Origin of the sequence: Halovivax ruber XH-70 (genome assembly GCF_000328525.1) — an archaeon.
Lineage (GTDB): Archaea > Halobacteriota > Halobacteria > Halobacteriales > Natrialbaceae > Halovivax > Halovivax ruber.
Window position 1 is genome coordinate 2,152,655 of sequence record NC_019964.1, and the last position, 224,183, is coordinate 2,376,837.

A 224,183-nucleotide genomic window follows, 5' to 3' on the forward strand; every position below is an offset into this window, starting at 1 on the left:
GTGGCGTCGGCCGACTGACGGGCCGCGGCGCCGCCGTCGGGTTCGGGTTCGTCCGGTGCGACCGACGTCGCACTGGCATCGGCATCCGTCGTGACGTCGTCGGCGGACTCACCGAGCGTCTGCTGTTTGGGGTAGGGTTTGTCGATCTCGTTGGCGAGGTACCGTCGCATCGCGGTGCCGATCGCGTCCGGGATCGACTGGATCTGCTCGCCCTTGTCCCAGGCGACCTTCGGGCTCCGCGTGCCACAGAGTTCGTCGACGATCTCTTCCGGATCGACGCCGCTTCGCAGTGCCGTCGAGATGACCTTCGCGAGCGCCTCGGTGAAGGAGTTGGTGAAGCCGCCGGAGTGGCCGATGTTCGCGAAGAGTTCGAACGGCTGGCCGGTCTCGGGCTCTTCGTTGATCGTCACGTAGACCTTTCCGTAGCCGGTGTCGATACGCTGGCTGACGCCCTGCAGCGAGTCGGGGCGCTCGCGCTTTTCGGTGTAGTCGACATCGGCGGACAGCAGCGCAGTGAGTTCGTCCTCGGCGACCGACTGGACGTCCTCGCTCTCGAAGAAAGCCTCGAGGCTGCCGAAGACATCGCGAATCTGCTCGACGATGACCTCGGCGGCCTCGTCCTCGTCGGCGAACTCGGCGTTGTCCGCACGTGTGGTGAGGACCTGCTTCGAGCGCGTGCCGTCACGGTAGTACGTGACGCCCTTGCCGCCGTTCTCGTAGACCCACTCGAAGACCTCCTTGGCGTCCTCGATCGAGGAGTCGTTGGGCGCGTTGACCGTCTTCGAGATGGCCGAGTCGACGCCGGCCTGACAGGCACACTGGACGGCGGCGTGTTGCTTGGCCGAGATATCTGCCGTGATGACGAACAGTTCGCCGATGGCGTCCGGAACCGTCTCCAGTCCTTCGACGCCGTCGAACTCGTTGTTGGCCATCTGGTCCTGTGCTTCGGCTTTGACGGCATCGACGTCGATGTCGTTGTCCTCCAGGGTACGCAGGAAGTAGTCGTCGAACTCGACCAGCATCTCGTCGCCCTGGACGTCGTCGGTGACGTTCTTGTAGTAGGCGACGTTGTAGATGGGCTCGCAGCCACCGGTCGTGTTGCCGACCATCGAGGTCGTGCCCGTCGGGGCGATCGTCGTGACGTTGTGGTTGCGGATCGGGAAGCCGTCGGGGTACTTCTCGGCGTCGAGGCCCGTCTGCTGTTCGAACCACTCACGGTACTCCTGGGGATCGGCGTACTTCGAGTCGTCCCAGTCGTTGAACGAGTCGCGTTCGAGCGCGAGTTCGTGACTGGTCCACTTGGCCTCGTGGTTGATGTGCGTCATCAGCTGGCGAGCGATCTCGTTGCCCGCGTCGCTGCCGTAGCGCACGCCGAGCTGGACGTACAGCTGAGCCAGCCCCATGATACCGAGCCCGATCTTGCGCATGTCGCGGACCGTCTGCTCGATCTCGTCGACCGGGAAATCAGACATGGTGACGACGTTCTCGAGGAAGCGCGTGCCGTACTCGATGCGGTCGTCGAACTCCTCGAAGTCGATCGCTTCTTCGAGGAACCCCTCGATGGCAGCGTCCTGGCTCGGGTACTCGTCTGCGTGCTCGTCGGCCCAGACGCGCCAATCAGGGGCGTCGAGGTCGGCGAGGGTGCTCAGGTTGATGTGGCCGAGGTTACAGGCCTCGAACTCTTCTAACGGCTGTTCACCACAGGGGTTCGTCGCCTTGATGCGGTGGTCGGGATGTTTCTCGACGTCGAAGGAGTGTTCCTTGTTCACCCGTTCTAAGTAGATCACGCCGGGTTCGCCGTTCTCGTGGGCGCCCTCGACGATGCGTTCCCAGACGAGTTCGGCAGGAATCGAGAGCGGTTCGCCGACCTCGACGTGCTCGCCGAGGTCGTACCGGCTGTACATCTCCTTGGTCTCTGCCGTGGCGATGTGTGGCTCCTCGGTTCGGGGGTTGGTGAACGTGTACTCCTCGCCGTTCTGGAGCGCTTCCATGAAGCTGTCGGTGACGCCGACGGAGATGTTGAAGTTCGAGAGGTGACCCTCGACGGCGTTGCGGAGGTGTTTCGGAACGCGACCGTCCTCGTCGATGAGGCCGCGGGCTTCCTCCAGCGCTTCCGAGAAGGTCGTGTAGGTGTAGTCGTCGGGGTCGTTGAGTCGCAGACAGTGTGCCAGCGAGACGTCCTTGTTCTTCGCGTGGATGAACTCGATGACGTCGGGGTGTGAGACACGCATGATGCCCATCTGGGCGCCACGGCGGGTGCCACCCTGGGCGATCGTCTCACAGAGCTGGTCGTACGTCCGCATGAAGGTGATCGGGCCCGACGCGATCCCGCCGGTCGAGCCGACCGAGTCGCCGTAGGGCCGCAGCTGCCAGAAACCGTAGCCGACGCCGCCGCCGGACTGGAAGACCTCCGCGGCCTTCTTGGCCGTCTCGTGGATGTTCGAGAGGTCGTCCTGGGGGCTCATGACGAAACACGCCGAAAGCTGCTGGAGTTCGTCGCCGGCGTTCATCAGCGTGGGGGAGTTCGGCATGAACGAGAGGCTCGACATGCCCTCGACGAACGTCTCGGTCACGTCCTCGACGTGCTCGCGGACGGACGCCGGAAGCTCGGGAACGATCGTGTCGTAGGCGAACTTGTTGACGTTGTGTTCGGTGAGCGTGGTCTCCACATCGTCCTCGACGGTGGTTCCCGCACCGAAGACCTCGGCAGCCAGCTCGTCCCGACGGGGGTGGTCGGGCTTCAACTGGTCGGGAGTGACCGTGATCTCGACGTCCTGGTTGTTCGCCTCGTAGACCGCTTCGGCCAGGGCGATGTTCTTGCCGACGCGATCGAAGAGGTCCTCCTGGGTCTCGATCAGTTCGCCGTCGGCGTCCTTGCGCAGGTACCGAGCAGGAAGAATGTTCTCGTAGGCGTTGTCCGTCATGCGGTCTGCGAGGGTCTCCCCTTCGTTGCGCTTGACGGGCAGTGTGATCTCGTCCACTGCGCGGTCTGACTCGCTCACGCGCGCACACCTCGTTCGGGGCCTCGGGGGGCACTTTCGCAGCTATAGTTCTGTGGAAGTCGCATCATTTGGAACGACAGTCGATTACTGGTGAATCACTATTAAGCCTAATGGTGTTGCATTAGTGCAAGTCTAATTGTATAGATGTGACTACGAGTTCAATCGCGTTGACCCTGTTGCAGGCATTGAACGGAGACGCTCTTAATGGTACCCAAACCGGAGTGAAAGTGATCGAACGCTGGCACACGTCCCACTCGAGAACCCACCAGACAGGCGCCAGCAGCCACACTCACACGAGTATCGTCCAATTACCGAACACCACGACCGCTACAGCCCGAAGAACTCCTCGGCGTTCTCCCAGAGGAGTTTCCGCTGGATCTCCTCGGAGAGATCGAGCTCGGCGAACTGTGAGAGCCACGGCTCGGGTTCGATCATCGGGTAATCCGTGCCGAACATGACCTTGTCCGAGAGAAGGCTCTTCGCGTAGTGGACGACCTGCTCGTCGATGTAGCGGGGCATCCACCCCGAGAGATCCATGTAGACGTTGCCCTTCTGCTGGCAGATGGCGAGTTGTTCTTTCTCCCACGGGAACGCCGGGTGTGCGATGAGGATCTGCAGGTCAGGGTGTTCCGCGGCCACGTCGTCGATCAGCATCGGATTGCCGTACTTGATCTTGAGACCCCGACCACCGGCCGAACACGCGCCCAGTGTCGAGTTTCCACCGTGGAAGACGACAGGCACGCCGAGGTCCTCGATGGTGGCGAAGAGCTCGTCGTGTTCCGGGTCAGACGGATCGAATCCCTGCGCGATCTGCTGGAACTTGAACCCGGAGAGGTCCAGATCCTCGACGCAGCGAATCGCCTCCTCGACACAGTCGTCCTTCAGCGGATCGACGGAGCCGAAGCCGATGAAGAAGTCGTCGTGTTCGTCGCGCACTTCGGCGACGTAGTCGTTCGGAACCGGCGGATTTCCCGTGTTCGTCTCGGCGTCCCAGCCGAGCAGAACCGCGCGACCGACGCCCGCCTCGCGGTACTCGGCGATCATGTTCTCGTAGGTGTCCGTCTCCAGATCGGCGCCGAACCGATCGGCGGCGTCTTGCATCATCTGCCCGCCAGCGTCGTGGAGGAACTCGCTCGTCGGCTGGTGGGCGTGCGTGTCGATCGCCCGCGGTCCGTCCGCGTTCTCGAGTGCCGTCGGCAGGGTCATACCACCCGCTTCGGCGCGAACCACGTAAATCAATCCGGTTTCGACCGACGGCACACAGTCCAGTCTCGTTCGGAGACCATGCAGAGATCCCCAGTGCAGGTACTCACCGCGATCCCCCGATGAAATCGTCACGCAGACCGAAACGATTACGACGATATCGCTCAGTAGTAGGCTATGGTCGTCTCACCGATCGTCGAACCCGCCCAGACGCTCGCGACGGAGTCACCGGTGCTTTTCGGGGTCCTCGCGATCGTCGCCGTCGTCGCGACGATCTCCGTGGTCAGGTTCGCCGTCAGCCTCGCGATTCGGCTCGCGGTGATCGCCGCAATCCTCCTCGGCGCGTTCATGGCCGTCGGCTACCTGGGTTGAGTCGTCCAGCCCCCGGTGCAGCCATGGTGTACGCGGCCAGGGAGCCCGTGACGCGTCGCCCAGGCTATACGGAACGCACGAAGTTCTCGACGAGGGCGTGACCGACACCGGTGAGGACGCTTTCGGGGTGAAACTGAACGCATTCGAGTGGATACGATCGGTGGCGCACGCCCATCACGAGCGACTCGCCGTCGTGGTCGGTCGTCGCCGTCACCGCGAAACACGACGGCACCGTGGTCGCGACCAGCGAGTGATACCGTCCCGCCGGAAACGCCTGTTCGAGCCCGGCAAACACGCCCTCGCCGTCGTGGTGGACGGGCGAGGCCTTTCCGTGGACAGGTTCGGGCGCCCGACCGACCGACCCGCCGTACTCGTAGACGGCAGCCTCGAGCCCCAGACAGACGCCGAGGGTCGGGATCGACGGACTCAATTCGGTGAGGACGGCACGGCTGACGCCAACGTCCCGATCGTTCTCCGGGTGACCGGGCCCCGGACTGCAGACGATTCCGTCCGGGTCGGCGTCGCGGATCGTTTCGAGCGAGGCTGTGTTCGTAACGACCGTCACCTCGGCGTGCGCGCTCAGGTACTCGACGAGGTTGTACGTGAACGAATCGTAGTTGTCGACGACGAGGATGGACGGATCGTCGGTCGGTTCCGACGGATCCGTGGTCGATTCTGACGAGTCCCCTGCCGATTCCGACGACTCGGCCGCGCTCATCGATTCACCTCCAGCGAACGGCCCGGCGAGTCGGTGGCGGTCGACTCGTCGCTGGGCGGGTCGACCGTGATTCGTTCGATCGCCTCCAGCACGCCGCCCATCTTCTGTTCGGTCTCTTCGAACTCCAAGGCCGGGTCGCTGTCGGCGACGAGGCCGGCACCGGCCCGAACGGTGACTCGATCGCAGTCGCCGTCACCCGCGTGGCGACGCTCCGGGTCCGACTCGAGTGCGGAGAGGGGCGTCGCGTCGTGATCGATCGTCGCCGTCCGGATGGCGATCGCGAAATCGGCGTCGCCAGTCCACGAGTAGTAGCCGACGCCGCCGCCGTAGAGGCCGCGCGGACGCTCTTCGAAGTCGTCGATGAGTTCCATCGCGCGGATCTTGGGTGCCCCGGCGAGGGTTCCGGCGGGAAACGTCGCCCGCGTCGCGTCGAACGCGTCGGCATCGGGAGCGAGTTCGCCCGTCACGGTCGACTCGATGTGCTGGACGTGGCTGTACTTGCGAACGGTCATGAACTCCTCGACGCGGACCGACCCCGGCTCCGAGACCCGTCGCACGTCGTTGCGAGCCAGGTCGACCAGCATCGTGTGCTCGGCGCGCTCCTTGTCGTCGGCGAGTAGTTCCCCCGCGAGGCGGCGATCCTCGACCGGGGTCGCGCCACGGTCACAGGTCCCCGCGATCGGGTTCGCCTCGACTCGCTCGTCGTGGACCGACACCAGCGTCTCCGGGCTCGCGCCGACGACGGTGCGGTCGCCGTGGGCGAGCAGGTACATGTACGGGGATGGGTTGCACTCGCGCAGCGACTCGTACAGCGCGAGTGGGTCGATCTCGCCGGCGAGCTCGCGAGCACGCGAGACGACGCCCTGGTAGATGTCGCCGTCGAGGACGTGTGCTTTCGCCCGCTGGACGACCGCTTCGTAGTCTGCTCGATCGCCCGCGCGCTCGCCCGTGCAGACGAATCCACCCGTCTTCGGCTCCTCGGCGTCGGTAAGCGTGTCCGCGACGCGCGTCGCCTCACGCCGAAGATCGTCGTAGACCGCGCCCGGATCGTCGTCGGCCTCGACGATCGGCGTGAAGACGAGCGAGAGCGTGTCGTCGTGCTCGTCGAAGGCGAGCGTCTTCGTCGTCAACAGAAACTGGGCGTCAGGCACCGGTGACTCCGGTCGGTCGACGCCCACGTCGTCCAGCCAGAGGTCGTAGACCGCGTCGTAGGCGAGGAAGCCGACGAGGCCGCCGTCCAGGTGCTGGCGGTCGCGAGCGGGCGGGTTGGCGAGGGTGACGTCCGGTAAGGCAGCTCTGAGCGCGTCGACGACGTCACCCGAGGCGTCGGTTTCGATCAGTTCGACCGGTGCGTCCGGCGAGAGCGCCTCGACCGACGTACCGTCGGGCGTGACGGTGACGACGGCGTCGGGATCGTAGCCGACGTAGGAGAACCGGGCGTGGCGCGCCCCGCTCGCATCGGTCGGCCGAAACGCCCCGTCCGGGTCGCTCGACGCCGTCTTCTCCGCGCTCTCGAGCAGGAAGGCGTAGCGATCGTCGCGCTCGCTGATCGACGCGTTCGCCGCCGTCGGAGTCGCGTTCCGTCCCGAGAGCGCCGCGTAGGCCGCCATCGGCGTCGTCTCCACGTCGAGTTCGGCCTCTGCCCGAACGATCACCGGGCGTTCCCCAGCGGTTTCGGCGAGGTCGACGAACGTCGCCCGATCGAGTGAGAGGGTCGGCTCCGTCATGGGCACCCCGGCCGGCGGGCGGCCGTCCTGGCCCGCTCGACGAAGTCGTCGATCGCGTCGTGGTCCTTGACGCCGCCGGTCGCCTCGACTCCCGTCGAAACGTCGACAGCGAACGGGTTCGCAACCCGAACCGCGTCGGCGACGTTTTCGGGTGTCAGCCCGCCGGCGAGGACGACCGGCGAGGAGAGCGTCGCCGCTCGCTCGGCGGTCACGTGCCAGTCGTGCGTCTCGCCGGTGCCACCCGCCCCGGAGTCGGTGACCGAGTCGACCACGAGGGCGTCGGCCCGATCGTCGTAGTGGGCGGGAACGTCGCCAGCCGCCGCGTCGACGGCAAGGAGGAGGTCGGCAGAGACGGACGACGCCAGCGAGGCGAGCTCTTCGTCAGTCCGCTCGCCGTGGAGCTGCATCGCGTCCGGGTCGACGTGGGCGGCGAGCTGTTCGAGCCGATCGGGATCGGTCGCCATCGTGACGAGGACGGTCGTGACGAACGGCGGCGTCCGGTCGACCAGCGCTGCTGCACGCTCTCCGTCGACCGCACGCGGCGTCTCGATCGGGACGTCAGAGACGAAGCCGACCGCATCGGCGCCCGCCGCGACCGCCGCGTCGACGTCCGCCGGCCGAGTCAGGCCGCAGATTTTGACGCGCGGTCGCCGAGCGACGTCGGTGGATTTCGCGGGGCCGTCGCCTTCGTGGGCGGGCGTCATCGTGCGGGCACGCCGCGGAGTCGATCGAGCGTTGCGGCGGCCCCACCGGTTTCGATCGCCTCGCGAGCCAAGTCGACGCCCTCCCCGAGTGACGACGCCTCGTCGGCGACGTAGATCGCCCCGCCGGCGTTCGCGAGGACGACGTCACGCCGCGCGTCGGTGACCGCACCGGAGACGATCCCCTCGAGGGCGGCGGCGTTTTCCGTCGGCGAACCGCCTTCGATGTCCGTGATTTCGTGGCGGTCGAGACCCAGGTCGGCCGGCGTAAGCGAGTACTCCGAGACGGTCCCGCCGGTCACCTCCGCGACCTGCGTCGGGCCGTGGATGGCGATCTCGTCGGTCCCCGCACCGTGGACGACGAGGGCACGCTCGACGGACATTCTCGCGAGCGCGTTCGCGAGTACTGGAACGAGGTCCGGGTCGTAGACGCCGATCACCTGAGCGGTGGCCCCCGCAGGGTTGGTCAGCGGGCCGAGGACGTTGAAGATCGTTCGCATGGACAGTTCCGTCCGCGGGCCAGCCACAGCCTTCATCGCCGGGTGAAACGCCGGTGCGTGGAGGTAGCCGATCCCGTCGCGTTCGATCGCCACCTCCACGGCAGTCGGCTCGGACAGGAGCTCGACGCCGAGTTCCTGAAGGACATCGGAGCTCCCGGAGGACGACGAGACTGCGGCGTTACCGTGTTTGGCGACCGGAACCCCGGCGCCAGCGGCCACGATCGCACTCGTCGTGGAGACGTTGATCGTGTCGTAGTCGTCGCCACCGGTCCCGCAGGTGTCGACGAGGGTTTCACAATCAGGGTCGACCGTGCGCGCGGCCTCACGCATGCCCTCCGCGAAGCCAGCGATCTCCGCCTCGGTTTCGCCCTTCGCGCGCAATCCGGCCAGCAGTGCGCCGATCTGGGCGTCGGTTGCTTCGTCGAAGAGCGACGTCGCAGCCGCTCTCGCCTGTCGTTGATCGAGATCGATGCCGTCCGTGACGCGTTCGACGTGGGCCTGCATAGGGAATCACTGGTGAACGTCTTTGTCTTACAATGTACAAAAGAGTACACCAACTTAAGCGTACCGGAGCGTGGACTCGATCGAGACACTGAAGCGGCAGTGGTGGGGATCAGCCTCCCCGTGCGAACGACCCCCGCCCGTCGATCGATTCGAAACCTTCAATTACGGGGGCGGGCTACGACCGAGTGCAGGGAAACGCAGGCCAGACGGGTTGGTAGTCTAGTCTGGTTATGACACCTCCTTGACATGGAGGAGATCGGCAGTTCAACTCTGCCCCAACCCACTTTTCCGACGCTGGTGCCCTGACCAGCCGACGCAGCTACCTTCCTTATACGCGAATCGTTCGCTGTCAGGCTCACTTCACGTGGACCGCCGTCGTTCATGTGGAAGCGGTGGCCGTCTCGTGGTTCAGCAGTAAGGAGATGTATCACTGCAATAATGATTCACCTGCATACTCTTGATCGACCGTCAGCGGCCCTACGAGACCACCACTTCGCTGTCCGGAACACGTAACTCGAACTCAGGGGGGTACCGTTCGCAACGGTATGCTTGACGCCGACCACGCCCAGAGGTCCTCAATTACCTCGACACGTACGAGTACGGCAAGCTCGCCCACGTCGCGCTGCTGTTTCTCTGGCGATCCAGGTTCCGTATCGGCGCTCTTCACGCGCTCAATGTGGACGACGATCCTGACGAGCGGGCGCTGGCTGTCGGGAATCGCCATGAGACGGGGACATCGTTGAAGAACAAGACAGACGGTCAGCGGTACGTCGCACTCGCCGAGGAGACGTGCGCCATGCTCGACGACTGCTGGAGACCATCGCACCGTGGTGGCGGACGAGCACGGCCGAAAGCCTCTGTGTGCACCGACTCACGGATGTTCCCATAAAACCACCTTCGAAAACTGGTCTATCAGTGGACGCGACCCTGCGCGGTCACCGGGGACTGTCCGCACGGACGAGCACCCGACTTGTTTCCTTCCAGATGACGTGTTGAACAGGCATGTTATCTTATATGTTGTCGCTTATATGGGGTGCTATGATCCAATCAGACTACCGCACGGTGCTGAAGCACGCCGTCGCGTACCTGATCCTGTATCCTCTCTCGGTAATTGCTGGACTCGTGGGACGCGTTGGAAAACTGCTTCCGATCCACAGACTCAGCTGGTGGGTGTTCGACCGGCTCATCGGGGTAGAGGAAGCGAAAGCGTGGAGAGACGATCACGTGCAGCTCGTCGCCGATACCGTTGCAGAGGAACAGGCGGAAATCGAGGAAAGCCGTAACGAACTCGTCTCACAGATCAAGGAACGACGACGCGAAACGGAAGCCCGGTTTTCCGACGGGGAAACCGCCCTCTCACTCGCGATCGCCATTGCGTCGGTCACCGCCTCGCAATGGGTGACGCTTGTTCTCGCAGTACTGCTCATCATCTCTGTCACTGTTCGGTTCACGGCGATCCGGGCAGTGGCCTACAATGATCCTGACCCTAAGTCAGACAAGGAATGGCTCTGGGCGCAATCAACGTGGAACTGGCGGATCCTCGCTGGGAAGAACCTCACGGGGACGCTGATCTCGTTACGCGTGATACAGGCCATTGGAGACGGTATTTATGAGCGCTGGTTACACGAGGTATTTGCGCCTGCGGTCGTGAATCCCGACTCGGGAAAAGCAATGAAACGAATGTTCTCGATCTCCATGGAGGAGCTGAGAAAGCAAGCAACCCCCGACGAAGGAGAGATACTGGAGTACAGCGATGAGGACGCCGGGAACGGGGACGTGGAGGAGCAAGAGGAGATCAAAGTAGAGGGGTGAGGACGAACGCAAACTGCCTGTTCCACCTGTACGTTCACCTATCATCGTGAGGTAAATCATACGGACGTGTCGTGGTCAGGTCATACCCATAGCCCCCTGTGGACGCGTCGTCGATCGGGAGAGAATATCTACGCCGTATCCCGTCACGGGCCAAATCTTTCCATTTCCGTAGCAGGTCCTGTTGGGGTTTATTGTTTTCTTGCTGGTAGTACCTGTGCGTCTCGCCGCCTTGACTCACAGTTGCCGGTGGGAACGAACTTCGAACCGGTGCTCTGACCCATTTGACTGGTCGAGTGGGCCTCGGTGGTAGAATGAGGCGCACAGGGAGGATCGCTATGGCAGAAATTGATCGCATCCCATTCATGAAGTCAGGGAGTACCGTCCGCAACGTGGTAGTTGGTTTCATCTACGTATTCGTGATTCTTTCAGTCTTTGGTGCTACTGTCGAAGACCCGGATGGTGAGGGCCCAAACATCAATAACGAAGCCGTTGCCGATGCTGAAACCGAAGCTGAGGAGACGGCTGGCGATAAAGCGAGTGAATCGACAGGAGAGGAAACGACGGAATCGAACACCAACGAACCGACTGATGAGGAAACGGGGGAATCGGACTCCAGTGAACCGACCGATGAGGCGACGACGGAACCGGACTCCAGTGAAGCAACCGACGATACGGGCCTGTCGACGGACGATGTCGAGTCGCTGTTCACTGAGGTCGTAACGTCGGAAGGAGTAACAGTCACCGAGGTGAGCCATCAGAATGGAGAGTTACACGTCGAGTACATCCCTGCTGAATCGTCTGAAGTCACTCTCTCTGCCGAGATGGGGACACTGGCCGGCGCGTACGCTGGGCTCGTAATCAACGGGGAGGGTGGGGACCGAATGTCCGTCACACTCGTTGGGCCGCAGGGCGACTGGATCGGTGAGTATTACGTTGACGCAGAGTGGGCCGATGCGTGGTATAACGGTGAGATCACCGATGCCGAGATGATTAATCGGATCGCCAGCACGATCGTGACGGAGTAGTGACGTGCACAGACAGCTCCTGGTCGGCTCACGATGGTGACGAGGGAATTGGCCCTCTACCACCATCTGAAAGAACCGTACTGGTCAAATAATTTCTCAGTCGCGATTGTGAATGCGCGAGTCAATCGGCCCTGAAAAAGATCCGGACCCGGTCACCGACGGTGTAGGGTCAGGCATCCGCATGCCGCGATAGAACCGTGCGAGATCGTCCCCCACGTCGTCGAGTGTGAGGATCGCATCCGTGCCGAGATGGTCAGCGTCGTCGACGTACGCCGCGGCACGCTCGCGGGTGGCGAACGGAACCGGGCTGCCCGACATCGGTTCGTCCTGGGTTTCGACGGCCGTCTCCCCGACGAGGTAGCCGTCGGCGGCGTCGAACAACTCGTTCGTTCCGTAGTCTGTGAACCAGACCCGCTCGATGGGTGCGTCCGTCGGGTGCGAGTGGCCGACCGCCCGGTAGGCGAGCAGGCATCCCGGCGTCTCGAAGAAGAGACCCGTCCCGTCGGCGTGGGCCAGTTGCGACGCCCAGGTCCGGTAGTCGACCGGCCGCATATTGCAGACGGGACAGCGGTGTGAGTCAGAGAAGGAAACGGGCTCGGTCACCGGGTGATCGACGATCGAGACGTTCACGGCGTTGTAGAACTGGTCATCGGTCGGCTCCGAGTCGCGGTCCGCACCGCCGAGACAGCCGGGAGCGAGTGCGAGTCCGCATATTCCCGTGGCCGCGAGATAGGCGCGCCGGTCCATATCCGAAGGAACGCGGCCAGGATACTAATTCTCCCAGCGGTCGTTCACTCGTTCGTGTACGTCGGTTTTAGCATTCGCCTCAGTATCTACCCAAGCAGCGTAGATTCCGAAGGCGAGACGGTTTCACGTCTCTCCGTTTTCACGATCACCGGGAGGCGGCGGTTACTCCTCAGCGCCGGTGGCTGCTGCGTAGTAAGTACCCTGATTTACTGGAAGAGAGATCCACGGATCCGTCCTCTCCCCTCGAAATAGCTCCGATCGGTAGATTGTGTCCCGATCTATTTTTATACTCGACATGAATGCCATGCTCACCGTTGGGGTTGGGTAATTGCCACGCAAATGGACCGTACCGTGGGTCACCTGGGACAAATCCGCAGTCCCCACCTCCCAGCGGAGTGGAACGGTATACGCTTCATCCTCGTCTGGCTTCGAAAAGTCGAGAACGGCCACGAGTTGATCCGCAGCGACTTGATAGGCCCGTCCCGACTGGAGACTCGGTCGTGGCTCTTCGTCGTCTTCATCACGGAACTGACACCCTGCTAATCCGGTTACGAGCCCCGTTCCACCGGTAACCAGGACGGCCCGACGAGAAACACCTCTTGTTGACTTTGTCATGGGTTATCCTATCTGCAGACGTTCTAGTTGGAGCACATAAGTTTGAATACTGCTCTCTACTATAATTGTTTCCGCTACAAGTCTAGGTGAGTGATAGTGGCGGGAATGGAATCAATCGTTGGATCTCCCATCCAACCTCACGCCGACCGCTGTCCACCCCCTCCTGTCACCTGTCCCATATCGAACTCTAACATCCCCAGCGCAGCGAGACAATCCACGCACAGCCGTTTCTCCGAATTTCGATACCGGTCAGATAACCGTCCGTCGTGAACCGCCCGAAGGCGCGCCCAGTAGGTTCGTTCCAGATCTACCCCACAGCGCGGGCACGGGTCGTCCGGCCGCGGCTCGTCGAAGTCGTAGCGACCCATCTCAGTTCACCTTCAAATTCCCGAGTCGCAGGACGAGATCCTCGATCAGTTTCGAATCCCAGACGAATTCGGGGTAGTGCTTCGGCTGACTGTACCACTGATGGACGAGAGCTTTTTGTCTCGGTGGTGGATTTCGTAGCATGGTGGACGAATACCCTGTTAGGGGATTCGGAAGCCACGTCTCGGGTGCCTTGAACACCCGGGACACTTTCTGCGCGTGTCCCCGCGACGAATTGGAGAGCGTGGCTTCCGTTCAACACGTCAATTAGAATCGCCATATAATTATCGACTATTAGTTGGAAACTATCCTAGTTGTGCTGTAATTGGCCGGAGATGGAGAGTACGACTGCGACGACTCCGAGCACGGCTACAAAAGCCCTTTCATTCCCCCGGGTTTCTCGTGCCGGCTCCCTCCACCGAGCGCTGGCGAGACGGTGAGAAGAGTTAGATCATCGGCTCGTCCCGGATATCCGGGTGTTCGCGTACGAAGGTGACGAGTCGATCCGCGTAGGATTCGAACGGCGGGACCGAAATGTCGCTGTCCGCGAGCGCCCGCGTGGTGTTCGGGCAGGCGTAGCGCGTCGGGTGATCGAGGTAGTCGAGGGTGTACGGGTCTGTGTCGATCCCGAGGCGGCCGACGGCCTCCATCGCGCCCACCGCGACCGATTTCGGCGTCGGAAGGCGGACCGTCCGGTGACCCGTCGCCGCCGCCAGGGTGTCGACGAATCGCGGGACGGACAGGGGTGCGGGATCACAAAGCTGGTAGACCTCGCCGACGGCGTCCTCGCGGGCGCTGAGATGGGCGATGGCGTCGACGACGAAGTCGCGCGGGACGACGTTCAGTTCGGCGTCGCTGGAGTTCGGCAGGGAGAAGGTCGCCGAGAACCAGCGCGGCTGGGCGAGGAGCAGCCGAACGAGGTTGTAGGGGCCGTCGAATTTCTCCGTCTCGCCTGTACGACTGTCCCCGACGACGATAGCGGGGCGGTAGATCGTCGCCGGGAAGCCCTCGGCCATGCGCTCCTGGACGGCGACCTCGGCGCGATACTTCGTCTCCTCGTAGTGGTTGTTGAACGACTGGCCCTCCTGGAGGTGGTCCGGGGTGAACACGCCGTCGTACCGGCCGCTGACGTAACAGGTGCTGACGTAGTGAAAGCGCTCGACGTCGAGCGACTCGGCGAACGAGAGGACGTGCTCGGTCCCACGGACGTTCACGGCCTCCGCCAGAGCAGCCTCGACGCCGAGATCGTAGACCGCCGCCAGGTGGTAGACCTCGGAGACACTGGCGAGGTCGTCGACGGCGTCGCCGAGTCCGAGATCCGGGTCGGTGATGTCACCCTCGTAGAGACGGATCGCGTCGGCGTCCCCACCGTCATCTCCAGCGGTGTCCTCGTTGTTGCCCACACCGTCGATTTCGGCCACGATCTCGTCTGCCCGATCACGAGCGGCCTCGGCGTGGTGGGGCTGGACCAGACAGGCGATCGGGCCGTCGCCGCGGGCGAGCAGGCGTTCGACCAGCGCCGACCCAAGAAAGCCCGGGAAGCCGGTGACGAAGACGGCCGGATCGCTCACGACAACCACCGCGTGAGGCGGCGCTGGACGGCGGAGAGGCCGGTGAACGCGCGGGCGAACAGCCAGGTCGGGACGCCCGGCGGGGCGTCGAGCGGCCCGACACGCGAGGTGGCGATCGTGCGCGCCTCCGTAAAGCGGGTGATGCCCTCGGGACCGTGTCGTCGGCCGAGTCCGGAGTCGCCGAAGCCGCCCATCGGCGCGTCGACGGAACCCCACCCGATCGTGTAGGGGTCGTTCACGCAGACGGTGCCGCAGTCGATCTCTCGGGCGACATCCTTCCCACGAGTGCGGTCGCCCGTCCACACGCTCGCGTTCAACCCGTACTCCGTGTCGTTGGCCAGTTCGATCGCCTCGTCGACACCGGCGACGGGCGTGACAGAGACGACCGGCCCGAAAGTCTCCTCGCACGCGACGCGGTCGTCGGGGTCGACGTCCGTGAGGATCGTCGGTTCGTAGCAGAACGGACCGACGTCCGGCCGTGCCCGCCCGCCCGAGACGACGGACGCCCCGTCCTCGACCGCGTCCTCGACGTGGCCCCTGACGGATTCGAGGTGAGTCTCGTCGATGAGCGAGCCGACGTCCGGCCCGTAGTCGAACGCGAGCCCCATCGAGAGACGACGAGTCGCCCCGACGAACGCGTCGAGGAAGGCCTCGTATCGGCGCTCGTCGACGTAGATCCGCTCGGGTGCCAGACAGAGCTGCCCCGCGTTCGTGAACGCACCCTTCACGGCGCCCCGGGCCGCCATCCCGACGTCCGCGTCGTCCAGCACGATCATCGGGTTCTTCCCGCCGAGTTCGAGCGAGCAATCGATCAGGTTGCGACCCGCCTGCTCCGCGACGATGCGGCCAGTCTCCGTGCTGCCGGTGAACGCCACGTAGTCGACCGCGTCGATCAGCGCCGGCCCTACGGTGGCCCCCTCGCCGGTGACGATCTGGAAGACGTCGGCCGGCAGGCCGGCCTCCTCGAGGAGTTCCGAGAGGGCGAGGGCGATGTAGGGAGTCTTCGCGTCGGGCTTGCAAACGACGACGTTGCCCGCGAGCAACGCCGGAATCGCGTCGGTCATCGAGAGCGTCAGCGGGTAGTTCCACGGGGAGATGACGCCGACGACGCCGACGGGGTCACGAGTGACGGTCGCCGAGGATGCGATCGGGATCGGCGCCGATCGCCGGTCGTCGGCGATGGCGCCCGGACCCGCCGAGGCGTAGTACGAGCACGTCAGCGGGACGTCGACGACCTCCTCTAACGCGTGGTGGCGCGCCTTGCCCGTCTCGAGCTGGACGATGTCGAGCAACTCGTCGCGGTTGGCGGCGACGAGGTCCCCGAAGCGTTCGATCACGGCCGCCCGGTCCTCGACCGGCATCGCCGCCCACGACGACTGGGCACGGCGAGCGCGCTCGACCGCCGCCGCAACGTCGGCCGACTCGTACGCCGGAATCGTCCCGATCGCCTCGTCCGAGATCGGCGTCCGGACGGCGATCGACTGGTGCTCCGTCGACCCGTCTGCGCGTCCCGTCGACCCCCCGACGCGATCGGCGAGTCGCTCGAGACGCGCCGACGACAGTCCAGTGTCGGATACCGGCGTCGAACCCATCGAACTGGTCATACGTGGCCTATCACTGAGGAAACCTAATAAGTTGATGCGCGTGGTGACGACGCTCGGCGAAGCCACCGAAGTCGGCCATACGGTACATTCATTGACCGATCGTCGTCAGTTGGAGACATGCTGGCACTCGTGTTCGATCTGGATGGGACGCTCGTTCAGTTCGACAGACCATACGACGACCTGCTGCACGCTGCGTTCGAATCCGTTACCGAGGACGTCCCCGAGGCGTGGATGGAGACGTACAACGAGACGTTCTTCGATCACTTTCGGGCGTGTACGCCAGCGCCCGTCGCGCGCACGGCGGCCGAACTCGAGGGCTGTCCCGACCCGACGGCCGTCGCCGACGCCCTGTTGGCCCAGGAGGTCGACGCCACGCAGGCAATCGACGCCCATCGGGCCGAATTGGAACGACTGGCCGACACCCATCAGATCGGCGTGCTCACGAACGGGCTGCCCGCGTGGCAGCGACAGAAACTGGAAGCCACCGGGCTGGAGCCGTCCGTCGACGCGTTCGTCGCCTCCTACGAAGCCGGGGCACACAAACCGGACGTTGCACCGTACCGACTCCTAGAGGAGCGTCTCGACGCCTCGCGGTACGCGATGATCGGCGACGCCGCGACCGATATCGAGGGAGCGAAGACGGCCGGCTGGGGGACGTATCGCTACGACGGCGGCGACTTCGCCGAGCTTCCTGACGCGATCGAGTGGGACAGGTGAGGTATCCAGGGGTCCACGAAACGGCAACAGCGTTTATCATCCAGTAGGAGCATCACTCTGTCGTGAATCTTCAACGGATAGTTCTGCTCGGCGTCCTGGGGATGGTCTTCTCCAGTGCGCTGCTGTCGGCCAACGTCCTCATCGCCGCCGACCAGACGGTGATGGACGCAGACTACGCGGCCGACACCGCCGACGAGGCGAAGCTCCACGAGTCGCTCGAAGGCGAGATCGAGAGCCAGATACAGGCGAACGACTCGGTCGACACGACGGCACTTCCCATCGACCGGTCCGTCGACGACATCCTCGCCGACTCGATCACCAGCGATTACATCCGCGCGCAGGTCGAGGCGAACATGGATCGGTTCTACGCCTATCTCGACGGCGACCGAGAGACGCTCACGCTCGAGATCGAGACCGAGCCCGTCGTCCAGAACGTACTGGACGAACTCGAACCCGAACTCGAGACGCTGCGCCCCAGTGACTTCGACGAGACGCTCGCGAACGTCGGCTCCGACGAGATGGCGGCCGACCACGGGACCGCGATCGAGGAGATGACCGAGAGCGAGTCCCAGTTCCTGGCGCACAGACAGGCGTTCGAAGAGCGGGTCAAAGAGCGCATCCAGGAGGAGACGCCGTACCCGATGACCGACGAACAGTTAGACCGCGAGTACGAGAATCGCCGCGAGGATATCAGGACGGACCTGATCGCCACGCAGGACGAGCAGCTCGCGGCCGCCGTCGAAGACGGCACGCTTCCGGCGTCCTTCGAGGCACCCGTCCGGACGATCATGACCGCACGGATCGACGCGTTGACCGGCGAGATCGGCTACGATTCGTACGTCACCGCCGTCGAGACGGGAATGGACGACCTGCGTGCGGCCGCCCTCGACGAGGCCGAGACGCGACTCCGCGAGGAGGTCCCCTCGACGATCGATCTCACGGAGGACTTTGGCTCCCAGGAACGAAGTTCCATGGAGACGGCCCAGCGGGCGACGGGACTGGCCGGAACGCTCACGATGGTCCTCCCGCTCGTCGCGCTCGGCGCAGCGGCGATCGTCGCCTGGCGCTTCCCACCCGCGGTCGCAGCGCGCTCGATCGGTCTCGGGGCTGCTGTCGTCGGCCTCGTCAGCCTCGTCGGCGCCCGGGTGGCCGAGGGTGCGGTCGGCTCGGCCATCGACGACGCCGACGGGCCGGAGGCGGCGCTCCGATTCGTCAGATTGCTCTTCGAGGGATTGTTCGGCATGCTCACCTGGCAATCGGGCGGGTTACTCGTGGTCGGGCTCGGACTCGTCGGCGTGAGCGTCGCGATCCAGCGCGGACTCGTCCTCGCAGACGACTAGCCGAAACAGACAACCGAGCAGAAGAACGAACAGACGGGCTAACAGTCACCTTCTGGCGTGTTGGCGTTGCAATCTGGCGTGACCTTTCTTGAGCCGTAGTGCGTTACCGTTCCAGATATGCGATGCCGTCCGGGTGGATCCCTGCATCGTATCGCTCGACTTCCGCGAAGGTGTCGATGTCGACCACGGAGACGTCGTTCGTCTTGTTGTTCGCAACGAAGGCACGTTCGCCGTCGGGGGCGAAGACGGTGCCACCGGGCCAGATGCCGACCGGGAGCCGGGCGATCTCCCAGGGGCGCCGGTCACCATCGCGAACGTGGTCGGTATCGACGACGGAGACGCTATCCGACTCCCGGTTCGGCACGAGCGCGTACCGGCCGTCCGGCGAGAGCATCACCCGGATCGGCGTCTCGCCGAGGAGCGCCCGACTCGTCTCTTCGAAGGTCTCGGGGTCCAGGACCGAGAGCATGCCGTCGTCCTGGTTGGCAACGAGGAGTTCGCCCGTGTCCGGGTCGACGCCGATCCCTTCCGGGCTCTCGCCGACCGGCGGATCCGCGACGACCCGACGGTCGTCGCAATCGACGACAGTCACGTTGTCGCTCCCGATATTGGCCACGTACGCTGTCGTTTCGTCGGGTGACAGTGTGACCATGTGGGACTTGTCCTGATAGGTCGGAAACGTCTCCAGAAGCGCCATCGTCTCGACGTCGAAGACGAACAGCTGGCTGCTGTACGTCGACACTAACCAGAGTTCGCCGGCCGACTCCCGCACGGCCAGGCCGTGCGGAAAGTCGAACAGGTCGTGTTCGAACCGATCGACGACGGCCCGTTCGTCGGTGTCGATGGCGAGAAGGGAGTCGCCGAGCGAACACGTCACGTACGCGCGAGACCCGTCGGGCGAAATGGCGACCTCGTGTGGGTTGAAGTCCGTCTCGACGACGGCCGTCGTCGCGCCGGTCTCGACGTCGAGGAACGATACCGTATCGTCGTCCTTGTTGAGGACGAGCAACTGGTCGGTCGTCGCAGACGCATCGGCCATGGCCGAACGCTCGGCAGCCACCGATTTACCGGTTTGTGTAGCGGCACGTGAGCGGAGAGTTCAGGCCACCCGTTCGGCGGCCCCCTCCTCGGTCACGGCGACGGACTCGGCCCAGACGACGTTGACGACGGCACCGAACAGGATGACGATGCCCGCCAGATAGAGCCACGTGAGAAGCAGGAGGATCCCGCCGACGGCCCCGTACGCCTCGTACTGGCCGGCTCTCGACGCGTAGAACTGGAAGCCGATCTGGAGGGCGGTCCACCCGACGGCGGCGAAGAGGACGCCCGGGAGCACCTCCCTGATCGAGACGTCGACCGGCGGCATGACGTAGTAGATCGGCAGGAAGACCAGCGTCAGGCTGGCGAGCAGGCCGACCAGACCGAGGAGATTCCCGAAGGGGACGTACGCCGCAGCGAAGCCGAGGAAGAGGCCGACACCGATCATCGCCGCGAGCCCGCCGGCCACGGCGACCAGCGCGACGAGCCCGTCCACGAGGTGGCCGGTGAAGGACTTCTCGGCGTCGGTTCCGTAGATTCGGTCGAACGACATCGAGAGTCCCCGGAAGACCTTGAGTGCTCCCCAGACGGCCACGACGAGCGCGATGATCGTGGCCTGTGCCCGCCCCGACTCCGCGGTCAGTGCCTCCTCGATGAGTGCCACACCGACGGCCGGCATCGCGTCGCCAGCCCCTTCGACGAGTACGGCGGCGATGGCTTCGCCCCCGACGATCGAACTCACGACGAGTGCCAGGACGACCGTCGGCACGATCGAGACGAACGCGTAGTAGGCGAACGCCGCCGCGAGCACCGTGACCTCGCGGTCGGTCGCGATGCGATAGACGTCGAGTGCCGTCCGAGAGAGCGCGGCCGCATTCACGGCTGGTCCCTCGGAGCGGTGTCGTCCCGAGAGTGCCGGTTCGCGGCTCCGCCACCGCCCCTCATCGACGGCGACCTGACACAGTCACCACTCGGTGCAGAAGTTGTGCGTGGCAAAGACTTTCCCTCCCTCCGTGATGTAGACGCCGACCCCGCCGCGATCCCAGCCCTCGGTGAGGATCGCCTTCCGATGAGGCGGTGAGTTCATCCACTGTTCTGCGAGGCCGTCGGCCAGTTCCTCGGCTGTCCGGTACTGGGCGGTACCACCGTCGTGGGTTTCGACCCGTCTATCGGCCCAGTTCTGGGCGATGTTTTCGCCGTACCCGTAACAGTAGTCCGCGGTCGTCTCGAATCGGTCCTTCGGACTCTGCCCGTCCGGGTTGTCGTGAGCGAAGTACTCCCGATCGGCCATGTCTTCGCTGTGTGCCCGCGCGACCGACGCGATCGTCCCGTCCCAGATGAGCGGATCGAGGCCGTGTTCGGCCCGAATGTCGTTGATCCGATAGTGGACGTAGTCCTCGACGTGCTCGCTCCTGACCGTCGCCACCCCCTCGTAGGTCGAGTTCCCCGGGTTGTCGGCGTGCTGGAGCGACGGATTGTGGTCACCCGCCGCGGGCGGCGCGTCGGTTTCGATCGCGCTCTGTTGGTAGACGACCTCGTCGACGAACTGCGGCGCGACGGTGACGGTCGCGAAGACCAGCCCGGCGAGCACGAGCACCGTCAGCACGAACCGGACCAACCCAAGCAGTGCCCGGTCCGCTGGCGGCCCTGTCGCGGAATTTCGGTCGGAGTCAGACCGCGTGTCCATCGCCTCGACCGTTGGATCGGCGGCCATATTGACCTGTGGGTTTTCGTCCGACCCTACAGCGCGTACGTGAGCCTTACGAGAACAGCCGAGAACCCACGTTCACCAGTATGTGGGTGTATCCGGTTCACCACTCCCGGTGCCGCAAAGTGCCACCCGACGAAACCGGAACTCATCGACTCCCCTGCACCCGGTCAGCCCCCGATCACGTCCGCCGTTTTGAACCCACTCACTCGGCACCTGACTGACGTTCGTGAACGAGCCCGTCGATGGCCAGTACGAGTCCGGGGACGACGACCATGAACAGGTGTTCTTCGACGGGAATGCCGGCGACGTCCACGCCCGTTCGTAGCTCGATGCTGAAGACGCCGACGGAGAGGGTGTATCGATCCCAGACGTACGCGATCGGATAGAGCGCGACGATGGTCCGTGCCGCTCGTCTCAGGGAGCCGGTCCGCCGAAGTGCGACGAACGCGATCGTCCCCCAGAACAGTTCGGTGACGAGGTACGTGAAGCGACCGAAAACACCGATATCCGGACGGACACGCTCGCTCTCGTCGCCGACGGCCGCCCTGACGAACCGAGTGACGCCGGTAACGGGTGACACCATACAGTGTACCCGACGAGGCCGGCGAAAAAGCCCGGGCCTCCGAGAGTGGGGTGTTACCCCCTCGCAGGTAGCACCCCGCTCCTGCGAGGGACGCCAGTTCCAGGCGGCCCCAGGACGGACCAGGCAACCGATGTGGCAGGCGGGCCGGTTCTCGGCCCACGATAGCGGACGTGTCTGCAAGCCGGGTGCTATCGACCCACACAGTCAATATGTTGATTACCGTCGGGCCGAAAGGACAGAACGGACCGATGAATATTGCAGATATTGCGACCCGTGACCACCTCGAGATCGACGTCGGGACGCGCATGGGGAAAGTCAGAGCGGAGTTCGAGAACGGCAACCCCAAAGGGATCATCGTCACCGACGACGGGGAGTACGAGGGCGTCATCAGTGAACGCCAGGTGCTCCAGAGCCACGTCGAGGACGACGCGAAGGTCGCTGCGTTGCTCAAGCCGAGTCGATCGGCGCCGGCCCCGACGGTCGATCGCGACGAAGACGTGCGTGAGACCGCCCGGATCCTCATCGAGGGCAACGCGAAGATCGCCCCCGTGTTCGAAAACGGCGATCTCTGGGGCGTCATCACCGACGACGCCGTCCTCGAGGCTGTCCTCGAGAACCTGTCGGCGATCACCGTCGCGGACGTCTACACCGCCGAGCCGATCACGGTGACCGAGGACGACGGCGTCGGGAAGGTAATCAACCAGCTTCGCGAGAACGGCATCTCCAGACTTCCCGTTCGGAACGAGAACGGCTACCTGACGGGAATGGTCACGACCCACGACATCGCCGACTTCGTCATCCGGGAGAACGAACGGATGACCCAGGGCGACCGAGTCGGCGACAACGAGCGCATGCTCGACGTCCCGGTCTACGACATCATGAACAGCCCCGTCGAGACGATCGAGTCCGCCGCGACCGTCCAGACGGCCGTCGAGACCATGCTCGAGTTCGACTACGCGGGGCTCGTGGTGACGCCGGCGGACGACGAGCGACAGATCGACGGCGTGATCACCAAGACGGACGTCCTCCGCGCGCTCACCTACACCGAAGAAGAACAGATGGACGTCCAGATCACGAACATCTCCCAGCTGGGCTCGATGAGTCGGGCCGACGTCGTCGAAAGCATCGAGTCGGTCGTCGACAAGTACGCCAAGATGCAGGTCCAGCACGCCCACGTCCGCTTCCACGAGCACAAGGAGAAACTCCGCGGCCAGCCCCTGATTCGCTGTCAGATCCGACTCCGGACGAACAAGGGCCAGCTCGCGGGCTCCGGCGAGGGCTACGGCGCCGACAGCGCCTTCCGCGTCGCACTGGACAAGCTCGAACGGAACGTCCTCGAGCTGAAAGGAATCACGAGCGACGAGGAGTACCGCGGCCAGCTTCTCCGGAAGTTGAACGAAATCTGAGTCGACGAAGTAACCGATAGCGGGCAGACGCCTGCGATTTCAGAACTGGAAGTCTGACAGCACGGCCTCGATCACGACGACGTTTCCGTCCACGCGAATCGACTGTATCTCCCCGTTCTCGACGAACTCCGCTTTCGCCTCCGCTTCTGCGTCTGCCTTTTCGGCCTCGGCCGTCTCCGCGTCGGCGTAGTGGGTTCGCGCCTCCATCGTGATATCGCTGCCGTCGGCGTCCATCGCGATCCCCATCAGCTCGAACGACTCGGCGTCGTCGAACATGACACCCGACATCGCGGCGCCAGCAACACCGGAGAGTGCCGCGTCCCACTCCTCGTCGACATCCGAGATGCGATCGACGTCCCCGTTCCGAGCGTCGATCAGGGTCTCGTAGTCAGCACTCATGACGAGCGCGTCCGAGCCGATCGCGATCGCCCCGTTGACCACTTCGTAGTCGCCGACGGTTTCGGTCTCCGCCTCGCCGGCGAGTTCCGAGACGACCGCGTCGCGATCGAACGAGCCCGTCAAAACGAGCCCCGTTCTGCCCGTCTGGAAGACGAGCATGCCGTCAATGTCATCGACAGACACGCCGAGGCTGTCGGTCAACGAGTCGAGCCCAAGTTCCGAACGCGCTTCCTCCGGCCAGGAGTCGGTTATCCGACCGAGATCCGCGTGAATGACGGTTCCGGCATCCATATCGACGAGGAGATCGGCCGCGAGCCACTCCTCGTAGGCGGCATCCGTCTCGTCGCTCGAATCCGCGTCGTCGTCGAGCAAATCGCCGGTACAACCCGCCACCGCAGTAGCGGTTCCCGCTGCGACAGCACCCACCAACGTCCGTCGAGTAACGTCGTCCATACCACGGGCTATTCGAGCGGTCTCGAATAACCGTTCCGGCCTGTCCGCACCGGCTGCGGGGAGAACTGGTTCGAAGCGACGGATGGGTGAGCCGGTCTGAACGGGATGACCGAAGAAGCCGGCCGGCGACATCGATGGCGGAAATCGACCCCGGCTCACCGAGCGGCCTCACACCTGCTGGTCGCTCCCCGTGAGGCCCTCGTCCGTGATCGCGAACTGGACGGACTCACCCGCCGGCTTCGCCCGGTGTTTCTCGAGCGTCGCGCGCCGGTTCCCACCGCGGAAACGATCGATCCGGAGGATGGCACCGGTCCAGTGTTCCAGGGTGTTACCGCCGAGCGGGCGGGTTCGATCCGAGTCGGGATCGGTGAACACCTGGTTGGTGATCACGACGGCGATGTCGTGCTTGCGAGCGAGCGAGAGCAGGTGTGTCACCTGGCTGGTCACCTGCCGGAGTGCGTCACCGGCTTCGGCATCGCCGGCGCGTTCGAGGCGATAGAAACCGGTCGCGCTGTCGAGGACGATTAGGTCAGCCCGTTCGGCGAACTCCTCGACGTCGCGGACGGCTTCTGCCTGTTCGGCGAAATCGAGCGCGTCCTCGATGACGATCTGGGAGGCGATCGACTCCGCGTTCGCGATGTCGTCGGCGTCACCGTCGACACGGGCGGTGAGCAACTGTTCGAAGCGCTCGACCGAGAGCCCCTCAGTGTCGATGTACACCGCCGTGCCGCCGTCCGCAGCGGCCTCGACGGCGCCGGAGAGGGCGAGGTTCGTCTTTCCAGCCGCCGGTGGACCGTACAGTTGCGTGACGGCTCCGCGTTCGAACCCACCGCCCAGCAGGTCGTCGACCGGCGCACACCCCGTCGAGATCGCGGCGTCGTTCACACAGTGATATTCGCGAGCGGCCGCAAAAAGGTCCCGGAACGGTCGAGTTGCGGTGGCAATCGACGACCCGGCGACGCTGCCTACCGAAGGTTGACGCCGCGGGTCGAGAGAAACTCGGTCACGTCCTTGATCTCGACCGGACTCCCGATGATCCGGTAGTGCTCGTCGGACTCGGCGACGACGGTGACCGTGAACCGCTCGTCGAGCTGCACGTCCAGATCGTCGAGGGTGGCCCTCCGGATGACGATTTGCGTGCTGTCGCGCAGCATCGACGCACTGGGCATGTGTGAGGGTTTTCGAAGAGACCGTTTATACGTACCGAAAGCAGTTTCCAGTGGAAGCTACCCCAGGCGGCCGTCCGTGTACTGATCTGGCACTCGGTGCGCAGGCGTGCTCGTGAATGCGGTGTCGACGGCTCGGCGGGTCGGCCAGTCGTCGAAGGAGGACGACGGTCGGTCGGCCAGTTGTTGAAGAAGATGACGATCGGTCGGCCAGTTGGTGAAGAGGATGACGGTCGGTCGATCAGTCGACGAACGCGAACGACGAACGACCGACAATCGGCGCGAACGGGACGACTCGATACGGGCCGAAGGCCGCCGGCCGATCAGCATGGAAAGGGTTTTTCGAGCCGACCGGTTCCGTTGTGGTATATGGGGCTCGAGGAGGAGATCCGCGAGATCGAAGACGAAATCGCCAACACGCCCTACAACAAGTCGACGGAGGCCCACATCGGCCGGCTGAAGTCGAAGCTCGCGGAGAAAAAGGAGAAGTTCGAGAAACAGCAGTCCGGCTCCGGTGGCGGCGGAGGCTACTCGGTCGAGAAACACGGCGACGCGACCGTCGCGCTGGTCGGCTTCCCGAGCGTCGGGAAGTCCTCACTCCTGAACTCGCTGACCAACGCCGAGAGCGAGACCGGCTCCTACGAGTTCACCACGCTGGACGTCAACCCCGGGATGCTGAACCACCGCGGCGCCAACATCCAGTTGCTCGACGTCCCCGGGCTGATCGAGGGCGCGGCAACCGGCAAGGGTGACGGCAAGCAGGTGCTGGCCGTCGTCCGAAACGCCGACCTGATCGTCTTCGTCCTCTCGGTGTTCGAGATCGACCAGTACGACCGCCTCCAGGAGGAGCTGTACAACATCAACATCCGCGTCGACGAGGAACCGCCGCGAGTGACGGTCCGCCCGAAGATCAAAGACGGCATCAAGATCACCTCGAGCGCCGACCAGGAACTCGACGAGGAGACGATCAAGGACGTCCTGCGCGACCAGGGCTACGTCAACGCCGTGCTCAACCTCCAGGAGACCCTCACCATCGATCGGCTCATCGACGGCCTGATGGAAAACCGTGAGTACATCCCCTCGATCACCTGCGTGAACAAGGTCGATCTGATCGAACCCAACTACAAGGAAACCGTCGACGAGCAACTCAGCGAGCGCGACCTGGACCCCGAGGAAGTCACGTTCATCAGCGCGGAGGCGGAGAAAGGGCTGGACGTCCTCAAAGACCGCATCTGGGAGAAACTCGACCTCATTCGGGTCTACATGGACAAACCCGGCCGCGGCGTCGACTGGGAAGAACCGCTCGTCGTCGAACGGGGCACCACCATCGGCGAAGCCATCGAGAAACTCGGCGGCGAGATGGAGGAGCGATTTCGCTTCGCCCGCATCTCCGGGCCGAGCGCCACCCACGACGAACAGCAGGTCGGCACCGACCACGTCCTCGAAGACGAAGACGTCCTGAAACTCATTCTACGACGGTAATCGGCGGTTCACGCGGCCAACGGGACTTACTACACTGCCAGTGACACATACACTTATTATTCCTTACCTTGCTACTTCCAACCATGTCAGAATTTGGCGTCCTGTCGCTGGTCCCGCCATTACTGGCGATCGGACTGGCGATCATCACGCGAAAAGCGGTGTTGTCACTATTCCTGGGCATCTGGTCGGGGGCGGTCCTCTACGCCGGTGGACCGAGTCCGCTCGACGATCCTGTCGGCTGGCTCCGAAGCGTCGCCGCCGACGGCTTCGGGATCTTTACGACGTTCGACTGGATCGTCGCGGGGATCATCGCCGACGACGGGTTCTACGTGCAGATCCTCGTCTTCACGCTCCTGCTCGGCGCCGGCGTCTCGATGATCTGGAATCTCGGCGGCTCCTACGCCGTCCGCGACTGGGCGTTAGAGCGCATCGAGACCCAGCGCGGTGCGACGTTCGCGGCGTGGCTACTCGGGCTCGTGATGTTCTTCGACGACTACGCCAACACGGCCATCGTCGGTTCGACGATCAAGGACGTCTCCGACGAGTTGCACGTCTCGCGGGAGAAGCTCTCGTACATCGTCGATTCGACCGCCGCACCCGTCGCGACGCTCGCGATCTCCTCTTGGATCGCGTTTCAGTTGGGAGAGATCGAGAAAGCCTACGACGACCTCGGGCTTCAGGACGCGCCCGAGCCAATGGAGATCTTCCTCCAGTCGATTCCCTACAACATGTACGCCATCCTGGCGATCGTGATGGTGCTCATCATCGTCGTGACCGGTCGCGATTACGGTGAGATGCTCACCGCCGAGCACCGATCCCGTTCGACCGGGAAGGTGACCCGGGACGACGCCCAGCCGATGCAAGACGTCGAGGGCGATCTCGGCGACCCGCACGCGGAGAATCCGCGATTGGCGAGTTTCTTCACCCCCGTCGTCGTCCTGGCCGTCGTGACCCTGGGAACGGCCCTCTGGACCGGCCTGCCCGCCGAACCGTTATCCACGTTCATCGACAGACCGGGGGACACGGTGTTCAACGCGTTCATCGACGCAAGTTACGCCTCGGCGCTCGTCTACGGATCGTTCGCCATGGTGGTCTCTGGATTCGTCCTCGGGAAAGTATACGGTATCATGGACGCCGGCGAGTCGACCGGCGCCACGATCGAAGGGTTCGGACTCATGCTCACGGCCGTGTCGATCCTCGTCCTCGCCTGGGGAATCGGAACGGCCGTCACCGCACTCGATACCGGCGGCTACGTCTCCAATGTGATCGGCGAGTCGCTTCCCATCGAACTGCTCCCGGTCGTCGTTCTCGGAGCCGCCACGTTCATCGCCTTCTCGACCGGCACTGCGTGGGGGACGATGGCCATTCTGACGCCGATCGGAATCCCCGTCGCGTGGTCGATGGCCGGCGACCACACGATGGTCGCCGTGATCGTCGGCATGATCTTCTCCGGAGCGATCTTCGGCGACCACAGTTCGCCAATCTCGGACACGTCCGTGCTCTCGGCGACGTTCACCGGTGCAGATTTGATCGACCACGTCCGAACCCAGATACCGTACGCGCTGACGGTCGGGCTGGTCTCGGCACTGTTGATCACCGTCTGGGGATTCACCCGCATCACGCCGTTCATCCTGCTGCCGATCGGCGTCGTGCTCCTGACCGGCCTGGTCTACGGTCTCTCGGAGTTCGACGCGCGTCGAAAAGGTGTCGAACCGATCGCCGCTAACGGATCGGAATACGCCGGTGATCCGGTGACGCCCGGGTCGGAGTCTGACGTGTCTGCCGACGGCGGCTCCCAACCCGAGTAGACGCCGGTTCAGCGGAGCAATTCGGTGATCGCACGCGAATCGGCCTCCCTGCCGGCTTCCACACGTTTTTTCGCCACGACCGCGTACGCACGCCCATGGACGGCATCGTCGATCACACCATGATTCGCGTTTCGGACCTCGAAGAATCGCTCGAGTGGTACCAGACACACCTGGACTACGAAGAGAAAGACCGCCACGAGGGCGAGGACTTCACGCTCGTCTACCTCGGCCCCGAGGACATGCACGACGACGCCGCGTTGCTCGAGCTCACGCACAACCACGGGACGGACGAGGTCGAGATCGGTGACGCGTGGGGCCACATTGCGGTGCGGGTTCCCGAAGGCGAACTCGAAGCCTACTACGAGCAGCTGATGGACGAGGGCGTCGCGGACTACCGCGATCCGGAGTCCTGCGGCGGTCACTACGCCTTCGTCAAGGACCCCGACGGCCACGAGGTCGAGATCGTCCAGCGTTCTCCCGACGAGGGCGCGCTGTGGTCGATCGACCACACCATGATCCGCGTCGAGGACGCCGACGATGCACTCGGCTTCTGGACTCGCAAGTTCGAGTACGACGAGGTCGGCCGCTGGGAGGCCGACTCCTTCGCGAACTACTTCCTCGAACCCCGAAACGCCGCCGACGAGGCCATGGCCGTCGAACTTACCTACAACTACGACGGGCGTTCCTACACGCAGGGTGACGGCTGGGGCCACCTCTGTGTGCGCGTCGACGACCTCCAGGACGACTGGGACAAGCTGCAGACGCGCGAGGCCGACGACTACCGCGAGCCAGCCGACTGCGACCACCTGTACGCGTTCACCCGCGACCAGGACGGCCACGAGATCGAACTGCTCGAACGCGATCCGGCGGCCGACTCGCTGTTCCCGTTCTGACGCCGCGTTCCGCGATCGGCTATAAAAGCGTGTGAAGCGCTCGATTCCGTTACTCGATGATCGATTCGGCGACGCTTCGGAGCGCGTCCTCGTCGGCGGTGCCGCTGACGGTGTAGGTCAGGTCGTCGGTCGTCCACCTGATGGACGTCGACGTGATGTTCAGCAGTTCGGTGCTCGTTTTCGTCGCCTCGACGTCTCCGATCGTGATCGTCTCGCCGCCGAGTCCGCCCATGGCATCACCCGACGCTTCGGTAGCGGTGACCGTGAGGCGACCGTCAGCTCCGTCCGTGTACCTGAGGGAGGCCGACCAGCCCTGGAGGTTCTGCATCGTCACCGAACTGTTGAGCGTGTACGCCTCGGGCACGGTCGGCTCCGTCAGGTCGAACGGCACGACCTCGTCGGCAGATTTCACGTCGTCGTGGGTCTCCGTCGGCAGTTCGTCGAAGTCGAGTACCTCGGCGTCCTCGGGCGGATCGAATGTGAACCGATCGTCAGAGAGCTCCGCGTCCGGGTCGAACTCCTCGTAGGTCATCGTCATCGTGACCCCCGATTGGCCCGGCATCTCCATCTCCTGTTTCAGCGGGTAGTAGGTCTCGTCGTCGATCCACAGCGTCATCTCACCGGGCAACAGGCCCGACTCGTTGCCGGTGAGTTCGACCTTCGTGACCGACCGATCGGCGACGGTGTCGGTGCCGACACGCTCGGCCTCCATCCCGTCGAAGGCGACGTCGTTCAGCTGCTCACCGAACTCCACCATCTCCTCGGGGCCGAATCCCATATCCATCCGGACGGCTCGGTTCGCGTCCTCGTCGTACATCCAGGTGGTCGACCCGTCGAGAACCATCACGTCCGGCGCGCCCAGTCCCTCGTCGGCGTCGACGACTTCCATGCGCATCTCGCCGGCGGACCGCTGCCAGACCTCGTAGGTGACCGATTGTGTCTCCGTGCCGTCACTCATCGACGTCGTCATGGTTGCGTGAAGTGGGCCGGACGAGGCGTTGAGCGACTGCGATCGCTCGACGAGTTCGGCCGCTTCGAGTGATTCGGATTCCGGTTCGGTCTCGCTCCCGTCGTCCGGGGAAAACGGCCCCAGACAGCCCGCAGAGAGCAGGAGGGCAGCGACTGTACAGACTAGCAGTGTTCGTCGGAAGACCATTGTCGTCACATAACAGTTCTAACTCGTCGTGTGAAAATTGTTTCTCTTCACTACAGATCCCAATGGTGGTTGATGACACGAACCGGTGAAAGGAACCGGAACTCGTTCCGAGTTGACGGCTGAACGCGGCAGGACCGACGACGAAACGGTCCTTTTAGTCGTCCGCCGCGGCGGCTTCGGTTTCGGGTGCGGACTCGCGTTCCAGTTCCTCCAGATACTCGTCGGCGTCGATGGCGGCTTTCGAACCCATCCCGGCGGCCGTCACGGCCTGCTGGTAGTGGTAATCGACGACGTCGCCAGCGCCGAAGATGCCGGGCACCCCGGTTCTGGTTTGTCCAGCGCCGTCACCACCCTCGGTGATGAGGTAGCCCTCGTCGTCGGTCTCGATGCCAGTGCCAGCGAGGTAGTCGGTGTTTGGTGTGTGGCCGATGGCGAAGAAGACGGCGCCGACGTCGAAGTCGAACTCGTCGGTGTCCGGGTCGTCCAGTTTCTCCGTCGGGTGGCCCTCGGGATGCTCGACCAGTGTGACGTGGTCGACACCGTCTTCCTGCGAGCCGTGGATCTCGGTCAGTTCCGTATTCGTCATGATCTCGATGTCGCCGGCGTCGACCTGCTCCTGGACACGATCGATCCAGTAGTCTTCCGCGCGGAAGCCCTCGCGACGGTGGACCAGGTAGACCGTGTCGGCAAATTTCGTGAGGAAGGTCGCTTCCTCCATGGCCGCGTCGCCGCCGCCGACGACGAGCATGTCCTCGCCGCGGAAGAAGGCACCGTCGCAGGTCGCACACGTCGAGAGCCCGTAACCCATGAGTTCGTCCTCACCGGGAATCCCCAGGGTACGCGCGCTGGCTCCCGACGCGGCGATGATCGCGTCCGCCGTGTAGACGTCACCGTTCGTGAGTTCGACGCGGAACGGCCGATCGCTCGCGTCCACCGATTCGACGATCCCGTTTCGCGTCTCGGCGCCGAACTGGCGGGCCTGTTCTTTCATGTTGTTCACCAGTTCGGTTCCGTTGATGCCGTCCGGGAAACCCGGGTAGTTCGCGACGTCGGTCGTCAGGGTGAGCTGGCCGCCGGGTTCGTCGCCCTCGATGACCAGCGGCTCGTTGTTCGATCGGGCGGCGTAGATCGCCGCAGTGAGTCCGGCGATACCCGTCCCAGTGATGACGAGCCGTCGGTGTTCGAGCACCTCGCCTTCGTCGCTCCCGCCGTCGGTCACCAGCCCGAGTTTCTCGTCGAGTTCGCCCGTCTCTTCGAGCGCGCTCGTCTCGTCCCAGCCGCCGACGAGCTCGTCGTCGACGAATACTTCGGGTGCGGTCTGCCGGCCGTCGGCCCGTTCGACCATCTCCTCGAACAGTTCGTCGTCGCCGGTCACGTTGTACGTCTCGTACTCGACTCCCTTCTCATCGAAGAGATCCATCGCCTTCACGCAGTAGGGACACGCCTCCTTCGTGTAAATCTCGACTCGGGCGCTCTCGCTCATGGCCACGTATAGGAGGACGGATCCTAAACGCCTTGCGTTCGGTCCGAAATGGCGTCCGAAACGGGAGGAGTTGCGTTTGGAACGGAAGTGGCTGCGGTTGGAACGGGAGGGGCTGGCGCCTGGAGAGATTTTGTGCACCCATGCGTCGCCCTAACCCGACGGGCTTACGGCCCAGACTGTCGAGTACTCTCGTATGGCCGCTGACCTCGCGGAGAAGACGGATCGCTACGAGGGGCTGCTCGCGGAGGCGCTGGACGCCGCGACGATCGCACCACCGCCGGGGACACCGATGGAAGCTGCCGCGGCCGAGTGCCGGGAGATGGCCGACTCCTACCTCGAGGACGGCCGGCACTTCCGTGACGACGACGATCTGGTCAACGCACTGGCGGCGTTTTCCTACGGGCACGCCTGGCTCGATGCCGGTGCGCGCATCGGGCTCTTCGACGTTCCGACCGAGGGACACCTCTTTACCGTCTGAGTGAACTCGCCGCCGAGACCATCACGATCGATCGTCGTATATACGAAAACTACTTAACCAAATCGGAGAGTTACTTATATAGTAGTCGAAACCTTTAAGTCGCTTTCGCCCTTACCATATGTTAGCTGAGGTGACCGGGTTTCTTCTGGATTCCCCACCCGGGAGCACCGAGTAACGCACCCGATCTACGATGACAGAAACACGAATCAGAACCTACACGGACGAAACGACGCGGGAGGAAGAGACCGAACGGGGCGAGGAGCAAGAACGCTGTCCCGAATGCGGCGGGCAACTCGTCTCCGACGAAGAACACGCCGAGACCGTCTGTACCGATTGCGGACTGGTCGTCGAGGAAGACGAGATCGATCGCGGCCCAGAGTGGCGCGCGTTCGACAGCGCCGAGCGAGACCAGAAGTCCCGCGTGGGCGCCCCGACGACGAATATGATGCACGACCAGGGCCTGTCGACCAACATCGGCTGGCAGAACAAGGACGCCTACGGCAAGTCGCTGTCGAGCCGACAGCGCCAGAAGATGCAGCGCCTGCGCACCTGGAACGAGCGCTTCCGTACCCGCGACTCCAAGGAGCGCAACCTGAAGCAGGCCCTCGGTGAGATCGACCGAATGGCCAGCGCGCTCGGCCTGCCGGAAAACGTCCGCGAGACCGCGTCGGTCATCTACCGCCGCGCGCTCGAGGAGGACCTCCTCCCCGGACGCTCCATCGAGGGCGTCGCCACGTCGTCGCTGTACGCCGCCGCCCGACAGGCCGGCACGCCGCGCAGCCTCGACGAGATCTCGCAGGTAAGCCGCGTCGACCGCATGGAACTGACACGAACCTACCGGTACATCGTCCGCGAGCTCTCCCTCGAGGTAAAGCCCGCCGATCCGGAACACTACGTACCCCGGTTCATCAGCGATCTGGACCTCTCGGAGGAGACCGAACGGACCTCGCGCGAGCTACTCGAGTCGGCCCGCGGTGACGGTGTCCACTCGGGCAAGAGTCCGGTCGGACTCGCCGCTGCAGCGGTCTACGCCGCGGCCTTGCTCACGAACGAGAAGGTAACCCAGAACGAGGTCAGCGAAGTGGCGAACATCTCAGAAGTGACGATCCGCAACCGGTACAAGGAGCTCCTCGAAGCCTCTGAAATGGCCGCACCGGCCTGATCACGGCCGCTGGACGAGCACACGCCGATCGGGGACGAACCAGTTAGGTGACGACAACGTTTTTGGGTAGTGGTGTGTACTAGCGTGACATGGACGAGACGAGCGTGCAATTACTCTGTCCGGAGTGTACCAAAGACTGGCAGCAAGCGCCGACGGATCTCCCCGCCCCCGCAGACCTCTTTCACTGTCCGAACTGTCACGCGAGCAGGCGAACAGCCGAATTTACTCGCACGGATCGAGACCTGCAAACGCTGAAGACCCTGGGCTGACGCGCATCACCAGCTCCGGCCCGGCCCACCTCGACACGCCGAGTTGCGCATCGGTGACAGAGATGAGCGGGGCGACGAACGCTGCCATAGACACTATCTGGAGCGTGTGGGTCACGAGCACCGCAGCGTTCGACCGGATCGAGACGAGTGAAGGGTGGAGAAATCCGTCGTGACCTGTAATAAATACCGCATTACCACGTCGTCGTCCGGCGATACGAGGGCGGTAGGGAGAGCCGAAAAACAGCAGAGAGTCGTGACAGTAATTCGCGAGAGACAGAGAAGCGTGGTAACGAGCCTCAGGATAATAATATAACCCTGCAGTTGGTAGACTGGGATGGTTATGAAGAAGCAGGAACTCATTCACCTTCACGGGCTTCTTGCCGAGGTATCGAACCAGTGCCGAGCCTGGGACGACTGTACGATCGACCTCTCGACATACGAGTCACTCGGGATTCGGCCGACATCGATCCACAAATCGAAAACTGACCACAAGGACGCTGTTTTTGCGATTGCGAACGGAATTACGGAGAATATGACCGAATCGGAAGAGACCGAAACGGTCGCTGCGACTGCGGATTAAGCACTTCCTGCGGCGTCTCGGCCAGACACGACAGTGACGACGCTGGGTCCGAACACGGTCGTGAGCCGTTCTACGGTTCGAGAATCAAAGCGTCGTTCGAATGTAATCGAGTGCAGATACGAACGCGGTAGGGACCAAATACCGACGTGATCGATCGACGGGAGTCAGTCGAGTAACTCGTCGAACTCCGGAAGCACGTCGTCATCGTCTTCGTCCGACGAGGTCGACGGCTCGCTCTCACTCGCGTTCGTCGTCTGGTCAGACTCCGTCGACTCGGCGTCCGCCGACGACTCGTCCGACTCGGATTCGTCGGGGAGCTCCTTGACGACGAGTACCTCTAACGGAATGTTCTCGAGTCGCTGGCCGATCTCCTTGCGGGCGATGCGAGCGGCGTGTTCGTCGCGTTCGACGTTGAACACGGTCATCTCGAGTTCGAGTGCGACGAGGGCTTCGTCGGCGGCGATAAACGCCGGGGGCAACTCCTCCCCCGAGGGAGTGGTTCGCTCGCCCATGGAGATTTCGACGTAGTTCAGGTCAGGGTTCAACAGTTCTCCCGTCTTCGAAATCGCGATCCGAATCGCTTCATCCGGTGTCTCCACGTCGAACACCGGCACGGCAGCCTCGACGACGACCCTGCAATCCATACCTCGGTATTCGGTCGCATGCAGTATGAAGGTTCGCCTGATTGTCGACTGTCGCTACGGACTGGCAGTCCGCGGGCGCCCATCGCGAACGGGTCGTCGGCGTCTCGAAAGGCAAAAGCCGGTCGCGCCGCTCTGAGCAGTCGATGGAAACCGGGACGATTCCGCACACTGAACTCGACGGCGGGATCGACTGTTATCTCACGATCGAGAGCGGCCAGACCTACCGCTGGACGCGCAGCGACGACAAGCTGTACGCCGGCAACCGGGCCCCGGAGGCCTGGTACGAACTCGCCATCGACGGCGAAGTCGTCCGCGCCAGGTCGACCGACGCCGGTCTCGAGTGGGAGTCGACGACCGACGCCGAACCGATACTGCGACGCCGACTCCGGCTCGACGACGACCTTCCAGCGATCGTCGCCGACGCGCCCGACGACACGCTCGTCGAAGATGCCTACGCAGCCCACCAGGGCCTGCGGCTGGTGACGGATCCGCCGTTCGACACGCTGATCGCATTCATCTGTTCGGCACAGATGCGCGTCGAACGGATCAACGAGATGGTGACGACGCTCTCGACGGAGTACGGAACCCCGATCGAGTTCGACGGTCGGACCTACCACGACTTCCCGACGCCGGACCAACTCGCCGCGGCGACAGAGTCCGAGTTGCGCGACCTCGGACTGGGCTACCGCGCGCCCTACGTGGTCGAAACGGCACGCATGGTCGCCGACGGGGAAGGCCATCCCGAAGACGCACGGGATCTCCCCTACGAGGAAGCGCGCGAATACCTCACCCGGTTCGTCGGCGTCGGCGAGAAGGTCGCCGACTGCATCTGCCTCTTCGCCCTCGAGTTCGACGAGGCGGTGCCACTCGACACCTGGATTCGCAAGGCCATCGCCACGTACTACCCCGACTGCGATCACGGTTCCTACGCCGAGACCTCGCGAGCCATCCGTGAGCGGTTCGGCGGCGCGTACGCCGGGTACGTTCAAACCTACGTGTTTCACCACCTTCGGACCGGTGAAGCGACCGTGGACTGATCGCAGTGTGACCGAACGGCCGGATGGGAACTCGACGCTCACCCAGTCCTCACTCGCACATTCGGTCTCTCTCTCTCTCCCTTCACCCAACTCACCCAAAATCAGCAAGTGCCGTCTGATCCCGCTTCAACGGCCGGGCGGTGTACCCGTATTCTGTCGCGAGAACGTCGGCGAACTGCTCGTCGAACCCGTGCTGCGTGTACACCAGCTCCGGATCGATCGACCGCACCGTCTCTATCAGTTCGTCGAAATCACAGTGATCGGTCAGCGGGAAGGTGACGTCGTAGTCGCCACGATACAGGAACGAGTCCTCGACCGCCCAACCGGAGAAGCCAGCCTTCAGCGCTCCCGTCTCGTCGGCGATCGCATCGATCCAGTCACGACGGGACTGGTTCGAGGGAACGACGACGATCTCGTCGGTGAGGGCCGCCGGTTGCAGCTCCGATATCGAACCGGCGTCGACGGATTCGCCAGCGAACCCGATGTCCGTCGAGGATTCGATCGCCCGGTTGACCTCGTCGATCGTCCGCGAGACGAGGATTCGCCGATCCGTCGCCTCGGCGGCCAGCCACTGCAATTTCTGGGCGCGACCGAGCGAATAGCCAAAGAGGAACAACGGCTGATCGGGGTGGTCCCGGATCCAGTCGTGGATCGACGCTTCGAGCTCGGCCTGGTCGGGAAACCGGTAGCGCGGGTGGCCGTAGGTGGTCTCCATCACCAGGACGTCGACGTCGAGGGCCGCCGGATCGAATCCCTCGAGGTAGGCCCGGTCCCGGGTCGAGAAGTCGCCGGTGTAGCAGTACCGGGTCCCGCCTGCGGCCTCGATGACGGCCGCTCGCGACCCGACGACGTGCCCTGCCGGAACCAGCTCGACGCCCGGCGCAGCGGAAACCGAGTCGAACTCGACGCCCGTCCGGGCGGTCGCAATCGCCGCCGTCTCGGCCGAACAGACGACCGTCCCGGGACTCGAACTGAACGTGTGGTCGGCGTGGGCGTGGCTCACGACGTTGACGTCGCCTGCGGTGGTGCGGGCGTCGGCGACGACGTGGCGATCGAGGTCGAAGTGGATCCCGTCCCGGTGCGTGACGCGGCGTGACACTGGCCAGCGTAGGGGCTGGATCGATGTCGGCCTGTCGGTCGCGAGTCGTCAGTCGATCGTACGTTCGTAGCGGATCCGTTCGACCTCGAACCGATTGTCGAAGGCCGTGTCGTACTGCTCGAACCCGAACGATTCGTAGAAACTGCGGGCCCGTTCGTTCGTGGCAAAGACGGTCAGTTCCAGCGAGCGTGCCCCACGGTCGACTGCTGTCCGTTCGAGTCGTTCGAGCAGTCTCGTTCCGATTCCCTGCCCGTAGTGGGCCGGATGGACGTAGATCCGGTAGACGTGATATCGTTCCTCGTCGCCGTCGTCCGGAACCCCTTCGATGAACCCCCCACGACATCGTCGGATATCGTGGCGACGAACAGCGGCCGATCGTCGGGGAGGATGTCGTCTCGGACGAGCCGATCCGGATCGAACCACGAATCGACGGTCGACTGGACCGTCTCGGCACCCATGATCTCGTCGTACGCCTCGTGCCACGATTGACGGGCGACGCGTTGGATGGCCGCAGCATCTCCTTCGGTCGCGTCGCGAAGCGTTACGTCAGACATACTGGACGATTCACAGCCTGATGACATTGTAGTTGCGGGCCGGGTGGACCTCGATCACTGGTATATTAGGATCCACCCATCACAGGACTACCTATGGCCGATCGGACTCGCGCACACGTGTTCGTCAGCGGCACGGTCCAGGGCGTCTACTACCGGGCGACTACCCGTGACACCGCCAGGGAGCGAGGCGTCGACGGCTGGGTGAGAAACCTGGACGACGGCCGCGTCGAGGCCGTCTTCGAGGGTCCCGAGGACGCCGTCGAGGGAATTGTCGAGTGGTGCCACGAGGGCAGCCCCGCCGCCGACGTCGACGACGTGACGGTCGAGTACGGGGAGCCGCAGGGCGAGGATGGGTTCGAGATCGAGTACTGAGCCACCGGCGGTGCCGGATTGTCGTCAGTACCCGGTCGGCACCGTGATCAATCGTCCACGGTCCGATACCGGTCGAGCCACGGCGGTTCGTCGGTGTGGGCCCACTCCGCCCACTCGGCCTTCTCCCCGGCGTAGTACGCCCGATAGGCCGCGACCGGATCGTCGGGGTCGCGGTAGTCCGCCGGCATGGCCTGCGGTTTCGGCGTCGGCGCCGATCGCGGAAAGTCGATCGCGTCGGGGTCGATCCGATCGATGACCGCCCAGCTGGCGTGGTCGTCCTCGTGATCGTACCGCGCTTTGAACTCCGCGTTGAGAGCTTCGGCGTGGTCGCGCAATTCCAGCCAGTTGGCCCGCGACTCGGTCGCCCACCTGGTCACCGGGTGGTCGGTGTGGGTCGCCCGGTACAGAAAATCCCGTTCGTACCCGTTCTGGCGAGCCGCGGTGCAGAGGACCTGCGCCGCCTCGAGGAGCATCTTGTTGACGTGCTGGTCGCAGTGGTACCGGGCGGCCAGCTCGGGCGACTCGTCCAGCCAGAAGACGTTCACGTTCCAACGTAGCCGTTCTGCGGTCGAAAGCGTTTCGTCCGGACTGCCGGTCGAACCGCCCGCCTCCGTCCCACACGTTTTTCGCCACGTCGGCCGAACCGGCGGGTATGATCACCGGCAGACGGATGGCCGCCGTCGACGAAAACGCCGCGGCCCTGGGCGTCTCACAGGCCCAGTTGATGGAATCCAGCGGTAACGCGGTCGCCCGGCTCGTGCGCGAGGTCGCCCCGTCGGACGCGACGGTCGTGGTGGTCGCCGGTCGCGGGAACAACGGCGGAGACGGATTCGTCGCCGCCCGATTTCTCGAAGACCGTGAGTCGATGGGCGAGTCGACCATCGAGCACGTCGAGACTCACCTCCTGGGGCGAGCCGACCGGATCGGGACCGACGTCGCCCGACGGAACTGGAAGGCGCTCGTCGCGGCCGACGCAGACGTACACGAGGTGCGAGATTCGACCGCCATCTCCCTCCCCGAAGCCGACGTCATCGTCGACGCCATGCTCGGGACCGGAATCAGCGGGGCGTTACGAGAACCCGCGGCGACGGCCGCCGCCGCGATAGCCGCGTCGGACGCAACGGTCGTCTCGGTCGACGTTCCCTCCGGCTTCGATGCGACCGACCCTGACGCCAACGCGAACCCGATCGGGGCCGACTACGTCGTCACGTTTCACGACACGAAACCGGGCCTCCCCGAACTCGACGCCGACTGTCGGGTCGCGGACATCGGCATCCCGGCCGCAGCCGAGCGGTTCGTCGGGCCCGGCGACGTCGGTCTCGCGCAGCCAGCGTCGCGAACCGGTCGGGCCTACGTCGTCGGCGGCGGGCCGTACACCGGCGCTCCGGCGCTCGCCGCCCAGGCGGCCCTGCGAGCCGGGATGGAACTCTCGTTCGTCGCAGCCCCCACCGGGGTCGCAGACGAGATTCAGGGCTACGCCGCAGACCTCATCGTCCAGCCTTACGACGGCGACCGGCTAACACCCGACCACGTCGACGAGCTCGTCGAAACGGCCGAACGGTACGACGACGTGGTCGTCCTCGGCCCCGGCCTCGGCAGTGCCGACGAAAGTCTCGCGGCAGCCCGGCAGTTCCTCGAAGCCTACACCGGCCCTGCAGTCGTCGACGCGGAAGCGCTCTCGGTCGTGCCCGAGCTCGAGACAGAGGCGACGCTCGTCTGTACGCCGAACGCCCGCGAACTCGAACGGATGGGCGGCCCGGCTGTCGACGAGCTTCGTAGCGGCCGCGCCGAAATGGAGGCCGTCACCGACGAAATCGAGGCGTTCGCCGCGGACCTCGGCCACGTCGTGCTCGTGAAGGGCGTCGACGACGTGATTTCGGACGGCGAACGGACCCGGATCGCGCGCGTCGGCGTCCCCGGCATGGCCGTCGGCGGCACCGGAGATCTGCTCGCCGGGATCACCGCCGGGCTGCTCGAACACGCCGACCCGTTCGAGGCGGCCTCCGCAGCGGCATACGTCAACGGCCGCGCCGGCGAGGTCCTCGCCGATCGGTGGGGCGCCGGCGACGGACTCGGAATCACGGCCTCTGACCTGCTGACCGAGATTCCCGGCGTCCTGTGGGGTGAGAGTGATGACTGACGGCGAGAAAGACACTGCCCACCACGCCGCGGACGCCGCCGCGACGGAGGACCTCACTCACACGACGGGCGAGGGAGAGGTCCAGATGGTCGATGTGGGCGGAAAACCGGATTCGAAGCGACGGGCCGTCGCCACTGGACGGATCCGACTTCGACCGTCCACCGTCGAGGCGATTCGGGCGGACGACGTCGATAAGGGCGACGTGCTCGCGACCGCGCGCATTGGGGCGGTACAGGCCGTCAAACACACCTGGGAGACGATCCCTATGTGCCACCAGATTCCGATCACGAACGTGGAGACGGATATCGACCTGGCCGACGACACCGCTACGCTCACCGTCGCCGTGGAGACGACCGGCACGACCGGCTGCGAGATGGAGGCTCTCCAGGGCGTGACGACCGGACTGACCGTCGTCTGGGACATGGTCAAGGCCGCCGAGAAAGACGAAGACGGGCAGTACCCGGAGGCGCGGATCGAGGACGTCCGCGTCGTCGAGAAACAGAAAGTGCGGGTCGACCGGGACTGACGAGGGTCGAACCGCGAGAGCGAACCGTGTCGTGGATAGGGTCGTCGCGATGGGCGTCCCCGCAGAGGACCACTGCCCGCCCGATCTCCGCTGTCTCTGTGTTCATGCAGACGACCGTCGCCAGGGATACACCCGCTCCTTCGGCTGACGGCAGAATCGTCGGTGGGCAGAAGGTACTTTTTCGCCCACACGTAACGACGGGCATGACAGACGTGGATCCGGACGCCGACACGGGAGCGGGTGGCGACGAAGCGCTGCCAACAACGGCCGGCACGGTCGACGACTCCGTCCACGTCACCGAACCGAGTGAGGCGTTTCAGGCGCTGGGAAACGACGTTCGCACGGGAATTCTCCGGACGATTCGCGATCGGACCGAGGACGAAGCCAACGCGGGTCGGGTCTCGTTCTCGACACTCTTCGAGGCCGCGGACGTCGACACGACGGCCGGGTTCGCCTATCACATCGACGAACTGGTCGGACCGTACCTCTCGAAGACGGAAGAGGGGTATGCGCTGACCGCGACCGGCAGGCGCGCCGCCCGCGCCATCGAATCCGGCACGTACACGCATCAGGTCGACCGCCAGGCGGTCGCCGTCGACGATCCGTGCCCGTTCTGTGGCGCCCAGGAACTCGCCGCCGCCGTCGACGACAACGAAGTGGCCATCACCTGTGAGGCGTGTGAGCGGTCGATCCTCCGGATGGACTTTCCGCCGGCAGGCCTCGAGGCACACGATGACGACCTCCCCGCCGCGTTCGATCGCCACCACCGACACCGCATCGCCCACCTCAGTGACGGCGTCTGTCCCGAATGTGGCGGCCCCGTCGAGTCGCGTCTCGACGTGGTCCGGCCCGACCCTGGCGACGAGAAGGCCCGCGAGTCCGTCCCGGACCCGGTGCAGGCGTCGTTCACCTGTGCGGCGTGTGGATACGGACTCCGCTGTCCCGTCGCGCTGACGCTGCTCGATCACCCCGAACTCGTGTCGTTCTACCACGACCACGACGAGTCGATCGACCAGCGACCGATCTGGAACGTCGGGCGCGAGTGGACCGAGACGCCGCTGTCGCACGAGCCGATGGCCGTCCGTGTGGCAGTCACGCTGGACGACGAGACCGTCGAGTGCTACGTAGACGGCGAGTGTACCGTCGTCGCCACTCGACGAGTGGGTGCGGAGGTGGCCGACGCCGAAGAAAGTGGGTGCGAATCGACGACGGCAGCGACGGCGGACACAGCCCCCGAAGCCGACGTCGCATAAGGAAGCCAACGTCGCGTAAACACTGCGACGAACCCGCAGCCTGGGTTCGTCGTGAGAACCGCTACGACGCCGTCTCCCTGAGAACCGTCTCGATTTCGTCCGTCGACCGGGTCGTCACCGTCGGCCCCGGTTCGATCGTTAGGCACTCGTAGGCGTCCGGGTCGGGCTCGTCGTCGTCCACAGCGAGCCCGTCGAGCGCCGTGGGTACGGCGTCGTCGACCGTGGTTTCGATGTCCGCAGTCGCCGGGTCGAGTGCGGACTCGAACGTTTCTCTGATCGTCGTCGAGCCCTCGCCGATCCCGACGGCACGCCAGCCGTACGGCGTCCCGCTCGGGTCGAGTTCGAAGAGCTGACCGACCGAGCCGGCGGCGGACTGTGCCGTCGATTCCCCAGCATCATTCGGGTCGATGCCCGCGATCAGGAGCGCCGTTCCGTAGGGGCGGGTTCCCCCGGTCTGCGTAGACTCCTGGATGTGGTCTGCGAGGGACGTCGTCACCGATTCGACGGGCGCTGGCTCCCCGTACTGGAGACGGTGGCGCTGAGCGGCGACCCGGGCGCGGTCGACGAGCTGACGCGCGTCGGCGGCGTGGCCCGCCGAAGCGATCGAGATGTGATCGTCGATTCGGTGGAGCTTCGCCACCGAGTCCGGTTCGAGCAGCGGCGAGGCGCGTCGCTTTCTGGCAGCGAGGACGACGCCGTCGGCCACGCGAACGCCGACGGCGGGTGATCCGCGTTCGACCGCCTCCCGGGCGTACTCGACCTGGTAGAGGCGACCATCCGGCGAGAAGATTGTCTGACCGCGGTCGTAGGCCTGCCTGCGAGTGTCGTCCATCTCAGGCCACCTCCTCGTCCGCAGTTTCGGGAGCCGGGCTCGCTCCATCCGCTCCAGCAAGCGCCTCGCGGCCGAGGGCGTTCGTCCGGCGCTCGGAGAGGCCCTCGTCGGTGATCGTCGTGATCGTCATCCCGTCCCCGCTGGCGACGTCCCGTTCGGCGGCGGCTGCGAGGGCGTCGGCGGCAAGTGGTTGCAGGTCGGACACCGGCCGATCCGGTTCGTACGCGCCTTCGAGGGCGCCGTAGGCCAGTTGCATCCCGCTGCCGCTTGCCGCGTACGCGTCACGCATGACACCGCCACCGCCGTCGATCCAGTAGACGGCCGACTCGTCGACCCCGCCGAGCAAGAGGCCGATCGAGCGGAACTGTCCGGTGCGGATCAGTCGCCCCGTTACCGTCGCGAGTGCGTCCGTCGGCATCGGCCGCCCGTGATCGAGTTCGTAAAGTTGGCGTTCGGTTCGCAACTGATCGACCACCGACTGCGCGTCGCTGACACCGCCGGAAAAGGCGACGGCGGCCCGCTCACCGATCGGTTCGACCTTCCGCGCCGACCGATTGGTCACGAAGCGCCCACCCAGACTCACGCGAGCGTCCGCACCGAGAACGACCCCGTCGTCGCCACCGAGAGCGACGATCGTCGTCCCCGTGGAGAATTCGTTCGCCGACTCGTGCGCTGTCCCTGCGGGACTTTCACCCGATTGTTCGATCATACCTGCAGGAAGACTCCGCACCCGTTATATGTTAGCTAAAATATATTTTAGCCGGCCGCAGGAACGAACGATCGTGGCGAGTCCTCAAGTGGCAGTAGCGGCCGACGCCCCGACGTACGAGGGTCAGTGGGTCTAAGTACGTGCTCGCGCAACCCAGTCGCATGACGCTGTTCGGGACCGCGGGAATCCGCGGACCGGTCGCGACCGAGGTTACGCCCACACTCGCCCTCTCGGTCGGCCAGGCCGTCGGGCGAACGATCGACGGCACGGCCGACTCCGAAGGAAGATCCGACTCGCCGATCGTCGTGCTCGGGTACGACGGGCGGGAGACGAGCGAGCCCCTTGCCGCAGCAATGGCCGCAGGACTCGCGAGCGCCGGAGCGAGGGTTCGGCGAGTCGGCCAGGTTCCAACGCCAGCACTTGCGTCCGCGTCGCAGGGCCGATTCGGCGTGATGATCACCGCGAGCCACAATCCGCCGACCGACAACGGGATCAAGCTCTTCGACGACGGCGTCGAGTTCGATCGCGACGCCGAACGCGAGATCGAGGCCACCGTGGCGACCGCTGAGACGGCAGCCTGGGATCGGTGGGGGACGATCGAACGCGCCGAGGTCCTCTCGTCCTACCGTGAGGCCGTCTGTGCCTACGTCCGCGACCAGTTCGGCGGGCACGGCCGATCGCCTGACGCCGGGTCAGCGCAGACCGACGCACGACCGCTCGCCGGCCTGTCGATCGCGGTCGACTGTGGAAGCGGCGTCGGCGGAGAGGCCACCCCACAGGTTCTCGATCGCCTCGGTGCCGCCGTGACCGCGCTCAATGCGAACGTCGACGGCCACTTCCCGGCCAGAGAGAGCAAACCGACGCCGGAAACCCTGTCCGACCTGCGGGCGTTCCTCGCCGACGGCGACTTCGACCTCGGCCTCGCTCACGACGGGGACGCAGACCGCCTCGTCGTCTGCGGTCCGGACGGCGACGTCGTCCACGAGGACACGGTCCTCGCCGTCGTCGCAGCCCACTACGTCGAGGCGTCGAGCGCTGGCGACCCCGTCGTCGTGACGACACCGAACGCCTCGGCACGGATCGACGAACTGGTGGGCGCTGCCGGCGGCCGCGTCGAGCGCGTGCACCTGGGCGCGCTCCACGAGGGGATCGCTCGCGTCCGCGCCGGGGCGGACGAGGAGACGGCCGTCGTCTTCGCGGCCGAACCCTGGAAGCACATCCATCCGGCGTTCGGCGGCTGGATCGACGGCGTCGCGAGCGCCGCCGTCGTCGCCTCGCTCGTCGCCGCGGCCGGCGACGTCGCGACCCTGCGCCAGCCCGTGACCGAGCGACCGTACCGGAAGGTGAGCGTTCCCTGTCCGGACGACGCGAAGACGAACGCGATGGCGCGCCTCGAATCGAGCCTCCCCGACGCGTTTCCCGAGGGGACGGTCGAAACGGAGTACGGCATCAGAATCGAGTTGCCCGACGCTTCGTGGGTACTCGTCAGACCGAGCGGGACGGAGCCCTACGTGCGGCTGTACGCCGAAAGCGACGAGGTCGACGAACTCGTGGCCGTGGTCCGAGACGCGATCGAAACGGCCGTCGAAGACTGAGGACGACGACCGGTCACCCAGTCAATATTGATTCCTGTGGGAGAAGCCTGACATCACCGACTCACAGTCTCGAATCGTCACACCACTATCCGACCCACACAGTCACCCATGGCAACCGACTACGTCATCTCCAGTCCTGATCGCGATGCCGACAGCCCCCACAGTTCCGAGTGGCCGAAAGAACTCAGGCTCTCCTTTGAGGACGAAGAGATCAGCCTCTTGCAGGACAAGGGACACAGGCTTGGTGGTGCCTTCTATGACTTCGAGGAGTTCCGGGTCGCGGAGTGGACCGAATCCATCGAAGCCGGTGCTGGCGAGTGGCTCCTCGCGGAACTCTCAAGCTACGAGTCACTGACTGCGATCGAGGAGACGGGCTTCGTCCGTCGCTTTATAAAGAAGATGTGTCAGAAATATAGTGAGAGGAGAATGACGCGATTGCGAAGACAGCGGCAACCACATATAGACTCCCCTCTAACATTGGAGGAAAAGTAACCCACCCCATATTTACAGCCACGATCAATGAAATACATATCCAAGCCAATAGAAGTAATACCCACCCGTACAATTCGTTTGAATCCGAGACAGAGATAATAGAATGTACTATTAAATATAGCAAAGTTATAAATAACATCACATAAATAAAAATGGTTAGGTATTCTATTAAAGTCATGGATATTAGTCACCAATATTGTTTATTTTCTTTGAACTACTTCTTTACTCCTCACAAGTAGGTAACTCGTCATTGTAAAAACTCTCTGAAACCATTAATGTTTTATCATTACTTGGTTCAAAGTCAAAGCAGCTGTAATCATTATCCGATAGCCAAATAGTATCAACCCCTTCTTGGATAGTGACTGTACTACTAAAACAATGAGCAGTCGAAATACCAGAGGCAGCAGCACCAATAACGCATAGAGCACACGTTCCTTTTGTCGGGTCAACAATACAAGCGCCACATGTCCATCCTGAAAGCCCGGCTGAAATAATAGCTAACGCCGTACAACCCCATTTTGCATCAGACCCGATTTCAACATCAACTGTACAACAATCGTCACCCCCGGGAGGTGATGGTCTAATCGGTTCGGGCGATAATGGTTCACCATCTTTCGACTCACCGGACTGTTCTTGATCGTGGAAGTCACGCTCACGTTCCTGAATCGTTCCATTATCGGATGTTATCACTGTTATCGCGTCCCATCCAAACAATCCATTACTTCGCATATTGTCACCGCTGGTAAAGCTAGATGTCTTACGGACATGATGGGCAACAGAATACTGGTCTAAATCTAAACCCACTGTGTCGTTACCGATCCAGATAGCAACCATTTCATCGGTGTCGGCGGTCTGTTTTTCTGAAGATATTTTCTCAGCGTTCGCAACAATAAAATCGTACCCCCCACCGTCTTCCTCATAAATAACTCGCCTGGCTTCGGTTTGTGGTTTTGATATCTTCCAACCATCAGACCCAACATGGTTGACAATATTCCGAAACGTGTCATCGGCAAATGCATCTGAGATCACATTCTGACGATCACTGGCGTCAAATGTTTCGACAGTCGGCCCAGTCATATCATCCTGGGCTGTATCCGCACTAACCAAATTCACTGACCCCATTCCAACTGATGCCGCACCGATAGCTTGGAGGATTCTTCTTCGATCCATAGTACAAGTTTACTCCCATTACAGTTATAGTTTTCTATAGCTTAAGGAAGAATTGATATCTGCCAAAGCATTCATATTCACCCCCAGTTAACCGAACACATGAACAAATTAGTCAGAGCCGCAAGGGAGATCCAGTCCGCCTCACACGTCCCCTACTCCGAGTATCGCGTGGGTGCCGCCCTCGAGACCACCGACGGCACCGTCTTCACGGGGTGCAATCTCGAGAACGTCAACTTCTCGAACAGCCTCCACGCCGAAGAGGTGGCGATCGCCGAGGCCGTCAAGAACGGTTCCCACGAATTCGCTCGGCTGGCGGTCAGTTCCAGTCGTCGTGACGGCGTCACCCCTTGCGGGATGTGTCGCCAGACGCTCGCCGAATTCTGTGACGACGACCTCGTGATCGCCTGCGACGAAGGCGACGACGAGTCGGGAACGCCGATCGTTACGACATACACACTCGGCGAGTTGCTCCCGGCTTCGATGAGCGAATCCGACCTCGACTAGGCCGCAGCCGGTCCGATTCGCGCGCCGACGCTGTGTGTTCTTGCGGGCTATGCAGTTCGCTCGAGTCGGGCTGCGATATGCTCACGAAGCGTCGTCCGGTGACAGCGTTTCTTCGCCGTGTTTTCGAAACAGACCAGGGTGATCGACTCGCCGTGACAGAGTCGGTCCACGATTGCGTCGATCGCCGCCTGTGCGTCGGCCGAGCCATCGAGGTGGGCTTCGTAACGGGACTCGAAGTCGACCTGGTCCCAGGCGGCGTTGTGCGCTTCTTCGTCGCAGATGCCGCGTCGTTTCAGGTCCGTCTCGGCTCGTTTCGTCTCCTCCAGTAGTTCCGCCGGCGGCGCCAGCTGCGGGACGTTCTCGTCGACGGCTCCGTGGAACCAGCCGGTCGGGCGGCGCACCACGCCGACCAGCGTCGACGCCGGCGGCAGTGAGGCCAGGTCGTGTTGAATCGCCGCGACGTAGGAGTCGGTGAGCGAGCCGAGAGTCGGGCCCGAATCCGTCATCGCCGGGGATAGGTTCGGATCAGGTATATACTCCGGGCCCGCCAATCGTGCGACAGATGACAGACCGACCGGACAGCGAAGATCCGAACGCCGAGACGCAGTACCACGTCGACGTCGGTCCCGACGACGTGGCCGAGACGGTGCTCCTGCCGGGCAATCCCGAGCGAATCGACCGGATCGTCGAGTGCTGGGACGAGTACGACGACGTCGCTCACCACCGCGAGTACCGGACCGCGACGGGTCGATACGACGGGGCGCCTCTCTCGGTCACCTCGACCGGTATCGGCAGCCCGTCGGCCGCCATCGCCGTCGAAGAACTCGCGCGCGTCGGCTGCGAGACGTTCATTCGCGTCGGGTCCTGTGGAGCGATCCAGCCGGACGTCTCCGTCGGCGACCTCGTCATCACGACAGGGGCCGTCCGCCAGGAGGGGACGAGCGACGAGTACGTCCGCGAGGACTACCCGGCGGTCGCCGATCACGAGGTCGTGAGCGCGCTCGTCGCCGCCGCGGAACGGCTCGGCTACGACTATCACACCGGACTCACCGCGAGTACCGACTCGTTCTACGCCGGTCAGGGTCGACCCGGGTTCGAGGGGTTCGAAGCCGCCGGCGCCGAGGGACTCATCGACGAACTCAGCGAGGCCAACGTCACGAACGTCGAGATGGAAGCGAGTGCGATCCTGACGCTCGCGTCCATCTACGGACTGCGCGGCAGCGCCGTCTGCACCGTCTACGCGGACCGCAACGGTGGCGAGTTCAGCGTGACGGGCGAATCACGTGCGGCCGAGACGGCGTCGTTGGGGGCCGCCCTCCTCGCGAAGATGGACGCTCGGAAGGCGGAGGCGGGCGTCGATCGCTGGCACGCCGGGCTTTCGATCGAGTGAACTGCCAGTCGATCGGCCGGTAACGCGTCGACCGAACTACCGGCCGCTCACTCGCGCAGTTTCACGATCCCCGCGTCGAACACCTGGCGGTTGGGGATAACGTACTGTTCGTCCTCGCTCTCGACGATCGTCACGAAGATATCGACCTCCTGGACGATTCCCGACCGATCGCCGATGCGGATGCGATCGCCGATGCCGTAGGGCTGGTTGAGCAGGAGGTAGATGCCGACCGCACTGGAGACGAGGAAGTCCTTGAACGCGAAGGCCCCGACGATGACGATGCCGGCCGAGTAGACGATGAGCAATACGAGCAGCGCGAGGACGTTGACACCGACCTGGGCGAGCGCGATGAGGATGACGACGTAGAGGAGGGAGTACTTCACCACCCGCGGGATGAGCGACGCCTCCGGCAGTTTCACGCTCCGGAGGTACTCGCCGACCATCAGCTCCGCCTTGTCGGCGACGATGAACCCGACGACGAGCACTAAGATGGCGACGAACAGTTGCGGGAGAAAGAGCGTCACGTCGGCCCAGAACCGATCGGTGTCGATCAGCTGGGCGATGTGGATCGCCGTCAGCGCCGCGATCCCGTAGACGAACCACGAACTCAATCGGGCGACGATCTGGACGGTCGAGGTGCCCAGACTCTGGGCGCTCCGCTCGAACGGGGTCCCCTCGACGGCGTCGGGGACGCCCGCGGCCGTGAGCAGTTCCTCGTTCAATCGGCCGACGAGGTAGCCGACCACGACCCCAAGCGCGAGGACGGCCGCCGCGATGACTGCCGGCTCCTCTAAAAACGCCTGTGCATCCATGTCAGTACGCCTCCGGGTCGACCTCCAGGATCAATTCACCGGCCTTGAACGCCCGCACCATGCCGTCGCTCTCGGAGAGGACGACGGCGATCGAGTTCGTGTCGCGCGTGATCGCCCCGGCGGCCATGTGACGCGCGCCGAGTCCCTTCGGGATGTCGACACCCTCCGCCGCGGGTTCGAGGTAGCGGTAGGCGGAGACGATCTTGCCCGAATCGGAGATGACGAAGGCCCCGTCCAGCCGGGAGAACTCCTTCAGCATGACGGTGACGATGGGGTCCCCGACGTGGACGTGGGACTTCTCGAATGGGTTGTACGACAGCGGGCGGGACTTGTTCATCACGTTGCCCGCGTCGCCGACGACGAACAGGGCGCCGACCGGCTTGCCCTTCTGGCCTTTCTTCCCGAGGTTGATCGCCACCTCGAAGACGGCCTTGATGACGTCGGCGTCGGCCCGCGACTTCGAGAAGAGGTCGTACAGTCCGAGCTGATCCTCCGCGTTGGCGCGTACCCGAGAGACGGTGTCGATCCCGCCGTCGAACACGCTCGTCGCGCAGGCGAGGACGTCCCCGCCCTCGATGATACCCTGTTCTAACGCGCCCTCGAGACCGAAGCGAACACGCTCGGCCACCGCCGAAAACTCGAGCGGTAACTCGACGAAGGGGTCGGCACCGACGGTGTTCTCGGTCCCGACGACGATGACGTCGAGGCCGTCCTCTTCGAGCGGCGCCACTCGTTCGTAGTACGACCCACTCGGGGAGAAGAGTACGAGTGCGTCGACGTCGTCGTAGATCTCGCCAAACACGTCGTCGAGCCCGTCCATTATGCGTACAACCCGTGTGCGCTCGAATAAGCGTTTGGGAGCGTGTCTGACGTGCGACGGACTTGCGTCGAACGGACGCTGTCAGTCGTCACGCCGCTTGACGGTGCAGCCGCTCTCGGACGTAGCGTCGATAAAAATGAAAGCGCGAACTCGGAGCGTTCCGAGTGGTTAGTGGTCGTTAGTCCTGACGGCGGAGCGCCAGCATCGCCGCGCTCAGCAGGGCGACCAGTGCGACAGCAACGCCGAATCCGGGCGACTCGTCGGAGTCGTCATCGTCGGATCCGCCGGACTCGTCGGACTCGTCGGACTCGTCGGACTCGTCACCGGAGCCGGACTCGTCCCCTTCGTCAGGGTCGTTAACGGTGAGCGTACCGGACGCGGAGTCGTCCTCGTCACCGTCGTCACCGGTCGTGGTGACGGAGTACTCGATGTCACCAGCGGAGCTGGTGTCGAAGTCAGCGGTGAACTCCTGCGAGCCACCGGCTTCGAGTTCGAGTTCCTCGGACGTGACCTCCTCACCGTCGACGGTGATGGAGATCGTACCCGCGGCCGTGCCTTCTGGGACGTCGTTGCTAGCGGTGACCGTCAGGGTTGCGTCTTCGTCGACAGCAACCTCGGACGGCGCGTTAGCGGTAACGCTGAGGGACGGCTCTGCGCCAGTACCTTCGCCGATGATTCCGTCAGCGGTGTCCGTCAGACTCGTACCGAGGAGCTGCGCTTCGATACCGAACTCGGTATCCTGGACCTCACCGGTGAGGTCGACAGTTGCCGTCCACGTGCCATCAGCAGCGACCGTTCCCGTTGCTGATTCGTAGAATGGGTTGTCCGCTCCATCCGGGGTCTCGGCGACGACGTCGACTTCTGCGCCTGGCGCGACGTTCGTCGTACCCGTGATCTCCTGACCGGATTCAGGAGCGAGGTTGAACGAATCAGAGGCGAGGGCGAACGACGGCTCCTCGACACTGAACGTCGAACTGAAGGATTCCGTTTCTTCAGTGTAGTGGTTGTAGTTTGCGATGGTGCCGTCTTCGGCCGCGTCAGCCTTGTTGTAGACGTCGAACGAGACTTCGAATTCGTTCGAGGCGTTGCCTTCCGACACGTTGTAGAAGGCAGCGATCGTGCCGTTCTCCTCATTGGCGAGGAAGTTTTCGGCCGTCATATCTACAGGCGATTCACCGAAGCCAGGGTTCTGGTGCGTGACGTTGAGGTACGCACCCTCCTGGGCGAGGGCGTCAACGCTGTCAGCGTAGCCGAAGAGGCCGTTCGCTTCAACTACGACTGCCAGGTAGTCGCCTTCAGCCATCGAGCCATCGATCTGAGCACCGTTCTCAGCGATTGCGCCGATGTTGCTTGCCTCAACGTTTTCGGCCACACTCTTGGAGACCGTGTACGTGTTCAGATTCTCGGTCGAGCGGTCGGTAACACGGAACGCGCCACGGTCAACCTGATTGCCGTCAGCGTCCTCAAGTTCCATGTTAAGCGTGCTCGTCATGCCCCAGATCTCCTCAGCGGAGGAGTCCCATTCGTCAGAAGAGGCATTCATCGCGTAGTTGGCTGTGAAACTGCCATCCTGGTCCGACATGTCACCAACAACGTTGGTGGTGTCGTCCTTGAACAGCGCGTGCGTGTTGATAGGGATGTCAACCTGCGAAACGCCAGCAGGTGCGGTAATGTCCCCAGCAAGGACGGTAATCGGCTCGCCGTTCGGACTCCAGGTGAGCGAGAGGTTGGCGTCAGTCGCCTCCTCCATGTTGACGGTGACCGTAACGTGGTCGCCTTCAACCCCTTCAGCGACAGATTCTGGGAATTCAATCGCCGATTCAATCTTCTCAGTCACTTCGATCGAAGTCGAAACTTCAGCCGTCGTCCCTGCAGCTGCGATGGTGAAGTTGTACTCACCAGGGTCAACGGATTCGGCGAAGGTTACGTTAAGGGTAGCGTCGCCTTTGACAGTCACGAAGTCTCCATCGTGCGACGTCGTAGACGCACCCTCAATCATCGTTTCCAGCTGGCTCGCACTGAAGGAGTCAGAGCTGATCTCAGCGTCGAACTCGCCCATGTTGGAGTTCAGCTGGAGCGTGGCGTTGTCGCCCTGCTGAACAGAGTTCTCGATGAACATCGTTCCGCCCTTCGAACCATCGTTGAGCGAGAGCACTCGAACGTCGATGGTAACGTCAGTGGAACCATCAGTCAGGTTGTAGGTACCCTTCTCGAGGCTTCCTGTTTCGAAGACGTAGTGAGATCCGTTAGTGTCAACGTTGAACTGGAACGATTCTCCGTTTTCGTTTACCTTTACCAGTTCGACACTATCCCCGGTGAGGGCAGTGTCGTCAACAGCTACTGTTTGGCCCTGTACTACACTCCCGCCAGTACCGTCCATTACCACTCGCTGCTCTCCGTGATCCGCAGCCGCAGGAGCAGCAAACGCTGCGCCCATTGCGACGACGGAGAGCACCATAAGCGCGGCCAGGACGACTGCACGTCCCTTCTCGCGCACTGATGTCGTGTCTTTTGTCATGTTGTATCGTGTTGTGTTGTTTCGCTTCGGTAGCGATCCATGCGCCGGGATCGTTCACCTCCCGTCTGCCCGGCGCAGACGGTATGGCTATCTGCCTCCCGGGTAGGGGTGTCTGATTCATTACAAGGTATCCGTAATAAGTCTTCTAGTTTCAGATTGAGTGAGCGACGGCGAAGTAATGGCGGAATACAGGCGTAGCGAGCCTCGTGGCCCCAGATATCGTTCGGTAAGAGTGTCACAGGTAAAGTGGGGTTTATCTGGAGGGGCGGACCTCCGGCCAGCGACAGCATCGGGATACAGCTGAGGTTGCGTCGCTCACGGGGCCAACAATCGAACGGAACACCCGAGCGCTGTCACCAAAGACTACAATTGATCCCGCGTGCGTGGAAACAAATATACTTAATCTGGAGTGGCTAAACATCCGGGAGTCTCTCACTCCACCGTGGACTACCCGTTCCTCTCTGCGTGGTCCGCTGGGACTCGATCGGCGTCCGGTGGCTCCACCGGTTCCGGCTCACCGTAACCGGCAAATTCGAGCAGCCCGAGGGCTGCCACGCAATCCACGCAGACCAACCGTACGCCGTCCTCGTATCGATCTGATTTCGTGCCTTGATGGAGCGCTTCGAGCCGGACCCAGTGATCTGCGGTGAGTTCGACGTTACACCGCTCGCACGCGGGACCCGATCGTTGCGCGTCGTACTCGTAACGCCCCATCAGCGCACCTCCGACGAACTGGCGTGGGGTGCCAGTCGGGTTTTGGATCCTAAAATGAATGGCGCGAGGAGCTGGCGCTGGCTGTTCCACAGACGTGCGAGACCTTTTTGGCTCAGTGGTTTGTACGCAATCATGGTTGACAAATCCGTTCCTGGATTTGGAAGCCACGTCTCGGGTGGACCTAGCACCCGGGACATTTCCTATGCGCATGTCCCCGCGACAGTGATCGAGCGCGGCTTCCGTTCTGACAGTACACGTGAGAGAATATATAATTACTGGATTGACAGACGATGGATGAATGGTGTGCCCGCTTCATAGGTTCGCCGCCACAGCAGCCGCCGATGCCAGTCGATCAGGTTGTCGCTCGTCTCGTCCGGTTCATACGCGGGACCGTGACGATATCGAACACCTGATAGTGGCGATCGTCGGTCGTGAGATGGTCAATTTCGAGTTCATCAATGTGGCACGCGATCGTAAAATCCGTAACCGAAGCGTCGACGCCCTTCGGTTGTGTCGCGCGGACGTAGAATGGAATCGGCTCAACCCGGTGAACTACCCAGCATCGGATGTCGTCGGGAGTAATTTACCGTGCCCCCGCTTGTCGTCCGTGGTTCGATAGTTCAAGCCGGTGTCGCGGAGGCGTCTCCCCGATTGGGGGAGCGGGGGAAGCGAATCGAGAAATCGATGTTCTCGGCTCCACCACGAAGCATGGGCCGCTTACAAGCGCCATCGTCTTCGAACTCGACGACCCCCAGTGAGTCGAGTTCAGTCAGGTTGCGGTGGACTTCGCGGTAGTCTCGGTCGACACGCTCCGCGAGCTGGCGGATGCTCGCTGGCTCTTCGGAGACGATCGTCTCGATGAGTTGGAGGTTCGCAGTACGCATGAGGCGAGCGATGTCGTCGAACTCCTCGAAGTTGAGGATAAAGCGCACGTCCTGTTCGATTCCGTCTCCCGTCTCGTCAGCTTCGGCCCGGCGCAACCGCTCGCGGGCGGTGTTTCGATGCTCCGCGGCTTGCTGGAACGTGATTTTGAGTGTGTTTTCGATCATGAGTGGGTATCGATTTCCTCGAGGAATCGGTCGCGGAGTGCCAGCATCCCCGGAAACTCGATTTCAGTGACTCCCTCAGGCGTGTGGCACTCGTGGCGACCGACGGTTTCGTTTTCGTTATCGTACCTGAGGATGGTGCCTCGGCCGTTCGTGTAGCCGTAGTGGAGCGCGTAGCGGTACCCGCTCGGATACTGTGGGTCATCGGTCCTGATGATCTTGCGCCGGATAACACGGGTATCGACACGATCCTCCACGTCTTCGATGACCGTATGACCCATCGACAGTGTATGGTACGAACCCCATCACCAAGAGTCTATGGGACCGAACCCGTATCGCAGGCATCTCAATCGTCGGATGCAAGGAGCTATTCTGATGGCTATCTTGATGGTGATGACAGCTATCACAAATCGGGAATACGCGGTGGACGGTCTCCAGTAGCTCAAATTCCAATGTTGATCAGTCGAGTGAAACCAGGAGAGAGTTGTGTGATACGCCCACTTTGGGTTCGTGGCTGCGGTACAAGTACGTCGTTCACCGATCGCGGAGCGGTTGAGCCGACGGCCGAACCAGAAAGCGCGGCGTGGCGGCGCGAAAAGTCGAGTCGCGCGGGACCACAGGTCCCGCGGACCATGCGAACGGGCGCAAAGCGCCCGTAAGCAGACGGTGAAACCGCGAGACAACAGCGCTTTCCACGGCTGGCGGGGAGGAAGGAGTGCTTTTGGTCAACATTTTATCGAGTGTCAGCGGAACGTGTGCCAGCAGCGCTGGCCTCGTTCCGCCAGAACGGAGGGCAAAAGGTTGCGGGACAAGATTCGAACCACGCCGAGACGATCGCTCGCTTCGCTCACGGTTACACCGTTCGCATCGCGATTCTCACTTCGTTCCGAACCGCGCTTCGCTCGCGCTGCGACTCGTCTACTTCGAATCCCTTGTCGCGCATACACGCCGCTCACGGTTGTTCGCGGCGGTATGCGCGGGACAGGATTCGAACCTGCGGAGGTCTACACCACAGCGTCCTAAGCGCTGCGCCATTGGCCACTTGGCTACCCGCGCGCAACATCCCAAGTACTCCCCAGCGGGAGTGAACGGGACGTCTGATCGAAGATGCTCGTGGGATCTATAAAAACCTGACTTCCCGCAAGCGATTGGGGCGATCGAATGCTGTACATCTCACGGATCAACATAGTTGTGACACTGATCCCACCAGAACTGGTGGGAGGACTTCAATAGGAAGGTAACAAGTACACGGCAGATTGTGTAGACAAGCCCTTCGTCAGACATACATCAACCATCAGCTCGTTCTTAAAAGGAGTGGTGCTACTTTGATGTGGTAAAAATACTGGTTTAGGTTTTGAATTTCGTCACAACGGTTATGCAGTGAGCCAACATTAGGATCGTATATGAGTGTGATCGACGCGGGTGAGGAAGCGAGCATGCGCAAGCAGCGACTCGAGTATCCGAGCGGCTGGCTCTATCTTTGCAGACACGAAAGTGTTCACTTCATTATCGACGCTCTCCTCCAGGTCGACCCCAAAAAGGAGTTCAATCAGACCGAGCTCGCGGAGTTCGCTGGCATCAGCCGACAGAGCGTCCGTCGACACATCGATCGGCTGGTCGAGCTTGGCGTCGTCGCCGAAACCGCTGGCGGGAAACGCTACCACTACAACATAGAAAGTCCGGTCGGCCAGTTGATCGCCGAATTGAACGGGGAACTGGCTGCAATCGGCATTGAACAGGCGGCCGACGAGACTGCTGGAGACGAGTCGTAACCGGCCTTCTATCCTGTTACAGGTGTAGAGTCTGTGGCAGCCAATCTCTCGCCTCTCTTTCTAGCACTGCGCTCTCACGGACTAGCGCCCTACGGTTGCAACTGATGGACGTCGAGACGTTCCAACCGCACAACTGTCGATCACCGGTGCGTGACCGGCTCTTCGGGCGTCCAGTCCGGGGGGACGATGAAGGTGACGTGTTCGTCGTCGCGGCGCTGGTGGTGCTCGGCGGCCTGTTCGGCCAGCGATCGTTCTCGATAGCCCATCTCGAGGCCGCAGCCGGTACAGACGAGTTTACACGTGGGTTCGGTCATGAGACACCGGAGCCGCGACGCGTCAGCAAGAGTCCGTGCCCCTCCCTCCTAAGTAAGAGCCTCGTAGCCAACGAACTCGTGACTCATCGGGTCGAGCGGGTGTTAGTAGCGAGTTATTGGACGGCATGGTTTCCGAGACACTCATCGAAGGATACGGACACCGGGGGCGGATTTATGCACCGCGGGACGAAACCCCGCTATGTGTACAGCGCGCGCGAACGACTCGCCCAGAAGCAGTGGATCGAAGAGCTAGAGCGAGCAGCTGACGAACTCGAGCTGTCGGACGACATCCGGTCGACGGCCGTCGATCTCTTTCTCTCGGACGTCCCGGAGACCGACCGATCGAAACGGGCCGTCGTGGCGTCGAGTCTGTACGCCGCGGCGCTGATCGGCAGCGACGGGCGAACGCAGGGAGCGGTCGCCGACGCCGTAGACGTCTCACGGCTCTCGATTCAGTCACGGTGGAAGGAACAGCTCGAAGCGGCCGGACTGGACGCACCGGGCTGGTAACGGACACAGACGCAGACACGCTCAAACGGAGGCAAAAACGCAGACGCACGATCGCGACGACAACACGCACGAATGCGATCGCCTGGCCCTATTCGGTCGATCGCGAATCAGAATCCCGATCGCGTCCGTCCTGCTCCGGCGTCAGCGCGCCGTGTTCGTCGATTTCGCCATTGACGATTCGCGTACTCGAGATAATATCGCCGTCTTCGGCTCGGGCGTGGGGAACGACGATCAGTTCGAGCGCGTCGTGACCGCGCTCGCGACGGAGTTCGTTGATCTGCTTGCCGCCGGCGACCGTCTCCGGCGAGACGACGAGGGCGTCGAACTGCGGTTCGGTCGCAATACCGGTCGACTCTTCGAGTTGGCGGATCTCGAAGTCTCGCCCACGCGGATCGGCGAGGCGTTCGAGTTCCGCCCGGAGATCGCGTTCACGTTCGCTGTAGGGACGGACGTAGCGGTCGACGTGGCGTGTCGCGGGCGCGAGTTCGTCACTCGTCAGCCCCACGGTGACGTCGCCGAGTTCAAACGCGCGTTCGAAGAGTCGACGGTGGCCGTCGTGGACCGGGTCGAACGTGCCACCGAGCGCGACCTGCATACCCGCTTCTTCGACCCCGCGAGTATAAAAGAGTCGAAACTGCCGTTCCACGGGCGGCGGTACCGGCAATCGCCGCCCCCTCTCTGCGTGGTGGCGACCGCTCGTCACGCCTGATCCTCACAACATTTGTATCTGGCCACGTCAGTGTCGGGGTATGGGACTCGACGAGGACGCACTCGACTATCACCGACTGGACCCCCCGGGAAAGCTCGAGATTTCGACGACGAAGCCGACGAACACCCAGCGCGATCTCTCACTCGCGTACTCGCCGGGTGTCGCGGCGCCGTGTATGGAGATCCACGAGGACGAAACCGACGCCTACACCTACACCGCGAAGGGTAATCTCGTCGGCGTCGTCTCGAACGGCTCCGCGGTGCTCGGACTCGGCGATATCGGCGCACGGGCATCCAAACCCGTCATGGAAGGGAAAGGCGTGCTCTTCAAGCGCTTCGCCGACATCGACGTCTTCGACATCGAACTCGACACCGACGATCCCGAGCGGTTCGTCGAGGCCGTCTCGATGATGGGGCCGACCTTCGGCGGAATCAACTTAGAAGACATCGCCGCTCCCGAGTGTTTCACGATCGAGGAACGCCTCCGCGAGGAGATGGACGTCCCCGTCTTCCACGACGACCAGCACGGGACGGCGATCATCTCCGGCGCGGCATTGCTCAACGCGGCCGAGGTCGCCGGAAAGGACCTCGAAGACCTCGAGATCGTCTTCTCCGGCGCCGGCGCGAGCGCGATCGCGACGGCCCGCTTCTACGTCTCGCTCGGCTGTCGGAAGGAGAACATCACGATGTGTGATTCCTCGGGGATCATCACCGAGGCGCGCGCCGAGAACGGCGATGCCAACGGGTACAAGCGCCAGTTCGCTCGCGACATCCCGGAAGGCGACCTCGCGGATGCCATGGAGGGCGCTGACGTCTTCGTCGGCCTCTCGGTCGGCGGCATCGTCAGCCAGGAGATGGTCCGTTCGATGGGATCGAACCCGATCATCTTCGCGATGGCCAATCCCGACCCGGAGATCACCTACCCCGACGCGAAAGCGGCTCGCGACGACTCGGTCATCATGGCGACCGGGCGCTCCGATTACCCCAATCAGGTCAACAACGTGCTCGGCTTCCCCTTTATCTTCCGGGGCGCGCTCGACGTGCGCGCGACGGACATCAACGAGAAGATGAAGGTCGCCGCCGCCCGTGCACTGGCCGACCTGGCACGCGAGGACGTCCCCGACGCGGTGGTCAAGGCCTACGGCGACGAACCTCTCCAGTTCGGCCCCGAGTATATCATCCCGAAGCCGGTCGATCCCCGGGTCCTCTTCCGCGTCGCGCCGGCGGTCGCGAAGGCCGCGATCGACTCGGGCGCTGCCCGCGTCGAACTCGATCTCGACGAGTACGAGGCCGAACTCGAGGCCCGTCTCGGTAAATCCCGCGAGATGATGCGGGTCGTGCTCAACAAGGCCAAGAGCGATCCAAAACGCGTTGCGCTCGCGGAGGGCGACGACGAGAAGATGATCCGGGCGGCCTACCAGCTCGCCGAACAGGGGATCGCCGAGCCGATCCTGATCGGCGAAGAGGCGGGAATCACCGAGACGGCGGCCGATCTCGGCCTCGACTTCGAACCGACCGTCGCCGATCCGATGGCGGGCGATTACGACGCGTACGTCGACCGACTCTACGAACTCAGAAAGCGCAAGGGACTCTCGCACTCCGAAGCCAAGGACCGCATCCGCCGCGACACCAACTACTTCGGTAGCGTGATGGTCGAAGAGGGTGACGCCGACGCACTCCTCACCGGGCTGATGCACAACTACCCCTCCGCGCTCCGTCCACCACTGCAGGTGATCGGGACCGCCGACGACGTCGACCACGTCGCGGGCGTCTACCTCCTCGCGTTCAAGAACCGCGTCATCTTCATCGCGGACGCGACGGTGAACATGGACCCCGACGAGGAGGTCCTCGCCGAGGTTACCCAGCAGACCGCGAACCTCGCCCGCCGGTTCAACGTCGAACCGCGAGCCGCCCTGCTGTCGTACTCGAACTTCGGGAGCGTCGACAACGAGGGGACGCGAAAGCCCCGCCGCGCAGCCAACATGCTCCGGAACGACCCCGACGTCGACTTCCCCGTCGACGGTGAGATGCAGGCCGACACGGCCGTCGTCGAGGACATCCTCGAGGGAACCTACGGCTTCTCGGATCTGGACGAGCCCGCAAACGTCCTCGTCTTCCCGAACCTGGAGGCGAGCAACATCGGCTACAAGCTCCTCCAGCGTCTCGGCGGCGCCGACGCGATTGGCCCGATGCTCGTCGGGATGGACGAGCCAGTTCACGTGTTGCAGCGGGGCGACGAGGTCAAGGATATCGTCAACCTGGCCGGGGTTGCGGTTGTGGATGCGCAAGAGTAGCGCGGTTCGGAGTGAGCGCAGCGAGCGAGAACCGCGTTCTACGAGCGGGGAGGAACGACCCGCGAGTAGCGAAGGCCTCGTATCGGAACGGCGAACGAAGTGAGCCGTGGAAGAGTGGCGCGGTTTGAGCGAACGGAGTGAGCGAGAACCGCGTTTTACGAGCGGGGAACGGAGTGACCCGCGAGTAGCGCGGTTCAAACGAAGTAAGCGAGATCCTCGGACAGCCGAACGAGGAAGCAGGACCCGTCAACAACCAAGGAGAAGGCCTGAACCTCGAACGCAGGCCCGCCGAGGATCGACGTCGAAGGTTCAAGATCTCTTTTACCAAACCTTAGCATTATAGATGATGCCCGTGAAATATCCACCATGGAACGACGTGCATACCTCGGCGTCGCCGCGGCAGGGCTCGTTCTCGCTGGCGGACGGTATGCGACCATGCTCGACGGGCAGGCTGTTCCCGACGGAATCGATGTCGCGACCGAACACGTAGTCGACGACGTGCTCGAAGGTGGGCTGAGTACGCAGCAGGGACCGGACGAATATCCAGTTCACTATTACCACCTCGTTCCCGACGAAGCTTCGGCTTCAGCGGCACTCACCGAGGAAGCCAGCCGGAAATCGTTCGTACAGGAGACCGAGTTCGACCGGTCGGTCTTGCTCGTCGTCCAGTACATGATGTCGAGTGAACAGTGGCTAACGCTCGAACAGATCGAGCGCATCGAGGATGGACTCGCTGTGGCCGTCGACACGGAATCACCCGCTGGTGAGTACGTGCAGGATGAAGGCGTTCACTCACTGATGATTCGGATCACTGACGACAAAGGGACCATACCGACCGAGTTGCGTGTGTCGGTCAATTCTGAGCGAATCGATGTATGAGTACGCTGTACGGACGGCTTAGAGTGTTTGTTCCGGTAGCAATTCGTTGGTGACCGACCGACGAACCGAATAACGCTTGGGCGGGCGACATGAGAAACCGGTCGGAGCGGGGGACAGGTAACGCGAACTGCGGGCGACGAGAATCGAGCGAGTGAATCGATCCCAGGCTGACACGGTCGGCCTCCGGTATTACTTGTACGCGTCGTTCATGCCGCCGTCGCTGGCGGTCGTCGACGGGGAGGCGGTCGTCGCGGTGACGAACTCGCGCCAGTGACGGATGCCCCAGATGCCGAGGCCGGTGCAGATGATGCCGGCGGCGAGGAAGACGACGATCAGGCCGCGTCGGAGGAGCGCGGTCGGGTTGTAGGCGAGGTAGAATGCGCCCTCGGTGGCCAGGCCGAAGAGGAGGGAAGCGGCGAACCCGATGCCGGCGGTGGCGATCAGGATCTGCATGCCGTCACGATTGCGATTGTCGAGTTTGAGCAGGGAGACGATGAAGGCGAGTGCGAAGACGAGGACGTAGATGGGAAGTCGGGTCACGAGGTTGGTGACGACCAGGCCCTCGACGACGACGGCGATGCCGACGAACGCCAGTGTGAGGAGGATCGTCGACGGGACGACGGTGAGGACGGCCCGACTAGTCAGGAGGTCGACGATGCGATCCGTGTTCATGCCCTACTCACGTGGGTACTCCCTCAAAAACGTTGAGGAACTGGTGACCGTCGGGCAGGGTGACCAGTCGGGGATCGGACGGGAAGCATATATGGGGGGACTACATAGCGAGAACCGATAGGTATGGCCGAATCGATCGAGCGCTTCCCCGTCTCGGAGAAGGGCTACTCGCTGCCCATCAACGACGTCCTGACGGGACGCGGGTTCATCACCGGCAAGTCCGGCAGTGGTAAGTCTAACACGGCGAGCGTCGTTGCGGAGGAACTGCTCGATCGAGGCCTGGGGCTGTTGATCATCGACACGGACGGCGAGTACAGCGCCCTGAAAGATCGCTACGAACTGCTCCAGGTCGGCGGCGACGACGCGTGCGATCGGGAGATTACGGCCGAGGACGCGCCGCTGATCGCCGACCTCGCACTGGAGGAGAACGTGCCGATCATCCTGGACGTCTCCGGTTACATGGACGAGGAAGTGGCCGACGACGTCATCCACGCGGTCGTGCGCGAACTCTTCGTCGCGGAGAAGCAGCACCAGAAACCGTTCTTGCTGTTCGTCGAGGAGGCCCACGAGTTCATTCCCGAACGGGGCGGTGGCGACGACGTCCACAAGATGCTGGTCCGCGTAGCAAAACGTGGCCGAAAGCGCGGCCTCGGCGTCGTCGCGATGTCCCAGCGACCCGCCGCGGTCGCGAAGGACTACATCACGCAGTGTGACTGGCTCGTCTGGCACCGCCTCACCTGGGAGAACGACACGAAGGTCGCGGGTCGAATTCTCGGCGGGGACGCGGCCGAGAGCGTCCAGTCACTCGACGACGGGGAGGCGCTCGTCATGACCGACTGGGACGAGAAACTCTCACGGGTCCAGTTTCGCCGGAAGAAGACGATCGATCGAGGGTCGACGCCGACGCTCGAAGACGCGTACGGGCCGCCATCAGCCCGCGAAGACCACGTCACTGGAACGACGGAAGAGGAAGCGGACGACGAGGCATCCGAGAACACGGCCGGCGACGGCGACGGTGATAGCGGCGACACGACCGATTCGGCCGACGAACCGGAGCCGGCCACGGAGGAGCCACGGCCCGAAGACGACGGCGGATCGGCCCAGGATCGGACGAGCAACTGGGACCTGAGCGACGTCGACATCGAACCCACACAGCCGTCGCTCGAGGCGGCATCGGCCGAGCAACCGACGCCGGCCGATAGTGTCGACAGGGGCCAGGCAGGCAGCGGCCCGAGGACGGAACCGGCGACCGCCGAACCGAGCACTGCCACACCGAAACCGCCGGCGCAAGCCGACCAAGGGCATTCTGGTGCGAGGACACCCGCGGCGAGCCCCGAGCAAACCGGCGATCCCCAACCCGACGCCTCAGTGCAGGTGAGTGGCACGACCGACGGTGGATCGGTGTCTCGACGCCGGCAGGCGCCATTGGACGAACCCGACGAGTACGATCCGCTCTGGGAGATCGCACAGTTGATCGTCTACTGTTACGGTGTCATCGCGGACACCCACGCGAGATTCTACCAGTCGCTCAGACGGCGATACACCACACTCTGTCTCCGATTTCGGCAAACGGCATTTGGAACCTACCAGCGCGGATCGGCGGGCCGAATCGAGCGTCGTGTCGGAACTGCACTGGCGATGATCACGGTACTGGTCGTCTACGCGATCGTCGCCGTCGCGATCGTCGCCGGGCTAAATCAGTATCGAACGCAGATCGGGTAACTGGCTACTTGGGACCAGGCAGTCCGGAGAGCCGTCCCAGTCGGACCGTCGACACCAACCGATCGGCCCGCTACATTTTTGAGCAGGCTGGCACGAGAGTCACCATGGTCACGGTCCGGGCGCCGGCGACGAGCGCGAATCTGGGGAGCGGGTTCGACGTGTTCGGGCTCGCGCTGGCTCGCCCGGCCGACGTCGTCCACGTAGAGAAAGCCGACGAGACGACGATCACGGTCGAGGGAATCGGCAGCCAGTACGTCCCGGAGGATCCGCGAAAGAACACCGTTGGAGCCGTCGCCGAGGCGCTCGACGCACCGGCGTCGATCACGATCGACAAGGGTGTCAGACCGTCCTCGGGGCTCGGCTCGTCGGCGGCGAGTGCAGCCGGCGCCGCCGTCGCACTGGACGCGCTCTACGGCCGCGAGACAGATCCGGAGGAGCTCGTTCGCATCGCGGCGAAAGGCGAAGCCGTCGTCTCCGGCGAGGCCCACGCCGACAACGTCGCGCCCGCGATCCTCGGTGGCTTTACCATCGCCACCCCGGAGGGAATCACGTCGATGGAGACGTCGCTCTCGCTCGTCGCCTGCCTGCCGGACATCGTCGTCTCGACCAGAGACGCACGGGCGGTGGTCCCGTCGGAACTCTCGCTGGATGATCTCGTCGGTACTGTCGGTGCGGCGGCGACACTCACTGCCGGGGTGGCACGGAACGATCCCGAGCTCGTCGGACGCGGGATGGCCGACGGCGTCGTCACCCCGACACGCGCGGCACTGATCGACGGCTACGACGCAGTCCACGCCGCAGCCACCGCGGCGGGGGCGACGGGCGTCACAGTGAGCGGCGCCGGCCCGGCCGTCCTCGCCGTCTGTCAGGACGGGACGACCGAAGCTGTCGCGTCGGCGATGATCGACGCCTTCGCCGAGCAGGGTGTCGACAGTCACGCCTACCAGACGATCGTCGGGCAGGGCGCAGAAGTGTTCGTCTAGGTGCTTCGTCCCAGTCGCGTCCCTCGTCCTCGTCTCAGACGCCGCGGCCTTGCAGTTTCTCTTCGTCCGACAGGTCGACGTTCGCGTCGCCTTTCATTCCCTTGCCAACGTTCGTCGCGATCTCGGCGAGCCGCTCGGGGTCGTCCCAGTTGTTGACGGCTTCGACGATCGCTTCGCCCATGGCTCGCGGGTTCTCCGCGCCGAAGATGCCGCTGCCGACGAAGATGCCGTCACACTCGTGGTGCATCATGAGCGCCGCGTCGGCGGGCGTCGCGATGCCGCCGGCGGCGAAGTTGACGACCGGCAGGCGACCCATCTCGGCGGTCTCGTGCACGAGTTCGGCGGGCGCTTCGATGTCGCGGGCGTAGGCCTCGCGTTCCTCGTGAGTCATCCCAGCGAGTTCCCGAATGGCGCCCTTGATCGTCCGCTGGTGGTGGACGGCCTGGTTGACGTCGCCGGTTCCCGCCTCGCCCTTGGTCCGGATCATCGCTGCACCTTCCTCGATCCGGCGGAGTGCCTCGCCGAGATCGCGAGCGCCACAGACGAACGGCGCGGTGAAGTCCCGCTTGTCGATGTGGTAGGCGTCGTCGGCCGGTGTGAGCACCTCCGACTCGTCGATCATGTCGACGCCCGTGGCCTCCAGGATCTGGGCCTCCTTCGTGTGGCCGATCCGGGCCTTACCCATCACCGGGATCGAGACCTCGTCGATGATCTCGGCGACGTCCGCGGGATCGGCCATCCGCGCGACGCCGCCGCGCTTGCGAATGTCCGCGGGGACGGCCTCCAGGGACATGACGGCGACGGCACCCGCGTCCTCGGCGATGCGCGCCTGTTCGCGATTCACGACGTCCATGATGACGCCGCCTTTCTGCATCTGTGCGAAGCCTCGCTTGACGAGGTCGGTCCCCCGTCGGAGATCCTCCAGATCGGTCGCAGTCTCGGTCATACTGCCGGCTTTGCCCCCGCCTTACTTACGCGTATCCATTCCGTCAGTTCGATTTGTGGCTGCCCAGTCGGGATGAAAATTCGGTACTACCACCCAAAATTACGAGAGGGAACGACACTGATCCGCCGAGCGGCAGTCAGAATGTCCCCCCACAATACGGACGAACGCCATCGGCCCCACAACGTAGTATTCGGACGGGCGTCGGCCCACTCGTGGCGAGGCCGACGGAGGGGAAATTGGATCGACAGGAACGGCGACAGCATCGCCGCAGCTCGACCGACAGTACGTCGGTTCGACCTCGGGGAGGCGGCTCTCCCGCACTGAATCGCTACCTCTTTGCGGGTTCGCTGAGTGGGACAGGCCGATGGCAGTGGCCACAGCTCACCCTCGTCTGCCTCGGTGGCTCGCGCCCGTTCCGAACCGGCTCGAGGACCTGGGCCTGCGCCTCGCCTGGCTCGTCGTCGCGGTGAACCTCGCGGGGACCGCCTTCGGGTTCTGGTACTATCGCTACCAGTTCGTCGAGACGGCGACCGTCATGTGGCCGTTCGTCCCCGACAGCCCGCTCGCCACGCTGTTGATCGCGCTCGCGATTGCCGCCTGGAAGCTCGGGTACGAACAACCCTGGCTCACCGCGCTGGCCTTCTTCGGAAACCTGATACTGGGGCTGTGGACGCCGTTTACCCTCGTCGTCTTCGCCGACCAGTTCGCCGCGCAGGGAATCGCGCCGGCCATGTACGCATTCCTCTTCGGCAGCCACCTGGCGATGGCGCTCCAGGCGCTGGTCCTCTATCGGATCAGCGACTTTCCACCCTGGGCGATCGCCGTGGCACTTTGCTGGTACACGCTCGATCTCGTCGTCGATTACTTCGTGCCGGTCGTCGGGGAGCCCCACCACACTACGCTCCCCGTCGCCCGCGACGAACCGATCGCCCTCGGTGCCGACGCGCTGGGTATCGCCGGTGCGGGGGCGACCGTACTCACACTGCTCGCGCTCTTTCTCGCGTTCTCGACTCACGTCTACGTAACGAGACCCAGGTGACGCGAGTCCGGCCGGTTAGGCGACGCGATCGCTCGCTCGAACGGCCTCGAGCAGCGAATCGAGTTCGCCGGAGTGTGTCCGGGCATGGACGCGGTGGCGCTCCGCGTCGTAGCGGACCAGTCCGGCGTCGGCCAACTTCGGGAGGTGACAGTGGTGTAGTTCGAGGTGGAGCGTCTCGGCCGGGAGGTCGCCACCCTCGACGGCGAGTGCCTCGGCCAGTTCGTCGACCGTCATCATTTCGTGCCCCGACAGCAGGGAGAGTGTTCGACGTCGCCACTCGTTCGAGAGCGTCTCGAGCGCGACGCTCACTGGAAGGTCGGGGTCGGTGCGTCTCCGGGACGAGTGTGTGATGTGGGGGTTCATACCGAGTCGTTCCCTGTTGGGCCGTCGGTTCTGTCCGTGTCCTGCATTCACACGGCCTCGAGTGAGTAATTACACGGAGTGCACATAACTATTACTATTGGCTGTATTCTGCGGTCGTGTCCGGTGGGAGACTCAGCAGCGGACAGCATCAACCACGACCAACGCGGACACGCACTCGGCAAAACCAGTAAAAACGTCAATGCGGACGGCGACGGCGGAATTACCTCACTCGACGACGACGATCGCCGACTCGGTCTCGATCATCTCGCCGGATCCCGAGTAGGTCCGTTCGTGGGAGATCTCGAACAGCTCCGGTTCGAGCGTTTCGCCAGCGACGACCAGTGTGTCACCGTCGAGTTCGAACGCGTCGTCGTCGATAGCGTCGTCGATCTCGCCGACTTTTTCACCGAATCGCGGCCCGAGTGTCGCGTAATCGAGGCTGATGCCGGCGATCTCGGTCGTCACGTCGGGATCCTCGTCACTGGTCGTGAGGTCGCCGACGTGCATCACAGTTCGGACGACGTCTTCGAAGCCGTCGATCGCACCGTAGACGGTGACGGTGTCGAGTTCGCTGTTCAGCGGGAGCTGGTTCTCGCTCTTGTACCGCCGAAGCGCCGAGATGACGTCCATCGCGGTCTCACCGGCCTCGAGATCGGCCTCGTAGCCCTGCGGGGCGGGCCAATCGCGAACGTGGATGCTCGAAGATTCGAGAGCGCCATCGTCCGTGTCCTGTGCCTCGCTACGTTCTCCGCTCGATTTCTCCGAGGCGCTTCGCGCCTCGCTCTCAGCGTACACCGCCTGCCAGAGTTCCTCCGTGACGTGCGGGAGGAACGGCGCCCACAGTTCGAGGAAGGTGCGATGGGCCGTCCGCAGCGCGTAGGCGGTCGACGGATCACCCTCGCGTTCCTTCGCGATCTCCAGGTAGTCGTCGCAGAAGGTGTTCCAGAAGAACGTGCGCAGGCGATCGCGAGCCTTCGCGTACTCGTGAGCTTCGAAGTGCGCCGTCAGATCCTCGATAGCGTCGTCGAGCTCGGCCAGCAGCCACCGGTCGATCGGCGCGAGATCGTCGGGCTCGGCCGGATCGGCCGGGGCGAGGCTGTCGACCAGCTTCGAGGCGTTCCAGAGCTTGCGCAACAGCTTCTCACCGGCCCGGAGATCTTGCTCCTGATACGGGAAGTCGTCGCCAACCGCGGCGCTGGCTGCCCAGAAGCGGATCGCGTCGACGGGGTACTCCGCGATCACTTCGTCGGGGGCTACGACGTTGCCCCGCGACTTGGACATCTTCTCGCGGTTCTCGTCCAGGACGTGACCGTTGATCAACGTCGCGTCGAAGGGCACCTCGCCGGTGTGCTCGTAGCACTTGATGACCGTGTGGAACAGCCAGAACGAGATGATGTCGTGGCCCTGCGGCCGGAGGTCGAACGGGTAGAGTTCGGGGTTGTCCATCTCGAAGGACTCGCTGTCCTCATCCCAATCCCAGCCGGCGTTGATCAGCGGCGTGAGCGAGGATGTTGCCCAGGTGTCGAAGACGTCCTCCTCCGGAACGAAGTCGCCGTGGCCGCACCCGGGACAGCTATCGACCGGCGGCTCCTCGGAGAGCGGATCGACCGGCAGGTCCTCACGCTCGGCCATAACTGGGTGATCGCACTCGCCACAGTACCAGACCGGGAACGGGATCCCCGAATCGCGCTGGCGGGAGATGAGCCAATCCCACTCCAGCCCCTCGATCCAGTGCTTGTACCGGGTGAACATCTTCTCTGGGTACCAGTCCATCTCCCGACCGGCTTCCAGGTACTCCTCCTTGTGATCCAGGATCTCGACGTACCACTGCTTGGAGACGCGGTACTCGACGGGTGTGTCACAGCGTTCGTGGACGCCGACAGCGTGAGTGATCTCCCACCGGTCGCGGAGTGCACCCTCCTCGTCCAGGTCCTCGACGATGGCCTCGCGCGCTTCCTCGGTCGAGAGGCCCTCGTACTCCCCGGCGAGGTCCGTCATCGTCGCGGTCTCGTCGATGGCGACGCGAAGCGGCAGGTCGTGGGCCTGGTACCACTCGATGTCGTTCTGGTCGCCGAAGGTACAGCACATGACGACTCCGCTGCCCTTCTCCATGTCGACGCGCTCGTCTTCGATGATCGGCACCTCGTGCCCGAAGATGGGGACGCGGGCCGTCTCGCCGACGAGGTCCTGATTGTCGTCGTCCTCGGGATGGACGAAGACCGCCACGCAGGCCGGAATCAGTTCCGGGCGCGTCGTCGAGATGACGAACTCCTCGCGATCCGTGCCTCGCGGCTCCGCCGCTCGGCTTTCCGAGGAGCGTTGCTCCTCGCTTCCGGCACCCGCAATCTCGAACGCGATGTCGTTGAAGTGTGAGCCACGCTCGTCGTCTTCGACTTCGACCTGCGAGATGGCCGTCTCGCACTCGGGACACCAGATCGCGGGCGCCTTCTTGCGGTACTCGCGTCCCTTCTCGTAGAGGTCGAGGAACGAGAGCTGGGAGATGCGCTGGACGCGTGGCTCGATCGTCTTGTAGGTACGATTCCAGTCGATCGAGGTGCCGAGCCCCTGCATCTTCTCGGTGAACTCGGCCTCGTACGTCTGACAGACGTCGCGACAGAGGTCCTGGAATTCCTGGCGCTCGTAGTCCTGGTGGCGGATATCGAGCTCGTCCTCCGTGAGGCGCTCGCTCGCGATGCCGTTGTCGTCGTAGCCGAACGGGAAGAGGATGTCGCCGTCGGCCATCCGCTGGAAACGGGCCGCGAAGTCCTGCAGCGTGTGCCCGTAGAGGTGGCCCATGTGCAGACTTCCCGAGACCGTCGGCGGTGGCGTGTCGATCGAGTAGACGGTGTTAGGGTCCTGTTCGGGATCGCCCTCGTAGGCGTAGGTGTCGGTCTCGACCCACCGGCGCTGCCAGTGGGATTCGATGGCCTCGGCGTCGTACTCCCCGGCGAGTTCGGGCGTGTGCGCTTCGGCGTCGCGGCTCGCGGTTTCACCGCTCGCTTCGTCCGAGGGCTCACTTTGATCGCCCTCGCGAGTCATAGTCTCACCGCCCGATTCGGGCGCCGTCGATACATCGGTTGCAGCCAATTGTCGGTCTGAGCGTCAAACATCGGTGGTACTGGTCGTTGTTCGTCGTATTTCAGTCGGCGACAATACATCCGTCGAAACGGGGAGGAGTGGTGGGCCTAGACGGCCCCTACGAAGACGGTTCCGCAGGACCCGCCGAACCGGCGCTCGGTGACGGATTCGTCCATACGCTCACCTCACCTTCATTCCAGTTAGGTGTTTCGCGTCAGGGGCCAATCCCACGCCGTTGGACACGAACCAACCTATATGACCCATCGGCAGCGAAGAGCGAGCAATGACCGGGCGAGACCGACCGAACTGGAAGTGTTGGTGCGAACGGAGGCGGCGATAAGATGGCCGATCTGGCCGACCGCTACGCCGCGTGGATCGCCGACCACAGCCGAGCCGTGCTGATCGCGGTCGTCGTGCTCACGACCATCGTCGCAGCGGGCGCCGCAGTGGGTGACGCCGGAAGTGCCGGGATCGGCGAGTTCGACGTAGACACCCCTGAGACCCGCGCCGGCGACTACGTCGCCGCGAACTACGAGACCGACGACCGCGTCGTCACCCAACTCGTCGTACGCGACGAGGGCGGCGACGTGCTCACGAAGGAATCGCTCCTCGACGGGCTCCGGCTGCAGGCGGACGCGCGAGAGCGGGCGTCGATCGAGTCGACGCTCGCCGAACCCGGCTTCCAGGGCATCGAGAACGTCGTCGCCACCGCGGCCGTCTTCGAGGATCGCGCCGCCGCGGCGAACGGCCAACCCGACACCAGCCAGCCAACTCTCGACGAGCAGGTCGCGGCCCTCGAAGCGCGCTCACCAGAAGAAGTCGAGTCGCTCGTGGGTGACGTCCTCTCCGGGGAGACAGCCCACCCGGGAGGGGCCACCGGCGCGGACGCCACCGCGTTTCTGCCGAACGACTACGAATCCGGGAGTACGAACGCCGAGTCGCGACTGATCCTCACGTTCCAGAGCGACGGCACGGCCGACGACGAGGAGCCCCAGGCAGCCTACGACGCGCAGGTCGAACTCGAGACGCTGTTCGACGAACGCTTCGAGGACGGCTTCGTCTTCGGCCAGGGGATCACCGACGAGGCCTCGACGAACGCCGTCGGGGACAGTTTCGCGATCATCACGCCGGTCGCGCTCGTCCTCGTGCTGTTCGCGCTCGGAGTCACCTACCGGGACGTCGTCGACGTCCTTCTCTCGATCGCCGGAATCGCGGTCGTGATGGCGTGGCTCGCGGGTCTCATGGGCTGGCTGCAGATCCCGTCGAGTCAGCTCCTGATCGCGGTCCCCTTCTTGCTGATCGGGCTGGCGATCGACTACTCGTTGCACGTCATCATGCGCTATCGGGAGGCCAGAACGGGGGAACTCACCGGCGTCGATTCGGACGTCGACGTTCGAACCGGCATGGCGATCGGCCTCGGGGGCGTGATCCTCGCGCTCGCGGCGGCCACGTTCTCGACCGGCGTCGGGTTCCTCTCGAACGTCGTCAGTCCGCTGGCCGCAGTCAGGGACTTCGCGATCCTCGCCGGCGGCGGTATCTTCGCCACCCTGATCGCGTTCGGCATCTTCGTCCCCGCGCTGAAGGTTGCCGTCGACGGACTGCTCGAGAACCGGTTCGGCCGGGATCGAGCGAAGCCGGCGTTCGGGTCGACCCCTGGCCCGGTGAACCGACTCCTGTCGGCAGGCGTCACCCTGGCCCGGCGCGCCCCCATCGCCGTCGTACTCGTCACGGTGGTACTCGCCTCGACGGGCGCCTACGGGGCGACGACGATCGACACCGAGTTCAACGAGACGGATTTCCTCCCGCGTGACGCGCCCGACTGGGCGAAATCCCTCCCGGGACCGCTGGCTGCGGGGACGTACACGATCGCCGACGACGCCACGTACCTGGGCGAGAACTTCCGCGCGGGTGGCGAGGGATCACAGGCGGAGATACTGATACGACCGTCTGATGGGGAAGGATCGCTCACGGATCCGGCCGTCCTGGCCGCGATCGAGGACGCGAGGACGAGCGACGGCGAGTGGGAGACGATCGACGCCGGACCGGACGGGAGCGCCGCCGTCGACGGACCGCTCACGCTCGCCCGCGACCTCGCCGCGACGAACGAAACCGTCGCCCAGGCGATCGACGAGCGGGATATCGATGGCGACGACGTCCCCGACGAAGACCTTGCCGGGCTGTACGACGTACTCTACGAGACCGACGCCGAGCAGACCGCGACGGTCGTAGAACGCACCGACGGCGAGTACGACTCCATCCGACTCGTCCTGAGCGTCCGCGGCGACGCCAGCTCCCAGGACGTCGCGACCGACGTCGAGGCGTTCGCCGCGGAGATCGAAGCCAGCGCTCCCGTCTCGGCGACGCCGACCGGCGGCCCGGTCCAGACCGCGGTCGTCCAGGACGCCCTCCTGGAGACGCTCGTGCAGGCGCTCGCGATCACCCTGGTCGTCATCCTCGTCTTCCTCACCGCGCTGTACTGGATCCGCCACGGTGCCCCCTCTCTCGGCCCGATTACGATGGCACCCGTCGTCGCTGCCCTGGCCTGTTTGCTCGGCGCGATGGCCCTGCTCGACCTGCCGTTCAACAGCGAGACGGCCGTCATCACGAGCCTCGCGATCGGACTCGGTGTCGACTACAGCATCCATTTAGGAGAACGATTTGTGAGTGAGAAGCGGGATTCCGAAGGAATCTCGGGAACGCGAACGGCGACCAACGGGAGCCGTGAGAAGCGAGGCTCCGTAGGAGCCTCGAACACTCGAGCGGAGAGCGGAGCGAACCGCGAGAAGCGAGATTCCAAAGGAATCTCGGAAAGTCGAGCGGCTGAACCAAACCGCGATCTGACGAACATCGAGGACGTGCTGTCGGCGACGGTGACGGGCACCGGCGGTGCGCTACTCGGCAGTGCACTCACCACGGCGGCAGGGTTCGGGGTACTGGCACTCGCACTCGCACCGCCCCTCCAGCGGTTCGGAATCGTGACCGGGCTGGCGATCGTCTTCGCCTTCCTGGCGTGCGTCCTGGTGCTGCCGAGCCTGCTGGTCGTCCGCGAACGACTGCTTCGCCGGATGGCCTGAAGGCGGACTCGTCACTGAATTGGGAAGGACAAGATCGAAGCCGTCGACAACCTCGTCACGCGCTCATAGAGAGGAAGTGAGAGGGTCTACGAGAGGTCCTGGTTCGCGTGGGTGCGGACCCAGAGTTCGCCGATCGTCGAGAGGCGCGTCCGGTAGGACTTGCCGTGTTCGTCGCGTTCGACGTAGCCCTTGCCGCCGGGGCCAAGCCGGTCGACAGTGTAGATGACTTTCGAGCGAAAGCTGTCGGTGTACTCCTCGTTTAGCTCTCGGGCGAGCGCCTCCGCGAGCTCGGAGACGGAGTCGAACTCGCCGTCCTCGCCGAGTTTGAAGAGGATGAGTTCCTCGAAGGGTTTGACGGGTGAGAACGAGCCGACGGGCAGTTCGACGACGTGGCTGTCGCCAATCTCCTTCGCACCGATGGTGGTCCCCCGTTCGTCGAACTCCGCCAGGAGTTCTTTCGCGCTGTCGAGTCGCTCCTGCAACCGGGATGGGTCGATCTCGATCCGGGTGCTGGGAGTGTCGGCCCCTGAAGTCCGGTCACGGTCGTCGGTGGCTCCAGTTTCGACGGATTGGGAATCAGTATCCACACTCGCGTCTGCATCTATCCACTCCTCCTCACGCACGGCCGTCTCCGCATCATCGCCTTCGAGTGACGTGGTCAGATCGTCCAGCAGATCGCGCTGGGCGCGCAATTCTTCAGCCAGTTCCGTCTCGAGGTACTTCTCGGGGGCGGTGTAGTAGGTGTGGATCACGTCCCGGTCGGCTTCGCGTTCGACCATCAACGAGTGCGCCGCGTTGGCAAAGGCGAAGCTCACGGTTCGCGGCATCGCGGCGACGTTCACCCAGACCTCGTTGCCGCGATCGAGTTCGTCCGTGATGAGTTCGTACCCCTGTTCGAACGCACCGTCGTAGTCGTAGACGTCCGCCAGCACGACCCGCTCGGTCGTCGCCCCGAGCAGGTTCTCGAAGTCGGTCTCGAGTTTTCGTGCCAGATTGCGAGAGTACTCGACGTTCGCCTGGCTCCCGACCGCCCCCTCGAGCATGACGACGCGATCCACGTCGCGCTGGTCGCGGACGAGCGGCGCGATGAGCCGGTCGTAATCGAATCCGACCGGAACGATGTGCGTTTGCATGCCGAGGCCTTCGCAGTCGGGCTACTCAAACCCGGCGAGTGTCGTCGGTCGCGATCCGGTATCGTCGATCACCGGTGGCGCGGAGCGTCGACTCCTCTCGCAGTTTGACGATACGGCCGGTCGGATTGTCGATCACCTCGTGTCGCGCCTCGATCCGCCCCAGCGTTCCCAGCAACTGCGCCGACGGCGGCTTCTGGGCGGCGCCACAATCGTAGATCGTCAACAATCCGTCCTCGTCACGGTCGTAAACGACGATGTGGGCGTGTCTTGGCAAGTGCCAGCGCCGCTCACCCGCTCGAACGAGCCTGTTCATACGAGACGTGTCGGACCGAACGGGGAAAGCGGTGTCCATCAGCCGCCCTCAGCGACAACAAGGATGGCACAACGGACGTTTTAGTTGGGTAGTTGTCGAGAAGGTAGCCGCAGAAGGGGCGAGAGCGAACGCCGAAACACGACGCTGCCCATCCACTCAACGATACTTCACTATAGAGAGATTGGCCGACAGAGTTCTCCAAACCCTGTAGATCAAAAGGTAAAATGCGTACTTCAGGTATGGAAAGTGTATAGGTAGCTGAGTCCGTACCGACGAGTGACCAATGGCCCGGTTGTTCCCCCTGCGCTCAGAAACGCCGACGACCGACGGTACTCCCCGGGTCGTCGACCTCGACGGAGAGGATGCGGACGACGTCTTCGGTGCGCTCTCCTCGACGACCGCCCGTCAGATCTACGCGACGCTCGATGCGGAGCCCGGAACGCCGAGCGACGTCGCCGACGCGATCGACTCCTCCATCCAGAACGTCAGATACCACCTGGAGAAACTGGAAGACGCCGGACTGGTCGAAGTCGTCGACACCTGGTACTCCTCGCGCGGGAACGAGATGAACGTGTACGCGACGGCCAACGGACCCCTCATCGTCGCCAGCGACGAATCGCGTGCCACGCAGCTGAAACAGGCGGTGTCGCGGTACATCGGCGGGATCGGCGCCCTCGCGATCGGGAGTTTCGCCCTCCAGGCGATCGCGATGCGGTACGGCGGAGTAAACGATGCGACGGGCGCCGGATCGGGCGATTCGACGGGAGCCGGAGGGGACGAATCGTATACGGAGCAAAGCGAGAGTGATTCCGAACTGGACTCGTCGTCCACGGATTCCACTGGTGGCGAGGACGGCGATGCGATCTCGATCGCATCGGAGCAGAACAACACGACTGCTGCCGGCGACGAGGCGAGTGGTGGCGGAGGCGAACCGGACGGGCTCCTCGACGGCGCTATCGACGGATTCGTCTCGACGATCGAGGCGTTCGCGTCGCTCGACTCGCCAGGGCTCCTGTTCTTCCTCGGCGGACTCGTCGTGCTCACCGCCCTCGTCGCCTGGTGGTACGTCGAGAATTACCAGCGACCGCAGCAACTCGGTCGCCCCTAATCCGGCCCTGGCATCGCTCGCGGACCGCTCGGTCTACTTACCATAGGCAGGTTCGATCCAGTGACTGAAAACCCATCAGTCAACAGGTATTAGGTCGTGCTAGCCCTAGGGAGTGACAACACAGACAGTCCCCGACAGAGCCCACCTATGGACGAAACCGAGAAGTACCTGATTCACGCGGCCGTCACGGCAGCTGGCGTCGTCGAGCGAAGCGACGTCGTCGGTGCAATTTTCGGCCAGACCGAAGGACTGCTGGGGGACGAACTCGACCTCCCAGAGCTCCGGCGAACGGGAAAACTCGGTCACATCGACGTCTCGGTGTCGAGTTCTGGGGGCGAATCACGCGGCGCAGTGACGATTTCGACGAGCCTCGACAAGGTCGAGACCGCGACGCTCGCCGCCTCGCTCGAAACGATCGATCGGGTCGGCCCCTGCCGCGCCGCGTTCGAAGTCGAGGAGATCGAAGACGTGCGAGCGGCCAAGCGCCGCGAGGTGGTCGACCGCGCCGCCGAGTTACTCCAGACCGGGTTCGACGACAGCGTGATGTCCTCGGCGGAGATCCTCTCGTCCGTCAGAGAGCACGTCCGAGTCGCCGACATCGACACGTACGAAGGCCTGCCGGCCGGGCCACGCGTCACCGAGAGTGACGCGATCATCGTCGTCGAAGGACGGGCCGACGTCCTCACGCTACTGCGCTACGGCATCAAGAACGCTGTCGGCGTCGAGGGGACGGACGTTCCCGACGAGATCGCGTCGTTGACACGCGACCGGACGACCACGGCGTTTTTCGACGCCGATCGTGGCGGTGAGTTGATCCTCGAAGAACTCCGCCAGGTCGGCGACGTCGACTACGTCGCTCGGCCCCCCGACGGAACCTCCGTCGAGGATCTGGACCACCACGAAGTGTTCACCGCACTCAGAAAGAAAGAACCGATCGAACCGGACGTCGCTGCCGACGTCGTACATGCAGTGCAAGCGGGCGAGCAATTCGATCCGGAGACGAGCGAACCGCAAGATGACCCGTCCAGGGCACCCTCCAGTACCGACGGCGGTGCGTCGACCCGCGACCCACCAGCCGCCGACCCGAGCCCGGTCGATCACCAGGACAGTACCGAAGAGATGGCGTCGCCGGGACGGGCGAGTACGACAGGCGAGACGGGGGCACGGACGGCACGTTCGAGCTCACCGAGCGCTATCGATACCAACGAGCGGGCGGCAAACTCGGACGACGACACCGCCACGTCGTCCACCGAATCGACAACAGCCGACACCGCCACGTCGTCCGCCGAACCGGCGACTGCGGACACCGCCACATCGTCGGTCGAGCCAGCGACAGCCGGCGCCGACACCACAGACACGCAGGACACCTCGACGAGTTCGGGCGCCGAGTCGGTCGATCCCACGGACGAAACGACTGTCGACGAACCCGCTGTCGACACGGACGAGTCGCCACACTCTCTGTACGAACACGTCGCCGAACTTAGCACGGGAGAGAGCGGAACGGCACGGTTCCTCGACGAGGACCGGACGATCATCGGGGACTACCCCGTAAACGAGGTCTCAGACAGACTCGAGACCGATGCGGTGCCATCGGTGATACTCCTCGACGGCGTCCTGAGTCAGGAACTGGTCGATCGGGCGGCCACAAGCGGCGTCTCGACGATCATCGCCACGTCACTGGGCCAGTTCGTCAAACGACCGACGTCGGTACGGATCTTCGCGGCCGATTCGGTCGCGAGCGAGCCGCCAGCGGAGTGAGCGGACCACGAGAGCCAGTTTTCGACACCGAATTAGACGATGCCCAGCGGCGCCAGCAGGAGGGCTGCGACGACGGCCCCGGTAAGCGTCGCACAGAAGTTCACGCTCCCGTTATCGAGCGTGTTTCCCTCGAGCGTCGCCCCGAAGAGGCTGTCGGCGAGGATGCCGACGGTGCCGGCAGCGACGATGACGCCGAAGCCCAGCGGGCCGATCGGGGCGGCGAGCCAGAGCGAGATCGCGCCGACGATGGTGATGCCGGCGATCCCCGCGACCTGGCCCTGCCAGGTGACGGCGCCGTCGGTCCCCGGCGCCACGGGTTCGAGCGTCGTGATCAGGCGTGGCGACGGAAAGACGCCGCCAATTTCACTCGACAGCGTGTCCCCGAGTGCGGTGGCGACCGCTCCCGCGAACGCGTACTGAAAGAGCAGTGAGTCGACGGCGAGGAGTCCGGCGTCGCTCGCTGCGTAGCCAAGCACGGCGACGAGTGCGATCGCGGAGTTGCTGAAGACGTTCGCGCTGCCGCGGGCGCCGTCGTTCCCTTCGGCGACACCGCGTGCTCGTTTCTCCTGGTAGCGGAACTTCGTCGAGAGGCCGCCGATACCGAAGAACGAGATCAACACGACGAACCAGCTCCAGCCGCCGAGAACGATCGTCAACAGGCCGAGGAGGATGCCGGCGAGCATGCCAGCGACCGACGCGGTATCGAGCGCGTAGGACAGGTAGCCGAGGACGATCATCACGCCGAGGGCGAGGGCGAGTTCGGGCGCGGAAATCGACGGGTCGAGCCGCCAGAGGAGCCAGCAGAGCCCACCAGTCACGACGACGACCAGCGGGTCGTCGTATCGGGGGAGTCTGGCCCGGAGGATCGCTGCCGCGAGGGCACCGCTGGCACCCAGAAACACGGCGGTCGGGGCGAGAGTCGGGATCGAACCGCCGTTCAGTGCGTGCGTGAGAAGTTGTCCGACGCTCGCCGCGACACCACCACCAACGCAGAACGCCGCCGCCGTAACCGCCCGATCGGTCGTGTAGAGCCCGGCGACGGCTTCCGAGAGATCGCCGTACCCGACGAGGACGACGACGCCGATCACGATGGACCAGGGGAGTGAGGTGGCGCCGACCAGCGAGCCGAGAACGACGACCGCCAGGACGAACGCCAACAGCGAATTGAGTCGACCGTCCTCCCGGTCGGCCGGGAGCGCCAGCACGTCGAACACGCGTCCGCTGCGAACGGTGAACCCGGCGACAGCCACGAGCGCCGCGAGTCCGCCCGCGACGAGTGGCCCGAACAGCGGAACCGCGAGCGAGAGCGTGCCGAGTGCCGCGACGACGCTCGCTCGCCGAACGGTCGATGACACGATGGCCGATGCTTTCTGTGGGGGTTACTTAACGGTTCTTGACCGATTTGCCAACTCCCTCACGTACTGAGACGATTCACTCACCGTCGAGTCGTTTGCTTCGCGTGCGACGGGACCGAAATTGTAAGGCCCCGCCGGCTCGTTCGGTGGAGTGTGGGGCTTTACGAACGATACCTCGCCGCTCGGATCGGCCGCCACGAGTGCGACGGCCCCGACCACGTCGCCCTCGTCATCACCGAACGGGATCTGCTGGAACAGGGCGCCTACGAGACGCTCTCCGCGTTCGTCGAGTGGGCACTGCGCCCAGCCGAGCGAGCGACCATCTACGTCAGCGTCCTGGACGAGGAGGCGATCCCGACGCTCAGACGGGAACTCGCGGCTCTCGAGGTGCCAGTCGACCTCGCAGTCCGCGGGCCCGACGACCGGCAGCCGGCCGACGCACCCGTCCAGATCGGGATCGGCCTCGGCGGCAAACACGAGTTCACGAACGCCGTCACGACCCTCGCCACGGCCGTCGACGCCGGGGAACTCGCCGCCGACGAGATCGAAGATCGCCACGTCGAATCCCACCTCGTGTTCCCGAGCGAACCGGATCTGGTCATCAAGACCGGCGCCGAACGGCTCTCCGATTTCATGATCTGGCAGTCGGTGTACTCCGAGCTGTACTTCACCGACGTCAACTGGCGCGATTTCCGCAAGCGGGACTTCCTCCGGGCCGTCCTCGAGTACTGTAATCGCTCCAGGCGCTACGGGCGGTAAACTGGACCGTGGGGCCAACGAGACGGCCAGCCAGACGTGTTCACTCCGGCAGTGACGCTGCCAGCCAGACGATCAGCCCCAGCACGACGAGTGTGAGCGAAGCCCCGATCGCGACGAACTCGACGGGCGTCGTCCGTGCCGCTGCCGCGAGTGGGTGTCGTATCGAACCGGTCACGGCGAGCGCCAGAAACACGGTACAGCCGGCCACAACCAGCCCGACACCGACGAGTCGATGGTGGCTCGTGGGCGAATCGTGACTCATCGGAGTCGATCACCGTGGGGCGATCCTCGTTCCGTGTTCCTGCGGGAGCGAGCAAGAACGGGCGTATCCGGTGAGCGAAAGCGAGCGCTCATTCCGGAGCGGTCTCCTGTGAGTCCACCTCGAACTCGTCGAGCGATTCGCGTTCGGTCGAGGGGAGTGAGTCACGAAATCGGCCGAGGATCGAGCGGGCATCCGCGAGTTCGGTCTCACCCATCGCGCGCAAAAGGGCGAGGGCACGCCTGGCGCGAGTCCGTCGCCACGAGCGCTCACGGTGTTCGTAGGTTCTGACCGCACGGAGGAAGTCCGCCCGGGAGAACGCTGGCCAGTACGGTGTGCAGAAGTAGACGGCGGCTTCGTTGCCGTTCGCGTGCCAGGGGAGGAAGTTCGAGGTTCGTTCGTCACCGCCGGTCCGGATGATGAGGTCGACGTCGCGAACGGTGCGGCCGTACAGGCGCGACTCGATCGTCTCCACGTCGATGTCGTCGGGCGTCAGATCACCGCCTTCGATCTCCCTGGCGACGCTGCGGGCCGCGGAGAGGAGTTCGTTCCGACCGCCGTACGCCAGCGCGATGTTGAGGACGAAGTCGTCGTAGTCGCGGGTTCGGTCCTCCGCGTACGCGATGGCCGTCTGAACGCGGTCGGGCAGCCGATCGACGTCGCCGATGGCCCGGATGCAGACGCCTTCCTCGTGGACGCGTTCGGCATCGGCGAACTCTCGTAACTTCTCACAGAGGAGATCGAAGATCACTTCCTGCTGTTCGGGCGGGCGCTCGAAGTTCTCCGTCGAGAACGCGTACAGAGTGAGTTCCTCGACGCCGACTTCCTGACACCACTCGAGGACGCGTTCGGTGGTGTCGGCACCGGCCTCGTAGCCCGTGGCGGTGTCCGCCCCGGCCTCACGTGCGTACCGACGGTTCCCGTCCTGAATAACCGCGACGTGCGCCGGCGCTCGCTCGTCGTCACCCAGTTCACGACGGAGGAGCCGTTCGTAACTCTCACCCAGCTGTCGGCGCAACCAGCCACGCATCGGTCGAACCAACGGGACCCACGTCCATGTGTCTTTCGAGGCGATCGGATCTGTGAAAAACGAACTAACTCGCCGCCATCGGGCGATCGATCACACTCGCGGGCGTGTCTCGCCAACGGAATCGTGACCGCTATCCGTGGTGACCCCGAAAGGCGAGCAAATGGATGGCGTTATCGACGAGGACCTCTACCGGCGGACGAAGGCCCTGCTCGAACCCGGCGAGATCGAGTTGAACGGCGCGATCGTCCACACCGACTACGACGGACAGGAAGACGTCCAGATGATGCAGGCGACGATCGATAGCGGCGACGTCATCGCCGAGGCAGCCGGCTACGACCCTGCGGACTGTTACGTCTACTCGGGGAACGACGACACGGACTTCTCCTCGAACCAGCACCAGGGCAAGACCATCGACGGCGACGAGTTCGTCTGGGAGTGCCAGCAACTCCTTCGAAAGGGCAGTTTCGATCTCGTCTTCTACTACGAGGCGAGCGCGGACCAGCAGGCGATCGAAGACGGCGTCCGCGACCTCGGGTTCGACGTGACGAGTGTCGACGGCACCGCTACCGAGGAATGAGTCGAGGAGCCCTGGCCTGGTGGCACTCGATCGTTCGGCGTCGCCGACCAGGGGTGGCTCGCACGGGCGCTTGGCCAGCGACGGCCCAGCCGACTGCTCGGTCGAGAACGATCCGAACGGGTTCGGCCGAAACTGCCGACAGTCGGCGCAGAACGGCTGTCGACGGTGCGCCGGTTTGGACACCTTTACGTAGCGGCGAGCCCAATTCGATCGACGTGAACGCGGACGGACCCGACGGAACCGTGCTCGATGGAGGGGTGTCGCCGTGACGATCAGCGGCGTCGTCTCCAGTGCTCGCGTGACGCACGACACGGCAGCCGTCGACGAGCTGGCAGCGGCGACCCCGGAGAGCCAACCCGCTGCCGTCTCACAGCTGTTGTCGGCTCCGGGGTGTCGGGAAGCGTACGTTCTCGCGACCTGCAATCGCGTCGAAGCCTACGTCGTCACCGAGACGGCACGCGACGGCTGGGATATACTCGCGACGTTCTTCGACGATGCCCCCGATCGAGTGGTCGAAACGGCCGCCCACGAGGACAGCCTCACTCACCTGCTCCGCGTTGCGAGCGGGCTGGAATCGGTCGTCCTCGGCGAGGACCAGATCATCGGCCAGGTGCGGACGGCCTACGAGGACGCGACCGCCGTCGGCGGCGTTGGCGACCTGCTCGAACCGGCCGTGACGAAGGCGATCCACGTCGGCGAACGGGCCCGGACCGAGACGACGATCAACGAGGGAATCGTCTCGCTCGGCTCCGCAGCCGTCGAACTCGCCGGCGAGACGATCGACGTCGACGGCGTCGACGCGCTCGTGGTCGGCGCCGGCGAGATGGGACAACTCGCCGCCCGGGCGCTCGAATCGAGCACTGTCGGCCATCTCACGATCGCCAACCGGACGATCGAACGTGCGGAGTCCGTACGAGAAACGATCGAGACGCCAGGAACGGCCGTCCCGCTCTCGGCGCTCGCGGCACACGCGAGCGAGGCGACGCTTATCGTGACTGCGACAGGGAGCGACGAGCCGGTCCTCGGCCCCGACGACGTCGGCGACCACGAGCAAGTGATCGTCGACCTCGGCCAGCCGCGTGACGTCGATCCCGCGACAGGATCGATGCCGGAGACGACCGTCTACGACCTCGACGATCTCGAGTCGCTCACGCGGAAGACCCGGGAACAACGCCAGACGGCCGCCGACGAGGTCGAATCGATGATCGAGCGAGAGTTCGGGAACCTGTTGATGCAGTTAAAGCGTGCGCGTGCGGACGAGGCCATCGCGGCGATGTACGAGAGTGCCACCCGGATCAAAGATCGGGAGGTGCAGACGGCACTGCACCGGCTCGAAGACCGTGGCAGTGTCTCCGACGAGGAACGAGAGATCGTCGAGTCGATGGCCGACGCCGTCGTCAACCAGTTGCTCTCGGCACCCACCGAGAGTCTGCGCGACGCCGCCGTCGACGACGACTGGGAGACGATCGACACCGCCCTGCGGCTGTTCAACCCGGCCGAAAACGGTGGGGAGCCAGAGCCCACGTCTCGAAACACACCGGTCGAACACGCCCTCGGAGCGGCCGAAGACGACTGAGAGGGACCCACCGCTGTGGCGACGGCACACCGTCTGATTCTTCGACAGGAAATAACCGACGGCAGTCCGGCCGCCCCACCGGCGAGGGACTACCCGAATTATTATTTCACTGGCCTTCATCGGTGGCCCTATGGCCGACCGACTCTCTGACGACGAAATCGCCGAACAACTGCCGAGTAGCTGGCAACGGGAGGGTGACGAGATCGTTCGCGTCTACGAGTTCACCGACTACCTCCACGGCGTCAACTTCGCCCAGATGGTGGGCGAAATCGCCGAAGCCCAGTTCCACCATCCCGAGATCATCATCCGCTTCAAAGAGGTCGAAATCCGACTGACGACCCACGACGAAGGTGGAATCACCGACGCAGACATCGAGATGGCCGAGTTCATCGAATCCGAGCAGACCGCCCAGACTGGCGGCATCGACGACGTCGAACTCTGAGTGGCGGAGTGAACCGACGCGCGTAGCGAGTTTCTCCGGCGATTCGATCACCGGTTTACAATTCGCCGCCTCACCGCAGTCAGCCGTCGCCGAAATAACTCCTGCAGTGAGACAGGGGAGTGACTACGGGGCCGGACTCGTGCGGTGAACGTATGCCCGAGACCACGCAGGACGTTCGCCGGCTGACGGCGGACGCGCTCGTTCCCGGTACGACCGTCTGTTACCATCACCGGCAGGGACGCGATCTGGCGACGATCACGGAGACCGACGGGACGTTCGTCACGTTCGTCGGCGAGAACTGCGACGCACGATTTACCCACCGACAGATCGAACGGCTGCTCGACGCCGGGCGACTCGAGATCGTCCTGACGGACGACGATTCCTGAGGTTCCTGGATGGGCCCGCGGTTCGTGTCGACGAACCCATTTCGCGGGCCCCTGGTCCGTATCGCCGAACCCGTTTCGAACCTGAGCACGGCTTTGGTGACCACAACGCCCATGGTCGCTCCGCACGAACGGTCTCATCCATGAGCGAGGGGTACGACTACTGGCTGCTCGATCTGGACGGGACGCTGGTCGACGTCGAGTGGTCGTACGTCCGCGAGGTGTTCGATCGGGTTGGCACTCGCCTGGATCGACCCTTTAGCGACGCGGAGGCCGAAACGCTTTGGCACGGCCTGACCGGGTCGAGAAACCGACAACTCCGCCAGTGGGGCGTCGACCCAGACCCGTTCTGGAACGTCTTCCACGACGTCGAGGATCCGGCGATCAGGGCCGAGGCGACGTATCTCTACGACGATGCGGCGTTCGTCGCCGACCTCGACGAGCCAGTCGGGCTCGTGACCCACTGCCAGTCGTTTCTGACCGAGCCGATTCTCGACCAGCTGGAGATCGCCGACTGGTTCGACGCAGTCTGCTGTTGTACGGACGAGACGGGCTGGAAACCCGACCCGACGCCCGTCGAAGGGGTCGTGGCCGAACTGGCCGACGCCGGCGGGACGGGGACCGGTGCCTCGAACCACACCAGTGTCACGAGCGGCAGCGGCGTCCTGGCCGGTGACGGCGCCTGCGACGTCGGTGCAGCCTGGAACGCCGGGCTGGACGCGATACACGTCGACCGGCACGGGCCGGAACAGCGCGGGCACTGCGTTCGTGGTGACCACCGCATCAGCTCGTTCGACGAACTCGACGTTCGGTGACCGTGGAGTTGACTGGAAGAGCGACGGCTTCAGGGGGCGTGCTCGCCGGCGGGTTGTAGTTCCGCATCGACGAGGGTCTCGTAGGCGCGGCGCAATCGTTCGGAGAGTGCCTGATGGGAAATTCCCAGTTCGGCGGCCAGTTCTTCCATCGACGTCCGTCTGGGGATCTCGAAGTAGCCGTGTTCGAACGCCGCGACGAGCGCTTCGCGCTGTTCGGGGGTGAGCCGCGGGTGTGCCGTCGGGCCACCGCCGAGCTGTGAGACGCGGACGATCTCGACCGCCGTCCCGGCCTCGTCGAGTCGGTCGTGGGTGTCGGCGAGCGCGTTCCGGTCCGGAAACCGCATCTCGAGTTGCCACCAGCCCGATCGCCCCGTCGCGTCGAGAACGGTCGCGTCGGCCTCGAGCAACCGATCGAAGCGGGTACGGGTCGCCGTGGACGGTTCGACGTCGTAGAGTAGTCGGTCGGGCGTCTCGATCAAGAGTTCCGCTGCTGCCACCGACGCGTCAGCGGCGAGTGCGTCCGTCACCGCCTCGGCCCCCGCCCCGGCGATCCACAGCGAGGGGACCGTCCGGGAGATCGAGGACTCGAGCTGGACCGACAGGTCGGAGAGGCGATCGAACGAGTCCGCGAGGACCAGATCGGCGGCGGGGATTCGAAACTCTGCGATCGTAGACATTGCAAGCACGTACATCGCTAGGCCCTAAAAACGCCATACTAAGCGGCTGTGACGGTCATTTTTCGAAGAAGGTCAGGTATCACAACGTATCATCGTTCCCGATCAGTCGTCACGAAACGTGGTCAGGGTCCCGTTCGACGATCGATCGCGGCGATCAGTTGGTCGATCGCCAGTTTCCCGACCCGATCCGGGTTCGCGAGCAGGCGGACGGGTTGTTCACCGAGCGAGACGAACGACAGGTCGCCCCCCGCCGAGTCGCGAAGTCCGAGCCCGACGTCGGCCTCCCCACGTGCCACGCGTCTGGCCGGGCTCTCGTGACCGGGAAGCCCGATATCGACGCCGTCGATCGCCGAGACGACTGCCGCACGGTCGCGTCCCGGCGTCGACGCGAACGCCGCCAGTTCGGCGTCGAACTGTCGCCGAAGCCCCGAGTCAGCCGTCCGATTCACGAACGAGAGGTCGCGATCGACCAGATCGGCGACTCCGGCGACCTCGTCCGGATTCCCTGCCGGGACGAGCAATCCCCACTCGCGGGTAAAGCGAGTTAGCTCCCGACCGTCGTGTCCATCCTCGATCGGGCCGGCGACGACGGCGACGTCCGGAACCCCTGCAGCGAGTGACCGGAGGGCGGGGCGAGAGCCGTCGGAAAGGTATCGCGGGTTCTCGAGATCGTCGAGCGCCCGGCTCACGGTCGGATCGTCCTCGCCGACGACCAGCAGCGACGGCGGCCGGACCGACGGCGAAAACAGCGAGACCGTCACTCGCTCGCCCGCGGCCAGCCGATCCGTCGCGGCCGGCATCTCGACGACACCGTCGGCCCGTGCCAGACTCGTCGTCGCGCCGCTACCGCGATCGACGGGGTAGACGAGCGGTGGCGACGAGGCGGCCGCGTGTCCCTCGAGGATTTCGGAGTCAGTACTATCCTCGTCTGTCGTCGTGGCTGGCTCGATCAGCCCCACGGGAACGAGTCGGTGGCGGTCTTCGGCGAAGCGTTCGTCGACGGCCATCCGGCCCGTCACCGTGGCCGTCCGCGGCGCTGGCTGGCCGGCTGCCGCCCTGATCGCGGGGGCGACGAACGTTCGGAAGACCGTCATCGCGGAGACGGGGTAGCCGGGCAGGCCGACGTAGCCGGTCCCGTCGAGTCGACCGACGAGCATCGGCTTCCCGGGCTTTATTCGCACGCCGTGAAGGAGGAGTTCGCCGAGTTCGTCGACCAGCCGGTAGACGACGTCGAGTGCACCCGCGCTCGTCGACCCCGACGAGAGGACGAGATCGCACTCGTCGGCCGCGGTCCGGAGGACGGCCTCCATGGCCTCCCAGTCGTCGCCGACGTGGGGATACCTGACGGGGTCGCCACCGGCCGCCTCCACGGCCGCGGCGATGGCGACGCCGTTGACGTCGTAAATCTCCCCGCGGCGGCCGTCGATGGGGTCGCCGGGTGGGACCAGTTCGTCGCCCGTCGAGACGATACCGACCCGCGGCGGCGATCGAACCGCGACGGTCTCGGTGCCGAGCGCCGCCAGCAGGCCGATCTCCCGGGGCGTGAGTCGCGTTCCCGGCCCCAGAGCCCGCTGGCCGGCCGCGATGTCGGATCCCGCGGGCGAGACGTTGTCGCCGGCGGCGAGGATCGGTTCGACGCGGACCTCCTCGTCACCGGACGACGATGGCTCGTCAGCCGAGACGCGCTCGGTTTGCTCGACGGGGACCATCGCGTCGGCGCCGGGAGGGAGCACCGCACCGGTCGAGATCTCGACGGCCTCGCCCTCGCCGACAGAGACGTCGGGGCGCTCACCCGCACGAACCGTCCCCACGAGCGCGAGTCGAGCGAGTTCGTTCTCGTCGGCGCTGTCCATGCCCTCGCCAGCTCCGTCCGTATCAGCCGCACGGAGGGCGTACCCGTCTAACGCGGCTCGGTCGAATCCGGGGACGTCGAGGCCGGCCTCGATCCGTTCGGCCAGGACGCGACCGCTCGCTTCGTCGAGCGGAACGTGCTCGGTCCCGGTAGAACGGGCGAGGTCCCGGATCGCCTCGCGCGCCGCCGACGGCGGCGACAGGTCGGTCCGATCCGTGTGATCCATACGGGACAGTGGAGCCGTCTGCGTAAAATTCCTGGCGCTCCGGTCGGTAGTGTCATATATCCGCACCGTCGAGGAAGAGTATGCGCTCGCCGTCGGCCGTCATCGTGGGGACTGTGGGGACGGTGCTGGGCGGTTCGTGGTCGAGCGCGGCGATGATCACGCCGTCGGTCGGCTGGCCCGTCGTCCTCGGCGGCGTCGGCCTCGTCGGCCTCCTCGTCGCACTCGGGTACGGGCTTCGAGAGCTTCGCCTGGCCCATCGGATCCTCCGGTCGGGGACCGAGTCGGTACTCGAGACGACCGAGGGCGGGTACGTCGAGCTTCGCGGGCGCGTCGAGCCGGCCGACACCGCACTCGAGGCGCCGTTCACCGGGACCGCCTGCGTCGCCTGCGAGTACGCGGTCGAGGAGGAACAGGCCTCCCAGCACGGAACCACCTGGACGACGATCGAGTCGGGGTCCGGCGTCGTTCCCTTCCACCTCGACGACGGATCGGGTGCTATCCTCGTCGAGCCCGAGGGCTGTCAACTGCGACTCACTCGCGACGATCGCATCGAGGTCGACGGCGGAACGCCGGCACCCCCACGGATCCAATCGTACATCGACCGCACCGAGAGCGTCAGCGACGAGAACGACACGCTCGACCTGCGGGTGATCGAGGTCGCGACGGGTGCCGACCGCCGCTACGTCGAGAAGCGCCTCGACGTGGGGGCGACGGCTCACGTCCTCGGCACGGCCCGGTACGACACGACGGTCGCGACCGAGGCCGGCCAGGTCAACGCGGCTGTCGGGCGATCACCGGCCGCATCGGCGGCGAGCCGGGTCCAGCGGCTCAGCCACCGACTGTTCGGCTTGCCGTTCGTCGTCTCCGATCGGAGTGAACGCCGGCTGGGGCTGACTGCCGGCGCCATCGGTCTGGGACTCGTACTCATCGCCTGTGTGGTCCTCGCAGTAGGTGGCTTGCTCCTCGGTGCGTTCGGGTGAAGCGACGGGTCCACGAGTCGTTGGGCCGACGACTGGCCGGGCCTGAGTCACTGTACTCTCGCGAGTGGCCGGAACACCGCATGGCGTACCTGAACCAACGCCACCAGGTCGGCCGGTCACGCGCGGCCAGGGGGGACCCACCGCGGGGTTTTTCGTTCCGGGGTACGAAGGACGGATAATGGCTGGTATTCGCGATGCACTCCGGGAGCTTCCGAGCGACGTCTTCTACGATCTGCTCGCGGACGAGGACGCCTACCTGCTCGTCGTCGACCTCCCCGGCGTCTCCGCGACGACGCTCGACGTCACCGTCGACGCCGGGGCCCTCCACGTCGACGCGACACGAGAACTCACCCACCCCGACGACTTCGAGTACGTCGAGGAGAATCGGCCGGATCGTCGCGAACTGACCATCTCGTTGCCCGACGACGCAGACGGCGATGCCGTCGAAACCGACATCGACCGCGGCGTCCTCGAGGTGACGATTCCGAAGCTGGACGCGACGGCGATCGACGTCGTCGACGAAGACGGAGCCACCTGATCGGGTGAGACGTGTGGGCCGCCTTCGCGCGTACGGTCGATTCGTCCGTGTTATGCGGCGGTTTCTTCCACTGCTGCTGGCCTACGCACGAGATCGGCATCGGTTCGTCCTGTTCGGTCGATCCCGAACTGTGTCCCGGGCGGTTCACCGCGAGCGCGCCGAGCGGTTGCTCTCGATCCTGTTCGCCCTCGGGCCGACGTTCGTCAAACTCGGACAGCTGCTCTCGAGTCGGCCCGACGTCCTGCCGCCGACGTATCTCGAGGTCCTCTCGGCGTTACAGGACGACGTGCCGCCGGCCGACTGGGACGACGCGCGAACGGTGCTCGAAGACGAACTCGGCCCGGTCGACGAACGGTTCGACGACTTCGACCGCGAGGCGATCAGCGGGGCGAGCCTGGGACAGGTCTACCGGGCCAGCCTCGACGAGGAGGACGTCGCCGTCAAGGTTCGACGACCGGGTGTCGAGTCGCTCGTCGCCGCCGACCTCCGCGTGATCCACTGGACGGTGCCGCTCCTGCGACGGTTCGTCGACGACGCACGGGCCTACTCGCTCGACACGCTGGCCGACGAATTCGATCGAACGATCCGCCAGGAGATGGACTACGAGCGAGAGGCCCGCATGCTCGAGGCGGTCGCCGCGAACTTCACGGACGACGCGGGCGTCGTCCACCCGGACGTGATCGAGAGCCACTCCGGCAAAAGCGTCCTCACGATGGAGTACGTCGAGGGGACGAAGATCACCGACGTCGAGACGCTCGACGCCATGGATGTCGACCGGGCCGCCCTCGCCGAACGCCTCCAGGAAGCCTACATGCAGATGGTCATCGAGGACGGGGTCTTCCACGCCGACCCGCATCCGGGCAACCTGGCGGTCGACGACGAGGGGCGCATCGTCTTCTACGACTTCGGGATGTCCGGTCGCGTCGATCCCTACATCCAGGATAAGATCGTCGACTTCTACGTCGCGATCGCTCGCCGCGACACCGACGCCGTCCTCGACGCACTGATCGAGGTCGGCACGTTGCGCCCCGACGCCGACCGCGCGGTGATGGCCGAGGTACTCGAACTCGCGATCGAGGACGCGACCGGCGCGGAGATCGAACAGCGCCGCGTACAGCGGATCGTCGACCAGATCGAGGACTCGATCTACGAGTTCCCCTTCCGGCTGCCGCGCAATCTCGCGCTCGTGTTACGCGTCGCGACCGTCGTCGAGGGCGTCTGCGTCACGCTCGATCCCGAGTTCGACTTCATCGAGACGGCGACGCACTTCCTGACCGAGCGCGGCTATCGTGAGGAGACCGCCCGTGCATACGTCGAAGACGCGGGCAACCAGCTTCGACAGTCGGTGATCTCGGCCGCCCGTATTCCACCGAAAGCCGAGCGAGCGCTCGATCGGGTCGAACGCGACGACCTCTTCGTCCGGGCGGGAATCGAAGATCCCGACGACGTCCTCGACCAACTCGCCAGACGGATCACGTACGGGCTGGTGCTCGCGGCGGGAATCGTCACGGCCGGACTCGGCATCGCCCTCGACGCCACCGCCGTCGCCCTCACAGCCGGTGCCCTGATCGTCGTGGCGACAATCGCCCTCCGCCGATCCTTCCGAACGCGTGAGGGGATCAGCGCGCGGCCACAGTTCACTCGCCAGCGCCTGCGCCAGCGCGAGCCCGAACAGGACGAAGAGTGAGGATTCGAGCCGTCACGGACCCACGGACCGGGAACGCCTTTCACGACGGCCGTCCCAGTCATCCCATGGACTACGACCGGATCGCAGAGCTCCCGGTGCGGATCGACGACGTCACTCTCGAGCGACGCGAGCGCGAGACATCGAGTGACTTCACGCGCGTGACGACGATCGTCTCGCTGTCAGGACCAGGTCCCGACGGAGCACGGGTCGTCGGTCGCGGCGAGGACGTCACGTACGACGCCGACGAACACGACGCACTGGCGCGAACGAACCTGCCGGACCTCACCGGCGAGTACACGATGGACTCGTTCTCCGCCCACGTCGGCGAGGCCGATTGCTTCCCGGCTGGTGCGCCCGACCGGGAAGTGTTTCGCAACTACCGGCGCTGGGGAATCGAGAGCGCGGCGCTCGATCTGGCGCTTCGACAGGCCGGGATCGGGCTGGCGAGCGCGGTCGGGCGTGACCCGGAGCCCGTGCGCTTCGTCGCCAGCACGCGGCTGGGTGACCCGCCCACCGTCGACCGTGTCGAGTCGCTGCTCGATCGAGTCCCCGACCTGCAACTGAAGCTCGACCCGACGACCGAGTGGACCGAGGCGGTGTTCGACGCGCTCGTCGACACGGGCGCCGTGCAGATCCTGGACCTCAAGGGCCAGTACGAGGGAACCGACGTCGACGCACCGGCCGATCCCGACCTGTATCGACGCCTGCTTGCAGCGTTTCCCGACGCCGTGATCGAGGATCCCGCGCTGACCGACGAGACGCGGGCGCTGTTCGAGGATCCGAAGATTCGCAGCCGCGTCTCCTGGGACGCGCCGATCCACGGCCTCGAGGACGTCCGGGCGTTGCCGTGGGAGCCCGACTGGCTCAACATCAAACCATCGCGGTTTGGCTCGATCGAATCGCTGTTCGAGACGATCGAGTACTGCACGGATCGGGACTTTACGATGTACGGCGGCGGCCAGTTCGAGCTCGACGTCGGTCGCGGCCAGCTACAACTGCTCGCCTCGCTTTACTACCCCGACGGCCCGAACGACATCGCGCCCCAGCCGTACAACCGCCCGACTGTCCCGTCGGACCTCCCGGCACCGCCTCTCTCGGCCCCAACAGCGTCGGTCGGGTTTCGGTGGGAGTGAGTCGGGACGCCGCCTGGCGCACCAGCCGCCCCGTCGCCCACCCACCTCGTTCGCTCCTGTCCCATCCGCTCATCGCACGTCACATTAGCCGCCTCGTTCGTTGTCGTCCCATCGGCCCCGTTCGCTGCCGCCGACCGTACCTACTTGCTCCCCGGGACTCGTAGAACCGGATATGCAGATCGCCCCCTTCGGACTCGAACGCTGGTTCGATCGGTACGAACACGACGCGGACATCATGCTCGCCGAGAGCGGTATTCGGAGCCTCTCGGCGGACCGGTTCGACACCGACCCCGGTGAGTTGGGCTACGTCATCCCGACCGACGGCGATCCCGAGTTTCGGGCCGACGTCGCCGCCCGATACGATCGCACGGCGGACGAATGCTGCTTCACCTGCGGCACGCAAGAGGCGAACTTCCTCGCGTTCCTGGGGCTGCTGGACGCAGACGGTCCCGGCGACGGAGGGTCGGACGACGCAGCCGTGACCGGCTCCGGCGAGCACGCCGTCGTCGTCACGCCGACCTACCAGGCCCTACACGCCGTCCCGGAGGCGGTCGGGTCCGTCACCCGTGTCACACTCGAACCTCCAGAGTGGGAGCTCGACGTGGACGCGGTCGCCGAGGCGGTGACCGACGAGACGGCCGTCGTCGTCTGCAACAATCCGAACAACCCGACCGGCCGCTATCACCCCCAATCGATCGTCGACGACGTCGCCGAGATTGCGGCCGACAACGACGCCTACCTGCTCTGTGACGAGGTCTATCGCCGCCTCGCCGACGACCCGCTAGAGCCCGTCGCAGCGCGGTACGACCACGGCATCTCGACGACGAGCCTGACGAAGGCCTACGGGCTGGCGGGGACGCGCTTTGGTTGGCTCGTCGGGCCGGAACCCGTCGTCGAGGCGGCCGTCCGGTGGAAGGATTACACGACCATCTCGCCCAGCATCTTCGGCCAACACGTCGCGAAGCAGGCGCTCGGCGAGCACGAAGACGAGATCCTGGTCGAGAATCGCGCGCTCGCAACCGAGAACCACGCGATCGTCCGCGAGTTCCTCGACGACCACGACCTCGAGTGGTACGATCCCGTCGGCGTCAACGGCTTCGTGACCGTCCCCGATGGCTTCACTGACGGGACGGACTTCTGTCGAACGGTCGTCGAGGACGAAGGCGTCGTCCTCGCCCCCGGCGAGTACTTCGGCCATCCCGAGTACTTCCGGATCGGATTCGGGCTGCCGACGGACGAATTGCGGGAGGGACTGGAACGAGTCGGGCGCGTGATCGAGTGAGTCGGGCGGAAGCGAGTCGAATTCAGTGTCAGTGTGAGGGATACGCGGGTGAGTCAGGCTCGTGATCGGCCGAACAGCGTGCGGGCAGATCGGTCGATCGCCGAACCGCTTTAGCCCCATCGCCACGAGTCGAGTGTATGCGCGCAGCAGTGCTCGACGCGTACGGCGACCCGCTCGAGATTCGAACCGTCGACCCGCCCGATCCGCCAGCCCACGGCGTCGTGATCGACGTCGAGGCGTGCGGTATCTGCCGGAGCGACTGGCACGCCTGGATGGGCCACGGCGAGTGGGCCGACGATCGGGTACCCCGGGGACAAATTCTGGGTCACGAGCCCGCGGGACGCGTTCGGACAGTCGGTTCGCAGGTCGACTCGCTGGCCGTCGGCGATCGAGTCGCGATTCCGTTCAACCTCGGTGACGGAACCTGTCGGTACTGCCTGAACGGCCACGGAAACGTCTGTGCCGACGGCTCCGCGCTGGGGTTCGAACCCGACGCACCGGGAGCGTTCGCCGAGCAGCTGCACGTTCCGCACGCGGAGTACAACGCCGTCGGCCTTCCGGCGGGCGTCTCGACCGAATCGGCGGCCGCGCTCGGCTGCCGGTACGTGACCGCGTTCCACGCGCTGGCTCACCGCGCGGACGTCGGGGGCGGCGATCGGGTCGCCGTCCACGGCTGCGGCGGCCTCGGCCTGGCAGCCGTCCAGATCGCGGACGCGCTCGGTGCGAGCGTGATCGCGGTGGACGTCCGAGACGAACCGCTCGCGATGGCCGAATCGCTGGGTTCTGAGGCGACCGTGAACGCGAGCGAGGTCGAGAGCGTGCCAGAGGCGGTGGCGGCACGAGTAGCTGACGACCCGTCCCCACGGAACGCAGACAGGAGTTCGGCGCGTCGCGGGACCGGCCCGGGCCCCGAAGGCGGCGTCGGTGTTTCGATCGACGCGCTCGGGCGGGCGGAGACGTGCCGGAACAGTATTCGCTGTCTGCAGCCCCGCGGAACCCACGTCCAGCTCGGACTCACGACCGACGCCGAACAGGGCGAGGTGGCGTTGCCGATGGACGCGATCACGCGCTGGGACGTTTCCGTACTCGGCTCGCGGGGGATGCCGCCGACCCGGTACGACGAACTCCTGACCATGATCGAGTCCGGTGCGCTCGATCCGGGCCAGCTCGTGACCAACCGGGTGTCGCTCGAGGACGTGTCCGACCGGTTAGCCGCGATGACCAACTACGAGACGAGCGGTGTGGAAGTCGTCACGGCGTTCTCGGACTGAACTGTGGACGCTCGCAAGGATACCGATGGAGGGGGACCCAGCCGAAACAGGAGTACTCTCGGGTGCTGAAATCGGTTTCGAACAGCTCGATCGCCTGCCGGGGATCCGACGGGTGGGAGAATCCGGTGGCCAGGCCGGCCAGGTAATCCCGGAAAGAACCAGCGGACGTCTCGTCGGGCCCGTCAGACCCGTACGTGGTCCCCACGGCGCCGGTTTTGCGGACGACGGCCAACGCAGGATCGGATTTGGTGGCTGCCACCCGGTGAAATAGTTTCGGCGGCCACGACCGGGCCCGCCGGTCGCTTTCAAACCGTTTATGGCACTCGGTTGGGTACGAGCGGGTATGGCGACACAGCAGCAAGAAGTTCGCGACCTCCAGGAAGGTGGCTACGTCATGATCGACGAAACAGCGTGCAAGATCAACGCCTACTCGACTGCGAAACCGGGCAAACACGGCAGCGCCAAGGCCCGTATCGAGGCCAAGGGCGTCTTCGACGAGAAGAAGCGTTCGCTCTCCCAGCCGGTCGACGCGAAGATCCGCGTCCCGCTCATCCACCGGAAGCAGGGCCAGATCGTCTCCGTCGACGGCGACGACATGCAGGTCATGGACTTAGAGAGCTACGAAACGTTCACCATGCGCATCCCCGAGGACGTCGACGCCACGCCCGACGACGAGATCGAATTCCTCGAGATGGAAGGACAGCGCAAGATCGTCTGATGTTTCCCGGGGCGACCGACCGACACGACGCACCCGACACGAGCGGCCAGGCGGAGTCGTCGACCGACGACGACCCGGCCGCGAGCGAGGGCGCGAACTTCGTGATCGTCGGCGCGCCCCTGGACGCGTCGACGACATTCGAACCGGGGACCCGATTCGGCCCCCGGCGCGTGCGACATTTTGCGGCAACGTTCGACGATTACGATCACCGGACGGACCAGCACTTTTCCGACCTCGGCGTCGTCGACGACGGCGACGTCCACGCCTGGGACGACGTGCCGGCCTACCTCGAATACCTCGCGGGAACGCTTCGCGACGTCACCTGGGACGAGGCGGTCCCACTCGCGATCGGCGGCGAGCACACGATCTCGCTGGCCGGCGCGAGGGCAACCGAACCCGACGTCTTCGTCTGTCTCGACGCGCACCTCGATCTGCGCGAGGCGTACGACGGCAACCGGCTCAGCCACGCCTGCGTGACCCGCCGGATCCTCGACGCCGAGGACATAGACGTCGAGGAGGCGATCATCCTGGGCGCGCGAACCGGGAGCGAGGCCGAGTGGGAGCGTGCGGCGGCCGACGACGTCACTGTCGTCCCGCCGGAGTCCGTCGGCGGGTGGCTGGACGACACCGACGTCGACGCGTTACTCGACGGACGGGAAGCCTACCTCAGCGTCGACATCGACGGCGCCGATCCGGCGTACGCGCCCGGGACGGGGACGATGGAGCCGTTCGGGCTCGAACCGCGCGAGATGCGTGACGTGGTCCGCACGGTCGCGCCGTCCGCGACGGGCTTCGACGTCGTCGAGGTCAACGATCGCGACGACGGGCAAGCGGCGTCGCTCGCCGGCAAGTTGCTGAAGGAGTTCGTGTACACACACGCGGCGACCAACGGGCCGATCGCGTCGACGCGATAACGATCCAGTCACGCCGACTGGATGCGGACGCTTCGGGAATTCTCTGTGCGAATCCCGTTCGGCTCAGAACAGCGTGTCCGCCGTCGACGCGCCGACGACGCTGAAGATCGAGCCGACGCTAATCGCCGTGATCGTCGTTTCGAAGGTCGAAGCGGTCAGAAGTGAGCCGCCCACGAACACGTCCGGCGCGTCGAACAGGAGTGCCAGGATCGTCACCGAACCGAACGAGACCAGCATGAGCGAGATGAAGCGGAGCGGGACACCAGCGACCTCCTGCTCGGCATCGACGTCCCGGTCGTCGTTGGCCTTGTACAGACTGGCGTAGCCGATCGCGAAGACGACAGTGACGGTCAGCAGCGCCTGAATCGCGTTCATGCTCGCAGCGAGATCCCAGACCTCTTCGGTGACGACGAACGGGCCCGCGAGGAGGAAGCCGCCGACGAGCTGCTGGGCGACGTCGGTCAGTTTGAACTCCGGCGGCCGACGAAACCGACTCGCATTCATGGGCAGGCCTTTGCAGAGCGCACTAAAAGCGATGGTGGTCGACTCGGTTCGGGGCAGCGAGACATCGACGGGACGCCGTGATCGCCGTACAGCCCTCAGAACGGCCCGCTACAGTGAGTCTTCGGGACTGTGTTGCGGACGGTCACCAGCGGGTCGACGACCTGGCTGATCTCGAGGCCGCCGACGAGACTCGAGAACATGTAGGCCTCGGTTGGGTCGAAGTCATGCTCGGCGGCGAGGAGGTCGATCACGTCGAGATTTGCCAGTTCGCACGCGTCTTCCATCGACTCGGCGCTGGCGACCGTCTTCCACGCGTCGGGCGTCTCGATCAGTGGCCGGTCGAGCTCGATCGCGACGTCGTCGCCGTCGATCACGTCCACGGTGACGTCGATATCGGTCGCGATCTCCGCGCCCGTGCCGCACATCTCGCCGTCGGCCATCGCGGCCTTGCTGTCTCCCATCGCGAGCATCGCACCCGCCTGGAAGACGGGGAAGTAGATCGTGTTACCCGCCGAGACGTCTGTCGTGTCGAGATTGCCGCCGTGGTCGTGCGGAACGAGTGTGGTGTAGGAGTCCTCGGCCGGCGCGACGCCGATCGTTCCGATACAGGGGTCGACGGCGATCTCGTGATTACCGAACTCGATCATGGCGGCAGTGTTCGCGTCGGCGTCTGCTGCCGTCCCGTCCGCGTCGGGGGACGTATCTTCGACGACCGGTGTAACCGTCGTCCGGGGCGCCTCGATGTCCTCGTGACCGTCCAGCAGGCCGAAGCCGTCGATCGTGACCACCCGTCCGCGATCCTCGGCGAGGCGGACGTCCTCGATCTCGACGGCGAGGACGTCTCCCGGTTCGGCGCCCGCGACCTCGATCGGCCCCGTCGCGGCGTTTACCTCCTCCGGGACCGACTCGATCAGATCGTCGTCAGTCTGGACCACCCCGTCCAGGCTGTCACGAGTCTCGATCGTGAGTTCGGCGCCGGATTCGACGGTTGCGATGGGGTCGAGCGCCGGGGTGAACTCGTAGATTGCACCCGTTTCGTGGGAGATGACCTCGCGTGACATAACCAGGACTTCGACGTGGTTGCTCAAAAGTGGTGGTTTCCCGGTGGTCGAAGCGTCCAGTTCTGGATCTCGCTGGCGGCGTCAGTGGGCCACGTTTGATGCCGGCTGGCGATCGAACAGGTGTTGCCCAGAGTGGTCGTACACGAATGACCCTAGTTTTGTGCTCCCCTCGGTAGAACGGTCACACAACCAACCCATGGGAACGACACGAACTACCTTCCGGCTACCGGAGGAACTTCTCGAAAAAGCCGACATAGCCGCGGAGATAACTAACCAGAAGCGAACACAGATTGTAACGGAAGCGCTTCGCGGGTATCTTTCGGACATCGAGGACGACGAATCGTTCACGGAGGCTGTCGTCGAACGCTACCTCGATGACGAGATCGGATTCGAAACGATGAGCACGTTAGTCGGTCGCCAAAACGCCGAATCCATCCGTTCATCGAAAACTATTCTCGACCAGAGCGACGAATTGGCGGACGATTTGGCGTCGTTGTAGAAGATTCGTTAGCGGGACTGACGGGCACGGATACCGGACCTACAGTGTCGTTCTCGACGGCTGGACCGAATCGCCGAAGACCGTGATTGGCTCGGAAGACCAATCTACCGCCGAGCACGAACGCTGCTGGAAGACGATCGGACGGACGAGATCGAATAGGCGGCTCGTTCGAGCGGATAGAAGACAGGTATCGAAACAGACCCAAATCGCTTACACGCCCGCCGCCCAACGAGCCGGTATGCAACTCACCGAACTCGTCGATCGGCTCGACGAGGAACTGCGAACGGACGACTACGCGGATCTCGATGCGAGTGCGAACGGCCTGCAGGTCGGGCCGCCCGAAGCCGAGATCGAACACGTCGCGTTCGCCGTCGACGGCGTCCGCGAGACGATCGACGCGGCGGCCGATGCGGGCACGGACCTGCTCGTCACCCACCACGGCCTCTCCTGGGGCGGTATCGAGCGGGTGACCGACCGGCAGTACGGCCGGATCGCCCCGCTGATCGAGCACGACCTCGCCCTGTACGTCTCGCACCTCCCGCTGGACGGCCATCAGGAACTGGGCAACGCCGCGGGCGTGGCCGACGTCCTGGGGCTAACCAACCGGGAGCCCTTCGGCGAGCTTGGGCCAGAGTACGTCGGCCAGCGAGGCGTGGCACCGGAACCGGTCGCGCCCGACGAACTCCGCGATCGGCTCGCCGCCGAGCTCGACACCGACCCCGGCGACGTTCGGCTGCTCGACTTCGGCCCCGACCGAATCGAGAACGTCGCCGTGCTCACCGGCAGCGGCACCGACTGGCTCGACGAGGCGGTCGACGCGGGCGTCGACGCACTCGTCACGGGCGAGGGGAAGGGAAAGGTCTACCACGAGGCGAAGGAGGCCGACATCCACGTCGTGCTGGCAGGCCACTACGCGACGGAGACGTTCGGCGTCCGAGCACTGCAGGCCCTCGTCGATGGGTGGGGCGTCGAGACGACGTATCTGGACGTGCCGACCGGGTTGTAAGGGCCGGTTTCGGCCACCCGGTCGGCCTGGCCCCGAGCGAAGATCGTTCGTGGGTGAGAAGTCGGGTGCAGTCCCGCGATGACGCCCTCGACACGCGAGGGTGCGCCACCGATGTGACGACTCCGAATTCGTGTGTGGGTCCGAAGACGCACAAATAGCGCCATGATGGCGGCAACGGGTGGAAATCGACGAATACTGTTATAGCGTGTGCTGGTACGACTCAGGCACATGGCAGCGATGAGCACGCTCGACTGGATCGGTCTCGTCGGACCGTTCGCAGTGTACCTGGTGCTCCTCGTCGTCTACTACGTCTGGGAGGGACGACGAGAGGAACGGTTACGAGAGGAATACGCGGACGAGACCGGGTTCACTGACGAAACTGGGGCCAGCCCCGGTGAGCGACCGTGACGGGGATCGCCGGCGGGGCGAGCGACGCGGTGCTCGTCACCTTCGGGCTCTACCTGCTCGTGCTCGTGGGCATCGGGCTCTGGTCCTCGCGGCTACTCGACACGGTCGGCGACTACGTCATCGGTGGTCGGCGCGTCGGGCCTGTGGTGACCGGCTTCTCGGAACGGGCCTCCGAGATGAGCGGCTGGCTGACCCTCGGGGTGCCGGCCGACGCCTACGGCACGGGGATCATGGCATTCTTCAACGGGCTCGGGATGATCCCGGCGGACCTGGCGGCGTGGTCGGGCATCGCCAAGCGGTTGCGCAAGTACAGCGAGATCGTCAGAGCGGTCACCCTGCCGACGTTCTTCGAGACGCGCCTGCGCGACGACACCGGGACGGTGAAGGGCGTCTCGGCGGTCGTGTTGATCATCTTCGAAGGCGGCTACGTCGGCGCGCAGATCGTCGCCGCCGGGACGCTCCTGCAGGTCCTCACCGGGATCGACATGTGGATCGGGATCGTCGTCGGTGGCGTCATCGTCGTCGGCTACACCTTCCTCGGCGGCTACTTCGCAGTCGCCTGGTCCGACTACTTCCAGGGGGCGATCATCCTCGCGGCGTTCGCCATCCTGCCGATACTGGCGTTTGGCTCCTACGGGTCGCCCTTCGAGGGCGCCGCTGCGGTCGACAGTTCGTTCACCGACATCACGGCAGGGATGACCGGCTGGGCCGCGGTCTTCGGGATCATCAGCTACGCGGCCATCGGCCTCGGCGTCCCCGGGAACCCCCACATCATGGTCCGATTCATGGGGATCGATCGGGTGCGCAACGTCCGGCTCGCCGCGCTGGTCGCCCAATTGTTCATGTTCGTCGCCTACATCGGCGCCGCGCTCGTCGGGATCTACGCGCTCGTCGCGTTCAGCGGGACCGAGTTCGGGAACACCGACACCGTGATGCCCCGGCTGACGCTCGAACTCTTCCCGAGCGCCATCGCTGGGATCATCCTCGCGGCCGCGCTCGCGGCGATGATGTCGAGCGCCGACTCGCAACTTCTGGTCGCAACCAGTGCCGTCGTCGAAGACGTCTACCACGGTTACTTCGGTCGGCAGGCCACCGAGACGCAGCTCGTTCGCTACTCCAGGTACGTCACGCTCGGCCTCGGCGGAGCCAGCATCGCGTTCGCCTATCTCGCACGGGAGACGCCCATCTACGATCTCGTGCTCAACTACGCGTGGGGTGGGCTCGGCGCCGCGATCGGCCCCACCCTCATCGCGACGCTCTGGTGGCGCGGGTTGACCCGCGAGGGCGCCGTGTCGAGCATGATCGTCGGCGCCACCACGATGCTCCTCTGGCCCCAGTGGCCGAGGATTCTCGGTGACGCGACGATGGCCTCGATCGAGTCATCCTCGCCGTTCCTCCACGGGCTGCTCACCGTCTACGGCCTGTTCCCCGCGTTCATCCTCTCGGCGCTGACGATGATCGTCGTCTCGCTGCTCACGACGCCGCCGGGCGAGGAGCATCTCGACGAGGACTTCGCGGTGATGCACAAGCCCCTCTCGGCAGTGCTCGGCGATCGGGACTCGGCCGGCGACTCGCCACCGATGGCGACCGACGGCGGGCTCCCTCAGCCGAAGGCGATCACCGAGGCCGACGCCATCCGCGACCACGTCCGCGACAGCAACTACTGGACGGACGGAACGCGTGACGGGACCCCGGACGACGGCGAGGTGGGCGAATGAGCGCCGACGAGCGGGCAGACGAGGGAACCAGCGACGAGACGGGAACGGCGGCCAGCCACGCGACGTCGATGCGGTCACCAGTCGCCGACGATCCGAACGTTCTCGACGACCCACGCGCTTGCGAATCCGTCGAGCTCTCGATCGTCCCCCCTGCGATCGAGCGCGACGAAGTCGAGGCGGCCGGTCGCGTCGGCTGTGTGGCCTACCCCTACCGGATCTACGACGCATCGGTCAGTATGTCCAGACCACTGATGGACGACCGCGAAGATTCCTTCGTGGTCAGCGTCGATCGGTCACGTCGGCTCGCCGTCCGCGCCGATACGTTCCCGGACCTCGAATCCCGACACGTCGACGACGCCCTCGTCCTCCCCGCGGAACTCACGCCCGAGGACGCCGACGAACGTGCCCGCAAGTCCGTCTTCCAGTGGACGCTCCGGCGGTACTCGCCTGATCGCGCACCCGAAATCGAGTTCGAGCGCGTCGTCGAGGGCTACAAACTGTTCTGGCTGGCCGAGCGCGACGACGGCGACGTCATCGTGGACAGTCTGACGGGTTCGGAGCGATCGCTCGACGGGTGACTTCGTGGTCCGCACTCATAGCCAGGGTTAGTCTTCGACTTTTACCCGGTGGAGGAATTCGCCATCCGGTTGAATCTCGAATAGCACGATAGATGATCGTCCCGCTTCGAGGGCCGGTATCTCGTGGGTGTCTTCCCAGGCAAGTTCGCCATCGACCCAGAATCGAACCGTCACGTCGCCGCGCGTTTCGATGTGGGCGACCTGCCACGACTCGCCCTCCGCCAGTTCGGTCGGTCCGAACGTTTGCTCGTCGGCACCCAGTTCGTACTGGACGGTGACCTCGTGACTCGCCTCGTGAAGACTCGCCACCACGATGGCGTGGTTGGGAGCGTCACGACGCCAGAGCCACCCCGCGAGGGCGCCACAACTCCCGAGGAGACCGAGCCCTGCGATCACAGTTCGCCGTTGCAGGGGCATACGAGACAGTCATCGAAACCGGACATATCTTTTCTGGTGTGACAACGCAGTAGTTATCGAATCATCCCCCTGCTCGATGGGAGGTCTGCGCGCCCGGAGATGGGCAACGGGTTTGTGCCGGCGTCGACTATCTCCGCGTGGCCGATGACGATGCACCCGGGCCGAACCGGTCTCGGCAACCGGTGACGACGAGCCCTATGAGTGCCGAGGCCTTCGATTTACCAATTGTGGAGGTATAGGTAGATATAACACCAATTACTACTGAATCGCTGTAGGGACATGTCTGAACAATGGCCACTTTTTGGCCAAAATGCCGCACATACGGGTTACTCATCCACACTGAGTCGTCCGAAGTGGCCCGTAGTCGAGCAGTGGCGGCACGACTTAGGTGGGAAAGCCGCCTGGAGTGCACCCGTCGTCGATACTGGCGGCAATGTGTTCGTTCACGCGAAGATGACGCAGATCGACGCCCCGAACTTTCGAGCGATCGGTCCTGATGGAACATTGAACTGGGCCCTCAAGACGAGTGCTGGGATGGGCCCGTATGCACCGGCTCCGACAGTCACCGTTGATCGCGTTATTCTTCCCGATACACCAGATGCTTGGATCGTCGACAAAGCTACTGGTGAGGTATTATACAAAACTCAGTTACATCCATCCGGCGGTAGGTCCGCATACCCAGTTGTCACCGATGGCCGGATTCACACCGGTTTCAGCGCGTTCTCTCTGGAGACCGGCGACCAAGTATGGAGTGCTGAAATCGAGGAACCGAAATGGGCCGTCGTACAACCTGACGGAAGCGAGTTCGTCAAGAATGCTGGTCCAACTGGGATAGCACCAGCCGTCTCTGACGGAACAGTGTACGTTGCTGGTACGTTGTACGACGGCGAAACCCGGTTCTATCGTGAGGACGCAGTTACCTCCGAACAGCAGTCATCTCTGCTTCATTCCGGGGAGATAGCTGGCTCGTACCGAGATGAGTACGACGAGTGGGGCCACGTTCATGCACTCGATGCTGACACTGGTTCGCCCGAGTGGACACGTAAATTCGATACACCCGTCAGGGATCGGACACCACCCGTAACGACAGAGCGGACCGTTTACGTGGTGGACACCGAACCACGACTGCGTGCGCTCGAGAGAACGAGCGGACGAGAATTGTGGAACGTCGCGTTCGATACCGAAACGCTTGGCGGGTGGAGGCCGGCCGTGGCGAACGACCGGGTGCTCGTCTGTGCTGGAAACGAATTACACGCATTCGATGCACACGACGGAACAGAAACGTGGAATACGAACTTCGATACACAGCTAGCTGGCCCACCAGCACTTGCCGATGGGGTCGTTCACGTGAGTACCTCGGACGGGACAGTAGCCGCGATTGATTTCGACGGCACCAGGCGGTGGGAGCTCAGCGTCGGTGAGAGCCTTCGAACTGGCCCCGTCATCACGAACAGTCGGATTTACGTCGCAGGACGTGAGGTCGTTTGTCTCGCCAGCCGCGCTGATTGATTTGCCCTGATGAAGGACCCAAGGGACGGATCTGTGATAGCTAAAATAAATCCGCGTACTAGTAGCCCTGAGCGGTTCCGAGACAGACAGCTGGATTCGACTTACGTACGTTCAGTGGTTTCGGATTGGGCGTCCCAGTCAGCTGGAAAGCACAGATAACCACTCGAGCCGAGGCCGAGATCTCACTTCAGTCCTCGTCGGGAGCCGCGTCCGCCGGCGCATCTTCCTCCAGCAACTCCTCGCCGGCGTACTGCTCGCGGAGGTCCATCTTCGAGAACTTGCCGGTGGCGGTCTTCGGGATTTCGTCGATGAACTCGAAGCCGTCGGGGAGCCACCACTTCGGGTACTCCTCGCGGAGCATCGCTTTCAGCTCCTCGGTCAGCTGGTCGCGGTCGGTGGTCTCGGGCACGACGACCATCGCGACCGGGCGCTCCTGCCAGCGCTCGTGGGGGACGCCGATCACCGCGGCCTCGGAGACGGCCTCGTGGGACATGATGGCGTTTTCGAGTTCCTGGGAGGAGATCCACTCCCCGCCGGACTTGATGACGTCGTCGGCGCGATCGACGATCTCGATGTAGCCCTCCTCGTCGACGGTGACGATGTCGCCCGTGCGGAGCCACGACCCCTCGAAGTCCGTCTCGTTGGCCTCCGGGCGCTCGTGGTACTCGGTCGTCACCCACGGCCCGCGGATGAGTAACTCGCCGAAGGCCTCGCCGTCCCACGCGATCTCCTCGCCGTCGTCGCCGACGACCTTGAACTCCAGGCCAGGGACGATGAGGCCCTGCTTGCTCCGCTTGTCGACCTGGGTCCCGTAGGGAGCGCGCTCCATCTCGTCGGTGAGATGGGCGACGGCGCCGACCGGCGAGGTCTCGGTCATGCCCCACGCGTGGACCACCTCGACGCCGAGGTCGTCGAACTGTTCGATGACGGCCTTCGGCGCAGCGGCCCCGCCGATGACGACGCGTTCCAACGACGAGAGGTCGACCTCGTTCTCGGCGGCGTACTCCAGCAGGCCGAGCCAGACGGTCGGCACGCCCGCCGTGATGGTGACACCCTCGTCCTCGATGAGTTGGGCGATGTCCGCTGGGTCGGGAGCGGGTCCCGGGAACACCTGCTTCGCCCCGGCGGCGGTCGCGGCGAAGGGCATCCCCCACGCGTTGACGTGGAACATCGGCACGATCGGCATGACGACGTCCGAATCCTCGATCCCCAGCCCCTGCGGGGTCAACATCGCCATCGTGTGGCTCCACATCATCTGCTGGGTGTACTCGACCCCTTTCGGCTTGCCGGTCGTGCCGGACGTGTAGCACATCCCGGCCATGTCCTCCTGGTCGAGGTCGGGCCAGTCGTACTCCGTGGACTGATCCGCGATGAACGACTCGTAGTCCGTCAGGGGCTCCAGCGACACGTCCGGAACCTCGTCGCCGATCACGACGAACTGCTCGACGCTCTCGAAGGCGTCCGGGTCGTATGCTGCGGCCAGCTTCTCCGCCAGCGACGGATCCACGAAGATGACGCGGTCGGCGGCGTCCTCGACGATGTACTGGATGTGGCTGTCGGGAAGCAGCGGGTTGATCGTGTGCAACTGTGCCCCCATGTTCGGCACGCCGAAGTACGTCTCGAAGTGGCGGTCGTGGTTCCAGCAGAACGTCCCGACCCGATCACCTTCCTCGATCCCGAGCGCGTCGAGCGCGTTCGCCAGTTGGCGCGCTCGGTCCGCGTACTCGCCGTACGTGTACCGGTTGATCCCCTCGTGTGTCCGGGCGACGATCTCCCGATCGGAGTGGATGGCTTCCGCACGCCACAGAAACGGCTCGAGCGTCTGATCGTATCCGCTCATAACCGACCCGTTCGACGCCTGTGGTGTTAGTGTTTGCTAGAATAATATATTTATTGTCACCCGGAATCACGGGACACAATCAATCGACGTCACCGGCCATCGGCGAGACCCACCGGGACACAGCCAATGGAAGGATATTTACATAAATCGGTCCCAGACCGAGCTTCGCTCGACGTCTTGCAGAACCGAGCGCATTTCCTCGAGGATGGGCTCGTCGGAGGTCGGCGGTTCAGCCCGTGTTTCCGGCGAAGGGGTGCGGCTGTAGTCGGCGTTTGCGAACGGGTCTAGCTCGAGATCGACGTGACCGTGACCGGCAACCTGACCCTCGAGGAGCGGTCGCTGGTTCGGGACTTCCCGAAGCGCTCTCCCGTCTATACCCTCGAGCACCCGAACGGGCCGAATGTCCAGATTCGCTCGGCAATTTGATCGCCGAATCGTCACTACGTTGGGTGCAGTGACCCGTCCTTGCGAGGGTAGTAGCTCGCCACCGTGACCCTGAATACCGCTTCGCCGTTTGCTGATGGAGATATGAACTCAGTATCTATCTCGCCGAGGCGGACTGTCCATTCGGGTGGTGTCAGTCGACGCCCCGCTTTCTCCCGGTCGGGCAACCGGATCCGACCGCGTCGACGGGAGATAGAACGGCCGATATCCACCCGGAGCCTAGGCTTGCTGGTCCTCGAGCGACGAGAAGGTGATATGGCCGGAATCTCGAACCGTGATCCGGTATCCATGAAATTCGAACGTCAATTCCGCTCCTCGATCGCGGCCCCGAACGTGCTGGTCGAGCACATCCGGGTCGACGGCCCGGTTCAGCGGAAGCATGTCCGTGGGAGCGACAGTCGTAATCGAGCTCAAGGAAAAGACCAGCGTCGTGGTCACGGTCCAGGACCAATCGGTGTCGTGGGACACCTGAAATCCGTTCGAACCGGGGTCGAATTCGGGGCGAACGAAGCGGTCGAAGCCTTCCCCGTCGGCGCTTTTGTAATTAGTTGACATAGGTATGCTGGTCGACGGTATATTGAGTACACATCAACGAGGGCGATAAGTGCGTCGTCCCAAACGCCGAATTGAAGGTAGCCGTGCCGCTCGTGCTATCGGTGAGCAGTATTCAACCGGTCACCCACGTTTCCCTCGTGGGAAGCGAGGCACTCGTGATACGAACGCCAGGCGTGGTCTCAGTTCGAGGGTAATACGGAGCACGCCTCCGGGAGAAGAATCGAGTCGGCCGGCAGGGCCTATCCGTCGGCCGCCGGAGGAGTCGCCCACCGAAGCGGACGCTATCCGGGAGGACGATCGAACGGTCCGACTCGCGAGGTCGACCGAGATCAGGAAGTCACGTCCACTTCGAGGAGTGCGATACGAGCAGCGAGGTTACCCGACCTCGCCGAACTGCTCGACGCTCTCCACGTCGCAGCCTGAGGCGAATAACGCCATCGATCGCCCGTACTCCGAACTCATTACCGCCGTTCCAGGCACGTGCTCGTACGCTCGCGTCGGATTATCGCTGGGACACTGCTTGCCGACAGTGTCACCGCTGTCAGCCGTTGCGACTCCGGTCCCGGCTCCGAGCGTGAGAAGGACGAGGGTGAAAACCAGGAAGACGGTGATCGGTGATGGTACGGTGACCGATGACAGTACGGAATCTGACACGATACTACCGCTAGGCGAATTCCGGCTAAAACGATTGTGGATAGCTAGGGTGGCTACTGTCGGATAAAATGAGAGCGGCTTGCGCTCGTGGCAACCAGGGACCGCGGAGCGAGCGCGACCATCGAACACCGACTGACTCGGAGATCGCCTTCGCCGGTGACGTTCCGCTCGGCAGCCCCGGGCTCACGAGATATCGGACGTTGCCAACGGTTCCGCGTCCGCGAGCTGGTCGGCGTAGAGATTTTCCGCCCACTCGCGGGCCGACGGATCTCCGCACTCGATGAGTACCTCCGCGTTCCCGTTCTCGTTGTGGGCAGCCATGCCGATCTTGTCCTCGAAGAGGAACATTTCGAACGGAAGGCCGTCGTGGGCGTAGACCTCGAAGTTTCCGGTATCGATGGACTCGTAGGCCTTTTCCGGGTATTCGGAGAGCATTAAATCGACGACTTCTCGATCGAAGAGGGCTTTGATTTCCATCCCGTTCATCATCTCCTTGTAGGCCACGTCGACGTAGACGGGGGAGATGACCGTCGAGAACATCCGGAGTCGGTCCGAGTTGCGTATCAGTTCCGTAATCCGGTGAATCGTCGCGTGTGGTTGACGGGCTTTCCGACGCGTGATTTTCGCGTCCGAGAACTGTTCGACGGTGATCCCGTTCCCGTTCATGTCGATCGAATTCAGGAACTGTTTGAGAGAGACTGCCGTAGCGGTCCGTCTTCCGAAGGACTCCATCTGTTCGGCGATCACCTCGCCGAAGCCGGTGAGTTCGTACGCCCCGTCCGACCCGTCGATGATATCGTGTTTTTCGAGCGAGTCGGTCGCTCGATGGACCGTCGACCGGGACATATCGACCTGCGCCGCCAGTTCGCTGGCATCGGCAGGCTCCGCCCGAAGCACCCGCAGTAACGGTGCCCGACGGACGACCTCTAACAGGAATTCCCGGTTCTCGGTCGGCTGTGCCCCCGGTACCCCGTCGTTCCCGTGCATCGTTTCGATGTCGTTCGTGTCGTCGGACCCTGCAGTAGCCGATTTCGCCCCGCCGTCGGCCACGGTGAAGTCACGACGGTGCTCGTTATGGTCGGTCATTTCAACCCCCTGCTCGCGAGGTGATACTCCATCACCGTCTCGATACCGTCGAGGTAGGCCTCGATATCGACGGTATCGATCTCCGATTCGTACGCCCTCGCTTCGGCAAGTTCCGCACGCCATCGGGCCAGGAAAACGTCTTCGACGTCGTGCTCCCGAATCGTCCCGATGATCCGTTCGACGTCTTCCTCGCGAGAATCGGTCCGGATCGCGCGGAGATCGGCCGCCGAGACGATGTCGCGTTCGAGCGCGTAGACGACGATCCCGGACGTAAAGTCCCCCTCGGCGACCTCGCGCTCCCAGGTCGTGATCCAGTTGCCGATACGGACCATCCGCTGGGCCCGTTCGATCACCGTCCGAAGGGTCGACAGATCGGCGGATTCGAACGTCGGGGAGTGAACGAGATCGATATTCGCGAATCCGAAGAGCATCATGTTGTGCGCATCGTACGTCCGTAACTCGGACCCGGTGACGAAGTCGATATTCTGGTTCGCGAGGAACGAGTACTTCATCGCGTTGAGCACTTGCTCCAGATCGAACCGGAAGATATCCTCGAATTCGCCACGCCGGGGGCTCTCCGAGACAGTCGGTTCGAATCGCTCCCAGACCTCGCTCGCAAAGGATAGGACGTCCGCGTCGACGCCATCGCGTTCGTGATCGACGGAGCGGTGGTCGAACGGAATCTTCGCGGCCTCCTCGTAGGTCGCGCGGTCCTGGTGTTTCTCGGCGACGTCGTCGAGGATGCTCACGAACATCAGGGCGGCGAGTTTGCCGTCACGCGTTCGCTCGGCATATTCGGGGGCGACCGACGAGAGGGAGAACGCGGGGAAGAGGTGATGGGCCCACTTCCAGAGGAATCGATCTCGATCGCCGACGATTTCCTCGTAGGATTCGACCAGCCGGATCGAATCGGCGGGGAGGGAATGATTCCGGACTCGTTCGAGCGCCACGTTCGGTTCTTCGAGCGCAGGCGGGTCGCTCGACCCGTCTGACGACGGCGATTGTGGGACGGTCATAGATAGCGTTACTGCTCCCCGTTACCCTCGTCGATCGAAAGGAACTGCTCGACACGTTCCGACGCCACGTACCGGACGGTACCGGCCACCGGATCGAAGCGAACCACTTCGGCGTCCGCGAGTTTCGGCACGTGAACGTGGTGGATGTCGGTCGCGATCCGTTCGCGTGCGGTTCCTGGCCCTGGCTTCGGCTCCTCGCGTTCGGCGACGAAATCGACGACATCCTCGACGGGGACGGCCTCAGCGGGCCGTCTCACCAGATACGTGAGGGCGTCACGCCGACGTTCGTTCGCGAGAAGGCGATGAACCTCGTCTACAGGTATCGGCTCTCGGGTCCGCTCGTGGGGGTCGCCGGCCGTAGACGAGGTAGTGTCAGTATTATGGGAGTAATTGTCCGTCATTGACGGGTCCAAACGAGGCTGCTTGTTAAGTCTGGCTAGTAATCAGTAATTAGTAAGACGTATTTTACGGTAATAGCCCATTAGCCGAGCAGAGGAGTTAGAGTCGGTGACGGTATTACCCTTCCCGGACAGCACAAATACCGGGGGAGTTGGTAGAGTTACCAGTATCCAGCTACCAGCAAGGACGTGCCCGAAGGCGGTTGCCAACGGCCGACGCCGCAGCTCCCGTCGTGAGAGCCGGTAGCGAATCCGAAGAGTCGATTGAAGCAGTCGCGGTGACACACGTATCGGTCCACACCGATCGCACCGACTCCCGCGTAGGTACATGCGGCCTATCAAGCGCTATGTCAGCCCCAACTAGTTACTAGTCGATACAATTGCAATTGCGACACATTGGGCCCGGCTTTGCCACTGTACAGGTTACTCGCAATTCGATCTAACCATCAGACGGGCATGGTAACAGGTGAAGACGTATCAGCATCTCCGATCGAGTTGCGAACGTCAGCCGCCTGACCACCTGCTTATGAGCGTCACCCCCGACACCGGGTTGGCGGCGAACCAGTCGGTCGGCATTGGTGCTTGAACGGTCCCAGATCAATCTGTTCGACGCCGCCTCCGGCGACGCGCTCGTCCACGGGCTCACCAGGTTCGATCCGCAGGGCGCCAATACCGGACGGACGGGGACGCAGGTCGACAGCTGAGGCGGGGTTGCCTGTATTTCCGTCTCGACCACCTTATCCACAGTATGTCGAACGATCGGTCAGTATCGAGCGCCAGCACCCACGGCGGGCAGTCCCAGAGTCAGAGAGCGGATCGGGCGAGCGGGACGGATCACGCGGCGATCGATCTCGAGGGACTCGAGGTGACCTACGGCGACGGAACGGAGGCGGTCAGAGGCATCGATATGACGGTCGCCAGTGGGGAGTTCTTCGGCTTTCTCGGCCCGAACGGGGCGGGCAAGACGACGGCGATCAAAGTCCTCGCGACGCTCCTGTCGCCAACGGCCGGTCGGGCGCGAGTGAACGGGTTCGACGTTCGCGACGAGCCTCGGAAGATCCGCGAGTCGATCGGATACATGGCCCAGGAGACGAGCATCGATCCGGAGCTCACCGCCGAGGAGAACGTCCGCTTTGCGTGCGAAGCCTACGGCGTACCGCGCGGCGAACGCGACGACCGAACGGCCGAGTTACTCGAACTCGTCGGCCTCGAAGCGGTCGCCGACAAGCGCTCCGAGGGCTTTTCCGGCGGGATGAAAAAGCGCCTCGACGCCGCGACGGCGCTGGTCCATCGACCGCCGCTGGTCTTTCTCGACGAGCCCACGACCGGCCTCGATCCGTCGGCACGGAACCGGCTGTGGGAGTACTTCGAGCGGATCAACGAGCGCGGGACGACGATCTTCCTGACGACACAGTACCTGGACGAGGCCGACCAGCTCTGTGAACGCCTGGCGGTGATATTGGACGGCGAAATCGTCGCAGAGGGATCGCCTGCGGACCTGAAACGAGCCGTCGGCGGCGACGTGCTCGACATCGACGTCGGAGGCGGCGCCGACGCCCGCGACCGCGCCGCGACGATCGCACGGGACGTCGCAGCGTTCGACGATGCGAGCATCGAGGCGACGGACGAAGGGCTCAGCGTCACGGCGGAAACGGCTCGCGAGTCGGGACCCGACCTGCTCGTCGCGCTGCGGGACGCGGGAGTGACCGTCACCGGCTTCAACGTCCGCGCGCCGACGTTAGACGACGTGTTCCTCGCGATCACCGGCGAACGGGTCACCACCGATGCGGCAGACGCCGGGGAGAACCCGCCATGAGTACGCCGGCTGCGGAGTCGACGACCGACCGCGAACCGGCCCGGACCACGAACACGTTCGTGGGAGACGTCTGGGTCAACTTCAAGCGCTGGAATCTGAAAGCGGTGCGGAACCCGTTCGTCCTCGTCGTCTCGCTCGCCCAGCCGTTCATCTTCCTCGTCCTGTTCACGGAGGTGTTCGGCAACGTGGCCGGCGAGGCCGTCAGCCGGGGCCTTCCGGGTGTCAACTACACTACGTTCCTCGTCCCGGCGATCGCGATCCAGGTCGCACTCGCCTCGGCGGTCACCTCGGGAATCGGCCTCGTCAACGACATCGAGAACGGCATGTTCGAGAAGGTGCTCGTCTCGCCGATGAACCGGACGGCCGTCTTCGTCGGCAAGACCGCCGCCGAGGTGGTTCGTATCGCCATCCAGATCGGGATCATCCTCGGACTGGGCGTGGCCCTCGGCGCGGAGATCGCGACGGGCGTCGTCGGTGCTGTCGGCATCATCGCCGTCGGGATCGTCTTCTCGCTGTGGTTCATCGCGTTCTCGAACACGCTGGCGGTACTGACCCGGGATCAGGAATCGACGATCATCGGCGCGAACCTGTTACAGTTCCCGCTCCTGTTCCTCTCGAGTGCGTTCCTCCCGCTATCGACGCTCCCGACCTGGATCCAGGCCTTTGCCCGCCTCAATCCAGTCACCTACGGCGTCGACGCGACGCGCGCGATCATGCTCGACGAGGACGTGATGACCGTCCTCGACGTCACCACGTTCGGCGGCGCGCTCGACACGATTCTCCCCGCCGTGGCCGTGCTCATCGGGCTCGCCGTCGTCCTGGGCGCGATCGCGATATACCTGCTCTCGCGGGCGACAAGTTCCGACGTTAGATGACGTTTCTGGGGCCCGTCGGGTTCTATATCGGTCGCGATCGTACGTGGACCGAGACCGATGGGACGAGAACGCTTCGAAGACGGTTCGGGACCCGACTCGAACGCGGCGATGCTGCTGGACGAGTATCTTCCCGCCTTCGACGCCACGCAGGTCGAACACCGGATCGTCGACGCCGATCCCGAGACGACCTACGACGCGACGCTCGATGCGAACCTGCTGGACCTCGGACCGATCGTCCGACTCCTCGGGACGCTGCGGGCCGCGCCACAGGTCCTGGCCGACCGGCTTCGAGATCGCCCCAGGACAGCGCCTCCCGAGCGGATGCGGTTCGCCGACGTGCCCGAGACCGACGAGTGGACGTTGCTCGCCGAATCGCCCGGCGAGGAGTACGTCTTCGGCGCCGTCGGGAAGTTCTGGCAACCGTCGATCCAGTGGCGGGCGGTCGACGCGGACGGGTTCACGGCATTCGACGAGCCAGGGTACGCTAAACTGGCGATCGGCCTGTCCGTGCGGCCCTACGGTGACCATCGGACGCTACTCTCCTACGAAGCACGGACGGCGACGACGAGCGAGTCCGCGCGACGCAGCTTCCGACGCTACTGGCGCGTCATCAGCCCGTTCGCCGGCTACCTGATGCGGCGCGCGCTCGCACGCATCGAAGCCGACGCCGAACGCCTGGCGAACCGGACGACGCGACGCCCGTCCCGGAGACGGTAACCGGACCGGCCGAACCGGGCCCGGTCGCTATTCGGTCCTGCGCGTCGTAGCGGAACGCATGGCTCGACGGTTGCAACTACGCGACTGGGACGCGCTCGTCGAGGAACTCCGCCGGTTCGGCGAGTCCGGAGACGTGACCGCGGACGCGGACTCGATTCGCCTCAACTTCGGAGCCGGGTCCGTCGAGCTGGAACGGGGCGGGCACGTCAGTACGGGAATGGCCCTTCACACCTTCGAGTACGACGGCGACGCGAGCATCGTCGTGGACCACGACGCGGGATCCCTCACGATCGAATCCGGAAGCGTGACCTACACGTTCAGACGTCCCGGCGGATGAGCGTACGGCCGATGTCCGGCGGGGTCCGGGCCTCCACGGCCGGATCCCGTGTCGAACGACGACAGGGCCTGGCGGTGAGAGACGACCGGGGAGCCGCACCCCCACAACAGCCCACTCAGTCGTCGGTCGCCACGATGGCACGCGTACTCCGCCCCCACTCGGGGCCGCCCGCGATCTCGCTCGGTTCGTCCGCCAGGTACAGCATGATCAGCATCGTCACGACGTATTTCGTGATCACGTCGAGGGCGCTGTATCCCCAGGAGGTGACCACGACGTCGAGGACGACGAACCCCTCCACGCCAAGCGCCCACAGGACCGGATAGCCGAACCAGCCGACGACGGTGAGGAGTTTCAGCGTATCGAAGATGTCCGCAGTGCCGGTCAGATCGGCCTCTGCCGACCACTCGACCAGAAGGATGTAGACGATCACCAGAAAGAACGTCGAACTCAGCGCGTACCACCACCAGCGGAGGAACAGTGCGGACGTCGTGAGCGCGGCGGCGAGCCCGGTGAGACACATGGCGATCGTGAGCGCGACCGAGGTCAGAATCTTCGTCCAGTCCGACCCCGCGATCAACCCGAGTGCGATCAAGATGAACGGGGTAGAGAACGTCCAGGTGAGATACCGCCCCCACATGATCAACACGCCGGCTTCGCCAGCCGTCGTCCGGCCCGCGGCCGGGTGGCCAGGTGGCATCTCGACGATACTCAGCGTCAATCCCGACGTCAGCCCCGTGTAACTCGAAATCGAAACGACGGAGATGAGCAGGACCGAGACGGTGATCAGCCTGGCTCGGGGGTCTGTCAGGCCCCGGGCGAGGACGACGATCGCGAGAATAGTCAGCCCCGCGAGAGCGATGTTCAGGACGAACGATAGCGACAGGAGCGCGTCGTCGTGGACGTACTCGAACAGCGTCCGCTGTGACGCCGTGCCGACGACGGCGTCTAGGACCGGCCGTGCCGAAAGTGTCGAAGGGTGCATGTGACGGTGGACGTACACGAGCATCGCTATAAAACGGCAAACCCCGTATCACTGGTGAAACGGGCAATTACCTGGCACAGTCGCGAATGCATTGGTACGTTCGCGGCGCACAATTGCCAAAACCAGACCGCGGCCGAGGGCGGGTGGCGGAATCGAGTGGCTCGTCCGTCGGCCACACCAGGTCACCACCGCGAGAAGGGTTCAAGACCGCGCGGCCCGTACCTCAGGTATGACCGTTCCCGTTCGGTACTATTGCCCGCGCTGTGAGACGGTCGTCACCCTGCAACGGTCGGCCTCGATCGCCGACAAATCAGTGACGCCAGCGCCGCTTTCGGGGTGGTCCTATACCGACGTCGACGGCGAGTACGACGCGGCAGACGGCGTGCGCATCGTCTGCGGCGAGGCCGAGACCGACGGCGAGGGCTGTGGCGAGCCGTACTACCTGAACTTCCTCCGACTCGCAAACGGGGCAGACGTCGAACCGGGCGACGCTCGGCCGCCGGGTGAGGCCTGACCCAGGAGCCACAGAGCGTCCGCGGACGAATCACACTCCGCGCCGCCAGTCTCACGCGTCGGTTGCGGATACGTCGCGCATTCGCTCGGCGTAGTCCCAGCTGTAGATGGTCGACGGCTCGATCCGGATGCGGACCTCCTCGCGCTCGTCGTCGAGTAGCCACTGGGCGAGCGACGAATCCGTCCCGTCAAGGTAGCGTTCGACGAGTTCCTGGAGCGTGTCCCTCGCACCGTCAGTCGAGATCGTTACGGTCCCGTTCCCTCTGATCCCGCTGTAGGGAACCCGGTTCGTCGAGACGTCGAAGGCCACCGACGGATCGTTCCGCAGAAAGCCCGCGACGGCCGCATCCGCCTGGGTCGCACACTCGAACACGCCATCACGGTAGCGATACCACAGCGTGACGACCCACAGCGAGCCGTCCGGGCGGTGGGTAGCCAGCCGAATCGGAACCGTCGTTTCCTGCAGGAAGATCTCGACGTCGTCCTCGCTCCAGGTACCGCGGAACTCGGTCATACGGGTTCCCGACACCGTGCAGGGAGAAAAACGCACCCGGACAGACTCCCCGTGTGGTGGCCCTGCCATCCACCGCGGCTCAGATCGGCGACGTCAGCGTCCCGAAGTAGACCTGCCAGGCCAGCGCCGACTTCGCGACGAGACTCAGGAGGATGTAGACCCGCTCGCCGAAGAGGTACTGCCGCCAGCGCCAGGTCTCCCGGTACTGCAGGATCATGTTGATGGCGAAGAGATTGAAGAACACGAAAATTGAGATGTAGATATAGATGACGAAGTCCGGGACCTCGCCGTCGCCCGCGACGACGGATCCGACGAGGACGATCGCGATGACGACCCACGGGATCGCGCCGGCGACGACGCCCACGTTGTAGGCCGTCCAGTCGGTCCGATCGGTCAGTTCGTTGTGCCGTTCCATCACGAGGCCACAGAGGTTCATCACCGCGACGAGGCCGAACAGGGCGACGAGCGTCCCAAGGTCCCAGATGCCGGCGAGCATGGCGATGACGACGATCATCAGCGAGGCGCTGAGTGCGTACTCGTACCAGCGATAGGGGTTCATCCCCCGCTCCAGATAGCGGACGTACGCCCCGTAGCGGACGGTGGCGACGATCGTGTGCGCGATCGCCGAGAGGAACAGGAAACCGGCGACCAGCAACGGGAGCGGGACCTCGACCCACTGCACCGTCGTGGGCGCGAGGGCCTCCGTCGCGACGTCGAACTCGTAGCGCGTCCGGGTGATCGGCCACTGGATCGATTCGGCGAAGACGACCATCAGCGCCCCCTGGACGAAGTGGAGGACGGCCATCACGGCGTTCCAGCGACGGAGTCGCCGGTACCGGGGCGCGGCCCGAAGCGGCGTCGACGACTCCGATTCCGGTGACGCGTCCGCCGGTGCAACCGGCGAGCGTGTGGACGAGGACATCTCGATTCCAGCCGTACGACACCCACGGTCGTATAGTTCGAGGGACGAAGACAGCACAGCGCCGCAGTAGGCGTCCCCTACGCTTCGATGCTGTCGGTCCCTACGAGGAGCCGTTCGGCGCCTCGCCGAGGCTGCGTTCGACCGCGCGCTCGACGTGCAAGGCAGTGGTGTCGTACAGCGGAACCTCGGGCCGGTCGGTCTGCGAGACGAGCAGCTCGATCTCGGTGCAGCCCAGGACGACCCCCTCGGCACCACGCGCGACGAGATCGTCGATGAGCTCGAGATAGCGCTCTCGGGAATCGGCCAGTACCTCGCCGTGGGTCAGTTCCTCGAAGATGATCCGGTCGACCGCTTCCCGATCGTCGGCGTCGGGAACGAGCGTCTCGATGCCGTGGTCGGCGAATCGGTCGTGATAGAACGCACCCTCCATCACCGCCGCGGTGCCCAGCACACCGATCGTCTCGAGCCCGTCGGCCCGGATCGCCTCGGCGGCGACGTCGACGATGTGGACGAACGGGATCGAGAGCGCCTCGACCAGCCGGGGCGCGACGCGATGCATCGTGTTCGTCGCCATGACGACGAAGTCCGCGCCCGCGGCCTCGATGGCCAGCGCGGCGTCGACGAGACGGTCTCCCGCCCGATCCCACTGGTCGGTGCGGATACAGCGCTCGATCTCGGCGAAGTTGACGCTCCGAATGACGAGGTCTCCCGCATTGTGCCCGCCCAGTTCGTCACCGATGGCCTCGTCGATACCCCGGTAATACTCGCGTGTCGACTCGCTACTCATGCCGCCGAGGATCCCCACCGTCGCGAGGTCGTGGGGATCACCTGAATCGGTACTCATTGCTGTCTTCAGTTCGTTTCTCGCGCCCCACCATATATCTCCGAATTAACGGTGAATATGTTGGTTGGACATGCGGAGTGTAGTCAACTGAGCCGCTGTAAACACGAGAACAGGCCCGTCAGAGTGGTTCTCACCAGACTGGATCGTTCGGCAGGGTTTCGCCCACCGAGACCACTGCTCGTCGGTCCCGAGGATTCAATAGCTCGTATACCCCAGTATACAGCAATGAGCAAATCGATGCGAATCTCCGAGGAGTTTCACGAGTACATCGCATCGCACAAGCGCGACGACGAAACGATGGAGGATACCCTTCGTCGGCTCATCGGCGGTCCACACCCGGAAGAGGTCGCGGGGATTCTCTCGAGTGACACGGCAGCGACTATGCGATCGCGACTGGACACGAAACACGAGGTCGACGCCGACGAAAAACGCGAACTTCGGGAGCGATTCGAGTGATTCTCGACACCTCGTTTCTGATCGATCTGTTCGACGGGCGCCAAGACGCCTTCGAGAAGGGACTCGAATTCGCGGAATCGGGAACGATCCAACGCGTCCCGGCACCCGTGGTGATGGAACTATCGTACGGTGCTGGGTTCGGTGACGAGACGGAACGCCGCAACGTACAGAACGCGCTCCGGATGTACCCGATCGTCGAACAGGACGAACAGATCGCTCGACGGGCAGGGCACCTCCTGGCAACGGCCGACGTCGAGGCTGGTGGTGAGAGTGGGATCGACAAAGTCGACCCGATGGTCGCGGCGGTAGCCGACCGATACGGTGAACCGGTCTGTACGGCGAACACTCGAGATTTCGAAGCTCTGGGAGTCGACGTGGAGCGGTACTGAGAACCGGGGAATTGGTTTTCGCGTGATACGTTCGCCTGCTGACGCGGCCACCTACTGATTCGTCGAGACGACCTCGAGGACGTCCCGGTGATCCAGGACGGTATCCGCGCCGACCTGGCGATCGTCGCGACAGTCGATGCCGTGGAGGAAGCCGTCGCCGATGTCGGAGTGGAGGTGGTAGGCGAAGTCCTCCGCGGTCGCGTCCGCGGGCAGGAGAAAACAGTCGCGGAAGGGGCCTTTGGTCCAGTTGCCCGAGGCCGTCCCGGGGAAGACGGCCTTCAGATCGAGCACGTCGAAGGTCGCCGTTTCGAGTACCTGCTGGACGCCCGTCCCGTCGAACTCGTCGACGAACTCGCGGATCTGTTCGAGTCCGGCCTCCTGCTCGGCGGGGAGGTCCTCGGTCGTGATCGCGAAGTCACGCTCTCCGGGCGTGTACTCGACTACCCCCTGTTCTTTCGCGTTCTTCAGCGCTTTTTCGGCGTGAGCGGAGACGGGGACGAACTCCAGGTGCTCGTAGGCGGGATCGGTCGTGATCTCGTCCCAGTTGTCCTGTGCGGCCGGCGTGTCCATCTTGTTTGCCGCGATGGTCATCGGCTTCGTGCGCTTTCGGATCTCGCGGGCGAGGGCCTCTTTTTCCGCACCGTCCCACTCGAGTGGCGCGACCGGCAAGTCGATCGCGAGGATCGTCTGCTTGATCGCCGCCGGTGAGATGCCGAATGCCGAGAGTTGCTCGCCGAGGACGTCCTCGGGATCGATGTCTTCGACCTGCTTGTCCGCGTACCGTCGCACGCCCTTCTCCAGAATGTCCAGGTACCACGCGTCGAGTTCGTCTTCGAGGAAGTCGATGTCCTCGCGCGGGTCGTGACCCTCCGTCGCCTCGCCCTCGCTGTCGGTCGTGCCGGAGAAGTCGACCACGTGGATCAGGACGTCGGTCTCGTTTAAGTCCGTGAGAAACTGGTTTCCGAGGCCACGCCCCTCGTGAGCGCCGGGAACCAGCCCCGCCACGTCGACGAGTTTCACGGGGACGAACCGGGTGCCGTCCTCGCAGACGCCAACCGACGGCTGACACGTCTCGTCGAACTCCGGTGCCGCACACGGTGTCCGCACGTACGCCTCGCCTACGCTCGGGTCGATCGTCGTGAACGGGTAGGCCCCTTCGGGCACGTCGTTCATCGTCGCCGCGTTGAACAGCGTCGACTTGCCCACCGAGGGCTTGCCGACCAGGCCGATCCGATAACTCATTGGCGGATCGAGGGAGTCGGCGCCTAAACGGGTTTCTACCTCGGTGTGGCCGTGTGAAGTGGTTTCACGAGTCGCAGTGACGAGGGCCGAATCGGCATGGCATACGCGGGCACGACACAAACGTGCACGGCCGATTACAATGAATACTTACAAGTACGCTGGTGAAATGTGTAAAGACGAACATGCAGCTTTCGCGCACCCTCCAGGCCGCCCTTCTCGGTGGCTCTTTCGCCGGATTTGCCCACGCCCTCCTCGTCTACGGACTGTTCAGTCTCTTCGAGTACCAGGCCGTCGTTCCGAACGCCCCGATGGCAGCCATCCTGCTGGGAAGTTTCTGCCTCGGCTTCGTCGCCATCGGGTGCAGTCTCTACACGCGGCTACTCACACCCGGGATCGGCTTCGGGGCGCTCGTCACTGTCGTGAGCGTCGTCGAGCTTACGACGCCCGGACCGGAACGAATCGGCGAACTTGGTGGCGCCATCGTCGTCGACGGGGCGTTCTACGTTCTGTGGTACGCCGAGTCGTGGGCCGTCTGGCTCTCGCTCTTGCTCGTCGGCACGATCGCGGAGTACGCGATCAGGAGCCGGTACGAGCTCGGCAGCGACGGTGTCCGACCGCTACCAACCCTGTCCCGGTCCCGTTCGACCGGCATCACACTCGTCGGCACCGTCAGCGTCCTCGTCGGGATAGCGGTCCTGACGCAGCTCGAAGCGAGCCACAACTGGGACCTCACCGCCTCGATCCTCGGCGGTGGGTTCGCGACGATGGCCACCGCGATTGCGCTAGGCGCCGTGCTCGGTCGCGGCCTGCTCGCACCCGTCGCCCTCTACACAGTGGTCGTCCCGACGGCCATGGGTACAGAAGTGTTCACGGCCCCCGATAGCGGGATGCACGTTCTCGCGATCGGGATGCTCGCTGCGGCCTCCATCGGCATCGTCGTCATCGAGACCTCCATCCGGACTGGAGTCCGGCGCGTACGAAGCGCACGGGCGCTGACCGACGGAACGATCCCATCAGCCGCTGACTCGCCCGAGCACCACGCGGACTGAACGGCCAGACAGTGCCCATCGGTACCGGCCGCTGCACATCCCGGTCCGACCGAAACTGCAAACTCGGACGCGGCGAAGATGACTCCTATGTCAGGAATCGTCTTCTTCGGAACCCGATCTCGCGAATCGGTCGTCGAATTTTACGTCGAACGCGTCGGTGCCGATCACTGGCTCGAACAACCCGACTGTACGATCCTGCGCTACGACAATCAGCTGCTCGGGTTCTGTGACCGCGACCGCGCCGAGACCGACGGCACGATCACGGTCGTCTTCGATTCGGCCGCGACCGTCGACGACGCGTACGAGCGACTCTCCGACGTCGCCCACGACGAGCCCGTCGAGAACGAGCGCTATCGAATCTACCAGTTCTTCGCCGACGATCCCGAGGGACGAACGGTCGAATTCCAGACGTTTTTACACGAGACCGAACCGATCTGAGCCGAGGACCACACGAACGACGTTGGAACACGAATCCCTGCGGCGTTGCCCGGACCAGGACAGTCCAGTCACGACCGCACGGCCCGTTCAACCGCTGGACCGAGGAGCCTAAGACGGAACGGGCCCGAAACCGGGATACACGATGTGGTACGTCCTCCTTCTGGCGGGCCTGTTCGAGATCGCCTGGGCGATCGGGCTCCAGTACTCCGACGGGTTCACGAGACCGGGTCCGACGGTCGCGACCCTGATCGCCCTCGCGATCAGTATGGTCCTGCTCGCACGGGCGGTCACGGAACTCCCGATTGGGACGGCCTACGCGGTGTGGACGGGCATCGGTGCCGTCGGGACCGCCACGCTCGGCGTAGTCCTCTTCGACGAACCCGCGACGCTCGCACGAGCCGGCTTCATCGGGCTCATCGTCGTCGGGATCGTCGGTCTTCACCTCGCTGGCGGGCACTGACGGAGTGGGGGGAGTGACACGACCGGTGCGTGAGCGAGTGGTCGCTGACGCAAGTGATGCGGCTACTCGCTGACGCGTTGTAAGGCGAGTTCGATCGCCGCGAGGGAGCCGTCCACGTTGGACGGGTTGACGCGCAACAGTCCGTGGGGTTCGTACGAGTCCGAGTAGTCGAAGAGTCGATTCACCTTCGCTCGCGGGACCTGAATTTCCTCGACGGCCGAGAGCGAGTAGAGCATGGTGAACGGCTCACCCGTCTCGAAGGCGTCGCTGGCCCAGCCCTCGTCGTCTTCGACCGTCGTCTCGACCCGCCCCGTGGCGACGTAGGCGTCGTCCCGGAAGAACAGGACGAGATCGTCGGGTTCCAGTTTTGCGAAATTCGACTCGTTTCGCGAGCCGTCACTCACTCCCCAGAACCGAACCGACTCACCGTCGGCCAGGCCATCGGGGGCCTCGGGAACGGACGTCAGATCGACGGGCGATACGACGGTCTCGTCGAAGGCCGGCGACTCACACCGCGCGAGAAACACGTTCGACATGTAGTTGTCCAGATGGCGTTTCCGAGAGGTATTAAATAAAGTGGTGGGCGATTTACCTGCCGGATCGGGCCGTAACAGGCGCTTGAGGCGCGTAGAGAGTGGTTTTCCCCACTGAGCGGGACGTGATAATGCGACCGATTACGAGTCAGGTGTCGTGAACATCGTCGATCGTGCGGAACGTCGCAGGCGGCCTCAGCCCCAACCGGTCGCCCGCACTCGACCGACATCCAGTCGTGCGTAGTGCCAGAGCGTCCCCGAGAGTCCGTCGGCGGCGATCCGGCGTCCGGAGGTTTCGACGAGTCGCTCCGGGCAGTAGCCGGTCGGATACTCGGCAGCGAGTCGCCGACTGAATGCCGTATCCTCGTTGGGAACGTCGGGGAAGCCACCGAGTGCGTCGAACGCCGCCCGGTGAACGAACGTGTTGAATCCCGGGAGGATGGGGTGGGTGAGTCGCGGGAAGAGTCGATTGATGGTCCCCTGCATCAATTTCGCCCGGACCGGGCCGGAGATCCGGCAGTACGAACTCGCCGCGGCGAGGCCAGTTCGATCGACGTACTCGAGCATCGTCGAGAGGTACGATCGGGCGAGAACCGTATCCGCGTCGACGAACGCGAGCCACTCGCCAGTCGCCCGGCGGGCACCGGCGTTCCGTGCTGCCGCGATGCTCCGATCCGGTTCGGTCACGACGGCCGCCCCATGGTCTCGGGCGATCGAGACCGTCTCGTCCGTCGATTCGCCGTCGACGACGATGACCTCGTCGAACGACGCACCTGTAAGGTCCCGACAGGAGGACAGCGTCGCGGCTATGTACGCCGCTTCGTTTCGGGCGGGGATCACCGCACTCACCGATCGGTCGGTGGGACTGGCCCAGGGCCGATGTCCGGGGTCGGACAGGCGATCGGGCTCGCGTCGGCCGACCATCGTCACTCGAGAACACCGACCACGCTCGTAAACGATACCCCTGATCGGTCGCTCGGAGAGCGGTGACGAACGGGCGTTGGATCGACCGATCCACGTGGGTACGCTGCGTCGGTGGACAGCACGCGCCGGATAGCACCCCCGACTCGATCGAAGTAAACTCCCTAATAGTGGTATGGTATACCATCGCATTTCAGCCGATGTAGGAGTTATTTTGTGTATCGAGTCCAGTTTGTCGATGAGGACAACACACCGAGTCGGTTCGAGTCAACCATGAAGGAATACGACTTAGTCATCGTCGGCGGCGGGATTAGCGGGGCATCGCTGTTGTACACTGTCGCAGAGTTTACTGACGTCGAACGCGTCGCACTCGTCGAGAAAGAAGACGAGATCGCGGCCATCAACTCCCATCACACGAACAACTCCCAGACGCTTCACTTCGGGGACATCGAGACCAACTACACCCTGGAGAAGGCCGAGTCCGTCAAGGAGGGGGCCGAGATGGTCGCCGGCTACCTCGAGTCGAACGATTCCGACCGCGAAATGCACTCGAAGCGCTCGAAGATGGTGCTCGCGGTCGGCGACGAGGAGGTCGACTCGCTCGAACGACGCTACCACGAAGAGGGATTCGGCGACCTCTTCCCGAAGCTGGAGGCGATCGACCGCGACGAGATCGCCGAGATCGAGCCGAAGGTCGTCGAGGGCCGCGACCCAGGGAAGGAGATGCTCGCGCTCCAGACGCCGGACGGCTACACGGTCGACTACGGCAAACTCGCGAAGTCGTTCGTCGACGAGGTCCGCGACGACGACGGCGTCGACGTCTTCACCGGCACGGAAGTCACGGAGATCACGGACGAGGACGACGGCTTCGTCATCGATACCGACGCCGGCCACTTCGAAGCCGACGCCACGGTCGTCGCTGCCGGGTCACACAGCCTGCAGATCGCCCAGGAGATGGGCTACGGCGAACACCTCTCCTTGCTCCCGGTCGCCGGCAGCTTCTTCACCGCCGACGAGGGCCTCCTCAACGGCAAGGTCTACACGCTGCAGATGAAGAAACTGCCGTTCGCCGCGGTCCACGGCGACGCCGAGGTCCACGATGGCGATCTCACCCGCTTCGGCCCGACGGCGAAAGTCGTCCCCGCACTCGAACGCGGGCGGCTCTCGACAGTCCCCGACTTCTTCGACGTCTTCGGGCTCAGCCCGAGTTCCTTCCTCAGCTACACGAACATCCTCGCAGACCGCATCCTCTTTCCCTACGTCGTGAAAAACCTGCTGTACGACCTGCCGGCCGTCGGCCCGCGCGCCTTCCTCCCGCACGTCAAGAAGGTCGTCCCGACGGTCGAACTCGACGACATCGAGCGGGCGAAGGGCTACGGCGGCGTCCGCCCGCAGATCGTCAATACGCGCACGAAGTCCCTCGACATGGGTGAGGCGACGATCACCGGCGACGATATCGTCTTCAACGTCACGCCCTCGCCCGGCGCCTCGACCTGTCTGAAAAACGCCCGGCGCGACACGAAACAGGTACTCGAGTTCCTCGGCGAGGAGTACGACTTCGACGTCGACGCCTTCGAGGACGCGACGATCGGCAACTTCCCGCACGAGCGCGACGAGGACGAAACGGTCGAGGAGGCCACGGCGACGGACGACGCCGAGCCGATCGCCGCCGACGACGACTGACGGGACAGCCGATCGATCCGACACCGATTCTGCCGCGACCCGGCGCCTTTTCCACGTGAACGCCCACGTTCTTCCCATGAGCGACACTGTCGACCAGCTCACCGTCTACTCCGATCACGTCTGTCCGTTCTGCTACCTCGGACGGCGCTCGCTCGAAACGTACGAAGAGACCCGCGACGACCCGCTCTGCATCGAGTGGCACCCGTTCGATCTGCGTAGCGGGAAGCGCGGCCCCGACGGCGAAATCGACCACACCGTCGACGACGGCAAGGACGAGGACTACTACGAACAGGCACGCCAGAACGTCGAACGCCTTCAGGACGAGTACGGCGTCGACGACATGCTGAACCTGGACGAGGTGCCCGAGACCGACTCGCTCCCCGCGCAGATCGCCTCGTACTACGTCGACGACACCCACCCGGACGCGTGGCGGGCATTCGACGACGCGATTCTCGAGGCCCTGTGGATCGACGGCCGCGACATCGGCTCCCCCGACGTGCTCGCAGACGTCGCCGCGTCCGTCGGACTCGACGGCGACGAGATCCGCGAGGTGGCAGCCGACGAGACCCGACGAGACGAACTCGAAGCCCTGTTCGCCGACGCCCGCCGTCGGGGTGTCACGGGCGTCCCGACGTTCACCACCGACGAACACGCGGCCCGCGGTGCCGTCCCGCCGGCCCAGCTCGAACGCCTCGTCGAGGGTGTCTGAGTCGACACGACCGACGGACGAATCAGCTCCCAACGACGGTTCCCACGTCCTCGCACCCGACCGGGCGTTTATCCCAGATGAACACGAATAATCACCTATGGCACACCACGTCCTGGTTCCGTACGACGATTCCGAGCGATCGACCGACGCGCTCGAGTTCGCGATCGAGGAACATCCCGAGGCGACGATCACGGCCGTTCACGTGATCGATCCAAGCGACTTCTACGCGGCAACCGGCATGGAAGGCGGCGCAATGGCCAACTACGACGCCATCATGGAACACCAGAACGAACGGGCCGAGAACCTGCTCGAAGACGCCCGCGAGATCGCGAGCGACGCCGGCGCCGAGATCGAGACCGATCACGTCGTCGGGAGCGTCTCGCGTTCGATCCTGGAGTACGTCGACGAGCACGACATCGACCACGTCGTCCTCGGCAGTCACGGCCGCACCGGGGCCCGACGCATCCTGCTCGGCAGCGTCGCCGAGACGATCACCCGTCGCTCACCGGTCCCCGTCACCATCGTCCGGTGACGGACCGGCTATTTTGCGAAGCGAATCGACGGTAGTACCGTCGCACGGCGACACAACCGCCCCATTCATCGCTACATGCACACACCGACACAATCGTACCGACAGAAGTAGTCGAGTACCAGGCGACGCGGCGCTTACTGGAGGAAGTCGGGATCCGTCCGTTTTTCGGCGCGTTCGGCTGCGACGTGGTCGTGGAACGTCTCGAGATCGACCCCCTCTCGCTGGTCCTCGTAGCGGTCGCGCACCGAGATCGTGCCGTCGGCCTCCTCGTCGTCGCCGACGATGAGCTGGTAGGGGACGCGGTCGTCGTGGGCGGCACGGATCTTTCGGCCGAGCGTGGCGTCGCTCTCGTCGACCTCGACGCGGAAGTCGTCGAACTCGTCGGCGACCTCGTGAGCGTACGCGAGGTTGTCGTCCGAGATCGGCAGGACGCGAAGCTGTTCGGGCGCGAGCCAGAGCGGGAAGTTACCCTCGTAGTGCTCGATGAGCACCATGAAGAAGCGCTCGTAGCTGCCGTAGATGCCACGGTGGATCATCACCGGGCGGTGGGCCTCGTTGTCCTCGCCGACGTAGGACAGATCGAAGCGCTCGGGCATGTTGAAGTCGAGCTGAACCGTGGGGCCGTCCCAGCTGCGGCCGATGGCGTCCTCGAAGCCGAAGTCGATCTTCGGCCCGTAGAAGGCGCCGTCACCGTGTTCGACCTCGTAGTCCATCTTCGACTCCTCCAGGACGGATTCGAGGATCGACTCGGCGCGCTCCCAGATTTCGTCGCTGCCGACGCTCTTCTCGGGCCGCGTCGCGAGGGCAACCTCGTACTCTAGGTCGAACGTCTCGAGGACGGTGAAGATCATCTCGATGATCTGCTCGACCTCGGCCTCGATCTGGTCGGGCCGGACGAACAGGTGGCCGTCGTCGATCGTGAACGCCCACACGCGCGAGAGCCCGGAGAGTTCGCCGCGCTGTTCCTTGCGGTAGACCTTCCCGTCCTCCGCGTAGCGGATCGGCAGGTCGCGGTAACTCCAGGACTGATCCTGGAAGATGGCGGCGTGGCCCGGACAGTTCATCGGCTTCAAGCCGAACTCGTCGTCGCCAACGTCGAAGACGAACATGTCGTCTTTGTAGTTCTCGTAGTGGCCCGAGCGGTGCCAGAGGTCGGTCTTGAAGACGTGGGGCGTCTCGACGTAGTCGTAGCCCGCATCCCGGTTCAGTTCACCGACGAACGACGAGAGTTCCTGCAGGACCGTCTTTCCCGGCGGGTGATACAGCGGGAGGCCGGGACCCGTGACGTCCTGAATCGAGAAGAGGTTCATCTCGTTACCGATCTTGCGGTGATCGCGTTCTCTGGCTTCCTCCCGCCGCTCCAGGAACTCCTCGAGATCGCTCTCACTCTCGAAGGCCGTCCCGTAGATCCGGGTCTGCATCGGGTTGGTCTCGTCCCCACGCCAGTAGGCACCCGCGATCTCGAGCAGTTCGACGGCACCGATCTCGCCGGTCGAGTCGACGTGCGGGCCGGCACAGAGGTCCTCCCACTCACCCTGGGTGTAGAAAGTGACCGTCTCACCTTCCTCGGCCAATTCCTCCAGAAGTTCGAGTTTGTACGGTTCGTCGGCGAGGCGGTCCTCGGCCTCGGCGATCGAGACCTCCTCGCGTTCGATATCGAGGTCTTCGTCGACGATCGATTCCATCTCCGACTCGAGGGCTGGAAGGTCGTCCTCGTCGACGTCGAGTTGATCGAAGTCGTAGTAGAAGCCCTCGTCGGTGGGCGGCCCGATCGCCAACTGAACGTCGTCACCGAACTGACGCTCGACGGCCTGGGCGAGCGTGTGCGCCGCCGAGTGGCGCATCACGTCCAGGTACTCGTCGGACTGATCGGTGACGATCTCTAAGTTCACCCCGTCGTAGACGGGTGCTTCTTTGGCGACGAGCTCGCCGTCGAGTTTGCCCGCGACCGTGTCACTCCCGAGGCCGGGGCCGATCTCGTAGGCGCAGTCCTCGACGGTCGCGTCCGCGTCGACGTCGAGTTCGGACCCGTCCGGCAATACGACCGCTATTCCGTGCTGTGAATCTGGTTCTGACATGACTGTGATAGCGCGTGGTACTTCTCGGAGAAGCCCGATCCGGCGTCCGCGAACGCCGCCCGCTGGTCGACCGATTTCGACACAGCGACCGGTAGGTGTGGGTTAGAAGCGGGCGGAACGCCCTGTAAAGCGGACACCTACCATCGTGACTACGCGTAGCCCGGACCACAATAAAAACGTTTTGATGGTCGAGCCCCCGGCAGTCGGCGGGAACCGGCACGTGCCGGGTCCGCCCGGCGAGGACCGACGACGATCGGTCCAGTTTCGACCCTGGGAAGTCGCCGGACCCTGGCTCACCCGGCCGCGGACTCACTCCCGATCGGCGTCGGCGAGCAGTTCGCTCGCGGTCACCAGCGCATCCATCTCGACGCCCGCGTCCGCGACCGTCTCGCGGCCGCCCTCCTCGCGATCGACGACGACCAGCGCGCGCTCGACCGTCGCACCCGCGTCCCTGAGCGCCTCGACGGCCTCGACCAGACTCGTCCCGGTCGTCACGATGTCCTCGATCACGACGACCGACTCGCCCTCGTCGAGCCGGCCCTCGACGAGATTCGCCGTGCCGTAGTCCTTGCGCTGCTTGCGTGCGATAACGTACGGGACGCCTGCAGCGACGCTCGTCGCCGCCGCGAGCGGGACGCCCCCCAGCGCCACGCCGCCGAGTTTGTCGTCCGCGCCCAGGCGCTCGGCGAACGCGTCGGCGATCGCCGAGAGACAGGTCGGATCCGTCTCGAAGAGGTACTTGTCGACGTAGTACTCGCTGGTCCCCCCGTGGGAAAGTTCGAACTCGCCGAACTGTACGGCATCCGCGGCACGGAGCGCGTCGATGAGTGTCTGGTTGGTCATACCCGACGTGTACGAGGCGACCGAGATAAGCGGTTTGAAAGCAGATTCCTCGGTTCCGACAGCCCCATTGGCCCCACGTCTACCACGGTTCGTCCTTGAACCCGAACCAGTAGGCCAGGACGTTCGTCCCGACGTGGAGGATCGGCGTCAGCACGAGAATCACCGCCAGGACGCCGAGGGTGTACTCGTCGCGGAACCATCCCGGCGCGACGACGTACGCGAACACGAGCGCCAGGACGACGAAGTCGAGCTGGTCGACCACCGGAAACGGCGCGCCGCGGCGCCGGCCGGTCCGGCGTTTGAGGAACGACGCGGCGATGTCGCCACACATCGCCCCCAGCGGCAGGGCGATCGCCACCGCGAGCGGGAACGTCGGCAACCCGATCCCGATCGCCGAGCCAACTTCGCCCGCGATCGCGTTCAGAACGAACGCGAGCACGGCCCCCACGGCCGTCCCGACAGCGGTTCCGCGCCAGCTCTTACCGTCACCGAGCAGTCGCGACCCGCCAAGCGTCCGGCCGCCGTCGATCGGCCGCCCGCCGCCGGCCAGCACCGCCGCGTTGTTCGGAACGTACGCGGGCAACATCAGCCAGAACGCGACGACGATCGTCGAGAGTACTCCCATTCTCGATCGGTGGAACGAACTCACCCCTCTTAATCGCACTCACTTTCGGTCGTCACCCTGACACGGCCTCCAATCGCCCGACTACACGTGGACCAGCGTCGACCACCACGTCACCACACTCACCGCATCTGCCAGCGCTGCGTTCCCCGCCTATCAGTACCACGATGGTGGGGACGACCAGCGCGAATCATCAACGCACATATATCCCGCCTCGAAATGATCGCGTATGCTTCCCCCGATCGCGAGTCGTTTCGTCGCCGGTGAATCACCGGCCGACGCGCTCGAGCACGCTCGTGAGGTGAACGAGCGTGGCGTCTCAGTGATCCTGAATCGGCTCGGCGAACACTACGACGAACGCGGACCCGCCGAGGACGACGCCGCGGCCTACCGCGATCTCGTCGAAGAACTCGCGAACACCGACGTCGACGCCTGCATCTCGATCAAGCCGTCCCAGCTGGGACTCGACGTCGGCGACGACACCTTCCGCGAGCTCGTCACCGACCTCGTCGACCACGCCGCCGACCGCGACGTCTTCGTCTGGATCGACATGGAAGACCACCCGACGACCGACGTCACGCTCGACGTCTTCTGCGACCTCGCCCGGAAACACGACGGCGGCGTCGGTGTCTGCGTGCAGGCGAACCTCGAACGTACCCGAGCGGACGTCGAACGACTCGCCGACGTCCCCGGCAAGGTCCGCTTCGTGAAAGGCGCCTACGACGAACCCGCCTCGATTGCGTACAAAGACAAAGCCCGCGTCGACGAGGCCTACCGAGAACTCCTCGAATACGCCTTCGAGCACTTCGACGGCGGCATCGCCGTCGGCAGCCACGATCCCGAGATGATCGACCTGGCGAAACGGCTCCACGACGAACACGGCACGGACTTCGAGATCCAGATGCTCATGGGCGTTCGAACCGACGCCCAGTTCGATCTCGCCGCCGAGGGCTACGACGTCTGGCAGTACGCCCCCTACGGCGGCAAGTGGCTCTCGTACTTCTGGCGGCGCGTCCGCGAACGGAAGGAGAACCTGCTGTTCGCTCTCAGGGCCGTCGTCGGCCGGTAACCCACCGATCGCAATTTTGGGTGCCAGCGTGCCATCACCTGACACACCTCCGTTCAGTACACGCCTCACCCGGAACAAATGAACACGCTCATAGGGGCCGGGTGAGTGATTCCGAGCATGACCTCGTGGAAACGGGACTTCGCAAGCGGCCTCGTGGTCCTCGGCCCGATCCTCGTCACTCTCTTCGTTCTCTACTGGCTCTACGGCTACGTCGCCGCACTGGCGCCAGGGTTCATCCTGCCGGACGACTTCATCGTCGAATTCCTCGGCAACGGCGAGGCTGCCCAGCAACTGGCCGGGCTCATCCGGGTCCTGATCACGATGACGGTCCTCGTCATTCTCGTCTTCGCCATCGGCTACCTGATGCGAACCACCGTCGGCGACCTCTTCGAACGCCTCATCGACAACCTCGCCAACCGCCTCCCCGGCCTCCGCGTCGTCTACAACGCCTCGAAGATGGCCGCACAGACCGCCGTCGGCGAACAGGAGACGCTTCAGGAACCGGTCAAACTCGAAGTCTGGGACGACCTCCGAATGACGGCGTTCCGCACGGGAAAAACCGCCGAAGACGGCCGACAGCTCGTCTTCATCCCGACCTCGCCGAACATCACCAGCGGCTTCGTCGTGGAAGTGGAACCGGACAACGTCGAGGAACTCGACGAAAACGTCGAAGAAGCCCTCACTCGGGTTCTGAGCGCCGGCTTCGGCGATAGCGATCGTGACGGCCCCATGGGCGGCGGCATCCCGATCGACGTCATCGACGAAGGCACGACCACGACGGAGACGAAAACAGACGACGACTAACACCGAACTTTTACACTGCGTTTGTGTCTCGCTGGGTGCGCTAGCGCGCACCACAGCGAGTCGACACTCGGTAAAACTTCGATGAAAAGCACTCCTCCCTCCCCGACAGCCGCGCACAGCGCGGCTTTTGGGTCAGTCGTCGGCCCGCTCACAGCCTCCGGCTGCTCGCGGTGAACGCATGTGAGTCCGCCAGCCTTTCCCCGGGTCGTGACAACGGCGCTTCGCGCCGCGTCACTCCCGGCCGGCAGTCTTCATCCAATTCCCCCTTCAAACAAGAAGTTGGCCGTGAGCCCGGTTGCCGCAATACGGCGGCCGGGCGAACCGGGGAAGGGCAGGCATCTCTATCGAATTATTCCGCGAGTGAGGCACCGCCGAGCGAGCGGGCCGACGACTGATGTGGAGGGCGCTACGCGCCCGGAACGGAGGGAGGAGTGCTTTTCATCGAAGTTTTTCCGAGCGTCGGCGGACCGTGCGCCAGCAGCGCTGGCGTCGGTCCGCCAGAGCGCAGCGAAAAAGTTCGCTAGGGGTACGTGAACCACTCCTCGTGGTCGTCGGTGCGGCGTTCGACGACGTCGAAGAAGCGGGTCTGGAGTTCCTCGGTGATGGGGCCGCGGGAGCCGTCGCCGATCTCGACGTTGTCGACGCGTTTGATCGGGGTGACTTCGGCGGCGGAGCCGGTGAAGAAGAGTTCGTCGGCGGTGTGGAGTTCGCCGCGGGAGATGGTGGCGCCGTCGTGGACGGTGTAGCCGAGCTCGCGGGCGAGCGTGATGACGGTGTCGCGGGTGATGCCGTCGAGGATGGATTCGGCGAGGCCGGGCGTGTAGAGTTCGCCGTCGCGGACGAGGAAGATGTTCTCGCCGGGGCCTTCGGCGACGTTGCCCTCCTTGTTGAGGACGATGGCTTCGGCGTAGCCGTTGCGGCGGGCCTCCTCGCCGGCGAGCATGCTGTTGACGTAGAGGCCGGTGGTCTTGGCGTTGGTCGGGATCTGGCTGGAGGCGTGTTTCCGCCAGGAGGAGACCATCACGTCGATGCCGTTTTCGAGGGCGTCCTCGCCGAGATAGGTGCCCCACGGCCAGACGGCGATGGCGGTGCGGGTCGGACAGTCGCCGGGGCTGACACCCAGCGACTCGTAGCCGTAGAACGCGAGCGGGCGGATGTAACAGGAGGCCAGATCCTGTCGCCGGATGAGTTCCATCGTGGCCTCGGTGAGTTCTTCGCGCGTGTGGTCGATCTCCATCTCGTAGGGTTTCGCAGAATTGTAGAGGCGATCTAGGTGTTCCGGCCAGCGGAAGAGAGCGGGGCCGTCCTCGGTTTCGTAGCAGCGAGCGCCCTCGAAGATGCCGGTTCCGTAGTGCATCGCGTGCGTGAGGACGTGGATCTGGGCGTCCTCCCAGTCGACGAACTCGCCGTCCATCCAGATCGTGTCGACGTCCATCTCGTCGAAGCTTGCCATAAGAGAGGGATGGCGCGGCCATCTCTTAAAACCACGAGTGACGGTTTCGGCAGGGAGTACCGCGAGATGCGAGAAGCGGCATATATTCCCTGTAATAATCTAACCAAGTCATTTAATTAGCGTGAGGAATTACAACGAGGAGATGAGCGAGTTCACTGCCCTCACCTACGAGGACATCGACGAGGCGAAACGACCCAGTCTCGGCGAGGCTCTCGTGCCGGTCGTCGCCATCGTCGTCGCCCTCGGCGTCGGCTCCGGCTATCTCGGCCTCGCGCCGCACGCCCCGCTTCTCTGGAGTATCACGTTTACGGGACTGTTCGCCCGGTACCGACTCGGCTACGACTGGGACGGCGTCTACGACGCTGCAGCCGCCGGCCTCCGGATGGGGCTACAGGCGATTCTCATCCTGTTCGTCATCTACGGTCTCATCGCCACGTGGACCAGCGCCGGCACCATCCCCGGCCTGATGTACTACGGCCTCGGTGCGCTGTCACCGACCGTCTTCCTGCCGGCGACAGCCATCCTCTCGGCGATCGTCGCCTTTGCCATCGGTTCCTCGTGGACCACCGTCGGCACCCTCGGCGTCGCCTTTATCGGGATCGGGAGTGGCCTCGGGGTCTCCGCGCCGATGACCGCGGGCGCCATCGTCTCCGGCGCCTACGCCGGCGACAAGCAGAGCCCGCTCTCGGACACCACGAACCTCGCCGCCGCCGTCACCAACAGCGGCCTCTACGATCACATCAGGGCGATGCGGACCGGGACCGCCGTCGCGTTCGGCCTATCGCTGGTCGCGTACGCTGGCCTCGGCGTCTACGCGATTTCTGGCGGCGGTGCAGACGTCGCGAGCATCAGCGAACCGCTCGCGAACTCGTACGCGCTCGGGCCCCTGGTCTTCCTGCCGCTAGTGGTCACGTTCGGGCTCGCCATCCGTGGCTACCCGCCGCTGCCGTCGTTGATCGCCGGCATCTTCGCCGGCGTATTCACCACGATACTCGTACAGGATGTCGGCTTCGCCGCCGCGTGGGACGTCTTTCTGAACGGCACCAGCCCCGAGACGGGCAGCGAACTCGTCAATGGCCTCCTGACGACTGGCGGCATCGCCGGCTCCGCGTGGACCATCGCCGTCGTCGTCGCCGCGCTCTCGCTCGGCGGCCTGCTCGAACGCACGGGCGTGCTCGCGACACTCGCCCACCACCTCACCAGTGCCGTCTACTCACCCGGCTCCCTCGTCGCCGGCACCGGCGCCGCCGCGATGGTGACGAACGCGTTCTCCGCCCAGCAGTACATGAGCATCGTCGTCCCCGGCATGAGCCTCCGCAGCCTCTACGAGGAGTACGGCCTCGACGAGACCGACCTCTCCCGGGCCGTCGAAGCCGCCGGCACCCCCACGGGGCCGCTGTTCCCGTGGCACGCCGGCGCCGTCTACATGACCGGCGTGCTGTTCCCGAACGTCGCCGGGGCCACCTCGTGGCTGTGGCTGCCGTTCTACTTCTTCGGGTTCCTCTCGCCGCTCGTCCTCTTCGCGATGGCGTTCTCCGGTCACGGCTACGACCAAAGTCGTGACCGCGTGGACGCCGCTGTCGTCGCCAACGACTGATATCCTCGCTCTTCGATTCGTGAATCGCTACCCGCAGCAGTTCGGCCAGCGCTACGAGCGCACTGGCAAGCAATGGTGACAGTCGTGGGGCGTTCCAGAGACGGCGGACCGTCGTCCCAGGGACGCCGTTGAAGAGCGCGTCGAGCGAGTTACTCGCCGAGGACGTCCAGAATCTCGCTGCCCTCGAGATAGACGAGGTCGTGCCGGGCGGCGTAGGCACGGGCGTCGCGAGGCGTCACGGCGCCGCCGGTCTCGTCGTCTAACATCTCGCAGACGACGACGGCGGGGTCGGTGTCGGCCGCGTCGGCCAGGGCGAGGCCGAGTTCGGTGTGGCCCTCGCGCTGGGCGAGGCCCTCCGGGGCGGCCTTCAGCAGGTGGACGTGGCCGGGAACCCGGAATCGATCGGCGAAATCGGCGGCGTCGGGGTTACCTGCGGCGTCCGCGAGTTCGCGGATCGTCAGCGATCGGTCGTCGTCGGTGATGCCGGTGTAGGTGTCGCGGTGGTTGACGGTGAGTGAAAACGACGAGCGGTCGTCGTAGCCGAGTTCGTGGTCACCAGCGGCGGGGTGATCCACCGCCTCCGTGTAGAACGGCAGGTCGAACGCCTCGGCGACCTCGTGAGAGAGGGCGACGCACACGAGGCCACCCGCGTCGTTGCGGAGACGGGCGACGGCGTCGGCGGTGACCGCCTCGGCGGGGTAGATCAGGTCGGTCTCGCCCTCGCGGTCGGCAGCGTCGTGGACACAGACGGGCTCACCGCGGCTGAAGGCGTCGATGGCGCGTTCCAGTGCGTTCGCGCCGGTCTGGTGGCCCGACATCTCAGTCGTCTCCGACATGGACGATCACCTGATCGCCGTCGGTCAGGTCGAGGCTGTCTCGGAGTTTCTCCGGGGCGATGAGTTCGAGCTGGTCCTCGTCGTGGTGGGTTCGTTCCGGCGCGATCGTGTGGGCGTCCGTGTAGGTCTCGCCGTCGGCCGTTTCGATCGTGGCCGGGTGACAGACCGCGGGGCCGTAGGTTCGCTCGTCGTCCTCCCAGCCGTCGATGGGAACAGGTTCGACGGCGTCCATCGCGCGGCGGCGACGGACGCTCTCGTCGCGAAGTTCGACGTTAAGCGTCCCGGGGAACGGATCGTAGCCGAGGCGGTCGTCGAACTGACGCTGATAGCCCGGGAGCGAGATGTAGTGGCGGCCCTCGCCCATGCCGCTGGTGATGGCTCCCTCGAGATCGACCTGGGGCGCCGTCTCGAAGAGGCGCCGGTACTCCTCGTAGGCGGCCCGCAGTTCGTGTTCACCTTCGTCCGTGACGACGACCCACTGGCCGTCGCTGACCGTGTCGCGCTCGATCAGCCCGGCGCTCTCGAGGCGCTGGAGGCGTCGCGAGGCCGTCTGGTTCGAGGCGTCGAGTTGCTCGGCGAGGTCGGCACACGAGATCTTGACGTCGCCTTCGAGCCCGCCCGTGAGGGCGAGCAACTTCAACGTGGCCCGTTCGTCGTGGCCCACGACCGACGTCGCTGTGACTGACATACCTCACGCTTCCGCCTCGGGCGGTAAAAGCATACCGGATGTGGGGTGCATTCCAGAAATGGAATACGGAGTAGCCGTCGCGAACGAGCCGTTTCTGTCCCAACTCAATCGGCTCCGGCGATATGAACCCGTCGGGTGCGGGAACCGGCGACTGCATCTGGTGCATCCGGGAATCACATTCGCTGGCGGTGTCACTCCCGAATCAGCGGCGTGCCGTCGGCCTTCGGTCCGAGCCGCGGGCCCAGCGGGGACTCGTTCGGATCGACGACGCGGCGCTGTTCGTAGTCCGTCGACCGTTCGACGGGGATTCGACCGATCGATGAGATGAGGTCGGCGTAGTCGGCGACCGACCGGAACTCGCCGTACTCGCCGCCAGCGCGCTTCGTGATCTCCTCCGAGAGGATCGTCCCCATGAAGTCGTCGGCGCCACAGGCGAGCATCGAGAGGCCGCCCTCGTCGCCGTACTTCACCCACGAGGACTGAATGTGTTCGATGTTGTCGAGGAAGAGGCGCGAGACGGCGATCATGAGTTCGTCCTCCGCGCGCGAGGCGCCGCCGGAGACGACGCCGTGCTCGTACAGCGGCGTGTTCTGGTGGATGAACGAGAGTGGGACGAACTCCGTGATCGCACCGTCGACGCGCGCTTGCAGGTCCCGGACCCGCTTCAGGTGCAGCGCGCGGTGGGCTTCGTTCTCCACGTGGCCGTACATGATCGTCGCCGTGAGCCCCATCCCGACGGAGGCGGCGGCTTCCATCGCGTCGAGCCACCCCTGGGTGTCGATCTTGCCGGGACAGATCACGTCACGTACCTCGTCGACGAGGATTTCGGCTGCAGTTCCTGGAACTGTATCGAGACCGGCCTCGTGGAGGCGCCGGTAGATCTCCTCGTAGGACCAGTCGGTGCCGCGACGGGCGTGGGCGGCCTCCTCTGGCGTCATCGAGTGGACGTGGACATCGTCGACGCTCATCGCCTCTATCTGGTCGACGTACGTCCCTGGATCAGTTTCGTAGGTTTCGGGGCGTTTGTAGTTCAGGTCGCGATAGGCCGCCTTCGGGCCGTGCTCGTCGACGTACCCGTCCAGAATCGAGCGATGTTCGTCGTCGAGTGCGAACGCGGGATGGAGGCCGGAAACGGAGGTCACCTCGTAGATACCGCGATCGACTGCATCGGCGACGATCTCGCGACTCTCCGCTGGCGTCTTGGTGAATCCCGGTACCTCGACACCGTCTGGGGCATCGTGATCGGATTCGAACGTGTGGGCGGCGTCCTTGAAGTTACAGAACAGGCACCCGACGTTGCACGCGGTCGTGACGTTGTTGTTCAGGTTCGCCACGAACGTGACCTCGTCGCCGACGATGTCCTGACGCCGATGATCGGCGGCCTGGAGCACCTGCTCCTTCCGGCGCGTGTCGATCCCGTCGACGCCGGTCCCGGTCGTCAGCAGTTCGATCGCGTCGTCGACCGTGAGGCGGACGCCGTCGCGGGCCTTTCCGAGCGCGTTCTCGAACGACTGGTCGGTCTCGGGGACGACGTCGAACGAGACGTCGAGCTCGTCGGCACCAGCCAGCTGCGCTCTCCCTTCGGCTCGGCCGTCGTCACCCGCTCCGGGTCGAGCGGCGTCACCCGCGCCCGCAGTTCCGTCCATCAGGGAAGGGAATCCAGTGTACCCGCAAAAACGTGGTGGTCCCCGACGGATGTTGCTGGAACGAGTCAGTGTATCATGGTGCTGGAACGAGTCGGATCGGGCGAACTGTCGGGCCACACTGAAAGGTTGATGGGGGAGGGCCGCAGTTGCTCGGGTATGGACACCGGTGTGCAGGTCGCGTCGGGAAGCGTGATGGGCGACCGAGACGATATCGCGTCACGATCGAATGCCCGGAACGCGGTGATCGCATGACGTCAGTCAAGGAGTTTCAGATCGACGAACCGGCGACAGCGACCGAACTGGGTCGGGGCTCGTTCGTCTTCACCGACGACTACTCGGTCTTCGACTGGGGAAAGATGCCCGACGAGATCCCCCAAAAAGGCGAGAGCCTCTGTACGATGGGGGCGTACAACTTCGAACGGCTGGAAGCTGCCGGGGTGGCGACACACTACCGCGGCGTGGTCGACAACGGACGGGCGGTCCCGCTGACCGACACGACCTCGCCACCGCGCGAGATGGCGATCGACCTCACGCAAGTTCCCGACCTGCCACACGAAGGCCGCGACTACGACTACGACGCCTACCACGCCGACGCGGGCGAGAACTTCCTGATCCCCCTCGAGATCGTCTTCCGCAACCGTGTCCCCGTCGGGTCGAGTCTCCGCCGGCGGACCACCCCGGCCGACCACGGGCTCGACCTCGACACCTGGCCCGAGGAAGCCGTCGATCTGGAGACCCCGATCGTGGAGTTCTCGACGAAGTACGAAGAGTCCGATCGCTACCTGGACCGTGCCGAAGCCGACGCGATCGCCGGCGCGGCAGCGATCGACGAGCTCGACTCACTCGCCCGCGAGGTCAATCGCATCGTCACGAAACAGGCGAGTGGCGCCGGCCTCGACCACCAGGACGGCAAGATCGAGTGTCTCTACTACGAGGGCGAGATCCGCGTCGCCGACGTCGTCGGCACCTTCGACGAGAACCGCTTTGGCTACGAGGGCACACAGCTCTCGAAGGAGGTACTCCGCCAGCACCACAAGCGCACCCAGCCCGAGTGGGTCGACGCCGTCGACGCGGCGAAAGCCGAGGCCAAACGAACCGATCGGGCCGACTGGAAGGCCCTGTGTGAGCGGGAGCCGGAGCCCCTCGACGAGAGCGTGCTGCAGACCGCTCGCGACATGTATTGTGCCGGGACCAACGCCTACACGGGCACCGACCACTTCGACGCACCGGCGCTGTCGACGGCCATCGGCGCCGTCAGTCGACTGTAGTCCCCGCGTGGTGGCGACCGGGACGCGTGATAGCGACCGAATTCACTCTTCTCACCGGCGGTCGTCCGTCGACCGTTGACTGGTCGGCCACCGTGTCTGGTCCTCGATACCGACTCGATCCTGGCTATCGACTCGATGCGCCTAGAGGTCGTACTGTTCGCGTACGAGGTGAGCGATGCCCCTGTCCTCGAGGACGGCCATCGGCGCGAGCATGTCGAGTTGCACCACGCCCGGGAGGCGACCGATCTGGACGCCGCCGGTGAACGTACAGCGCGCCCGGACCTCGCCTTCCGTCATCTCGAGCAGGTCGCCGGCGCGATCGAAGGCGTTCTGAGTCGCGTCGTTGATCGTCGCACCCGACCCAATCACCTGGATCGGTCCCATGTCGTCTTCGAGGGTGGTCCGATGTGCGTCGGCGAGGTCGCGACCGGTCTCGCGCTCCGCGTCGCTGTAGGGTTTGCTGATGAACGGGAGGTCCGCCTCGTTCGGGAGGAGGAGCGGACCGTCGAGGTCCAACCCCTCGACGACCTCGACGTCCATCTCGACGGTGCCTGTGACGTCGGTGGTGTGCAGTGAGAGTTCGCCGTCGCCCTGGTTCGCGTGGAGGTCGCCGACGTAGACGCCCGCACCGTCGACCTTGACGGGGCAGATGAGCGTCGCGCCGGCCCGAACCTCCGGGACGTCCATATGGCCGTCGGTCCGGGCACCGAGGGCTGCCTCGCTCTCGAGGCCATATTCGTGTTCGGCGCCGATCAGAGACTGACCAAAGTCGCCCGCGTTGTGGGAGTCAGGAATCGTCACGGACGGCGTCGTTCCGACGTTGCCGATGAACGGGCGAAGTCGACCGAGTGTCCCGGGCATCTCCGTCGGTTCGTACAGCAGAATCGGGTGCTGGCGGGAATTTTCGGGGAGGTCCATCACCGATTCGGCGTCCTCGGCGAGGGCGTGCGCGCCCTCCTCGTCGACAGTCACGCCGACGGTGTGATCGTCGTCGAAGGCCACCGTGTACCCGTACTCGAACCCGAACGGGGAGGCGTTCGCGCCACACTCCGCACACCGAATCGCGTCCTCGCCAGTGCCCTCGACGACGGTTTCGGGCCACTCTGCGCCGCACTCCGGACAGCGGTGATCGACGAACGGGTCGTCGCCGAACGCGCCCTCGCGCTCCGCCATCGACCCCGTGCTGGTCGCGAGGCTCGTCACCTCGACGTCTCGGATCCGCAGCGCGACGGCGTCGCCGACCTCGGCACCCTCGACCCGGATCGGTCGGGTCACCTCGTGGCCGCCCCGGAAACTGGGCGTGATCATCGGCCCCCAGCAGCCGGGCGGCGTGTGTGTCGTGATCGTCCCGCCGTCGGCGACCGTGCCCGCCCACTCCTGGTCCGGCCCGACGAGTCCGGGTGTGTACCGGTCGACGAACAGTTCCTGCGCTACTTCTTGCTGTGCCATACCAACCCATACTCTGCGGGCGGGCATAAGTTCGTCACCGGCACCGTTCGACACGCCTGCGCGAGCCGGCGCGCCTCCCCGCTCACTTCACGAAAAGTCTCGCTGCTCGCGGCTTCCTGCGGTCGCCGCTTGCCGTTCCGTGATCCTCGCCTTCGCTCGGATCTCGCTGCTCGCCGCTTCCTGCGGTCGCCGCTTGCCGTTCCGAGATTCTCGCTACCGCTCGAATCTCGCCGCTCACGGCTTCCTGCGGTCGCCGCTCGCCACTTCGAGGCGACTCACGTTCGTTCGCCGCCTCGCACAATACGAAAGCGTTTTTGAGCCTGCTCGCGCGCGTTCAGGTAATGACAGCCTACACCGCGACGGTGACCGTGCGACTCAAGCACGGGGTGCTCGACCCCGAGGCCGAGACGACGAAGCAGGCCTTAGAGCGCCTGGACTTCGAGCTCGACGCGCTGCGCTCGGCCGACCAGTTCGAGATCGACCTCGACGCGGCGGACGCCGACGCGGCCGCCGATCGGGCCGGGGAGATGGCCGAACGGCTGCTCGCGAACCCGACCATCCACGACTACGAGGTCGACGTCGCCCAGCGATGACGGTCTCGATCGTCAGATTCGGCGGCTCGAACTGCGACCGCGACGCCGAGCGCGCACTCGACCACCTCGGCATCGACGCGGAGATCGTCTGGCACGAGGACGGCCTCCCCGCCGACACGACCGGCGTCGTCCTGCCCGGTGGCTTCTCCTACGGTGACTATCTCCGCGCCGGCGCGATGGCCGCCCAGTCGCCGATCATCGACGAGGTCGAATCACTGGCAGCCGAGGGCGTCCCCGTACTCGGCGTCTGCAACGGCGCCCAGATCGGCTGTGAGTCGGGGCTGACCGAAGGTGCGTTCACGACGAACGAGAGCGCGCGATTCCAGTGTGAACACGTGTACCTTCGTGTCGAACGCGACGACACACCCTGGACCGCCGCCTACGACGAGGGTGACGTGATCGAGATCCCCATCGCCCACGGCGAAGGCCGCTACGAGATCGACGCCGATCGCCTCGACACACTCGAAGCCGAGGATCGGATCCTCTTTCGCTACTGCGACGAGAACGGCGACGTGACCGACGCCGCCAATCCGAACGGCTCCCGCCACAACGTCGCCGGCGTCCTCGGTGACCGCGAGACGGTCGCCGTGATGATGCCCCACCCGGAACGGGCGACGATTCCCCACGTCGGGATGACCGACGGCCAGGGCGTTCTCCGGGCGTTCGAGTGATCGAGAGCGGGGGAAGTTCCCGTCCCCAGCCGGATCACATCGGATCGAAAACGGACAGGGTTCGAGACGAACGAGTGAACGGCACCGACGTGATCGTCCGGTGGGATGATAGGTCAGCTAAAAGATTAATGTGGAGCGGTATCCATCTCACAACGAAACCGACGGATTGGGGTAGGAATGAGAGCAGGGAAACAGGTCATCAACGTCGCACCCGCCGATGCGCGAGCGCTCCCGCTGGCCACGGACGAGACCGGCTGCAACATCGTCCGCGTCGACGCACCGCCGAAAACGGAAGCCGAGTACGCCGGGTTCGACGGGGTCGTGATCGGGCCGGGACTCGGGGAAGACGCGCTCGTAACGAGCTGTGAACTCGTCGCCGACTGTGCACCCGACGTCCCGGTTCTCGTCTTCACCGACGACGGATCCGAACACATAGCCGGCGAAGTGGTCGCCGCAGGCGCTGACGGATACGTGCCGGTTTCGGCCGGCGCGTCGACACTGCAAACGCGACTCGACGAAGTACTCGCGGTCGATTCGACCGAGCCAGATCGGTCGAGAGGCGTGTCGTCGCTCGACTGGAGCGCACTCGTCGTCGAGCAGTCACCGCTCGCGATCGTCGAGTGGAACCGGTCGTTCGAGGCCGTCCGCTGGAACGACGCCGCGACGGCGCTGTTCGGGTACGACGCCGACGAGGGACGCGGCGAATCGGCGTTCGAGGCCCTCTTTCCGCCCACCGACCACGCTGCCGTCGCAGACGAGTGGGAACGGGTCGTCGAGACGGGCGAGCCAATGCGGACGATACGCCGGAACGTCCGTGCGGACGGGAGTATCTGTCTCTGCGAGTGGCACGTCACACCACTGACCGACGACGGAACGGTCGTCGGGGTCCTCTCGTTCGCGGAGGACGTAACCGAAGAGGTCAGGCGGGCGGACGCACTGGAAGCACTCCAGTCGACGACGCATCGATTGATGCGCTCGAGATCGCGCTCGGAGATCGCGACCATCGCGATCGACGCGGTAAGTGAGGTAATCGACGATCCGCGGGCTGGCTTTCGATATCTGGATCCGGAGACGGAGGAGCTAGTCCTGTCCGCCTCGACGGGTTCGATCGAATCGACGATCGAGGGGACGCGAATCGGTGCCGGTGATGGCGTTCTCTGGGACACGTTCACGACCGGCGAGCCACAGGTGCTAGAGCGTGTCAGCAGCGACGTCGTCCCGTACGATCTCGAGGTCGAGGTTCGCGACGCGATCGTCATGCCGGTCGGTGAGGACGGACTGTTGACCGTCGCCTCCCGGGAAGAACGGACGCTCGGCGAGGCAGAGTACCACCTCGTCGACGTGCTCGCCGCGACCGCAGCTGTCGCCGTCGAACGCGTCGATCGCGATCGAGAACGCAGACGAGCGAAGACGATCGTCGAAACCGTCGGCGACGGCGTCTACGCCCTCGAACCCGACGGCACGTTCACGACGGTGAACGACCGACTGGCGGCGATGAGCGGGTACGGTCGCGGGCGCTTGCTCGGATCGCACGCCTCGCTACTCTTTCCTGACGGCGCGCTCGACCACGTTCAGGCCGATATCGACAGCGACGGAGCCACTGCCGGCAGCCACGGACAGCTGCCCGCAGAGACGGCAGCAGGTCACCGATCGGAAACGGTCGAGACGGCGGAAGTGGAACTCGAGACGGCGTCCGGCGACGTGATCCCCTGCGAGGTGACGGCGACGACGCTCGAAACGGTCGATCAGGCCATCGGAACGGTCGGTATCGTTCGCGACGTCAGCGATCGAAAGGCGATGAAACGGGCAGTGCTCGACCACCAGCAGAAGGTGGCGACGCTTCACGACGTCGTCGGCCGACTGGAAGCCTGTGAAACGCGAGCAGAAATTTTCGAAGAGACCGTCGAAGCAGCCGAAGGCGTGCTCCAGTTCGACGTCTGCGTGGTGACCGAGGCCGTCGACGATCACCTCGAGATACGCGTCCTCTCGGAGGGTGTCGACCGGTCGCAGTTCGAAACTCGCCGATCGATGGACGCCGGCATCGGCGGGCGCGCCTATCGAGCGGGAGAGACCAGGCGGATCGACGACATTTCGGCGGCGCCGGCCGCCGATCCACAGGACGAGTCGTACCGGTCAGCGCTGACCGTCCCGGTCGGCGAGTACGGCGTCTTTCAGGCGATATCGACCGAACTCGCCGCGTTCGACGAACGGGACGAAGAACTCGCCGAATTGCTCATCAGTCACGTCACAGATGCGCTGGATCGGCTCACCTACGAGGACCAACTGGTCACGGAGCGAGATCGGTTCGCCGTCCTCTTCGAAAACGTTCCCGACGCCGTCGTGACGGGTCCGATCGTCGGGTCGGATTTCCTCGTCGAAGAGACGAACTCGGCGTTCGAAGAGACGTTCGGTTACGCGCTCGAGGAGATCCACGGAGAGCCGATCGACGAACACCTCGCACCGCCGAATCGACGGGACGAGGCGAGAACGATCAACGATCGGAGCGAAGCCGGCGAGATCGTCGAGGCCGAAGTCAAACGCCGGACGACGGACGGGCTCAGAGACTTCATGCTCAGGGTCGTCCCGTACGAGGTCGACGGCGAGGAGTACGCGTTCGGCCTCTACACCGACGTGACGGACCAGAAACAGCGCCAGAAGCGAGTCGAGGTGCTCAATCGCGTTCTCAGACACGACCTCCGCAACGGGATGAACATCATCGAGGGGAGCGCCGAGCGGCTCGCCTCGATGACCGACTCGCCGGAGGCGGCACGCTACTGGCAGGCGATACAGGACCGGACGGCCGAACTCATCAGTCTCGCCGAGAAGACACGAGCCGTCGAGCGGACGATCGACCGAGATATCGCTGCGGCCGGACCGATCGACGCCGCCGAGGCAGTCGAACACGCGATCGACCGGCTTATCGAGCAGTACCCAGACGTCGATGTCGAGCAGTCACTCGACTCGACGGCGCTCGTCCGGGCGGACGACCTCCTCGTCGACGCCGTGTACAACGTCCTCGAGAACGCCGTCGAGCACACGGATCGAGACGATCCGACGATCGCTGTCACCATGCGAGCGGTCGACGGAGATCCGGAGACGGTGTCGATCACCGTCGCCGACGACGGCCCCGGCATCCCCGACGAAGAACGGCAGTTGCTCGAAGAGGATCGAGAGATCACGCAACTGCGTCACGCGAGCGGGCTCGGTCTCTGGCTCGTCGACTGGGTCGTCACGCAATCCGGCGGCGAACTCCAATTCGAGGAGAACGAGCCCCGTGGCACGGTCGTCGAACTCAGTGTCCCGAAAGCGATCGTCGAGGAACGACAGCCAACGGTCACAGAGAACGGACGCGGATCGAACCGATAGGCGGTCGAATCAAGAGGAATCCGAGTCGAAGCGTGACGCGGGGGGAGCTGTCCAGCCGAGGTGGTCTCAGCCGAAGTGTAACCGAAGAGGTCTCATCAGAAGTAAAGCTGGGGCGGTCTTAACCGAAGTGCAGCTGAGGGGGTCTCAGCCGAAGTGTTCTTCGTAGAGGTCCTGCGCGTGTTCGATGGCGTCCATCGCGGCCTGCTTGTCCTCCCAGCCCAGCGTCTCGACTTCTTTGCCTGCTTCCAGGTTCTTGTACGTCGCGAAGAACTCGTCGATCTCGTCGAGTTGCTGTTGGGGGATGTCCGCCAGGTCCTCGATGTGGTCGAAGCGGGGATCCTCGGTGGGAACCGCGATCACCTTGTCGTCCTGCTCGCCGTCGTCGTCCATCTTCATCAACGCGACCGGGCGTGCCTCGATGACACAGCCGGGGAACGTCTGGTCCTCGACGAGGACGAGGACGTCGAACGGATCCTCGTCGTCGTAGTAGGTCTGGGGGATGAAGCCGTAGTCGGAGGGGTAGTGGACGTTCGAGTGGAGTACGCGATCGAGGACGACGCCGGGAACGTCCTTGTCGTACTCGTACTTGTTCCGCTCGCCCTTGAGGCACTCGACGACGGCGTAGATGGTTTCTGGCGGGTTCGGTCCGGTCTCGAGTTCTTCCCAGAGATTAGGCATACATAGAGAGCGTCTCGTGTGGATCAAAAAGTACTTTCGTAATCGGATCTCAGGTTAGTGAGACGGCAACCGGCGACGGATCGAGTCTCAGGCGTGAAATTCACCGCCTCGGGGCTCGTCCCGTCCGGTTGTCACCACCAACACCGGTCGTACGCACAAACCCGTAAGCAAGTGTTAAATAGATCGGTGACATTACCCTACCTATGTCAGAGGCACAATCAGTTACCGACGGCCGAACGGCGCGGGACCTGACCGCGTTCCAGAACAACATCCTGACCATCCTCTCGACCGAGCCCATGTACGGGCTCGCGATCAAGCGCGAGCTCGAGGATTACTACGGCACCGAGGTCAACCACGGTCGATTGTACCCCAACCTCGACGAACTCGTCGACCTGGGACTGATCGAGAAGAGCGAACTCGACAAGCGAACGAACCAGTACGCGCTCACCGACGAGGGCTACGAAGCGGTCATCGACCAGCTCGAGTGGTCGCTCTCGAAGATCGTCACCGACGCCGATCGGGCCAACGAGATCGACGCGATCGTCGACGACAACTACTAAAACCGCCCACTACCGGTTTTCTCAGTCGACCGAGTCCAGAGCGACGGCCACGAGCCGTGGGTGTGCAGTCGACGACTGCGGCGACGGGTCGATGAGACACTGCAGGAGCCACACGACTCCATCACCCGGAGCGGTCACTCCGGTCGTGAGAACGGCGGTGGCGACTCGCCTGCCACGTCGAACAGTCGCTCGATCGACTCCGCAACGACCGCGCGTTCGTCGGGTTCCGGCCAGGTGTTTCGGGGGTAGTACTCACCGAGGAACTGCTCGATCTCCGCAGACGAGGCCGCCGTCATCCGCTTTGCACAGTGGTTTCCCATGAAGTCTGCGAACCGGGCGACGTTCGCGGCGTGGACGTCGCCCGCTCGCTCGCGGACGCGTTCGACGAGTTCACGGTTGGCGTCGTCGACCGCCGCCCAGTCGTCGGGGTCGCCCGGACCCGACAGCGAGACCTCGACGGCCGCCGAACGGTCGTCGATCCGATCGAACCGGACGGTTCCGTCGACGACCCACTCGTCCGGATGGCAGACGAGCGTCTCGTCCTCCTCGCGCACGCGAGCCGTGTAGTCGTGTGCGGCCACGATCGAGTCGCGCCGATCCAGGTAGGCCGCCCGTTCGTCCGGATCGGTCGCGTTGCGCGCGAGCCGCGTGAGGCGCTCTGCCTCCTCGACGACCGACGACGGGAGCCCGTCCTCGTCGGATTCGCCATCAGGCTCGTTCCCGGAGACGTCGATGTGCGCCGTTACAGACGCCGACGCGTCGGATTGGTCCGAAGCCGAGTCTGATCGGTCCGGTGTCGAGTTGGATCGATCCGGAGCCGGGTCGGATCGGTCCCGTGGCTGATCGAATCGATCCGATGTCGGTTCGTCCATAGACATCGTTAGGTCGGCACGAAGTTTTCCCTGTCGGTCCACGCTCGACGTCTGTGAACGGACGGACGACAGCGACACGCACCTCAGGCGCGATCGAGCGCCTCGTTCGCGAGGTCGTCTGCGTGTTCGTTGGCTTCGCGCGGGACGTGCTCGATGGTCCACTCGTCGAACGACGAGAGGTGCTCGACGACAGTCACGCGTTTTTCCCTGAGCACTGGATCGTTCGTATCGTACGCGCCGGTGACCTGTTTGACGATCAGTTCGGAATCGCCGCGACAGTGCACCTCGTCGAAGCCGTACTCGCGGGCGGCCTCGAGCGCCGCGATCAGCGCCTCGTACTCGGCCTGGTTGTTGGTCGCCTCGCCGATCGTGTCGCTCCCCTCTGCGACGATCCCGTCGCCCGTGACGAGGACCCAGCCGATCCCCGCCGGTCCGGGATTGCCGCGTGACCCACCGTCCCAGTAGAGGTGGACCCGACCGCCGGACTCGCGAAGGATCGTCTCGATGTCGCGCGGGTTCGCTCCCTGAATCACGACCTTGCCGTCGTAGGCGACGGCCGTCGCCTCGCCGCGACTCGCCCGCCAGCGTTCGTGATCGGTGTTGCCAGCCTCGATCGAGACACCAGCGGATTCGAGTCGCTCGCGCGCTACGTCGACGTCGCATTCGATGGTCGGCATCTGTCGGGAGGAGCGCTATCGCCGGTAAAACTTTTCTGGTTTCGTCCCAAAAATCTACTCGAACCTGCCCTCTCGCTGCCGATTCTCGGGGAAGCACGGATCACGGGCGAGCCACCCACCGAAGTCTTATATACGTGGAAGATACTACTATAAAAGTGCGATGACACGGTCCACCCGCCAGCGGGAGCGTACGCGCGAGACGGTCGAGGACGACGAACAAGAGGGGATTCGGACCTGCCCGGAGTGCGAGTCCGACAATCTCGTGAAAGATTCGGATCGGGGTGAGCTCGTCTGTCAGGATTGCGGGCTCGTCGTCGAGGAGGAGAAGATCGATCCGGGCCCGGAGTGGCGCGCGTTCAACCACCAGGAACGCCAGGAGAAGTCCCGCGTCGGCGCGCCGACGACCCAGACGATGCACGACAAGGGGCTGACGACGACCATCGACTGGAAGGACAAGGACGCTTACGGGCGCTCGATTTCCTCGAAGAAGCGCAGCCAGATGCATCGGCTGCGAAAGTGGCAAGAGCGCATTCGGACGAAAGACGCCGGCGAGCGGAACCTGCAGTTCGCCCTCTCCGAGATCGATCGGATGGCCTCGGCGCTCGGCGTCCCGCGATCGGTCAGGGAGGTCGCGTCGGTCATCTACCGACGAGCGCTGAAAGAAGACCTCATCCGCGGGCGATCCATCGAGGGCGTCGCGACATCGGCACTCTACGCGGCCTGCCGAAAGGAGGGCATTCCGCGTAGTCTCGAGGAGATTTCTGAGGTATCCCGGGTCGAACGCAAGGAGATCGGGCGAACCTATCGCTACATCTCCCAGGAACTCGGCCTCGAGATGCGACCCGTCGACCCGAAGAAGTACGTCCCCCGCTTTTGCTCCGAACTCGAACTCTCCGAAGAGGTCCAGACCAAGGCCAACGAGATCATCGAGAAGACCGCCGAGGAGGGACTCCTCTCGGGCAAATCGCCCACCGGCTACGCCGCCGCGGCCATCTACGCCGCCTCGTTGCTCTGTAACGAGAAGAAGACCCAGCGTGAAGTCGCCGACGTCGCACAGGTGACCGAAGTGACGATCCGGAACCGCTATCAGGAACAGATCGAAGCGATGGGCATCCACGGCTAGAGTCGCGACGCGTCTCCCGCTTCTTCTCACGACGATACCGCGTACTGGGTGGACCGGTAGCTTCCGTCGTGTCGACGCCGCCGTCACCGGCCGGGTCCAGAACCGCACCGCGCCGTCACCGACGATTTCACCCCGCAGTGACGAACTCAACATTCAACACGGCTCGGTACGTAGCGACGGTCGAATGCGCCTCGACGAGTACATCGAGGACCTAGAACCCGACGAGGAGGCCGAACGTCGGCGCCTCGCGAAGGAGAAGTCCTACGCGATCACAGACCACTTAGAGACCGTCGAGCGGCGCTTCGACGACGTCATCAGCGGGGATTCCCTCGTCGGGTCGAGCGCACCCTCCATCTTCGTCGGGCGATCGAACTACCCCGACATTCCGGTTGGGCTGCTCTCCCCCGTGGGCGACGAAGACCGCGCCGAAGACTACGTCACCGACGGGAAGTGGTACCAGCAGGACTACGGCATCGACGACGTCCTGCAACGGCGCACCGGCCTGTTGAACTCGAGCAAGCGAGCCAACGTCGACGCGCCGAGTATCGCTTCGCAGCTCGCCCCCTCGGTCCACGACGTCTGGGACGGGTTCGTCGGGGTCCAGCGCGAGGTCGCCATCGCCGATCGCCCCGTGGACCTGGAGATCGGCCTCGACAGTAAACCCGATCTCAACCTGGACGTCGGAACCGACGTCGCGACGCCTCGTGGCCCACGCGCGAACGCTCGCGACGCCGAACTCCGCGAGAATCCACACGTCCCCCGCCAGGTCGAGAAGACCTTAGAGGACGACGACTGGCAGGCACAGGGGGCGATGAACTACCTCTACCGCCGCGGGTTCGACGTCTACGAGATCAACTCGATCCTCTCGGCCGGCGCACTCGGCGAGGCCGACCAGCGCCGACTCGTCCCGACGCGCTGGTCGATCACGGCCGTCGACGACGCCGTCGGTGAGTACCTCCGCGGACGGATCCGTAACCGCCCGAGCGTCGACGAGGTCCAGGTCTGGATGAACGAGTACGTCGGCAACCGCTACTGGGTGATCCTGGCACCGGGCACCTGGGAGTTCGAACTCGTCGAGATGAAAGCCCCCGGCAGCGTCTGGAATCCCGATCCAGGCGGCAATATCTGGATGGGCAGCGCGAGCGAGGGCTACGAGGGGCGAACGGGGTACGTCGAGGAGACCGCGGGCGCCTACTACGCTTCGCGTCTCGGCGCCCTCGAACACTTAGAGTCGATCGGGCGGCAGGCGAAGTGTCTCGTCCTCCGGGAGGTCTCCGACGAGTACTGGGCGCCCGTCGGCGTCTGGCAGGTCAGAGAGAGCGTTCGTAACGCCTTCGAGGGCGAGTACGGCACGGCCGAAACCTTCCACGACGCGGTCGCGACCGTCACGCAGCAACTGCCCGTCTCGCTCGCCCGACTCCGGCGGAAGTCCGAACTCGCCGCCGGTCTCCAGTCGAACCTCGCCGCGTTCACGAACCGGTAGCGAGTCCACAGAGCGAACGGGCTATAGGGTCCGGCCCCTAGCTGTCGACTGTGCTCGAACTCGTCTTACTCCTCGTCCTGCTCGTCGGGGTGCCGATCGTCGCGATCGCCGTCGTGACCGGCAGCGCCGCCTACGTCCGCGCCGGCGCCGAGAAAGAGCTCGCTGCGATGGCCGACGAGTCGCCGGTTGACGAGGGAGAGTCGACTGACGACGAGGAGTCCCCGTCGAGTGAGACCGCGGCTAGAAGCGACTCGTCGGCGTCGGATCGGTAAGGTCCGCGCGCCGTCGAACGAGCCATTCTCGCCGAATCTGGGACGATCACGATACGAGTGGCTGAGGGGCCCGAGTTACCAGGTAGTCAAGAACGGCCAGGTAGCCCCGAGTTGCCAGGTTGCCTAGAGCGATCAAGGCGTCCGGAGCAGCCTGGGTTCGCTTGCCTCCCAGGGCAGCCAGTGTCACACCGGCACGGGACCGTGTTCGAGGATCGAGATGAGCAGCGTCGGATCGAAGAGCGGCTCGTGGAGGACGAGCCAGTCGAGCAGGACGAGTCCCGCTCCGTGGGCGACGACCGACGGGAGAATCGAGTTCGACTTGTAATCGACCGCCCCGAAGAGGACGTCCGTCGGGCCGGAGAGGACGAACTCGATCGGTGGCTTCCCGAAGTGGTGAAGCATGTACAGTAGCGGACTGATGAAGACTGCTTTCATCCCGATCGACCGGACGCCAACACAGAGCAGGCCGCGATAGTACGTCTCCGCCGCGAGAGCGAGGAAGAACAGTTTCAGCGCGTGTAGGACGAACACCGACGGCGCGGCAGTGGTCTCCCACATCGGATAGAACGCTCTGATCGTCGGTAACGTCGAGCCGACGAGGTAAAACGGGAGGACGAAGCACGCGAGTAAGACCGTGTTCCGCAACGCGCGACGATTGATGCGCCAGCCGATCCGCTCGCCGTGGGTCAGTCCGAGGACGAGCGGACCGCCGAGCAACAGGACGCCGTCGACGAGCACGCGCTCGTCGAGCTCCTGTGGGACGGTGTACATCCAGCACAGCGTCAGCACCGCGCCGGCCAGTAACGAGGTCTGCACCCACGTGAGCGCCGACAATCGGGTCGAGAGCCGGCGGGTCCACGTTCGCACTTCGTCCCGTGGCACGGTCGATTACTCCGCCGTCCGAACGGGTCCCGCTCCCATCGCCTCCCGAACGTGGCGTTCGAACTCCTGGCGCGACGAGAAGTAGGTCACGTCGATCGTCGACAGCAGGTCCTCCAGTTTGACCGGCCCGTCGGGTGATCTGATGGGCGTTTCGCCCTCGCGTCGATCGATCTCGCTCGCTTCGATCGGCCAGTGCAAGCGGGAACTCACCCGCGCCAGCGGTGCTCCCTCGACCGGCGTCTGGTCGCCGAGTTCGATCGGATGTTCGGCCTCGTCGTCCTCGCTCATAGCTGTCCGTTCACACAGCGAGCGATTCAAGGTTTCGCTTCAATCGGTGGGCCCGGTGGGCGAATCGATGGGGTACTGGATCCATTTCGAAGTCGCCGAAGTGGCCGGAGACCGCGTGCGACGAGCGTCTGACGTACTGTTTTGAGTACCGAGGCCGATTAGGCGGACATGACCAGTCTCTCGGAGGCCTACGAAGGGAACAAGCGGGAGGTGACGAGCACTCGCCGGTTGTACACCGGGACGGCACTCGTCCTCGCGGGGGGTGTGCTCGCCGTCCTGGCTATCCTCGTCGCGACGACCGACGTGCTCTCGTTCGTCGCGAGTGGGAAACTGCCCTCACGGGAGGCAGCCGGGACGCTCGGTGGCCTCGCCGTCCCGCTCGTCCTCGTCGGCGTCTTCACCGTGCTGCCGGCCGGTCGACGCGCACAGGCCGCTGCGGCCATCAGCGCCAGTATCTGTCTGCTCGGCGTCGCACTCTTTCGCTACGCCTATCCACATCACTGGGACGGCCACGGCCAGGAGCTCACCTTCTTCGTCGCCATCGTCTACCTGCTCGGCCTCTTCAGTGCGATCTGGTGTCTCTTCGTCGTCGTCGTGAACTTCAAGATGCGCAACGACCCTGGCGGTGCCCTGGAGATGAACGTCACGCGACAGACGCACACGACCGTCGTCGAGAGCGAGGATCGACCCGAGGGCGTCAGCAGCGTCGGTTTCCTCGGCTCGACCCCGGACGGCGACGTCGAAACGCAGACGAACGAGGGAGCGACGAGTCGAACTGGCCGCGTCACGCAGGCCGTCTCCGACGCAGCGTCGGCGATGAGCGGGTCCGGGTCGTCCCGTCGCTCGCCAGACCGTCCGACGGCCACGAGCGACGGCGGCGTCGAGACATCGGACATCTCGTCACCACTCGATTCGGCCGCAGCCACGGATCGAACGACGCCAGCCGAGCCGGCCGACCACTACTGCGGCAACTGCACCCACTTCGAGTATCGGCGTGAATCGACGGGAATGGTCCCCCACTGTACGTACCAGGGAACCCACATGGACGACATGGACCCCTGTGAGGAGTGGGAGCCAAATCAGTAGCCGACGCCAAAGTCACGGTCCTATACCCCGAGTGCCGACTGGACGCCGTCGACGGCCGACGGAATCGACTGGAACCAGCCAGCGTCCATGCCGTGGAGGATGGCTGCGGCGAGTGCGAGTTCTGCACCGGTGATCAACAGCGTGACGACGTCGGCAACGCGGCTGTTCGCGGGGACCCCGATCGGCAGCCCGTACTCGCGGTCCAGTAACGGGTAAAAGAGAGCGATCCCTCGCGTGTTGCCCGCCACGTCGAGGACGTAGTGTGTCACGATCCCGATCCAGACGTACTGGAGGTTGCCGAACGTGTAGGGAAAGGCGACGAAACCGACGAGCAGCGGGAGGTTGTGGAACGTCTTGCGATGGTCGCCCATCACGGTGTCGATGTCGGGGACGAGCGCCCCGAGCAAGACCGGCACGCTGATCATGAGGATAGCCTCGGCCATCGTCTCACCACCGGTCGGTTCGACGAGCGCCCCGAGCCCGATCCCGACGAGGACCGCGTTCATGACGTGATCCCGTTTGTTCATGCACGCGATGGGAGCGACGCCGCAGGTGAATACCTTTCCCTCTGGCTTTTTTCGGAAACCGAAACGTCGGTTATTTCACAATCAAATACGAGCCGGCCCTAAGGGAGGCTGTATGGTAGTTTAGCCAGAGGGTTACCCAGATTTCATAGATAGGGGACCCTCATGATTCGGTTCTCCAGATTTCCGAAACGGTTCCAATAGACACGTCGGGTGCCAATCGAGGCGTCACTCCTGTACCCAATTCGCCTTCGGTGCGATCGAATAACCGAGGGTTCGGTCCGGTGTGAGAGTAAGTACGGACTCGGGTCAGCGCTCGACCTCGTCACAGGATTCGAGGAAGACGGCGAGCGCACGCTCGACTGTCGCCGCTCGGATCGTCGCCCGATCCCCGTCGAACTGGTGGCGTTCGACTGCCGCAAACGACGTTTCGCTCTCCCAGGGACCGGCGTACGCGACGCCGATGTAGACCGTACCGACGGGTTTGGACGCCGTCCCGCCGGTGGGGCCGGCCAGCCCCGTGATCGACAGGCCCCAGGTCACGTCGCAGACGTCCCGAACGCCCCGGGCCATCTCCCGGGCGACGGGTTCGGAGACCGCCCCGTGTTCGTCGAGCGACTCTCGACTGACGGCGAGGTGCTGGCGCTTGGCGTCGTAGGCGTAGGTCGTCAGCCCGGTCTCGAAGTAGTCGCTCGCACCCGGAATCGACGTCAGCGTCGCACCGACGAGGCCACCGGTGCAGGACTCGGCGACCGCGAGCGTCTCGCCGGCGTCCCTGAGCGTGTCGGCCACCCGCATCGGGAGGTCGCGATCGATATCGTCGTTCACACGTTCGGGAACGCGTGCGGTCGTTGTCAAACCGGTGGGTCGAAGTCGGCGACCGATTCGACCAGCACGCCGCACGTCGATAGCGCGACCAGCGGACCCCGTCCAGGGACGGCGCGACGAATCCTGCTGTGACGAAAGAGCCACGGCCCTTCCGGCCCACGTCCCCGTATGGAGTACGAGACACCGCTGTTCTTCCACGTGATGGGGTACGCGGCCGACGCCGAGGGTGACGTGATCGACATGGTGAGTGGCAACCCGGACTGGGAACCGCCGGAGTCACTCCGCGAGGGGCTCCGGGAGTACGCCGACTTCGACGCGGACCGGTTTCAGTACCCGCCGAGCGAGGGCATTCGACCCCTTCGCGAGGAGATTGCCGCTCGGCGGGGTGTCGGCGTCTCGCAGGTCGTGCTCACCAACGGCGCCGGGGAGGCGAACTACCTCGCGATGGCTCGCGCGTTAGAACGCGGTGCCGGCTCGGAGGTTATCCTCACCGATCCCGTCTACTCGTACTACCCGGGCAAGACGACGATGCTCGGCGGGCGCGCCCACTACGTCTCCGCCGGGGCCGACGGCCAGCTGGATCCGAGCGTGGTCCGCGCCGCGGCGAGCGAAGACACCGCCGCGATCGTGGTGAACACACCGAACAACCCGACGGGGGCGGTCTACCCCGAAGCGACCGTCCACGAACTGGTCGAGATCGCCGAGACGAACGATGCGATCCTCGTTTCGGACGAAGTCTACGACCACTACGACCTCTCGGGGACGTTCACGAGCGCGCTCTCGGTCGACTCCGCGCACCGGATCGTCACCAACGCGTTCTCGAAGTCGCTCGCGATCACGGGCTTCCGGGTGGGCTACGCGATCTTCCCGCCACACCTCGTCGACGACGCGAAGAGTCGACACATGCTCGTCAACGTCGCCGGGAGTCGACCCGCACAGTACGCCGTGCTCCGGGCGCTTCAGGAGACGGATCCCGCGTACCACGAGGCGAATCGGGACCTGCTTCGCGAGCGCGTCGACCTGTTCACCGGAGCGCTCGAATCGGCCGGGGCGGACTACGTCGAACCGGACGGTGCGTTCTACGTCCTGGCTCGTTTCGATGGCTATCCCGGTACACTCGAGACCGTCGAGCAACTGATCGACCAGGCGGGCGTCGCCGGGATGCCCGGCAGCGCGTTCGGCGAGAGCGCCAGTTCCTGGCTCCGATTCGCGCTCGTCACGCCTCGCGTGGAGGAGGCGGCCGACCGGCTCGCCGAGTACGTCGCCTGACGGGAGTGAGCCGGCCGGACGGGCCGAGACGACCGAACCGAGCAACGACGAATCGAGCCAAGACCGACGAACCGAACCGAGACCGACGAATACTCGTGTCCGCGGCAGCTACCGACGGCCAATGAGCGGACTCGACGTCGAGCCGGTCGAGAACGAGGACACTGGCGACAACGAGATCGAGGTGACGCCGACGGACTCGGTCGGGGACGACGGCGGGCTCGACATCGAGAACGCCGACGAGGCGACCCGAGTCGACGTGGACACCGACAGCGGCGACTCGATCGACGGGCCGAGCTACGTTCTCTACGGTGGGAAAGGCGGTGTCGGCAAGACGACGATGGCCGCCGCCACCGCCCTCGACAGCGCCCGGGACGGCGTTCGAACCCTCGTCGTCTCGACGGATCCGGCCCACTCGCTGTCGGACACCTTCGAGACCGACGTTCCCAGTTCGCCGGCGCGGCTTCGAGACGACGTCCCGCTGTGGGGCGTCGAGATCGACCCCGAAGCGGCGATGGAAGCCGGCGAAACCGCGTTCGGCGGTCCCGGCGGCCCCTTCGGTGGCGCGTCGGACGCCACCGCTGGAGCGGACGACACGACCGACCCCGGTGCGAACCCGTTCGCCGGTGAGGGAGAGGGAGCAACTGCCGCAGGCGGCCCCTTCGGCAGCGAAGACGGACCCGGACCCGGTGGCCTCGCCGGCATGATGGGTGGCGAGAACCCGATGGAGGGGCTCCTCGGTGGCACGATGCCTGGCGCGGACGAGGCTGCGGCCGTCCAGCTGCTCCTCGAGTACCTCGACGACGACCGCTTCGACCGCGTGGTCGTCGACACGGCACCGACGGGCCACACCCTCCGCCTCCTCGAACTCCCCGAACTGCTCGACTCGATGGTCGGGAAAGTGTTGACGATCCGGCAGCGTATCGGGAGCATGATCGACGGCATCAAGGGCATGTTCGGCGGCGGTGCGGAGTCGGCCGGGTTCGACGTCGAGGATCTCGAGAAATTGAGCGAACAGATCGAACGACTCCGGGCCGCACTTCAGGATCCGGAGCGCACCGACTTCCGGATCGTCATGGTCCCCGAGGAGATGAGCGTTCGCGAGTCGACACGACTGCGCGAACAACTCGACGATGTGGGCATCCCGGTCGGTACCGTCGTCGTCAATCGCGTCATGGAGCCCCTCGCCGACGTGACCGACGAGATCGATGGTGACTTCCTCAGTCCCGACCTCGACGACTGCGCGTTCTGTCAGCGCCGCTGGGACGTCCAGCAACAGGCCCTGGCGTCCGCGCAGGACCTCTTCCGCGGCACGGACGTCAGGCGCGTTCCGCTGTTCGCCGACGAGGTCCGCGGCGAGAAGATGCTCTCGGTCGTGGCTGCGTGTCTGCGGCGGTAGGGGAGCTTGGCAGGGCTGTCACGGCCACTCAGTGAGAGACCTGCAACACGACTGTCGTCCGATTTGGAGCCGCTCAGACCAGTTTCCGGACGAGACCGTAGATGCCATCACGGAGCCGGTCGGGAAGGAATCGTGCGTACGAGCCGTAGTGGGCGACGGGGCCGACCGGATAGCGCGCCGGCGGCTCGGAACAGGTCGCGGCGTGGACGATGACGTCGGCGACGTCCTCGGGCGCGCTCGCCAGCGGCCCACTGCCTCCGATCAGCTGGGTGTCCTCGAAGAGGTCGTAGATGGCGTCGTAGTCCGGCGTCCGCGACTCGGGGAGTTCCTCGTCGACCCGGTCGGCGAAGGCGGTCTCCACCGGGCCAGGTTCGATCAGGACCACGTCGACGTCGAACGGTTCGACCTCGACGCGCAGCGCGTCGCTCATCGCCTCCATCGCGTGTTTCGAGGCGGCGTAGGCACCCGATCCGGCGACGGAAATCCGTCCGATGATGCTGGAGACGTTGACGATCCGACCCGCCCCCTGTGCGCGCATGTGCGGCAGGGCCGCGCGAGTGAGTCGGTGCGGGCCGAAGACGTTGACGTCGAACTGCGACTGGAGGTCGTCGGCCTGGACGTCCTCGAGCGGCCCCATCTGCGCGTAGCCCGCGTTGTTCACCAGACAGTCGATCGCGCCGGTCTCCTCGACCGTCCGCTCGATGACGGACGTCACCTGGTCGGGGTCGGTGACGTCGAGCGTGATGGTCTCACAGCCCGCGTCCGCGAGGTCGGCGATGTCGGTCGGGTCGCGCGCCGACGCGACGACGGTCCAGTCCTCGTCGAGGAAGGCAAGCGCCGTCGCGCGACCGATCCCCGACGAACAGCCGGTGATCAGGACGCTCTGCTTTCGCGTGTAGCGGTCCTCGTCGAGGTCGCTGCCCGTTCGCGCACGCTCGTCCGATCGGTCCGGCCGCGTCGCGTTCGCCGACTCGTCCCCGTCGGCTGCCGTCGCACTGGTCATACGGAACCCGTTCACGTCCCGATACGTAAGTCCCGCCGATTTTCTCGTCCGGCGGTCGATCCGATTACCAGTCCAGGTCGTCGAGTCGCGACGCGATCGACGCGAATCGGCGTTCGAACGTCCGGTACGGATGTTCGTCCTCGACCCAGGGTGCGGATTCGCGCTCGGTCGAGCCGTCCGAATACTCGACCTGGAAATGAACCGGTCCGTACTCGGGTTCCGTCTCGTCGCAGTGCCAGCCGAACCCGCGTTCCAGATTCGGTTCCCACCACTGGATCCAGTAGTGCGGGCGGTCACCAGTGAGGTCGAACTCGACGCGGAGCCTCGCCGATCCGTCGGACGACCGACCGAGGAAGACGGTCGGATCGACGTCACAGACGACCTCGTTCGCGTCGATTCTGGACGGGACGTATCGAACGCGCTCGCACCCGGCTGTCCGTACCAGTCGATCGTGAACTCGCTCTAGCAGTTTGCGTTCCGAGGGAATCCAGACCCCGAGTATCGGCCCCATCGAACTCACCCGGCCGTTTCGAGCGTCGCCGACTCCGGTATCTCGTCGGTCAGCGTCGTCACGTCGTCGTAGATCGCGAGTGCCGCGGCGACCGTCTCTCGCGTTCGCTCGCTAGTCTCCCAGCGACGGATCACGCGTCGGCGATCGCGCACCGCCTCGGGATCGAGGTCGCCGGCTAGCGATTGCTCGAGTTCGTCACGGGAATCGACATCGTACTCGCGTTTCCACGAATCGATGCGGTCGGCGATCGCCTCGAGCTCACCGCGAAGCGACTCCCGGTCGTACGTCAGAATGAGTTCTCGCAAGCGGTCGAAGTACGCCCTCGTGGGGTCCGGAACGTACTCGCCCGAGTCGGTGACGAGCAGGTCGCCGGACTCGACCAGTTCGTCCAGATACTTCTTGGCCGTATCCCACTTCACGTCCGCCTGATCGGCGACCCAGTTGGCCGTCCGCGGTCGTGAGAGCGTCGTCGCGATCGTCTCGACGCGTTCACTGGCCGTGGTCGAGTCACTCCACGTTTCCATACGTGTCGTTCGCCGTCAAAACCCATATAGATTGGGACTGGGCCCAGATTATTGGGGGTATGGTGAGGACACTGCACGGAAACGCTCCCTTATGGATACTCGCGCTTCACTTCGTCCGCGTACGCGTCTACCAGCCGATACCAGGCACTGTAAATAAATACAATCCCAAACTCAAATGTCGATAATGATGGAAAATTATAACTAAAATCCCGTAGAGAGTAGAATTGAAATGAGGAGAAGAAAATTCATAACAGTGATGGGTTCGATGGCAATTACTGGTGTAGGAGTAACTAGTGCAAAAAGCAAACCAAATAGAGAACAAAATATCCTTACTGCTGAAGATAGACGTATTCGGGATGGAGTCAGAAAGGCATTCAAAGAAGATGGCCGCCAAGGTGTGAAGGAAGTTCTTGAGGATGAGGGAATTAGCCACAGTGTTTCAACCGCGAGAAACAGAATAGTCAATGAGGAACATAAAATAACAAGTAGTAATCCAGTGGTTTACCAAGAAGATGAGTCGAATATTACTGTCAGCGCATGGGAGATGGTAGAGGAAGGCCGTGTTTTCGCTCAGACGCTGGTTGACCTCGAAGGACTCCTTTTTCGAGGGAGTCCCTTACCAACGAGAGATTCTCAAAACGTCAACGACGTCATAGGGATTAGCTATAGTGATTCCCACTGGTCAAAGGTTGGAAACCCATCAAAGTGGTCTGATAATGAGAATAGAGTTTCCCCTGTATGGTACTCCGGGAGCCTAGGGGGTGGAGGAATCGCTGCCGAGGTAGATCTGAACGGACCCCCATCTGCAGCAACGGTAGCTGTGGAAACACCTTTAGAAAACCTCGACGGTGTTGCTGGGCAAATTTGGGGTACCTATAATCATACAGTTGCATACGATTGGGGAAATAATATTGATAGCGTTTCAGCAGGAAAAGGCCCGCTCTCTGTAACATTGGATTGGGGCTCCAAATCATATTGGGATAAATATGAAGTTACAGATACTGATAGGATACTTTAGCTGAGTTTCTAATGATCAAAAACAACATAGCTTAATAGGCCACAAATTCAAAAATTTGCTTTATTATGTGATTTCGTTCCATTTCCACCAATTCGGACTTTATGAATCATGCTTCTTGGTGGCATCATTTGCGTACGCGTCTGCCAGCCGCGTCGGCTCTGGTAGCTTGTACCCCGCAGCGAACGCGAGGACGACGTCAGCCGCCGTGGCCGCGGACACGCGGTGGCCCGGGCTCACGAGCAGCGGGTTGACGTGACGATTCGGCGAATCGTACTGCTTCGACTGGACGGCGTAGCCGATCGTGGGCCAGTCGGGATCGGCCGCGTCGTGGCCCTCACAACCCGTTTCGTCTCCGGCGATGTCGTCCGGTCCCTCGACGTCCGCGTTCGCCTCGATGGGCACTCGCTCGCCGGCTGCGAGCCCCTCCGTGGAGTCGACGGGGTCGCCACAGAGAAGGTTCTTCGCGACGCCGATACTCGGCGCGTCGAGCATGACCCCGATGTGCGTCGCGATACCCGCCTGCCGAAAGTGGATGCGACCGCTGCCGTCGAAGAGGTAGAGATCTGGGTCGGCGGATAGTTCCTCGACCGCCGCCAGGATCGCCCCACCCTCACGGAAGGAGAGCAGCCCTGGGATGTACGGGATCTCGAGCGGCGTGACCGCGTGGACGCGTTCGACGACCTCCCACTCAGAGCCTGCTGGCCTGAGGACGACGATCGCGGACAGCGCGCGGTCCTGATCGAGGAGGAACGACTGGTCGACGCCGGCCACGAGCGGGGTGGTCCCGTCAGTTCGATCTCCTGAATCCGCAGCCTCGTCCGGATCGGATGGCGCGTCGGCCGTCGCCCGCGCGATCGGATCGCCGAGCAACGCCGGGTCGAACCCGAGATCGTCGGTGAAGACGGCGCTCCGGGCGATTTCACGCTGCAGTGACTCCATCTCGGCGCGCGAGAGTGACGGATCGGGTGCGAGATCTGGGCGGCGTATGGACATGAGATGTGGAGATCGAGGGCGATCGAACGCGTCAGTCAGAACCGACCGCGACCGGGACCACCAGGTCCGCCAGGACCACCTGGTCCACCGGGACCGCCGGGACCCAGCTGGAACTGGTTCGGGCCGCGGATCGTCTGCGTCCGTTTGACGTACTCACCGACGGCGAGGCCGACGAGAAGGCCGACGAGGTGGGCCGCGTGGGCGACGTCTCCAAGCAGTCCCCCGCCGGCACCACCCATCAACAGGAGGCTAATGGCGGCGAAGCCGAGCGTCAGGATCCACAGCGGCATCGGGATGAAGAACATGAAGTAGACCTTGAGATTAGGGTGCAAGATAGTGATGACGCCGAGGATAGCCATCGCACCGCCAGAGGCACCGAGAACTAGCGTGGGATCGTTCAGAACTAATCCAACCAAAACTTGTGAGAGGCCTGCGAGTATTCCGGCTCCGAGGAACAGCGCCCAGTACTGACGATCCGACAGATATCGAGCCAGCAGCGGGCCAAAGAAGAATATCGCGATGCTGTTGAACGCGATATGGGCGATGTCATTGTGTGAGAAAATTGATATTACCCACGTCCAAACATACTCAGGGTGAAAGGTCGTAAGTGTGAAGATCGATATGTATTGGTTGAAGGAGAGGACGGATTGGGCGACAAGTTGCACCAGAAACGTCACCCACATGAACAGCAAGATCGTGTAGGTCACGTTCCCGCGGAAGTACGCGAGCGGACCGCCGGGGCCCGTGTCGATCGGGAGCTTCGCCACGATCCGCTCCGTCATCGATGCGGACGACCCGTTCACCGACTCGTCGAACCCGCTGTCGAAGACGCCGCTCGGGTCGTTCCAGCTCTGGAGGCCGGAACAGTCGTGGTTCTCGGGCAGCCGGTGCTCGGAGCAGTGGGTCCCGCCGCAGTGCCGGCAGTCGTAGGGCATACTGACCGACTTCCCACACACGTCACACGTCGCCATTGCGCTGGGGTATGAGATGGATCGCTATGGGGTTTGGGGTTTTCGACGGTGCGATCGGGCCCCAGCCACGACTGCGAGGCCCCTCGTCGCTGGACGAGGAGTTTTTGGCTCCGGGCATCCGACCAATAGGTGTGCAACCCTACGAGCGCTCTCAGTTGCTAGAGCGGGTCGAGCGCGACGGGGCGACGGTCGGTGTCGACATTCCCGATCGGCTCGACGTGCAGGGCGAAGAGCTCGACCTGCAGTCGTTCGTCTTCGAGATCAAGCGCCGCGAGACGATCCCGTCTGGCGAACGTGACCGCGTCGATCAGGCCAAGCGTAACCTCCGACGAGAGCGCGTCGAACGCGTCGAGCGGATCGAAGAGGGCGATATCACGTTCGAGGAAGGCGAGGAACTCGCCAGCGCGATCATCGGCATCGATCGGGCGTTGAACGCTCTCGAGAATTTGGGTCCGACGAATCTCGAACGCGAACAGCAGGCCCAGGAACTGGCCGACCGCAAGCGCTGGCTGTCCTTCCTCAAGAAGGCACTCGGAGAGGAAGACGACGCGTCGAGTCGAGGCGGCCGATAGGACCTCACCCATCTCACCGACGAGGATGCGAGGGCGGACCCATCCTGCGGGTACCAGACACTAAGGCACCCGGAGTGCAACGTCCGGGCATGACGACGAACGCGGAACTCGCCGCACGCTTCGAGGAGTTCGCCGACCTGCTCGAGGCCGACGACGTCGAGTACAAGCCGCGGGCGTACCGCCGCGCCGCGGAGAACATCCTCTCCCACCCAGTCCCGATCGCCGAGGCGGTCGAATCGGGCGACGAGGACGCCGTGGACGACATCGAGGGTGTCGGCGACGCCATCTCGTCGAAGATCGTCGAGTACGTCGAGACCGGCGAGATCGAAGAACTCGAGGACCTCCGCGCAGAGCTGCCCGTCGACATCGCCGACCTCACCAGGGTCGAAGGCGTCGGGCCGAAGACGGTTGGCACCCTCTACCGCGAACTCGGGATCGAGACGCTCGACGACCTCGAAGCGGCCGCGGAAGCCGGCGAGATCCAGGACGTCAAGGGATTTGGCGCGAAGACGGAACAGAACATTCTCGAGAACATCGACTTCGCGCGCACCGTCGGGCAGCGCCACCTGGTCGGGGAGGCCCGCCCGCTCGCGGACGACGTCCTCGCGTACCTGGAGGGAATCGCCGACGTGGAGCGTTGCGAAGTGGCCGGCTCGATCCGGCGCTGGCGCGAGACGATCGGTGACGTCGACGTGCTGGCCGCGACGGACGACCCGGACGCGGTCGTGGACGACTTCCTCGCCTGGGACTCGATCGACGACGAGATCGAGTCCGGGCCCGCGAAGGCGAGCGTCCGCGTCGGCGAGGTGCGCGTCGACCTCCGGCTCGTGGTCCCCGACGAGTTCGGCTCGGCACTGCAGTACTTCACCGGGAGCAAGGCGCACAACGTCCGGTTGCGAAACTACGCGATCGACCGCGGGATGAAGTTGAACGAGTACGGTGCGTTCGACGTCTCCGAACTCGAATCCGACCCCGACGCGGATCCCCAACACGTCGGCGGCGGGCAGCGGGTCGGGGAGCGCGTCGCCGGCGAGACCGAAGAGAGCATGTACGACGCGCTCGGCCTCCCGTGGATCCCGCCGGAGCTTCGCGAGGATCGCGGCGAGATCGACGCCGCTGAGGCGGGGGAGTTGCCCGACCTCGTGGTGGAGACCGATATTCGCGGAGATCTCCACACGCACACCGAGTGGTCCGACGGGAACAACACCATCGAGGAGATGGTTGCGGCAGCCGAGGACCGTGGCTACGACTACTACTGCATCGCCGACCACGCCCAGGGGCCGGGCGTCGTCGGCGGCATGGGGCTCTCGGAGGCCGAGATACTGGAGCAGGTCGACGAGATCCGGGCCATCGACGACGAGTACGACGTCCACGTGCTCGCCGGCATCGAGGCGAACGTCGACGCCGAGGGAGCGATCGGCCTCTCGGACGCGGTGATCGACGCGCTCGACCTGATCGTCGCCTCGCCCCACAGCGCGCTGGATCAGGACGCCGAGACGGCCGGCGAACGCCTGCGGCGCGCCATCGAGAATCCGGCGGTCGACGTGCTCGGCCACCCTAGCGGACGCCTGCTCAACGAGCGCGAGGGGCTGGCCATCGACGCGGGTGCGCTCGGCGACGCCGCCGCGGCAAACGACACGGCGCTCGAAGTGAACGCGAATCCCCGCCGGCTCGATCTCTGGGGGAGCGCTGTACAGGCGGCCATCGACGAAGGTGCGAAGATCGCCATCGACACGGACGCCCATCGGCCGGCGACGCTCGAGTTCATTCGCTGGGGCGTCCACACCGCTCGCCGCGGCTGGGCGGAGCCGGACGACGTGATCAACACGTGGGACCGCTCCGCCCTCGAATCGTTCCTCCACTGAACGCAGCTGGGTCGGATTTCCACAACGAGGAGAGCCGGGACCACGTTTTGTCGCTGGAACGCGTATGAACGCCGTGCGCCTCCTCGTCGACGTGATGTGTGGCCGGCTCGTTCCCTACCTGCGGATGTGTGGCCACGACACGATATACGCCGGCGATCGGGGACTCGAAGCCGACGACGAGGTCCTTGCGGTCGCTGCCGCGAAGGATCGAACGGTACTGACGCGGGACACGGCGCTCGCAGACCGGACGGCCGAATCGGTTCTCCTCGAATCGCGGGACGTGAACGGACAACTCGCTGCGGTCGCAGCCGCAGGGATCGACCTGACGCTTCCAGACGAACCAGTCCGGTGCGGCCGGTGCAACGGCCGACTCGAAGCGGTCGAACCAGAGGCTTCGACTCCAGGCTACGCGCCCGCCGCCGACGAGAAGCGGTGCTGGCGGTGTCGTGACTGCGGACAGTACTTCTGGCGCGGCAGCCACTGGGACCGCGTACACGAAACGCTGGCGCCGATCGAATCAGGGACGTGACGGCCTGGTCCCCGATTCCGCTGGGGTTCGCCGTTTGCCAGAGCGGCCCCTTATTGTTGCCGTCTCAGTCGTCCCCGTCGCCGTCGTCGATATAGTCCCACAGCTCGTCTGTGTCGACCTCCTCTTCGACGAGTTTGACGATCCAGTCGACGTTGACTTTCGCGGTGAAGACCTTCTCCCCTTTGTCGTAGAGAACGACCATCACCCAGTCGACTTTCTTCTTCAGGGCGTGGACGTCGCTGATCCCCTTCTTCATCCCGTCTCCGAGGTCGGTCATCCCCTTCTTCTTGGAGTCGACCGTGAGATCGGCGGTGATTTTGAGGGTCCGATCTTCGATCACGATGTCCCGAACGGTGACCGCGTCGGTCAATTCGTCCAGCTCATCCGCGTCGATGTCGAGGAAGGTGTCGTCGGGGGTATCGTCACCGTTCGAATCCCCGTTATCTCCAGTATCACCGCCCGTTCTGACGTCGTTTTCGGGCTCATCGCTATCATCGCCGTCGTCGCCTTCCATGCAGCCGGCGAGCGCGAGTGTGAGTGCGGTACCACTTCCAACGAGGACCGAGCGTCGATCCATACTCGAGCCCTGACCATCATGGCTGTTTACTAATCAGACCCTGTCGCTGGGCGAAGAGATCCTCCGGGTGACCCTACAGTACCGCAGGCAACCAGTACAGGGCGGAGGACGACGCTACCGCAAAAGGGGAGCGCCCGGCGTCGGTCGAAGGGATCCAAAACAGGGTTCAGTAGACGCTTACGTCGTCGAATCGGCCCGCATACCGTGGGTCGTCGGGATGCGTCGGTTCGATTCCGGGACCGGGGATCCGTCGCGCTTTCTTCCAGGTGTTCTCCCAGACGAGGTGGCCGAGCTCGCCAGCGGTGCCGATCCAGCGTCGCGCACCCGTCGCGTGCTCGATCCGTCTGTCGGTGCCCGATTCGAGCGCCGCCAGAAGGGTGCGTTCGGAGTCGATTTCGGTCTCGAACGCGGTCCGTGCGAGACCGATGGTACGAGTAAGGTGTGCGTACGACGACGTATAGGCTGGCAGCTCCAGTTCGGCTGCCGCCGCCTTCGCCCGCCGGTTGTGCATCGGCAAGTGTTTCGGGTTGAACACCTCGATCGCGTCGATCTGTGATCGATACCGCCGAAGGTCCTCCCGACCGAGACTGACGGTCGCGAACGTCGGATGTGGCACGAGGACGACCGCATCCTGCCGATCGAACTCGGCCATCGCTCCCTCGAGCGTGATGAAATCTGGAACAGGGTCCTCGAGGCCGAGCGCCAGCACGTGTTTCCGATCCCGCCAGTGGCCGGTAAAGACCTCTCTGGCCGGCACAATCTGGAGTTCGTCGTCTGAGTACCGTCGAGCAGCTGCCTCGATCTCCGAAAGTGGGGTGAAGTGTGGGGCGTAGACGAGGACGTCGAGTCCGTACTGCTTCGCCCGGGACACGACGTCGTCCGAGAGCACCTTCACGTGGAGATCGACGCGGTCCTGCGCTGACACACCGTCAGGTATCGATGGACGGGAATTAGCTGTTATCATTTATCGAGACCGAATCAATTTCGAACACCGACAGGAACCCCGGGGTCGAGCCGTGCGGACGTCGCGGGCGAAAAGGCCATTAAGGCGGCCTGTGAATCACTGCCGTAATGGCCTGGGAGTGTGGGATCGACGACTGTGGGTCGGTCTTCGAAGACGTCGAGTCGGCGGTCGTCCACCAAGCCGAAGCGCACGAACGACGTGAATGCGAAATCTGTGGGACGGTCGTTCCCGACGGCTTTCTGGCGATCTACCACACGTTTACGAACCACAGCCGTGCGGAGTACGTCCGTGCGTACGACGCGGACTCGGCCGCGATTCGCACCCGCGAAGAACTCCTCGAGGACATCGCCGCCGACATCGACCAGGAACTCCTCGCGGAGATGCTCGGTTCGTCGTGATCGGCGTCGACTGGGACCGGCCCGCGTAATGGAATTGCTACCCAAACACCAGTCACCTGTACGGAGAGCCGAACGCTTCACTCCGCGACGAGACAGCTGCGCAGAAATTCCGGTTACCCAAGGCGTGCCGAGCATCTACTCACGGGCTCGCAGCGGGTCGCCCGTTCGCATGGTAAGCAAGATTGGGCCTCCCACTGGTCGCACGGTCCGACGAACTACCGTTCGTCGCTATATTCAGCGCGGCTACGCCGCGCTGAATGCCTGATGAGCGCGTTAGCGCTCATCACTGTCAAGCACACGAATCTGGTCCCCTCGAACCGTCACGGGGATCGGCACCGTCGCCTCGTAGAGTTCGACCGTCACCTGGTCCTTCCCTTCGTCGATGCGCTGGACCTGCGCCTTCTCGCCCTTGAACGGGCCGGCGATGAGTTCGACGATGTCTCCTTCGGCGATCCCTTCGACGTCCGGTTTCGGCGAGAGGAAGTGTTCGACTTCGGAGATGTCCGACTCACCGGGGACGATCGTGCGCGCGTGAGGAATGTCCTCGAGCGCGCGCTCCAGTACGGCGTTGTTGTCGGCCTCGACCATGACGTAGGAGGTCAGTGAGTCGGGGGCGATCGCAGCGTGAACGTCAGGCTCCTCGCGGTTGATGATCATGTCCGCGACGGTCTGTTCCTGTCGGGCGGTCGTCTTGACGGCGTAGATCCCCATCAGAGGCCACCGGTCAGCAGACCCATCGTGACGCCGATGATGAAGCCGAGAAAGCCGATGAGGAAGATCCCAGCGCCGGCGATCTTCGACACCTGGAAGAACTCTTCCCGGCTCGGCGTCGTCGCCATCTTCAGGACGCGGACGTACGACGTGAGATCGTAGGGTACGTTCATGGGTGGCCAAACAACGTGCGTGCCCTTTTATCTGTCTTTCCGTCGCCGGCGATCCGGGATCGGTGAGATCAGTCGGGAACCCACAGCAGCAGGGTCGAACGTGACGATAGAATGGGTCGAAAGGGGCGAGAACGGGTCGAAGGGGGCGGAGTGCCTCGATGGGACGAGACGACAGTACAGAACAGTGTCCGGCCGACACGATCGGCAGTGGCTGACTACCCTTCGAGGCCGGTCACCACGTCGTCCGGCTCCACGTCGAAGTCGCCGCCCCAGGCGAGGCGGTCCGAGCCGCCACCGCCGCCACCGAACTCGTCGGTGAGTTCGCCGAGGATCGACTCGGCGTCTGCCTCTTCGCCGGCGGCGACGACCGCGAACGGCGAATCGGATTCCCCAGCGATAACCACGACGTCCGCGAGGTCGCCGGCGACCGATTCGGCGACGTCACCAGCTTCGTCGGCGTCCACGACGCCGGCCGTCGTGGCGACCCACGTCCGCCCGTTTCGTTCGAACGGCTCGGCGCTCTCGACGCGCGTCTTGACGAGTTCGCGCTGGAGCGTGCCGACAGAGTCCGCGAGCTTCTCGCGTTCCGATTCGAGGCGCGAGAGTTCGCCGGTCGCCTCACCCAGCGGGACGCCAAGCTGACGGCTCGCGGCGAAGGTAACCCGCTTTTCGACCTCCCGTCGTTCGATCGCGCGCGGACCGACTGCGAGCTCGACCCCGACGTGGCCAGGTTTCGGCGTTACGGACCCGAGAACGGTGACGGGGCCGATTTCGCGCGTGTTCCGGACGTGTGTCCCGCCACACGCGGCGACATCCCAGGTATCCCGCGAGGACTTGATAGTGTTCGCCCCGCCACTATCCGCATCGCCGATCGTGACCACCCGGACGCGGCCCTTCTCGAAGGCCGTGTCCTCGGTCGCCTCCGAGACGTGAATCTCGTCGGTCTCACGCGCCTCCGAGACCGGCATCGAATCCCAGGAGACGGGGCGTGACTCCCAGACGGCCCGGTTGACCAGTTCGTCGAGTTCGACCAGTGCATCGTCGTCGACGCGCTCGTCTGTGGCAAGGTCGAGCCGAACGCGTTCGTCACCGATCTCCAGGCCGGTGTAAGTGACGTCGTCGAATACCCGGCGCGCGGCGCCGAAGAGCACGTGACTGGCCGTGTGTGCACGCATGCAGTACATCCGCGCCTCCCAGTCGATCGAACACAGGACTCGTTTTCCGGCGCGGAATCGCGGTTCCGACTCGAGAACGTGGACGTGTTCGTTGTCCTCAACCTGAACGTCGACGACCGGCACGTCGCCGATCGTGCCGTAATCTGCGGGTTGGCCGCCGCTCTCGGCGAAGAAGTGTGTCGAATCGAGCCAGACGCGCCGGCCGTCGACGGCCGACACTTCGGTCTCGAATCGCGTCGCGTACGGTTCGGCGGCTGCCCGTTGCCCGCTCATCACCCGGTACTCTGTCCGGATTACTTAAAAATCTGCTCGCCGATTACACCGAATTCCACACGCTTCGGCCCTGAGTGGGACGATAGAAACTTCGCTTCGCAAGACGACGGGATCGGTCCGTCTTATTCGGCGAGTTCCACGTCGAGTCGGTCCTCGAGTGCGTCGATCAGGCCGCCGCCGATGCCGGCCTGTGTCGCCCGCCCCTGTTCGATCGCGAGGAGATCCGATTCGGGAACGCCGAGTTCATCGGCGAGTTCTTCACGCGTCTGGCCGGCGTCCTGTCGGCTCGATTCGAGCACCGCGCCGTAGTCCGAGACGAGGTACGGAAGCGGGTCGTCGTCGTAGTTCGTCCCCTCTTTCTCCCAGTGTTCTGAGTCGCCGTCCCAGACCGGATTTGCCTTCGCGACGTTCTGGGCGGCCTTCTTCTTGCGATTCGGCTCGTCCTGGCCGCGCCCGGAACTGGACGAAGAGGACGACGATTTCGCCTCGTCTCCGTGAGACGCACAGCTCGAACAGACTTCCAGTTTCGCGCCGGCAACCGTCTGCTGCGTAAGCGAATCGCTCTCCGCACCGCAGAGTTCGCAGTTGGTCCCGCCGCCTCCCGACGAGGAACCGGTCGAGTACTTAGCCATGGGAGGACTTCGCACCTGCAGCATTTTAATTGACCGCCTCACTGCGCCCCCATCCCACAGTGGGCGCAAAAGAACACGCTTTTATATTGACCCGCGGGTAGAATTTGATGCAGACAGAGCACGCGAGCGTGGGTAGCCAAGCTAGGCCAACGGCGCAGCGTTGAGGGCGCTGTCCCGTAGGGGTCCGCCGGTTCAAATCCGGTCCCACGCATCGCAAGCGCGGCCGAAGGCCGCGAAACGCGAGACGGCGTAGCCGTCGAGCGTCGATGCAGGTGGAGTCCCTTGGGACTGCACCCACGCACATTTCCTCCCGACGCAAGTGACTGAGCGACAGCACCGGTTCGTCACGATTGCAATCGCGCCGATACTGTTTCCTGGCGTGACACTAATGGGTGGACGATGGCCTGGACGACTACTGGCCCGCACCCGCGGTACTGTCCATCTTGTGGCGACGAACTCGGTGACGCCGTGTTCGACGGCAAACCGCGACCATACTGTGAGAGGTGCGAACGGCCGATTTTCCGTAATCCGGTACCGCTGGCGCGCGTCGCCGTAATAGCGGATAAATCCGTGCTCCTGATCGAACGAGGTGCTGGCGCCGACGTCGGCGCGTGGGCACTTCCGGGCGGGCACGTCGACGCGAACGAGTCACTGCCGAGTGCGGCGTCACGGGAACTCGCGGAGGAAACGGGAGTGAGAGTCGATCCGACGGATCTCAGACTGCTGGGGACGGGGTATCTAGAGTTCGACGACGGCCACTCCCTGGTGTCGATCAATTACGCAGTTCCGCGGACCGCGACTGAAGGACAAGTATCGGCAGGCGGAGACGCAGCGGACGCTCGGTTTTTCACACGCGAGGCGATCGAAAGCGAGGAGCCGCGGCTGCGAGCGTCGGGGCCGGAGCAGGTTCTCACGGCGATCGACGAATATGGGGCGAGCTAGTGTCGGGCGAACGGAGTCGAACGAATAGTTACGCGCCGTTCGCGTCCGTGTCGCTGACCATCTGGATGCGTTCTATGCCATCGATCTCGTCGACGACCTCGACGACGGCGTCGGGGACGAGCGACTCCCAGTCGCCGTCGTCGATCATGCGCCCGCGCACCTCACTCCCTTCGAGGACGTGGCGATCGTACATGGGCGACTGGCGAACCTCGACGCCGGCCTCGCGGAAGAGCTGGATGACGAGGGGGTTGTTGGCGTATGCGACGTCGAAGTCGGGGCTCATGCTCTCGACGTGGCTCACCCAGACGGCGTTGCGGTCTAAGTCCTCGATGGGGACCGCGTAGGTGACCAGGTCGAGGTCGGCGAGGCTCTTCGTGATCATCATGATGCGCTCGCCGGCGGTGAAGGGGTTTCGCGTCGAGTGCGAGGCATCGGCACTTCCGATACCCAGGACGAGTTCGTCGACGTCGTCGGCGATGCGTTCCACGACGCTGTAGTGACCGTCGTGAAACGGTTGGAACCGGCCGATGTAGATGCCCCGCGTCATACAAGATTCACGTTAGATAATCACATAAATGTGCCGAGATTGAGATGGAGGCTGCCATAAAACACCAGTTAAAATTATGATTCAGGATAGACAGTCTTTTCAAGTTCCCAACTATCGGCTAACGTAGGTAAGCCAAGTGACCAACCAGATCCGGAGATACTAAGGTTTACTCCGCCCGGGAACCCAGCGGTATAGGTATGTTCATAATGCGTTTTTACTCCAAATCTGGAATCGTTTGTTTCACGTACCAATTCAGTTTGGAGATTTACAATGAAATCGTCATGCTGTATGTTCCCATCCCAGCCATCATATTTGATTAGCGCCCCAACCCCGTAATAGTTATAAGTGTCATATTCAATTTCTAAATGATTTGAATGCTCTCCGTGTACGCCCATCCACACATTGTCCTCCGTCATATCAGGTGAAGCCCATTTATTGTGATCCCAAGTTGCGCCAATTGCATCATCAACAAAGTACGCAGTTGCAGTGCTATAGCTCGCATTCTTCATCTCAATATGACTAGTTACCAACCATACATCGTTTTCCACATGAATTAGTGAAGGTGTAAAATCAGAGTCGCCCTTAGACCAAACTGCGCCCTGTGTTGATACTCCATCACCCTCACTTACTGGATCATGCCCAGTGTAATACCGCACACTGTGAGAATCTAGAAGCTGAAATGCTTCACCACGTTTATTCTCGCGCAGCAATTCTCGAACATATTCATAAATCCCTGCCTCCCTAGCAGTGGTTTTTTTACTTTCATTCTGGCCGCTTACCGTACCAGCGATTCCCGCCATTGTTAGCGAGGCCGATCCTTTAAGTATTTGTCTCCGATTTTGCATCGCAAACACTACTACCATCCCCCTATTATTAAATTTTTTCATCACTATACAAATTTGAGAATTAGCCTTACTTAATAATCCAATAAGTTTCTTTATAATATATATCTATTGTACCCATATATAGCAGATTACCAATCAGAACTGGCAGGAGTGTATTTGATGTGAATATTAAACAATACCCACCTCGTGTTGAAAATTGTTAAATTAAGCCATATCTTCCCACAGAGTTTTAATATATATTATGCCAAAATTTCGAACGCAGACCCGTCATTCTTTCAAATCAAATCTACCCACTGGACCCAAGGTATGGAGAAAGTATATCAGTCCAAATCCCTTCCAATCAGGCAGCAACCAGCCCCTTATGAGTAACGACACGAACGACACCGATCCCCCAGACGAGGGGGCCGACGCGTCCGAGACGGAGCCCGAAGAGGGTGTCGAGGAACAACCGCCACGCGACGTCCTCACACCGTCGGACGACGAGTCGGCGGACGAGGTGTTAGCGGCCGACGAGACAGTGGAAGACCCAGAGACTGAACAGCCGGAGTCGTCGGACAACGAACCCGAATCGACGACCGACGAAACGGACCCGAACGACGTTCCCGACGACATCTGGGCGGAGATCGACGACGAATCGGAGCGAGCGACCGAGCGCCCACCCGCGGACAACAACGAGGGCACCGTCTACGACGAGGCCGACGACGAGCCCGAGACGGTCGAAACGCTGGACGACCTCGGGAGCGAGGTCAGCGTCGACGCCGAACTCGAGATCGACGAGGACGAGGAAGACAATCTGCTGGGCGGCCTACAGATCGAGACGACGGCAGACATCGAGGTGCCAGACCGACTGGTCGATCAGGTGATCGGCCAGGACGAGGCCCGGGATATCATCATCAAGGCGGCCAAACAGCGCCGCCACGTGATGATGATCGGCTCGCCGGGGACCGGCAAGTCGATGCTCGCGAAGGCGATGAGCCAGCTCCTCCCGCAGGAGGACCTCCAGGACATCCTGGTCTACCACAACCCGGACGACGGCAACGAGCCGAAGGTCCGGACGGTGCCAGCGGGCAAGGGCGAACAGATCATCGACGCCCACAAGGAGGAAGCCCGCAAGCGAAAGCAGATGCGCTCGATCCTGATGTGGGTCATCATCGCCATCGCGGTGGTGTACGCCTTCATCCAGGAGATGCTTCTTCTCGGCGTCATCGCCGCGGTGGTCATCTGGCTGTTCTTCCGCTACACGTCCCGCGGGATGGACGCCATGGTGCCCAACATGATCGTCAACAACGGCGAGCAGCGCGTCGCGCCGTTCGAGGACGCGACCGGTGCCCACGCCGGTGCGCTGCTGGGCGACGTCCGCCACGACCCGTTCCAGTCCGGCGGTATGGAGACGCCGAGCCACGACCGCGTCGAACCCGGCTCCATCCACAAGGCCAACAAGGGCGTGCTGTTCGTCGACGAGATGAACACGCTCGACATCCGCACGCAGCAGAAGCTGATGACGGCCATCCAGGAGGGCGAGTTCTCGATCACCGGCCAGTCCGAGCGCTCCTCGGGCGCGATGGTCCAGACCGAGCCCGTCCCGACGGACTTCATCATGATCGCGGCGGGGAACTTAGACGCGATGGAGAACATGCACCCCGCGCTGCGCTCGCGGATCAAGGGTTACGGGTACGAGGTGTACATGGACGACACCATCGAGGACACGCCCGAGATGCGCCGGAAGTACGTCCGCTTCATCGCCCAGGAGGTCGAACGCGACGGGCGCCTGCCCCACTTCGACCGCGCGGCGATCGAGGAACTCATGCTGGAGGCCCGCCGTCGCGCCGGCCGCAAGGACCACCTCACGCTGCTGTTCCGGAACCTCGGCGGACTGGTTCGCGTCGCCGGCGACATCGCCCGCGCCGAGGACCGCGAGTACACGACGCGCGAGGACGTCCTGCAGGCGAAAAAGCGCTCGCGCTCGATCGAACAGCAACTCGCCGACGACTACATCGACCGCCGTAAGGACTACGAACTGCAGGTCAACGAAGGCGGCGTCGAGGGGCGCGTCAACGGCCTCGCCGTCATGGGCGAGGACTCGGGCATCATGCTCCCCGTCATGGCCGAAGTCACGCCCGCCCAGGGCCCCGGCCGCGTCATCGCGACCGGCCAGCTGAAGGAGATGGCTCAGGAGTCGGTCCAGAACGTCTCGGCGATCATCAAGAAGTTCTCCGGCGAGGAGCTCACGACGAACGTCCCCGGCTGGGACGAAGGTCGCTACGAGGACAGCGAGTATCCCCAGTCCTCACTCGCCGGCAAGGACGTCCACATCCAGTTCGTCCAGGCCGGCCAGCAGGGTGTCGACGGCGACTCGGCCTCGATCACGGTCGCGACGGCCGTCATCTCCGCGCTGGAGGACGTCCCGGTCGACCAGTCGGTCGCGATGACCGGCTCGCTGTCGGTCCGCGGCGACGTGCTCCCCGTCGGCGGCGTGACCCACAAGATCGAGGCCGCCGCGAAGACGGGCTGCAAGACGGTCATCATCCCGAAGGCCAACGAGCAGGACGTCATGATCGAAGACGAGTACGAGGAGATGGTCGACATCGTCCCCGTCTCGAACATCAGCGAAGTCCTGGACGTCGCGCTGATGGGCGAGCCGGAGAAGGACTCGCTGCTCGACCGGCTCAAGACCATCACGAACGCCACGCTCGATCAGGGCGTCACTGGCCCCCAGAATCCGAGCCCGCAGTAAGCGATGACCCAGTGGGTGGCGTTCGCGACGATCGTCACGCTTCTCACGGCCGCGATGGTCGTTCTCACACGTCAGACACAGCGATCGCTCACTCCCGTCGAAGCCGGACAGACGACAGCCCTCGAAACGCCGACCCCGGCCAGTGCGACCGAGGGAGACCGACCGACACGGAGCGAGACAGCTACCCACCGAGAGTCGACAGCGGTGACCGAGGCAGACGGCGCGGTGCTATCCTCGACCGCGGATCGCCAACAGGCCGAGCAGCCGAACCCGCCGAACCCGCCGAACGACCCGTACGACCCGTCGACGACCCCATCCGAGTGGGACGACGGTGCAGTCGATCCGTCGGTGGCCCACTCAGAACGCGTCGACGACAGTACCGGGTCAGCGAACGGAACCCGATCCGGACGGATCGTCGCTCGCGTCGGCGACCAGTCGATCACCAGTCGCGCCCTCCGGTGGAACGTCCTCGCTACACAACTGCTGTTTCTTGCCGTCGTCGCGGGAACGATCGTGCTGACGGGCGTCCCACCCGATGTGCTCGGGATCTCGATCACCCGGCAGGGACTGGTAACGGGACTCGGGGTCGGTCTCGGCGCCGGCTTCGGACTCTACGCGGCGAGTGAACTCGCGGGTGCGATCGGGCGACGATTCGGCATGACTCACGACGAGTGGCTCCGCGAGAGTCTGGCGCCCTCGCGACGACGCGGCTGGATCGTCCTGTTCGCCGTCGTCCTGCCGGTGATCGCGGTCTTCGAGGAGTTGCTCTTCCGGGCCGTCCTCGTCGGCGCACTGAGTGTCGGGTTCGGGCTGTCGCCGTGGCTCCTGGCCGTCGCCTCTTCGATCCTGTTCGCAGTCGGCCACGGAGTCCAGGGACAAGCTGGAGTAATCGTCACGGGCGTGATCGGTTTCGTCCTCGCAGCGACGTTCATCGTCACGGGAAACCTCCTCGCGGTCGTCGTCGCCCACTACGTCCTGAATGGCTGTGAATTCGCCGTCTACGAGTATCTCGAATTCGGTTCGACGCGCACGTAGGGATCCGGCGTTCGAATCCGGCGAACCTTTAGTGTGAGCGGGTGAGACTCGACTATGCAAAACGACTCGTCGATGCGCAACCTCCAGGACGCGCCTGAGCGAGTACAGAAGCTCTTGGTCGGTGCGGTCGTCGCCTACTTCGTGCTGTGGCTCGGGTCGATAGTACTTTCCTCGCCGATACTTGCGCTCGCGAGCACCGTACTCTTCGGACTCATCGCTATCGGGATCGGTGTCGTGCTGGTGACGAACGCCAGTTCGACGGGAAGCGTACTCGGACTCTCGGGTGTCGCACTGATCCTCGGTGGCGTCCTCGAACTCGGCTGGATCGTCAGCGAACTGGTCGGTAGCGGGATTCCCGTCGCGAGCCGGCTCGCATCGCTGCTCGTCTTCATCGGTATTCTGGGATACGGATACGCAGTCTGGTCGGCGACCTAGAGTCCTTCGAGGGACCGGAGTCGCTGTTCGACGGCTGGCGGGGCCGCACTCGGTCCATCGCGGACCCGGTGGTCGGGGATAAGCAGCGGTGCCGGATTGGCCTCGAGGGCGGTCCGAACGAGGATGAGGTCGTCGTCATCCTCGGGATCGACGTCGGGCGTCATCGCGGCGAGTCCGGCGACGTCGATGCTCTCGCCGTAGGGAATCGTCCGAACCTGTTCGAGGACGGCTCGCTGATCGGTCGGCACCGTCAACGCGACGGTGACGTCGTCGAACGCGACGTCAGAAACCCCGTCGAGATACTCGAAGACTCGATCGAGGAGCGGGTGGTCCGCAGTGGCATCGTCGTCGGGCTGGGCAGGGAACGAGACGGAGATGACACGACCGCTCGCGACGCCGATCTGGACGGCACGCTCTAGATACGCGGCCTCCCGTGCGTAGATGCCAGCATCTTCCATGTCGGATCGGAGGGGAGCGAGTCCCTTGAAGATTCGGCTCGCCGTGAGAGTCGTCGCCCCCACATCGCCGCGTCACTGCCACGTCCGATGACCAGGTGGTCCTCAGGTGCCGCCACAGCGATCGTACCGCCCGATAGCGATCGGTTCGATAACGCGATGGATCGAGACGCACAAGCGTTATGTATAGACCAGTTCATTGGTGTACTATAATGAACGACAAAGGACTCGATCCGGCCGTTCGGTCGATCCTCGAAGCGGCACGGGATCGATCGGGCCGTGGCGACGAGCGGCTGTCGGTACACGCTCGGTCGCTGGCGGCGGCGATCGAGCGGGCCGAGTCGGACGGGCGCGTCCCGATCGTCGCGGAGGTGAAACCGACGAGCCCGACGACCGACGGCGTTCGGACGGACGACCCCGTCGAGCTCGCACAGCAGATGGTCGACGGCGGCGCGACCGCGATTTCGGTGTTGACCGAACCCGATCACTTCGACGGGTCGACCGCGGCGCTCGCGCGCGTTCGCGAGGCCGTCTCGGTTCCCGTCCTCCGGAAGGACTTCGTCGTCCGTGAAGAGCAACTCGACGCCGTCGAAGCAGACCTCGTCTTGCTCATCGCACGGTTCGTCGACGAACTCGACGAACTCGTCTCGGCCGCACTCGATCGCGGCCTCCAGCCGATCGTCGAAGTCCACGATCGAGCGGAACTACGCCGCGCACTGGCAACGGAGACGGCCGTCGTCGGCATCAACAATCGCGACCTCGCCTCACTCGAGGTCGATCTGACGACCGTCGAGCGCGTCGCGGCTGTCGAGGACCCGTCACTCCGCCAGGCGCTCGACGACGTGACCCTGGTCGCCGAGAGCGGCGTCTCGACGCCCGCGGACGTCCGCCGGATGCGCGAGGCCGGGGCCGACGCCCTGCTCGTCGGGAGCGCCATCATGGACGGCGACGTGGCGGCGAACACCCGAGCGCTCGTGAACGCGGAGCGCGCTGTAGAAACGGACGATGCCGACACCGCATCGGAGGTGGACGCTGCGTGACCGATAGCATCCACCCGGGCACACTGGAAACGGACGACGAAGCGGCGACCGACGGTCGCTTCGGCGAGTACGGCGGCCAGTACGTGCCGGAAGCGCTCGTCCCGGCGCTTTCGGAACTCGCCGACGCCTACCAGCGCTACGTCATCGACAACGAGGACGGCTTCCGCGACGAGTTGCGCGAGCATCTGCAGACCTTCGCCGGCCGGCCGACACCGTTGCAGCGGGCGGACCGCCTCAGCGAGCGCTACGACCGGGAGATCTACCTCAAGCGCGAGGACCTCGTCCACGGCGGCGCACACAAACTGAACAACGCGCTCGGGCAGGTACTGCTCGCGAAATACATGGGCAAAGAGCGCGTCATCGCGGAGACCGGCGCCGGCCAGCACGGCACCGCGACGGCGATGGCCGCGGCCCACCTCGACATGCCCTGCGAGATCTACATGGGTCGCACCGACGTCAACCGCCAGCGGCCCAACGTCTACCGCATGCGGATGAGCGGCGCCGAGGTGACACCGGTCGACGCCGGCAGTGCGACGCTCAAGGAGGCCATCAACGAGACGATGCGCGACTGGGCGGGCAGCGTTGAGACGACCCACTACGCCGTGGGGTCCGTCGTCGGCCCGCACCCGTTTCCGGCGATGGTCCGTGACTTCCAGGCCGTCATCGGCGAGGAGATCCGGGCCCAGATCCGCGACGAGATCGGTCGCCTGCCCGACAGCGTCGTCGCCTGCGCGGGCGGTGGCTCGAACACGATGGGAACCTTCGACGCCTTCGTCGATCACACGGAACGACGGGCCGAGGACGATTCACGCGGACGAAGCCCGCAGGAAGACACCGAAGGCGTCGCACTCCACGCCGTCGAGGCCGGCGGATCGGACCTCGGCGTCGACGAGGAGACCGGCGTCGCACCCAATTCGGCATCACTCTCGACGGGCACCGACGGCGTCCTCCACGGCGCCCTGACGAAGCTCCTCCAGACGGCGGACGGGCAGGTCGTCGAGTCCCACAGCGTCAGCGCCGGGCTCGACTACGCCGGGGTCGGCCCCGAACTGGCGAACCTGGTCGACCGCGGGCGCGTGACGCCGGCGACCGTCGACGACAAGGCTGCACTGGAGGCCTTTCACCGCCTCTCTCGACTCGAAGGGATCATCCCGGCCCTCGAATCCAGCCACGCACTGGGATACATAGAAGAGCGCCTCGGCGCTGTCGGCGGGACATCGAGCGCTGACGACGATGACAGCGAGACACCGAGACCTGACGACGATGACGACCTCGGCGAGGTCATCGTCGTGACCGTCTCCGGACGGGGTGACAAGGATCTGGAGACGGTTCTGGAGGAGACCGAGCGACGAGACCTCGAGGCGGCTCCGGATGTAGAGGTGTTCGACGGATGAAGACCGCAGACGGGTCATCGAACGACGATTCGGCGACCGGCGGGTCGGGGGACGACGAACCGAGCGAAAGTCGGATCGAGACGGCGATCCGGGACAATCATCCGGCGCTGATCACGTACCTCACCGCCGGAGACCCCGGGCTTGACGAGACGAGACGCTACGTCGAGGCGCTGGATCGCGGCGGCGCCGACGTGATCGAACTCGGCCTGCCGTTTTCCGAACCCGTCGCCGAGGGGCCGACGATCCAGGCGGCGATCACGCGCGCCCTCGAGGCCGGCACGACGCCCGAGGGATTCTTCGACCTGGTCGACACGCTCGACACGGAGGCACCGCTCGTCTGTATGACCTACACCAACCTGCTCATGCAGTACGGCCCCGCCGACTCCGGCACCGACGTTTCGCCGTTCGTCGAACGGGCGGCCGCGGTCGGACTCGACGGACTCATCGTGCCCGATCTGCCGGCGGCCGAAGCCCGACCGCTCCGGGCGGCCTGTGAGTCAGTCGGACTGGACCTGATCTCGATCGTCGCCCCGACGACCGCGGACGAGCGCCTCGAGACGCTCATGTCGACGACGAGCGGCTTCGCCTACGTGCAGGCCCGGCTAGGGACGACCGGCGCGCGAACGGACGTCTCCGGCGCAACCCACGCGAGTCTCGCCAGGCTCGATGGGTACGACGTGCCGACCGCGGTCGGCTTCGGCGTCAGCGAACCCGAGCACGCGGCGGAGATCGTCGCCGGCGGCGCCGACGGCGTGATCGTGGGCAGCACACTCGTCGACCTGGCTGCGACGAGCGACGATCCGGAACGCGACCTGGAAGCGAAAGCACGTGAACTGAAACGGGGCGCAGCGGACGGACTCGCCGATCGAGAGCCGCCAGCCGCGCCCGAACCAGAACGGTCATAATCGCGAGATTGCTACTAACTCACATGACTGCAGGACTCGACGCCCGATTGAACCGAATTCGAACGGGGGACCGCTACCTGATGGTCCCGATGGACCACGGCATCACACTCGGTGCCGTCCGCGGGCTGAAAGACATCGAATCGACGATCGACGCGGTGACCCGGGGCGGTGCCGACGCCGTCCTCACGCAGAAGGGGATCGCCCCCCGCGTCCACTCGAACACGAACGGCGCCGGCTACGTCGTCCACCTGAACGCCTCGACGACGCTCGGCCCGGACGAGAACGACAAGCGACTCACCGGCACGGTCGAGGAGGCCGTTCGCGCGGGCGCCGACGCCGTCTCCTTCCACATCAACGTCGGCTCTGACCACGAACCCGACCAACTGGCACAGCTCGCCGAGGTTACCGCCGACGCGGAACGACTGGGGATTCCGGTCCTCGCGATGGCCTACGCCCGGGGGCCCGGCCTCGCCGGCGACGAACCCGACGCGCTCGGCCACGCGGTTCGCCTCGCCGAGGAGGTCGGCGCCGACCTCGTAAAGACGGGCTACAGCGGCGACGCCGACAGCTTCGAACACGTCGTCGAGTCGACCCGACTGCCGGTGCTCATCGCTGGCGGGACGCCTGGGACGGATAGAGAGACCCTCGAAGGGGTTCGCGGGGCGGTCGACGCCGGCGCCGCGGGCGTCTCGATGGGGCGGTCGATCTTCCAGCACGAGGACCCGGAGGCAATCACGCAAGCCGTTGCCGCCGTCATCCACGAGGACCAGGACGTCGAACAGGCGCTCGAGGCGGCCGGACTGACAGTCGAAGCCTAGTCGCCGGATCGCGTTCTGGCAGCCAGTTCGCACAGCCGATCGACGACGGCGAGACCCACCCGTACCACGTTCTCTCTCGCGAGTGCGACCGAGTCGGTCGTTCCTTCGAAACTGTCGTGAACCGTCTCACCCGGAGCCGGTCGATCGTAGTTCGCGACGGCACGCAGACTCAGATAGCGATCGGCGGCGTCGAAGCGGCCGAGCGCGGTCGCCGTGGCCGCGTCTTCCATCTGCGTCGTGACGTAGGGGTCGATCCCGTAGGCCGCCGCGAGCGAGTCGACCTCGCGCGCCACGCCGGTGCCGTGCCAGAACTCGTCGCTCGTCACGGTCGGCCCGACGTCGACCGCCGGAGCGCTCGCCGGTGCGTCGGGGTACGTCTCCTGATAGTCGCGCACGCCGCGGTCCGTCGTGAGCGCGACGTCGGACGCGGCGTCGCGAGCCAGTTCGACCAGCGCCGGCTCGACGTCGAACAGTGCATCCTCGGGAAGATAGGCGAGTTGCTCGACGGCGGACCGATCGGCGTCGCGAGCGGGTGAGGGGTCGTTCACATTGTCCCCCTCAGTCGGCGGACCGAGCTCCGTCGGATCCCAGCGGTGCTTTCGATCCCAGTCGAGGATGGCGTCGGCGACGACGACCGAGCCCAGCGCGGCCCTGGCCGGTGCGGACCCGGCGATACCGGCCGAGAGCCAGTACGTCTCGGAGAGATCGAGCCCGCCTGCACCCCAGAGTGCGGCGACCGTCGTCGCCGCGGGCGCCTTGCCCAGCCCGGTCGTAGTGACGGCGACGCGCGTGTCGGCGGTCACGTACAGCGGGCCATCGGCCCCGGGAATCTCGTAGGCCGTCTCGATCGGGAGGCGCTCGAGCCACAGTTCGCGTTCGTCGAACGGCGGGTCGAACGCGACGGCGGGCAGGACGAGCACGGCCGGAGCGATCGACGCCGCGCTGTCGAGCGGCTCGGGCGTCGGACGGTCAGTAGCCATTGCTGAATGCGACGACGCCATCGGGGTCCGAAAGCGTGACGGTCAGACGCACCAGCGTGAGTCGACTCCCAGTGGGGATCGAAACGATCACGGAGTCGCACTTCGAGGCCAAATTCGTGCCGCGGACTGCGCCAACCGACGAGGAGATCCTCGCCCACGCTCGCGTCCACGCCCGATCGGTCGCCGACGATATCGGCGTCGATCTCGACGCGCTCTCCTGGGCGATCTCCGCGCGGGCGAAACGACGCGCCGGCGCGTGTCGCTGGGACGCGACGAGCGAGGAAGCGACGATCGTCCTCTCGCGACGCGCCTACGACGCCTTCGACCGTGCGGCTTTCGAGTCGATCGTCCGCCACGAACTCATTCACGCCTGGGAGTACCAGCGATTCGGCGACTCCGATCACGGACCGCGCTTTCGCAAACGGGCCCAGGAGTTCGACGTGCCTGTCCACTGCGAGTCGTTTACGGAACCGCGGTATCGCCTCCGGTGTGCGCGAACTGACTGCGACTGGACACTGGACCGGCACCGGGCGTCGAAACCGGTCAAAGCCCCCGGGCGCTATCACTGCGGCAGGTGCGGCGGCTCGCTCCGCGTCGAACACGTCGAGAGCGGGCGCACCTGGGAGTCGGCGAGCGGCTACGGTGGTGCCAGAACAGCCCTCGGCGACGACTGGTAGCCCAGGGACCCGTTTTTCACGGTCGAAGACGGACCACGCCGAGGCGGGAGCCTTTATTCGGTGCCGGAAGAACGTCGGGGTATGGGACTACTCGACCGGTTGCGCGGCGACCCGGACACGGCCAAGTTCGACCGCATCGAGGAGGACGTCACCTACACGGTCTCGCCGCGGAGCCACACGGTCGCGTACGCGATCGCCGTCTCGAGGGCAGAACACGAGGCACTCGCCGATCTCGTCCGGGCCGACGACGAGGCACAGGACCACGAAGAAACGCTATCGACCGCCCTCTCGGCCGCGCTCGACGGCGAAGACGCCGACACCGACGTCATCGTCGACCGGATCCGCAGGCCGCGCCGCGTCGCGGACGCTGTCACAACGTCCTGGGAAGCACTACTCGCGGACGACCCCGACGTCGCCTACCTGCCGATCGGGATGGTCGGCGAACTCGCCGCGTTCGTCGCCACCTGTCGTGAGCGTGCCGACAACGACGACGATTCGTTCACGCTCCCCGACTCGTTCGATCGGGCGGCGTCGCTGCTCGTCCGAATCAAGGAGGCGACCGATCGGCCGGAAAACAGGATCGTCGTCCACCGCGACCGAGTGCCGACCGTCGAGTCGGCCGAGCGCACGTCCGAGAACCCGTCGAGCGACGGGGCAGCTCAGAGCACGTCCGCGAGCGAGGCGAGCGACGGGGCAGCTCAGAGCACGTCCGCGAGCGAGGCGAGCGACGAGAGTTCGTAAGTGGGTTCGTGCGTCGGGTCTCGTGATCGACGATCGGTGGCGTCACCGGGGAGCCAGGCCGAGTCCATCCCGACGGCGTTCGCACCCGCGACGTCGGCGTAGGCGGCGTCGCCGACGTGGACCGTCCGATCGGGTCGCGTTCCGAGTCCGTCGAGCGCCCGTTCGAACGGCGTGGGATCCGGCTTCGGCGGGACCCCAGCGTCGGGATCGACGAACACGGAGACGTCGAACGCGTCGGCGATGCCGAGCGTTTCGAGCTTCGGGCGCTGCGTCGACGGACTGCCGTTCGTGATCAGCCCGACCGCGTCGGTCGCCTCACGCGCGTGGGCGATGATACGTTTTGCACCGTCCCGAAAGCGGACCGCGGTCGGGTCGTACGCGTCCAGGTACGCCTCGGTCAGGTCGGTCGCGACCGTCTCGTCCCGTCCCGCCTCGGCGGCGGCGAGTCCGAAGAGGTTCTCGTGGAACGTCTGATCCGTATACGCCGACGGAACGCGCGGGACCAGTGCCTCTAGCTCCGTGTGCGTACAGAAGGGTTCACAGCCGACTCGATCGAACGCTCGCTCGAGGACGGCCGCCGAATCCTGCGTCGAGACACACAGGGTTCGATCGAGATCGAAACAGACCGCGTCGTACGCAGACATCGGTCGGGAGTTCGCACGCCCGCCTCCTAACGGTTCCGTGAGACTGTGTGACGGGGAATACCGGCGACAGTGTGTACAGTGGGCGAGTGGGATCGCCGACCACCGCATCACGCGAGGCGAACGTCCTCCCTTCCGCCACGTTCAAGCCGGTTCCGTCCGACCGTCGAACCATGACGAACGAAGTCTGGGTGAAAGCCGACGACAGCGTCGGTGACTGGGAGGCCCGCCGCGATCGGATCACGGCCGCGCTCGAAGCCGGTGCGGACTGGGTCCTGGTCGACGAAGCCGACGTCGAACGGGTGCGCGAACTCGGCGACATCAACGTCGCCGCGTTCCGAACTGACGGCGACGTCTCCCTGATCGACGACGCTGAATCCGACGACGAAGAATCCATGCCGGACGCCCGAATCGTGGGCAAGGACGGCGAAGGGGACGGCACCGTCTCCCTCCCGACGGACTACTCCGGCTCCGCCGACCTCTCGACGCTCCGACGCGACGGGGAGGTCCCCGGCGGGTCCTACGTCCGCATCCTCGACGAGGAGTACGAGCGGTTCGCCGAGGAGGCAGCCACCGAGTCGGCGTACACGATCGTCGTCGGCGAAGACTGGACGATCATCCCGCTCGAGAACCTCATCGCTCGCATCGGTGAGGAGACGACACTGATCGCCGGCGTGGCGAGTGCCGAAGAAGCACGGACGGCCTTCGAAACGCTCGAGATCGGTGCCGATGCCGTGTTACTCGATACCGACGATCCGGGCGAAATCAGCAAGACGGTCGGGATTCGCGACGCGGGCGATCGAGAACGCCTCGATCTCACGTGGGGGACGGTCACCTCCATCGAGCCGATCGGCTCGGCCGATCGCGTCTGCGTGGACACCGGCCGACTCCTGGACGACGACGAGGGCATGCTCGTCGGCTCGCTGGCCCGCGGCCTCGTCTTCGTCCACGCCGAGACGGCCGACTCGCCGTACGTCGCGGCCCGCCCCTTCCGGGTCAACGCCGGCGCCGTCCACGCCTACGTCAGAACGCCCGGCGGCGGAACGAAGTACCTCTCCGAACTCCAGAGCGGGGACGAGGTCCAGGTCGTCGACCGCGACGGCCACACGCGCGAGGCCATCGTCGGCCGCGTGAAGATCGAACAGCGACCGATGTTCCGGCTGGCACTGGAGACGGGCGACGGCGACACCGTCGAGACGCTCCTGCAGAACGCGGAGACGGTGTCCGTCGCGACGCCAGACGGGAAGACGGCGGTCACCGAACTCGAGGCGGGCGACGAGGTCGGCCTCTACTACGAGGACACCGCGCGACACTTCGGCGAGGCCGTCGACGAACAGGTTATCGAGAAGTAAGGCGACTGCGTCGGCCTGAGCGGTTCAGACGGTTACGTGTCCGTCGCAGGTGGAGGATTTCGTGTCCGTCGCAGGCGGAAGCGGACCGGCTGCTGTTTTCAGGGAGCAACCTGGTCGCCCTCGTCGAGTCTCGTCGTACACCAGTGACAGAACGACAGTTCCTCGTCGAGTGGCTTCCCACAGGTGGGACAGGCGGCGACGTCCTCGTCGGCGCCGGGCGTGTCGGTCAGCCCGAACGCCTGGGTTCCTGCGTGAATCGCTGCAAACAGCGAGAGGAAGAGCAGGGTAAATCGATCGATCGTGTCCGTCTCACCGTCGACGGTTTCCGACAGTTCCGTCATCGTCTCCTGCATCGAGCCGGCACTCGTCATCGACCCGTCGCCGGCGATGGCCCACAGCTGTTCGACGGGGAGCAACAGGACGACCGAGGTGACGAAGAGCGCGCCGAAGAGCACGGCTCGGCCCCAGTCCCGGATCACGACGTGACCGGCTCCCGGGACGAGCAGCGACAGCCCCACCGCGACGACGGCTCGAATCCACGACATCGAGAGTGTCCACCGGTTTCGCCTGCGCGCGGTTAATTCTCTCGTTTTGCTCGACCGGTCACAAACACCGACTCGATCGTCGTCGCGAGTGTGGCCAGGTCGAGCTGTCCGGGCGCCGTCGTCGCAGCCGGATCGATCGGTGCGTAGCCGATTCGCGAGCCGTAGATCGGCGCCACCGCACGTGTGTGCGTCCCGAGTTCACCCATGGCCATCGTCGCGACCGGCTGTCCGGCCGCCGTCGCCTCGTGGGTCGCACGTAACAGCGTGAGTGTATCGGCCGGTGACTCGGCCGTCACGGCGAGCTTGGCCACAGCCCCGTGGGCCCCGGCGGCCTCCAACAGTGCGAGCAGCGTCGAGCACGATGACGTCCCGTCGAAGTCGTGGACGGAGACGACGACCGAGACGTCGTTCTCGCGAGCCGCGTCGAGGAGTCGGTCGGCCGCTCCCGCCCTGATCGCGGCGAGTTCGACGTCGATCGCCGCGACGGCGTCGACCGTCGTCGCCTCGGTGAGGGCGTCGAGCCGCGATCGTTCGTCGGTCGACCACTCGCCACCCTCCCACGTGGGGCGGTTCGTCGCGAGAAGTGGCAATTCACCGTCGTAGTGTGCGAGCTGGGCGAGCGGCTCGTCGGCCAGGTCGAGCCGGAACTCGATCGCGTCGGCGTGGGCGCGGGCTCGCGGCTCGTCGGCGAGCGTGGCGGTCGACGCGGCGAGGACGAACGACTCGAAGTTCATTGGTTCGTGGAAAAGATCGGTCGTGCGGGTCCCACTCCGGCTCGTCGGGCGATCAGGCCAGGCCGATGGAGTCTTCGGCTTCGAGCAGTTCGTGGTAGCGGTTGCGGATCGTCACTTCTGAGATGTCGGCGACCTCGCTCACGGCGGCCTGGGTCGTCTTCTCGTTGGTGAGCAGGGCGGCGGCGTAGACCGCGGCGGCCGCGAGCCCGACCGGCGACTTGCCGGAGTGGACGCCCTTCTCCTTCGCGTTCTTCAGCAGCGAGCGCGCGCGGTGTTCGGACTCGTCGGAGAGGTCGAGGCCCGAGGCGAAGCGCGGGACGTAGCTCTCGGGGTCGGCCGGCTGGACCTCGAGGCCGAGTTCGCGAACGACGTAGCGGTAGGTGCGGGCGATCTCGTTCTTCTCGACGCGGGATACGTCGGCGATCTCGTCGAGCGATCGGGGGACGCCGGCCTGGCGCGCGGCGGCGTAGACGCAGGCCGTCGAGACACCTTCGATGGATCGGCCGGGGAGCAGGTCCTCTTCTAACGCGCGGCGGTAGATGACCGACGCGGTCTCGCGGACGTTCGTCGGGAGGCCGACCGCACTCGCCATCCGGTCGATCTCGCCGAGGGCCTGTTTCAGGTTGCGCTCTTTGGAGTCACGGGTGCGGAAGCGCTCGTTCCACTTGCGCAGGCGCTGCATCTTCTCTCGCTGGCGCGACCCCAGCGAGTTGCCGTAGGCGTCCTTGTTGCGCCAGTCGATGTTGGTCGACAGGCCCTTGTCGTGCATCGTGTTCGTGGTCGGGGCGCCGACGCGAGACTTCTCGTTCTTCTCGCTGGCGTCGAAGGCGCGCCACTCCGGGCCGCGGTCGACGGAGTCCTCGGCGACGACGAGGCCACAGTCGGCACAGACGGTCTCACCGTGTTCGTCGTCGGCGACGAGCTGTCCGCTGCACTCGGGGCAGCTGACGCGGTCGTGGGTCGACTCGTCCTCTTGTTCGGTCGTTTCCTGTTCGCTACGTCGTACTCGTGTGGTCTGGGAGGCGTTCGTCATGCGAGATGTGTGCGCTGACCGGGTGAACAGTGGTGCGCGCGGCCAGAGTCGTTGCTACCCTTGTTCAGATACGCGGCGGTTAAGTATTTCGGTATCGAGCCCAGAACGGCCTGAATTCGAAGAGATTCGCCCGAACCACGAACGAATCACGATTTCTTTTTAGGATATACACTCGGACGTGACAGTGGGTTCAGTTTCGTCACCAGTAACGAGTCCAGCGTCCGTACCGGTCACCGGACCTCCGACCCGAAGTCTTCTAGCACCGAAGTTCGCCTTCACCACCACATCACCACCCGTCCATCGGTTCCGGCTCCCGCCACGAAGACGACGCCCCCAATGGCAGATTCGTCTGATACCCACAATGGCCACGAATCGACCGTCTGCCTGGAATCGACCGACGCCTGGCCAGTTCGGCTCTCCCGGGCGGCCGACTGTCAGTCGGGTCGGCTGTTGCTCACCTGTCAGCTTGTGACCGCGCTCCAGCCACGGTTGCCTCCCTGTACCAACCGACCGCAGTCGGCCGGTAATAACTCGCTACTGGAGCGGTGAAGTCGCAAGACAGCGACGGATTAGCCACACGTACCAAACCCCTCAAGGGTGTCCTCGTCGGAGGTGAGTGTATGAGTGCCACGATGGCCCCCGACCTCTCGACGAAGCAACACCGGATCCTCACCTACCTCCGCGAACACGCAGGGACGAAGACCTACTTCAAATCGCGCCTCATCGGGCAAGAGCTCGGAATGACGGCGAAAGAAGTGGGCTCGAACATCACGAGTCTGCAGGACGGCGAATACGACGTCGACATCGAGAAGTGGGGCTACTCTTCCAGTACGACCTGGAAGGTCGACCTCGAATAAGGCAGGCATCGGTTCCCGTCGCCGACCAGCAGCGGGATTCGTGTGCAGTTTCCCGTGTATCGAGGATGCAGCTCCGTCGAAGATTCAGTTCTATCGACGTGCCAGTTTCGGTCGTGTCGCGACGAGTTCAGTTAGCTGACGGCTCATCTCCTGACGCCACCTGGTCGGCAGATCCGTCGGTCGACGTCGCGCGCTCGTCGACGCCGACGGCGTCCGTGACCGAGACCGGTTCCGACGGCGATCGGCCACCGACGGTCAGTTCGCCGTCGTCGCCCTCGACGTAGACGTCGTCTGCGAATCCGTCCGCCGCGTGCGGATGCTCCGGATCGTCGAGTCGCGCTGGGGTCGAGGGTGCGTCGGGGAGCGGCTTCGTAGAGAACTCGCCGAGTGGATCGTCGATCGTGATCCCCCAGGACTCGAACGCGTCCGCGTACCGGTCGTAGTGGGCGTCGAGTTCGTCGACGGGGATCTCCATCATCTCCGTCCAGCCGTGGTTGTAGAAGTCGAAGTTCGCCTGCAGGTGTGTGATTTCGCGGGCTTCGGCCTCGCTGAATCCGCGCTGGAGTGCCGCGAGATACGTGTCGACGGTCGCGTCGAACAGCGCATCCAGGCGATCGCGTCGGGCCTCGGTGTGGTCCGAGTCGGCCTTCCCGAGGAACACCCGTGTGTGGAGACGAACCAGGCCTCGTCTGGCGACCTCGCGGACGACTGGCGTCTCGAGGGCCTTGCGCGAGGCGAAGTGGCGCGCGTTCTGCCGGAGTTTCATACGGGCCAGTTCGGTCGCGAACCACATCAGGGATTCGACGCGGTCGCAGGGCGGTGACTGTTGGATCGAAAAGCGGCTGGCAGGACGGTCGCCTGTACATGTGCAGTGGGCGGCCATAGCGAGATAGCAACCCACTTTAACCCCGCTTCCGAAGCCCCCGACATGAGTGAGTACGTTATCATCGGCGACGGGATCGCGGGCAGTTCCGCCGCCGAAACCCTTCGTGAGGAGGAGCCCGACGCCTCCATCACGGTGATCACGGACGAAGGGGAACCCCTGTACAACCGGATCCTGATCAAGGAACACGCCAAGGGGAAACTCCCGGAAGCGCCGATCTCGATCCACGACGAGTCCTGGTACGACGAGCGCGACATCACCCTCTCGCTCGACACGCACGTCACCTCGATCGACGTCGACGGAAAGACGATCCACACGCACGAGGGCGAGGACATCTCCTACGACAAACTGCTCGTCGCGACCGGCGGCACCCCGACACAGTTGCCGGTCGAGCAAAGCGACGCCGACGGCGTCTATCACTTCTGGACGTTTCAGGACGCCCGCGGGATCAAGGAGGCCGCCGAAGCGGCCGAGGCGGGCGTCGCCGTCGGCGCCGGGCTGCTCGGTATCGACTTCGCGGCCGTCATGGGGGCCCAGGACGTCGAAGGTAAGTACCTCATGCGCGGCGACCGCTGGTGGCGCTACGCGCTCTCGGCCGACGGCGCCGAGATCATCCACGACGGCCTGCGCGAGATGGGCGTCGAGCCCGTCTTCGACAGCGGCGTCGACCACTTCGAGGTGAACGACGACGGCCACGTCACGGCCGCCGTTGACCCGAACGGCGAGCGCTACGCCTGTGACTTCGCTGGCGTCGCCATCGGGCTCACCTTCAACACCGAGTTCCTCCGCGGCACTGGCATCGAGCGCGACGGCGGCATCGCCGTCGACGAGTACATGCAGACCGGCGTCGACGACGTCTACGCGGCGGGCGACATCACTCGCTTCTACGACACGCTCATCGGCCAGGAGGCCCAGAACGGCTCCTGGGGCTCGGCGAAAGAGCAGGGACGCGTCGCTGCGGTCAACATGGCCGCCGACGACGAGGCCGAGGGCTTCGAGTGGGTCTCGTCGTACTCGATCACGCACTTCGACTTCCCATTTCTCTCGTTCGGCCACCCGACGATCGGCGACGAGTACGTCGAGCAGCGCTACAGCGACACCGAGTGGCGCCGCGTCGCGCTGCAGGATGGCCGCGTCGTCGGTGGCGTCCTCATCGGTGACCTCTCCCAGCAGCGCCCGCTGAAACAGCTCATGCGCGACCAGCGCGATCTGCGCGGTCAGACGGACCGGCTGCTCGACGAGCAGATCGATCTGGACGAGCTGGCGCCCGCACAGGACTGAGTCAGGGCCGGGACTTCCAGGTGGGTGGCGTTTCGCGTATCGACACGGTTTTGCATCGTCCGAGCCAGGTTCGAGTATGAACGGCGGCACCGACATGACCCTCGCGATCGAGCTGGCCGCACTCGAGGAACTGGCGTACCCGGAGCGCGTCTTCGAGGACGCCCGCTCCTGGAGCACGTACGTGGGCGTCGTCTCCGAGAAACCCACCTACGTGGTGACGAACTTCACCCGAAAGAACCGCATCCGCCAGGACTTCTTCTCCGGACCGCGCGGGAAAGCAGAGAGCCTGGAAAGTGTCAAAGACCAGTTCGACACCGAACGGCAGGTCTTCATCGGCACGACCGACGAGGACGAGGCCATGGCCGACGAGTTAGACTGGGAGTACCTCTCGGTCGAGGACGCCGCGGAGGCGGCCGAGTGGACCATCGCCGCCGACGTCGAAGACGACGAGGTCGACGAGACCGAAGCCGGCGAGAAGCGCGACGACTGGCCCTGACCCCGCAGACGACGGAGACGGCGGGCAACCGATGCGCCGCCCTTATTGGCTCTCCGACCGAACGGCGAGTAATGACGACACCCCGCGTTCCCGGTGACGACGGGCGAGAATCGCTCGAGCTTCCCTGTGGCGAGACGCTCGATCACCGGGCGGTCGATCTCGGACTGAGAGAGCACACGTGCCCCTGTGGCGAGCGCCACGCAGTCGTCCTCGACGTCCACCCACCGTCTCGCTTCTTCCCCGAGCCCTTCGTCGACGTCCTGCGCGAGACGATCGGAACGGACGACGACTTCGAGGCGTTCGGAACGCCGCACCTGCTTGGCATCACGATGGAAGAGTTTCCGGAATCCATCGTCGTCCACGACGCCGAAGAGGACGGCGCAGTGGGCTACTCCCTCCTGTGGGTGAGCACGTTCGACGCCCGCCGGCTGCACGAGATCATCGTCGAACTCGTCGTCGAACTCATGGACCACGCCGTCAGCCACGCCGACGACGACTCGGTCATCGCCGAGTTCGAGTCCCAGCTCGCCGAATTCGACGTGAAGACCTTCGTCGACGCCTATCGCGACGAGCGCAACGTCGACACACCCCACTGACGCGAACTGTCTATCTGCAGCGAGACGACGACCAGAGAGAGAGAGAGAGAGAGAGAGACGGATTTACCCCGACTGCGACGACGGAGGTTCCTCGACGGTGACTACGACGGGTCCGTCACGACGCGAATTCTGGCACCCCCCTCTGGACTCTCCTCGACCGAGAGCTCCCACCCGTGGGCCTCGGCCACGTCGGCGACGATCGCGAGGCCGAACCCGGTCCCGTCGCTCGCAGTGGTGTAGCCGGTCTCGAGAACGGAATCACGGTGTTCGGGCGGGATACCCGGTCCGTCGTCGTCGATGGCGAAGCCACCGGGCGTCCGACGGACGGTCACCGTGACGTTCGGACCGACGTGATCGATCGCATTCCGAAAGCTGTTCTCGAAGAGCGCACGGACGCGTTGCTCGCTCGCTTCGACCTCGCCGAGCGAGTCGTCGACGGTGACCGCGAGGTCGGCATCGACGGTTCGCTGTGCCGCCGCCGCGACCGACGGCAGGTCGACAGCCGTCGTCCCGTCGAGCGGCTGGCCGGTTCGCGCCAGTTCGAGCATGTCCTCGATGAGCGTCTCCATCCGGTCGACGGCCCACTCGATCTCCGAGAGGTGTTCTTCTATGTCGTCGGCCGGTGCGTCTGTCAGCTCGGCCAAGCGCTCACGGGCGAGTTCGAGGCGGCCGTTCGCCAGCGTCAGCGGATTTCGAAGGTCGTGGCTGACCATCCCCGCGAACTCGTCTAAGCGCTCGTTCTGTCGTTCGAGTTCGTCGGTTCGGGCGGCCAGTTCCGTCTCCCGTTCGGCCCGGTCGAGCGCGGCCTCGACGTTCGATCCCAGAATCTTCGCCAGCGCGAGCGCTTCGTCGTCGAAGTCGTCGACGTTCGGTGAAGCGAAGATGAGTAATCCGTGGCCCCCAAGTGGGACGTAGGCTTCGCTTCGGACCATCGTGTCCGGGTTCATCACCTCGGGATTGGCTCGGACGTCCTGGTAACTGGTTGGCTCGCCCGTCTCGAAAGCGTCCCACATGAGCCCCTCGCCAGCTTCGACGACGGGTGGCGATCCGAGGAGGTCCTGCGCGCGTTCGGAGTTCGCAACGGGCACGAGCGCGTCAGTCGACTCGTCGAACAGGTATACGCCGTTGATCGAGAGATCCAGGGCCTCCGTCGCGACGACGGTCGCCATCTCGGCCACTGCCTGGGTACCAGCTGCCGCCATGAGATCTCGCGTTCCCTCGTGCAAATCGCGAATCTGGCGCTCCCGTTCTTTGCGCCGGGTGATATCACGAATCACCCCGACGCTGCCGGCGAACCCACCGCCATCGTCGAGGAGTGGTGAGATCTTCGTCTCTGCGATGAAGGAGCCGCCAATGGCCGAGTCGACACCCATCTCGAACGTGTCCCACCGGCGGTCGGAATCGTCGAGCAGGCTCACGAGGAGTTCGGTGCCACGATCGACGTGTTCGGCCGGCATGAACGTCCTCGGATCGCTCCCGACCACCGCCGACGCAGGTTTCCCGAGGACGGATGCCATCGCTTCGTTGACCATCTCGACACGGCCATCCGCATCGAGTACGTACATCGGATCGCCGACGGCCTCGACGAGTGTTTTGTACTGTCTGAGTTCGCGCTCGCGACGCTTTTGTGCCGTAATATCGGTATAGATACCGTACTCCTGGAACGTCTCTTCGCCCTCGATCGCGAACCCCTTGAAGCTGTATTCGCGCCGCTCGTCGGTTCCCTGGCGCGTGATCTCGTCTCTGATGACTTCGTCAGTTCCGACTTCCTCGGCGACGTGAATCGCGTCGCTGGCGTCGGGGAGTAGATAGTCATCGAATGGTTCGTCGACGAGTTCGCCCCGCTCGAATCCGAACGCTCGTTCGAACGCTGGATTGACGTCGGCCACGCGACGGTCCGGCCCGTACGTGATCGCGATTGCGTCCGGAACGTTCTCGAAGAGCATCGCGAATCGGTCCCGTTCAGCGCGTAGTTCTCGATTCGATCGGATACGTGAGACTGCCGCAGAGACGTGTGCAGCCAGCAGTTCGGCCAGTTTCCGGTCGTGTTCGGTGTACGCACCCAGTCGATCCGACACCGCCTGCATCACGCCAAAATCGCCGACGGGAACGCTGATGCCGGACCGCAGTACGTCTTCGGCTGGCGACGCATCGGACTGTGACTGGATGTGGCCGGTCCGGCTCGACTCCCCCGTCTGATACGTCCGGCCGGCAACCCCCTCGTCGAGTCCGTACGACTCCCAGCCGCCGGGTAACGAGCCGACGGACGCCTTCGGAACGAGCGAGGCATCGTCCGCGACGTAGATAACGCAGGCGTACACGTCGAGCACCTGTGACAGTGCCTCGACGGCGAAGCGATAGGTCTCCGTGGGCGTCGCACAGGTTTCGAACTGCAGGGCCACGTCGTGCAGCGATTCGACGGTTTGCCAGCGCCGTCGTAACGCCGCCGTCGAGGCCGTCGAGTCCTCGGTCGCCCGATCGAGCGCGGCTGCCAGTGCCGAAACCGATTCGACCGGCGAGTCCGGGACGGGCACGTACCCGGCGACGTCGGCGTCGATCGCCGCCGCAGCGACGGATTCGTCCCCGTTTACGGCGTGAATGACTGTGGGCGTCACGATCCCGGCCGAGCGCAGCGATCGCACGAACGAGAGCCCGTCGGTCGATGGAAGATCGAAGACGGTCACCAGACAGTCGATGGCCCGCTCTTCGACGAGTTCTCGCGCTTTCTCCGGACGATCGACCGGGAGGACGTCGAATGAATCGCCCTCGAGCGCGGCGGCGACGGCATCGCCGACGTCGGGATCGGGATGGAGGTAGACGACCACCTGTGACGTAGGTGGGCTGTGGGGGTCCTCCGTTGTCATCAATACACTGAGAAACCGGTCCAACGCTCTTAAGGAAATTGGCCAAATTCCCCGATATCAGCGACCATATCGGATGGTATGGCGGTTTGCGGTTCACAGACATCCACCCGTGATCGACCAGTGACCACCTCGACACCCAGCCCACACCACCCATCCATACGCAGCCGGCCGAGTAACACCGAGCGGACGGCGGGGAAGGCGGAACGACAGCCGAACGTTCGAATTTCGAAAATCCGTTACGGGTTTCGTAGCGTATCGTGGGGCTTATTACGATGTGCGAACTCGAATCGGACGACCAATGGCTTCCGCGCATCACCGAGCCGGGGACGAGCCGGACGAGCGCACCATCTTGCTCATCGGCAGCGGACCGATCCAGATCGGTCAGGCGGCGGAGTTCGATTACTCCGGCGCGCAGGCCTGTCGGGCCCTGCAGGAAGAGGGTGCACGCGTCGTCCTCGTGAACTCGAACCCAGCGACGATCATGACCGACCCGGAGATGGCAGACCGGGTCTACATCGAACCGATCACGACCGAGGCGATCGCCGAGATCATCCGGACGGAAGAGCCTGACGGCGTCATCGCCGGCCTCGGCGGCCAGACTGGGCTCAACGTCACCGCCGAACTGGCCGAGGAGGGCGTCCTGGAGAAGTACGACGTCGAGATCATGGGCACGCCGCTCGACACCATCTACGCGACGGAAGACCGCGACCTCTTCCGCCAGCGGATGGAGTCGATCGGGCAGCCAGTGCCTGCCTCGACGACGATCACGTTAGACGAGGACGAGTCCGTCGCCGAACTCACCGAAGCCGATCTCGAAGAACGCGTCGAAGCCGCCGTCGACGAGGTCGGCGGCCTCCCCGTCATCGCACGGACGACCTACACGCTCGGCGGCTCGGGATCCGGCGTCGTTGCCGAGATGGACGAGTTGATCGAGCGCGTCCGCACGGGCCTGCGACTCTCGCGTAACAGCGAGGTCCTCATCACGGAGTCCATCGCGGGCTGGGTCGAACTCGAGTACGAAGTGATGCGCGACGCCGACGACTCCTGTATCATCATCTGCAACATGGAGAACCTCGACCCGATGGGGATCCACACGGGCGAGTCGACGGTCGTCACACCCTCGCAGGTCATCCCCGACGACGGCCACCAGGAGATGCGCACCGCGGCGCTCGACGTCATCCGTGATCTCGGCATCCAGGGCGGCTGTAATATCCAGTTCGCCTGGCACGACGACGGCACGCCAGGCGGCGAGTACCGCGTCGTCGAGGTCAACCCGCGTGTCTCTCGTTCCTCCGCACTGGCCTCGAAGGCGACCGGCTACCCCATCGCCCGCGTCACCGCGAAGGTCGCACTGGGCAAGCGTCTCCACGAGATCGACAACGAGATCACCGGCGAGACGACTGCCGCGTTCGAGCCAGCCATCGACTACGTCGTCACGAAGGTGCCGCGCTGGCCGATCGACAAGTTCGACGACGTCGACTTCGAGCTGACGACCGCGATGAAGTCCACCGGCGAGGCGATGGCCATCGGCCGGACCTTCGAGGAGAGCCTGCTGAAAGCACTTCGGTCCTCGGAGTACGAGCCCAGCGTCGTCTGGGACGAGCTGGACGACGCGACGCTTTCGACCGAGTATCTCGAACGACCCTCCCCCGACCGTCCCTACGCGATGCTGGAGGCGTTCGATCGTGGCTTCTCGATCGAGGAAGTCTGCGAACTGACCGGCATCTACGAGTGGTACGTCGAACGCTTCGCCCGGATCGCCGAGGCAGACGCCCTCGCCCGCGACGGCGAGTTCACCGACGCCGCCGTGGCCGGCCGGACGAACGACGAGATCGCCGCGCTCGCCGACGTCGACGTCGGATCGGTCGAGTCCGCGGTTCCAGGTCGCTCGTACAAACAGGTCGACACCTGTGCGGGCGAATTCGAGGCCGAGACGCCGTACTACTACTCCGCACGCCAGTCGGCGTTCGCGGAGGCGGCCGTGCCGGGGGCCGGACGCGCAGGAAGCGCTGGGACCGAGTCCCCGGATGACGCCGAACGCGTCTCTCGGATGGCGAGCGAGCTCGAGATCGACCCGGAGGTCGAGAGCGTGGTCGTCGTCGGCGGCGGCCCGATCCGGATCGGACAGGGCGTGGAGTTCGACTACTGCGCGGTCCACGCCGTTCAGGCGCTTCGCGAACTCGGCATCGATGCCCACGTCGTGAACAACAATCCCGAGACGGTCTCGACGGACTACGACACCTCCGACGGCCTGTTCTTCGAGCCGATCACGGCCGAGGAGGTCGCCGACGTGGCCGAAGCGACCGGCGCCGACGGCGTGATGGTCCAGTTCGGTGGCCAGACCTCGGTCAACATCGGCGAACCACTCGAAGACGAACTCGCACGTCGGGGGCTCGACTGCGAGATCATGGGCACGGGCGTCGAGGCGATGGATCTGGCCGAGGACCGCGACCGATTCAACGCCCTGATGGACGAACTGGGTATCGCACAGCCGGAGGGCGGCTCCGCGACCTCCGAAGCAGAGGCGCTGGAACTCGCCCACGAGATCGGCTACCCCGTCCTGGTGCGCCCGTCCTACGTCCTCGGCGGTCGCGCGATGGAGATCGTCTACGACGACGCCGAGTTAGAGAAGTACATCGAGGAGGCCGTCCGCGTGAGTCCGGACAAGCCGATCCTCGTCGACGAGTTCTTAGAAGACGCGGTCGAGCTGGACGTCGACGCCGTGGCGGACGGCGAGGACGTCCTCATCGGCGGCATCATGGAACACGTCGAATCGGCCGGGGTCCACTCCGGCGATTCGGCGTGTATGATCCCGCCGCGCTCGCTGGGACGCGACGTCAACCGCCGCGTCAGGGAGGTCGCCGAGGAGATCGCTCGCGGCCTGGACACCGTCGGCCTGTTGAACGTCCAGCTCGCGGTCAAAGACGAGGACGTCTACGTTCTCGAAGCCAATCCGCGCTCCTCGCGCACGGTGCCGTTCATCTCGAAGGCCACCGGCGTCCCGATCGCGAAGATCGCCGCGCAGGTGATGGCCGGCAACTCGCTCGAAGCCCTCGACGTCACCGAGCAGGTACCCGAACAGACCTCGATCAAGGAGGTCGTCCTGCCGTTCGACCGCCTGCCCGAGTCCGACCCACGTCTCGGCCCCGAGATGAAGTCGACGGGCGAGGTCATGGGCACCGCCGACACCTTCGGCAAGGCCTACGAGAAGGCCCAGTCAGCGGCCGCGAACGAGATCCCCGAGTCGGGCACGATCGTGCTCGACCTGGCCGACGACGCCTTCCCCGACCCCGACAGCGAGGCCGGCGAGGCGCTCGTCGACGGCTTCACCGAGTACTACGACCTCTCCGACGCCGTCGATCTGGTCGAGGCGACCAGACGCGGCGAGATCGACATGATCGTCTCCGGCAAGCGTGACCTGCTCACCGTCGCCGTCGAGGAGGAGATTCCGTACTTCTCGACGGAGGAAGCGGCGTCGGCCGCGCTCGAGGCGCGCGAGCTGCGAGACGAACCGATCGACGTCGAGGCCATCGGCGACCGCCCGCAGCGCGACGAGTACTGGGGCCAGCCGAAGACCGAGTGAGGGAGTGAACGACCGATCCTAAAGACCCAATACACCCTCTCGGACCCACTCTGTTCGTTTCCGCTGCATTTTTTATCGTCGCCCCCATACACCCACGTGGAGGTGCGTATCGACATGCAGAGAATCATCCGTGCCATTCCTGGCTTCGCGCGACTCCGACGACTCGTCTCGACGGTCACCAGATGGGACCTGTTGCTCGCGATCATCCCGATGGCGTTCGCCGGCGCGGCGACGGCGATGCGCGCGCTGGGACTGCCGCTCGAAGCGGGACTGGTCCTCGCGGGCGTCGTCGGTGCGCTCGCCCTCGTCGACGGCCTGTTCTTGCGCCCGCCGAACGGATTGCAGGGGGCGTGAAAGGGCCTGGACATCGACGAACGGGTTCGATTTACGAGATTGCTCGGGCGACTGGAGATACGAACCAGTCTGAAGGGACAGTTTCGGCACAAAGCCCTTGTATACTCCCCCGTATACAAACAGTATGAGCAAGAGCATCCGAGTTGAGGAGGATACCCACGCCGCACTCGCAGCGTTAAAGGGTGAAGACGAGACATTCGACTCGCTCCTGACGAGATTGCTTGAAGAGCGTCGTGAACGAGTACGAGAAGGTGCAGGGCTCTGGGAAGGCACAGATGCGGCCGAGAAGGCTCACGAGGCTCGAATGGAGATGAAGCAAGGCGTCGGGAATCGATGACGCTCTACGATAGTAGCGTTCTCATCGAGTACCTCGACGGGTCCCCCGAGGTACTTTCGTACGTCGAATCTAACCTAAACGAACGTGCAATCGCCCCGCCGTTAGTCCTCTTCGAAGTGTATCAAGGCGAAGTCTATCGGTCAGGACCGCCTGACTTCGACGCCGTCGATCGAGCACTGGAATGGGTAACCATCGTGGAAACGTCGTCGGAACTCGCTCGGGCAACAGCCGAGTTACAAACGGAGCTTATGGGATGTGGAGAACCGCTGGCAGCGCGTGACGCTCTCATTGCCGGTTGTGCACTGGTCAACGATACTCGGCTCGTCGTCTCCGACGACGATTTCGACGTTTCTGGAATTACCGAACTGCTGGACGTGGACTTCCTCTGAGAGCCGAATCAGGTCGGAACGACGAACGAGCACGTTCATCGGCGTCACTTGGACGTATATCCCGGCCTGAGTCCAACACGCTAAAGCGACCGTACGCTGAGAATCACGTATGGAGTATCACGAGGCGGCCGATCGGCTCTACGATCTCGGCCGGTTCGGCATTCGTCCGGGGACGGCGTCGACGGCGGACGTACTCGCCCACCTCGACGACCCCCACGAGTCGATCGACGCGATCCAGCTGGCGGGCTCGAACGGGAAGGGGTCGACGGCCCGGATGCTGGAATCGGTTCTGCGAGCGGCGGGCCACACGGTTGGACTGTACACCTCGCCGCATCTGGAGGATATGCGCGAGCGGATCCGGGTCGATGGACGGCCGATCCCGAAAGCGGCAGTGAGCGAGTTCGTCGCGGCCTGCGACGAGTACCTCACCGAACGGGGAGCCGATGGCGCCTCGCCCACCTTCTTCGAGACGACGACCGCGATGGCCCTGTGGCACTTCGCCCGCGAGGACGTCGATTACGCCGTTATGGAGGTCGGGATCGGCGGGAAGGAGGACGCGACGAGCGTCGTCGAACCCGTCGCGAGCGCGGTGACGAGCGTCGCGCTCGAACACACCACCGTCCTCGGCGACTCGGTTCCGGAGATCGCCCGCGACATGGCCCACGTCGCCCCGGCGGTGAACGGGTCGGCGTCCGCCGATGGACCGTCCCAGATCGGCGGGTCGCCGGCTGACGACGCGTCGGCGGGGAACGCGACGGCCGGCGGCGGCCCGACTGCGGATGACACCACCCCGCTCGTGACGGCCGCGGACGGCGAGGCACTGGGCGCGATCCGCGAGGTGGCGCCTGACGTGGTGACGGTCGGCGACGGCGTCGACCCGTCCGCGGAGGCTGGTGACCGCCCGGACGTCCACGTCACCTACGAGGGGCGCGTCTCCCACGCCGAAGCAGCGGTGACGATCGACCTGTCTGCGCACCCGACGCGACCGCACGCGGACGCCGTCGAGAGTCACATGGCCGCGATCGGGGCCCACCAGGCAGAGAACGCCGGCGTGGCCGTCGCGCTGGCCCGACAGCTGGTCGACGTCTCGGTCGACGAACTCCGAACGGGCCTGCGCCGCGCCCACTGGCCGGGTCGGTTCGAGGTGATGGACGACGCGCCGCTCGTCGTCCTCGACGGTGCGCACAACCCCGCCGGCTGCGAGCGATTCGCCGACACGCTCTCGACGTTCGAGTACGACGACCTCCACCTCGTCGTCGGGGTCATGCACGACAAGGACTACGGCGAGATGGTCGCGGCGCTGCCGACCCCGGACTCCGTGGTCGCCTGTCGGCCCACGACCGATCGATCCGTCGATCCCGCCGTCCTCGCCCGACTCTTCGAGCGCGAAGGCGTCGAAGACGTGCGGACGATCTCCGCGGTCCGGGACGGATTCGAACACGCGCTCGCCCAGGCCGAGCCGGGTGACGCAGTCGTCGTCGCCGGTTCGCTGTATGCCATCGCCGAGGCCCGGACGCACTACACCCTCACGGGTGTCGAGACCGACGTACGGGACCTCAGTGACGCCCGGCGGACCCTGGAACGGGCGAACGTGACCGAGAAGGGCGTCTGGCGGATGCGCGGGAAGGCCGTCCATCGGACGGTCCACCTTAGACTGCAGGAACGGCAAGCAGCCTATCTCAAACAGGAGCTGCTGAGCCTTGGCGGCGAGTGCGCCCTGTCGGGCCTCCAGCGGGAGGAGCAACTCGTCGAGGCGGTCTGTATGGGCACACTGTCGCAGTTCAAACGGCTCGTCGAAAAGCTCGACGCCCAGCCCTACGGCCTCGCCGCGATCGGGGCAGAACTCCGGGAGACGCTTGGAATCGGCGAATCGGGCGACACCGGTGCCGGCAGCCCCAGTCCGCACGGCCCCGACGTCACGGGGACCGAGTACCCCTGGGGCGAGGCGCCTGCCGTGATGGGGATCCTGAACGTCACGCCGGACAGTTTCCACGACGGCGGCGAGTACGACGACGTCGAGGCCGCTGTCGCCCGCGCGGCGTCGATGGTCGACGCCGGCGCGACGATCATCGACGTCGGCGGGGAATCCACCCGCCCCGGCGCAGAGCCAGTCCCCGTCGCGGACGAGATCGACCGCGTCGTTCCCGTCATCGAGCGCATCCGCGACCTCGATGCGGCCATCTCGATCGACACGCGCAAGGCCGCCGTCGCCGAGGCCGCCCTCGACGCCGGCGCGGACATCGTCAACGACGTCTCCGGCCTCGCCGATCCCGAGATGCGCTTCGTCGCCGCCGAGCACGGCGCCTCGCTGATCGTCATGCACAGCCTCGACGCGCCGGTCGACCCCGACCGCGAGGTGACCTACGACGATGTCGTCGGTGACGTCCTCGCGGAACTCGCAGAGACCGTCCTGCTCGCCGAACGAGCGGGACTCGATCGGGAGCAGATCATCGTCGACCCCGGCCTCGGGTTCGGCAAGTCGAAGCGAGAGGAGTTCGAGCTACTCGATCGCACCGACGAGTTCCGTGCGCTCGGCTGTCCGATCCTGATCGGCCACTCCCAGAAGTCGATGTACGACTGGGTCGGCCAGGACGCCGGCGACCGGCTGGAGTCGACGGTCGCTGCCACGGCGCTGGCCATCGACCGCGGCGCCGACATCGTCCGCGTCCACGACGTTCCCGAAAACGTCGCCGCGGTGGAGACGGCGCTCGCGACGCTGGATTCCGCCGGCTACGAGAACCGACGACGGAGTCGGGGTGATGCGAAGTGACGGGAGAGGCAGATTCTGACGACCCGACAGCTCACCGCACCCAGGTTCGCGAGGGATACGACGAACTCGCCCGGACGTACGCGGCCGAGCGCGAGCAAGATTCCGAGGAGCTGGCACTGATCGAGGAGCTGTACGCACGCATCGACGATGGCAGTCCACGAGTGCTCGACGCCGGCTGCGGCGACGGGCGAGCGGCGTCACAACCGCTGTCCGAGCTGGGAGCGGCTGTCGTCGGGCTCGACGTCTCCCGATCGCAGCTCGAGCTCGCGAGCGAGACGGTGGAGTCGGTGGACGTCGACGACGCGAGTCGGGATCAGGTCGACACCGCCGAAGCGGACGCCCCCGTCCCGGAACTAATGCAAGGCGACCTGACGAGCTTGCCGTTCGAAGACGCCGCATTCGACGGGATCTGTGCACTGCACTCGATCATCCACGTCCCGAAGACCGAACACGAAAGCGTCCTCGAAGAGTTCGCGCGGGTGACGGCCCCCGGCGGGTGGCTACTGCTCACCGTCGGCACTGGCGCCTGGGAGGGCGAGAACCCCGACTGGCTCGACGGTGGCGCCGCGATGCGCTGGAGCTTCCACGGCGACGAGTGGACCCGCGAGACGCTCGACGACGTCGGATTCGCCGTCGCAGACGCCCGGACCATCGGTGACGAACTCGGCGGCGGGGAGTGGCGCTACCTGCTCGCGCGGCGAACGTGAGCCATCGCTGCAGCGATTGATCGAAGACGGCTGCGATTAGCCGACGATCGGTGCTTCGAGGGCGGGATCCGCGGCGACGATCGTCGACACCTGGGACCGGACGCGGTCGAATTCGGCCGTCGGTTCGGCCACACCTCGCCCTGTATCGTACTCGACGAGGCACGCCTCCGCCAGTTTCGGAAGGTGCGTGTGATGGAGCATGAGGGGAAGCGTCGACGGGCTGCGATCATCGGTGTCCGAGGATCGCTCCTGTTCATCGTCAGTGACACCCGCGGCGTTCGCTTCGATCGACTCCGCCAACTCGGTGAGCGTGATCGACCCGCGTTGGGCCAGCAGTGTCGCGAGCGCGGCGCGACGGACAGGGTGGCGACACGCCTCGAGAATCGCGTCGTACTCGGCCGACGGTCGTTCACTCGAAGCGGTCATCGTGTCTCACCCGACGTGCGATACTGGTCGCCGCGTCGTGCGTCGCAGGTGACTGTGGGCATGATCGTGTTCGAACACACCGGATCGTCGACCGAGAGGGTGTCCGTAGTAGCTACTATTCATTTAAGACACCCCGTCGGTCGCCATGGTGTCGATGGTCACTCCTCACCCTCCTCGGTCAGCAGAAGTGCTTCGCGCAGGATCTGTTCCGTTCCCCGACGGATTCGATCCGAGGTCGCTTGCTGGGAAATCTCTAGCTCGTCGGCGAGGTCGTCCAGGCTCGTCCGACTGGGTGTGTCGAAGTAGCCCCGGCGCAGTCCGAGGAGGAGCGCGTCCCGCTGTTCATCCGAGAGTCCGTACTGGACGAGGCCCTCGGCGTCTTCGAGTTCGGTGTAGGTGCGAACGATCTCGATCGGCAAGTCGCGATCCGTGCAGAAGTCGCTAAATTGCGAGAGCGAGTCGTGGTCCGGGAACCGAACGCGAAAGTGCCAGCGCCCCTGCGCGCGACCCTCGAGGATAGTGCCGTCGGCTTCCGTGATACCGCGGATGAGGTCGTTGTGAGTCTCGTACCAGATCACGCGGTAGAGCGTGCTGTCGGCGACCCGATCGAGCGCGATGACGTCGTCGACGTACTCGTGACCGCGCACCTTCCGCTCGAACGCGTCGAAGTCGTCGCCGGTCACCCACAGGAAGGGCATCGCCGAGTCCCCCGTCGGGACGATCCGTTCGAGTTCGACGGACATCGGTGGTGATCCAGCCAGGACGCTGCCGAGCGTGAACGCCGTTTTGGCGATGGTGAACTCGAGAAAGACGCTCATGGGGTCCTTCGGCGTTCGGAGACCGTATGCTTTCGCACGCGTCCGATCGCCCGACTATTTTCCGTGCGTTACAGAACTCGATCGCCCTACCTGGGCCCAGGGGTGATACTGCACGACACTGTGTTCGTCTCTCCGCCGAACAGTACAGTCACTTCACGACGGGGTATGGTATCTGGTTCGACTTCACAGAGATCGGTCGCTCACTCGGATTCTGGCGTCGGTTCGTACGGGACGAACCACTTGGTGAACCATCCCTCGGACTGATCACGGCCCACCCGAAGAAGGGTGACGTCGACAGCCAGCTTCCCACCGATGGTCAGCGCACCAACGAGCGCTTGCGTGGCCGGAATATTTCCAGTTATGCGCGGGACGATCGTCACCATCGTCCCAACGAACAGAACGACGAACCAGAATACAACGGCACGGTTGGGAAGTTCCGCGACCATCGCCGCCGAGAACTGCTCGTATTGGCGCATTCCAAAGAACTCACGGCTGACAACTGCAGTGTGTGCGATCACCAATGCGATCCCCATTTCGAGAACCCCAGGTGTCGTTACAGGAGCGAATATCTCCTCGAGCGGTATCCCGTCCGGCGACGAGTCGAGGATGAACGATGGACTGGTGTTCTTGAAGAGATGCGTCCAGAAAACGAACCACATGACGATCACAGCCAGGAGATTCGTAGGGACGAACCGGAGATTGTGGAGGTGAATCGGTGGCAACCGGTCAGTCGGACGGACTGATCTCCGAGAACGTGGGAACGGTACCTGCTTCATGTGCATCCGGCCGTCTTTGTCCGCAACTCGTGACTCGACCTGTGCGAACGCCAGTAGCCCGAGATAGCAGAGGTACGTTCCTCCCGTTGCAATCCAGAAAACCAAGATGACCTCCGTAAGCGACCATCCGAAAAGAAAGCCAGCTGCCGGACAGACGTTCAATACGATAATCGCGACGAGCGTCAGGTGAAAATCGACCTCGCGATCAGTTCCCATCCCGCGTTAATTCTGTATACGTCCGCAATACCACTTACTATCGTATCGACGGGAAGTTGGGTTAGTTGGACGCAGTACCGGACGGTTATCTACCGATTCCTCGCTACGGTACCGAGTACAGTATTCACCCAAACAAGCCACTGCGCTCCTGAACCCGTTCGTAACAGTCCAGATATCGGTCGAGAACGGCCTCCCGGTCGAACTCGGCGAACGAGTCGTCGAAGTCGAGCGATTCCAGCTCCCCGGCGTCGACGATGGCGTCGGCGAGTTCCGACTCACTCGTGGTTCGAAAGCCGCGTTCGCGACCCTCGACGAGCTCGTGACCGGCTGAGTCGACGTGGTACTCGACGACGCCGACGCAGCCGCAGGCAAGCGCCCAGGCCAGTTCGGTGGGGAAGCGACAGTACTCGGCAGTCTGGGCGAAGACGTGGGACGCGCGGTAGATGGCGATGCGTTCGTCACGGTCGGCCTCGCCGACGAAGCGGATCCGATCGTCGATCCGGAGGTCGCCAGCCATCGACTCGTACTCCTCGCGCCATGGACCGTCGCCGATCACCGTCGCCGTCCAGTCGCGGTCGCGCAGTTCCGCGAGCGCGAGCATGACGCTCTCCAGATTGGCCCCCTCGTCGAGTCGGCGGGCGTAGACGACCTCCGCGGGTTCGCCGGGGTCAACCGCGCGAATTCGGTCGACGTCGATGGGGTTCGGGATCACGGTGACGTCGTCGCCGTCGGCCCCGCGTTCGCGCGCCCAGGTGCGAACCAGTTGCGAGGGCGTGACGATGGCGTCTGCGGCCCCGAGGGCGCGTTTGTAGTCCTTCTCGGCGCCGTCGCCGATGGAGCCGTCCCACTCCAGGACTACGGGTGTGCGCGAGAGTTTCGTCCCGAGACTCGCCGCGCCGACCTGCTTCGGCGGGTTCGCCCCGACGTGGATCACGTCGGCGCCGAGTTTCCGGATCGCGACCGGCAGTCGGACGAGGAAGGCTCGCCCGGAGTCGCGGTCGGGGGCGACGCCGTGGTAGGTGATTCCCTCCTCGGCGACGATATCGCGGTCGTCGGGCCACCAGCGGGCACAGAAGACGTGGACGTCGTGGCCGTCGTCCCGGAGGAGTTCGACCAGCGACTGGATCCGTTCGGTCGTCTCGCTACGGCGATGGTGGACGGTCCGAAACGAGACGACGCCGACGCGCATTATGCCCGGCCACGTAGAGATGGGGTATAAATGACACGGCATCCACCCGACTCGGGGACCGTCGCGAGCGCCCGCCACCGTTCGCGACGATGTTCGCGACCGCCGGAACCCGAAGGCATACGAGTCGTCGCGGTAACGCCACGGTCATGAGCTACGACATCGAACGCTACCTCAACATCCGGTCGGCCGGCGGGGCGTCGTTCGGCCCCGACGGCGAGCGACTCGCCTTCCTGATGGACACGACGGGGACGAGCCAGGTCTGGACGCTCGACGGGCCAGGCCAGTGGCCCGAGCAGCGAACGTTCTACGACGAGCGGGTCACGTTCGCCTCGTGGTCGCCGGAGCGACCCGAGTTGATTTTCGGGATGGACGAGGGTGGCAACGAACGCGCACAGCTCTACCGCCTCGACGCGGAGAGTGGCCGGATCGAGAACCTGACGGCCCGCCCGGACGCCAAACACCGCTGGGGCGGCTGGAGCCACGACGGCGAGCGATTTGCCTTCGCCTCCAACCGTCGCGACGAGGCCGTCTTCGACCTCTACGTCCAGGATCGCGCGGAGACTGGCGACGAGTCGACGATGGTTCACGAAGGTGACGGCTGGCTCTCGCTGGCCGGCTGGAGTCCCGACGACTCCCGGCTGCTCGTCTCCGAGGCCCAGTCCAGCTACGATCAGGACCTATCCGTGCTCGACCTCGAGACGGGCGAGCTCGATCACCTCACGCCCCACGAAGGCGACGTCCGCTACCAGTCACCCAGCTGGGCGCCCGACGGCGAGGGGATCTACCTCGTCACCGACCAGGAGACCGACACGCTCTCGCTCGCGTATCTGGATCTCGACGAGGGGATCGCAGCAGCCAAGGACGAAGCCGAAACGACGCCGCTCACCGTCGTCGACGACGGCGACGGCTGGAACGTCGACGGGATCGCACTCGACGACGAGTCCGGCCGGTTCGTCACCTCCCGCAACGTCGACGGCTACACGGAACTCACCGTCGGCGTGGTCGACGAGACGGACCCGACCGCGTTCGAGACGTTCCCGGATCCCGACCTGCCAGGCGGCATTTCCGGCGGCGTCTCCTTCGACCCCGACGCCGAGCGCTTCGCCATCACGGCGACCGGCGACACCACCAACGCGAACGTCTGGGTCGTCGGCGTCGAGACCGGCGAAGCGGAACGGTGGACCGACGCCCCGACTGCCGGGATTCCACGCGAGACGTTCGACGAATCCGACCTGGTCCGCGTCGAGAGCTTCGACGAACTCGAGGTACCCGGCTTTCTCACCTTGCCGAACGGTGAGGCGACTGCCGACGCGGACGGGACCGCGACCGAGCAGCGTGAGACCGATATGGCGAACGGCGCGCCGGTCATCGTCGACATCCACGGCGGGCCCGAGGGCCAGCGCCGACCTTCATTCTCCGGCGTCAAGCAGTACTTCCTGGATCGGGGCTACGCCTACTTCGAGCCGAACGTTCGCGGGTCGTCGGGCTACGGCACCGAGTACGCCAGTCTCGACGACGTCGAGAAGCGCATGGATTCGGTCGACGACGTTGCGGCCTGTGTCGACTGGTTGGCAGACCATCCCGCGATCGACGCCGATCGAATCGCCTGTATGGGCGGCTCCTACGGCGGATTCATGGTTCTCGCGTCGCTCACCGAGTATCCCGACCTGTGGGCCACCGGCGTGGACATCGTCGGCATCGCCAGCTTCGTCACCTTCCTCGAGAACACCGGTGACTGGCGACGATCGCTCCGCGAGGCGGAATACGGCTCGCTCGAAGACGATCGCGAGTTCCTCGAATCGATCTCTCCGCTCAATCACGTCGACGAGATCGAGGCGCCGCTGTTCGTCCTTCACGGCGAGAACGACCCCCGCGTCCCCGTCGGTGAGGCCGAACAGATCGTCGATGAGGCTCGCGACCACGGCGTGCCCACGCGTAAACTGATCTTCCCCGACGAGGGCCACGGCTTCAGCAAACTCGAAAATCGCATCGAGGCCTACTCCGAGATCGCCGAGTTCCTCGACGAGCACGTATAGTCCACGGCCGGAGTTGCAGTCGGAGAGCGGCGGGCGGTAATTCCCAAACGTGTAGCTGAACGTAAATGTACAGGTTATAAGGATCATCTTCGTCGTACTCACGAGCATGCCAGCGATCGAAACGGACGGCCTCACCAAGCGATTCGGTGCGGACGTCCTCGCCGTCGACGACCTCGACCTCACCGTCGAGGAGGGCGAAGTATTCGGCTTTCTGGGTCCGAACGGAGCCGGGAAGTCGACGACCATCAACGTCCTGCTGGACTTCGTGCGCCCGACGGCGGGCAACGCACGGGTCCTCGGACTGGACGCACAGGCCGACGCCGCCGCGATTCGTGAGCGGATCGGCGTCCTCCCCGAAGGTGCGGAGCTGTACGATCGGCTGACCGGCCGAGAGCACCTGGAGTGGATCGCACGAACGAACGGCCTCCAGGGGACGGTCGACTACGAGGCGACGCTCGATCGGGTTGGGCTCACCGCCGAAGAAGCCGCCCGCCCGGTCGGTGGGTATTCGAAGGGGATGGCTCAGCGACTCGCGTTCGGGATGGCGATCCTCGGCGAGCCAGACTTACTGCTCCTCGACGAACCATCCTCCGGGCTCGATCCGACCGGTATGCAGGAGATGCGGACGATCATCCGCGAGGAGGCCGACCGCGGTGCGACCGTCTTTTTCTCGAGTCACATCCTCGGCGAGGTCGAGGCCGTCTGTGACCGGCTCGGAATCATGAACGAGGGGCGCCTCGTGGCGACGGGGACGATCGACGCCCTGCGCGACGAACTCGACCTCGACGCCTCGGTCTCGATCGAGGTCGACAGCGTGCCGACCGACCGCGGCCTCGAGTCGGTCGACGGCGTCCGCGCGGTCGAGACCGACGGAACGACGCTCACGATCTCGGTGGACGATCCGACCAAGAAAATCGACGCGATTCGCCACATCGACGAGCGTGCTACCGTGCTCGACGTCCGCTCGACGGACACCTCACTCGAACAGCTGTTCAACACCTACACCGGAAACGGTGAAAACGAGCGAGATCCATCGGCGGCCGAAGTCGCTGGCGGCGAGGCCGCCGAGACGGCGGCGGAGGTGGGCCGATGAGCGTCGCCGACGTCGTGTCCAAGGACATCCTCGACGTCCGCCGGGCGAAGATCATCTGGGCGGTCGCCGGCCTCTACACGCTCGTGACCGCGGTCTTCGTCTACTGGGGGACGGAAGCCCGGCCACCTGAAGGCTGGTCGGGCGTCTACATGGCGCTGTGGAACTTCGCCTTCGTCGGGGCGCTGTTCGTCCCCGCGATCGCCCTCGTCGCCGCCTACCTCGCCATCGCCGGGGAGCGCGAGTCGGGCAGTATCAAGTATCTCCTCTCGACGCCGATCCGCCGGCGAGACGTCGTCCTCGGGAAGTACGTCTCCCGTGGGGCGGTCGTCGCCGTCTCGCTGATCGTCGCGTTCGTCGTCGCCGCTGTCCTCTCGCTGCTCTGGTTCGACGAGTTCCCCGCCGGCGTCTTCGTCGGCCTGTCGGTGCTCACGATCGTCTTCGCGCTCGCCTACGTCGCGATCGCGATCACCGTCTCCGCGATGACGGCCAGCCGGTCGCGGGCGATGGGCGGTGCCCTGGCCGTCTACTTCGTGACGAACCTGCTGATCCTGTTCGGCCAGCTCTCGATCCTCGGCGCACTGCAGTACGTGCTGAACGACCTCCTCGGGCTCGGTGTCGGGGACGAGCCGATCCAGTTCGTCGGGATGGTGCTCAGTCCGACGCAAGCGTATCTGGCCTCGACCACGCTCGCGTTCCCCAACGACCTCGTCGCTGCCATGCCCACGGCCGGCGACCCCGCCGACCTGGTGTGGTACCTCCAGCCCGAGACCGCCCTCGCGATCCTGCTGGCCTGGACGGTCCTGCCGCTGGCGCTTGGCATCTGGCGATTCGAACGGGCGGATCTGGGGTAACGAACTGGCCGATTCTCGATCCGAAACGCTACCCGATAACGCCGGTCTCCTTCGCGACCTCGCGCGCCGCACCCTCGTCCATCCCGTCGCCGAGGATGGTGTAGCGATCGCGGATCTCGTGACACGTCGTGAGCGACTCGATGACCGTCTCGTCGTCGATACCCAGTTCGTCGGCGGTGGTGGGCGCGTCGATGCTCTCCAGGGCGTTCCGGATGTCGAGCCAGAATCCCTTCTCCCCGCCGTGAAGGTAGGCGGTCATGATCGACCCGACGCCGACCTGGTGACCGTGCAGCGCCGCGCCGGGCGCCAGGCGGTCGAGCTGATGGGAGAAGAGGTGCTCGGCGCCGCTCGCGGGCCGGGAGGAGTCGGCGATGGACATCGCGACGCCGGAGGAGACGAGCGCTTTCGTGACGATCCAGGACGCCTCCTCGAGACCGGGTCGAACGGAGTCGGCGTTTTCGACGAGGATTTCGGCGGTCATCTCCGAGAGCGCGCCGGCGAAGCCCGAGTACTCGACGTTCTTCAACCGGTGGGCCAGGCGCCAGTCCATCACCGCGGTGTAGTTCGAGATGATGTCGGCACAGCCGGCGGTCGTGAGTCGCCACGGCGCCTCCGCCAGGATCGCCGTGTCGGCGACGACGGCCAGCGGCGGCTCCGCGGCGACGCTGTGGCGGGTGTCACCGTCGGGAACCGAGCCGCGATTGGAGACGATCCCGTCGTGACTCGCCGCGGTCGGCACCGACAAAAATCCGATCTCACAGTGGTGGCTCGCCATCTTCGCGATGTCGATGGCTTTCCCGCCGCCGACGCCGATCAGGTAGTCCGCTTCCTCGGCCTCGACGGTGTCGATCACTCGCTCGACCGCGTCGAACGAGGCCGTGTCGACGGTTACCATCGCGGGCTCGACACCTGACTCCCGGAAGTCGGCGACGATCGGGTCGGCCGCGACCTCCCGCGGCGTCGGACTCGTAACCAGCAACGGCGTCCCGTCGAGGTGGAGATCGGCGACGACGGGGACGACCTCGTCGAGTACACCGTGGCCCACCACGACGTTGCGCGGCAGACGGATCCACGACGACTTCTCGAACATACCGCCACAGAGTAACTGACGGAGTATACGTGTTTCCCGTTCGGACGGGGTGACGGTTCGATGGATCGACGTTTCCGTTCGAACGGGGCGCCGATTCGACGGGCCAGCGAGCGCCCCAGCACCGACGCGACAGCATCGATCGCCTATTGTATTGAACGATTTTTAGATAGTTATAAAATTTATGCCCACAAAACAGGATAGACCGTCGATTCATCGATGCGAACGGGATCAGTGATAAGTTACTCAGTCCCACGGGCGCTAGGCGCCTGTTTCCGACAGTACATTCCCGTATTAATCGACGTCGGGAACACAGACCTTGTGATCGAATAGATTCGGTCCCGTCTCGTTTCGACATTGTGGAGGGACATGCCAGATTACCACACACCAGGCAGGATCCGGGAACGTCTCGGTCGGTACTCACCGTGTACGCGCCGAACGCTGACTTGGAAATCTTAACCACACATTATAAAAACAGGGTAACGTTTATGAAGGGTTGCTCGATACGGACCTTCATCACCAAAGTGATCCCTGATGGCAGGTAACAAACTAAACCGTCGCACTGTGTTGAAGTCGGCTGCAGCCGTCGGCGCACTGTCGATCGCCGGCTGTGCCGAAAACACGAGCGGGAACAGTTCGGGCGTAACGATCGCTCTCAACACCGATCCGACCGCCGAAGTCTGGAACAGCCACGGCGGCATCACGCCCTACTGGACGAACGTCATGGAGCCACTGGTCTGGGTAAACCAGGAGATGGACACCGAGCCGTGGCTCGCGACGGACTGGGAACAGACGGGCGAGACGACGTGGGAGTTTGACATCCGCGAAGGCGTCTCGTTCCACAATGGCGACGAGTTGACCGCCGACCACGTCGTGTACTCGTTCGAGACGCTGCTCGAGGAACTCGCCTACGCACCCGGTTGGCTCCGTCTAGAAGGGCCGGAGAGCATCGTCGCCGTCGACGAGTACACGGTCGAGTTCACCACCACCGAGCCGTTCTCGGTGTTCCCCGGGAACATCGCCCACAACATGGTGTGCATCCAGCATCCGGATCGAAACCCCGACGAAAGCCGGGTTATCGGTACTGGACCGTACCAGGTCGACGAAGTCGTCGCACAGCAGGAAGTCGTCACGTCGGCGTTCGACGACTACTGGAACGACAGCGGGAAGGTCGACGAACTGGTCTTCGAGGTCATCGAAGACCCCAACACGCGATCGCTCTCACTCGAGAACGACGAGATCGACATCGGTATGTCACCGCCGCGAAGTCAGATCGAGTCACTCGAGAACAACGACGACGTCGAGGTCGCCCGACAGGAGACGGCCGGGTCCTGCTACGGTGGGTTCAACCTCTACGACGCCCCGACCGACGATCCGGTGCTCCGTCAGGCGTTGAATCACGCCGTCGACCAGCAGCTGATCGTCGACACGATCCTGGAGAACGTCGGCTCTGCCGCCCGCGTTCCGATCTCACCGACGATCTACTGGTCGGCTCACGACCAGGTCGATCCCTACGAGTACGACGAGGACACGGCGAGTTCGCTCGTCGAGGAATCGGACTACGACGGCGAAACGCTCACCATCGTCGTGCCCAACGATCTCGTCAACGGCCGGGACATCGCCCAGGTCTTGCTGGATAGCTTCACCAGTGCCGGCGTCGAGGCCGAGATTCAGATGGCCGAACGGGCGCAGTACTCCGAACTGGTGCGAGATGGTGACGGCCACCTCTTCGTCGACACCAGCGGGTCGAACTCCGGGGCTGCCGACTACGTCATCTACGACTCGTTCCACTCCGATGGCGACGTCAACCAGCGCCGATACCGGAACGAGGAGACCGGCGTCCAGAACCTCGGCGGCGAGGTGGACACGCTGATCGAAGACGGCCTGCAAGCCACGGAAAGCGCGGTAAAGGAAGAGAAGTACGTCCAGGCCCAAGAGCGGATGAAAGAACAGGCCGTGACCGTCCCGGTCTATTACGACGAGTTCGTCGCCGCGTACCAGTCCGGGCTCGAGGGAGTCTCGTTCTCCCCGATTCCGGAGTTTACGAGCTGGACGTCGCTGGAAAAGTGACCACGACCGATTCGACATCGCACACAATCTATGTGGAAATACATCGTTCGACGGATTATTTCGGGACTGGCCGTCCTGCTCGGCGTCTCGGTCCTGACGTTTTCGCTGACGTTCTTTACGCCGGGCGACCCGGCGCGGACGATCCTGCGCAAACAAATGGGCGGCCGATCGCCATCACAGGCGGCGATCGAGCGGTTCAGAGAAACGAACGGACTGAACGACCCGATCCCCGTACAGTACGTAAACTGGGTTACCGACGTGATGCAGGGGGATCTCGGCGTGTCGTACCACTCGGAGACGGCCGTGACGACGTTGATCCAGCAGAACCTCATGCCGACGGTCGAACTCGCCGTCGCGGGGTTGGCCGTCGCGCTCGTCGTGGCGATCCCGACCGGCGTCATCAGCGCCGTCCACAAGGGCGGTCGCTTAGACTACGGAAGTCAGGTGCTCGCCCTCCTCGGCCTCTCGATGCCGAACTTCTGGCTGGGCTACCTGCTCATGCTCGTCTTCGCGGTCCAGCTGGGCGTCCTGCCGACCCACGGGTTCGGAACGTTCGGACACCTGGTCCTGCCGGCCGTCACCCTCGGAACGGGGATGGCCGCCGTCATCACCAGACTGCTTCGGTCGTCGATGCTGGAGGTATTAGACGAGGAGTACATCCAGACGGCGCGATCGAAGGGACTCAAAGAGCGGATCGTCGTCTACAAGCACACGCTCAGAAACGCGCTCATCCCGGTCATCACGATCGTCGGGCTCCAGTTCGGCTATCTGCTGAACGGCGCCGTGATCATCGAGATGGTCTTTCAGCGACCGGGGCTGGGCAGTCTCCTGATCGACGCCATCTTCGCCAGGAACTACCCCGTCGTCCAGGGGCTCGTCCTGATCGTCGCCGTCGTCTTCGTCGTGACGAACCTGCTCGTCGACATCACCTACCGGTACGTCGATCCGCGCATCTCGCTCGGAGGTGGCAGTGAATGACCGACGAGACTTCCGTCGGCGACCGGGTCAAATCGATCGGCGACCGGCTCCGATCTGCCGGCGTTCAGGCCAGATCGAAACTCGGAGAGACCAGATCCCGACTCGTCGCCGCCTACCACTCGCGTCCAGTCCGACAGTTCCGGTCGAACACGCTCAACGTGATCGGCCTGGTGATCGTCCTGACGCTGATCCTGACGGCGATCTTCGCGCCGATGCTCGCCCCACACGATCCCGAGGAACAGAACCTCCGAGATCGACTGGAAGGGCCGTCCGCAGAACATCCGCTCGGCACCGACCAGCTCGGGCAGGACGTCCTCTCACGACTCATCTTCGGCGCACGCGTCTCACTGAAGATCGGCGTGGCCGTCGTTGGGATCTCGCTCGCCATCGGGACGGCTGTCGGGGTAACTGCGGGGTACGCCGGCGGGTACGTTGACGAAGGGCTCATGCGTCTGGTCGACGTCTTACTGGCGTTTCCCGGCCTCCTCCTCGCGCTTGTCATCGCGGGGATACTGGGGCCGAGTCTGACGAACATCATGATCGCGCTGGCGATCGTCGGCTGGACGAGTTACGCGCGCGTCGTCCGCGGCAGCGTGTTGTCCGTCAAAGAAGAGGAGTACGTCAAAGCGAGCCAGCTCATGGGGACGGGCCGACTCCGGATCGTGGGTCGCCACGTCCTCCCGAACGTGATGGGGCCGGTCGTCGTCCTCGCGACGCTGGACATGGCCACGGTCATCCTCTCGACTGCCGGCCTCTCGTTCCTGGGACTCGGCGCACAACCGCCGACCCCCGAGTGGGGGACGATGATCTCCGAGGGACGTGACTACCTCCGGTCGGCCTGGTGGGTCGTCAACTTCCCCGGGCTCGCCATCATGTTCGCCGTCCTCGGGTTCAACCTGCTCGGTGACGGCCTGCGAGACGTACTCGACCCGCGCGAGGAAGAATCCGTCCAGAACAAGGGACTCTAACCATGACCGAACCACTACTCTCCGTCGAGAACCTGCACACGCACTTCGAGACCCACGACCGAACCGTCCACGCCGTCAACGGCGTCTCGTTCGACATCGAGCCGGGGGAAGTCGTCGGCATCGTCGGCGAGAGCGGGAGTGGCAAGTCCGTCACTGCCCGTTCGATCATGCGGCTCGAAGAGCCAGGGAAGATCGCGAACGGCTCGATCCGGTACCGTGGCGAAGAGTTGACCGAAGCGACAGACGAGACGATTCGTCGCCTGCGAGGCCAGGATATGTCCATGGTCTTCCAGGACCCGATGACGACGCTCAACCCGGTCTTTACCGTCAGCGAACAGATCGTCGAGTCGCTGAAGGTCCACGACAATCCCGATCATCAGCCACTGCGCGAGTACCTGCGAATCCCGTTTCTCCACGACCGTACCGATTGGGCCGACAAACGCGACCGAGTCGTCGAACTCATGTCAGAGGTGGGCATCCCGAACCCCGAAGAACGACTCGACGCGTACCCACACGAGTTCTCCGGCGGCATGCGACAGCGAGCCATGCTCGCCATCGCGCTGGCGAGCGAGCCGGACCTCCTGATCGCCGACGAACCGACGACCGCCCTCGACGTCACGATCCAGGCCCAGATCCTGCAGATTCTGTCCGACCTCCGCGCCAGCCGGGACATGTCCGTGATGTTGATCACGCACGACATCGGCGTCGTCTCCGAAGTCTGCGACCGCGTCATCGTGATGTACGGCGGGCAGGTGATGGAGACCGGGACGACCGACCAGATCCTGACCCAACCCCGCCACCCGTACACGCAGGCGCTGCTCGATTGTATGCCCCAGCAGACGGAACGCAAAGAGCACCTGGCGACGATCGAGGGACAGGTGCCGGATCAACTCGGCGATATCGAGGGCTGTCCCTTCGCCTCGCGCTGTGCGTACGCCGACGCTGCGTGCCAGTCGGCTCCGATGCCGGTCTGTGACTGCGGCGACGGACAAGAGGCGGCGTGCTGCGCACTCGACCGCGTTCCGGACCCGACCCGGGAGGCGGTCGGCGTGGAGGGATCGCGATGAGCGTCGATCGTCCCGGAAACGCGACGGCAGGTGGCAGTGCCGCTGAAGCTGATGACGCGACCGACGCACGACTGAACGAAGCCGGTTCGACCGCCCGGGAACCCGTCATCGAACTCGAGCACGTCTCGAAATCGTTCGCGATGAACGACTCACTGCTCGACCGACTGCTCGGCAACACGACCAGCCTCGCCGCCGTCTCGAACGTCTCGCTCTCGGTTCATCGCGGTGAGACGCTGGGCGTCGTCGGCGAGAGCGGGAGCGGCAAGTCGACGCTCGCGAACCTCGTCACCGGACTGTACACGCCGACCGAGGGAGTCATCTCGCTCGACGGGACCCCCGTCGGCGGGGCGACCGACCGCCCAGCAGACCTGCTCGCGGACGTGGGTGTCGTCTTCCAGAACGCGAGTTCGAGCATCAATCCCCGAATGACGGTCGGCGACGCCATCGCCGAACCCCTCATCACGCAGGGGTGGTCGGCCGACGACTGCGAGGAGCGAATCGCCGAACTGCTAGAGCTCGTCGAACTCTCCGAGCACCATCTCGATCGATACACGCACGAGCTCTCGGGCGGCCAGGCCCAGCGCGTCTCCATCGCACGGGCGATCGCCACCGAGCCGAGCGTCCTCGTCCTCGACGAGCCGGTCTCCGCGCTGGACGTCTCCGTCAAGGGGAGTATCCTCAACCTCCTCATGCGGATCCAGGACGAACTCGACCTCACCTACCTCCTCATCAGTCACGACCTGAGCGCCGTCAAGCACGTCGCCGACCGCATCGCCGTCATGTACGTCGGCGAGTTGATGGAGGTCGGGCCGGCCGAGGAGCTGTTCGAACGACCCGCTCACCCCTACACGGAGGCCTTGCTCGCGGCGATTCCGAACGTGGATCCAGCCTCGACCATCGAGGATACGTTCGTCCTCGAGGGCGAGGTCCCGAGCCCGGTCGACCCGCCGTCGGGCTGTGTCTTCCACACCCGCTGTCCGATGGCGGAAGAAACGTGTCGGACGACCGTCCCCGACCAGATCGAAGTCGGGGACGGGTGGTCGCGGTGTCACTTCGCCGAATCGGTCGCTGACGACGAGGAGGTCACCGATGCGTGGCAGTGACTCGCCGATCGAATCCGAAAGGCATCTCCGACCGAGCGGTGACGAGGAGAACCAATGACCGCCGACGAACCGTCAGGTCCTGACCAGTCGACGCCAGATCGGTCCGCTGTCAGCGACGAACTCGACGTCCCCGACGAGCCGCCGGATCCAGCCGAGATGTCGCACGTTCTCCCCGACGAGAAGCTCGCCTATCCCGACTTCACGTTCGAGGACGGAGCCGTCGAGGCCGACGGCACCTTCGACCTGGAAACCGCGCTCGACCGCGAGGAGATGCGCGAGTGGCTCACAGAGCTCCGAGGCGGACTCGCCAGCCACGACGTCGGCGTCTCGGCCCCGGAGGGAACGGCGATCTTCGGCGTCGGAGGCGGCGACGTCTCCGTTTCGTTCGACCCGGACGAGTCCCACCGCGGCCGCCTCGAGTTCACTTTCTCCATCGACGCGAAGCTGATGACGTGTTCGGACGATTCCGACGTCCGCGTCGCTGGCTCGCGCGGCGGCGAGGGCTTCATCCCGCTCGACATGCTGGTCGAGGATCGGGGACCGCAGACCTACCGCTGTTACAACTGGATCGACGAGCCGACCGAGCGCGAATAAGCCGTCCTCCTGGTCGAGCCGGACGACGACCGTCCAACTGACCACGCCCGTGCTCCGACTCAGGCGTACGGCCACTCCCCGACGATCTTCATCCCCTCCGCGCGCCCCTCCGCCTCGAACGAGGCCGCCACGTCGGCGCGCTCGCGGTGGGGAATGGTCGTCTCAGTCCGAGCCAGGTCGGCGACCAGCTCGGTCAGAAAGATGGCCTGTTCTCGAAGATTTCGGACGTCGAGCTTGTCGAAGGTGTCGGCCGACGTGTGGCCGTAGCCGCGACCGTTCGAGTCCCGGACGCCGGAGACGAAGTAGCCGGGGACCCCCTCGCGGACGAGGGGCCACTGGTCGCCGCGGAATCCTTCCTTCGGGATGATGCTAACGGGGTGGTCGTATCGATCGGCCACCCGCGAGACGGCCGCCTCGAGCTCGTCGAAGGTGTGAGTGAAAAACTGGAGGGTCCGACCACGGACGACGCCGTCGAGGTTGACGACCGCCTTTACAGACCTCGGATCACAACCCTCGGCGTGATAGAACGAGCCGCAGAGACCGACCTCTTCCGACCCGAAACCGACGAACTCGACCCGGGTGTCGAGGGGAGTCTCGCGGGTTGCAAGCGCCCGCGCGATCTCGACCAGCATCGCCGTGCCGGCACCATCGTCCATCGCCCCCTCACCGATGTCGTGACCGTCGAGGTGGGCCGTCACCAGAACGCGTTCGTCGGTCTCCGGACCGAGTTCGGCGTGGACGTTCTGGCTCGTCGTGTCGTGAATGTCGGCGTCGACGGACAGGCGAAGGACTTCACCGTCGAATCGCCGACCGAGCGCGGCGCCCACTTCCATGCTCACGCCGACGGCCGGAATCTCGCCGATCGGGTGGTCAGGTCGCCCGACGGATCCCGTCGGTGGAAGTTGCCCGTCGACGTGGTTGCGGAAGACGAATCCGTCTGCGCCGGCCTCGACGGCGTAGTAATACTTCTCACGTCGATGGATCAACCGATCGTGGTAACTCGGGACGTTCGACGCGGCCATGACGATCTTTCCCTCCACGTCGGCGGAGGCGAAGTCCGCCGAAAGCCCATATCCCAGATCGACGAACTCGGCGTCGACCTGTCCGGTGGAGCTACGGGGTAACGCGATCGAGTCGTACGATGAACCAGAATCGGGGTGGGAAACGCCGCTGTCACCACGGGTCCAGCCCTGCAACTCGAACGTCTCGAGGCGGGCGTTTCGGGCGCCGACGTCGGATAACACGTTTCGTGTGGCCTCAGCGCCAGCTCGCTCGCCGTCGCTGCCGGCCATTCGGTGATCGAGATCGACCAACGTCTGGAGGTGCTCCCAGCCGACGGTGCTACAGAATGTCTCACTAATCCAGTCGGTCATCACCCGAGACAGGGGCGACGGTACCATCAGTCTATGGTACCCGGTGACGCGTGCCGGCGGACGATACCTCCGCGAACACGGCCTACCGATCTGTAAGCTGGCTGCATCGGTGAACCGACTATAACGGACACAGCTCCCGGTTCGGAGTTCGTCGGCGACTCAGGAGGTGTCGACGGTGAACGCGATCCCCCTCGAGCGCCGATAGGCTACGGGCGGAAGATCCGTGATCGCAGTCGTCGTGATGGTCGTGATCGGAGCCCGTAAGGTGTTCACGTTCCAGTTCGGTTCATATCCTGAAACCCCACGTATCAATCCGCCGCAGAGACACTCGAAGACGGTTCGACAGGCGACTCCCAGAGCAAGATTGCGAGTGAGCCGACGACGAGCACACCCCCGGCGAGCGAGAGGGTGTAGACGGGCGAAACGCTGTCAGAGAGGACGCCGCTGCCGAGCTGGAACGGAATCACCGTGAGCGCGCTGACCATCGCCATCGCGCTCAGGACGGTCGCTCGACCGAGCGTCTCGACGCGGTCGTTGACGTACTGCCCGGCGAGGACGCGCGTCGGTTCGACGATTCCCCAGCCGACGAACAGGGCGACGAACGCGAGCGCCGGAACGAACGCCATCGCGACGAGGAGCACCCCCACCAGCAGCGGGGCCCCGACGAACCAGCGAGACAGGCCGATGCGTTCCCGGAGGAATCCGATCCGGTAGCTCACGGCCGCCGAGGCGAGGTTCATCGCGGCGTAGAACCCGCCGAGCAGCGTCTCGACGTTGTCGGGCGCGACGGCGAGTTCGTACGCCCCGAAGCCGGGAATCGGAACCGACAGGACGACGTCGACGCCGAGGTCGACCATGGTCGATTCGAATGCCGGCTGGAGGAAGATGAACACGAGGTACGTGACGGCCGAGAAGAGCACGTAGTAGTAGATGATGAACGAACGCAGTCGGCGTTGTCCAAGCGCCTCGCGAACGACGTCCCAGGCCTCTCGCAACCCGAGCTCGCTCGACCCACTCTCCTCGTAGGTCTCCGGTTCGTCCAGCGTGAGGATGACGAGCGTGCCGACACCGGTGAACATCGCTGCGGCGAGGAACGGATACGCGAGGTCGATCCCACCGAGATAGCCGCCGACCAGCGACGCACCGACGCCGGCGGCCAGTGCGATCGACTGTCCGCGGCCGCGGACGCGCGTGAAGGCGTCTGTGTCGTCGCTATCCGCGAGCGTCTCGTACACCCACGCATCCTCCGTCCCCGACCGGAAGTTGTAGCCCGTCGACCAGACGATAAAGAGGACGGCGAAGGCGATGGCCGAACTCGCGAGCGCGATGGCGACCAACGTCGCGGTGATCGTGGCGCTCCCGACCAGCAGACTGTTTCGCCGGCCGATCCGATCGCCGACGTACCCCGTCGGGATCTCGCCCACCACCGTCGCCACGTTGTACAGCGCCTCGAAGATCACGATGTGAGTGAATGAAAGACCCAGCGAGAGGAAGTACAGATACATAATCGGTCGATAGAACTCGACCGCCTCGGTCGCCTTGTAGAAGTAATATTTCACCACCGCCACGTCACGGACCATGACCATACGCCGCAACGTCGTGAGAAAAGGGTTCGGGATGCGGAAGCGGTCGCGTCGGTTCCCCGCCGCCGGTCATCCGTCGTCGACGCGGCGCAACGTCCCTCGAACGATCGGCGCGGCTGGATAGAGCCGAACGTCCGTCCGGACGAACTCGGTCAGTTCGAAGCGGTCGTCGGCGTCGAACCGATCGACGGTGTCACGATCGAGATGACAACCGCCGGCGACGCGTTTCCACACCGGCGTCAGGCCCTCCTGAAGACGCCGGTAGTACCCCGTCCCGCCGACGTGTTCCAGAAAGCGGAACTCGCCGTTCGGCCGGAGGACGCGGGCGACCTCGTCGAGCGCCACACCCGGCTCGGCGATCGAACAGAACACGAGCGACGAGATGACGACGTCCACGCTATCGTCTGCGAAGGGAAGCGTCTCGGCCCTGGCGTCGTGGAACTCGACGGGAAGCCCCAGCTCCGTAGCGCGCGAGCGAGCGCGGCGGCGCATCGTCCGATCGGGCTCGACCGCGTGATACTCGACCGCATCGGTGGGAGCGTCCGCCCCGACGACTGATTCCCGTGCGGGTCCCGCTTGCCCCGCACCGGTCGCTTCGACTACGAAGGGAAACATCGCGCCGTCACCCGCACCGACGTCGACGACCCGGCCCGTGAGCTCCCGGGCGATTTCCCGACGCTGTGGCCCGAGCGTTCGGCGGTCGATCGGATCGAACACCCGGTAGAGCCGCGAGAAAAGCGGGTGATCCAGCTCGTCCGTCCCGGAGCGATCACTGGCCATCCCGTGGCTGTACGCGGTCTCGCCCCGAGTTTGTTTGGGTGGCCGATCGTGGCGTGGTTCGTCGACCGACGGGCCAAGGACCAAGGTGAACGGTGGAGAAGCGTTCCCTAGCCATGTTCGACGATCGAACGGACGCGGGCGAGCGCCTCGCGGCCGAACTCGACCGCCGCGGCGTCGACGCCGACCTCGTCCTCGGCATCCCCCGCGGAGCGCTTCCCGTCGCTCGACCCGTCGCCGACGCACTCGACGCGGACCTGGACGTCGTCGTCGCCTCGAAGATCGGGGCACCCGGAAATCCGGAACTGGCCATCGGCGCCGCGGCGAGCGACGGCGCCGTCTGGCGCAACGAGGGGCTCATCGACCGGATCGGCGTCCCACAGGATCACATCGAGCGCGAGCGCGAGGTCGAGGTCGAGGCGGCCCGCACCAAACTCGAACGCTATCGCGGCACGAGCGAGCTTCCAGAAATCGAGGGAAAACACGTCGTGGTCGTCGACGACGGCGTCGCGACGGGCGCGACCGCCCGCGCCTGCCTCAGACAGGTCCGCGAGAAAGATCCCGCCTCCCTCACCCTCGCCGTGCCCATCTCTTCGCCGGATTCCGCCGCCGACCTCCGGGCCGAAGCCGACGAGGTGATCGCCCTGGAGACGCCCGCCACGTTTCGCGCTGTCGGCCAGTTCTACCGGCAGTTCGGCCAGGTGAGCGACGAAGAGTCGATGACGTATCTGGACCGATGATGGATCGGTAACAGCCTGTTCCAACGAAGCTCAAACGTCGGTTTCGGCGTTTTTCGTTACTCGTTCCTTCACAACAGGGAACTTGTCATTGAGCTCCTGATAGATGTCTTCGTCCCCGATATAGGGTTCAGATTGGTCGATAAAATACGCCATCTTTTCGAGCAGATTCTGTTGCAGTTCCTCGGAATCTCCCAGACCGTAGTAAGCACTGTTATCCAAAATATCCGCAGCCTTGACTGCCACCGCGCTTCTCCCCACCGCAAAGCATCTTCGATAAATATCGTAGTGTCTTTCGAGATAGTCGTCGATATTCTCGTCGAAACTCGTTGCTTCCACGATATTTGCAACGTCAGTCCCGAACTTCGACTGAATCTCGTCGAACGTCACAGCTGTATCCTCTAACAGGTCGTGAAGGAGACCAGCGATGACGATGTGCGTTTCATACTCTCTGTCGTAAAGATTCATTCCCACCCGGATACTGTGGAGGACCACCGGTTTTGGGTTATCGCCCGAGGATTCGAACGAATGCACTAGATAGTGAATTGCTTGCTCGATCTCCTCATCGTTTGCTAGATCCCTCATCATTATGACTAGAGAACGGACGCGGTATCAAGTTCTTTTTGACACGAACTGCCTGAGATCCCGGCGCTGACCCTCCTGACGACCTCGGGTTCACTCATTTGTCCACGGAAGAGTCGCAAACCTATCTACCGGCAATTGCAACAGCGAAACATCAAGTAAATGTGTTTTGGTAGCCAACACTACTTGTTCCCGAGTTCCGCGCCGGACCGTCCGGCCTGTACGGAGACGTAGGTCAAATAGCATCCTCGCGAACGCAGTGAGCGAGGTTCTCCGGCGGCGAAGCCGCCGGCCTTTTCATCGAAGTTTTTGTGCGAGCGGTTCGCCGCAGGCGAACCCGACGCACAAAAAGTTCGTTGGTCCTATGGCCACACGCCGCGGAACTCGTGGGCGGCGGCGATGCGCTTGAGCGCGACGACGTAGGCGGCGTCGCGCCAGGTGAGGTCCTTGTCCTCGACCTCGTCCTTGACGTCGGCCCAGGCCGAGAGCATCTCGGTTTCGAGTTCTTCGTTGACGCGTTCGAGCGACCAGGCACGGCGGTTGATGTCCTGGAGCCACTCGAAGTAGCTGACGGTGACGCCGCCGGCGTTGGCGAGGATGTCGGGGATGACGGGGATGTCGCGGTCGTCGAAGATGGCGGCGGCCGCGAAGGTGGTCGGGCCGTTCGCGCCTTCGACGATCATGTCCGCGCTGACGTCGTCCGCGTTCTCCTCGGTGAGGACGTTGCCGATTGCGGCGGGGATGAGGACGTCGACGTCAAGTTCGAGCAGTTCCTCGTTCGGGATCTTCTCGCCGACGCCGGTCGCGGCGGTGACGGCCTCGGGCTCTTCGTCGTGAGAGGGGATCTTGTCGACGTCGATGCCGTCGGCGTCGTATCGGGCGCCGTTGACGTCGCTGACGGCGACGATGTTGGCGTCCCACTCGTAGAGCAGGCGGGCGGCGTTCGCGCCGACGCTGCCGAAGCCTTGCACGGCGACGGTCGTCTCGGAGAGGTCGTAGTCGTAGTACTCGCAGGCCTCGCGAGTGACGATGGCGACGCTGCGGCCGGGTGCTTCCTCGCGGCCCTCGCTGCCGCCGATCGCGGGCGGCTTGCCGGTGACGACGCCCGGGATGGTCTCGTCTTCCTGCATGCTGTAGGCGTCCATCAGCCAGGCCATCGTCTGCGGGTCGGTGCCCATGTCGGGCGCCGGGATGTCCTTCGTCGGACCGATCGCCGAGCGGATCTCCTGGGTGAACCGGCGGGTCAGCCGTTCCTTCTCCTTGCTACTCAGGTCCTTGGGATCGACGACGACGCCACCTTTGGCGCCACCGAAGGGCAGGTCCATGACGGCGCACTTCCAGGTCATCCACATCGCGAGGCCGGCACACTCGTCGCGGCTGACCTCCGGGTGGTAGCGCAGGCCGCCCTTGTACGGCCCGCGAACGCTGTCGTGCTGGGCGCGGAAGCCGGTCAGGACTTCGACACTGCCGTCGTCGCGCCGGAGCGGGAGCGAGAC

At 64.5% G+C, this 224,183-nt stretch carries 226 protein-coding genes and 3 tRNA genes (2 of these 229 running past the window's edge); 118 read left to right on the plus strand and 111 right to left on the minus strand.

Going from position 1 to position 224,183, the window contains the following annotated elements; all coding sequences use genetic code 11:
- A protein-coding gene (locus tag HALRU_RS10255; protein ID WP_394294997.1) for an adenosylcobalamin-dependent ribonucleoside-diphosphate reductase crosses the window boundary here: on the minus strand, positions 1-2,924 show its 5' portion. It extends 115 nt beyond the left edge of the window; only the first 2,924 of its 3,039 coding nucleotides appear in the window; its start codon is at positions 2,922-2,924; its stop codon lies beyond the left edge, outside the window.
- 405 nt (positions 2,925-3,329) lie between these two features.
- Positions 3,330-4,208, minus strand: a complete 879-nt coding sequence (locus HALRU_RS10260; RefSeq protein WP_015301318.1) for an amidohydrolase family protein — start codon at positions 4,206-4,208, stop codon at positions 3,330-3,332.
- A 174-nt stretch (positions 4,209-4,382) separates the two neighbouring features.
- Between HALRU_RS10260 and HALRU_RS10265 the strand changes: the two genes are divergently transcribed.
- Positions 4,383-4,577: a hypothetical protein gene (locus HALRU_RS10265; protein WP_015301319.1), complete on the plus strand. Its 195-nt coding sequence runs from the start codon at positions 4,383-4,385 to the stop codon at positions 4,575-4,577.
- Positions 4,578-4,641: 64 nt separating this feature from the next.
- Here the strand turns inward: HALRU_RS10265 and trpG are convergent, their stop codons facing one another.
- The 4 genes from trpG to trpD are packed head-to-tail and all read right to left on the minus strand — an operon-like array spanning position 4,642 to position 8,727.
- On the minus strand, positions 4,642-5,295 hold the full coding sequence (gene trpG, locus HALRU_RS10270) for an anthranilate synthase component II (protein WP_015301320.1): 654 nt from the start codon (positions 5,293-5,295) through the stop codon (positions 4,642-4,644).
- Entirely contained in the window at positions 5,292-7,022 is a 1,731-nt protein-coding gene (gene trpE, locus HALRU_RS10275; protein ID WP_015301321.1) for an anthranilate synthase component I, read from the minus strand. The genes trpG and trpE overlap by 4 nt, the downstream gene beginning before the upstream one ends.
- Entirely contained in the window at positions 7,019-7,726 is a 708-nt protein-coding gene (locus tag HALRU_RS10280; protein ID WP_015301322.1) for a phosphoribosylanthranilate isomerase, read from the minus strand. The genes trpE and HALRU_RS10280 overlap by 4 nt, the downstream gene beginning before the upstream one ends.
- Complete coding sequence (trpD, locus tag HALRU_RS10285; RefSeq protein ID WP_015301323.1) at positions 7,723-8,727, minus strand: anthranilate phosphoribosyltransferase; 1,005 nt, start codon at positions 8,725-8,727, stop codon at positions 7,723-7,725. The genes HALRU_RS10280 and trpD overlap by 4 nt, the downstream gene beginning before the upstream one ends.
- Before the next feature lie 208 nt (positions 8,728-8,935).
- Here trpD and HALRU_RS10290 point away from each other — a divergent pair.
- Positions 8,936-9,010, plus strand: a tRNA-Val gene (locus tag HALRU_RS10290).
- Positions 9,011-9,247: 237 nt separating this feature from the next.
- Here the strand turns inward: HALRU_RS10290 and HALRU_RS10295 are convergent.
- On the minus strand, positions 9,248-9,451 hold the full coding sequence (locus HALRU_RS10295) for a hypothetical protein (RefSeq protein WP_148680507.1): 204 nt from the start codon (positions 9,449-9,451) through the stop codon (positions 9,248-9,250).
- Between the two features lie 314 nt (positions 9,452-9,765).
- On the opposite strand from HALRU_RS10295, the gene HALRU_RS10300 reads away from it, so the two are divergent.
- A complete protein-coding gene (locus tag HALRU_RS10300; RefSeq protein WP_015301324.1) occupies positions 9,766-10,539 on the plus strand; it encodes a hypothetical protein in 774 nt (257 codons plus the stop codon).
- A 335-nt stretch (positions 10,540-10,874) separates the two neighbouring features.
- Complete coding sequence (locus tag HALRU_RS10305) at positions 10,875-11,564, plus strand: hypothetical protein (protein WP_015301325.1); 690 nt, start codon at positions 10,875-10,877, stop codon at positions 11,562-11,564.
- 96 nt (positions 11,565-11,660) lie between these two features.
- On the opposite strand, the gene HALRU_RS10310 is transcribed toward HALRU_RS10305, so the two are convergent.
- From HALRU_RS10310 to HALRU_RS10325, 4 genes are all read right to left on the minus strand, one after another.
- Entirely contained in the window at positions 11,661-12,311 is a 651-nt protein-coding gene (locus HALRU_RS10310) for a nitrous oxide reductase accessory protein NosL (protein ID WP_015301326.1), read from the minus strand.
- A 752-nt stretch (positions 12,312-13,063) separates the two neighbouring features.
- Entirely contained in the window at positions 13,064-13,294 is a 231-nt protein-coding gene (locus HALRU_RS16000; protein WP_015301328.1) for a hypothetical protein, read from the minus strand.
- Positions 13,295-13,738: 444 nt separating this feature from the next.
- Complete coding sequence (locus HALRU_RS10320) at positions 13,739-14,872, minus strand: SDR family oxidoreductase (RefSeq protein WP_015301330.1); 1,134 nt, start codon at positions 14,870-14,872, stop codon at positions 13,739-13,741.
- Positions 14,860-16,467: a succinic semialdehyde dehydrogenase gene (locus tag HALRU_RS10325; RefSeq protein WP_015301331.1), complete on the minus strand. Its 1,608-nt coding sequence runs from the start codon at positions 16,465-16,467 to the stop codon at positions 14,860-14,862. The genes HALRU_RS10320 and HALRU_RS10325 overlap by 13 nt, the downstream gene beginning before the upstream one ends.
- Before the next feature lie 117 nt (positions 16,468-16,584).
- On the opposite strand from HALRU_RS10325, the gene HALRU_RS10330 reads away from it, so the two are divergent.
- The gene (locus tag HALRU_RS10330) at positions 16,585-17,184 is read left to right on the plus strand and encodes an HAD family hydrolase (protein ID WP_015301332.1); all 600 of its coding nucleotides are present in this window, start codon (positions 16,585-16,587) and stop codon (positions 17,182-17,184) included.
- Positions 17,185-17,246: 62 nt separating this feature from the next.
- Positions 17,247-18,524, plus strand: coding sequence for a hypothetical protein (locus HALRU_RS10335; RefSeq protein WP_148680508.1), 1,278 nt, complete (start codon positions 17,247-17,249; stop codon positions 18,522-18,524).
- Between the two features lie 103 nt (positions 18,525-18,627).
- Here HALRU_RS10335 and HALRU_RS10340 read toward each other — a convergent pair whose 3' ends face one another.
- From HALRU_RS10340 to HALRU_RS10355, 4 genes are all read right to left on the minus strand, one after another.
- Complete coding sequence (locus HALRU_RS10340) at positions 18,628-19,563, minus strand: beta-propeller fold lactonase family protein (RefSeq protein ID WP_015301334.1); 936 nt, start codon at positions 19,561-19,563, stop codon at positions 18,628-18,630.
- 60 nt (positions 19,564-19,623) lie between these two features.
- Entirely contained in the window at positions 19,624-20,442 is an 819-nt protein-coding gene (locus tag HALRU_RS10345; protein ID WP_015301335.1) for a YihY/virulence factor BrkB family protein, read from the minus strand.
- Between the two features lie 84 nt (positions 20,443-20,526).
- A complete protein-coding gene (locus HALRU_RS10350) occupies positions 20,527-21,276 on the minus strand; it encodes a CAP domain-containing protein (RefSeq protein ID WP_015301336.1) in 750 nt (249 codons plus the stop codon).
- A 199-nt stretch (positions 21,277-21,475) separates the two neighbouring features.
- A complete protein-coding gene (locus HALRU_RS10355) occupies positions 21,476-21,856 on the minus strand; it encodes a lycopene cyclase domain-containing protein (protein ID WP_015301337.1) in 381 nt (126 codons plus the stop codon).
- 248 nt (positions 21,857-22,104) lie between these two features.
- On the opposite strand from HALRU_RS10355, the gene HALRU_RS10360 reads away from it, so the two are divergent.
- Positions 22,105-23,262, plus strand: a complete 1,158-nt coding sequence (locus tag HALRU_RS10360) for a CBS domain-containing protein (protein WP_148680509.1) — start codon at positions 22,105-22,107, stop codon at positions 23,260-23,262.
- Positions 23,263-23,301: 39 nt separating this feature from the next.
- Here HALRU_RS10360 and HALRU_RS10365 read toward each other — a convergent pair whose 3' ends face one another.
- From HALRU_RS10365 to HALRU_RS10375, 3 genes are all read right to left on the minus strand, one after another.
- Positions 23,302-24,114 carry a hypothetical protein gene (locus HALRU_RS10365; protein ID WP_015301339.1) on the minus strand — a complete coding sequence of 271 codons (813 nt, stop codon included), beginning with the start codon at positions 24,112-24,114 and terminating at the stop codon, positions 23,302-23,304.
- 168 nt (positions 24,115-24,282) lie between these two features.
- The gene (radB, locus tag HALRU_RS10370; RefSeq protein ID WP_015301340.1) at positions 24,283-24,999 is read right to left on the minus strand and encodes a DNA repair and recombination protein RadB; all 717 of its coding nucleotides are present in this window, start codon (positions 24,997-24,999) and stop codon (positions 24,283-24,285) included.
- Positions 25,000-25,079: 80 nt separating this feature from the next.
- On the minus strand, positions 25,080-25,283 hold the full coding sequence (locus HALRU_RS10375; RefSeq protein WP_015301341.1) for a VNG_1110C family protein: 204 nt from the start codon (positions 25,281-25,283) through the stop codon (positions 25,080-25,082).
- 366 nt (positions 25,284-25,649) lie between these two features.
- On the opposite strand from HALRU_RS10375, the gene HALRU_RS10380 reads away from it, so the two are divergent.
- The 3 genes from HALRU_RS10380 (at position 25,650) to HALRU_RS10390 (ending at position 29,463) form a co-directional block, all read left to right on the plus strand.
- Positions 25,650-26,762, plus strand: coding sequence for an OBG GTPase family GTP-binding protein (locus HALRU_RS10380; RefSeq protein ID WP_015301342.1), 1,113 nt, complete (start codon positions 25,650-25,652; stop codon positions 26,760-26,762).
- An 83-nt stretch (positions 26,763-26,845) separates the two neighbouring features.
- Positions 26,846-28,570 (plus strand): Na+/H+ antiporter NhaC family protein, encoded by a 1,725-nt coding sequence (locus tag HALRU_RS10385; protein ID WP_015301343.1) that lies wholly within the window; start codon positions 26,846-26,848, stop codon positions 28,568-28,570.
- A 95-nt stretch (positions 28,571-28,665) separates the two neighbouring features.
- Positions 28,666-29,463: a VOC family protein gene (locus HALRU_RS10390; RefSeq protein WP_015301344.1), complete on the plus strand. Its 798-nt coding sequence runs from the start codon at positions 28,666-28,668 to the stop codon at positions 29,461-29,463.
- A gap of 49 nt (positions 29,464-29,512) precedes the next feature.
- On the opposite strand, the gene HALRU_RS10395 is transcribed toward HALRU_RS10390, so the two are convergent.
- Complete coding sequence (locus HALRU_RS10395) at positions 29,513-30,619, minus strand: outer membrane lipoprotein-sorting protein (protein WP_015301345.1); 1,107 nt, start codon at positions 30,617-30,619, stop codon at positions 29,513-29,515.
- A 154-nt stretch (positions 30,620-30,773) separates the two neighbouring features.
- On the minus strand, positions 30,774-32,102 hold the full coding sequence (locus HALRU_RS10400; protein ID WP_015301346.1) for an FAD-dependent oxidoreductase: 1,329 nt from the start codon (positions 32,100-32,102) through the stop codon (positions 30,774-30,776).
- Between the two features lie 193 nt (positions 32,103-32,295).
- On the opposite strand from HALRU_RS10400, the gene HALRU_RS10405 reads away from it, so the two are divergent.
- The 4 genes from HALRU_RS10405 to HALRU_RS10420 all read left to right on the plus strand — a co-directional run bounded on the left by HALRU_RS10405 (position 32,296) and on the right by HALRU_RS10420 (position 34,591).
- Entirely contained in the window at positions 32,296-32,580 is a 285-nt protein-coding gene (locus tag HALRU_RS10405; protein WP_015301347.1) for a DUF357 domain-containing protein, read from the plus strand.
- Positions 32,581-32,770: 190 nt separating this feature from the next.
- The gene (locus HALRU_RS10410) at positions 32,771-33,742 is read left to right on the plus strand and encodes a transcription initiation factor IIB (protein ID WP_015301348.1); all 972 of its coding nucleotides are present in this window, start codon (positions 32,771-32,773) and stop codon (positions 33,740-33,742) included.
- A gap of 89 nt (positions 33,743-33,831) precedes the next feature.
- Positions 33,832-34,011, plus strand: a complete 180-nt coding sequence (locus tag HALRU_RS10415; RefSeq protein ID WP_015301349.1) for a DUF7836 family putative zinc-binding protein — start codon at positions 33,832-33,834, stop codon at positions 34,009-34,011.
- Between the two features lie 340 nt (positions 34,012-34,351).
- Entirely contained in the window at positions 34,352-34,591 is a 240-nt protein-coding gene (locus HALRU_RS10420; protein ID WP_007703697.1) for a UPF0058 family protein, read from the plus strand.
- A gap of 164 nt (positions 34,592-34,755) precedes the next feature.
- On the opposite strand, the gene HALRU_RS10425 is transcribed toward HALRU_RS10420, so the two are convergent.
- Positions 34,756-35,235 carry a DUF555 domain-containing protein gene (locus HALRU_RS10425; RefSeq protein WP_015301351.1) on the minus strand — a complete coding sequence of 160 codons (480 nt, stop codon included), beginning with the start codon at positions 35,233-35,235 and terminating at the stop codon, positions 34,756-34,758.
- A gap of 143 nt (positions 35,236-35,378) precedes the next feature.
- Here HALRU_RS10425 and HALRU_RS10430 point away from each other — a divergent pair, with 143 nt between their 5' ends.
- Positions 35,379-36,272: a DNA-3-methyladenine glycosylase family protein gene (locus tag HALRU_RS10430; RefSeq protein ID WP_015301352.1), complete on the plus strand. Its 894-nt coding sequence runs from the start codon at positions 35,379-35,381 to the stop codon at positions 36,270-36,272.
- Positions 36,273-36,363: 91 nt separating this feature from the next.
- Here HALRU_RS10430 and HALRU_RS10435 read toward each other — a convergent pair whose 3' ends face one another.
- Genes HALRU_RS10435 through HALRU_RS10440 form a run of 3 tightly spaced genes read right to left on the minus strand, consistent with a single transcriptional unit; the run spans position 36,364 to position 37,925 of the window.
- A complete protein-coding gene (locus HALRU_RS10435; protein WP_015301353.1) occupies positions 36,364-37,371 on the minus strand; it encodes a hypothetical protein in 1,008 nt (335 codons plus the stop codon).
- Between the two features lie 48 nt (positions 37,372-37,419).
- On the minus strand, positions 37,420-37,647 hold the full coding sequence (locus tag HALRU_RS16270; protein WP_394294998.1) for a GNAT family N-acetyltransferase: 228 nt from the start codon (positions 37,645-37,647) through the stop codon (positions 37,420-37,422).
- Complete coding sequence (locus HALRU_RS10440) at positions 37,545-37,925, minus strand: hypothetical protein (RefSeq protein ID WP_245547741.1); 381 nt, start codon at positions 37,923-37,925, stop codon at positions 37,545-37,547. The genes HALRU_RS16270 and HALRU_RS10440 overlap by 103 nt, the downstream gene beginning before the upstream one ends.
- Before the next feature lie 93 nt (positions 37,926-38,018).
- On the opposite strand from HALRU_RS10440, the gene HALRU_RS10445 reads away from it, so the two are divergent.
- Positions 38,019-38,297, plus strand: a complete 279-nt coding sequence (locus tag HALRU_RS10445) for an acylphosphatase (RefSeq protein WP_015301354.1) — start codon at positions 38,019-38,021, stop codon at positions 38,295-38,297.
- A gap of 47 nt (positions 38,298-38,344) precedes the next feature.
- On the opposite strand, the gene HALRU_RS10450 is transcribed toward HALRU_RS10445, so the two are convergent.
- Positions 38,345-38,842, minus strand: coding sequence for a hypothetical protein (locus HALRU_RS10450; RefSeq protein ID WP_015301355.1), 498 nt, complete (start codon positions 38,840-38,842; stop codon positions 38,345-38,347).
- A 107-nt stretch (positions 38,843-38,949) separates the two neighbouring features.
- Between HALRU_RS10450 and HALRU_RS10455 the strand changes: the two genes are divergently transcribed.
- From HALRU_RS10455 to HALRU_RS10465, 3 genes are all read left to right on the plus strand, one after another.
- Positions 38,950-40,437, plus strand: a complete 1,488-nt coding sequence (locus HALRU_RS10455) for a bifunctional ADP-dependent NAD(P)H-hydrate dehydratase/NAD(P)H-hydrate epimerase (protein WP_015301356.1) — start codon at positions 38,950-38,952, stop codon at positions 40,435-40,437.
- A complete protein-coding gene (gene moaC, locus HALRU_RS10460) occupies positions 40,430-40,963 on the plus strand; it encodes a cyclic pyranopterin monophosphate synthase MoaC (protein WP_015301357.1) in 534 nt (177 codons plus the stop codon). The genes HALRU_RS10455 and moaC overlap by 8 nt, the downstream gene beginning before the upstream one ends.
- Before the next feature lie 203 nt (positions 40,964-41,166).
- Positions 41,167-42,216, plus strand: coding sequence for a DUF7351 domain-containing protein (locus tag HALRU_RS10465; protein ID WP_015301358.1), 1,050 nt, complete (start codon positions 41,167-41,169; stop codon positions 42,214-42,216).
- Positions 42,217-42,277: 61 nt separating this feature from the next.
- Here the strand turns inward: HALRU_RS10465 and HALRU_RS10470 are convergent, their stop codons facing one another.
- Together HALRU_RS10470 and HALRU_RS10475 are read right to left on the minus strand one after the other, a co-directional pair.
- On the minus strand, positions 42,278-43,048 hold the full coding sequence (locus HALRU_RS10470) for an archaeal proteasome endopeptidase complex subunit alpha (RefSeq protein ID WP_015301359.1): 771 nt from the start codon (positions 43,046-43,048) through the stop codon (positions 42,278-42,280).
- Position 43,049: 1 nt separating this feature from the next.
- Positions 43,050-43,757 carry a 20S proteasome subunit (alpha or beta) gene (locus HALRU_RS10475; RefSeq protein WP_015301360.1) on the minus strand — a complete coding sequence of 236 codons (708 nt, stop codon included), beginning with the start codon at positions 43,755-43,757 and terminating at the stop codon, positions 43,050-43,052.
- Between the two features lie 161 nt (positions 43,758-43,918).
- On the opposite strand from HALRU_RS10475, the gene HALRU_RS10480 reads away from it, so the two are divergent.
- Positions 43,919-45,352 (plus strand): phosphomannomutase, encoded by a 1,434-nt coding sequence (locus HALRU_RS10480; RefSeq protein ID WP_015301361.1) that lies wholly within the window; start codon positions 43,919-43,921, stop codon positions 45,350-45,352.
- Positions 45,353-45,460: 108 nt separating this feature from the next.
- Positions 45,461-45,844, plus strand: coding sequence for a hypothetical protein (locus tag HALRU_RS10485; RefSeq protein WP_015301362.1), 384 nt, complete (start codon positions 45,461-45,463; stop codon positions 45,842-45,844).
- Positions 45,845-46,066: 222 nt separating this feature from the next.
- On the opposite strand, the gene HALRU_RS10490 is transcribed toward HALRU_RS10485, so the two are convergent.
- On the minus strand, positions 46,067-47,014 hold the full coding sequence (locus HALRU_RS10490; protein WP_015301363.1) for a hypothetical protein: 948 nt from the start codon (positions 47,012-47,014) through the stop codon (positions 46,067-46,069).
- Between the two features lie 99 nt (positions 47,015-47,113).
- Between HALRU_RS10490 and cdd the strand changes: the two genes are divergently transcribed.
- A complete protein-coding gene (gene cdd, locus HALRU_RS10495; RefSeq protein ID WP_015301364.1) occupies positions 47,114-47,518 on the plus strand; it encodes a cytidine deaminase in 405 nt (134 codons plus the stop codon).
- A 47-nt stretch (positions 47,519-47,565) separates the two neighbouring features.
- Here the strand turns inward: cdd and HALRU_RS10500 are convergent, their stop codons facing one another.
- Positions 47,566-48,024, minus strand: coding sequence for a DUF488 family protein, N3 subclade (locus HALRU_RS10500; protein ID WP_015301365.1), 459 nt, complete (start codon positions 48,022-48,024; stop codon positions 47,566-47,568).
- A 56-nt stretch (positions 48,025-48,080) separates the two neighbouring features.
- On the opposite strand from HALRU_RS10500, the gene HALRU_RS10505 reads away from it, so the two are divergent.
- Positions 48,081-48,908 (plus strand): nucleoside phosphorylase, encoded by an 828-nt coding sequence (locus HALRU_RS10505; RefSeq protein ID WP_015301366.1) that lies wholly within the window; start codon positions 48,081-48,083, stop codon positions 48,906-48,908.
- A 47-nt stretch (positions 48,909-48,955) separates the two neighbouring features.
- Here HALRU_RS10505 and HALRU_RS10510 read toward each other — a convergent pair whose 3' ends face one another.
- From HALRU_RS10510 to HALRU_RS10540, 7 genes are all read right to left on the minus strand, one after another.
- Positions 48,956-49,720, minus strand: coding sequence for a mechanosensitive ion channel domain-containing protein (locus HALRU_RS10510; protein WP_015301367.1), 765 nt, complete (start codon positions 49,718-49,720; stop codon positions 48,956-48,958).
- A 1-nt stretch (position 49,721) separates the two neighbouring features.
- The gene (gene dacZ / locus HALRU_RS10515; RefSeq protein ID WP_015301368.1) at positions 49,722-50,540 is read right to left on the minus strand and encodes a diadenylate cyclase DacZ; all 819 of its coding nucleotides are present in this window, start codon (positions 50,538-50,540) and stop codon (positions 49,722-49,724) included.
- Between the two features lie 178 nt (positions 50,541-50,718).
- Complete coding sequence (locus HALRU_RS10520; protein WP_015301369.1) at positions 50,719-53,058, minus strand: BGTF surface domain-containing protein; 2,340 nt, start codon at positions 53,056-53,058, stop codon at positions 50,719-50,721.
- Between the two features lie 447 nt (positions 53,059-53,505).
- The gene (locus HALRU_RS10525; RefSeq protein WP_015301370.1) at positions 53,506-53,772 is read right to left on the minus strand and encodes a hypothetical protein; all 267 of its coding nucleotides are present in this window, start codon (positions 53,770-53,772) and stop codon (positions 53,506-53,508) included.
- Between the two features lie 620 nt (positions 53,773-54,392).
- On the minus strand, positions 54,393-54,821 hold the full coding sequence (locus tag HALRU_RS10530) for an HVO_A0114 family putative DNA-binding protein (RefSeq protein ID WP_015301371.1): 429 nt from the start codon (positions 54,819-54,821) through the stop codon (positions 54,393-54,395).
- Positions 54,818-55,099, minus strand: coding sequence for a toxin-antitoxin system TumE family protein (locus HALRU_RS10535; protein ID WP_015301372.1), 282 nt, complete (start codon positions 55,097-55,099; stop codon positions 54,818-54,820). The genes HALRU_RS10530 and HALRU_RS10535 overlap by 4 nt, the downstream gene beginning before the upstream one ends.
- A gap of 692 nt (positions 55,100-55,791) precedes the next feature.
- Positions 55,792-55,874 (minus strand) — tRNA-Leu (locus tag HALRU_RS10540).
- Positions 55,875-56,221: 347 nt separating this feature from the next.
- On the opposite strand from HALRU_RS10540, the gene HALRU_RS10545 reads away from it, so the two are divergent.
- Complete coding sequence (locus HALRU_RS10545; protein WP_015301374.1) at positions 56,222-56,590, plus strand: winged helix-turn-helix domain-containing protein; 369 nt, start codon at positions 56,222-56,224, stop codon at positions 56,588-56,590.
- A 140-nt stretch (positions 56,591-56,730) separates the two neighbouring features.
- Here the strand turns inward: HALRU_RS10545 and HALRU_RS15735 are convergent, their stop codons facing one another.
- Positions 56,731-56,904, minus strand: a complete 174-nt coding sequence (locus tag HALRU_RS15735) for a hypothetical protein (RefSeq protein WP_007703626.1) — start codon at positions 56,902-56,904, stop codon at positions 56,731-56,733.
- A gap of 201 nt (positions 56,905-57,105) precedes the next feature.
- Here HALRU_RS15735 and HALRU_RS10550 point away from each other — a divergent pair, with 201 nt between their 5' ends.
- Positions 57,106-57,414: a transcription initiation factor IIB family protein gene (locus HALRU_RS10550; protein WP_148680510.1), complete on the plus strand. Its 309-nt coding sequence runs from the start codon at positions 57,106-57,108 to the stop codon at positions 57,412-57,414.
- An 88-nt stretch (positions 57,415-57,502) separates the two neighbouring features.
- Here HALRU_RS10550 and HALRU_RS10555 read toward each other — a convergent pair whose 3' ends face one another.
- Positions 57,503-58,009: a phosphopantetheine adenylyltransferase gene (locus tag HALRU_RS10555; protein ID WP_015301376.1), complete on the minus strand. Its 507-nt coding sequence runs from the start codon at positions 58,007-58,009 to the stop codon at positions 57,503-57,505.
- Between the two features lie 154 nt (positions 58,010-58,163).
- Here HALRU_RS10555 and HALRU_RS10560 point away from each other — a divergent pair, with 154 nt between their 5' ends.
- Positions 58,164-60,416 carry an NADP-dependent malic enzyme gene (locus tag HALRU_RS10560; RefSeq protein ID WP_015301377.1) on the plus strand — a complete coding sequence of 751 codons (2,253 nt, stop codon included), beginning with the start codon at positions 58,164-58,166 and terminating at the stop codon, positions 60,414-60,416.
- Between the two features lie 366 nt (positions 60,417-60,782).
- The gene (locus tag HALRU_RS10565; protein ID WP_015301378.1) at positions 60,783-61,295 is read left to right on the plus strand and encodes a hypothetical protein; all 513 of its coding nucleotides are present in this window, start codon (positions 60,783-60,785) and stop codon (positions 61,293-61,295) included.
- 189 nt (positions 61,296-61,484) lie between these two features.
- Here HALRU_RS10565 and HALRU_RS10570 read toward each other — a convergent pair whose 3' ends face one another.
- Positions 61,485-61,967: a hypothetical protein gene (locus HALRU_RS10570; protein ID WP_015301379.1), complete on the minus strand. Its 483-nt coding sequence runs from the start codon at positions 61,965-61,967 to the stop codon at positions 61,485-61,487.
- A 123-nt stretch (positions 61,968-62,090) separates the two neighbouring features.
- Here HALRU_RS10570 and HALRU_RS10575 point away from each other — a divergent pair, with 123 nt between their 5' ends.
- Positions 62,091-63,689 carry an ATP-binding protein gene (locus tag HALRU_RS10575; RefSeq protein ID WP_015301380.1) on the plus strand — a complete coding sequence of 533 codons (1,599 nt, stop codon included), beginning with the start codon at positions 62,091-62,093 and terminating at the stop codon, positions 63,687-63,689.
- Between the two features lie 104 nt (positions 63,690-63,793).
- Positions 63,794-64,672: a homoserine kinase gene (locus HALRU_RS10580; protein ID WP_015301381.1), complete on the plus strand. Its 879-nt coding sequence runs from the start codon at positions 63,794-63,796 to the stop codon at positions 64,670-64,672.
- A 34-nt stretch (positions 64,673-64,706) separates the two neighbouring features.
- On the opposite strand, the gene pdxS is transcribed toward HALRU_RS10580, so the two are convergent.
- Positions 64,707-65,618 (minus strand): pyridoxal 5'-phosphate synthase lyase subunit PdxS, encoded by a 912-nt coding sequence (gene pdxS, locus HALRU_RS10585; RefSeq protein ID WP_015301382.1) that lies wholly within the window; start codon positions 65,616-65,618, stop codon positions 64,707-64,709.
- 364 nt (positions 65,619-65,982) lie between these two features.
- Here pdxS and HALRU_RS10590 point away from each other — a divergent pair, with 364 nt between their 5' ends.
- Complete coding sequence (locus tag HALRU_RS10590; RefSeq protein ID WP_015301383.1) at positions 65,983-66,657, plus strand: DUF1405 domain-containing protein; 675 nt, start codon at positions 65,983-65,985, stop codon at positions 66,655-66,657.
- Between the two features lie 15 nt (positions 66,658-66,672).
- Here the strand turns inward: HALRU_RS10590 and HALRU_RS10595 are convergent, their stop codons facing one another.
- Positions 66,673-67,020 carry a DUF7344 domain-containing protein gene (locus tag HALRU_RS10595; RefSeq protein ID WP_015301384.1) on the minus strand — a complete coding sequence of 116 codons (348 nt, stop codon included), beginning with the start codon at positions 67,018-67,020 and terminating at the stop codon, positions 66,673-66,675.
- A 225-nt stretch (positions 67,021-67,245) separates the two neighbouring features.
- On the minus strand, positions 67,246-70,059 hold the full coding sequence (locus HALRU_RS10600) for a valine--tRNA ligase (protein ID WP_015301385.1): 2,814 nt from the start codon (positions 70,057-70,059) through the stop codon (positions 67,246-67,248).
- A 380-nt stretch (positions 70,060-70,439) separates the two neighbouring features.
- Between HALRU_RS10600 and HALRU_RS10605 the strand changes: the two genes are divergently transcribed.
- On the plus strand, positions 70,440-73,172 hold the full coding sequence (locus HALRU_RS10605; RefSeq protein ID WP_015301386.1) for an efflux RND transporter permease subunit: 2,733 nt from the start codon (positions 70,440-70,442) through the stop codon (positions 73,170-73,172).
- Between the two features lie 86 nt (positions 73,173-73,258).
- On the opposite strand, the gene HALRU_RS10610 is transcribed toward HALRU_RS10605, so the two are convergent.
- Together HALRU_RS10610 and HALRU_RS10615 are read right to left on the minus strand one after the other, a co-directional pair.
- On the minus strand, positions 73,259-74,305 hold the full coding sequence (locus HALRU_RS10610; RefSeq protein WP_015301387.1) for an HFX_2341 family transcriptional regulator domain-containing protein: 1,047 nt from the start codon (positions 74,303-74,305) through the stop codon (positions 73,259-73,261).
- Positions 74,306-74,330: 25 nt separating this feature from the next.
- On the minus strand, positions 74,331-74,618 hold the full coding sequence (locus tag HALRU_RS10615) for a hypothetical protein (protein WP_015301388.1): 288 nt from the start codon (positions 74,616-74,618) through the stop codon (positions 74,331-74,333).
- A gap of 283 nt (positions 74,619-74,901) precedes the next feature.
- On the opposite strand from HALRU_RS10615, the gene HALRU_RS10620 reads away from it, so the two are divergent.
- Positions 74,902-75,726 (plus strand): ArsR/SmtB family transcription factor, encoded by an 825-nt coding sequence (locus HALRU_RS10620; RefSeq protein ID WP_015301389.1) that lies wholly within the window; start codon positions 74,902-74,904, stop codon positions 75,724-75,726.
- Positions 75,727-75,873: 147 nt separating this feature from the next.
- A complete protein-coding gene (gene dnaG / locus HALRU_RS10625) occupies positions 75,874-77,484 on the plus strand; it encodes a DNA primase DnaG (protein WP_015301390.1) in 1,611 nt (536 codons plus the stop codon).
- Between the two features lie 32 nt (positions 77,485-77,516).
- Here the strand turns inward: dnaG and HALRU_RS10630 are convergent, their stop codons facing one another.
- A complete protein-coding gene (locus tag HALRU_RS10630; RefSeq protein WP_015301391.1) occupies positions 77,517-78,839 on the minus strand; it encodes a DUF92 domain-containing protein in 1,323 nt (440 codons plus the stop codon).
- A gap of 153 nt (positions 78,840-78,992) precedes the next feature.
- Between HALRU_RS10630 and HALRU_RS10635 the strand changes: the two genes are divergently transcribed.
- On the plus strand, positions 78,993-79,598 hold the full coding sequence (locus HALRU_RS10635) for an undecaprenyl diphosphate synthase family protein (RefSeq protein ID WP_015301392.1): 606 nt from the start codon (positions 78,993-78,995) through the stop codon (positions 79,596-79,598).
- A 40-nt stretch (positions 79,599-79,638) separates the two neighbouring features.
- Here the strand turns inward: HALRU_RS10635 and HALRU_RS10640 are convergent, their stop codons facing one another.
- Together HALRU_RS10640 and uppS are read right to left on the minus strand one after the other, a co-directional pair.
- Positions 79,639-79,860 carry a hypothetical protein gene (locus HALRU_RS10640; RefSeq protein WP_015301393.1) on the minus strand — a complete coding sequence of 74 codons (222 nt, stop codon included), beginning with the start codon at positions 79,858-79,860 and terminating at the stop codon, positions 79,639-79,641.
- An 88-nt stretch (positions 79,861-79,948) separates the two neighbouring features.
- Positions 79,949-80,887: a polyprenyl diphosphate synthase gene (uppS, locus tag HALRU_RS10645; protein ID WP_015301394.1), complete on the minus strand. Its 939-nt coding sequence runs from the start codon at positions 80,885-80,887 to the stop codon at positions 79,949-79,951.
- Positions 80,888-81,047: 160 nt separating this feature from the next.
- Here uppS and HALRU_RS10650 point away from each other — a divergent pair, with 160 nt between their 5' ends.
- The 5 genes from HALRU_RS10650 to HALRU_RS10670 all read left to right on the plus strand — a co-directional run bounded on the left by HALRU_RS10650 (position 81,048) and on the right by HALRU_RS10670 (position 84,680).
- Positions 81,048-81,464, plus strand: a complete 417-nt coding sequence (locus HALRU_RS10650; RefSeq protein WP_015301395.1) for a DUF5778 family protein — start codon at positions 81,048-81,050, stop codon at positions 81,462-81,464.
- 265 nt (positions 81,465-81,729) lie between these two features.
- Positions 81,730-83,040, plus strand: coding sequence for a glutamyl-tRNA reductase (gene hemA / locus HALRU_RS10655; RefSeq protein ID WP_015301396.1), 1,311 nt, complete (start codon positions 81,730-81,732; stop codon positions 83,038-83,040).
- Between the two features lie 130 nt (positions 83,041-83,170).
- A complete protein-coding gene (locus tag HALRU_RS10660; protein WP_015301397.1) occupies positions 83,171-83,482 on the plus strand; it encodes a 4a-hydroxytetrahydrobiopterin dehydratase in 312 nt (103 codons plus the stop codon).
- 152 nt (positions 83,483-83,634) lie between these two features.
- Entirely contained in the window at positions 83,635-83,868 is a 234-nt protein-coding gene (locus HALRU_RS10665) for a hypothetical protein (protein WP_007703580.1), read from the plus strand.
- Positions 83,869-84,008: 140 nt separating this feature from the next.
- Positions 84,009-84,680, plus strand: coding sequence for an HAD family hydrolase (locus HALRU_RS10670; protein ID WP_015301398.1), 672 nt, complete (start codon positions 84,009-84,011; stop codon positions 84,678-84,680).
- A gap of 29 nt (positions 84,681-84,709) precedes the next feature.
- Here the strand turns inward: HALRU_RS10670 and HALRU_RS10675 are convergent, their stop codons facing one another.
- Together HALRU_RS10675 and HALRU_RS10680 are read right to left on the minus strand one after the other, a co-directional pair.
- The gene (locus tag HALRU_RS10675) at positions 84,710-85,357 is read right to left on the minus strand and encodes a helix-turn-helix domain-containing protein (protein ID WP_148680511.1); all 648 of its coding nucleotides are present in this window, start codon (positions 85,355-85,357) and stop codon (positions 84,710-84,712) included.
- Between the two features lie 122 nt (positions 85,358-85,479).
- Positions 85,480-87,435: a molybdopterin biosynthesis protein gene (locus HALRU_RS10680; RefSeq protein WP_015301400.1), complete on the minus strand. Its 1,956-nt coding sequence runs from the start codon at positions 87,433-87,435 to the stop codon at positions 85,480-85,482.
- Positions 87,436-87,515: 80 nt separating this feature from the next.
- Between HALRU_RS10680 and HALRU_RS10685 the strand changes: the two genes are divergently transcribed.
- From HALRU_RS10685 to HALRU_RS10720, 8 genes are all read left to right on the plus strand, one after another.
- Positions 87,516-88,415 (plus strand): E3 Ubiquitin ligase, encoded by a 900-nt coding sequence (locus tag HALRU_RS10685; protein ID WP_015301401.1) that lies wholly within the window; start codon positions 87,516-87,518, stop codon positions 88,413-88,415.
- 178 nt (positions 88,416-88,593) lie between these two features.
- The gene (locus HALRU_RS10690) at positions 88,594-88,953 is read left to right on the plus strand and encodes an Hsp20/alpha crystallin family protein (protein ID WP_015301402.1); all 360 of its coding nucleotides are present in this window, start codon (positions 88,594-88,596) and stop codon (positions 88,951-88,953) included.
- Between the two features lie 52 nt (positions 88,954-89,005).
- Positions 89,006-90,640 (plus strand): ABC1 kinase family protein, encoded by a 1,635-nt coding sequence (locus tag HALRU_RS10695; protein ID WP_015301403.1) that lies wholly within the window; start codon positions 89,006-89,008, stop codon positions 90,638-90,640.
- 65 nt (positions 90,641-90,705) lie between these two features.
- Positions 90,706-91,773: a hypothetical protein gene (locus tag HALRU_RS10700; RefSeq protein WP_015301404.1), complete on the plus strand. Its 1,068-nt coding sequence runs from the start codon at positions 90,706-90,708 to the stop codon at positions 91,771-91,773.
- 172 nt (positions 91,774-91,945) lie between these two features.
- Positions 91,946-93,055: an aminotransferase class I/II-fold pyridoxal phosphate-dependent enzyme gene (locus HALRU_RS10705; protein ID WP_015301405.1), complete on the plus strand. Its 1,110-nt coding sequence runs from the start codon at positions 91,946-91,948 to the stop codon at positions 93,053-93,055.
- Positions 93,056-93,192: 137 nt separating this feature from the next.
- A complete protein-coding gene (locus tag HALRU_RS10710) occupies positions 93,193-94,326 on the plus strand; it encodes an alcohol dehydrogenase catalytic domain-containing protein (protein WP_015301406.1) in 1,134 nt (377 codons plus the stop codon).
- 343 nt (positions 94,327-94,669) lie between these two features.
- Positions 94,670-95,044, plus strand: a complete 375-nt coding sequence (locus HALRU_RS10715; RefSeq protein WP_015301407.1) for a translation initiation factor IF-5A — start codon at positions 94,670-94,672, stop codon at positions 95,042-95,044.
- On the plus strand, positions 95,044-95,958 hold the full coding sequence (locus HALRU_RS10720) for an arginase family protein (protein ID WP_015301408.1): 915 nt from the start codon (positions 95,044-95,046) through the stop codon (positions 95,956-95,958). Before HALRU_RS10715 ends, HALRU_RS10720 begins: the two co-directional genes overlap by 1 nt.
- A gap of 63 nt (positions 95,959-96,021) precedes the next feature.
- On the opposite strand, the gene HALRU_RS10725 is transcribed toward HALRU_RS10720, so the two are convergent.
- Both HALRU_RS10725 and HALRU_RS10730 read right to left on the minus strand, forming a co-directional pair.
- Complete coding sequence (locus HALRU_RS10725; RefSeq protein WP_015301409.1) at positions 96,022-96,462, minus strand: DUF2391 family protein; 441 nt, start codon at positions 96,460-96,462, stop codon at positions 96,022-96,024.
- Positions 96,463-96,557: 95 nt separating this feature from the next.
- On the minus strand, positions 96,558-97,523 hold the full coding sequence (locus tag HALRU_RS10730; protein WP_015301410.1) for an acetamidase/formamidase family protein: 966 nt from the start codon (positions 97,521-97,523) through the stop codon (positions 96,558-96,560).
- 196 nt (positions 97,524-97,719) lie between these two features.
- Here HALRU_RS10730 and HALRU_RS10735 point away from each other — a divergent pair, with 196 nt between their 5' ends.
- From HALRU_RS10735 to HALRU_RS10755, 5 genes are all read left to right on the plus strand, one after another.
- Positions 97,720-98,022, plus strand: a complete 303-nt coding sequence (locus HALRU_RS10735) for a hypothetical protein (protein WP_015301411.1) — start codon at positions 97,720-97,722, stop codon at positions 98,020-98,022.
- 238 nt (positions 98,023-98,260) lie between these two features.
- Positions 98,261-99,028, plus strand: coding sequence for a Nif3-like dinuclear metal center hexameric protein (locus HALRU_RS10740; RefSeq protein ID WP_015301412.1), 768 nt, complete (start codon positions 98,261-98,263; stop codon positions 99,026-99,028).
- A gap of 228 nt (positions 99,029-99,256) precedes the next feature.
- Positions 99,257-99,436 (plus strand): hypothetical protein, encoded by a 180-nt coding sequence (locus tag HALRU_RS10745; RefSeq protein ID WP_015301413.1) that lies wholly within the window; start codon positions 99,257-99,259, stop codon positions 99,434-99,436.
- Positions 99,433-101,154 (plus strand): sodium/proline symporter, encoded by a 1,722-nt coding sequence (locus HALRU_RS10750; protein WP_015301414.1) that lies wholly within the window; start codon positions 99,433-99,435, stop codon positions 101,152-101,154. Before HALRU_RS10745 ends, HALRU_RS10750 begins: the two co-directional genes overlap by 4 nt.
- A complete protein-coding gene (locus HALRU_RS10755) occupies positions 101,151-101,732 on the plus strand; it encodes a hypothetical protein (RefSeq protein ID WP_015301415.1) in 582 nt (193 codons plus the stop codon). Before HALRU_RS10750 ends, HALRU_RS10755 begins: the two co-directional genes overlap by 4 nt.
- Positions 101,733-101,759: 27 nt before the next feature.
- On the opposite strand, the gene HALRU_RS10760 is transcribed toward HALRU_RS10755, so the two are convergent.
- A complete protein-coding gene (locus HALRU_RS10760; protein WP_015301416.1) occupies positions 101,760-102,149 on the minus strand; it encodes a hypothetical protein in 390 nt (129 codons plus the stop codon).
- Between the two features lie 453 nt (positions 102,150-102,602).
- On the opposite strand from HALRU_RS10760, the gene HALRU_RS10765 reads away from it, so the two are divergent.
- Positions 102,603-103,658 (plus strand): outer membrane protein assembly factor BamB family protein, encoded by a 1,056-nt coding sequence (locus tag HALRU_RS10765; protein WP_171814989.1) that lies wholly within the window; start codon positions 102,603-102,605, stop codon positions 103,656-103,658.
- Positions 103,659-103,845: 187 nt separating this feature from the next.
- On the opposite strand, the gene HALRU_RS10770 is transcribed toward HALRU_RS10765, so the two are convergent.
- From HALRU_RS10770 to HALRU_RS10800, 6 genes are all read right to left on the minus strand, one after another.
- Positions 103,846-105,498 (minus strand): long-chain fatty acid--CoA ligase, encoded by a 1,653-nt coding sequence (locus tag HALRU_RS10770; RefSeq protein WP_015301418.1) that lies wholly within the window; start codon positions 105,496-105,498, stop codon positions 103,846-103,848.
- 663 nt (positions 105,499-106,161) lie between these two features.
- Entirely contained in the window at positions 106,162-106,497 is a 336-nt protein-coding gene (locus HALRU_RS16275) for a HalOD1 output domain-containing protein (protein ID WP_015301419.1), read from the minus strand.
- A 375-nt stretch (positions 106,498-106,872) separates the two neighbouring features.
- Positions 106,873-107,151, minus strand: a complete 279-nt coding sequence (locus HALRU_RS10785) for a hypothetical protein (protein ID WP_015301420.1) — start codon at positions 107,149-107,151, stop codon at positions 106,873-106,875.
- A gap of 183 nt (positions 107,152-107,334) precedes the next feature.
- Entirely contained in the window at positions 107,335-108,237 is a 903-nt protein-coding gene (locus HALRU_RS10790) for a helix-turn-helix transcriptional regulator (RefSeq protein ID WP_015301421.1), read from the minus strand.
- Positions 108,234-109,253 (minus strand): terpene synthase family protein, encoded by a 1,020-nt coding sequence (locus HALRU_RS10795; protein ID WP_015301422.1) that lies wholly within the window; start codon positions 109,251-109,253, stop codon positions 108,234-108,236. The genes HALRU_RS10790 and HALRU_RS10795 overlap by 4 nt, the downstream gene beginning before the upstream one ends.
- An 8-nt stretch (positions 109,254-109,261) precedes the next feature.
- A complete protein-coding gene (locus HALRU_RS10800; RefSeq protein ID WP_015301423.1) occupies positions 109,262-109,654 on the minus strand; it encodes a DUF7344 domain-containing protein in 393 nt (130 codons plus the stop codon).
- A 575-nt stretch (positions 109,655-110,229) separates the two neighbouring features.
- Between HALRU_RS10800 and HALRU_RS16005 the strand changes: the two genes are divergently transcribed.
- The 5 genes from HALRU_RS16005 to HALRU_RS10820 are packed head-to-tail and all read left to right on the plus strand — an operon-like array spanning position 110,230 to position 113,396.
- Positions 110,230-110,355: a hypothetical protein gene (locus HALRU_RS16005; RefSeq protein WP_394294991.1), complete on the plus strand. Its 126-nt coding sequence runs from the start codon at positions 110,230-110,232 to the stop codon at positions 110,353-110,355.
- A 44-nt stretch (positions 110,356-110,399) separates the two neighbouring features.
- The gene (locus tag HALRU_RS10805) at positions 110,400-111,467 is read left to right on the plus strand and encodes an ABC transporter ATP-binding protein (RefSeq protein WP_015301424.1); all 1,068 of its coding nucleotides are present in this window, start codon (positions 110,400-110,402) and stop codon (positions 111,465-111,467) included.
- Positions 111,464-112,342, plus strand: a complete 879-nt coding sequence (locus HALRU_RS10810) for an ABC transporter permease (protein ID WP_015301425.1) — start codon at positions 111,464-111,466, stop codon at positions 112,340-112,342. The genes HALRU_RS10805 and HALRU_RS10810 overlap by 4 nt, the downstream gene beginning before the upstream one ends.
- A 57-nt stretch (positions 112,343-112,399) precedes the next feature.
- A complete protein-coding gene (locus tag HALRU_RS10815) occupies positions 112,400-113,059 on the plus strand; it encodes a hypothetical protein (protein ID WP_015301426.1) in 660 nt (219 codons plus the stop codon).
- Positions 113,060-113,117: 58 nt separating this feature from the next.
- Positions 113,118-113,396, plus strand: a complete 279-nt coding sequence (locus HALRU_RS10820) for a hypothetical protein (protein WP_015301427.1) — start codon at positions 113,118-113,120, stop codon at positions 113,394-113,396.
- 115 nt (positions 113,397-113,511) lie between these two features.
- On the opposite strand, the gene HALRU_RS10825 is transcribed toward HALRU_RS10820, so the two are convergent.
- The gene (locus HALRU_RS10825) at positions 113,512-114,378 is read right to left on the minus strand and encodes a bacteriorhodopsin (protein WP_148680513.1); all 867 of its coding nucleotides are present in this window, start codon (positions 114,376-114,378) and stop codon (positions 113,512-113,514) included.
- A 229-nt stretch (positions 114,379-114,607) separates the two neighbouring features.
- Here HALRU_RS10825 and HALRU_RS10830 point away from each other — a divergent pair, with 229 nt between their 5' ends.
- Positions 114,608-114,892 carry a hypothetical protein gene (locus tag HALRU_RS10830; RefSeq protein WP_015301429.1) on the plus strand — a complete coding sequence of 95 codons (285 nt, stop codon included), beginning with the start codon at positions 114,608-114,610 and terminating at the stop codon, positions 114,890-114,892.
- A gap of 51 nt (positions 114,893-114,943) precedes the next feature.
- Here the strand turns inward: HALRU_RS10830 and HALRU_RS10835 are convergent, their stop codons facing one another.
- The 3 genes from HALRU_RS10835 to HALRU_RS10845 all read right to left on the minus strand — a co-directional run bounded on the left by HALRU_RS10835 (position 114,944) and on the right by HALRU_RS10845 (position 117,171).
- Positions 114,944-115,405, minus strand: coding sequence for a pyridoxamine 5'-phosphate oxidase family protein (locus HALRU_RS10835; RefSeq protein WP_015301430.1), 462 nt, complete (start codon positions 115,403-115,405; stop codon positions 114,944-114,946).
- A gap of 79 nt (positions 115,406-115,484) precedes the next feature.
- Positions 115,485-116,327, minus strand: a complete 843-nt coding sequence (gene heR / locus HALRU_RS10840) for a heliorhodopsin HeR (protein ID WP_015301431.1) — start codon at positions 116,325-116,327, stop codon at positions 115,485-115,487.
- A gap of 100 nt (positions 116,328-116,427) precedes the next feature.
- Positions 116,428-117,171: an aspartate/glutamate racemase family protein gene (locus HALRU_RS10845; protein ID WP_015301432.1), complete on the minus strand. Its 744-nt coding sequence runs from the start codon at positions 117,169-117,171 to the stop codon at positions 116,428-116,430.
- A gap of 225 nt (positions 117,172-117,396) precedes the next feature.
- Here HALRU_RS10845 and HALRU_RS10850 point away from each other — a divergent pair, with 225 nt between their 5' ends.
- Both HALRU_RS10850 and HALRU_RS10855 read left to right on the plus strand, forming a co-directional pair.
- Positions 117,397-117,627, plus strand: coding sequence for a hypothetical protein (locus HALRU_RS10850; RefSeq protein WP_015301433.1), 231 nt, complete (start codon positions 117,397-117,399; stop codon positions 117,625-117,627).
- Positions 117,624-118,016 carry a PIN domain-containing protein gene (locus tag HALRU_RS10855; RefSeq protein WP_015301434.1) on the plus strand — a complete coding sequence of 131 codons (393 nt, stop codon included), beginning with the start codon at positions 117,624-117,626 and terminating at the stop codon, positions 118,014-118,016. Before HALRU_RS10850 ends, HALRU_RS10855 begins: the two co-directional genes overlap by 4 nt.
- A gap of 51 nt (positions 118,017-118,067) precedes the next feature.
- Here the strand turns inward: HALRU_RS10855 and HALRU_RS10860 are convergent, their stop codons facing one another.
- Positions 118,068-119,258 (minus strand): redox-regulated ATPase YchF, encoded by a 1,191-nt coding sequence (locus tag HALRU_RS10860; RefSeq protein ID WP_015301435.1) that lies wholly within the window; start codon positions 119,256-119,258, stop codon positions 118,068-118,070.
- 182 nt (positions 119,259-119,440) lie between these two features.
- Here HALRU_RS10860 and HALRU_RS10865 point away from each other — a divergent pair, with 182 nt between their 5' ends.
- The 3 genes from HALRU_RS10865 to HALRU_RS10875 all read left to right on the plus strand — a co-directional run bounded on the left by HALRU_RS10865 (position 119,441) and on the right by HALRU_RS10875 (position 121,205).
- Positions 119,441-120,307, plus strand: coding sequence for a hypothetical protein (locus HALRU_RS10865; RefSeq protein ID WP_015301436.1), 867 nt, complete (start codon positions 119,441-119,443; stop codon positions 120,305-120,307).
- Between the two features lie 87 nt (positions 120,308-120,394).
- Positions 120,395-120,745 (plus strand): glyoxalase/bleomycin resistance/dioxygenase family protein, encoded by a 351-nt coding sequence (locus HALRU_RS10870; RefSeq protein ID WP_015301437.1) that lies wholly within the window; start codon positions 120,395-120,397, stop codon positions 120,743-120,745.
- A 142-nt stretch (positions 120,746-120,887) separates the two neighbouring features.
- Positions 120,888-121,205, plus strand: coding sequence for a DMT family transporter (locus tag HALRU_RS10875; RefSeq protein WP_015301438.1), 318 nt, complete (start codon positions 120,888-120,890; stop codon positions 121,203-121,205).
- Positions 121,206-121,267: 62 nt separating this feature from the next.
- On the opposite strand, the gene HALRU_RS10880 is transcribed toward HALRU_RS10875, so the two are convergent.
- Together HALRU_RS10880 and HALRU_RS10885 are read right to left on the minus strand one after the other, a co-directional pair.
- On the minus strand, positions 121,268-121,741 hold the full coding sequence (locus HALRU_RS10880; protein WP_015301439.1) for a hypothetical protein: 474 nt from the start codon (positions 121,739-121,741) through the stop codon (positions 121,268-121,270).
- Between the two features lie 192 nt (positions 121,742-121,933).
- Positions 121,934-122,662, minus strand: a complete 729-nt coding sequence (locus HALRU_RS10885; protein ID WP_015301440.1) for a glycosyltransferase — start codon at positions 122,660-122,662, stop codon at positions 121,934-121,936.
- A gap of 270 nt (positions 122,663-122,932) precedes the next feature.
- Here HALRU_RS10885 and HALRU_RS10890 point away from each other — a divergent pair, with 270 nt between their 5' ends.
- From HALRU_RS10890 to HALRU_RS10900, 3 genes are all read left to right on the plus strand, one after another.
- Positions 122,933-124,342 (plus strand): FAD-dependent oxidoreductase, encoded by a 1,410-nt coding sequence (locus HALRU_RS10890; protein WP_015301441.1) that lies wholly within the window; start codon positions 122,933-122,935, stop codon positions 124,340-124,342.
- Positions 124,343-124,418: 76 nt separating this feature from the next.
- Entirely contained in the window at positions 124,419-125,051 is a 633-nt protein-coding gene (locus HALRU_RS10895; protein WP_015301442.1) for a DsbA family oxidoreductase, read from the plus strand.
- Positions 125,052-125,148: 97 nt separating this feature from the next.
- On the plus strand, positions 125,149-125,583 hold the full coding sequence (locus HALRU_RS10900; protein ID WP_015301443.1) for a universal stress protein: 435 nt from the start codon (positions 125,149-125,151) through the stop codon (positions 125,581-125,583).
- A 134-nt stretch (positions 125,584-125,717) separates the two neighbouring features.
- On the opposite strand, the gene thrS is transcribed toward HALRU_RS10900, so the two are convergent.
- The 3 genes from thrS to HALRU_RS10915 all read right to left on the minus strand — a co-directional run bounded on the left by thrS (position 125,718) and on the right by HALRU_RS10915 (position 129,129).
- Positions 125,718-127,661, minus strand: a complete 1,944-nt coding sequence (gene thrS / locus HALRU_RS10905; RefSeq protein WP_015301444.1) for a threonine--tRNA ligase — start codon at positions 127,659-127,661, stop codon at positions 125,718-125,720.
- 309 nt (positions 127,662-127,970) lie between these two features.
- Positions 127,971-128,504 carry an orotate phosphoribosyltransferase gene (gene pyrE / locus HALRU_RS10910; protein WP_015301445.1) on the minus strand — a complete coding sequence of 178 codons (534 nt, stop codon included), beginning with the start codon at positions 128,502-128,504 and terminating at the stop codon, positions 127,971-127,973.
- A 79-nt stretch (positions 128,505-128,583) separates the two neighbouring features.
- Positions 128,584-129,129, minus strand: coding sequence for a CDP-2,3-bis-(O-geranylgeranyl)-sn-glycerol synthase (locus HALRU_RS10915; RefSeq protein ID WP_015301446.1), 546 nt, complete (start codon positions 129,127-129,129; stop codon positions 128,584-128,586).
- A 226-nt stretch (positions 129,130-129,355) separates the two neighbouring features.
- On the opposite strand from HALRU_RS10915, the gene HALRU_RS10920 reads away from it, so the two are divergent.
- Both HALRU_RS10920 and HALRU_RS10925 read left to right on the plus strand, forming a co-directional pair.
- Complete coding sequence (locus tag HALRU_RS10920) at positions 129,356-130,195, plus strand: proline dehydrogenase family protein (RefSeq protein ID WP_015301447.1); 840 nt, start codon at positions 129,356-129,358, stop codon at positions 130,193-130,195.
- Between the two features lie 117 nt (positions 130,196-130,312).
- A complete protein-coding gene (locus HALRU_RS10925; RefSeq protein ID WP_015301448.1) occupies positions 130,313-130,999 on the plus strand; it encodes a DUF502 domain-containing protein in 687 nt (228 codons plus the stop codon).
- A 520-nt stretch (positions 131,000-131,519) separates the two neighbouring features.
- Here HALRU_RS10925 and HALRU_RS10930 read toward each other — a convergent pair.
- Positions 131,520-132,452, minus strand: a complete 933-nt coding sequence (locus HALRU_RS10930) for a branched-chain amino acid transaminase (protein WP_015301449.1) — start codon at positions 132,450-132,452, stop codon at positions 131,520-131,522.
- A gap of 142 nt (positions 132,453-132,594) precedes the next feature.
- Between HALRU_RS10930 and arcD the strand changes: the two genes are divergently transcribed.
- On the plus strand, positions 132,595-134,049 hold the full coding sequence (gene arcD, locus HALRU_RS10935; protein WP_015301450.1) for an arginine/ornithine antiporter ArcD: 1,455 nt from the start codon (positions 132,595-132,597) through the stop codon (positions 134,047-134,049).
- Positions 134,050-134,198: 149 nt separating this feature from the next.
- On the opposite strand, the gene ribB is transcribed toward arcD, so the two are convergent.
- The 3 genes from ribB to cofH form a co-directional block, all read right to left on the minus strand.
- On the minus strand, positions 134,199-134,885 hold the full coding sequence (gene ribB / locus HALRU_RS10940) for a 3,4-dihydroxy-2-butanone-4-phosphate synthase (RefSeq protein WP_015301451.1): 687 nt from the start codon (positions 134,883-134,885) through the stop codon (positions 134,199-134,201).
- On the minus strand, positions 134,869-135,573 hold the full coding sequence (locus HALRU_RS10945; protein WP_015301452.1) for a DUF120 domain-containing protein: 705 nt from the start codon (positions 135,571-135,573) through the stop codon (positions 134,869-134,871). The genes ribB and HALRU_RS10945 overlap by 17 nt, the downstream gene beginning before the upstream one ends.
- A gap of 191 nt (positions 135,574-135,764) precedes the next feature.
- A complete protein-coding gene (gene cofH / locus HALRU_RS10950; protein WP_015301453.1) occupies positions 135,765-137,219 on the minus strand; it encodes a 7,8-didemethyl-8-hydroxy-5-deazariboflavin synthase subunit CofH in 1,455 nt (484 codons plus the stop codon).
- A 248-nt stretch (positions 137,220-137,467) separates the two neighbouring features.
- Here cofH and HALRU_RS10955 point away from each other — a divergent pair, with 248 nt between their 5' ends.
- On the plus strand, positions 137,468-138,487 hold the full coding sequence (locus HALRU_RS10955) for a phosphoribosylaminoimidazolesuccinocarboxamide synthase (RefSeq protein ID WP_015301454.1): 1,020 nt from the start codon (positions 137,468-137,470) through the stop codon (positions 138,485-138,487).
- Between the two features lie 141 nt (positions 138,488-138,628).
- Here the strand turns inward: HALRU_RS10955 and HALRU_RS10960 are convergent, their stop codons facing one another.
- Positions 138,629-139,936 carry an acetamidase/formamidase family protein gene (locus HALRU_RS10960; RefSeq protein ID WP_015301455.1) on the minus strand — a complete coding sequence of 436 codons (1,308 nt, stop codon included), beginning with the start codon at positions 139,934-139,936 and terminating at the stop codon, positions 138,629-138,631.
- Between the two features lie 341 nt (positions 139,937-140,277).
- Here HALRU_RS10960 and purS point away from each other — a divergent pair, with 341 nt between their 5' ends.
- The 3 genes from purS (at position 140,278) to HALRU_RS10975 (ending at position 144,566) form a co-directional block, all read left to right on the plus strand.
- Positions 140,278-140,529 carry a phosphoribosylformylglycinamidine synthase subunit PurS gene (gene purS, locus HALRU_RS10965; protein ID WP_007703420.1) on the plus strand — a complete coding sequence of 84 codons (252 nt, stop codon included), beginning with the start codon at positions 140,278-140,280 and terminating at the stop codon, positions 140,527-140,529.
- The gene (gene purQ / locus HALRU_RS10970; RefSeq protein ID WP_015301456.1) at positions 140,526-141,200 is read left to right on the plus strand and encodes a phosphoribosylformylglycinamidine synthase I; all 675 of its coding nucleotides are present in this window, start codon (positions 140,526-140,528) and stop codon (positions 141,198-141,200) included. Before purS ends, purQ begins: the two co-directional genes overlap by 4 nt.
- A 177-nt stretch (positions 141,201-141,377) precedes the next feature.
- Positions 141,378-144,566, plus strand: coding sequence for a PAS domain S-box protein (locus HALRU_RS10975; RefSeq protein WP_015301457.1), 3,189 nt, complete (start codon positions 141,378-141,380; stop codon positions 144,564-144,566).
- A gap of 144 nt (positions 144,567-144,710) precedes the next feature.
- Here HALRU_RS10975 and HALRU_RS10980 read toward each other — a convergent pair whose 3' ends face one another.
- A complete protein-coding gene (locus HALRU_RS10980) occupies positions 144,711-145,244 on the minus strand; it encodes an inorganic diphosphatase (RefSeq protein ID WP_015301458.1) in 534 nt (177 codons plus the stop codon).
- 203 nt (positions 145,245-145,447) lie between these two features.
- Here HALRU_RS10980 and HALRU_RS10985 point away from each other — a divergent pair, with 203 nt between their 5' ends.
- Positions 145,448-145,804 (plus strand): PadR family transcriptional regulator, encoded by a 357-nt coding sequence (locus HALRU_RS10985; RefSeq protein ID WP_015301459.1) that lies wholly within the window; start codon positions 145,448-145,450, stop codon positions 145,802-145,804.
- Positions 145,805-145,938: 134 nt separating this feature from the next.
- On the opposite strand, the gene HALRU_RS10990 is transcribed toward HALRU_RS10985, so the two are convergent.
- Together HALRU_RS10990 and rnhA are read right to left on the minus strand one after the other, a co-directional pair.
- On the minus strand, positions 145,939-146,676 hold the full coding sequence (locus HALRU_RS10990; RefSeq protein WP_015301460.1) for a DUF7108 domain-containing protein: 738 nt from the start codon (positions 146,674-146,676) through the stop codon (positions 145,939-145,941).
- 83 nt (positions 146,677-146,759) lie between these two features.
- Positions 146,760-147,353 carry a ribonuclease HI gene (gene rnhA, locus HALRU_RS10995; RefSeq protein ID WP_015301461.1) on the minus strand — a complete coding sequence of 198 codons (594 nt, stop codon included), beginning with the start codon at positions 147,351-147,353 and terminating at the stop codon, positions 146,760-146,762.
- Positions 147,354-147,513: 160 nt separating this feature from the next.
- Here rnhA and HALRU_RS11000 point away from each other — a divergent pair, with 160 nt between their 5' ends.
- The 3 genes from HALRU_RS11000 (at position 147,514) to HALRU_RS11010 (ending at position 150,231) form a co-directional block, all read left to right on the plus strand.
- A complete protein-coding gene (locus HALRU_RS11000; protein WP_007703398.1) occupies positions 147,514-148,476 on the plus strand; it encodes a transcription initiation factor IIB in 963 nt (320 codons plus the stop codon).
- Positions 148,477-148,660: 184 nt separating this feature from the next.
- Positions 148,661-149,959 (plus strand): DNA repair protein NreA, encoded by a 1,299-nt coding sequence (gene nreA, locus HALRU_RS11005; RefSeq protein WP_015301462.1) that lies wholly within the window; start codon positions 148,661-148,663, stop codon positions 149,957-149,959.
- 50 nt (positions 149,960-150,009) lie between these two features.
- Complete coding sequence (locus tag HALRU_RS11010; protein WP_015301463.1) at positions 150,010-150,231, plus strand: hypothetical protein; 222 nt, start codon at positions 150,010-150,012, stop codon at positions 150,229-150,231.
- Positions 150,232-150,414: 183 nt separating this feature from the next.
- On the opposite strand, the gene HALRU_RS11015 is transcribed toward HALRU_RS11010, so the two are convergent.
- Positions 150,415-151,002 (minus strand): CPBP family intramembrane glutamic endopeptidase, encoded by a 588-nt coding sequence (locus tag HALRU_RS11015; RefSeq protein ID WP_245547808.1) that lies wholly within the window; start codon positions 151,000-151,002, stop codon positions 150,415-150,417.
- A gap of 117 nt (positions 151,003-151,119) precedes the next feature.
- Positions 151,120-151,401 carry a DUF5789 family protein gene (locus HALRU_RS11020; protein WP_015301465.1) on the minus strand — a complete coding sequence of 94 codons (282 nt, stop codon included), beginning with the start codon at positions 151,399-151,401 and terminating at the stop codon, positions 151,120-151,122.
- A 168-nt stretch (positions 151,402-151,569) separates the two neighbouring features.
- Between HALRU_RS11020 and HALRU_RS11025 the strand changes: the two genes are divergently transcribed.
- Entirely contained in the window at positions 151,570-152,487 is a 918-nt protein-coding gene (locus tag HALRU_RS11025; protein ID WP_015301466.1) for a DUF7139 domain-containing protein, read from the plus strand.
- Positions 152,488-152,507: 20 nt separating this feature from the next.
- Here the strand turns inward: HALRU_RS11025 and HALRU_RS11030 are convergent, their stop codons facing one another.
- A complete protein-coding gene (locus tag HALRU_RS11030; protein WP_015301467.1) occupies positions 152,508-153,014 on the minus strand; it encodes a metal-dependent hydrolase in 507 nt (168 codons plus the stop codon).
- A gap of 306 nt (positions 153,015-153,320) precedes the next feature.
- Positions 153,321-153,839: a CinA family protein gene (locus HALRU_RS11035; protein ID WP_015301468.1), complete on the minus strand. Its 519-nt coding sequence runs from the start codon at positions 153,837-153,839 to the stop codon at positions 153,321-153,323.
- 168 nt (positions 153,840-154,007) lie between these two features.
- Between HALRU_RS11035 and HALRU_RS11040 the strand changes: the two genes are divergently transcribed.
- Positions 154,008-155,108: a pyridoxal phosphate-dependent aminotransferase gene (locus HALRU_RS11040; RefSeq protein ID WP_015301469.1), complete on the plus strand. Its 1,101-nt coding sequence runs from the start codon at positions 154,008-154,010 to the stop codon at positions 155,106-155,108.
- 121 nt (positions 155,109-155,229) lie between these two features.
- Complete coding sequence (locus HALRU_RS11045; protein WP_015301470.1) at positions 155,230-156,504, plus strand: ArsA family ATPase; 1,275 nt, start codon at positions 155,230-155,232, stop codon at positions 156,502-156,504.
- 73 nt (positions 156,505-156,577) lie between these two features.
- Here the strand turns inward: HALRU_RS11045 and HALRU_RS11050 are convergent, their stop codons facing one another.
- From HALRU_RS11050 to HALRU_RS11060, 3 genes are all read right to left on the minus strand, one after another.
- On the minus strand, positions 156,578-157,507 hold the full coding sequence (locus HALRU_RS11050) for an SDR family oxidoreductase (protein WP_015301471.1): 930 nt from the start codon (positions 157,505-157,507) through the stop codon (positions 156,578-156,580).
- A gap of 64 nt (positions 157,508-157,571) precedes the next feature.
- Positions 157,572-158,018, minus strand: a complete 447-nt coding sequence (locus HALRU_RS11055; RefSeq protein ID WP_015301472.1) for a hypothetical protein — start codon at positions 158,016-158,018, stop codon at positions 157,572-157,574.
- Positions 158,019-158,023: 5 nt separating this feature from the next.
- Entirely contained in the window at positions 158,024-158,542 is a 519-nt protein-coding gene (locus tag HALRU_RS11060; RefSeq protein ID WP_015301473.1) for a DUF7342 family protein, read from the minus strand.
- Between the two features lie 229 nt (positions 158,543-158,771).
- Between HALRU_RS11060 and HALRU_RS11065 the strand changes: the two genes are divergently transcribed.
- Positions 158,772-159,560: a hypothetical protein gene (locus HALRU_RS11065; RefSeq protein ID WP_015301474.1), complete on the plus strand. Its 789-nt coding sequence runs from the start codon at positions 158,772-158,774 to the stop codon at positions 159,558-159,560.
- 99 nt (positions 159,561-159,659) lie between these two features.
- Here HALRU_RS11065 and HALRU_RS11070 read toward each other — a convergent pair whose 3' ends face one another.
- Positions 159,660-160,553 carry an endonuclease V gene (locus HALRU_RS11070; RefSeq protein ID WP_015301475.1) on the minus strand — a complete coding sequence of 298 codons (894 nt, stop codon included), beginning with the start codon at positions 160,551-160,553 and terminating at the stop codon, positions 159,660-159,662.
- 35 nt (positions 160,554-160,588) lie between these two features.
- On the minus strand, positions 160,589-161,524 hold the full coding sequence (locus HALRU_RS11075; protein WP_015301476.1) for a rhomboid family intramembrane serine protease: 936 nt from the start codon (positions 161,522-161,524) through the stop codon (positions 160,589-160,591).
- A gap of 131 nt (positions 161,525-161,655) precedes the next feature.
- Here HALRU_RS11075 and HALRU_RS11080 point away from each other — a divergent pair, with 131 nt between their 5' ends.
- The 3 genes from HALRU_RS11080 (at position 161,656) to HALRU_RS11090 (ending at position 164,490) form a co-directional block, all read left to right on the plus strand.
- On the plus strand, positions 161,656-162,096 hold the full coding sequence (locus HALRU_RS11080; RefSeq protein WP_148680514.1) for a DUF5788 family protein: 441 nt from the start codon (positions 161,656-161,658) through the stop codon (positions 162,094-162,096).
- Between the two features lie 89 nt (positions 162,097-162,185).
- Entirely contained in the window at positions 162,186-163,961 is a 1,776-nt protein-coding gene (gene polX, locus HALRU_RS11085; protein ID WP_015301478.1) for a DNA polymerase/3'-5' exonuclease PolX, read from the plus strand.
- Between the two features lie 73 nt (positions 163,962-164,034).
- Complete coding sequence (locus tag HALRU_RS11090; protein WP_148680677.1) at positions 164,035-164,490, plus strand: DUF5615 family PIN-like protein; 456 nt, start codon at positions 164,035-164,037, stop codon at positions 164,488-164,490.
- Positions 164,491-164,554: 64 nt separating this feature from the next.
- Here HALRU_RS11090 and HALRU_RS11095 read toward each other — a convergent pair whose 3' ends face one another.
- Positions 164,555-165,067 (minus strand): hypothetical protein, encoded by a 513-nt coding sequence (locus HALRU_RS11095; RefSeq protein WP_015301480.1) that lies wholly within the window; start codon positions 165,065-165,067, stop codon positions 164,555-164,557.
- 166 nt (positions 165,068-165,233) lie between these two features.
- Positions 165,234-165,992, minus strand: a complete 759-nt coding sequence (locus tag HALRU_RS11100) for a PHP-associated domain-containing protein (RefSeq protein WP_015301481.1) — start codon at positions 165,990-165,992, stop codon at positions 165,234-165,236.
- Positions 165,993-166,138: 146 nt separating this feature from the next.
- On the opposite strand from HALRU_RS11100, the gene HALRU_RS11105 reads away from it, so the two are divergent.
- Entirely contained in the window at positions 166,139-166,429 is a 291-nt protein-coding gene (locus HALRU_RS11105) for a DUF7565 family protein (RefSeq protein ID WP_015301482.1), read from the plus strand.
- 273 nt (positions 166,430-166,702) lie between these two features.
- Here HALRU_RS11105 and HALRU_RS11110 read toward each other — a convergent pair whose 3' ends face one another.
- From HALRU_RS11110 to HALRU_RS11125, 4 genes are all read right to left on the minus strand, one after another.
- Positions 166,703-167,140, minus strand: coding sequence for a transcription elongation factor Spt5 (locus tag HALRU_RS11110; protein WP_007703362.1), 438 nt, complete (start codon positions 167,138-167,140; stop codon positions 166,703-166,705).
- The gene (locus HALRU_RS11115; RefSeq protein ID WP_007703353.1) at positions 167,140-167,313 is read right to left on the minus strand and encodes a protein translocase SEC61 complex subunit gamma; all 174 of its coding nucleotides are present in this window, start codon (positions 167,311-167,313) and stop codon (positions 167,140-167,142) included. Before HALRU_RS11115 ends, HALRU_RS11110 begins: the two co-directional genes overlap by 1 nt.
- 215 nt (positions 167,314-167,528) lie before the next feature.
- The gene (locus tag HALRU_RS11120; protein WP_015301483.1) at positions 167,529-168,761 is read right to left on the minus strand and encodes a serine-tRNA(Ala) deacylase AlaX; all 1,233 of its coding nucleotides are present in this window, start codon (positions 168,759-168,761) and stop codon (positions 167,529-167,531) included.
- Positions 168,762-168,883: 122 nt separating this feature from the next.
- A complete protein-coding gene (locus HALRU_RS11125; protein ID WP_015301484.1) occupies positions 168,884-169,393 on the minus strand; it encodes a helix-turn-helix domain-containing protein in 510 nt (169 codons plus the stop codon).
- 126 nt (positions 169,394-169,519) lie between these two features.
- Here HALRU_RS11125 and HALRU_RS11130 point away from each other — a divergent pair.
- Positions 169,520-169,604: transfer RNA gene (locus HALRU_RS11130), tRNA-Leu, on the plus strand.
- 188 nt (positions 169,605-169,792) lie between these two features.
- Positions 169,793-170,335, plus strand: a complete 543-nt coding sequence (locus tag HALRU_RS11135) for an NUDIX hydrolase (protein WP_015301485.1) — start codon at positions 169,793-169,795, stop codon at positions 170,333-170,335.
- Between the two features lie 28 nt (positions 170,336-170,363).
- On the opposite strand, the gene HALRU_RS11140 is transcribed toward HALRU_RS11135, so the two are convergent.
- Both HALRU_RS11140 and HALRU_RS11145 read right to left on the minus strand, forming a co-directional pair.
- Positions 170,364-170,882: a nicotinamide-nucleotide adenylyltransferase gene (locus tag HALRU_RS11140; protein WP_015301486.1), complete on the minus strand. Its 519-nt coding sequence runs from the start codon at positions 170,880-170,882 to the stop codon at positions 170,364-170,366.
- Positions 170,883-170,956: 74 nt separating this feature from the next.
- Positions 170,957-171,772, minus strand: coding sequence for a hypothetical protein (locus HALRU_RS11145; protein WP_148680515.1), 816 nt, complete (start codon positions 171,770-171,772; stop codon positions 170,957-170,959).
- Positions 171,773-172,088: 316 nt separating this feature from the next.
- On the opposite strand from HALRU_RS11145, the gene lonB reads away from it, so the two are divergent.
- From lonB to HALRU_RS11160, 3 genes are read left to right on the plus strand one after another with little or no spacing between them, the layout of a single operon-like run.
- The gene (gene lonB, locus HALRU_RS11150; RefSeq protein WP_015301488.1) at positions 172,089-174,461 is read left to right on the plus strand and encodes an ATP-dependent protease LonB; all 2,373 of its coding nucleotides are present in this window, start codon (positions 172,089-172,091) and stop codon (positions 174,459-174,461) included.
- Positions 174,462-174,464: 3 nt separating this feature from the next.
- On the plus strand, positions 174,465-175,496 hold the full coding sequence (locus HALRU_RS11155; RefSeq protein WP_015301489.1) for a CPBP family intramembrane glutamic endopeptidase: 1,032 nt from the start codon (positions 174,465-174,467) through the stop codon (positions 175,494-175,496).
- A gap of 54 nt (positions 175,497-175,550) precedes the next feature.
- Positions 175,551-175,931, plus strand: a complete 381-nt coding sequence (locus HALRU_RS11160) for a hypothetical protein (RefSeq protein ID WP_015301490.1) — start codon at positions 175,551-175,553, stop codon at positions 175,929-175,931.
- Here HALRU_RS11160 and HALRU_RS11165 read toward each other — a convergent pair.
- Positions 175,928-176,389: an MGMT family protein gene (locus HALRU_RS11165; RefSeq protein ID WP_015301491.1), complete on the minus strand. Its 462-nt coding sequence runs from the start codon at positions 176,387-176,389 to the stop codon at positions 175,928-175,930. The two genes, HALRU_RS11160 and HALRU_RS11165, sit on opposite strands and share 4 nt — an antisense overlap.
- Positions 176,390-176,598: 209 nt before the next feature.
- Between HALRU_RS11165 and trpC the strand changes: the two genes are divergently transcribed.
- The 4 genes from trpC to HALRU_RS11185 are packed head-to-tail and all read left to right on the plus strand — an operon-like array spanning position 176,599 to position 180,543.
- Entirely contained in the window at positions 176,599-177,426 is an 828-nt protein-coding gene (gene trpC, locus HALRU_RS11170; protein ID WP_015301492.1) for an indole-3-glycerol phosphate synthase, read from the plus strand.
- On the plus strand, positions 177,423-178,820 hold the full coding sequence (trpB, locus tag HALRU_RS11175; RefSeq protein WP_015301493.1) for a tryptophan synthase subunit beta: 1,398 nt from the start codon (positions 177,423-177,425) through the stop codon (positions 178,818-178,820). The genes trpC and trpB overlap by 4 nt, the downstream gene beginning before the upstream one ends.
- Complete coding sequence (trpA, locus tag HALRU_RS11180; protein ID WP_015301494.1) at positions 178,817-179,725, plus strand: tryptophan synthase subunit alpha; 909 nt, start codon at positions 178,817-178,819, stop codon at positions 179,723-179,725. The genes trpB and trpA overlap by 4 nt, the downstream gene beginning before the upstream one ends.
- 23 nt (positions 179,726-179,748) lie before the next feature.
- The gene (locus HALRU_RS11185; RefSeq protein WP_015301495.1) at positions 179,749-180,543 is read left to right on the plus strand and encodes a 2-amino-3,7-dideoxy-D-threo-hept-6-ulosonate synthase; all 795 of its coding nucleotides are present in this window, start codon (positions 179,749-179,751) and stop codon (positions 180,541-180,543) included.
- Here the strand turns inward: HALRU_RS11185 and HALRU_RS11190 are convergent.
- Entirely contained in the window at positions 180,540-181,523 is a 984-nt protein-coding gene (locus HALRU_RS11190; RefSeq protein ID WP_015301496.1) for a phosphorylase family protein, read from the minus strand. The genes HALRU_RS11185 and HALRU_RS11190 overlap by 4 nt on opposite strands.
- A gap of 116 nt (positions 181,524-181,639) precedes the next feature.
- On the opposite strand from HALRU_RS11190, the gene HALRU_RS11195 reads away from it, so the two are divergent.
- Together HALRU_RS11195 and HALRU_RS11200 are read left to right on the plus strand one after the other, a co-directional pair.
- Entirely contained in the window at positions 181,640-182,200 is a 561-nt protein-coding gene (locus HALRU_RS11195) for a SprT family zinc-dependent metalloprotease (RefSeq protein ID WP_148680679.1), read from the plus strand.
- Positions 182,201-182,281: 81 nt separating this feature from the next.
- Positions 182,282-182,941, plus strand: coding sequence for a hypothetical protein (locus HALRU_RS11200; protein WP_015301498.1), 660 nt, complete (start codon positions 182,282-182,284; stop codon positions 182,939-182,941).
- Here the strand turns inward: HALRU_RS11200 and HALRU_RS11205 are convergent.
- Positions 182,899-183,585 carry an HAD family hydrolase gene (locus HALRU_RS11205; protein ID WP_015301499.1) on the minus strand — a complete coding sequence of 229 codons (687 nt, stop codon included), beginning with the start codon at positions 183,583-183,585 and terminating at the stop codon, positions 182,899-182,901. The two genes, HALRU_RS11200 and HALRU_RS11205, sit on opposite strands and share 43 nt — an antisense overlap.
- 170 nt (positions 183,586-183,755) lie before the next feature.
- Between HALRU_RS11205 and HALRU_RS11210 the strand changes: the two genes are divergently transcribed.
- Positions 183,756-184,934 (plus strand): 3-dehydroquinate synthase II, encoded by a 1,179-nt coding sequence (locus HALRU_RS11210; RefSeq protein WP_015301500.1) that lies wholly within the window; start codon positions 183,756-183,758, stop codon positions 184,932-184,934.
- Positions 184,935-185,032: 98 nt separating this feature from the next.
- Here HALRU_RS11210 and HALRU_RS11215 read toward each other — a convergent pair whose 3' ends face one another.
- The 3 genes from HALRU_RS11215 to HALRU_RS11225 are packed head-to-tail and all read right to left on the minus strand — an operon-like array spanning position 185,033 to position 187,246.
- Positions 185,033-185,479 carry a DUF7575 domain-containing protein gene (locus HALRU_RS11215; protein ID WP_015301501.1) on the minus strand — a complete coding sequence of 149 codons (447 nt, stop codon included), beginning with the start codon at positions 185,477-185,479 and terminating at the stop codon, positions 185,033-185,035.
- Positions 185,480-185,511: 32 nt separating this feature from the next.
- Positions 185,512-186,213 (minus strand): type I 3-dehydroquinate dehydratase, encoded by a 702-nt coding sequence (locus HALRU_RS11220; RefSeq protein ID WP_015301502.1) that lies wholly within the window; start codon positions 186,211-186,213, stop codon positions 185,512-185,514.
- A 52-nt stretch (positions 186,214-186,265) separates the two neighbouring features.
- Positions 186,266-187,246 (minus strand): transcription initiation factor IIB, encoded by a 981-nt coding sequence (locus tag HALRU_RS11225; protein WP_007703296.1) that lies wholly within the window; start codon positions 187,244-187,246, stop codon positions 186,266-186,268.
- Positions 187,247-187,866: 620 nt separating this feature from the next.
- Here HALRU_RS11225 and HALRU_RS11230 point away from each other — a divergent pair.
- On the plus strand, positions 187,867-188,103 hold the full coding sequence (locus tag HALRU_RS11230; RefSeq protein WP_015301504.1) for a DUF7123 family protein: 237 nt from the start codon (positions 187,867-187,869) through the stop codon (positions 188,101-188,103).
- Positions 188,104-188,230: 127 nt separating this feature from the next.
- Here the strand turns inward: HALRU_RS11230 and HALRU_RS11235 are convergent, their stop codons facing one another.
- Entirely contained in the window at positions 188,231-188,869 is a 639-nt protein-coding gene (locus HALRU_RS11235) for a DUF6149 family protein (RefSeq protein WP_148680516.1), read from the minus strand.
- A gap of 162 nt (positions 188,870-189,031) precedes the next feature.
- On the opposite strand from HALRU_RS11235, the gene HALRU_RS11240 reads away from it, so the two are divergent.
- From HALRU_RS11240 to HALRU_RS11250, 3 genes are all read left to right on the plus strand, one after another.
- On the plus strand, positions 189,032-190,267 hold the full coding sequence (locus HALRU_RS11240; RefSeq protein WP_015301506.1) for an NAD(P)/FAD-dependent oxidoreductase: 1,236 nt from the start codon (positions 189,032-189,034) through the stop codon (positions 190,265-190,267).
- 76 nt (positions 190,268-190,343) lie between these two features.
- Positions 190,344-190,763 (plus strand): DUF7124 domain-containing protein, encoded by a 420-nt coding sequence (locus HALRU_RS11245; protein ID WP_007703285.1) that lies wholly within the window; start codon positions 190,344-190,346, stop codon positions 190,761-190,763.
- 71 nt (positions 190,764-190,834) lie between these two features.
- Complete coding sequence (locus HALRU_RS11250) at positions 190,835-191,359, plus strand: DUF5815 family protein (RefSeq protein WP_015301507.1); 525 nt, start codon at positions 190,835-190,837, stop codon at positions 191,357-191,359.
- A 101-nt stretch (positions 191,360-191,460) separates the two neighbouring features.
- Here the strand turns inward: HALRU_RS11250 and HALRU_RS11255 are convergent, their stop codons facing one another.
- Positions 191,461-194,223: a sensor histidine kinase gene (locus HALRU_RS11255; protein ID WP_015301508.1), complete on the minus strand. Its 2,763-nt coding sequence runs from the start codon at positions 194,221-194,223 to the stop codon at positions 191,461-191,463.
- A gap of 298 nt (positions 194,224-194,521) precedes the next feature.
- Between HALRU_RS11255 and carB the strand changes: the two genes are divergently transcribed.
- From carB to HALRU_RS11285, 6 genes are all read left to right on the plus strand, one after another.
- Positions 194,522-197,806: a carbamoyl-phosphate synthase large subunit gene (gene carB, locus HALRU_RS11260; protein ID WP_015301509.1), complete on the plus strand. Its 3,285-nt coding sequence runs from the start codon at positions 194,522-194,524 to the stop codon at positions 197,804-197,806.
- Positions 197,807-197,920: 114 nt separating this feature from the next.
- Positions 197,921-198,160, plus strand: coding sequence for a hypothetical protein (locus HALRU_RS11265; protein ID WP_015301510.1), 240 nt, complete (start codon positions 197,921-197,923; stop codon positions 198,158-198,160).
- Positions 198,161-198,284: 124 nt separating this feature from the next.
- The gene (locus tag HALRU_RS11270) at positions 198,285-198,497 is read left to right on the plus strand and encodes an antitoxin VapB family protein (RefSeq protein ID WP_015301511.1); all 213 of its coding nucleotides are present in this window, start codon (positions 198,285-198,287) and stop codon (positions 198,495-198,497) included.
- Positions 198,494-198,886 (plus strand): PIN domain-containing protein, encoded by a 393-nt coding sequence (locus HALRU_RS11275; protein ID WP_015301512.1) that lies wholly within the window; start codon positions 198,494-198,496, stop codon positions 198,884-198,886. The genes HALRU_RS11270 and HALRU_RS11275 overlap by 4 nt, the downstream gene beginning before the upstream one ends.
- Before the next feature lie 109 nt (positions 198,887-198,995).
- A complete protein-coding gene (gene folP, locus HALRU_RS11280; RefSeq protein ID WP_015301513.1) occupies positions 198,996-201,656 on the plus strand; it encodes a dihydropteroate synthase in 2,661 nt (886 codons plus the stop codon).
- Entirely contained in the window at positions 201,653-202,363 is a 711-nt protein-coding gene (locus HALRU_RS11285) for a class I SAM-dependent methyltransferase (RefSeq protein ID WP_015301514.1), read from the plus strand. Before folP ends, HALRU_RS11285 begins: the two co-directional genes overlap by 4 nt.
- A 36-nt stretch (positions 202,364-202,399) precedes the next feature.
- Here HALRU_RS11285 and HALRU_RS11290 read toward each other — a convergent pair whose 3' ends face one another.
- The 4 genes from HALRU_RS11290 to HALRU_RS11305 all read right to left on the minus strand — a co-directional run bounded on the left by HALRU_RS11290 (position 202,400) and on the right by HALRU_RS11305 (position 205,788).
- Positions 202,400-202,789 carry a DUF7344 domain-containing protein gene (locus HALRU_RS11290; protein WP_015301515.1) on the minus strand — a complete coding sequence of 130 codons (390 nt, stop codon included), beginning with the start codon at positions 202,787-202,789 and terminating at the stop codon, positions 202,400-202,402.
- 158 nt (positions 202,790-202,947) lie between these two features.
- Positions 202,948-203,607 carry a helix-turn-helix domain-containing protein gene (locus HALRU_RS11295; RefSeq protein ID WP_015301516.1) on the minus strand — a complete coding sequence of 220 codons (660 nt, stop codon included), beginning with the start codon at positions 203,605-203,607 and terminating at the stop codon, positions 202,948-202,950.
- A gap of 200 nt (positions 203,608-203,807) precedes the next feature.
- Positions 203,808-204,545: a hypothetical protein gene (locus tag HALRU_RS11300; RefSeq protein WP_148680518.1), complete on the minus strand. Its 738-nt coding sequence runs from the start codon at positions 204,543-204,545 to the stop codon at positions 203,808-203,810.
- A gap of 178 nt (positions 204,546-204,723) precedes the next feature.
- Positions 204,724-205,788: a glycosyltransferase family 4 protein gene (locus HALRU_RS11305; RefSeq protein WP_015301518.1), complete on the minus strand. Its 1,065-nt coding sequence runs from the start codon at positions 205,786-205,788 to the stop codon at positions 204,724-204,726.
- Between the two features lie 146 nt (positions 205,789-205,934).
- Between HALRU_RS11305 and HALRU_RS11310 the strand changes: the two genes are divergently transcribed.
- The 3 genes from HALRU_RS11310 (at position 205,935) to HALRU_RS11320 (ending at position 209,768) form a co-directional block, all read left to right on the plus strand.
- Entirely contained in the window at positions 205,935-207,824 is a 1,890-nt protein-coding gene (locus tag HALRU_RS11310; protein ID WP_015301519.1) for a S9 family peptidase, read from the plus strand.
- 106 nt (positions 207,825-207,930) lie between these two features.
- On the plus strand, positions 207,931-208,917 hold the full coding sequence (locus HALRU_RS11315) for an ABC transporter ATP-binding protein (RefSeq protein WP_015301520.1): 987 nt from the start codon (positions 207,931-207,933) through the stop codon (positions 208,915-208,917).
- The gene (locus HALRU_RS11320; RefSeq protein ID WP_015301521.1) at positions 208,914-209,768 is read left to right on the plus strand and encodes an ABC transporter permease; all 855 of its coding nucleotides are present in this window, start codon (positions 208,914-208,916) and stop codon (positions 209,766-209,768) included. The genes HALRU_RS11315 and HALRU_RS11320 overlap by 4 nt, the downstream gene beginning before the upstream one ends.
- 28 nt (positions 209,769-209,796) lie before the next feature.
- On the opposite strand, the gene HALRU_RS11325 is transcribed toward HALRU_RS11320, so the two are convergent.
- Positions 209,797-210,858, minus strand: coding sequence for an NAD(P)-dependent glycerol-1-phosphate dehydrogenase (locus HALRU_RS11325; RefSeq protein ID WP_015301522.1), 1,062 nt, complete (start codon positions 210,856-210,858; stop codon positions 209,797-209,799).
- 531 nt (positions 210,859-211,389) lie between these two features.
- On the opposite strand from HALRU_RS11325, the gene HALRU_RS11330 reads away from it, so the two are divergent.
- Genes HALRU_RS11330 through HALRU_RS11355 form a run of 6 tightly spaced genes read left to right on the plus strand, consistent with a single transcriptional unit; the run spans position 211,390 to position 217,635 of the window.
- Positions 211,390-212,925, plus strand: coding sequence for an ABC transporter substrate-binding protein (locus tag HALRU_RS11330; RefSeq protein ID WP_015301523.1), 1,536 nt, complete (start codon positions 211,390-211,392; stop codon positions 212,923-212,925).
- 30 nt (positions 212,926-212,955) lie between these two features.
- A complete protein-coding gene (nikB, locus tag HALRU_RS11335) occupies positions 212,956-213,903 on the plus strand; it encodes a nickel ABC transporter permease (RefSeq protein ID WP_015301524.1) in 948 nt (315 codons plus the stop codon).
- Positions 213,900-214,871 carry a nickel transporter permease gene (gene nikC, locus HALRU_RS11340; RefSeq protein WP_015301525.1) on the plus strand — a complete coding sequence of 324 codons (972 nt, stop codon included), beginning with the start codon at positions 213,900-213,902 and terminating at the stop codon, positions 214,869-214,871. The genes nikB and nikC overlap by 4 nt, the downstream gene beginning before the upstream one ends.
- Before the next feature lie 2 nt (positions 214,872-214,873).
- Entirely contained in the window at positions 214,874-215,938 is a 1,065-nt protein-coding gene (locus HALRU_RS11345) for an ABC transporter ATP-binding protein (RefSeq protein ID WP_015301526.1), read from the plus strand.
- Positions 215,935-217,041, plus strand: a complete 1,107-nt coding sequence (locus HALRU_RS11350) for an ABC transporter ATP-binding protein (RefSeq protein ID WP_015301527.1) — start codon at positions 215,935-215,937, stop codon at positions 217,039-217,041. Before HALRU_RS11345 ends, HALRU_RS11350 begins: the two co-directional genes overlap by 4 nt.
- 54 nt (positions 217,042-217,095) lie before the next feature.
- Positions 217,096-217,635 (plus strand): hypothetical protein, encoded by a 540-nt coding sequence (locus HALRU_RS11355; protein ID WP_015301528.1) that lies wholly within the window; start codon positions 217,096-217,098, stop codon positions 217,633-217,635.
- 59 nt (positions 217,636-217,694) lie between these two features.
- Here the strand turns inward: HALRU_RS11355 and HALRU_RS11360 are convergent, their stop codons facing one another.
- The 3 genes from HALRU_RS11360 to HALRU_RS11370 all read right to left on the minus strand — a co-directional run bounded on the left by HALRU_RS11360 (position 217,695) and on the right by HALRU_RS11370 (position 221,371).
- Positions 217,695-219,008, minus strand: a complete 1,314-nt coding sequence (locus HALRU_RS11360; protein ID WP_015301529.1) for a M28 family peptidase — start codon at positions 219,006-219,008, stop codon at positions 217,695-217,697.
- Between the two features lie 308 nt (positions 219,009-219,316).
- Complete coding sequence (locus tag HALRU_RS11365; protein WP_015301530.1) at positions 219,317-220,594, minus strand: MFS transporter; 1,278 nt, start codon at positions 220,592-220,594, stop codon at positions 219,317-219,319.
- 66 nt (positions 220,595-220,660) lie between these two features.
- On the minus strand, positions 220,661-221,371 hold the full coding sequence (locus tag HALRU_RS11370) for a class I SAM-dependent methyltransferase (RefSeq protein WP_015301531.1): 711 nt from the start codon (positions 221,369-221,371) through the stop codon (positions 220,661-220,663).
- A gap of 113 nt (positions 221,372-221,484) precedes the next feature.
- Between HALRU_RS11370 and HALRU_RS11375 the strand changes: the two genes are divergently transcribed.
- The gene (locus HALRU_RS11375) at positions 221,485-222,108 is read left to right on the plus strand and encodes a phosphoribosyltransferase (RefSeq protein WP_015301532.1); all 624 of its coding nucleotides are present in this window, start codon (positions 221,485-221,487) and stop codon (positions 222,106-222,108) included.
- A 30-nt stretch (positions 222,109-222,138) separates the two neighbouring features.
- Here HALRU_RS11375 and HALRU_RS11380 read toward each other — a convergent pair whose 3' ends face one another.
- Together HALRU_RS11380 and gdhB are read right to left on the minus strand one after the other, a co-directional pair.
- Positions 222,139-222,693, minus strand: a complete 555-nt coding sequence (locus tag HALRU_RS11380) for an HD domain-containing protein (protein WP_015301533.1) — start codon at positions 222,691-222,693, stop codon at positions 222,139-222,141.
- 356 nt (positions 222,694-223,049) lie between these two features.
- Positions 223,050-224,183: the 3' portion of a glutamate dehydrogenase GdhB gene (gene gdhB, locus HALRU_RS11385; protein WP_015301534.1), read on the minus strand. It continues 162 nt past the right edge of the window; 1,134 of the gene's 1,296 nt are visible here — the last part of the coding sequence; its start codon lies beyond the right edge, outside the window; the stop codon is at positions 223,050-223,052.

Excerpts from the sequence above, each read along its gene's own strand:
- HALRU_RS10260 (WP_015301318.1), bottom strand. The coding sequence starts at position 4,208 with ATGACCCTGCCGACGGCACTCGAGAACGCGGACGGACCGCGGGCGATC.
- HALRU_RS10265 (WP_015301319.1), top strand. The coding sequence starts at position 4,383 with ATGGTCGTCTCACCGATCGTCGAACCCGCCCAGACGCTCGCGACGGAG.
- trpG (WP_015301320.1), bottom strand. The coding sequence starts at position 5,295 with ATGAGCGCGGCCGAGTCGTCGGAATCGGCAGGGGACTCGTCAGAATCG.
- trpE (WP_015301321.1), bottom strand. The coding sequence starts at position 7,022 with ATGACGGAGCCGACCCTCTCACTCGATCGGGCGACGTTCGTCGACCTC.
- HALRU_RS10280 (WP_015301322.1), bottom strand. The coding sequence starts at position 7,726 with ATGACGCCCGCCCACGAAGGCGACGGCCCCGCGAAATCCACCGACGTC.
- trpD (WP_015301323.1), bottom strand. The coding sequence starts at position 8,727 with ATGCAGGCCCACGTCGAACGCGTCACGGACGGCATCGATCTCGATCAA.
- HALRU_RS10295 (WP_148680507.1), bottom strand. The coding sequence starts at position 9,451 with ATGGCGATTCCCGACAGCCAGCGCCCGCTCGTCAGGATCGTCGTCCAC.
- HALRU_RS10300 (WP_015301324.1), top strand. The coding sequence starts at position 9,766 with ATGATCCAATCAGACTACCGCACGGTGCTGAAGCACGCCGTCGCGTAC.
- HALRU_RS10305 (WP_015301325.1), top strand. The coding sequence starts at position 10,875 with ATGGCAGAAATTGATCGCATCCCATTCATGAAGTCAGGGAGTACCGTC.
- HALRU_RS10310 (WP_015301326.1), bottom strand. The coding sequence starts at position 12,311 with ATGGACCGGCGCGCCTATCTCGCGGCCACGGGAATATGCGGACTCGCA.
- HALRU_RS16000 (WP_015301328.1), bottom strand. The coding sequence starts at position 13,294 with ATGGGTCGCTACGACTTCGACGAGCCGCGGCCGGACGACCCGTGCCCG.
- HALRU_RS10325 (WP_015301331.1), bottom strand. The coding sequence starts at position 16,467 with ATGACCAGTTCGATGGGTTCGACGCCGGTATCCGACACTGGACTGTCG.
- HALRU_RS10330 (WP_015301332.1), top strand. The coding sequence starts at position 16,585 with ATGCTGGCACTCGTGTTCGATCTGGATGGGACGCTCGTTCAGTTCGAC.
- HALRU_RS10340 (WP_015301334.1), bottom strand. The coding sequence starts at position 19,563 with ATGGCCGATGCGTCTGCGACGACCGACCAGTTGCTCGTCCTCAACAAG.
- HALRU_RS10350 (WP_015301336.1), bottom strand. The coding sequence starts at position 21,276 with ATGGCCGCCGATCCAACGGTCGAGGCGATGGACACGCGGTCTGACTCC.
- HALRU_RS10355 (WP_015301337.1), bottom strand. The coding sequence starts at position 21,856 with ATGGTGTCACCCGTTACCGGCGTCACTCGGTTCGTCAGGGCGGCCGTC.
- HALRU_RS10360 (WP_148680509.1), top strand. The coding sequence starts at position 22,105 with ATGAATATTGCAGATATTGCGACCCGTGACCACCTCGAGATCGACGTC.
- HALRU_RS10365 (WP_015301339.1), bottom strand. The coding sequence starts at position 24,114 with ATGGACGACGTTACTCGACGGACGTTGGTGGGTGCTGTCGCAGCGGGA.
- HALRU_RS10375 (WP_015301341.1), bottom strand. The coding sequence starts at position 25,283 with ATGCCCAGTGCGTCGATGCTGCGCGACAGCACGCAAATCGTCATCCGG.
- HALRU_RS10380 (WP_015301342.1), top strand. The coding sequence starts at position 25,650 with ATGGGGCTCGAGGAGGAGATCCGCGAGATCGAAGACGAAATCGCCAAC.
- HALRU_RS10385 (WP_015301343.1), top strand. The coding sequence starts at position 26,846 with ATGTCAGAATTTGGCGTCCTGTCGCTGGTCCCGCCATTACTGGCGATC.
- HALRU_RS10390 (WP_015301344.1), top strand. The coding sequence starts at position 28,666 with ATGGACGGCATCGTCGATCACACCATGATTCGCGTTTCGGACCTCGAA.
- HALRU_RS10395 (WP_015301345.1), bottom strand. The coding sequence starts at position 30,619 with ATGGTCTTCCGACGAACACTGCTAGTCTGTACAGTCGCTGCCCTCCTG.
- HALRU_RS10400 (WP_015301346.1), bottom strand. The coding sequence starts at position 32,102 with ATGAGCGAGAGCGCCCGAGTCGAGATTTACACGAAGGAGGCGTGTCCC.
- HALRU_RS10405 (WP_015301347.1), top strand. The coding sequence starts at position 32,296 with ATGGCCGCTGACCTCGCGGAGAAGACGGATCGCTACGAGGGGCTGCTC.
- HALRU_RS10410 (WP_015301348.1), top strand. The coding sequence starts at position 32,771 with ATGACAGAAACACGAATCAGAACCTACACGGACGAAACGACGCGGGAG.
- HALRU_RS10415 (WP_015301349.1), top strand. The coding sequence starts at position 33,832 with ATGGACGAGACGAGCGTGCAATTACTCTGTCCGGAGTGTACCAAAGAC.
- HALRU_RS10420 (WP_007703697.1), top strand. The coding sequence starts at position 34,352 with ATGAAGAAGCAGGAACTCATTCACCTTCACGGGCTTCTTGCCGAGGTA.
- HALRU_RS10425 (WP_015301351.1), bottom strand. The coding sequence starts at position 35,235 with ATGGATTGCAGGGTCGTCGTCGAGGCTGCCGTGCCGGTGTTCGACGTG.
- HALRU_RS10430 (WP_015301352.1), top strand. The coding sequence starts at position 35,379 with ATGGAAACCGGGACGATTCCGCACACTGAACTCGACGGCGGGATCGAC.
- HALRU_RS10440 (WP_245547741.1), bottom strand. The coding sequence starts at position 37,925 with ATGTCTGACGTAACGCTTCGCGACGCGACCGAAGGAGATGCTGCGGCC.
- HALRU_RS10445 (WP_015301354.1), top strand. The coding sequence starts at position 38,019 with ATGGCCGATCGGACTCGCGCACACGTGTTCGTCAGCGGCACGGTCCAG.
- HALRU_RS10455 (WP_015301356.1), top strand. The coding sequence starts at position 38,950 with ATGATCACCGGCAGACGGATGGCCGCCGTCGACGAAAACGCCGCGGCC.
- moaC (WP_015301357.1), top strand. The coding sequence starts at position 40,430 with ATGACTGACGGCGAGAAAGACACTGCCCACCACGCCGCGGACGCCGCC.
- HALRU_RS10465 (WP_015301358.1), top strand. The coding sequence starts at position 41,167 with ATGACAGACGTGGATCCGGACGCCGACACGGGAGCGGGTGGCGACGAA.
- HALRU_RS10470 (WP_015301359.1), bottom strand. The coding sequence starts at position 43,048 with ATGGACGACACTCGCAGGCAGGCCTACGACCGCGGTCAGACAATCTTC.
- HALRU_RS10475 (WP_015301360.1), bottom strand. The coding sequence starts at position 43,757 with ATGATCGAACAATCGGGTGAAAGTCCCGCAGGGACAGCGCACGAGTCG.
- HALRU_RS10480 (WP_015301361.1), top strand. The coding sequence starts at position 43,919 with ATGACGCTGTTCGGGACCGCGGGAATCCGCGGACCGGTCGCGACCGAG.
- HALRU_RS10485 (WP_015301362.1), top strand. The coding sequence starts at position 45,461 with ATGGCAACCGACTACGTCATCTCCAGTCCTGATCGCGATGCCGACAGC.
- HALRU_RS10490 (WP_015301363.1), bottom strand. The coding sequence starts at position 47,014 with ATGGATCGAAGAAGAATCCTCCAAGCTATCGGTGCGGCATCAGTTGGA.
- cdd (WP_015301364.1), top strand. The coding sequence starts at position 47,114 with ATGAACAAATTAGTCAGAGCCGCAAGGGAGATCCAGTCCGCCTCACAC.
- HALRU_RS10500 (WP_015301365.1), bottom strand. The coding sequence starts at position 48,024 with ATGACGGATTCGGGCCCGACTCTCGGCTCGCTCACCGACTCCTACGTC.
- HALRU_RS10505 (WP_015301366.1), top strand. The coding sequence starts at position 48,081 with ATGACAGACCGACCGGACAGCGAAGATCCGAACGCCGAGACGCAGTAC.
- HALRU_RS10510 (WP_015301367.1), bottom strand. The coding sequence starts at position 49,720 with ATGGATGCACAGGCGTTTTTAGAGGAGCCGGCAGTCATCGCGGCGGCC.
- dacZ (WP_015301368.1), bottom strand. The coding sequence starts at position 50,540 with ATGGACGGGCTCGACGACGTGTTTGGCGAGATCTACGACGACGTCGAC.
- HALRU_RS10520 (WP_015301369.1), bottom strand. The coding sequence starts at position 53,058 with ATGACAAAAGACACGACATCAGTGCGCGAGAAGGGACGTGCAGTCGTC.
- HALRU_RS10525 (WP_015301370.1), bottom strand. The coding sequence starts at position 53,772 with ATGGGGCGTTACGAGTACGACGCGCAACGATCGGGTCCCGCGTGCGAG.
- HALRU_RS10530 (WP_015301371.1), bottom strand. The coding sequence starts at position 54,821 with ATGATCGAAAACACACTCAAAATCACGTTCCAGCAAGCCGCGGAGCAT.
- HALRU_RS10535 (WP_015301372.1), bottom strand. The coding sequence starts at position 55,099 with ATGGGTCATACGGTCATCGAAGACGTGGAGGATCGTGTCGATACCCGT.
- HALRU_RS10545 (WP_015301374.1), top strand. The coding sequence starts at position 56,222 with ATGAGTGTGATCGACGCGGGTGAGGAAGCGAGCATGCGCAAGCAGCGA.
- HALRU_RS15735 (WP_007703626.1), bottom strand. The coding sequence starts at position 56,904 with ATGACCGAACCCACGTGTAAACTCGTCTGTACCGGCTGCGGCCTCGAG.
- HALRU_RS10555 (WP_015301376.1), bottom strand. The coding sequence starts at position 58,009 with ATGCAGGTCGCGCTCGGTGGCACGTTCGACCCGGTCCACGACGGCCAC.
- HALRU_RS10560 (WP_015301377.1), top strand. The coding sequence starts at position 58,164 with ATGGGACTCGACGAGGACGCACTCGACTATCACCGACTGGACCCCCCG.
- HALRU_RS10565 (WP_015301378.1), top strand. The coding sequence starts at position 60,783 with ATGGAACGACGTGCATACCTCGGCGTCGCCGCGGCAGGGCTCGTTCTC.
- HALRU_RS10570 (WP_015301379.1), bottom strand. The coding sequence starts at position 61,967 with ATGAACACGGATCGCATCGTCGACCTCCTGACTAGTCGGGCCGTCCTC.
- HALRU_RS10575 (WP_015301380.1), top strand. The coding sequence starts at position 62,091 with ATGGCCGAATCGATCGAGCGCTTCCCCGTCTCGGAGAAGGGCTACTCG.
- HALRU_RS10580 (WP_015301381.1), top strand. The coding sequence starts at position 63,794 with ATGGTCACGGTCCGGGCGCCGGCGACGAGCGCGAATCTGGGGAGCGGG.
- pdxS (WP_015301382.1), bottom strand. The coding sequence starts at position 65,618 with ATGACCGAGACTGCGACCGATCTGGAGGATCTCCGACGGGGGACCGAC.
- HALRU_RS10590 (WP_015301383.1), top strand. The coding sequence starts at position 65,983 with ATGGCAGTGGCCACAGCTCACCCTCGTCTGCCTCGGTGGCTCGCGCCC.
- HALRU_RS10595 (WP_015301384.1), bottom strand. The coding sequence starts at position 67,020 with ATGAACCCCCACATCACACACTCGTCCCGGAGACGCACCGACCCCGAC.
- HALRU_RS10600 (WP_015301385.1), bottom strand. The coding sequence starts at position 70,059 with ATGACTCGCGAGGGCGATCAAAGTGAGCCCTCGGACGAAGCGAGCGGT.
- HALRU_RS10605 (WP_015301386.1), top strand. The coding sequence starts at position 70,440 with ATGGCCGATCTGGCCGACCGCTACGCCGCGTGGATCGCCGACCACAGC.
- HALRU_RS10610 (WP_015301387.1), bottom strand. The coding sequence starts at position 74,305 with ATGCAAACGCACATCGTTCCGGTCGGATTCGATTACGACCGGCTCATC.
- HALRU_RS10615 (WP_015301388.1), bottom strand. The coding sequence starts at position 74,618 with ATGAACAGGCTCGTTCGAGCGGGTGAGCGGCGCTGGCACTTGCCAAGA.
- HALRU_RS10620 (WP_015301389.1), top strand. The coding sequence starts at position 74,902 with ATGGCCCGGTTGTTCCCCCTGCGCTCAGAAACGCCGACGACCGACGGT.
- dnaG (WP_015301390.1), top strand. The coding sequence starts at position 75,874 with ATGGACGAAACCGAGAAGTACCTGATTCACGCGGCCGTCACGGCAGCT.
- HALRU_RS10640 (WP_015301393.1), bottom strand. The coding sequence starts at position 79,860 with ATGAGTCACGATTCGCCCACGAGCCACCATCGACTCGTCGGTGTCGGG.
- uppS (WP_015301394.1), bottom strand. The coding sequence starts at position 80,887 with ATGCGTGGCTGGTTGCGCCGACAGCTGGGTGAGAGTTACGAACGGCTC.
- HALRU_RS10650 (WP_015301395.1), top strand. The coding sequence starts at position 81,048 with ATGGATGGCGTTATCGACGAGGACCTCTACCGGCGGACGAAGGCCCTG.
- HALRU_RS10660 (WP_015301397.1), top strand. The coding sequence starts at position 83,171 with ATGGCCGACCGACTCTCTGACGACGAAATCGCCGAACAACTGCCGAGT.
- HALRU_RS10665 (WP_007703580.1), top strand. The coding sequence starts at position 83,635 with ATGCCCGAGACCACGCAGGACGTTCGCCGGCTGACGGCGGACGCGCTC.
- HALRU_RS10670 (WP_015301398.1), top strand. The coding sequence starts at position 84,009 with ATGAGCGAGGGGTACGACTACTGGCTGCTCGATCTGGACGGGACGCTG.
- HALRU_RS10675 (WP_148680511.1), bottom strand. The coding sequence starts at position 85,357 with ATGTCTACGATCGCAGAGTTTCGAATCCCCGCCGCCGATCTGGTCCTC.
- HALRU_RS10680 (WP_015301400.1), bottom strand. The coding sequence starts at position 87,435 with ATGGATCACACGGATCGGACCGACCTGTCGCCGCCGTCGGCGGCGCGC.
- HALRU_RS10685 (WP_015301401.1), top strand. The coding sequence starts at position 87,516 with ATGCGCTCGCCGTCGGCCGTCATCGTGGGGACTGTGGGGACGGTGCTG.
- HALRU_RS10690 (WP_015301402.1), top strand. The coding sequence starts at position 88,594 with ATGGCTGGTATTCGCGATGCACTCCGGGAGCTTCCGAGCGACGTCTTC.
- HALRU_RS10695 (WP_015301403.1), top strand. The coding sequence starts at position 89,006 with ATGCGGCGGTTTCTTCCACTGCTGCTGGCCTACGCACGAGATCGGCAT.
- HALRU_RS10700 (WP_015301404.1), top strand. The coding sequence starts at position 90,706 with ATGGACTACGACCGGATCGCAGAGCTCCCGGTGCGGATCGACGACGTC.
- HALRU_RS10705 (WP_015301405.1), top strand. The coding sequence starts at position 91,946 with ATGCAGATCGCCCCCTTCGGACTCGAACGCTGGTTCGATCGGTACGAA.
- HALRU_RS10710 (WP_015301406.1), top strand. The coding sequence starts at position 93,193 with ATGCGCGCAGCAGTGCTCGACGCGTACGGCGACCCGCTCGAGATTCGA.
- HALRU_RS10715 (WP_015301407.1), top strand. The coding sequence starts at position 94,670 with ATGGCGACACAGCAGCAAGAAGTTCGCGACCTCCAGGAAGGTGGCTAC.
- HALRU_RS10720 (WP_015301408.1), top strand. The coding sequence starts at position 95,044 with ATGTTTCCCGGGGCGACCGACCGACACGACGCACCCGACACGAGCGGC.
- HALRU_RS10725 (WP_015301409.1), bottom strand. The coding sequence starts at position 96,462 with ATGAATGCGAGTCGGTTTCGTCGGCCGCCGGAGTTCAAACTGACCGAC.
- HALRU_RS10730 (WP_015301410.1), bottom strand. The coding sequence starts at position 97,523 with ATGTCACGCGAGGTCATCTCCCACGAAACGGGTGCAATCTACGAGTTC.
- HALRU_RS10735 (WP_015301411.1), top strand. The coding sequence starts at position 97,720 with ATGGGAACGACACGAACTACCTTCCGGCTACCGGAGGAACTTCTCGAA.
- HALRU_RS10740 (WP_015301412.1), top strand. The coding sequence starts at position 98,261 with ATGCAACTCACCGAACTCGTCGATCGGCTCGACGAGGAACTGCGAACG.
- HALRU_RS10745 (WP_015301413.1), top strand. The coding sequence starts at position 99,257 with ATGGCAGCGATGAGCACGCTCGACTGGATCGGTCTCGTCGGACCGTTC.
- HALRU_RS10755 (WP_015301415.1), top strand. The coding sequence starts at position 101,151 with ATGAGCGCCGACGAGCGGGCAGACGAGGGAACCAGCGACGAGACGGGA.
- HALRU_RS10760 (WP_015301416.1), bottom strand. The coding sequence starts at position 102,149 with ATGCCCCTGCAACGGCGAACTGTGATCGCAGGGCTCGGTCTCCTCGGG.
- HALRU_RS10765 (WP_171814989.1), top strand. The coding sequence starts at position 102,603 with ATGACGCAGATCGACGCCCCGAACTTTCGAGCGATCGGTCCTGATGGA.
- HALRU_RS10770 (WP_015301418.1), bottom strand. The coding sequence starts at position 105,498 with ATGAGCGGATACGATCAGACGCTCGAGCCGTTTCTGTGGCGTGCGGAA.
- HALRU_RS16275 (WP_015301419.1), bottom strand. The coding sequence starts at position 106,497 with ATGTCAACTAATTACAAAAGCGCCGACGGGGAAGGCTTCGACCGCTTC.
- HALRU_RS10790 (WP_015301421.1), bottom strand. The coding sequence starts at position 108,237 with ATGACCGACCATAACGAGCACCGTCGTGACTTCACCGTGGCCGACGGC.
- HALRU_RS10795 (WP_015301422.1), bottom strand. The coding sequence starts at position 109,253 with ATGACCGTCCCACAATCGCCGTCGTCAGACGGGTCGAGCGACCCGCCT.
- HALRU_RS10800 (WP_015301423.1), bottom strand. The coding sequence starts at position 109,654 with ATGACGGACAATTACTCCCATAATACTGACACTACCTCGTCTACGGCC.
- HALRU_RS10805 (WP_015301424.1), top strand. The coding sequence starts at position 110,400 with ATGTCGAACGATCGGTCAGTATCGAGCGCCAGCACCCACGGCGGGCAG.
- HALRU_RS10810 (WP_015301425.1), top strand. The coding sequence starts at position 111,464 with ATGAGTACGCCGGCTGCGGAGTCGACGACCGACCGCGAACCGGCCCGG.
- HALRU_RS10815 (WP_015301426.1), top strand. The coding sequence starts at position 112,400 with ATGGGACGAGAACGCTTCGAAGACGGTTCGGGACCCGACTCGAACGCG.
- HALRU_RS10820 (WP_015301427.1), top strand. The coding sequence starts at position 113,118 with ATGGCTCGACGGTTGCAACTACGCGACTGGGACGCGCTCGTCGAGGAA.
- HALRU_RS10825 (WP_148680513.1), bottom strand. The coding sequence starts at position 114,378 with ATGCACCCTTCGACACTTTCGGCACGGCCGGTCCTAGACGCCGTCGTC.
- HALRU_RS10830 (WP_015301429.1), top strand. The coding sequence starts at position 114,608 with ATGACCGTTCCCGTTCGGTACTATTGCCCGCGCTGTGAGACGGTCGTC.
- HALRU_RS10835 (WP_015301430.1), bottom strand. The coding sequence starts at position 115,405 with ATGACCGAGTTCCGCGGTACCTGGAGCGAGGACGACGTCGAGATCTTC.
- heR (WP_015301431.1), bottom strand. The coding sequence starts at position 116,327 with ATGTCCTCGTCCACACGCTCGCCGGTTGCACCGGCGGACGCGTCACCG.
- HALRU_RS10845 (WP_015301432.1), bottom strand. The coding sequence starts at position 117,171 with ATGAGTACCGATTCAGGTGATCCCCACGACCTCGCGACGGTGGGGATC.
- HALRU_RS10850 (WP_015301433.1), top strand. The coding sequence starts at position 117,397 with ATGAGCAAATCGATGCGAATCTCCGAGGAGTTTCACGAGTACATCGCA.
- HALRU_RS10860 (WP_015301435.1), bottom strand. The coding sequence starts at position 119,258 with ATGAGTTATCGGATCGGCCTGGTCGGCAAGCCCTCGGTGGGCAAGTCG.
- HALRU_RS10865 (WP_015301436.1), top strand. The coding sequence starts at position 119,441 with ATGCAGCTTTCGCGCACCCTCCAGGCCGCCCTTCTCGGTGGCTCTTTC.
- HALRU_RS10870 (WP_015301437.1), top strand. The coding sequence starts at position 120,395 with ATGTCAGGAATCGTCTTCTTCGGAACCCGATCTCGCGAATCGGTCGTC.
- HALRU_RS10875 (WP_015301438.1), top strand. The coding sequence starts at position 120,888 with ATGTGGTACGTCCTCCTTCTGGCGGGCCTGTTCGAGATCGCCTGGGCG.
- HALRU_RS10880 (WP_015301439.1), bottom strand. The coding sequence starts at position 121,741 with ATGTCGAACGTGTTTCTCGCGCGGTGTGAGTCGCCGGCCTTCGACGAG.
- HALRU_RS10885 (WP_015301440.1), bottom strand. The coding sequence starts at position 122,662 with ATGGTCGGCCGACGCGAGCCCGATCGCCTGTCCGACCCCGGACATCGG.
- HALRU_RS10890 (WP_015301441.1), top strand. The coding sequence starts at position 122,933 with ATGAAGGAATACGACTTAGTCATCGTCGGCGGCGGGATTAGCGGGGCA.
- HALRU_RS10895 (WP_015301442.1), top strand. The coding sequence starts at position 124,419 with ATGAGCGACACTGTCGACCAGCTCACCGTCTACTCCGATCACGTCTGT.
- HALRU_RS10900 (WP_015301443.1), top strand. The coding sequence starts at position 125,149 with ATGGCACACCACGTCCTGGTTCCGTACGACGATTCCGAGCGATCGACC.
- thrS (WP_015301444.1), bottom strand. The coding sequence starts at position 127,661 with ATGTCAGAACCAGATTCACAGCACGGAATAGCGGTCGTATTGCCGGAC.
- pyrE (WP_015301445.1), bottom strand. The coding sequence starts at position 128,504 with ATGACCAACCAGACACTCATCGACGCGCTCCGTGCCGCGGATGCCGTA.
- HALRU_RS10915 (WP_015301446.1), bottom strand. The coding sequence starts at position 129,129 with ATGGGAGTACTCTCGACGATCGTCGTCGCGTTCTGGCTGATGTTGCCC.
- HALRU_RS10920 (WP_015301447.1), top strand. The coding sequence starts at position 129,356 with ATGCTTCCCCCGATCGCGAGTCGTTTCGTCGCCGGTGAATCACCGGCC.
- HALRU_RS10925 (WP_015301448.1), top strand. The coding sequence starts at position 130,313 with ATGACCTCGTGGAAACGGGACTTCGCAAGCGGCCTCGTGGTCCTCGGC.
- HALRU_RS10930 (WP_015301449.1), bottom strand. The coding sequence starts at position 132,452 with ATGGCAAGCTTCGACGAGATGGACGTCGACACGATCTGGATGGACGGC.
- arcD (WP_015301450.1), top strand. The coding sequence starts at position 132,595 with ATGAGCGAGTTCACTGCCCTCACCTACGAGGACATCGACGAGGCGAAA.
- ribB (WP_015301451.1), bottom strand. The coding sequence starts at position 134,885 with ATGTCGGAGACGACTGAGATGTCGGGCCACCAGACCGGCGCGAACGCA.
- HALRU_RS10945 (WP_015301452.1), bottom strand. The coding sequence starts at position 135,573 with ATGTCAGTCACAGCGACGTCGGTCGTGGGCCACGACGAACGGGCCACG.
- cofH (WP_015301453.1), bottom strand. The coding sequence starts at position 137,219 with ATGGACGGAACTGCGGGCGCGGGTGACGCCGCTCGACCCGGAGCGGGT.
- HALRU_RS10955 (WP_015301454.1), top strand. The coding sequence starts at position 137,468 with ATGACGTCAGTCAAGGAGTTTCAGATCGACGAACCGGCGACAGCGACC.
- HALRU_RS10960 (WP_015301455.1), bottom strand. The coding sequence starts at position 139,936 with ATGGCACAGCAAGAAGTAGCGCAGGAACTGTTCGTCGACCGGTACACA.
- purS (WP_007703420.1), top strand. The coding sequence starts at position 140,278 with ATGACAGCCTACACCGCGACGGTGACCGTGCGACTCAAGCACGGGGTG.
- purQ (WP_015301456.1), top strand. The coding sequence starts at position 140,526 with ATGACGGTCTCGATCGTCAGATTCGGCGGCTCGAACTGCGACCGCGAC.
- HALRU_RS10975 (WP_015301457.1), top strand. The coding sequence starts at position 141,378 with ATGAGAGCAGGGAAACAGGTCATCAACGTCGCACCCGCCGATGCGCGA.
- HALRU_RS10980 (WP_015301458.1), bottom strand. The coding sequence starts at position 145,244 with ATGCCTAATCTCTGGGAAGAACTCGAGACCGGACCGAACCCGCCAGAA.
- HALRU_RS10985 (WP_015301459.1), top strand. The coding sequence starts at position 145,448 with ATGTCAGAGGCACAATCAGTTACCGACGGCCGAACGGCGCGGGACCTG.
- HALRU_RS10990 (WP_015301460.1), bottom strand. The coding sequence starts at position 146,676 with ATGGACGAACCGACATCGGATCGATTCGATCAGCCACGGGACCGATCC.
- rnhA (WP_015301461.1), bottom strand. The coding sequence starts at position 147,353 with ATGCCGACCATCGAATGCGACGTCGACGTAGCGCGCGAGCGACTCGAA.
- HALRU_RS11000 (WP_007703398.1), top strand. The coding sequence starts at position 147,514 with ATGACACGGTCCACCCGCCAGCGGGAGCGTACGCGCGAGACGGTCGAG.
- nreA (WP_015301462.1), top strand. The coding sequence starts at position 148,661 with ATGCGCCTCGACGAGTACATCGAGGACCTAGAACCCGACGAGGAGGCC.
- HALRU_RS11015 (WP_245547808.1), bottom strand. The coding sequence starts at position 151,002 with ATGTACACCGTCCCACAGGAGCTCGACGAGCGCGTGCTCGTCGACGGC.
- HALRU_RS11020 (WP_015301465.1), bottom strand. The coding sequence starts at position 151,401 with ATGAGCGAGGACGACGAGGCCGAACATCCGATCGAACTCGGCGACCAG.
- HALRU_RS11025 (WP_015301466.1), top strand. The coding sequence starts at position 151,570 with ATGACCAGTCTCTCGGAGGCCTACGAAGGGAACAAGCGGGAGGTGACG.
- HALRU_RS11030 (WP_015301467.1), bottom strand. The coding sequence starts at position 153,014 with ATGAACAAACGGGATCACGTCATGAACGCGGTCCTCGTCGGGATCGGG.
- HALRU_RS11040 (WP_015301469.1), top strand. The coding sequence starts at position 154,008 with ATGGAGTACGAGACACCGCTGTTCTTCCACGTGATGGGGTACGCGGCC.
- HALRU_RS11045 (WP_015301470.1), top strand. The coding sequence starts at position 155,230 with ATGAGCGGACTCGACGTCGAGCCGGTCGAGAACGAGGACACTGGCGAC.
- HALRU_RS11050 (WP_015301471.1), bottom strand. The coding sequence starts at position 157,507 with ATGACCAGTGCGACGGCAGCCGACGGGGACGAGTCGGCGAACGCGACG.
- HALRU_RS11055 (WP_015301472.1), bottom strand. The coding sequence starts at position 158,018 with ATGGGGCCGATACTCGGGGTCTGGATTCCCTCGGAACGCAAACTGCTA.
- HALRU_RS11060 (WP_015301473.1), bottom strand. The coding sequence starts at position 158,542 with ATGGAAACGTGGAGTGACTCGACCACGGCCAGTGAACGCGTCGAGACG.
- HALRU_RS11065 (WP_015301474.1), top strand. The coding sequence starts at position 158,772 with ATGAGGAGAAGAAAATTCATAACAGTGATGGGTTCGATGGCAATTACT.
- HALRU_RS11070 (WP_015301475.1), bottom strand. The coding sequence starts at position 160,553 with ATGTCCATACGCCGCCCAGATCTCGCACCCGATCCGTCACTCTCGCGC.
- HALRU_RS11075 (WP_015301476.1), bottom strand. The coding sequence starts at position 161,524 with ATGGCGACGTGTGACGTGTGTGGGAAGTCGGTCAGTATGCCCTACGAC.
- polX (WP_015301478.1), top strand. The coding sequence starts at position 162,186 with ATGACGACGAACGCGGAACTCGCCGCACGCTTCGAGGAGTTCGCCGAC.
- HALRU_RS11095 (WP_015301480.1), bottom strand. The coding sequence starts at position 165,067 with ATGGATCGACGCTCGGTCCTCGTTGGAAGTGGTACCGCACTCACACTC.
- HALRU_RS11105 (WP_015301482.1), top strand. The coding sequence starts at position 166,139 with ATGGCCTGGGAGTGTGGGATCGACGACTGTGGGTCGGTCTTCGAAGAC.
- HALRU_RS11110 (WP_007703362.1), bottom strand. The coding sequence starts at position 167,140 with ATGGGGATCTACGCCGTCAAGACGACCGCCCGACAGGAACAGACCGTC.
- HALRU_RS11115 (WP_007703353.1), bottom strand. The coding sequence starts at position 167,313 with ATGAACGTACCCTACGATCTCACGTCGTACGTCCGCGTCCTGAAGATG.
- HALRU_RS11120 (WP_015301483.1), bottom strand. The coding sequence starts at position 168,761 with ATGAGCGGGCAACGGGCAGCCGCCGAACCGTACGCGACGCGATTCGAG.
- HALRU_RS11125 (WP_015301484.1), bottom strand. The coding sequence starts at position 169,393 with ATGGCTAAGTACTCGACCGGTTCCTCGTCGGGAGGCGGCGGGACCAAC.
- HALRU_RS11135 (WP_015301485.1), top strand. The coding sequence starts at position 169,793 with ATGGCCTGGACGACTACTGGCCCGCACCCGCGGTACTGTCCATCTTGT.
- HALRU_RS11140 (WP_015301486.1), bottom strand. The coding sequence starts at position 170,882 with ATGACGCGGGGCATCTACATCGGCCGGTTCCAACCGTTTCACGACGGT.
- lonB (WP_015301488.1), top strand. The coding sequence starts at position 172,089 with ATGAGTAACGACACGAACGACACCGATCCCCCAGACGAGGGGGCCGAC.
- HALRU_RS11155 (WP_015301489.1), top strand. The coding sequence starts at position 174,465 with ATGACCCAGTGGGTGGCGTTCGCGACGATCGTCACGCTTCTCACGGCC.
- HALRU_RS11160 (WP_015301490.1), top strand. The coding sequence starts at position 175,551 with ATGCAAAACGACTCGTCGATGCGCAACCTCCAGGACGCGCCTGAGCGA.
- HALRU_RS11165 (WP_015301491.1), bottom strand. The coding sequence starts at position 176,389 with ATGGAAGATGCTGGCATCTACGCACGGGAGGCCGCGTATCTAGAGCGT.
- trpC (WP_015301492.1), top strand. The coding sequence starts at position 176,599 with ATGAACGACAAAGGACTCGATCCGGCCGTTCGGTCGATCCTCGAAGCG.
- trpA (WP_015301494.1), top strand. The coding sequence starts at position 178,817 with ATGAAGACCGCAGACGGGTCATCGAACGACGATTCGGCGACCGGCGGG.
- HALRU_RS11185 (WP_015301495.1), top strand. The coding sequence starts at position 179,749 with ATGACTGCAGGACTCGACGCCCGATTGAACCGAATTCGAACGGGGGAC.
- HALRU_RS11190 (WP_015301496.1), bottom strand. The coding sequence starts at position 181,523 with ATGGCTACTGACCGTCCGACGCCCGAGCCGCTCGACAGCGCGGCGTCG.
- HALRU_RS11200 (WP_015301498.1), top strand. The coding sequence starts at position 182,282 with ATGGGACTACTCGACCGGTTGCGCGGCGACCCGGACACGGCCAAGTTC.
- HALRU_RS11205 (WP_015301499.1), bottom strand. The coding sequence starts at position 183,585 with ATGTCTGCGTACGACGCGGTCTGTTTCGATCTCGATCGAACCCTGTGT.
- HALRU_RS11210 (WP_015301500.1), top strand. The coding sequence starts at position 183,756 with ATGACGAACGAAGTCTGGGTGAAAGCCGACGACAGCGTCGGTGACTGG.
- HALRU_RS11215 (WP_015301501.1), bottom strand. The coding sequence starts at position 185,479 with ATGTCGTGGATTCGAGCCGTCGTCGCGGTGGGGCTGTCGCTGCTCGTC.
- HALRU_RS11220 (WP_015301502.1), bottom strand. The coding sequence starts at position 186,213 with ATGAACTTCGAGTCGTTCGTCCTCGCCGCGTCGACCGCCACGCTCGCC.
- HALRU_RS11225 (WP_007703296.1), bottom strand. The coding sequence starts at position 187,246 with ATGACGAACGCCTCCCAGACCACACGAGTACGACGTAGCGAACAGGAA.
- HALRU_RS11230 (WP_015301504.1), top strand. The coding sequence starts at position 187,867 with ATGAGTGCCACGATGGCCCCCGACCTCTCGACGAAGCAACACCGGATC.
- HALRU_RS11235 (WP_148680516.1), bottom strand. The coding sequence starts at position 188,869 with ATGAAACTCCGGCAGAACGCGCGCCACTTCGCCTCGCGCAAGGCCCTC.
- HALRU_RS11240 (WP_015301506.1), top strand. The coding sequence starts at position 189,032 with ATGAGTGAGTACGTTATCATCGGCGACGGGATCGCGGGCAGTTCCGCC.
- HALRU_RS11245 (WP_007703285.1), top strand. The coding sequence starts at position 190,344 with ATGAACGGCGGCACCGACATGACCCTCGCGATCGAGCTGGCCGCACTC.
- HALRU_RS11250 (WP_015301507.1), top strand. The coding sequence starts at position 190,835 with ATGACGACACCCCGCGTTCCCGGTGACGACGGGCGAGAATCGCTCGAG.
- HALRU_RS11255 (WP_015301508.1), bottom strand. The coding sequence starts at position 194,223 with ATGACAACGGAGGACCCCCACAGCCCACCTACGTCACAGGTGGTCGTC.
- carB (WP_015301509.1), top strand. The coding sequence starts at position 194,522 with ATGGCTTCCGCGCATCACCGAGCCGGGGACGAGCCGGACGAGCGCACC.
- HALRU_RS11265 (WP_015301510.1), top strand. The coding sequence starts at position 197,921 with ATGCAGAGAATCATCCGTGCCATTCCTGGCTTCGCGCGACTCCGACGA.
- HALRU_RS11270 (WP_015301511.1), top strand. The coding sequence starts at position 198,285 with ATGAGCAAGAGCATCCGAGTTGAGGAGGATACCCACGCCGCACTCGCA.
- HALRU_RS11275 (WP_015301512.1), top strand. The coding sequence starts at position 198,494 with ATGACGCTCTACGATAGTAGCGTTCTCATCGAGTACCTCGACGGGTCC.
- folP (WP_015301513.1), top strand. The coding sequence starts at position 198,996 with ATGGAGTATCACGAGGCGGCCGATCGGCTCTACGATCTCGGCCGGTTC.
- HALRU_RS11290 (WP_015301515.1), bottom strand. The coding sequence starts at position 202,789 with ATGACCGCTTCGAGTGAACGACCGTCGGCCGAGTACGACGCGATTCTC.
- HALRU_RS11295 (WP_015301516.1), bottom strand. The coding sequence starts at position 203,607 with ATGAGCGTCTTTCTCGAGTTCACCATCGCCAAAACGGCGTTCACGCTC.
- HALRU_RS11305 (WP_015301518.1), bottom strand. The coding sequence starts at position 205,788 with ATGCGCGTCGGCGTCGTCTCGTTTCGGACCGTCCACCATCGCCGTAGC.
- HALRU_RS11310 (WP_015301519.1), top strand. The coding sequence starts at position 205,935 with ATGAGCTACGACATCGAACGCTACCTCAACATCCGGTCGGCCGGCGGG.
- HALRU_RS11315 (WP_015301520.1), top strand. The coding sequence starts at position 207,931 with ATGCCAGCGATCGAAACGGACGGCCTCACCAAGCGATTCGGTGCGGAC.
- HALRU_RS11320 (WP_015301521.1), top strand. The coding sequence starts at position 208,914 with ATGAGCGTCGCCGACGTCGTGTCCAAGGACATCCTCGACGTCCGCCGG.
- HALRU_RS11325 (WP_015301522.1), bottom strand. The coding sequence starts at position 210,858 with ATGTTCGAGAAGTCGTCGTGGATCCGTCTGCCGCGCAACGTCGTGGTG.
- HALRU_RS11330 (WP_015301523.1), top strand. The coding sequence starts at position 211,390 with ATGGCAGGTAACAAACTAAACCGTCGCACTGTGTTGAAGTCGGCTGCA.
- nikB (WP_015301524.1), top strand. The coding sequence starts at position 212,956 with ATGTGGAAATACATCGTTCGACGGATTATTTCGGGACTGGCCGTCCTG.
- nikC (WP_015301525.1), top strand. The coding sequence starts at position 213,900 with ATGACCGACGAGACTTCCGTCGGCGACCGGGTCAAATCGATCGGCGAC.
- HALRU_RS11345 (WP_015301526.1), top strand. The coding sequence starts at position 214,874 with ATGACCGAACCACTACTCTCCGTCGAGAACCTGCACACGCACTTCGAG.
- HALRU_RS11350 (WP_015301527.1), top strand. The coding sequence starts at position 215,935 with ATGAGCGTCGATCGTCCCGGAAACGCGACGGCAGGTGGCAGTGCCGCT.
- HALRU_RS11355 (WP_015301528.1), top strand. The coding sequence starts at position 217,096 with ATGACCGCCGACGAACCGTCAGGTCCTGACCAGTCGACGCCAGATCGG.
- HALRU_RS11360 (WP_015301529.1), bottom strand. The coding sequence starts at position 219,008 with ATGACCGACTGGATTAGTGAGACATTCTGTAGCACCGTCGGCTGGGAG.
- HALRU_RS11365 (WP_015301530.1), bottom strand. The coding sequence starts at position 220,594 with ATGGTCATGGTCCGTGACGTGGCGGTGGTGAAATATTACTTCTACAAG.
- HALRU_RS11370 (WP_015301531.1), bottom strand. The coding sequence starts at position 221,371 with ATGGCCAGTGATCGCTCCGGGACGGACGAGCTGGATCACCCGCTTTTC.
- HALRU_RS11375 (WP_015301532.1), top strand. The coding sequence starts at position 221,485 with ATGTTCGACGATCGAACGGACGCGGGCGAGCGCCTCGCGGCCGAACTC.
- HALRU_RS11380 (WP_015301533.1), bottom strand. The coding sequence starts at position 222,693 with ATGATGAGGGATCTAGCAAACGATGAGGAGATCGAGCAAGCAATTCAC.